Consider the following 230,686-nt stretch of genomic DNA (forward strand, 5'->3'; position numbering starts at 1 on the left):
GCGTTTGGCATTCGCAAACTACACCACTTGGCAAGTGTCTTACACGCACAGCAGATTCCGTCTTGTTCATGCTGTCCACCAGCACCTTGCGCTCTAAAAACATCCCATTCCAAATCAGCAGGATTTATTTCTATTTCAATAGTATCATCAACCACAGGATGCACAAAAACAGAACAAAAAGAAGTCATACGTTTGCCTTGTGCATTAAAAGGAGAAACTCTAACCAATCTATGCACACCATTTTCACCTTTCAACATACCAAATGCATAGTCACCACTAATTTCTAATGCTACAGATTTTATTCCAGCCACATCGCCTTCTTGATAATCTAATTCAGCTACTTTGTAGCCATTTTTCTGTGCCCACATGGTGTACATACGCAAAAGCATACTTCCCCAATCGCACGCTTCTGTGCCACCAGCACCAGCATTTATTTCCAAAATAGCAGAAAGTACATCTTCTTCTTTGTTTAGCGTAGCTTTAAATTCTGTTTCCTCCAATTCTTCTATACAAAGCAAATATTGTGCTTCTACTTCATCTTCAGTTGCTTCTTCAATTTCGCAAAATTCTCTCAATACAACTAAATCGTCAATTTTAGTTTGTAGTGCTTGATATACATTTACCCAATGTTTATCAGTTTTTATTTCTTTCATTTTTGCCTTAGCTTCAATAGGATTATCCCAAAAGTTGGGTGCTAAGGTCTTTGCTTCATCATCTTTTATCTTTTCAATACGATTATCTACGTCAAAGATACCTCCTCAGCGCCGTCGCTTTATCCTGTAAGGATTTTAATTGTTCATTAGTCATATTGCAAAATTAAAGATTTTATGCCATATATCTTTTTTCTGTGTTTAATATTTTTTTATGCTTAAGTTAATAATTAATATTAAATTAATAAAAATAGTATATGATTTTATTAATGTGATAAACTTATCCACTTTATACAAAAATTAACGGTTCTAATTTTCTACTTCAATACTTTTTTTACATTTTCACATTCTAAATCTTTTTACTATGTGCGATTTTGCTCCACTACACTGTCATACCCAATTTTCACTCTTAGATGGAGCAACAGATATTGATGCTATGGTAAAAAAAGCAAAAGAAGATGGAATGCAAGCAGTTGCCATCACAGACCATGGCAATATGTTCGGTGTGTTTAAATTTTTCGCAGCTTGCAAAAAATATGGAATAAAACCAATATTAGGTTGTGAAGTATATGTAGTAGAAGATAGGTTTAATAAAAATTTACGAGAGAAAATAAAGATAAACGATACCATCAATTATTGTTGGCAAAAAATGAAATTGGATATAAAAATCTAATGCACATTGTATCTACAGGATTTATTGATGGATTGTATATGGATTTTCCTAGAGTTGATTTTGAACTAATAAAAGAATATCATGAAGGTATAATTGCTAGCACATGTTGCGTTGGAGGAGAAGTGCCACAAACACTAATAAATAAAGGATTTGAGGAAGCCGAAAAAGTATTTAAAAAATGGTACGATGTATTTGGAGACGATTATTATGTAGAACTACAAAGACATCAAATTCAAGAATTTGATAATACAGGTTGGAGTCAAGAAGCAATTAATCAAGAATTGCTAAAGCTTGCTGATAAGTTTAAGTCATTGCCTATTGCAACTAATGATTCTCATTACTTAGACCAAAAAGATTTTGAAGCACATGATATTTTATTGTGTCTGCAAACAGGAAAAGATTTTGCTGACCCAGATAGATTCAAATTTGAGAACGACCAATTCTTTTTCAAAACACAATATCAGATGAAAGAATTGTTCAAGGATATTCCTCAAGCCATTGAAAATACATTGCATATTGCAGAAAAAATAGAATCTTTAAATCTTGAGCGAACAGTTTTGTTGCCTGCTTTCCAAATTCCAGTCGGCTTTAAAGACCAAAACGAATATCTAAGATTTCTAACTTTTGAAGGTGCAAAAAAAAGATGGGGCGATATATTACCAATTGAAATAATTGAACGATTAGATTTTGAATTAGCAACAATTGAGCGCATGGGCTTTCCTGGTTACTTTCTTATTGTTCAAGATTTTATACAAGAAGGCAAAAAAATGAATGTTGCAATTGGTCCAGGTAGAGGATCAGCAGCAGGTTCAGCGGTTGCCTATGCAATAGGTATTACTAATGTAGATCCAATTAAGTATAACCTGCTTTTCGAACGTTTTCTAAATCCAGATAGAATTTCAATGCCAGATATGGATATTGATTTTGATGATGCAGGACGCGAAAAAGTAATCGATTATGTAGTTGATAAATATGGTAAAAATCAAGTAGCACAGATTATTACTTATGGTACTATGGCAGCAAAAAGTTGCATTAGAGATATTGGAAGAGTACTAAAAGTACCATTGTCTGAAACAGATAGAATGGCAAAATTAATTCCTGATGGAGTTGGCGTTAAATTAAAAGATGCGTTTAAAGATGTTGAAGAATTGCGCATATTAAAAAGTGACAACAAAGACTTAAGAGGAAAAACACTACAATTAGCAGAAGTATTAGAAGGCTCAGTAAGACACAGAGGCATTCATGCTGCTGGCGTTATTATTGCACCAGATGATATCAAAAAATATGTACCAATATGTACAGCAAAAGATGCAGATTTATATGTAACTCAGTTTGATGGAAAATACATAGAAAGTGCAGGCATGCTTAAAATGGATTTTCTTGGATTAAAAACATTAACAATAATCAAAGATGCCATCAAATTAATTAAAAAGAATCATAACATAGATATCGATGTAGATACACTTCCGTTTGATGATATTGCAACATATCAGTTATTTCAACGTGGCGAAACAGTAGGTATTTTTCAGTTTGAGAGTGCTGGAATGCAAAACTGTTTGAAAGATTTAAAACCAGACTGTTTTGAAGATTTAATTGCGATGAACGCATTGTATCGACCAGGACCAATGGATTATATTCCAAACTACATCAATAGAAAACATGGCAAAGAACCAGTAGTTTATGATTTACCTGAAATGGAAGGTTATCTTAAAGATACTTATGGAATCACAGTTTATCAAGAACAGGTGATGTTGCTGTCTCAGAAGTTAGCCAACTTTACAAAAGGTAAAGCGGATGAACTTAGAAAAGCAATGGGTAAAAAAGATAAAGCAAAATTAGATAGTTTGTATTCTTTATTTATCGAAGGTTGCCTTGCAAATAATTTGGACGAAAAAATATGTAATAAAATTTGGGCAGACTGGGAAAAGTTTGCATCCTATGCATTTAATAAATCACACTCTACTTGTTATGCGTATGTTGCATTTCAAACAGCATATCTAAAAACACATTATCCAGCAGAGTATATGGCAGCAGTACTTTCACATAATATGAATGATATCAAATCTGTGAATTTCTTTTTGAGCGAATGTAGAAGAATGAATATTCCAACATTAGGACCAGATATTAATGAAAGTGATATACAGTTTTCAGTAAATAAAAGAGGCGAAATCAGGTTCGCACTTTCAGCATTGAAAGGCGTAGGTGAGGCAGCAGTTTCTGCAATATTAGAAGAAAGAGAGAATGGTTTTTTTACATCAATTTTTGATCTTACCAAAAGAGTTAATCTAAGAGCAGTAAATAAAAAAAATATAGAAGTATTAGCACAAGCTGGAGCTTTTGATAGTTTTGGTGATGCACATAGAGCACAATATTTCCATGTATATAAAGATGATTCTACATTTATAGAATTAGCAATTAGATTTGGAAACAATGTAAAAGAAAGACAATCATCAAACGCTTTTTCTTTATTCGGAGAAACAAAAGATGCAGAAATACCAGAACCAGAAATTCCACATGAAAATACATGGTCAAATTTTGATCAACTACAAAAAGAAAAAGAAGTTACAGGAATTTATATATCAGGTCATCCATTAGATGAATTTGGTGTAGAAATAAAACATTTGTGCAATACAGATTTTGAGCATCTAGATAATTTTAAGAACAAAGAAGTGATAGTGCCTTGTTTGGTAGCACATGTCAATAAAAGAGTAGATAAAAATGGGAAACCTTGGGCAATAGTTACTTTCGAAGATTTGACAAGTACACAAGAAGTATTGATGTTTAATGAAGACTATATAAAATATATGGCATATTTAGAGTCTGGAACAAGATTAGTACTTAGAGGAAATTATAGACCAAGTTTTAGAGACAAAGAAAAGTTTGAAATAAAAATCAATAGTTTATCTTATTTGCAAGATTTATTGGAGAAAAATGCAAAATCTATTAGAATAATGATAAAATACTCAGATTTAGATACACAATTAGTAGATAAAATATTTTCAATATTGCAAAAACACAAAGGCAAAAAATCATTTACCATATATTTGTTTGATAATACAGAACAAGCATTGCCTTTTTCTAGTAATAAAATTAGCATAAATATTACAAAAGAATTATGCGATGAATTAGATCAAATAACAAAAATTAAAACAAAAGTTATCTTTTAATATTGTAAAAAAGAACTCAAGCCTAAATTAACCTCAAATATTTAATATATTTGTCCATGCAAAAAGGAATACTATTTAGTTTATTATTCTTATGTCTTCAAATTATTCACGCGCAGAATATAAAGATTGATACATTAGCATATCCTGAACACTTCGAGTTTATTGCACCACTTAGAATTTTAGATGATCAATCAGCTGAGTTTTATTATATGGAAGCAAATAGCTATTATATCAAAAAACAAATAGAGCCAGCAAAAGTATTAATTAATAAAGCAACAAGCATGCAAGCAGAAAATGCAAACTATTGGATGATTAAAGCATGGATTTTCATTGCAGATGCAGATTATAAAACAGCACTTTTTGCTGCGCAAAAAACAGCAATACTACAACCAAATAATTGGAAGTCACATTATTGTTTAGCTTATGCAAAGCAACTTTCAGGAGATTATGTTGGTGCAGTAATAGACTATAGTAGAGTAATAATGATGCAGTCAAACAATCATTTGTCATACGTAGGTAGAGCAAATTGCAAAGAAGCAATAAAAGATTTTGAAGGCGCAATTGCAGATTATAGTATAGCTATTATGCTAAAAAATACAGATGAAAAATCATATTTGAATAGAGGCATTTTACAATACAAACTAAAAAACTATAATGATGCAATTAATGATTTATCTATCGCAATCGTAAAAATGGAAGATAATGAGCAAGCATATTATTATAGAGGAGCAGCATATTTAGAACTAAAAGACTACGCAAACGCATGTACCAATTTTACAAAATCTAAAGAATTGGGCAATAAAAACATCAACAGCGAAATCAATAATTATTGTATTAGGAAATAATGTAATTTTTTGGCATAAGTTTTGGATAATACAGTTTATCTAAAATATTTTGTATGAAAAAACTTTACATCTTTTTATTCGCATTCATCTTAACTGCACAAGCTACCTTTGCAGATTCAGAGCTTTTCCTAAAAATAAACCGACAAGGGAAATATCAAGTATTTTTAAACAACGAGTCAGTTACAAGCAAGAAAAATATATTTCGTTTTTTTGACTTAGTACCAGGAAATTATCAAGTAAAAATTGTACAAAAAAATGGATGGAGCCAGCAAATTGTATATCAAGAAAATATCCAACTTCAAAATGGATTTAGATATGTTGCAGAACTATCAAATAATACAGGATTGCAAAAAATAGCACAAATTCCTTATGTTGAAAAAAACTGGTATGTAGACCAATTAAGCACACAAGGAAACTGGCAAAACAATCACATTTGCACACCAAATTGTAATCAAAGTAATTGCAATCAAGGCAATTGGAATAATAATCCAAACAACAATAATAATAGTTGGAATAACGATAACCATAATGATTGGAACAACAATAACTACGGCTACAACAGCCAATACATGAACGACAATACATTTAATAGTGTAATGAATGCAATAAAAAATGCCAGTTTTGATAATGTTAAAATGGAAATTGCTGAAACTGCATTGTCAAATAGTTATGTAAAAACTAATCAGGTAAAACAAATATTGCAACAACTTTCATTTGAGTCAAATAGATTGCAATTGGCAAAATATTGCTACAAAAAAACAACAGACAAGCAAAATTATTTTGATATCTATAATCTGTTTTCTTTCTCAAGTTCAATCAATGAATTAAACGCATATATAAAAAATAATTAGTTTTGTTTAGTATTTAAAATACGTTTTTGGCAATCATTTCTATGGTTGCCTTTTTTTATTTTACAAAATATAATTTCCATTATAAATTTTTTATTAGAATGGAATGATTTGTTTATATTGTTGAATATTATCTAATTATTGCCTTTTAATTTTAAACAATCTCTAAATTTATTATTAATTTTTTAGATAGAGTGACTAAAATTGATAGCTTTTCCATATCTTTGCATTGTAATTATTAAACATAGTTCTTTTTATTGTAGGGTGATGAAATTGGCAGCCATGCCCTCTTGTCTCGGGGGTGAGGAGTTCAAAATAAAGATAGCGTATAGCCGGTTTGTTCCGACAGGGGTTGACCACCAAGCACTGCGCCATTCCTAATTGCCTTGTGGAGGTTCGAATCCTTCCCCTACAGCTTTTTTTCCTAAACTATTTATCACATTATTTATGGCTAATTCAGGATTCTCTATATCACAATATCATGATATAAAACCAATTTATGAAAAATTAGATAAATTAGTTGCATTGCCTTTGCAGCATATTGAGCCATCTGCAATGGAAAAATACTTAGACTATTATAATTCTAAGTGTCCAAAGTCAAGAGAAATATATGAACAAGCACGTCAGTATATTCCTGGTGGTGTTCAGCACAATTTAGCATTCAACCACCCTTTTCCGCTTACATTTACAAAAGCAGAAGGCGCGCATTTGTACGATGCAGATGGAAATAAATATATAGATTTTCTACAAGCAGGCGGACCAACAGTATTAGGTAGCAATTATCCATCAGTTAGAGAAAAAGCCATAGAATTACTAAATGAATGTGGGCCATCTACAGGTTTGTTGCATGAGTATGAACTAAAATTAGCTGAATTAATTTGCAAAAATATTCCATCAGTAGATCAATTTAGAATGCTGGGTAGTGGTACAGAAGCAGTTATGGGTGCATTGCGATTAGCACGTATCAAAACAGGAAATAAAAAAATCATCAAAATAGGTGGCGCATATCATGGATGGAGCGACCAAATGGTGTATGATTTGCGAATTCCAGGTACAAGATTTTTTGATGCAAAAGGAATTCCATTCATGATGCATTGGCACACACAAGCAGTTCCACCTAATGATATTGATGCATTAGAAAGTAAATTGAGATGGAATAAATTGCGTGGTGGCACTGCTGCTGTAATTTTAGAACCAGTTGGTCCAGAAAGTGGCACCTATCCAGTGTATAAAGAATATGCACAACAAGCTAGAGAATTGTGCGATAAATATGGTGCATTACTAATTTTTGACGAAGTAGTAACTGCATTTAGAGTAGGAATGAGTGGCGCACAAGGCTACTTTAATGTAAAACCAGACTTAACAATTTTCGGTAAAGTAGTTGCTGGTGGATATCCATCTGCTGGAGGAATTGGTGGCAAAGCAGAATATATGGATGGTTTGGCTGCAGGTTTGCAAGGTGGAAAAAAAGTAAAAGTTGGTGGTACTATGGCAGCAAATCCATTAAGTTGTTGTGCTGGTTACTATACATTATTGGAGATAGAAAAAAATAATGCATGCGAAAAAGCAGGCAAAGCTGGTGATAGAATAACTAAAGGATTAAACGAATTGATAGATAAATATGGATTGCCATTTGTGGCATTCAATCAAGGTTCTATTTGTCATTTGGAAGCTGCTGGAACATTATACGTAAAAATAAAATTATTGAAAATAAAATCAGTGCTAGCTGAAATTAACGAACGAAAAAAATTAATGGAAGAATATGGTGCTGCATACATGGCAGAAGGTATTGTTACCTTAGCAGGTAGTAGATTGTACACAAGTATGGCAGATACTGATGATGTAATTGACGATGCATTAAATAGATTTGAGAATGTATTCAAAAATGTAAAGAAAGCTTAGTTATATCGTAGCTATATTTTCTTTATCAATCCAAACTATCTTATTATTTACAGTTTTTATTTTGTAGAAATTTCCATCGTGGTCAAGTAGTTTTACTTTGTTTCCACTACTAATTGTTCCTATTTTCTTAGCATTCAAACTTGGTTTGTTTATCATATCCGAATCATGCATAACAATTGCATGTGTATTTGATGTTTCTAGATAGAATTTTTGCTTTGCCATATAGAATAAAATAATAGAAAAACAAAGCAACAGTATACTCGATTTTAGATAGATATTTTCACGTTTTCTAAAATAGATAAACCTAAGAATGCTAAATAGAAAAAAACAAATCAGAAATAAAATACTCCAGTATTTACTAGTGTGTTTTTGGTGCAGTTGTGTTGCCCACTGAAATAAAAAGAAATCAGCAGAATGCTCATTCTTTTTCAATCCTTTTTGGTTTGCCAGATGTAAGTTATGTTGAATAGCCTCATTATTTGGTGCAATTTTTAATGCTTTTTCGTAGTATAAAATGGCAAGCGTATAATCTTTAAGCTGAAAATAACAATTACCTAAATTATAGTAAATACTTGCATTATGCTTGTCATTTTTTAGCAATGATAATAACTCATCTTTTGCTTCTGAATAACTTTTTTGTTGATAGAGTTTGTTTGCTGCATCTAATGTATTAGTTGCATTAGTGAAACTAAAAGTGAAAAATATAATATTGAGTAATAAACATAATTTTAACTTCATTTCGCTAAATTTTTTGGTCAATTTGTGTTATCCAATTCACAGCATCATGATATGTTTTTTGCATACTTTCTGTTTTATTTACAGATGCAAATAATGCCATTTCGCAAGATTCTAAAGTATTGTTGAGTTGAATGATATCTTCTTGTCCAATATTTCTATCGGATAATTTAGCACCTATATTTTCTTTCGATAAATCTGAAACAGGAATGTGCATTTTGTCCGAAACATATTGCCACAACGCACGTATAACTTCATCATAAAATTCTTTCTCTTTATTTTGCGACATCAGTTTTTTAGCTTTCTGCATTCTTTTCAAGGCTACTTTATTCGCTTTTTTCCTATTGATGGCTAATAATGCTTGCGCATCATAATCTTTTCTTCGTAATAAAAATCCTATAAAAAGAATAAGAATTGGAGTTGCTGCCAATGCTTTAAAAAGATTTGTTTCATAAAAATTAGACCATGTAATAGAACTTGTTAAGTTTTTATACAACTCATTTTTCTTGATATCTTCTTTCTCTCTTTTGTTGAAATTAATAAGATTTTGAGATGTTTTTGCTTTGCCACTAACTTCAATAGTCGTAGCTGGAAGCTTAAAGGTTACATAGCTTTTTTTATTCAAATCAAAATAGCCAAACTCATACTCAGGCAATGTGAAGTTGCCACCATCTTGTGGTATTATTGTGTACTCATACGATTTTGTTCCAGATACAGAATTCCCTTTTGAAGCATAATTTTCATTCAATTTAGGCTCAAAAACTTCAAACTCTTCAGGAAACTCGAGCTTTGGTGCGCTAATTAATTTTAGATTTCCAGTGCCATTATACGTTACTTTCAGCTTTATAGGTTCACCTACTTTTACTTTGGTTTTGTCATAGCCAGCCTGAAACGAGAATTGCCCAACAGCACCACTAAAATTCTTTGGCTTTGGTTCTGGCAAAGGAAGCACGTCTACTTGTACACTATTCGATTTAAAATTATATTCATAAGGTTCTACAGTAGTAAAAAATGGATTATAAGGATGTGGCATTTCAATACCAACCACACAAGAAAAATCCATCGGAGCAATATCTAATTTTCCAGTTTTCTGTGGAAATAAGGCTACTCTTCTAAATTCTTGAACATAATATTTTTTGCCATTATAAGTTTCTATTTCTGGTTCTTTATTTGGATCTATTTCTGGTAACTCAAATTCTTCCATTAAAAAGCCATTGAAAGAAGGTGCTTTTAATGAAACTAAATTTTGATATTGAATTCTAAAATAGAGTTTGAAGGATACAGTAAATTGGTCACCTTCGTACAAACTACTTTTGCTAGGAAAAACTCTAACGAAAATATTTTCGCTAATTTCTTTTTTTATTTCTTCTTCGGATTTTTGTTTCTGTTTTTTACTATTTCCACTACCAAAAAATTCCTCAAATGGGTCATAATATTGCTGTTGTTGTTTCTGTTGTTTTTTTTGTGGCTCTATTATTTTAATGGTAATTTCTTCTGTCGCCATTACTTTCCCATTAATAGATGCTTTTGCAGGAGGAAATACAAATGTGCCTTGTTTTTTTGGTTGCAAAGTATAAGTAAATGAAATAGATTTTGAAACTCTACCATTGATTACATTTATATTCTGAGATTGTGACGGACCATAAGTGTCGAAATTATCAAACTTTGGCGCTTTAAAATCATCAACATCTCCATTTTCTACAGTATAGGTAATGTCGAAAGTATAGTTTTGTGGTACTTCTTTAGCTGATGCTTTTACATAAAACTTCTGCGACCATACATTTTGTGTTATAAAAAGTATAGATAGTAATAATATTGCTGTCTTATATATGCGATTATCTAAAGATACTTTTACCTGCATGTTGTTTCAAAGTGTACAAATGTATAAAATCTAGATAATTAGATTAACGTATTTTCTTTTATTTAAGATTTTTTAGCATTCTATGCTTACAAGTCATTTAAAAAGCTTTTATCTACACTTACAGTAGCATCAAGTTTATATAAAATGGCATACATACCAAAAAAAGTACGATGTAAAAATATAGCATCTCTATTGCCTCTGATGGCATTTGGCTGTCTAAGTTTTTTATCTTGTGCCAATTCTTGTCCTTGAATATTGAGTTGCTCTGTAAATTCTTTATCACCAAAATAAAAAGTATCTCGTTTTAATGGTTCAACAATAATATCTATAATTTTTTTAGCTGTATCATAAAAGAATTTTCGTTCTTCAGGAGTGTCTTCTTTTCTAATGAAATCTAAATTGAGTAGCAATTGCTCAAGTTTTTTGGATCATTTTGTGCTTCTGCTTTCGCAATAGAAAAATAGTTTTTATAAAAACTTTCAGGAATGGCTTTCATACACCCAAAATCTAAAACAACAAGTTTATTGTCTTTCGTTACCATAAAATTTCCAGGATGAGGATCTGCATGAAATTTCTTCAAAGTATGTACCTGATGAAAAACAAAATTAATCAAACTTTGTCCTAAAGCATTTTTCTTCTCTTGGTCAGTTTCTGTATCTAAATATTGTTGCAAAGGTACGGCATCATCAATCCATTCCATAGTTAAAACTCTATGGTTAGAAAATTCAGGATAATAATTCGGAATAATAATATCATCAAACTGTTCAAATGCTTGTCTAGTCAATAATCCATTTTTTAATTCTAAAGTGTAGTCGCATTCTTCAATCAATCTTTGCTCAAATTCTTCAGAATAGTAATCCAAAAATTTGGTAGGCACGCCAATTAATCTTGCTGCCAAAGGTTTTACCATTTGTATGTCAGAGTGTATAGCATCAGCCACACCAGGATATTGTATTTTTACTGCCAGCTTTTGTCCATTTTTATAGGCTTCATGTACTTGCCCAATAGATGCAGCATGTTTTGCTTTATTATCAAACTTGTCAAAGATATCACTTGGCTTTTGATTAAAGTATTTTTGAAAAGTATTGACAATTAGTGGATAAGATAAAGACATGGCATTGTTTTGAGCTTGTGCAAATTTTTCTACGTATTCTTTAGGTAGCAAGCCAGTATCCATGCTCATCATCTGTGCTATTTTTAGAGCACTGCCTTTTAGTTGACTTAATAGTTTAAATACTTCTTCTGCATTTTTTTGGTGCAAGTCTTCTTTGGTAGAGTTTCCAGCTACTGATTTTACTGCGTGAGATACGTAATTGCCACCAACTTTTACACTTGTTTTAATAAACCTACTTGCTCTTTGCACTTTCGATGTAGGTATTTTGTCCTGTTCTGCCATAATGATACAAATATATAGCAATTTATATGCCTATTTTGTTAACGAAAATTAATAATTGATTTATTAATAGGAATAAAATCTATGCTAATAAGCTTTATCTTGTCAATTATGCTTAATATCTATTTTAAAGTCTATTTTTTTAGAGTGTAATATTCTACAAATCTTTTCTTATATTCACATTTTTAAAAATTGAAGAACTAATTCTATTTATTACAAACAAAAATTCAAATATTTAATACTCAAAAATATGTTCCACTACACAAAAGACGCAGACAATATTGTAACTATTACAATGGATATGCAAAACAGAAGTGCAAATGTCATCAATGAAGAATTTGGCAAGCTGTTTACAGAAACACTTAGCAAATTAGAAGCAGAAAAAGCTGATATTTCAGGCGTTATTCTTACTTCAGCAAAATCTACATTCTTTGCAGGAGCAGATATTGATAATTTATACAAACAAACAGATGCAAAAGCAATCTTTGAGATGTGCGAAGGCTTAAAAGCTCAGTTTAGAAGATTAGAAACGCTTGGTAAACCAGTTGTTGTAGCATTAAATGGTGCAGCACTTGGTGGCGGACTAGAATTAGCTTTGGCTTGTCATTATAGAATTGCACTAAATAATCCAAAAGCACAATTTGGTTTGCCAGAAGTTGGCTTAGGATTGTTGCCAGGTGGTGGTGGTATTGTTCGCCTTACACGTATGATAGGGTTGCAACCAGCATTACCTTTACTTACAGAAGGAAAAAGATTAAAAGTAAAAGACGCATTATCTAATGGTATTGTAAATGCCATTGCAGAAACACCAGAAGATATGATAACTCAAGCAAAAGCTTGGATTAAAGCAAATCCAAAAGCAATAAATCCATGGGATGATAAAGCATTTAAGTTTCCAGGTGGCGATGCACGCAATCCAAAAGTAGCAAGCATGATTCCAATTGTGCCAGCAATGACTAAAAAGAAAACTCATGGTAATTATCCTGCAGTAGAAAATATTATAAATACAGCAGTAGAAGGTTCAGTAGTAGATTTTGAAACAGCATCAAGAATTGAGTCAAGATATTTTACAGCTTTAGCAACTGGACAAATTTCTAAAAATATGATTACTGCATTTTGGTACAATCTAAATGCAATCAATGCAGGTGGTTCTCGTCCAAAAGGATATGAGAAATATACAACAAAGAAAGTTGGAGTTTTAGGAGCAGGTATGATGGGCGCAGGTATTGCATACGTTTCTGCAATGGCAGGTATGGAAGTTGTATTGAAAGATGTTTCTATAGAAGCAGCAGAAAAAGGCAAAGCTTATTCAGAAGGAATATTAAAGAAAAGCATTTCTAAAGGCAAAATGTCTAAAGAAAAAGCTGAAGAAATCTTAGCAAGAATAAAAGCAACAGACAAACCAGAATTTGATGGTTGCGATTTAATTATAGAAGCAGTATTTGAAGATAGAGCATTAAAAGCAAAAGTAACACAAGAAGCAGAAGCAGCAATGTTGCCAGAAGGTACTTTTGCATCCAATACATCTACACTACCAATTACAGGATTGGCACAAGCATCAGCAAGACCAAAACAATTTATAGGCTTGCATTTCTTTTCGCCAGTAGATAAAATGCCTTTGGTAGAAATTATATGTGGCAAAGAAACAGATGATGCTACTTTAGCAAAAGCATTTGACTATGTATTGCAAATTAAAAAAACACCTATTGTTGTAAATGATAGCAGAGGTTTCTATACATCAAGAGTGTTTTCTACCTATGTAATGGAAGGTATTGCGATGCTTGCAGAAGGACAAAACCCAAAAGCTATAGAAAATGCAGGACTGAAAGCAGGTATGCCAGTAGGACCATTAGCACTAACTGACGAAGTAAGCTTAAAACTAATGGATCACATACGCAAACAAACAGTAAAAGATTTAGAAGCAGAAGGCAAAACCGCACCAAATCATCCAGGATTGGAAGTTGTAGAAAAGATGTTAGCAGCAGGCAGATTTGGCAAAGCAGCAGGCGCAGGATTTTATGAATACCCACAAGGTGGCGCAAAACATCTATGGGAAAAATTAACAGAATTATTTCCTCAAAAAGCTGAGCTGATACAAGAAGAAATGGTAGATAGATTGCTAATGGTACAAGCATTAGATACAGTACGTTGTGTAGAAGAAGGCGTATTGCGTTCTGTGGCAGATGCCAATATTGGTTCTATATTTGGTTGGGGCTTTTCTCCATTTAATGGTGGTACACTACAATACATTAATGGACATGGTTTAGACAAATTTATTGCTAAAGCAGAACAATTTGAGGCAAAATATGGTGAGCGCTTTGCAGTGCCACAATTGCTAAGAGATAAAGCAGCTAAAGGTGAACAGTTTGTAGACTAAAATTATACAATGTTTGGTAATGATGAGATAAATAAAGTTTATGAAGCTGTAGATAAAGTTTTCAGGTTGAGAATTAAATCACAACTTAATCATTCAGAAATAATATTTAATAAATTTTTGTTTGTGAAAGATATTGTTCTCAGAGAAGAGTATTACTACATTGATATTAATGATAAGGTTTTAAAATTTGTAACAGTTTCTGAGTTTTATAAGAAATTTCTATCGCTTTTGAATGATGAACTAAAACAAACAGAAGCTGATATTAAAGATTTTGAGTACCATAGAGGTCATGACAAAGTTCATGATGAAAATGCAGAATTTTTTGAATCTGAAAGATTGTACATGAAAGAAGAAAAATTATCAAAGATTATTGATAAAATATCTAAATTTATTTAAAGATATAATTGTATTAATTTAAAAATTATTACAAGACAAAGCCAACAAAGGCGAGTTGTTTGTAGATTAATTATAGAACAAAATAAAATCAAAAGACCAAACATCACGTTCGGTCTTTTTTGTAGTATGTTAGAAAGAAATAATTTCTACCCAAAAAATAAAAATATCAACTATGTTCAAAATGTTATTGTCTTGTAAAAGGTAATCTTACTAATGATTTACTTTGGAAAGTACCACTTGCATATAATACATTGCTGTCTAATATGTCATAATGAAAATCAATCCTTTTTCTTTTTTGTTGGTGGTTTGGGTAGCAAACCTATCGTATCATTTGGAAAATATATTTGATAAATTTTTCTGCAATATTCGCCTACAATATGGCGTCTTATTTTACCCATTTTATAAGTTTTGTTTGGCACCTTCATTTCATTATCATTTGCAACAATAGTATCTTTACTAATATTGTAGATATTTCCTACATGCTGATACTTACCACAATCATTTTTCGGTTCTGGACAATATATTCTTCGAAAAGCATTAGTTGGTGGAAGCATTGGAACCAAATCATTCTCATTTACATATCTAAAAGTTGGAATATTTAATGTGTTATAAAAATCTGCAAAATACGTTGTACCTACTCTTGGGTTGGCAAATAAATAAACACCAAAAGGTTTAATATTATGTTGATATAAATTGGCTGCTGCTAACACAGATAAGGCACCACCAAGACTGTGTCCTGTAATGAATATTTTTTTACTTTCATGTTGATGCAGATAGAGCGTCTTTACCAAAGTATCTTCTATACTTGTGTACGAATTCCAAAAGCCTTTGTGTACATAACTATTATTAAAAGTATCTACTTTATACATTTTGCATTTAGCATCAGTTCGTAACCAATCTCTCTTCGTATTTTTGAATCCACCTTTGGTTTCTGATCCTCTAAAAATAATTATAATAGTATTGTGATTACTCATTACTATTAAATTAGTACTTGTACTGTAGTTATTTATAAATGAGAATTGTTGCATGCCATATTCTGAATATTTATTGCTAAACATTGCTTGAAAAGCCGAATCATCTTTGTATTTTTTTACACCAATTAAGTCTGGAAAAATATAATAATTGCAATCCATTAGTAGATAAGCAATAGTGTCGTTTTGTTGTGCATTATTAGTATTAAAATAGCTAAAGCAATTTGTTTGAGCAAAAGCAGATAAGTATGCAAAAACAAATAAAAAGAGTATATGAATTTGTATGTTTTTTATCATATTGTACATTTAATTCAATATATAGATTGAAGATTTTATAGGACAAATCTACAATTTTAATTATATTTTGGAATTGTAGTAGACATGGTAATATTCTGTAGTTTGATATAATATTAATATACAGGAATAGTTGTTGTCGATTTTGTTTTTTAGTTTTATATTAGAAAGAGTTTAATTATAAAATGTAGTACTTATGAAAAATCTATTTTACTTACTATTGACTTATGTAGTTCTGCAATCATGCAAACAACAACCATACACTTTGCCTTTAACTGTCACCTCAGGAACTATTGAAAATAATAGCAATTATTGTGGAGGCGCAGCACCACCTGAAGAATTATTACAAGAATTGTTAACGTATCAACCATCTGCCAATCAAACTTTTTATGTTAGGCAAGGCACAGTTGCAGCACCATTCACAAGTGTGTATTTGCAATTTACAACAGATGCAAATGGAAATTATTCAATATCATTACCTGATGGCAATTATACAGTTGTATGTCAAGAAAAATACAACCTAGAATCTAGCCCAAGTGTTGTTGATTCAAGTTGTAGTTATCTACACACAGCAGATTTTAATTTTGACAATGTGGTCAGAAATGGAGCGGAAAATTGTCTTTTAAGTCAATAACCACGGTTGTTATGAGCAATATCATTGAAACTGTTTTCAATGATATTATCTTAGATAATGAAAAATCTAAAAAAAAATGCCAAGTTTGTGGCTCTAATCACTTCCATAAAAAGGGAATAAGAAATGGAAAACAGCGCTATCAATGTTCCAATTGTTGTGTCTATTTTACAATTAAAAATAATGGTGTAACACTCAATAATCAGTTTATATGGTTTAAGAAATGGATAATAGAAAGACAGGTTTATAAGTATCTGATTAGAGATAGTGGTATGTCTCAAAGTAGTATTCAGCGACTGTTTAATAAGTATCTAAAATCAGCACCGACAGTAGCTATCCGTAGTAAATCTAAAGTACATTTACTTATAGATGGTAGTTATTTTAGCAATGGGTTATGTTTGATATTGTATTACGATCATGACATGAGATATGTTCAATTATATAGAGAAACCAATCAAGAAAAATATAAAGAAATTAAGGAGGATTTAGAAAATTTGAAGAAGTTAGGTGTCGATGTTTATAGTATTACATGTGATGGTCATAAAGCAATATTAAAAGCAATTAGAAAGGTTTTTCCTAATGCTGTTATACAACGTTGCTTAGTACATATAAAACGTCAAACACGTAATTATTTAAGCGCTCAACCCAAAACAATACAAGCACAAGAGTTACTTCAATTATCTAACAAAATCACATCTATTAAATCAATAGAACAGAGTGCTTATTGGTTAGTCGAGTTTAAAATATGGTATGATAAAACACGCTTTTTATTAACGAACAATCATATAAAGAAGACACAAAAAGATATTGGTATACACATGCAAAGTTACATGCTGCTTGTAGTCTAATTATCAATGCTATACCAGATATGTTCTCTTATTTAGATGATGCAGAAATACCTTATACAACCAATAGATTAGAAAATTATTTTACACATCTAAAAGAGAAACTAACGTTGCACAGAGGTATGAGATTTGAAGCAAAGAAGAATTTTATAAAATGGTATTTACATCTTAAAAATAATCCGAAATGAGTTTTCTTAGCCATAATGTTTGCCGATATAAGAAAAATGACAGCCATTGCTGACTGTCATCTATCGTATAAACATCTATCTTATTGCTGGTAGGTTGCTCTCCAGCAGAGCCTACTTCCTCTTCAAATAGATATATAAAATTAAAACTAATTTATATCTAAAAAAAGCTCCATTTTTGACCACATTACCTTAATTTTGTAGTGAGTAGCAGCTCATCCGTGCAAAATAAACAATACACAAAAACTTGCAATTACGATTGCTTAGGTACTGTGCCAAATTAATTTTATAAAGCTTGCTTTTATTGTGCAGGCAATTTTGCTTTAAGTTGCTCTAAAACTGCTTTGCCTTTTTCAGCAGAACTAAAGTCTATAGTCATGCCACTTAAGTCAATTTGTTCAGCATTGTTGTCACCAAAGCAAGAAAAAATTTTTTGTTTAAAAATACGCTCATCATTCTTAGATAATATTAATAAAGAAGTTTTTGTTTCGCCTTCAACTTCTTCAGATCTAAACTGCAAGCCTTCTTCTGCTACTGAGTTGATGTCTTTGTAGGCAATTACTGTAACTTCATATTTTAGATATTCATTTTTTAATTCTACAGAAGGAACAACGCTAAATATAAAACATGAATCTTGTTCTAAAGAAAAATATGTCAGCAATTCATCTCCATCAGAGTTATATTTGCCTTTGTACACTTCTTCTCCACGAATAGCTTCAAGCTTTTCTCCAGTACAAGAAAGTGCAGGACCAGCCTTTTCTTCAGATGCTTTTTCAGTTTTCTGTTTGCAAGCTACTGTAAATGTAAATAGAATAGCAGACAATAAAATAAATGATAGTTTTTTCATAAAATGTATTTTTACCTAAAGATACATAGTATTTTTTTATAATTCAAGAAATGTAACAATTAACTAATTAGCTAAATTGTGTTGTCAGGCATAGTTTTTTTATTTTTGTGTTATGATATACAATTTCAACGAAATAGAAGATAAAGCTAGACAGATTTGGAACTATGACGATAAAGAAAAATCTGCTTATATGGTAGAAAACAATTTCTCTAAACCTAAATACTATGTGTTAGATATGTTTCCATATCCAAGTGGCGCAGGCTTACACGTTGGTCATCCACTAGGATATATTTTTTCAGATATAGTAGCACGTTACAAACGTATGCAAGGCTTCAATGTTTTGCATCCTATGGGTTTTGATGCATTTGGCTTGCCAGCAGAGCAATATGCCATCCAAACAGGGCAACATCCAGAAATTACAACACAAAAAAATATAGAAACTTATAGAGCACAATTGCGCAAAATTGGTTTCTCATACGATTGGAGCAGAGAAATTTCTACTTGCGAGCCAAGCTACTACAAGCACACACAATGGATTTTCTTACAATTGTATAATTCTATTTATTGCGTTAATAATCAATGTGCCTATTCTATTGATGTATTAATCAAGCATTTTGAGGAACATGGAAATCATAACAATACAGCATATACCAATGTAGATGTTCCAGCATTTACTGCTGATGAATGGAAAAATTATACAGCTTTAGAAAAGCAAAATATACTAATGGACTATCGTTTGGCATATCAAAAAGATTCTTTGGTCAATTGGTGTCCAGCATTAGGTACAGTATTAGCAAATGATGAGATAGTAAATGGCGTATCAGAACGTGGAGGACATCCAGTAGAGAAGAAGAAAATGAGCCAATGGTTTCTAAGAATTACTGCTTATGCAGAAAGATTGTTAGCGGGCTTAGATACTTTAGAGTGGACAGATGCTATGAAAGAAATGCAACGCAATTGGATTGGAAAATCTAAAGGAGCAATGGTGTCTTTCCAATTAGAAAATCATGATGAAACAATTGATGTATTTACAACACGTGTAGATACAATTTTTGGAGTTACGTTTCTAGTAATTGCACCAGAGCATGAGTTAGTTAAAAAAATTACAACTGATGAATACAAAAATCAGATTGAAGAATATATAAAAATTGCTGGAGCAAAATCTGATTTAGAACGCCAAGCAGAAGTAAAAGAAACAAGCGGGCAATTTACAGGTGCTTATGTTTTACATCCATTTACAAATGAAAAAGTGCCAGTTTTTATTGCAGATTATGTGTTGGCTGGTTATGGTACAGGCGCAGTAATGGCAGTACCATCAGGCGACCAACGCGATTGGTTGTTTGCAAAAAAATACAATTTGCCTATTGTTGCTATTTTAGATGCACAAAAAAATATAGAAGAAGAAGCTGATGCAACTAAAGAAGGTGCATACATCAATTCTGATTTTATAAATGGCATGAATTATAATGATGCTACAAATACATTGATTGAAAAATTAGTAGCACAAAAAATAGGTTACGGAAAAATACAATATAGAATGCGCGATGCTGGTTACAGCAGACAACGTTATTGGGGCGAGCCATTTCCAATTTATTATGATGAAAATGGAATAATACATACAGTAGAGAATTTACCTGTTGCATTGCCACAAGTAGAGAGTTATAAACCAACAGGTACTGGCGAAAGTCCATTGGCTACAGCTACAAACTGGGTACATCAATTTGGCGACAATACCAAAATGGAAACCGATACCATGCCAGGATATGCAGGTAGTTCTTGGTATTTTTTACGCTATATGGATCCAAATAATCAAAGTGATGTGGTAGATTTTAAAGTACAAGATTATTGGCAAAATGTAGATTTGTATGTTGGTGGTAGCGAGCATGCAGTTGGTCATTTATTGTATAGTAGATTTTGGCATAAATTCTTAAAAGATATAGGAAAAGTAAGCACTGAAGAACCATTTAAAAAAATGGTAAACCAAGGAATGATTGGTGGTAGAAGTTTATTGACAAAAGTTGGTCAAATAAAAAATGTGAAATTAGCATTACATATTCCAGTAAATATTGCTCCAAATGATAAGCTATCAAAAGATAATTTTGTAAAACTAAAATCAGAAGATAACAGATTTGAAAATATTGCTATCGATGATATTGCTTGGGAAACAGATAAAGACGGAAATCAATTTATAACATTAGATATGCAATTTGAGAAAATGTCTAAAAGATATCTGAATGTTGTAAATCCTGATGATATGGTAGCGCAATATGGCTCAGATACATTTAGAATGTACGAGATGTTTTTAGGACCAATAGATACGGCAAAACCTTGGGATACAAATGGTATTTCTGGCGTAGCAAATTTTTTACGCAAGTTTTGGCGTTTATTTTATGATGATATGGGCAATCAGAAATTTGTAGATACAGCAGCAACGCAAGATGAATTAAAAATACTACATAAATGTATCAAGAAAATTAACCAAGATATAGAACATCTAAGTCTAAATACTTGTATTTCTACATTTATGATTTGTGTAAATGATTTAAGCAAACTAAAAACAGTATCTAAATCTACTTTGCTAGAATTGCTAAAACTTATTTCGCCATTTGCACCACATACAGCAGAAGTTTTATGGAGCAATTGTGGTGCAGCAGGATTTGTAATAGATGCAACATATCCAACTCATGATGAACAATATTTAGTAGAATCTACATTTACATATCCAATTCAAATAAATGGGAAACATCGTGCTAATATTGAAATTGCATTAGAAGCAACACAAGAAGAAGTAGAAAAAATTGTACTAGCAGATGAGCAAGTACAAAAATTTGTGGAAGGCAAAGCACCAAAGAAATTTATTTTAGTAAAAGGTAGAATCGTAAATATTGTTATATAAATATTTTTATATTTGATAGGAATTAAATTCTATTTAACTTACCATAAAGTATTGCATAAGATTTTAAAACAATAAATAATTATATTAATATGAAAACTATTATCAATGTACTATTGCTTTTCTTTTCTGTCTTTGTATTTGCACAAGAAAAAATTGATTTAAAACTAAATTTGAAAGTTGGAGATGTTTATAAAATAAACATACCTATGAATATGCCAACTGAAATTGAAATGAAAATGGATCAAGAAAAACTAAAAGAAATGCTATCTAGTTTTTCAGATGGAAGTGATTCTGCAATGGCAAAATTACAAGAAGACAGCGTTGGCGAACAAAAATCATTCATGGATTTCTCATTCGAAATGCGTCTAGTTTGCAAAGTTTTATCAAAAGAAAAAGATAAGTACAAGTTGGAAATGTATTACGATTATCTAGGGAATAATTTGAAAAGTGAAGATGTTGAAATAAACTATAATACCAAAGATAAAAACGTAAATCTTCCTGAAGATCAAGTAGCAGAACTTGAAAAAATAAAAAAAATAATAGGTAAGAAATTCACACTTGTAACAAACGAATATGGTAAAGTTTTAAGTATAAGTGGTTATGAAAAAGCATTGCAAGGAATAATAAAAAAAGATGATAAAGGAAGCATGCAAATGGAAAGTAATCTATTTCTAGATCAACTTCAACCAAAAGAATTTAAAAATAACCTAGCAGATATTTTTGATGTATTGCCAGGCAAGCCAATAGGTATTGGCGATTATTGGACAAGAGAATTAATTGTGGAAGATGAAATGATGCCTTTTAAAGTAAAAACGAGATTCACATTAAAAGAAATTCATGATGATTATTTATTAATTCAATCAGAGTCTATTGTTTATTCAGATAAGATGAATAATAAACTTGGATATGCAGAAGGTGAAGGAAAATCTACAATTACATTAAGTAGAAAAGATAATTTTTCACAAACACAACCATACACTTTAAACTTAAACGTGTCTATGAGTCTTTTGATGATGGAAATGAAAATGAAAACAACAGCTACATGCAATTACGAAGTAAAACAACAATAAGATGAATGTTGTAATTTTTGGATTAGGATTAATAGGTGGTTCAGTAGCCAAAGATTTAAGGCAAAGAAACTTTGCATCAAAATTAATTGGTGTAGGCAGAAGCGAAGCAACCAACAAAGTTGCTTTAGATTTAGGTTTGGTAGATAAAATTCTACCAAAAGATGAAGCCATCAAGCAAGCAGATTTAATAATACTTACAGTACCAGTAAACGCATTGGTGGATGAACTAAAATATGTGTTAGATAATATTGAAGCACATCAAGTAGTAACAGATATGGGTTCTACCAAAGGAATCATTATAGATGCAATAAAAAATCATCCAAAGAGAAAGAGATACGTTTCTTCGCATCCAATGGCAGGAACAGAAAATTCTGGACCAACAGCAGCTATCTATAATTTATTTGATAATAAAGTATGCATTATCTGCGATAAAGAAAATTCTGATGCAGATGCTGTGCAAACAGTAGAAGCATTGTACCAATGCCTAAAAATGAATATCAAATACATGGATGCTTATCAGCACGATATTCACGCAGCTTATGTATCACATATTTCACATATCAGTTCTTTTGTGTTGGCAGCAGCAGTTTTAGAAAAAGAAGTAAATGAAAAGGCTATTTTAGAAATGGCTGGTGGTGGTTTTGAAAGCACCGTGCGTTTAGCCAAAAGTTCGCCAGATATGTGGGCGCCAATTTTTATGCAGAATAAGGAAAACATCATCGAAGTAATGGATACTTATATCAATAAAATGCAACATTTTAGAGATTTAATTAAAAAAGACGAATACGATGAATTGAAAGCTTTCATGAAAGATGCCAATCAAATTAAAAAAATTCTAAAATAAATATATGATACTAGAAGCTATACTATTAACTATAAAACCTAATGAAAATAATGCTTACGAAGAAAATTTCAAACAAGCATCTGAACTTATAAAAAGAGCAAAAGGTTACATTACACACGAGTTGCACAAGTGCGTAGAAAACGAAAATCAATATATATTATTGATAAAATGGGAAACTTACGACAATCATATGGTAGATTTTAGAAATTCAGAAGATTTTGTAGAATGGCGTAGATTATTGCATGATTTCTACGATCCTAAGCCTCAAGTTTTTCATTATCACCAAGTTTATTGATTTAGTATTAACAATTTTCCAATATCTTATTAACAAACAAAATTTTATATTTGCATTATGAGCGATTTAAATATAGTACCATTAAAAGATTGGGGTTTCAATTTTAAGAAACCTTTGATAATATCAGGACCATGTTCTTGCGAAACAGAAGAGCAAATGATGGAAACGGCAAAACGTTTAGCAGACAAAGGCGTAGATGTACTACGTGCAGGAATTTGGAAGCCACGTACAAGACCAGGCATGTTTGAAGGAATAGGCAAAGAAGGTTTATCTTGGTTAGTAAACGCAGGAAAAGAAATAGGCAAACCAGTTGCAGTAGAAGTAGCAACAGCACAACATGTACAAGATTGTTTAGAGTTGGGTGTAGATATCTTATGGTTAGGTGCACGTACTACAGTAAATCCATTTTCAGTACAAGAAGTAGCAGATGCATTAAAAGGTGTTGATATTCCAGTATTAGTAAAAAATCCAATCAATCCAGATTTACAATTGTGGTTAGGTTCTATGGAGCGTGTAAACAAAGTAGGAATCAAAAGATTAGGTGCTATACACAGAGGATTTTCATCTTACGAAAAATCTAAATATAGAAATAAACCAATGTGGGAACTACCAGTTGAGTTGCGTCGTTTATATCCAGATATGCCAATCATCGTAGATCCATCTCATATTTGTGGAGGAAGAGAGTTGATACCATCAGTAGCACAAAAAGCATTAGACTTAGATTTTGATGGTTTGATGATAGAATCGCACCGTGACCCAGATAATGCTTGGAGTGATGCATCACAACAAGTAACGCCAGAAAGATTAGGCGAAATATTAACTAACTTAGTTGTTCGTCATAGTAAATTAGATGATTACGAAGAAGATAAATTAGATGCATTGCGTGCTAAAATTGATAGAATAGATAATTATCTTTTAGAAATTATGGGCGAGCGTATGGAAATTGCTAAAGCAATAGGCGAGTTCAAAAGAGATAATGGAATTACAATTTTACAATCAAACCGTTGGGACGAAATCGTAAATGATAGAATTAGCAAAGGTGCGAAAAAAGAATTAACAGAAGATTTTGTAAAAGAATTATTTGAAGCAGTACACCAAGAAAGTATCCGTCATCAAACAAAAGTAATGAACAACATCTTAGCTGAATAGTATATAATAAATAGTATAATATATTTTAAATCCTACACATTGTGTAGGATTTTTTTGTTATGCAATTGCCTAAAAATAAAGATACAATAGTAGACGAAAGAAATATTTGCTTGCCTTTGTTGGTTTTTATCCAACAAATATTTCTAACTTTCATTCATCTAATTTTATATTTATTTTTTGTATTTGTATTTTTTATTGGTAGTTTTTGATATAATAGAATAAATAGAATACTGCCAATAATATTCATGATTATATCTTTTTGGAATCAAAACTGAGTTGCCAGATATATTTGTCTTTATACCAATTTTGAAAAAATTCATTTAAAAAACCAAAAATATTAAAGAAGATAATAATCTTAAGCAATTCAATATTTCGAAGTTTTTTTATTTTTTTGATAATAGAATAATAGACACTTGTTTTTAAGCAAATAACAAATCCAAATAATATATGCTCAATTGAATTTAGTATTATTTCTATTGCTTGGTTAAATGCAAATGGTCTACCTCTTTCAATAGCAACAAACAATACATAAGCAATGAAAATTGTATTGAGTTGTTTGTAATTGTATGTGTTTAGATAAATTTTATTTTTATTAAGATATTCTAATGAAATTGCCATTATTGGTAAGTAATATAAGATTTGAAATTGTTTGCTTATGGCTATAATTAATACAATACAAATAGATATCAATCTTGTCTGCGTAATGCTCATGCGTAAATTTAAAGAATCTTTTTAATCTAATCAAATAAAGTAAAAATTCGTCTTTGTTGGTTTTTATCCAACAAATATTTCTAACTTTCATTTATCTATTTTAATATTTATTTTTTGTATTTGTACCTTTTATTGATATTTTTTTTGTTACATATTAGAATAAAATACAATGCATTATTGTCTGGAAAAAATATTTGAATAAATATGTATTAATAATTGTTAAATGCAATCAAACTGTATAATTATTTAATATCTTTAGTAAAAAATATCTAAAAATTATGAAGAAATACTTTTTATGCGTACTAGTTTTATGTAGTTTATTATTAAATGCTAAGCAAACAGAAGTTTATATACAACCCAATTTAATCTTAAAATATGATGAGCAAAAGTGGCCAACATACAGTGATTATTACCTTAATCATGATGCAATGCTTTCGGATAATAATGAATTATTGAGTAATATTTTAAATAAGAATTTTCCAGTACACTATTCTATTGGCAATAACAAATATATATGCTACGATGGTTATTTAATTTCTGATTCACTTGCGCAAAATAGATTGCAAATTAAAAAAATTGAAGATGTGCCGACCAAATATAATAATCCAACTTCTATAAATTATTATTATATAAATAAAGAAATGTATAGTACAACAATTGTAGATAGAATTGATGATGCTCAGAATAAACAATATAAACAATTTGCTGTCTTTCATTATCCAATTGTAACACAGAAAAATTCAACGAAAGAGAATGTAAATGATACATACTTAGCATATTATTTTGAAGGTAAAACTGTATATGCAATACATGGTGTGTTTACAAAAAATGCTAATGATGCAAAAGTAGATTTTTATGAAATTCTAGATAATATAGAATTTACGACACCAGAAAAATATGACAAAAAAACAGGTATGCCAATTTCTATTAAAGAAGTTGATGTGCTTATAGCTGAAGCAAAAAATAAATTACATAGCTTGCTTTCTGATTATTTACAAATAAATAAAAATAATACACCTATCCCAAATCAAATAAAAGCAAGGAACTTTGCAAAACTATTAGAATATACATATGGAACAAATCAAAACACAGACAATAGCCAAAATGAAACCAATGAAAATTTAGAAGAAAAGATAGAGAACTTAATAGAACTAATAAAGTCAGATTTAGAGTCGGCAAAATCTCAAATTTATGTAGATAGTTTAGAGAATATGTATGCTAGAATTTCTGTTGCAAATAATAGTGAGTATTTATATGACTCATACGCATACGCTGCAGAAGACTATAGTCGATTGTCAGAATTTACAACACAAGCAAGATATCTAAAATATGATAGTCTACCATTTGTAGAAATAAAAAAATATATCAATGGATATTTGCCAAGTATTGTAGACAGCGCAGTAAACGAAACAATAAAGCAATATAATGATGATACAGCAGCGACAAGTCAATTTTATACCATATGCAATAAGATATATGATGCAATAAAACAACAAAAACCACAAGAAGATATAGATGATTTAATATATGAATTTAAAAGTATTGAAAAAGGAAAATATACATACGAAGAATTATATGGAAAAAGTGCAGATTGGAAAAATATATTCTTACAAACAGGCGAGATTGGTACACAATTGGAATATCTAATTACAGGAACTTTAGAAGACAATGCGGTGCAATTTACAGCAAAGAAAAATCTAAATGGATTTAAAGAATTAGAACAAAATGCCACTATCGAAGATTATTTTGAATTTATCGATAAGCCATTAATTAAAAATAATATAATTACAAATTACTTTTTAAAAAATCATACTATATCAGAATCAAGAATAGAAGATATAAATACATTAAGTAAATATATTGATGAAAAAATATTGAAAGATCCAATAAAAACATACGCATTAGAAAAAATTAAAAATACAAACAGATATCAATCTATGGATTTAGAAGAACAAATTTTTTCTAAATCAGAACCAAAAACGCATTGGTACGTAGCATACCTTTACCATACTGATATTTTAAATGAAAAAATATCAGATAGTGTCTTGCTCGTTGGCTTTAGATTGAACGAAAATAGAACATTATATGTCTATCAAAAATTCTTAAAAACAAATAATACAAACAAGTTAGAATATAATATTGAAGCAATGAAAGTTGATGAAAATAAAAACTACCTATTGTTATATGAAAGTGAAGTAGAAAAAATTGAAGAATCAGATTTGAATGAAAATAATATGATTGAATATGCATATCCACCAAGAAAAGATGGATATGATAGAGTTCAAATATTAAACTATAGAGCAATAAATAATCAACATGCAACTGTTGAGCTACCTAAAAGACTTTTAGATAATTATAAAAATGTATATAGACATTGTGCTTATGAACAAACAGGATGTGGCGATAAAGCAACTTACGATTTTACAAGAGGAGAATTAATAAAAGAAAACTCTGAAAGTCAAAAAACCAAAGTAGAAAGTGCATTAGAAAAAAATATTCTTGCATTAGAAAGAAAAGTAGAAATACTAGATTCTTTATCTTGGGAATATGATGATAACACTATAGATAATTATACTGACATACTACTCAAAAAATCATACAACAGTTATGTCGCATTTTTGCAATATGCCAATGAACTAGATAGTATGCGAAATGTAGATATGGCAAATAAATATTATGCTAAAATTGATGCAGAAAATGCCAAAATAGATAATCTTCAAGATTTCTTATATGATTTGGAAGATGCGAAAGAAACAGAAATAAAAGCTGCTGATGTATTATTATTCTCAGATTTGATTTTTGAAGATATTGATGGTAATGGTACCAACGAAATTTTATTATTAGGCGTAAGTAATGGCGATTTAGTGTACTATGATGTGTATACAATTAATAATAATAATGTAGAAAAATACAAAAATCAAAATGCAAAAAAACAAATACTCAATACTATAGCATGCAAATCTTTCTTAAAATATTCTAAAAGAATGCGTTTTGAAGAATATGAAATTGAATATTAATTTTTTCTTTTCTTTTGTATAGATATACCAATAAATAGTTATATATTTATACCAAAAATTTGGTATGCTAAAGATATTTCAGTCAATTTTATTTATTTTTTGTAGTATTTTTCTAATTTATGCAAATGAGCCAGTTGCGCTAAAAGCCGATAGCTATTTGTTAAGTTATAATTTAGTAAAACAACATACAAAAGAAAGCATCAACGAAGTATGGAAAAAGAATAAAATACCAAAAATTGCCATTCCAGTAAAAAACGCTGTAGATATCTATGAAATCATTTACAAAGCACCATGGGTAGATGGTACTTGGATAGAAGCATCAGGCATTTGCTATATACCAAAAACAGGAAAATCATTGCCAATAGTAATGTATGGTCATGGAACTCAAATACACAAACACAGAGACATATCAGACAATGATGCACAAATGGGCATTTGCTTAGGCTTTGCCACCAATGGCTATTTGGCATTATATCCAGATTATTATGGCATTGGCAAAGGTACAGGTAGGCATTTGTACCAACATGCATGGAGCGAAGCTCAGTCATTTATATACATGTTGTATGCAGTTGAAGAACTAAAAACAAAATTAGGTTTTGAAAGAAATGGACAGTTATTTCTAACAGGTTATTCGCAAGGTGGACATGCATCTTTTGCAGCACAAAAATATATCGAAGAACTAAACGACCCAAGATTTAAAGTAACAGCAGCTTCGCCAATGTCTGGCGCATATGATATGACTGGTGAACAAGAAAAATATATGTTTCAAGAATACCCACGTCCTTTTTATTTACCATATTTGTTAATTTCATACCAAGCAGCATACAAAGTATTAGATATAGATAATATTTACAGTATTTTCAGATCACCATTAGATACATTATTGCCAAGCTATTTCGAAGAAAACCAAAGCAAAAGTTTATACGATTTAGATAAGCTGATGCCAAAAATTCCAAAAGATATCGTAAAGCAAGAATATATTGATGAATATGTAAATAACCCAAATTTTTTATTCAAACAAAAATTAAAAGAAAATAACTTGACCAATTGGAAGCCACAAGCACCAACGCAACTTTGCTATTGCAAAGGCGACAGAGAAGTGAACTACAAAAACGCTGAAGTAGCTTATGAGAATATGAAAAATTAGGTGTTGAAGATTTAAAATTAAATAATTTAAGCGATTACTTAGACCATAATTCTTGTGCAGCATTCGCAGTATTATCTACAAAATACTATTTTGATAGATTTGTAAAAAAAGGTAAGAACCCAAAGATGAAAGGTGTGCCAGCATTCAAACAAATGTTTATGAATGTTGTAAAAAAGAAAATGGAGAAAAAATACAAAGCAGAAGGCGAAGACTTCCAATATAATGATAGATAATTCAACTATCCTAAAATCTTCTGAAAGTATTAGCTCTTTTTACTCTATTAATATGTTCAAAATCTTGTTCATTCTTTAATAAAGAACCAAAATAAGGTGGCTGTTTATTGATGTAATCAATATTTTCCAAATCAGTTTTTTCTGTTTTGCCCAATTTTAATAAACGAATCCAATCAATCAATTCACTTGTTGTTGGCTTCTTTTTCAAACCTTGAATGTCGCGCAATTCGTAAAAAAGTTTCAATGCAGCTTGTATCAATTCATCATCCAAATCTTTAAAGTGCACATTAATAATGTCTATCATGGTTGCTCTATCTGGAAAACGAATAAAGTGAAAGAAACATCTTCTCAAAAATGCATCAGGCAATTCTTTTTCATTGTTAGATGTAATGATAACAATTGGTCTTGTTTTAGCTTGTATCGTTTTTTGCAATTCATACACATAGAATTCCATTTTATCTAATTCCAACAACAAGTCATTCGGAAATTCAATATCAGCTTTGTCTATTTCATCAATCAACAAAACAGCTTGCTCATCACTTTCAAAAGCTTGCCACATTTTTCCTTTTACAATGTAATTTGCAATGTCTTTCACATTCTCATTGCCAAACTGTGCATCACGCAAACGAGAAACAGCATCATACTCATACAAACCTTGTTGTGCAATAGTTGTAGATTTTATATGCCAAGTATAAATAGGTTTGTTGAGTGCTTTTGCCACTTCAAAAGCCAATAGCGTTTTGCCAGTTCCAGGTTCACCTTTTATCAAAAGTGGTTTTTCTAATGCAATAGCAGCATTAATGGCTACACGTAATTCGTCAGTAGCAATATAATTATCTGTTCCAGTAAATTGTTGATTCATGATATATAAAAGTAAGTGAGCTATAATTTATATCAAATATATAAATTCCAAGCCAAATTTCATAAGGAGAAATTTTAATAGCTTGTAGTAAGTTTCAATTTAAAACTTTGTAGATTATTCTACATTAACGTTTGCTGATTTTTGAACATTGTTAGCACCAAGTTTAGTTTTTAAATCAGCTACTTTTTTGTTCAATAAAGATTCTACTATCTTTTGATTTTCATTTACAAAAACATATGTAGAAGTTTTTTCGTTGCTCAAATCTTGTGCTGCATTAGATGCTAATGAGTAAGCTTCTTTAGCATTTTCACTGTCAAACGTATTGATATTTGTGTAAGTTGCTTTTGATGTTGCATCATCTACAACAATAACAGCTGCATAATAATTTTTTGCTTGAGCTAATGCTACAAATGCTATTAATAAAAACGCAACGATAAAATTCTTCTTCATTTTCTGTATTTTAAATAATTAGATGAAGTAAATATAAGAAAACTTATTCAAATATGAACGTTAATTTTTTGTATAAATATTAATGTAAATTGTAATTTGATTTGACTATTAAACAGCTCTTTTGTTTTTTTTGAGTGTTTTCATCGCAGAGCCAATGCCATCTAAAGTCAAACTATACATTCTGTCTTTAAATATTTGCTTAATAATTTGCAAAGAAGGAATGCCATCCCAATAATATTCATTTGATGGATTTAGCCAAACTATGTTTTTGTATTTTTCTACAAATCTACTGAGCCACGCCGCACCACTTTCATCATTATAGTGTTCTACACTTCCGCCTTGTGCTGTTATTTCATATGGCGACATCGTTGCATCTCCAACAAAAATAATTCTATAATCAGAATTGTATTTATGCAAAATTTCAAAAGTAGGTATTCTATCTTGATGTCTTAATTCATTGTTTTTCCATACACTTTCGTAAATGCAATTGTGAAAATAAAAAAACTCAAGATGTTTAAATTCAGAATGTGCTGCAGAAAATAACTGTTCGCAAATTTCTACATATGGATCCATCGAGCCACCAACATCAAAAAACAATAATACCTTTACTCTATTCTTTTTAGATGCTTGCATTTCTATATCAAGATAGCCAGCATTCTTGCAAGTATTCTCAATGGTTGCAGATAAATTTAATTCATCTTCTATGCCTTCACGTGTTAATACTCTAAGCCTACGCAAAGCCATTTTTATATTACGTGTATTGAGTTCAACATCTGCAGCATAGTTTTGAAAATCTCTTTTTTCCCAAACTTTAATAGCACTTCTATTACCACCAGAACCACCAATTCTCATGCCTTCTGGGTTGTATCCACTATTGCCAAAAGGCGATGTGCCACCAGTACCTATCCATGTATTGCCACCTTGATGTCTTTCTTTTTGTTTTTCTAGTAATTCTTTAAATCTTTCCATCAATTTATCCAAGCCACCCATTTTTTCAATCAATGCTTTTTCTTCTTCAGAAAAGAGTCTGTTCATTTCGCTCTTTATCCAATCTTCATCAATCTTATTTACTTGTATATCTTCAGCTTGTATACCATTAAAAAATTGAGCAAACAAAATATCATATCTATCTAAAAACTGTTCATTCTTTACAAGTGTTGTTTTAGATAAATAATAAAAATCATCAACACTATAATTGATAACTTTTTTATGTAAGGCTTCTAATAGATGTAAGTATTCAGTAATGCTTACAGGCAATCCTTCTTCTTTTAATAATAGAAAAAAATCTAAAAACATGTAGTAAATATAAGTTTATTTTAATTAGTTTTTGTGTAGGTAGTATGCTATTGTGTTATTATGGCGTATATTTACTATGTAAAATAATTTTATGAGTGATATTTTAGTGCAAAAATTAGATGAAATTGAAAAAATGTATAACGAATATTTAGTGCAAACAAAAAATCTATCAGAAGAACAATTTAATTTTAAACCAAGTGAAAATTCTTGGAGTTTAGCACAAGTGTTATACCATATTTGGTTTGCAATGGATGGTACATATTTATATATTAATAAAAAATTGAGCCAAAATATAGAATACAAACCATCAGGATTTGTACATTCTATTAGAAGTTTTGGATTAAATACGGTTTTACATTCGTCCTTAAAATTAAAAGCACCAGAGTATATCAAAAATAATGTGATTAAACATGGTACATATGAACAAATTTCTACTTTATCAGAAAAAACTTTCCAAAACTTTAGATTATTATTACAAACGTTCCCTGAAAATTTAGAAGGAAAAGAGATTTTTAAACACCCAATTGTAGGTTGGGTAAATATTAGCCAGGCATTAGGATTTTTAAAAGGACATACTGTACATCATAAAATGCAAATAGAAGCGCTACTAAAGCAAGTATAAGTAGTATCTATTGCTAAAATATGTTAAATAATACTGATAAATTTAAAAAACCATAGATTATAAAAAAAAGGCATTAAATTTGTATAGATTATTTTAAAATTTTTACACATGAAAAAAGTATACTTTATCTTAAGCTTATTAGCTACATCGTTTTTAGGATTTGCACAAACAGTTGATGCAAATGCACCTGAAATTACATTTGAGAAAGAATCTATCGACTATGGCACTATCAAACAAGATGCTAATGGAGTTAGAGTTTTTGAATTTACAAACACAGGAAAAACACTACTAATTATTTCTTCAGCAACAGGATCTTGTGGTTGTACAGTTCCTACGTATCCAAAAGAACCAATCATGCCAGGTCAAAAATCTAAAATCGAAGTTAGATATGACACGCATAGAGTTGGACCATTTAGTAAAACTGTAACAGTAAACTCAAATGCAAAAACACCTTCTAATACATTAAGAATTAGTGGAACAGTTGAAGCAGCTGCTACAGAACCAACAAATGATGTAGTAAAACCATATGTTGCACCAGTACCAGCACCAGTTGTTGCACCAGAAACTAAAACTACAACAGTAGTAAAACCAACAACACCTACAGTAAAAACAACAACTACTACAAAAAAACCTACTACTACAACTAAAAAAACAACGACTACAAAAAAACCAGTTTCAACTACAACTAAAAAAACAACAACTACAACAAAATAATATTGTAGAATATAACGTAAGAAGCCGAACTCATTTGTTCGGCTTTTTTATTTGATAGATATATTTTCATAAAGATATTTGAAGTATATTAGTGAAAAAATGAATATTACATGGAAACACAGGATTATCATATAATAGAAAAATTTAGAGAAATGGTAGAAAAACGCTACAATTTCGATGAATTGAAACAAAGATTTCAGCTTCCAGAAAGTATTACAAAAGAAGTTGTTGAAGAAATAAAGAACTATTTTTTAACAACAATTTATCCACCAGCAAAAGAAAGAAAAGAATTAGAAGAAGCATTCAAAGATTTGGCTGCATATGTAAAACAACCAAAGAAAATATGGAATTTGTTTGGCGATATGGCAAGAGCAATATTCAAATTTGGCAGACATTTTATTGCTGCACTTAGAGCAGGAATGGATTCATTAGATTCATTTGTTGGCGCAAAGAATTTTGAAAAGTCTATGAGCGAAATAGCCAATAGAAATGGCGTTAAACCACCAATGACTGATGAAGATTTTGAAGATACCATGTATCAACTAGAACGTGCAGAAGTGGAAAAATTTATCAAAGATGTTAAAAGTCTATTTTCTGCAATGGTAAATACAGCATTACTTAGAAAAACTATAGATATTTTAAACCATGTAGTACATACAATGGAAGAAAAACCAAAAGTATTTCCTAAAAAAGAAGTTGATGGAATAAAATTAGGTAAATCATTATTAGAAAAAGGCTACGATTTATTTTCTAAATACGATGAAAATACCAAACAAGAAATTGTAGAATTTATATATAAAAACGAACTTTGGTATGTAGAACATATTTATAGAAAAAAAGAAGGAAATTAATATAATGATTAACATTCTTCATGAATGTTTAACTTAATTCAATCACTGAAAAGTATTATCTTAGCTATCTAAATATGACTGCCAATCTAAATAAAACAATGATACAGTTTGATGCGGCTTTTGAAAAATGTAGAAATATATTTTTACAAAAAACAAAAGACTATGGCACATCGTGGAGGTTATTGAGACTACCATCTGTTACAGACCAATTATACATCAAAGCAAAAAGAATTAGAACAATTGATGAAAGAGGAACACAGAAAATAAATGATTCTATTGAAGATGAGTTTATTGGATGCATTAATTATAGTATCATCGCATTAATTCAACTAGAACTATTAGAGAAAGGAGAAACGCAGATAGAATTAGACTATCAAACAATAGAAAAATTATACAATACATATTATCATAAGATAAAAGAGTTGATGATTGCAAAAAATCACGACTATGGAGAAGCTTGGAGAGATATGCGTATCAATTCATTTACAGATATGATACTCACCAGATTACATAGAATAAAACAAATGGAAGCCAATAATGGACAATCTTCCATTTCAGAAGGCGTAGATGCCAATTATATGGATATTGCAAATTATGCTATATTTGCACTAATCCAAATTGATGAATCAAAAAATTAATAATTATTATTATGAAATATATTACTCAAATTGTTAGGTATTTAGTAGGCGCATTATTTATTTTCTCAGGTGTTGTAAAAGCAATTGACCCAGCTGGTACTGCCATCAAAATGGAAGAATATTTTGAAGTATTTGCCACTTATGTGCCAAAGTTAGAATTCTTATGGCATTTCTTTGCACAACAAGCATTGATAATTGCAACAATAATGATTGTCTTAGAAATTATTTTAGGTATTACTTTGATACTTGGAATTTGGAAGAAGTTTACACTAGGTAGTCTAGTCGCAATTATAATATTCTTTACATTTCTAACATGGTTTTCTGCAAAAACAGGCAAAGTTACAGACTGTGGTTGCTTCGGAGATTTTATAAAACTTACACCAACACAATCATACCACAAAGATTTAGTGTTATGTGTATTAATATTAATCTTAGTAATTGGTGCTAAACACATCAAACAACTTTTTGCTGCAAGAATAGGTATTGTCATTTTTTCGGTTCTAGCAATTCTTACATTGTTATTTACATTCAGAAATATATACTATGAGCCAATTAAAGATTTTAGACCATACACAATAGGAACATCAATTCCAAAATGCTTAGAGTTGCCACCAAATGCAAAGAAAACAATTACAGAAATGGTATTTGTCTACAAAAACAAACAAACAGGCGAAGTAAAAAGATTCAATAATACATTTCCAGAAGATTTAGATAATTGGACATTCGTAGATAGAGAAGATAAAGTTATTCAAAAAGGAGATGAGCCAAAATGTAAAGACTTTGCAATCAAAGATGCCAATGGAAATGATAACTCAGCTTCTTTCTTTGAAGAAGAAGAATATATATTTTTCATCATTTGCCCAAATATAAAAAAGACAAGTGTAAGCGGATTTGACAAATTATTGCCAGTTTGCAAAGCAGCCGAAAAAGATAATAGATATGTATTTATATTATCAGGAAGTTTATTAGAAGAAGTAGAAAGTTTTAAACAAAAAAATAAAATACCATACGAAGTATACACAACAGACGAAACACCATTAAAAACAATCATGCGTTCAAATCCAGGATTGCTTATTTTGAAAAAAGGAAAAATTGTAGCTAAATATCACTACAATGAAGTACCTGACTACCAAAAAATAAAAAAAGAAATTTTAAAATAAATAGACAATAAACAGAATGGCAAAATTTATTCTCAATAAACTCTTTTACGGAATTCTAGTTTTATTTGGAGTTGTTTTCGTCGTTTTTGCATTGTTTAATTTACTTCCTGTAGATCCAGCTAGGCTCACACTAGGACAAAGAGCAGATGTTTCATCAGTAGAAGCAATCAATAAAGAATTAGGCTTAGATAAACCATTTACAACAAAATTATTTTTATACTTAAATGATATTTCGCCAATTTCAGTGTACGAGAATACACAGGAAAATCAAGAAAAATATGAGTATAAAAAAATCATCTCATTCTCAAAAAATGCATTAGTTATCAAAAAACCATATTTGCGTCGATCGTACCAAACAAAAGAACTAGTGAGTGAGAAACTGAAAAAAGCATTACCTAAAACAATATTATTAGCAATTATATCAATTATATTTGCAAGTATAATAGGTGTGATTTTTGGCGTTCTGGCAGCAGTACGTCAAAACTCATGGTTAGATACTTTGATGATGTCTATTTCAAATTTAGGTATTTCTGTTCCATCATATTTTTCAGCAATTATTTTAGGCTACATCTTTGGTATATTATTACACGATTTTACAGGATTAGACCAAGTAGGAGATATCACAACAATAGATGATTGGGGCGATGAAGTTATTACACTCAAGAATCTAATACTACCATGTTTGGCATTAGGTTCAAGACCAATCGGAATTATATTTCAGCTAACTAGAAGTTCTATGTTAGATGTGCTTTCTCAAGATTATATTAGAACAGCAAAAGCAAAAGGATTGTCAAATGTAGTAGTAAGATTCAAACACGCACTGCGCAATGCGCTCAATCCAGTAGTTACCACAATTTCGGCATGGTTTGCAAGTTTGCTTGCAGGCGCATTTTTCGTAGAAGTAATTTTTGATATCAAAGGATTAGGATATATCGCAGTTAATTCATTACTCAATTTTGATTTTCCAGTTACCATGGGATGCGTATTGTTCACAGCTATTGTATTTATTGTTGTCAATTTTATTGTAGACATACTCTACGCAATTTTAGATCCAAGAATTAGAATAGGAAAATAATAATTATGCTTGTATTTTTAGTAGGCTTCATGGGTTGTGGCAAATCTTACATAGGCAGAAAGATTGCACCAGCTATGGAATTTTCATATATAGATATGGATAAGGCAATTGAAGAACAAGAACAACAAACTGTAAAGCAAATTTTTGAAACAAAAGGAGAGGCGTATTTCAGAAAATTAGAGCATAATTTTTTATTAGAAATAAATAAAGATGACAATATTGTAATTTCTACAGGTGGTGGAGTGCCATGTTTTCACAATAACATGGAAATCATGAATCAAAAAGGAATTACTATTTATTTAAATAGAGATAAAGAACTTGTATTAAGTAGATTAAAAAAAGGAATTGAAAAAAGACCATTGTTACAAGGATTGATAGACGATGAATTAGCCAATTTCTATGATTCAAAACTAGCAGAAAGAAAACAATTCTACGAACAAGCAAAAATATTTGCACACAATTCAGATTATGTAGAAATCATAAAACTGATTCAAGCAGAAAATAAGTTAGATTAATTTTTCTTTCTACAAACGTTTAAAACTTCAGCACATTAATGAATGCTAAAAAACTATATTTGCATACATTCAAATCAATGAAAATAGTACCATGAGCGAACATAAAGAACAACATATTACAACATTAGATGGCTTATACGAAAACTGGTTTTTAGACTATGCATCTTATGTTATTTTAGAGCGCGCAGTACCAGCTTTGTACGATGGTTTGAAACCAGTGCAACGCAGAATAATGCATGCCATGAAAGTAATGGATGATGGTCGCTTCAACAAAGTGGCAAATATCATTGGTAGCACCATGCAATACCATCCACACGGCGATGCATCAATAAACGAAGCAATTGTAAATCTTGGACAAAAAGATTTATTGATAGACTGTCAAGGAAACTGGGGCGATATAAGAACAGGCGACAATGCAGCAGCACCACGTTATATAGAAGCACGCTTATCAAAATTTGCGATAGATGTTGTTTTTAATGAAGATACTACAGAATGGCAATTGTCTTACGATGGAAGAAAAAAAGAACCAGTATTACTTCCAGTAAAATTTCCATTATTGTTGGCACAAGGCGTAGAAGGTATTGCAGTAGGTTTGTCTACTAAAGTAATGCCACACAATTTCTGCGAATTGATAGAAGCGTCAATATTACATCTTAAAAAACAATCATTTACATTATATCCAGATTTCCAAACAGGCGGAATGGTAGATGTAAGAGAATATAATGATGGAAAACGTGGCGGAAGAATTAGAGTAAGAGCAAAAATAGAAACCGTAGATAAAAAAACATTGCGCATTACCGAAATTCCTTTTGCTACAAACACAGCAAACCTTATAGATTCTATACTAAAAGCAACAGAAAAAGGAAAAATTAAAGTAAAAAAAGTAACAGACAATACAGCAAAAAATGTAGACATAGTTATTGAATTACAACCAAACGTTTCAACAAGTGTAAGTATCGATGCATTGTACGCATTCACAGATTGCGAAGTCTCAGTTTCTCCAAATACTTGTTTAATTATTGGCGAAAAACCACACTTTATTGGTGTGTCAGAAGCATTAAGAACATCAACAGATAATACAGTTCAATTATTAAAAAGAGAACTCGAAATATTACTCAACGATTTACAAAATAAGTGGCATTTCTCATCACTAGAAAAAATATTTATAGAGAATAGAATTTATAGAGATATCGAAGAAGAAGAAACTTGGGAAGGTGTAATAAAAGCAATTGACAAAGGTTTAGAGCCATTCAAAAAATTATTACATCGTGCAGTTACAGAAGAAGATATTGTAAAGCTTACTGAAATTAAAATCAAAAGAATATCAAAATTTGATGCTAAAAAAGCAGATGAGTACATCAAGTCATTAGAAGATGAGATGGCAGAAGCACAAGAAAATTTAAAAAATCTAACAAAATTTGCCATCAAGTATTTTGAAAATTTATTGAAAAAATACAGCAAAGGCAAAGAACGAAAAACGATTATCACCAATTTCGATACTGTAGAAGTAAAATTAGTAGCAGCCAACAACGAAAAATTGTATGTAAACAGAAAAGATGGATTCGTTGGTTTTGGTAAAGACATGAAAAAAGAAGAATTTGTAACAGAATGTTCAGATATCGATGATATCATTGCGTTTACCAAAGATGGTATTATGAAAGTGGTGCGTAATGCAGACAAAGTATTTATTGGGAAAGATATTATACATGTTGCAGTTTGGAAGAAAAATGACGAACGTACTACATACAACGCAATTTATGTAGATGGAAAGTCTAGAAATAACTATGCCAAAAGATTCAATGTTACATCAATTACCAGAGATAAAGAATATCCAATTACGCAAGGCAATCCAAAGTCCAAACTATTGTATTTTACAGCCAATGCCAATGCAGAAGCCGAAACAGTAGGCATACAACTAACACAAGGTTGCTCTGCTAGAATAAAAAATTTCGATTTTGATTTTGCAGAATTAAGTATCAAAAACAGAAGCTCACAAGGTAATATTGCAACCAAATATCCAATCAGAAAAATAGATTTAAAATCTAAAGGACAATCAACTTTAGGTGGATTAGAAATTTGGCTCGATGAAGATATAGGAAAATTAAACACAGAAAAAAGAGGAAAACTATTAGGTACTTTCCAGTCAGATGATAAGATTTTGGTATTGTACAAATCTGGTGATTATATGTTGACTAATTTCGAACTAACGAATAGATATTCAATGGCTGAAATTATCACAGTAGAAAAATTGAGTAGCAAAACTGTGGTATCAGCTATCCATTATTTGCCATCCAAAAAATGCAATTACATCAAAAGATTTCAAATAGAAACATTAAGCACAGAACAGAAATTTTCATTCATTGCAGATGAGCCAAATGCACAACTTGTATTTGCTACCACAAACCAAAACCCAATTGTAGATTATACAATAGATTTGGGCAAGAAAAAAGTATCAGAGAAAGAGCAAGTTAATATAGCAGAATTTATTGAAGTAAAAGGATGGAAAGCCATAGGCAATAAATTTATAGCAGGCAATTTGCACACAGTAGAGTTAATCGTAGTTGAAGATAATACTGCAAAAGATATTCCACTAGAAATTACCAACCTAAACGAAGGCGAACAAGGCGATTTATTCAATTAGTAAATTTGTTGATATTTATAGTGAAGTATAAAATATGCAAGAAACTTATATCTTAGATAAAATTTTTGATAGAAGCGAAATGCTCACAAAAGGCGAATACGAAAATTGCACATTCAATAGTTGCAATTTTTCTGATGCCAATTTCTCAGATTATAAATTTATAGATTGCACATTTAACGATTGCAATCTAAGTCTACTAAAACTCAACAATACAGCATTTCGCGATGTGAAATTTAAAGATTGTAAAATGCTCGGACTACGTTTCGATACTTGCAATGCATTCGGTCTTTCCTTTTCATTTGATGGTTGTCAACTCAATCATTCTTCGTTTTATAAAATGAAAATAAAAAAGACAGTTTTCAAAAACACACAACTTCACGAAGTAGATTTTGCAGAAGCAGACCTATCAAACGCAGTTTTTGACAATTGCTATCTTACGCAAGCAGTTTTTGACCACACAATTATTGAAAAAGCAGACTTTCGCACAGCATACAATTATTCCATCAATCCAGAAAACAATAAAATCAAAAAAGCAAAATTTTCCATTCAAGGTATTTCAGGTCTTTTAGACAAATACGAAATAGACATCGAAAAATGATGCAATAAATTTCTAATTAAAACGCACAAACTATGAAAGAAAATAACTTACTAAGAATGGATAATGTTGGTATTGTTGTTGAATCACTCGATGACGCAATAGCATTTTTTCTCGAACTTGGACTAAGTTTAGTAGGAAGAACAATGGTTGAAGGAGAATGGGCAGGCAGAATTACAGGACTAAAAAACCAATCTGTAGAAATTGCAATGATGCAAACACCAGATGGCAATAGTAGAATAGAACTTTCAAGATTCATACATCCAAAAGTAACAGCAGACCATCGCACAGCACCAGTAAATGCATTAGGCTATTTGCGTGTTATGTTTGCAGTTGCAGATATAGATGATACACTCAATAGACTGTACAAACATGGCGCACAACTTGTAGATGAAGTTGTACAATACCAAGATGTATATAAACTATGCTATCTTCGTGGACCAGAAGGAATTTTAATCGGAATAGCTCAAGCACTTAAGTAAAAATAGATAATTCAAATACTAAAAAACATTTTTGAGTGGTATTTTATTTAATTAGACTGTTTAAAATATTTTTAGTACTTATTTACCTATTTAAACTAGAAAAAATGATAAATAAATACGAGATATATTTTCTTAAATTTGAAAAGTCAAAAAACTAATCAACGTATACATGAAATATTATAATTTGAAGATACAATATAATAATGAACGAATTTAAAGAAAAATTTAATTCATACAGCACGGCTAATTTGCTTAAGATAATTGACAATCCTGGTGATTATCAAGCATCCGCTGTTGAAGCAGCAAATGAAATTCTTAAATCAAGACAATTAGATGAATTAGAAATTGAAACAGCAAAAACAGAACTACAAAATACTAGACAAGAAATAGAGAAAAAAAATCAAAAATACAAAGACTTAGAATTTAAAGTAAAAGATTTCTTTTCTTCGATACTATCTGTAGTAAATCCAATTCAATCTAACATTACAAGTGTAGACAAAACTATTAAGTTAGTATGTATTTCTTTAGGTCTAATCTTCCTATTCCAATTATTCAAAAACTTAAAACTATTTTCTTTTTATTTTACTAATAATTTAGGTATATGGAATTTGTTTTCAATCTTTTATTTCATTGATTTGTTTATTATTCCAATAACTATTGTTCTATTTTATAAAAGAAAGAAAATTGGCTGGACAATTTTAATGATTTATATTACTTCTACTATAATTTCTAATGTTTTTTATATTGTTTTTTTAATATATTACCAAATAATTCGTGATGTCACATTCAATCTCAGAATATTAGCTCAATCTTCGTTTGCAAGTGATGTAATAAGTTTATTATTCTATGCTGGAATTTTTTGGACAATAACTAAAAGTGATATTTTGGAAGTATTCTTAGTCAATAGAAAGTATTTGCTAATTACAATTGGAATATCTATTGCCTTAATTTCTTTATATTTAATTATAATTAGAATATGTTTTTAGTATAATCTATATATAAAAAATTAAAAGTAAGAAATAATAAATTTTAAACAGCAACCATGGTAAGTAGAAATTTTAATTATTGGAATGATTTATTATTATATAGCTTAATGCCTTTAATCATTTCACATCATATAGTTGGGTGTGAATTCTGGCAAACAGCAATTGGAGTTGATGGTGAAAATGCTATTTGGCAAGCTGAAAAGTTTGGAATCTTTATTCTTTATCCTATCTATTTATTGGTTGTAAATTACAACCTAAATAAAAAGTATCAGATTAAAATATATAGAATAGAATCAATTCCATTATTTATCTTCTTTGCATACGCTATAACATACATATTAAAAACAACTACTATCAAGTATATTGACTCAGAAAGCCAATATGAATCGATATATATTTATTCTATACTTTGCTTGGATGCAATTTTGATATTATTATATTTGCCATTATTTATTTATAAAAAGAAATTATCAAACAAAACAACTTTATTGTGAATTATGTAAATAATAATAGACAAACTCAAAATCAAAAATAATAAAGTAAAAGACTTTGATTGTGATTTCGCTTTTGAATTTGAACAACTTGATTTTTTAGAAGCATTTTAAATCATATCATTCAACAATTGTTCTGAAGGTTAGGTTTATTCTTGGAAAATTTACTTTTTTAGTTGGTGGTAGTCTGTGTAGCCAAAATGTTTGTGTTGTATCTTTCATTACCAATAGACTGCCGCTTTCCAATATCAACTCTACTTTTATTTTTGATTGTTTGTGTTTGAATGCAAATTTTCTTTCTGCACCAAAACTCAAGGAAGCAATTGCACCATCTTTTTTCAAATCTGTTTCGCCATCACTGTGCCATGCCATGCCTTCGCTGCCATTGTGGTAAAGATTGAGCAAACATGAATTATAGCTTTCTCCAGATTTTTCTTCAACATATTGCTTTAATTCTAATAATGGTTTCGTCCAAAATAAAGCATATTTTGTGGTATTAGAATAAGAATACTCAAATGCTTTTTCGCCATACCATGCAACTTTTCGTTTAGTAATAATTTTCTTTCCAAAAAGAATTGGCTCATCATTTTGCCATTCAATCGTATTCAATAAAATTTGATAATAATCATCAGCTTGGTTTTTAGTCAGAATTTTCCCATAGTAATTTACTGTTCCATCAAAAGGCAATAAATTGTTATTTGTGTCTAAAATTGGGTTAAATAAATCCATTTTTTTGTTGCTAATTTTTGATTTATTCTATTGTGTTTTCAGTTTGTGCAGCTTCCCAACCTATTATTGCAGTCTTGCGTGTATTTCCCCACATGTATCCACCAAAAACACCTGTTGATTGTATTACTCTATGACATGGAATAATGAATGCTACTGGATTACTACCTATTGCTGTGCCTACTGCTCTTGATGCTTTTGGATTTTCTATTTGTTCAGCAATACGACCGTACGTAGAAAGTTTGCCCATCGGAATTTTTAATAAACTTTCCCAAACTTTTATTTGAAAATCTGTGCCTTTTAAATGTAATTTAATTTGGTCTAACTTGTGCCAATCATTTTGAAATATAAGCAAAGCATTCTGTTGCAAAACATCAATCTTATGATAAAATATTGCATTTGGAAATTCTTTTTTTAGATTGATTAATCCACTTTCTTCGTCTTCTACAAATGCTATATGGCAAATGCCTTTTGTTGTAGATGCAATAGTAATCAATCCAAATGTAGTTGCTGCAAAACTGTAATTTATCTCTAAATTTTTGCCACCGTTTTTGTACTCAGCTGGCGTCATGCCTTCAATATTAATAAATAAATCATGCAATCTACTTGTACTTGAAAGCCCAGTAGAAAATGCAGTATCAAACAAATTAGCTTGTTCTGTTCTAAGTATTCTTTTTGCATGTGCTATGCTAATGTACTGTAAAAATTTCTTCGGACTTGTGCCTGCCCATTCTACAAAAATACGTTGAAAGTGCAATGGACTAAGATGCAATTCTTTGGCAATAGCATCAAGATTTGGTTGCGATTTAAAATTCTCTTGAATGTATTGTATTGCTGCTGCAATTCTATTATAGTTGATATGCTGTTGCGCTTCCATTGTAATGCAAATGTCTAAAATATTTTGGGTAAATAAAATCCGCAACTTGCTATGTTTTATTGCATCGCAATTCTCAAAAGCTCATTTGTTGTTTTCCAATTTCTTGTAGTTGCTGCTACTTTCAATTTACTTTCTATAAAAGTATTTGTAAGTTTCGTTTGTCCATATCCATTTGGGCAATACAAATAGATAGCACTTTTAGAATAGAAAAATTCTTCATCAGCTTGTGCTTTATCTATAAGTATTTGTTGGTCATATTGTTTTGGTTCTTCTGCTAAAAATGTAACATGTAAGTATGCATTATCTTTAGTACTAACAAATGGATTGTTTGCAATTATTTCTTTTAATGTATCTAATGTTAGTACAATTACAGGAATATCAAATCCAAAACTAATTTTAATTTGAGTTGAGATTCTAGCTTCTAATTTCCTTGTATCTTTTTCTGTTGATGCAAATATTATATTGCCACTTTGAATATAGGTTCGAATGTTTTTAAAATCTAATATTGCAAGCATTTCTTTCAAGGCATCCATTTTTATTACATTTTTACCACTTACATTTATGCCTCTTAAAATTGAAATATATGTTGTCATTATAAATTGTATTATTTCTTGTGTTGTTTATTTTCTACAAAAAGAACAATTGCAATGCCAATGGTATAGCAAATCATATCTACCCAAGTAAATGTACTACCTAAAATTACTTTAGCTAATCTGTAGTTTTCTAATCCTAAGTGTTTTATTAAATTAAAATATTGAAGTATTTCTACAACGTATGAAAAAAGCAATGTTATTGTAGCTGCTTTTTTGATAGAAATTCGCAAAAATGATTTTAGAAAACAATAAATCAATATTACAACCAATAAATCACCAATATATGGTCTGATAAAATTGTCTTTAATAAAAAGTGCTATAAACACTTCTACTAAAAACAATGCAATAACAAGTTTAAAGTATGTCTTATTGAATTGGAATAGCTTTCCCATTTTTAATTTTAAATAATAATGCACCAAAATACAATGTACTTACGAAGAAACCAAAGTATTTTACATAATTACAAGCATAGTATTACATATAAAAAATAACTATTCATAGCTTGAGCAATCAGTTCCAACAACTTTTATTTTGTTGATATTTATAGAAATGTTTAAAATGTTTTCGTAGTTTTTGCGCTACAATTTATATCTTTACCATATGTCATTTAGATATAATCAAGGCACACTACAACTTATTGAATCTATTTTCAAACAGAATAAATATATTATTAGGTATGAAAAAGGTTCGTTTCAGTCTGGCTATTGTATTTTGCAAGACAAAAGAGTGGTGGTTGTCAATAAGTTTTATGATGTAGAATCAAGAATAAATGCATTGGTAGAAATTTTCCAACAAATAGAGTTGGGTCAAGCAGATTTAGACGAAAAGCAATTGAAAATATACCAAGAATTGATTCAACATAAATTAGAAATTTAGTATTAGCATTCATGAAATTTACGTTTTTGGGTACAGGCACTTCGCAAGGCATTCCAGTAATTTCTTGTACATGCAAAGTTTGCACATCTACAAACGAAAAAGACAAACGCACTAGAACTTCTTTGATGGTGCAAGATAATAATACAACCATTGTTATTGATAGTGGACCAGATTTTAGACAACAAATGCTACGAGAAAATGTACAAGATTTAGATGCTATAGTTTTTACGCATGGACACAAAGATCATGTGGCTGGCTTGGATGATATCAGACCATACAATTACATTAAACAGAAAGAAATTCAAGTGTATGCAAGCACTGAAGTACAAAATGTACTGAAAAGAGAATTTTCATATATTTTTGCTGATGAAAAATATCCTGGTGTTCCGCAAATTCGACTACATACTATTAATGAAAAAAATAATTTCAATATTCATCAAATAGAATTTATGCCTATTGAAGTCATACATAAAAACATGAAAGTATTAGGTTTTAGAATTCATGATTTTACGTACATTACTGATGCCAATTTTATTGCAGAAGATGAATTGAAAAAATGTATAGGCACAAAAATTTTGGTATTAAATGCATTAAGACACGAAAAGCATTATTCGCATTTTAGTTTATCAGAAGCAATAGCAATAGCCAATAAAATTGGTGCTGAGCAAACTTATTTTACACATATATCACACCATCTTGGTTTGTATGATGATGTACAAGCAACATTACCAAGCAATATGCATTTAGCATATGATGGTTTGTCTATCGAAATAGCTTAGTATAGTATTCTAGTTTTGATGGTGTTGTTTACTTTTTTCAAATCTTCCATCATTTCCATATCTGCGTTCAAGTCTACATCTAACACAACATAACCAATTGTTTCGTTGGTTTTTAAATATTGCCCAAGAATATTTACATTATGTTTTGATAAGATTGAGTTGATATCTGATAAAACACCAGGCACATTTTTATGAAAATGCAATACTCTACGTGTATTGTTTTGTGGTGCCAAACTAAGTTCTGGTACAGTTTTAGAACCTAAAGTAGAACCATTATCTAAATAAGAAGTAAGTTTAGCACCAACTTCTATGCCTATATTTTCTTGTGCTTCTTGAGTGGAGCCACCAACATGTGGTGTTAATATCACATTATTTAAACCTACCAACGGTGATTCAAATCCAATTCCATTTTCTTTTGGCTCTGTTGGAAAAACATCTACTGCAGCGCCACCTACTTTTCCACTTTTTATAGCTTCGCTTAGTGCTTCGATATCGACCACAGTTCCTCTTGCTAAATTTTGGAAAATAACACCATCTTTCATTTGCTCAAAAGCTGCTTTGCCAATCATGTTTTTAGTTTGTGGCGTAGCTGGAACATGTAAAGAAATAATATCAGCTTTTGCATATAATTCTTCTAAACTTTCTACTGCGTGTGCGTTTCCTAATGGTAATTTTGGATCTACATCATAATAGATTACACGCAATCCCATACTTTCGCCCATTACAGAAACTTGCGAACCAATATGACCATACCCAATAATTCCTATCGTTTTTCCACGCAATTCGTAGCTTGCTTTTGCTGTTTTTTGCCAATTGCCTTCGTGCATCAATTTTGTTTTTCTGGAATGCGACGCAACAACATAATTGAATTGGCAATAATAAGTTCTGCAACAGAACGTGTATTTGAATATGGTGAGTTGAAAACAGGAATACCTAATTCAGTAGCTTTTTGCAAATCTACTTGATTGGTGCCAATGCAAAAACAACCAATAGTATGTAGTTTTTTTGCCTTTTCTAAAACAGCAGCAGTAATATTAGTTTTTGAACGAATACCAATGATATGATAATTTTCTATACAATTGATTAGCTCTTCTTCATTCATTGCACCTTTGTGGTAATCAATATTGGTATAGCCTTTTTTATTAAATTCATTAATTGCAGATTGATGCAATCCTTCTAAAAGTAAAATCTTAATTTTTTCCTTAGGAAATGAAATTTCTTTTGCCATGTTAATTTTTAAATGTCTCTAAAAATAATCAATTCTCTTATAATCAATATTTAAAACAAAAATTATATTGTTAATTTAAGATTGAGATAATAATGAAAAATATGCTACTTGCCATTACCTATTAATGATAAAAGAATTTTTATAGATGGCATCATCAGTTTCTAGTGTTAGAATATAAGTTCCATTGTTCCAATTGCTTGTTTCTATTAATGATTCTTTTAAATATGGTATGCCTATTTTTTGTTGATAGACTTCTTGCCCAAATGAATTATATATTCTTACAACACTATTGTCATTTATTTGACTTGGAAGTTGTGTTTTAACATAGGCATTTGCTGGATTTGGATACACCAAGATATCTTTTGATGATTTTTTATTATTTGCAATAGCTGTTGTTGTTTCAGTTGGTCCAGAAAAAATATCACCATTCCATGCGTACTCAAGTGTTTTGCCATCAATTATTATTTTAGAAAAATATACCCATTGTAAAGTTGGCAAATTAAAATACCATTTTTCTTCATAATGAGATTGATTGATTATTTGTTCAAAATTCTCAAAACTACCATAAGTACCCTGGTTGCCTACAATATATATCCATGTTTGTCCATCTATATTGTCGCATGCTTTTACACCATTTATTTCATTTACACAATGTCTGCGTACAGCAACATAGCCATCATCTTCTCTGCCCAAAATCCAGTTCCCAGATTCTTTTACTTCATCAAAAGTATCATCTTTCCAATATAAAGAAACATATAGCTTTTCGCCTTCGTAGCCAAATAAACTTAAGCCTTTTTCTGGTCTATACATGACTAATGCAATATTGTCCTTTTGTTTTGCGTATGGCAAATGTGTGTTTGCATGAATGCTAGGTCTATCATTCCAAACACTTGTTGGTCTACCAGATAATGTAAACACTGCTGATGTGCTAGCATTTGCAACAATAGAAAATTGTTGATATCCATTTTTACCTTTCCAAAAATCTTGTATAGATGATAAAGTAACTGTATTGTTTTTGTAGACTGCAATTGTTGGATTGTAGTTGCCAGAGCTTTTTGAAATTACACTACCAATTTCTGCAATTGCAGGTGCAAGTGCTACAGGAATACCTGAGAAAGCTTTAAAATCATCAAATTCATGATGATTCCACAAATTCAAATCTTTGAGTAAAGTTGCAGTTTGTTTGGCGACTAATGGATCAAAATAAGCACCAGAACTCCATTGGAAAATAGTTTTATCTCTAGGATTTATATCTTTATTAATAATATTTATACCATCTGATAAAGTATGTCCTAGTGTGAAAATTTTATTTTCAATAGGTTTCCATGCATTTAATGCAACATCTAAGTTTATTGAAGATGTAGACAAAAACGCACCAGCATGTGATGCATTGCTTGGTAATTCTCCTAAGCCAGAAATAAGATAAATTAGATTATTATGATTTTGTCCATATGCTGAAGTGTATTTGTCTGGATAATTTCTTCCTGCAATAGGAAAGTATGTGCCTTTGCTATTTGTTAGTAATAGAATATCAGAAAGTAATTTATTTGCAGCAATTGTAGCCATATTTTTTATCTCTATATTCTCTGAAAAATCAGCAAGATTTAGCAAGCCTGATAAACAATATGGAAGATACACAGAAGAAAAATACTCATAGAAACCATAGTTTATTTTTAGATTCAAATAATGTTTTATTCTGTAAATTAAATTTGAGTCTACTTGCTTGTCATATTTTTCATGTAATAGCAAATCTGATGACATCCACATTATCATATGATTTTCAGACCAATATTCTCTATTGTCTTCATTTTTTTCTAGCCAAAATGGTATTGGTTCTAATGTTTTTAAAATAATAGAATCATATTCACCATTTGTTAGAAATAATATTCTAATCAGCTTTACAATATCAAAGTCTGCTGTACTTTTACTAGATATATTATCAAGAATTTCTTGAAGAATATCAGTTTGTACTGGAATGTCTTTATATGCTTGAATAATTATTGCATTGCTATTGATATTATTCAACGCAGTATTATTGTATTGTATTCTTCTTTGTTCAAAACTTTGATTTTGAGCAGATGCAACATTAAATCCAAAGAAAATAAAAATAAGAATACCAATTTTTATACAGTTAACCATAGGTAATGTATTAATTTATAATAGATTACAAGATAATATTTTTTAACTTACCTAGCCACATACTATATATTAATTATTTTGAATCCGAGTTTTTCAAGGTCATTCCAAAAGTTTGGATATGATTTGCTTACCACATTTCGCTCTTCAATTTTTATCTGATTTGTAACAATTGATAATGGTGCAAAAGACATTGCCATTCTGTGGTCTTCATATGTTTTTATATCATAATCATTGTACACTTGTGGCATGCAATTCTGCAATTCCCATGTATTAGAATCTATTTCTTCTAAATTAGACAATCCTAAGTTGAATAATTCGTTGTCTAATGCTTGTATTCTGTCTGTTTCTTTAATTCTTAAAGTTTGCAAACCATGAAATGTTGCATCAACACATAAGCCAGCACAAAAGCTAACAACAGTTTGTGCTAAATCTGGACATCGCAAAAAATCATACTTGTAATATTCATTCTTTGGTGTTGCAGTTTTTTGTAATCGTACAGCATTATCTGCAAATGTAGATTGGATTCCAAAATCGTTTGCAATTTTTGCTATTACAGCATCACCTTGAATTTGTTGTGCTGTAAGTCCATGCAAAGTGATGTCTGCATCTTCTGCTAAAATAGCAATGCTATAAAAATATGATGCTGCACTCCAATCACTTTCAACGAAAAAATCTTTAGGAACATAATTTCCATGTTCTACTTTTATATATTTTTGTTCAATAGAAAAATCTGTTTTAATACCAAAGTATTCCATCATCTTCAAAGTCATTTCTATGTATGGAATGGATACAATAGTGCCTTTTAATTGAATTTCTAAACCTTGTTCAAGTGTTGGTGCTATTAATAATAATGCAGTGATGTATTGGCTACTAATATCTGCTGGTAATGTAATTTTGCCGCCACGTAGTTTCTTTCCTTTTATTTTTAATGGTGGATAGTCTTTGTTTTTTTCATAAGAAATATCAGCACCTAATTGTTGCAATGCATCTACTAAAACTTTTATTGGTCTTTGTTGCATACGCTCAGAGCCAGTTAATATTGCTTCTCTACCATCTTGTATTGCTAAAAATGCAGTTAAAAAACGGAAGGTTGTGCCACCAGCACCAGCATCTAAAATACTATCATTGCTTTTTAATATATTTTGTAAAAATACAGTATCATCAGCGTTAGATAAATTTGAAAAATTGATATTGCCACAAATTGCATTTATAATCAACAATCTATTTGAAATACTTTTAGAACCATTTAGAGTAATTTCTCCTTGTATTTTTTTAGTACTTGGTTTTTGTATTGTTATTGTGTCCGTCATTGCTATTGTGTAAATCTATTTTTATTTGCGTCTAGTAGAAAAATTATTTCCAACTATCTTTTAATCCAACTGTTTTATTAAATATAATATTTTTATCAGAACTAGTTTTGTCTAAATAAAAATAGCCTTTTCTTAAAAATTGAAAATGGTGTTGTAATGTTGCATCTGCGATTGCTGGCTCTGCTAATGCATTTGTTATTGTCTTTAAGCTATTTTCATTGATATAGTTCTTAAAGTCACCTTCTTCAGCATCTGGGCTTTCTACTTTGAATAATCTATCATACTCATTAATTGTAACAGGCAATGCTGCTGTTGCACTTACCCAATGTAGTGTGCCTTGTGGTTTTATTCCAGATGTATCTTGTCCACTTTTGCTATTTGGCAAATATGTACAATGTATTTGAGTAATATTTCCATGTTCGTCTTTATCAACGTTAGTACACAATACAATAAACGCACCTTTTAGTCTTACATGTTGCCCAATTGCCATTCTAAAGAATTTTTTAGGTGGATTTTCCATAAAATCTTCCTTTTCTATAAAAAGCTCTTTTGTGAATAATAAATTTCTTGAGCCACCATTTTCATCTTCAGGATTGTTTTCAATACTTACTTCTATAGCTTCATCCAAATTATCAATAATTACTTTGATTGGATCAAAAACAACCATTCTTCGCAATGCTATTCTGTTCAATTCCTCTCTTGTACAAAATTCTAAAAGCGAAATATCATTTACTTTGTCTCTTTTGGCAATGCCAGCTCTGTTCACAAATTCTCTAATAGCATTTGCAGTAATGCCTCTTCTTCTCATTCCAGAAATTGTAGGCATACGTGGATCATCCCAATCTGTAACTATTTTTTCTGCAACTAATTGTTTTATTTTTAGCTTACTCATTACAGTATAATTTACATTCAATCTTGCAAATTCGTATTGTTTTGATGGAAAAATATTTAATTTTTGAATTAGCCAATCATACAAATCTCTATGAGGTACAAACTCTAATGTACATATTGAGTGTGTAATTTTTTCAATAGAATCAGATTGTCCGTGGGCAAAATCATACATGGGATAAATACACCATTTATCGCCAGTTCTGTGGTGATGTGCAAACTTTATTCTATATAATAATGGATCTCTTAAAAGCATATTTGGAGAAGCCATGTTAATTTTTGCACGTAATGTTTTTTCACCTTCTTTAAATTCTCCAGCACGCATTCGTTCAAATAAATTCAAGTTTTCTTCTGCACTTCTGTTTCTAAATGGTGAGTTTTGCCCAGCTTCTGTTAGGCTTCCTTTTTGTTGTGCAATTTCCTCAGCACTTAAATCACAAACATAAGCATCACCTTGTTGTATTAATTGAATGGCATATTGGTATAATTGTTCAAAATAGTCTGATGCATAAAAAATATTCTTCCATTTAAAACCCAACCAAGCTACATCTTCTTGTATACTTTCTACGTATTCTGTATCTTCTGTTTCAGGATTTGTGTCATCAAACCTTAGGTTGGTATTGCCACCAAATTTTTCAGCAACACCAAAATTTAAGCATATAGATGCCGCATGACCTAAGTGTAAATAGCCATTTGGTTCTGGTGGGAAACGTGTTAGTATAGAATTGTATTTTCCAGCTTCTAAGTCTTTCTCTATGATTTCTTCTATGAAATTATTTGATTTATTTACATCCATTTTTTTTGATATTGTTTTCTATTAAAGAAATGTTGTTCCTTTTATTACCTGATTAAGTTGTATGTAATTTTCTATGTTAAAAATTTGCAAATTATAACTATTATCTAAATTTTGTAAGAATTTGTCAACTTTCATCGGATTATTTCTATTTAAAAATAAAGAAGTTTTAACTTTAGATTTATAATTTAAGTTTAGTGTGTGGCTTATATGTGCTTTTAATACAAACCTATTTTTATTAAAAACAAAAAGATAAGAAGGATAAAAAAAGATATTATTATCTTTTGAAGGTGAATAATAATATTTTGCTTCTATTAATAACATTCCCTCATAGAATTTAATATCTTCTTTTCTAAAAGGATCTAATATAAGATTAGTATCATCTGCTACAGGAATTATATTCTTATTTATATCAGATAGTATAAATAAATTTGATTTCTTATCTTTAATTAAGATTAATAAATATCTGAAATTCAGATTGAATGTATCATCTTTTGATTCAATATTTTTTTTAATTCGAATATTGGTATTTGCAGTATCCTGAATAACTAATGCACAATCCAATAGTGAGTCTTCATTAAAATCGTGTACTACTTTGCTATAAATACACCAACCTTCAGGGACAAATTCATTAATTGTTAGTCCATTTTTTTTTATTTCTACTTCTGCAAATATTTGTAAGTTTAGAATATTAAATATGATTATACAAAAATACTTCTTCATTTATATATATTATAATTGATAATAACAAATTTTAATTCGATTCAATGATTCTGTTTTGCCGAGCAATTGTATTAAATTTGGAATGGCTGGACCAGAAAGTTCGCCAACTATACTAATTCTCAAAAATTTCATAAAGTCACCCATTTTTAATTGATGTTCTGTTACAAATTGTCTTAAGCTTAATTCAATTATCTCTATGTTATTGTAATCAATTGTATCAAAATAATTAACTAGGTCAGTTATATTTAGTGTGTCTTTTATTCCTTTAATTTTTGATAATTGCTCGTTGTTATATTCTTGTGGTTGTTGGAAAAAATAGTTGAATTGGTCAATATCTTGAATAAAAACTAATCTATCTTTAATTAGTGCAACAACTTTTATGAGATAATCTTTGTCAATATCTAAATTATTTTCTTGAAGATAAAGAGCTGCTATTGCTTCATTAGATTTTTGTTTAATATGTTCTGAGTTAAACCATTTTGCTTTCTCATAATCAAACTTTGCGCCTGCTTTGTGTAGTTTTTCAATATTAAAAAGTTCTATTAATTCATCAATATTGAAAATTTCTTGTTCTGTACCTGGATTCCAACCTAACATAGCTAAGAAGTTTGCAAATGCTTCAGGCAAAAATCCACGTTCTTTAAATCCTTCACTTTTTTCATTCGTTTCGGGATTTGTCCAATTTAATGGAAACACAGGAAATCCTAATCTATCTCCATCTCTTTTTGATAATTTTCCGTTGCCATCTGGTTTTAGAATTAATGGTAAGTGCGCAAATTGTGGCATAGTATCTTGCCAATCAAAAAACTGATACAATAACACATGTATCGGCGTAGATGGCAACCATTCTTCACCACGAATCACATGTGTAATTTCCATTAAATGGTCATCTACCACATTTGCCAAATGATAGGTAGGCATTCCATCGCTTTTAAACATTACTTTATCATCTATCTGAGAAGTGTTAAAACTCACAAATCCACGTACAATATCTTTAAAACTTACTTCTTCTTCTTGTGGTACTTTAATTCTAATAACATAAGGTGTGTTGCTATCTAATAATCTTTGTACGTCATTATTACTTAATGATAAACTATTATTTAGCAGCATTCTGTTAGATGCATTGTATGCAAAATTTGGGTTTTCTTTTCTAAGCGCCTCTAATTCTTCTGCTGTATCAAAAGCATAATAAGCATTGCCACTATCTATAAGTTGTTGTGCATATTGTTTGTAAATGTGTTTTCGTTCACTTTGTTTGTATGGTCCAAAGTTGCCACCTTCTTTAATTCCTTCATTAATTGAAATACCACACCATGCTAAGCTGTTCATAATATATTCTTCTGCACCTGCTACAAATCTATTTTGATCTGTATCTTCAATTCTTAGTATAAAAGTACCATTGTGCTTTTTGGCAAACAGATAATTATACAATGCAGTACGAACACCACCTAAATGTAAAGGTCCAGTTGGACTTGGAGCAAAACGAACTCTAACAGACATACCAATTTATTAAGATTATGAATAGTACAAAAATAACATATTAACGCAGATATCTTCTTTTCTCTATTTTAATATTTGATGATTTTTTCTAAAAATTAATTGACTAATTTTATATATTAAATATTATTTTGTTTTTTTATAGGTAGTACACAAATAGTTCTTTGTTTTCTGATATCATAGCCAATTTGTTAAAAACAAAATAAAAATTACCAAAATTATTCACATTAAAAACAAATTAAAGTGAATAATTTTTTTGTGTTTCTGTAACGTCCGTAATCATTTGAAAAACAGCATAATTAACAGCTAATCCCAACATATGTTGAAAAATCAAAATAGGAATAACAAAATGTAAGTCTTAGTTTTAAGTTGTAAAAAAGGTGTTTTTTTACTTTTTTTTCAATTATAGATAGTCAAAATCAACAAAACATGAATATAAGCAATGTAACGGAAAAAATTTTGCAAGAAGGCGATAATAGGTTCGTGCTTTTCCCAATACAATATGATGCCATTTGGCAAATGTACAAAACTGCCCTTAAAGCTTTTTGGGTAACAGAAGAAGTTGATTTGAGTCAAGATCTTTCTGACTGGGATCATAAGCTTACAGACAATGAAAAACATTTTATATCACATGTATTAGCATTCTTTGCTGCTAGTGATGGTATTGTGAACGAAAATTTAGTTGTAAATTTCATGCAAGATGTTACCATTCCTGAAGCTAGATGTTTTTATGGGTTACAAGTTGCTATAGAAAATGTGCATTCAGAAATGTATTCACTCTTAATAGATACATATATTAAGAATAAGGAAGAAAAAAACAAAATGTTTCATGCCATAGAAACATTAGATTGTGTGAAATTAAAAGCAAACTGGGCTTTAAAATGGATTGACACAGCACCATCATTTGCACATCGTTTAGTAGCTTTTGCAGCAGTAGAAGGTATTTTCTTCAGTGGTAGTTTTTGCTCTATCTTTTGGCTAAAAAATAGAGGCTTAATGAAAGGCTTAGGAAAATCTAATGAATTTATCAGTAGAGATGAAGGTATGCATTGTGATTTTGCATGTCTAATCTATTCAATGTTAGATAATAAGCTACAAAAAGAAGAAATTTATTCTATTAAATGTGATGCTGTAGAAAGTGAAAAAGTATTCGTTAAAGAGTCATTGGCAGTGTCGTTAATTGGAATGAATGCCGATTTAATGTGTTTATATATAGAATTCGTTGCTGATAGATTGCTTTTATCTTTAGGCTATCCTAAAGTATACAATGCAACAAACCCATTCCAATTTATGGAAGGAATTTCCATGCAAGGGAAAACTAACTTCTTTGAAGAAAGACCAACAGAGTATAAAAAAGCAACTGAAATTAAGGCCGAAACTTTAGTAGTAAATACTGAAGATGTAGATTTTTAAAACATAAAAACAATATTACTATGCACGTTATAAAAAGAGATGGTAGAAAAGAGCCAGTACACTTTGATAAGATTACCTCAAGAATCAAACATTTATCGTTTGAGCTAAATGATACTTACATAGAACCACACAAAGTAGCTCAAGCTGTTATTAATGGATTATATGATGGTGTATCTACTACAGAACTAGATGAACTTGCAGCACGTACAGCAGCTGCAATGACAGTTATTCATCCAGATTATGCAATATTAGCAGCAAGAGTTGCTGTATCTAACTTACATAAGAATACACGCAAACCTTTTTCTTTGGTTATAAAAGATTTATATCAATATATAGATCCAAAAACAAACCAGAAAGCACCTTTAATTGCTGATGATGTCTATGAGATTGTGATGAACAATAAAGATGTATTAGATGCAGCTGTAATTCATAACAGAGACTTTAATTACGATTATTTTGGATTCAAAACATTAGAAAGATCTTATTTGTTAAAAATAAATGGAAAAGTAGTTGAGCGTCCACAGCATATGTTGATGCGTGTTGCCATTGGAATTCATAAACAAGATATTGAAGCAGCAATAGAAACATACAATTTAATGTCTGAGAAATGGTTTACACATGCTACACCAACTTTATACAATGCAGGCACTCCAAGACCACAATTATCATCTTGCTTCTTACTTACAGTTCAAGAAGACAGTATCAGAGGAATTTACGATACACTTAAACAATGCGCAGAAATTTCACAGGCAGCAGGTGGCATTGGCTTGAGTATACATAATGTAAGAGCAAAAGGTAGCTATATCAAAGGCACAGGTGGAGAATCAAATGGATTGATACCAATGCTACAAGTATTTAACTCAACAGCTAGATATGTAGACCAAGGTGGAGGAAAAAGAAAAGGTGCTTTTGCTATGTACTTAGAACCATGGCATGCTGATATTTACGACTTTTTAGAAATGAGAAGACCACATGGAAAAGAAGAAATGAAGGCAAGAGATTTATTCTTTGCATTGTGGATTCCAGATTTATTCATGAAAAGAGTAAAAGAAAATGGAGATTGGAGTTTAATGTGTCCAAACGAATGTCCAGGATTATGTGATACTTATGGAGAAGAATTTGAAGAATTATATTTAAAATATGAAGCAGCAGGCAAATTCAGAAAAAGAATTAAAGCAACAGATTTATGGTATCATATCTTAGATAGCCAAATAGAAACAGGTACACCATACACGTTGTACAAAGACCATGTAAATAGAAAATCTAATCAAAAGAATTTAGGTGTTATCCGTTCTAGTAATTTATGTACTGAGATTGTTGAATATACAGCACCAGACGAAGTTGCAGTATGCAATTTAGCATCTATCAATTTAAGTAAATTTGTAGATGAACAAAATAAAACTTTTGACTTTAATAAATTATACGACATAACTTACACAGTTACCAAAAACTTGAATAAAGTTATAGATGTTAATTATTATCCAGTGCCAGAAGCTGAAAAATCAAATATGCGTCATCGACCAATTGGGTTAGGCGTTCAAGGATTAGCAGATGCATTTTTGATGCTTAAACATTCTTTTGATAGTGATGAAGCAAAATTACTAAACAAGAACATTTTTGAAACTATATATTTTGCTGCACTTTGTGCATCTAAAGATTTAGCTAAAAGAGATGGACACTACGAAACATTCAAAGGCTCACCAATATCGCAAGGTATTTTCCAATTTGATATGTGGAATGTACAACCATCTACACGCCATGATTGGGAAACTCTAAGACAAGAAATTATGCAATATGGTGTGCGCAATAGTTTATTAGTAGCACCAATGCCAACAGCATCTACCTCTCAAATATTAGGCAATAACGAATGTTTTGAGCCATATACTACAAATATTTATACAAGAAGAGTATTGAGTGGTGAGTTTATTGTTGTAAACAAACATTTACTCAAAGATTTAATACAATTAGGCATGTGGAGCGAAGATATGAAAAACGCTATCATTGCCAATAATGGTTCAATTCAAGCAATTGATGGAATACCACAAGATGTAAAAGAATTATATAAAACAGCTTGGGAAATCAAACAAAAATCAATTATTGAAATGTCTGCGGACAGAGGCGCATTTATAGACCAAAGTCAGAGTTTGAATTTGTTTATGGAAGATCCAAGTTATAAAAAATGACAGCAGCACATTTTTATGCTTGGGAAAGAGGGTTAAAAACTGGTATGTATTACCTGCGTTCAAGACCAGCTGTAGATCCAATTAAATTTACAGTAGATTACCAAAAAGCAAACAAGCTAAAAACTGAGCAAATACCAGAACTTGTGATAGAGCAAGCTACTGCGCCAATCTATGAGAAAGTAGCGAAAGCACAACAAACGATATTTGAAGAAAATAATAAAATTGCAGATTTTACTTTTCAATATAAAACAATTGAAGAAAAAGCAGCAGAGTTTGGAGTTAGTGTAGAAGAATATAAAAACCTAACAGAAGGTGGTTGCGAAAACTGCGGTTCATAAAATTTAGGTTTTGAAGATAATAAAAAGGTGTGCCAATTTTTGGCGCATCTTTTTTTATTGCAATAAAACATTCCAAATATATTTTAAATACAAATATAGTTTTGGAATTACATTTGATATATTACTAACACTGATTGAGCTTGTCTATTATTATTTACATGACTCACAATAAAGTTGTTTGATTTGGTAATTTCTTTTAATTTGAAAATCATCATTTATCCATTCACACCATCTAACTCTATTTACTTGAATAGCTTTTTTATTAATTTCAAAATATTTTAATGATTTTTCATCAAAATTGGAGTAATTCATAGCTTCAGCTAATAGAAATAATCCATCTTCATTTAAATTATTCTTTTCAAAAAGAGGTAATAGATGTTCTAACGACAAATGATACATACTCCATAAATTAAAAAACAATACTAAATCTACATCATCATCTTTTTTTAGAGATTTGTTTTTAAAATAATTTACGATATAGTAAAAAGATTTTGAAATATTTAAACCATCATTAATATGTCCAAAATACTGTATGTATGTTAAGTGAAGATTTAAGATTAGTTCTGGCTTCATAGCATCCATACTGTACCTATTAATCTTTAATGGGTGTATAATATTTGAAAGTCTTTCTGCAGAAATATCCCAATGTTCTAATAAATCTTTTCCTACTAAGGTATATAGATGTAATAGGTTAAATCTTGATTCTTTATCTAACTTTTCGGCACTATCTATTAATGAATGAATAAAATCAGTAACTAAATATGGGTCATAATAGTAGTTGTGTGACAATAATGCTGTATAGTTTGTTATAGTTGCAGGATTATTTTTTATAAATTCAATTATCTGAGGTTCAAATAATATTTCTGGATTATAGTCATTAGATAAATACATTTCATATAATGCTTTATTTACTAGAGGAGCATTTTTATTAGCAACAGCTGTTCTTAAATTAAATTCAGCAAATGTTTCTATGCTTTTATTTTCGATAAAATTTCCAGCATAATTAATAATTGCAATTGATTTTCGCTGACTAAATAATAACGAATCCCATGGAAGAGAATTATTCCTATTTGTTAGAATTGTTTTTAAAGAATCATGCGTGATTTTTGTAAGATTTTCATTGTTGAAATAATGTAATTGAAAATTCATTTGCTCCCAATTTTCTTTTGCATCAATAGAAAATAAATCTATTGGAATATTAAGAACAGAACTTATATGGTTTTGAATGAAATTTGCACGTGAGTTGTGTAGATACTCATTATGTATAGAATCACCTTCTACAGAACTAAATGATTTCACATGAATAGAGTGGATTTTTCCATCATATTTAGAAATCTTTGGCAAATTAATTGACTGAGTAATATTTGTTTTAAAGTCATAGTTTATTATTTGAGAATAAACTATTCCTTCTTTTATTAATTGAATTTTAGGTTCATCTTTAATAAATGGTTTAATAAGTCTTAGCTCATAATCTTTTGAAGATATATTAGTAGGATAAATATATTTACAAGCTTTCCCATTTTTTATTAAAACTAATGCAGGTGAATAATCATTTCCTTGAAGATTATTTGGGATACTTCCTACTTTAGTTATAATTCGATAATCACTTTCTGCTTTATTGTTTGAGAGTATTTCATTTAAATAAAATGGTTTAAGTAAAATACCATCATATACTGGAGAAAAGTCCAATTGATTTGTCTTTTCACATTCAAACTGATCTTTGGAGATAAGGTCAATAGCTATTCCATCATTTGATTCTGAAAATATTTCCTTAAAATGTGAAATGTCGTTATAGTACAGAATTACTTCATTATCTACAATTTTCAAATTATTGCTCATGCCAATTACTAGATTAAGATGATTTCTAAATTCATCTTCACAGTCTATTGATGATTTAGTAAGTCCAAATGAGTTAGTTGAAATTTGATTTCCAACTATATGACCTTTAGTTCCAAAAACTTGTGTAGCATAAATGATATTTTTTTTCAAATCTGTTTTAAAGCCTAAATCACCAAACATATATTGTGGGTAAATCATATTTGCATAATGCCCAGGCGAATTTTTCCAATCCAAAAACATTTCTTCTGCAAGTACAATAATATCTTTGTTTTTGAGTGGAAAATTTTGAGTTTTAGAATAAAGAATATTTTCGCCTACTAATTCAAAATCACTTCCACTAAAAGCCATAACACGATCACTAGGAGAACTATATTTTGCATCCTTTTCATCATGCGTAAGTGTGTCATTATTTACCATATAGTTACTGTGAAATTCGGCTGCTATTCTTAATGTACCATTAAATATTAATGGTTTGAGTCCTTTGCTTATTCTAAGATTATTAATTCTGTTTGAAAGTTCTTGACGTAGAACTTTTGTGTCATTTTCGGTAAGTTGCGAAAAACTGATAAATGGCACTAAAATAAATATAATAGATAATATTCTTTCTGACATATTCTTTTACATGATTGCTATTTATATGTAATTTATATATGCAAAGATATGTTTTTTATATTGAATTAAAGATAATATTTTGTGCTTTTATATTTTTAATACATCCACAGGAATTTTATTGATTTTTAGTTTCTTGAACTTAATTGTAGATAAATCTATCTAGGTTTAAGTTGGTTGATTTGATTTTGATTGTTTTCTATTAATGTAGAAGAAGAAACACTATCTCTAGAAAATAAAGTATTGCTTTTTTGAAATAATTTTCTATCCTCTTTTTCTGTGTGTTTAAATAAATCATTGTTGCCTTCGTCAAAAGGATTTTCTTTTACATTTTTAGGAACTAAATTTTGTTGTTGCTCAAACAATTTTCTAGATACAAATAATTCTTGTCTAGCATCTTTTGCTTGCAACTCTACAGTAGGATTGTACACACCATCAATTCAATTAAATGGTATCACATCTTTTTGTTGGATGTCAAGATAGTTGTTTGTGCTATCGTTTATGTTTTCTGTGTAGTAAAAATATTTATCTATAATTTTCCTTACATAATTAAAAGTTTCCGTTCCTCTACAATAGCCATACTTTACCACTTTATCAGTATAAAATTTCGGATTTGATTTGTATAATATAAAGTATTCTGTGTTGCCATCCCATTCAGTATCTGAATAGCCATATTTTTTGCAAGTCTTGCGCGTCTTGCACGTGTCCCATTCAGCATTGTACGATGCCAGGATAAATTTTGTACGCTGTGTAATGTCAGGAATATGTTTCCAAAATTGCTCTAAATATTTTAAGTATTTGCTGCCAGCTTTTATATTTATATCAGGTTGATAAGGGTTGCCTTCTAAGCCCATTTGCCTTGCTGTTCCTGGCATAAGCTGCATCAAACCTTTGGCACCAGCCCAAGATGTTGCTTGTGTATTAAACTTTGATTCTTGATACATCAACGCAGCAATTAATCGCCAATCCCATTCTATTGTTTTTGCATAATGTTGAATAATATTATCATAAATAGAAATTTGACCATCTAATAAAAGTTGTGCTTCACTAAAAAGTTCTATGCTATTTTTGTTTTGCTTAAAATATTTATCATTCAATAATTTGTATGCTTTGCCAGAAATAAATTTACTCAACCACTGATTAAGTGCAATATGCAATTCTGGCGATTTTTTTCTTACAGCATAATGCAAATCTTGATGGCTGCCTATTACCAAACTTACATCTAGATTGTGTAAAAATGATTGATTGATCTGTGCTAAATCTTTATCTGCAATAGTATAATCAATTGCAGCATCAGATACTGCATTGATTAAATCTTCAGTACTTCTATCATCACCAAGTAAATTGATTGCAACAGCAATTCCTAAAGTATCTGCTGCTTTTTTGATGTTGTGATAGTATGGAGAATTTACAGTTAAAAAGATAGATTTCTGATCTAATTGTTGTAAATGTTGTATAGCTTGTGTGTACACAACAGTACTATCTTGTTGTCGTTGGTATTTCCCAGATTTGCGTTGTACCAACACTTGTTCTATATTTCTATATGGAATTGAATAGCTAATATTATTGTTCTTTATTTTGTGTAGTCCATTCGCAATAATATCACCTTTGCCTTGTTCTAATAAAGTGTACAATTCGTTTGTGTTTTTTGCAATTACAAATTCTACTTTTAAGTTATTCTCTTTTGCAAACTGTTTAATGATTTCATAGTCGAAACCTAAAGTCTGATTTTTATAGATAAAGTAGCTAATAGAATTGTATTCAGTAATGACTCTTAAAGTACCTCTTTCTCTTATTTGAGTTAAGTCAATAGGTTTTTCAAGTATAGAAGGCGTTGAATTTGATTTTTTGAATGAGAAATAGTAAAATAGTACGACAATAATGCCAACTACAATAAATGGTGCTAGTCTTTTATAATCTATGTTCTTGTAATCTATATTCACAATAGTAATGTAATTAACAGACGTTGTTTGGTAATAAAAGATTGCATGCTTATGCTAATTTAATAATAATTAAGATTCTTGTTGCGCTGAGGTTTTCATTTCTTCGGCTATAGTACTTCCTAAATATTGCTCTACGATGTAATGTACAACCTGTATTAATGGTGTAAGCAAAGCGGCAACGGGCAGTTTATAGATTTAATTTCCTATGCAAATAGATAATACAAAACTTAATGACAACGCTTGTGCATTCGAATATTTTGGTATTAAATAAAAAGCCAAAAACAATACTACAAAGCTATCTATAAATTGAGATATTAAAGTGGAACCAGTTGATCTTAGCCAAATGTATTTTTCTCCAGTTATTTTTTTTATTCTATGAAAAACAACTACATCAATTATTTGTCCTAATAAAAATGCAACCAATGAGCCAATAATAATGGCAATTCCTTGTCCAAATATTTGTGTAAAAGCAACTTGCATATTTGCAATACCAGCACTTTCTTTACTTTCTATCCACCAATCTGCTGGTACTAATCTTATAGCAAGTGTATACATCAAAAATGCATAGGCAAGCAAACCCACAGTAATATTAGTGAGAAATTGCACGCCTTTTTTTCCATAGTATTCATTGATGATGTCTGTAAGAATAAAAACAATTGGCCATAGTAGCACTCCAGCTGTAAGATTGAAAGAAAATGGATTGTTAAATAGGTTTAATTGAATCGGTTGAATGCCCAGCGTTTTTTCTAATGAGAAAATTTTAACACCAATAATTTCTGCAATAAATGCATTTGTAATAAATATACTGCCAAGTATAATAAATAATCTAGTGCTTTTATTTTGAATGATGTTTTGTATCATGCAATAAAGATAAGCATGAAAACTGAGTTATCTAATAAAATTGAGATTGGTGCAAAAAAAAACGGGCATGCTTGCACACGCCCGCAGACATAAAGTCTAGAAACATAAAAACCCGAAGTAAATCTATTAATTTATTTTATTAATGTCAAATATTTTAAAAGAAATATTTAAAAATAAATGTTTTATTAACTTAAGTATATTTTTTCGTGTTTAGATAAATATTACAATTATTCCATATATCTTTACTGAAATGGCAAAAATATTGGCAATAGACTATGGAAAAAAGCGCACAGGATATGCTATTTCTGATGATTCAAAGACTTTTGCATTTGGGCTTTCTACACAAAATTCAGCGCAGAATATTCAATATTTAAAGGAAATAGTAGTAAAAGAAAAAGTTGACACGATTGTGATTGGGTTACCAAAGAAGTTAAATAATGAATTGGCAGATATTGTGGATGATATTGAAATATTCAAACAAAAAATACTTATAGAGTTTCCAAATATTGAAATTGTAGATGTAGATGAGCGCTATACATCTAAATTGGCATTTCAATCTATGATAGATAGTGGCATGAAGAAAAAGGATAGGAAAAATAAATCATTAATAGACGAAATTTCAGCAACAATTATTCTACAACATTTTTTAGAGCTTAAAAAATAAATTTTTAGTCTTATTTTTGCACCATGATTTTACCTGTAGTTGTGTATGGTTTTCCTATACTAAAGCAAAAAGCAAATGAAATAGCATCAGAATACCCCAATCTCGATGAGTTAATCAAAAATATGTGGCAAACAATGTATCATGCACAAGGTGTTGGTTTGGCAGCGCCACAAATTAATTTATCTATAAGATTGTTTGTTGTAGATACTTTGCAGCTAAAAGATAGAAAAGAAGATGAACCAACTTTTGTAGGAATTAAAAAAGCATTCATCAATCCACAAATACTTGAAGAAAGTGGTGAAGCATGGAAGTATGAAGAAGGTTGTTTGAGTATACCTGGAATAAGAGAAAATGTAGAGCGACAAGCAAAAGTAAAAATTCAATACCAAGATGAGCAGTTTAATACTGTTGTGGAAGAATATGATGGTATTAACGCAAGAGTAATTCAACATGAATACGACCATATTGAAGGCATCTTATTTACTGACAAGATAAAACCACTGACTAAAAAGCTGATTCAGCCAAAGCTCAATAAAATTATGCGTGGAGATTTTAAAGCCGAATATCGTACTAAAGTATTTGGAAAATAGACTTTATGTCTTTGTTATAGATTGTTTAGCATTCGTATAGCACTACAAACAAAAACACCAGCAGTTTCAGTTCTTAATATGCTATTGCCTAATGAAATCTCTAGAAATTGATTTTGGTGAGCAAGTTGAACTTCACTATTAGTAAAATCACCTTCTGGACCAATGCATATAATCAATTCTGTATTCTTTTTGTATAATTCTTGTATTTGTGGTGGATTGCTATTTTGTGTACAATGTGCAATAAATTTTTGTTCGGGTAATTGTTGTTGGATGAAGTTTTTAAAATTACTTATCTCATGAATGGTAGGCAAATATAAATGCTTGCTTTGTTTGGTTGCAGAAATAATGATTTGTTGCAATCGCTCAAGTTTTATTGTATGCTTTTCGGTTCGTTCTGTAATTATTGGATAAATATTCCTAACGCCAATTTCTGTAGCTTTTTCTACAAACCATTCTATACGTGCAGGATTTTTTGTAGGAGCAATCGCAATAGATAATAGCTGTGTGTTGTTTTCTTCAGCCTTTATTATTTTTAAATCTGATAGTTGGATTTCATTTCTTGAAATTGATAAAATAGTTGCTTGATATAATTTTCCATTACCATCAATTACTTCAATGCAGTCACTTTCTTTGCATCTTAGTGCTTTTATAGCATGTCTAGAATCTGAATCTAACAATAATGGTAATGTGTTAGAATAAAACCTTTTCAAGTAAAAAATTAATATGGAGTAGTTAAAAATATTTCACCGCAATTGCCAATACCTTTAAATGGTAAAACACCAATTAATGTATCATTTGGTTGTACAACTTTATTCGTTAAGTCATAAAGTGCAATGTTTTTCTTCATTTTTTTGTTTGCTTTTACGGCAATTCCAAAATTTGTAATAGCAGGCACGATACCAACTGGAAGTACTTTTTTTAGATTGCCTTTTCCAAAAGGATTTGGTGCAACTAAGCCAGCATACAGCCAATATAAACAAGCATTTTGTTTTGATTTTTTTATATATTCTTCAGTACTTATTGGTGTTATTTTATTAGCACCACCACATGAAAAATTAAAATCTTTAATTGGTAGTGGAACATCAGATTTGTTTACAATTTTTATTGCTACCAATGTATATCCACCCTTTTTTAATTCTTTTTTTGCAATTTTTGTATTTCCAGTATTAAACATTACACCTTGTCTAGTTGTGTATTCAAATTTCTCATTTTCTGTTTTCATTTCTTTGTATGGAAACTGTTCTGCATAAAATGGTTTGTAAGTGCCAGCACAGCTGCTAACAAATATTGCAATTAAAATTACTAAGAATAATCTCGAACTTCTTTTCATCATTTTTTAAGTAGTTAGTATCTCAAAGTTAATACATTTTAATCTATTTTACTAACAAATATCTTGATAATAATGAGTCGGAAAGAGGTGTTTCCCATTTTTGCTCAAAATCAAGCTTATTAGCAACTAAGTTGTTAAAAATGATAGTATCCTTGTTGATTTTTCCATTATTTAATAATTCTTCAATTTGGTTGATTGAAAAACTTCCAACCATTTGCTCTTGAATTTTATAACAAACTTTCATTCTGTCAAAGAAATTAACTTGATACGCTTGTTCCAATTCTTTAATGAGTTTTACCGAAGAGTCAATAGAACAACCACTTACATTTACCTGTGCATTGTCTGCAATTAAAACAACAAATCTTCTGTAGTATAATGCACCATAAGCAGGCACTTCAACTTGGTGCGATTTCCAGTTTTCTACAAAATCTTCAATTGCCAATTCAATAGTAGAAACTTCATCTAAGTTAAAAGTTCTATCAGCTTGATATATCCAAACTTTTGAGTTTTCTGGTAATCGATTGTAAGGTATAAGCATAAATAAATTGTATGAATGAGTATGTAAAGATACGTATTTGTAAGTAATGTTAGATAGAAATCCAATTTTGTTGTTATTTACCTGGTATTCGTAATTCAAAAATTATTGCATAAATATTATACATAGTTTTCCATTTGTTATTGACAAACTACTTTTTTTGTAATTAATATTTTATAATAAAATAGATATTTATGATGAGTAATTGCTGTTAAAGATATTGTATATTTTGTGATTTTTTATTGTCATTTAAATATATTTGTATCAATATAATTGTTTTTTATTATAAATATTTGCAAGTAATAAATGCAAGTATTATGGTAATAAGATTTTTACTCTCAATTTTTTGTACAACGGTTTTATTATTTAAAGTACATAGTAATGATACAATATACTCAGCAAGTTTGATGAATAATATTTATATTAATGAATTATCATCAAGAGGAACAGCTAATGATGATGATGACTGGATAGAAATATTTAATGCACATAGTTCTCCAGTTTTTATTAAAGACAGCGTATTTATATCAGACAAAAATAATAATAGAAAAATGCATGAGCTAAAAGGCATTATTATTCCGAGCAATGGCTATGTAATACTCAAAGCAACAGGAGATACAAACAAAGGCAATAAGCATCTGCTGTTTTCATTGAGTAGCAATGGCGAAAGTTTGTTCTTATCACGATATCAAGGAAATACATTAGTATTACAAGATTCAATAACTTTCCCAGCCTTACAATACAATACATCTTTTGGTCGTGTCATTGATGCAATAGACATAAATGCAATATTTATACAGCCAACTTATAATGCGAGTAATAATAATGCATTACAAAAATTAGAGTTAACATTTAGTCATCAAAGAGGTTTGTATGATAGCACATTTTTACTTACACTTACAAGCGAACCAAATGCAATAATAAAATATACCACAGATAATTCGATGCCAACATTTACAAATGGTTTGGTTTATAACAATGGTATAATTGTAGATAAAACTACAACAGTTAAAGCAATTGCATATAATTCATCACAAACAGCACAATCATTTTTAGAAACACATAGTTATATTCTAAAATCAAACTTTACTTACGATTCAGTATTCTTTAAGTATAAAAACAATATTACAAAAGAAGAATACAAGAATGTACTGGATGATTTGCCAATTGTTTCATTTAATACTCAGACACTACCATTACCTAATAATGTAGATTATTTTCCAGCAAGTTTTGAGTATATAGATGATCATATAACTGCAAATCATAAAAACATACAAAGCAACTGTGGCGTAACAAAATTCGGACAAGCAACATTGACACGATTTATTAATGGAAACTACAAATTCAAATTTAATGATGACTATGGTGTAAAGAAAATTCAATATTCATTTTTTGATACATTAAGTTATGATAATTTCAAACCAACAAATACGATTAGTAGATTAGAGTTGAAGCTTAGTAATTATGGTGATAAGATAATGGATTATGTCTGTTATCGAACATTAAAACAAATGGGTGCTTTTGCACTAAATACAAAGTTTGTACATTTTATTGGAAATGGAAGATATATGGGAACAAGAATAATTCGTGAAGATTATAACGCACATAATTTAGAAGAATATTTTGGAGATGATAATGATAACTATACTAAAGTCGATTTGAAAGATGCAAATTATTTAACAGGTGTCGTAGAAACTGGTGATGGAAGTATGGATAAGTGGAATGAGATTAAAAATCTAATTAATACCAATGATTTTCAAGGTATAAAACAAAATGTAGAAGTTAAAGAATATATAAAAAATTTGGTATTACTAATGTTGTCAGATATGGAAACAGAAGTAGAAATGATAGGACATAATGATGCACCAAATTTTACAAAATTTAGAACACTACTTGCCGATACTGATGGAGCATTTCATAATCTCAATACATTGCCATTTGTAATAAATAAATATAATGTAAAATGGAATACGCCACTTGTGCTTAATGGTCCAGCTGGGTTAGCAGGAAAATTTATAGGAACAGCGAATGTAAATTGGGGAACAGCATACACAAATGTCGGAAATTTAGAATTTAAAACATGGATTAAAGACATTATTAGTATAGAAATGGAAAGCATTGATGGTGCACTTACAGTTAATAGTTTAAACAGTAAAATTGTTGAAGCGTTTAAAATTATAGAGCATACACAGAAAGTGGAAGAAGCACTATTTGGATATTCTGAAGATTTCTATCAATTATGGATAACAGAATTAGATAAGTATCAAAATCATATGCCAACAAGACTAAATTATGTACTGAATGAGTGGAGAAAAAGAGATCTAACACATAGACTTAAGCCAACAAACATCATAGCAAATCAAATAATAACTTCTACAGATTCTATCAGAATACAAAATAATGATAGCATTGCAAGTCAAATTTATTATACTTTAGATGGTTCTGATCCAATGGGAAATGATGGTGTTGTTGCGCCAAATGCATTTCTATATTCAAATGAATTTGTTCTACCAATAGGTAATTATGTTATTACTACACGCACATTCATTCCAAAAAATTGGGGACCAATGACACAAACTTCAATCAATGTTACAGATGTAATTAATACCATAGATGTAGTAATCACAAATATCCAATACAAACCATTGAGCAATTCAGATGCGGAGTTTTTGGTTGTAACAAACATATCAAACAATAGCATTGATATTTCATATTATAAAATTACAGATGGTATTGTACATACATTTTTGTCAAATACAATATTATTGCCTAATGAAAAAATATTAATTGCTAAGAATTTAGATTTAGTACAAAATTTATTACCACAAATTACACAAAGACAACAATGGACAAGTGGTAGCTTAAATAATTCAGGAGAATTATTAGTGCTAAAAGATACTTTGAATAACATAGATGATAGCTTAACTTATAAACCAACAGCACCATGGCCAATAGATGCCAATGGAACAGGAAAGATGTTGCAATTAAAAGAACTAAACTTAGATAATGCATTAGGTGAAAACTGGGAAGCTGTTGATGTAGATACATTAATTACTAGAATAAATAAAAATGAGCTTATAGGAATTACAATATATCCAATGCCATTCAAAGATAAAATACACCTTAAAATTGACAATAAAGAGCTGAAATATCCAATTAAGGTTTCAATGTTTGATATATTAGGAAGAAAAAGACTAGAGCAAACATTCGATACAAATGAAATTGTAATCAACACACATGCATTAGAGCAGAATGTTTATTTTATAAAAATTTCTGACGCAAAAGGTATAAATTATAAAATTATTAAAGTTATAAAATAAATATAAAGCTATTTAAAAACTATAGTCTCCATTATTATTTATATTTATAGATAGTTCTTTTTGTTCTTCTATAAATTTATCATGTCCAGTTTTTAGATTTTCCCAAAATGAGATGAGTTCATTATCATTCTTATATTTTGTTGTATAATAAGTCATGTTTTTGTCAGTCATTTTGAATGGAAAAATATAAACAGGAATTTTTTGCTGACCATTGTTTTTAGCATGCATTGCTAATAAATATATTTCTTTAATAATATTGTCAGTCATAGGCAAACAACCAACAGTTGCGCACGAACCATGAATAAAAATATCGCCACCCAAATTATCAAACTTACTCTTTTTTATATCAGATTGATTGGGATAGTTGATGCCAAGTGATAAATAAAAATTACTCATCGGATTAAATCTATCTATGTAATAAAATCCTTCGGGTACTTGTCCATCACCTTCTTTTCTTTTTGGGCCAAGTTGTCCAGAACGTGCACAAATCTTATAAGATTGAATCTTTTTGTAATTATCATCTTGCTTTGTCTTAGCATAAATATCTAATAAATCATTGTCTTTGTAGGCAACTAAAAGTAGGTTTATATTGTTGAGTTTGATTTGATTTTTGTTTAATTTCTTTTCAATCAATGCTTCTTTTTCTTCAATTGCATCTTTTACACGTTGATATTTTTTTTGAGCATCTAAAAAATCTGATTGCATAATGCTTGAAAATAATATTATTTCTACAAATGTTACTATAGATGCCAGCATATATTTTATGAAATATTTTTCTATATTAACGTGTATCATTTTATTTCGTGTCACAATTCAAAGTTTATTAACGATTATTAAGTGTTTTTTGCATGTTTATTTATAAAATTGAAAAAAACAATATGATACTAAAGTGAATTTTCAGCGAATTAAAAGCATTTATCCATAAAGTTTAGAGAAAATATTGTAAATTAGATTAGCTAAACTATTTATATGTATAATTCTAGAATATGTGCACTATTGGTATGTATATCAATTCTGTGCAATGCGCAAGCACAAACTTTGTTACGTGGGCCGTATTTACAAAGCTTAACCAATAAATCTATTAAAGTAATGTGGCGTACATCTGAGGCAACTGCTTCTGTGCTAAGATATGGCAGTCATTGGGATAGCTTGAATCAAACAATTATAGATACAACAAAAGTAAAAGACCATATTGTACTAATAAGTGGTTTACAAGCTAAAACAGAATATTTCTATCAAGTTGGTTATGATGATGCAGTTTTAGCAAGCAGAAACGAGCAACATCATTTCTATACAGCACCAAATCCTAATGATACTAATGGTTTTAAATTTTGGGTAACAGGCGATTTTGGCGCAGGCAATAATGAACAAATAAAAGTAAAAAATTGGTTTCAAAATTATCTAATAAACAATAAAGTTGATTCTTGGCTTTGGTTGGGCGATAATACATACAATGATGGCAAAGACCAAGAATATCAAACAAAAGTATTTAGTAGTAATTATGGTTATGATTCTATCTTTAGATTTTTACCATTTTATCCAATACCAGGCAATCACGATTATGCAAGTGTCAACCAAAGTAAAGCAGCTGAAAAACATACTGGACCATATTATAGCATGGTTGAAGTATTTAAGAACGCAGAAATGGGTGGTGTGCCTTCAAAAACAGAAGCATATTATTCTTACGATTATGGCAATGTACATTTTATGGCATTAAATTCAGAACTATATACATATATGTTGTTTTGGGATTTAGGAAATCCATACAGAACTTGGATAGAAAATGATATTAAAAGTTCTGATAAGCTATTTAAGGTTGCCTATTGGCATCAAGCACCATACTCAAAAGGTTCGCATGATACAGACGATTTTTGGGAAATATTTATGCAAATTATGAGAGAAAAAGTCACGCCTATTTTAGAAAAATGGGGCGTAGATTTAATATTAAGTGGACACTCACATGTGTATGAGCGTTCTTATTTAATCAATAATCATTATGGAAGATCAAATACATTTGATAGAAATACAATGTTGATTGATTCTACTGATGGTAACCCAGATAGCAATAGAGTGTACATCAAACTCAACTATGGCGAAGAGAAAAACAAAGGCACAGTGTATGCTGTTGTTGGCAATAGTGGAAAAACAGAATCACCAACTGGGAAAATGCATCCTGTGATGTGTGTAAAAGATGATAACGATGGTGATGGTGGTTCAGGAAGTATGATATTGGAAGCAAAAGGAAATCAATTGACAGGTAATTATTATAAATCTAGTGGAGAATTGTATGATAAATTTAGAATTATAAAACAAGATACCACAATTGTTTCTTCCATAAAAAGTAATACCTATTTTGATGATTTTAATGTTTACCCAAATCCATTTTCTAGTAAAATTAATATAGAACTTAGTGCAAAGAAAAACATTGATGCAAGTATATATTTACAAAACTTGAATGGACAAATTCAAAGACAAAAAGTTTGGGAAGGCAAAGCATTAAAAGGAAATCAAACAATTGAAGTTGATGGCTTAGAAAACCTTGCAAGTGGTTCTTATATTATTTATGTCATACATCAAGATGAAATAATATCACAAAAGATAATTAAGTTCTAATTTTCTTTTTTTATCATTTCTAAATTAATATTTTTCTTGATAGGAATTAACACCGAACTTGTTTTTACTGAATAGGTATTTGAAGTGTAATTTTCTTTTGATACTTCAATTGCATAATTTTGATTGGGTAATAAATAGGTTTCAAAAATACCTTTTTTATTGGTGTAAAATATTTGCTCTTGATTAGTCTGTTGGTTGGTAATTTTAATACGCACACTATCTAAAGCAATATTTCCATCATATATGGTATAATGTATTAGTAAATCATCATAATTAAAAATATAAATATCATCAGCGCCTTTTCCTTCTGGTCTATTCGATGAAATATAACCTTTAGTATAATTTGAATCTAAGAAGAAACCAAAATCATCAGCTGAAGAATTAATAGGCATTCCAAGATTTTCGGCTTCTAAGTATTCGCCACTTCTGCTGAGTATTGTTTTAAAAATATCCATTCCACCAAAACCTTGATGTCCTGTTGAAGAAAAATACAAGGTACCATCATTATGAATAAATGGATAGCGTTCGTCGCCAGCTGTATTGATGTTTTTTCCAGCATTTTTAGGTTTGCTCCACACACCATTTGTATACATACTGTAGTAAATGTCTTTTCCACCAAAACCACCAGCTCTATCAGAAGTAAAAAATATTTTATCGCCATCATGATTAATACTTGGATAAGCACACGAATATTCAACATCATTAAACGAAAGTTCTTTAAAATCTTTTGTTTCGCTATTATTTAATTTTGCTTCAAATATTTTTAGTGTAACATCACCTTTTTTATTTTTTATAGCATCACCATATTGTACATTATTTTTGGTGTAATATATTTTGTTAGATGCAAGATGTACGCTTGCTGGTCCACTATTAAAATTTTTAGAATTAATAATTCCTTTCATTGGTTCAATAGTCCATGATGTGTCAGCTTTTTTTTCAGCTACATATACTTTCGAATAACTCATGCCATCATATGCATTTGTTTTTCCTTCTCTAGATGATGTGAAAATAATTTGATTACCAAAATCAACAGCACAAAAATCAGATGCATTAGAATTTATCCAATCTAAATTTTTAAATTTTATTTTGCGTTTTGGTGTCAATGATTGATTGGCTTTAGCACATGATTCTAATAATGTTTTTACTAAAATAGAATCATTGGGTTTGGTATCCAAATATCCTTGTAGCCACTTGTCAGCATCAAGATATTTGTTGTTATTCATTAGTATTTGACCATAGTACAGCCAATTCTTTTTATTTGAATTTTTATCAGCTACAACTATAGCATAATATTTTTCGGCATTTACAAAGTCATTTGTCTTTCTATAGCATTCAGCAATTTTTCTAATAGCTTGTATGTTTCCTTTTTCTGCTAATGGCTTTAATTCTACAATAGCTTCAGAATATTTATAGTCTAGCATCAATTCATCTGCTTTTTTGGTAGACTGAGCTGATAAAGAAAAGTATTGTGCTGTTAAAAATATAATAAAAATACTTCTAAAAAATAAATGCATAAACTGGATTTTTTATGTGATTCAAATATCTACTATTTTTATAAAATTGTCAATTTCTATTCCTTTTTCTGATTTTTTTAATGTACATGCTTCAATATCTTTATCATGCTCAAAGAATAATATATGTCTGTTTTCATATGCTCTTTCTAGTAGTATGATTTTTTCTTTCATGGTTTCTAATGGACGAATGTCATAAGCCATTACAAATGGTAGCCTAATATGGTGATGTGATGGAATTAAATCAGCACAATAGGTAATTATTTTTTCATTGTAATAAATATGACAAATGAGCATGGCTTCTGTATGTCCAAATACTTGTTCTAATTCAATTTTATCACTGTTAAAATCTTCACTGTCTACAAATTTAAGTTTTCCAGATTGTTGTATTGGTACTAATATTTCTTGTAGAAAAGATGCTTTTTCACGCGGGTTTGGATTGTTTGCCCATTGCCATTGCGCATAGCTTGTCCAAATATTTGCATTAGGAAATCTTAGTATAGCATTTTGATTTTCATCTCTTGTAAGTACACCACAACAATGATCAAAGTGTAGGTGTGTCAGGATAATATCTGTTATGTCTTCTGGTTTGAAACCATGTTTCGCTAATGAACTTTCTAGTGTGTCATCTCCATGAGGAAAGTATCTACTTCTATAAGTTTCATTCATAAAATCGCCAATGCCAGCATCAATTAATATTAATCTATTATCATCTTCAATTAACAAGCATCTTAATGCCCAAATGCACATATTGTTTTCATCAGCAGGATGTAGTTTTTGCCACAATGTTTTAGGTACTACACCAAACATGGCACCACCATCTAATTTAAAGTATCCAGTATCTATTGTATATAGTTTCATAATTTATTTGTTTAGTGCTGTTCTTAATTCAATAGCTGTTTCTTCTACACTTTTAGTGTTTGTTGCTGCCCATGCACCAGTTTCTGAACTTGCGTAGTATTTTATAACATTTTTTGCACGCCAAGGCGGGTAGAATTCTATATGAAATCTATAGAATTTTCTTTGATCAGCTTCCAAATATTCATTGCTATTTACTACACCTTGGTGTACACACATCATAAATGGGAAAATACAATCATATAAATTGTCAAACATCTTTACTGCTTTCTTTAATACTATCGCTAATTCTAATTGTTCAGCATCATTAAAATCGTTGATATATAATTTTTCTTTCTTACTCACAATAAATATGCCATAAGGATAGTCGGTAAAATACGGCAAGAAGATTGAAAATGTTTCGCTTTCAAATATTATCCTTTGTCTGTCTTTTGTTTCTTCCAATAAAATCTCATCAAACATATTTTTTTGATGTGTTTCAAAATATGTTTTACAATTGTCAAGCTCTGTTTTTAATTTTAGTGGAATGAAAGGATAAGCATAAATTTGTCCATGTGGATGTGGCATAGTTACACCAACATCTTCGCCTCTGTTTTCAAATGGAAAGATATACTTTACTTTTTTATATTCTTTATGGAAATTAAATCTTTCAATCCAGAGTTGAACTAATTTTTGTACATGTTCATCAGATAATTCATAAATTTGGGCATCATGCTTGGGTGAATATAACACAACTTCACAGGCACCTTTTGCACCATGTGTTTCATACAATGGATTGTCATTCTGTTCTATATTTTCATTTGCATAGCTTAGTGCAGGGAAATCATTTGGGTATAAAAAAACATCAAAATCATTGGGTACTTTCTTGCCTTCTCCAGTACAAAATGCACACCAATCTTTTGGCATATTTGGCCTATGCTGTCTATTAGCAGCAACAATAGTGTATGTATTTAATAATGGGTTGTATCTCAATGAAGACATAAAGCAAATATCTATTAAAATTACCAAATATTATAAGAATTTAATATCTTTGTTAAAACTACACATTTTATGAAAAAAATATTCTTAGTTTTAGGTATACTACTAACTATACATCAGACACAAGCACAGAATTTTATTGGCGCACATTATTCTACCAAAGATGCCATGATTACAAATTCATTGAATCCAGCATTGCCAGTAGCAGGCGATGTAAAGTGGCAAGTAAATTTATTGGGTGTAAATGTGAATGCAGGAAATAACTATTTTGGATTAAATGGTTTGAAAGGCATTGCCAAAGACTTTGATAAAGAAACATCATTGATTCAGATTTTAGATGGCAAACGAAAAAACTTACATGTTAATCTTGGATTCAACGGTCCAGGTGCATTTATAAGAATTAAAAAAACAAATGCAATAACTTTTGGTGTAAGAGGAAGAGCAGTCGCAACTATAAATGATATGAACCAAGATTTGGTGTATTCATTGTACAATGATTTTAGCAATATCTTAGATTGGGCGCCAACTTTTAAAGATGAAAGAGGCGCAGGTGCAGTAAATGTATATCATGAAATATATGCAGGGTTTGGAAAATCAATCAATATAGGAGATAGACATGCAATTCACTTAGGTGTAAATGCTAAATTAATTACAAATGTTTTTAACGCACAGTTTGATGTTAATGATTTGAATTTTAATAAATTTGTTACAAGCGCAACTGATAGTTTTATAAACGTAGGCAATACAAACTTTAATTTTTTAGTTTCAGATAGAATTGATGATGGATTTAAGTACAAATTTGGAATTAATGGATTTGGATTTGATGTTGGCGCAATCTATGAACTAAAAAAACAAGGCACAAATGAACATTTCTTATTATTAGGTTTGTCAGTTAATGATATAGGAAGAAATAGCTACACACTAGGAAAAAATAGTAGAACATTTGTTGGGAATAATACAAATGTACATGCAAGTGAATTAGTAAATGGAGATGGAAGTACTATAAATATTGATGAAGTATTAGATAAATTAGGAACCAATGTAACGCCAACAGGAAAACATAAAATGAAATTGCCAATGGCTATCAATGTTTTCGCAGATGTAAGAATAGTAAAAATGTTTTATGCAAATGCAAATTTTCAAATCAATCCATATTCTTTCAAAAAAGGCGATCCTAAAGCAAATTTACCAGATAATATTACAATTACACCAAGGTTTGAAACTAGAATTTTCTCAGCATATCTTCCAGTAAATTGGAATAAATACTCAGGATTTAATGCTGGTGCAGCTATCAGACTTGGGCAATTTACTTTGGGTTCTAGTAATATCATTACAGCATTCATCAAAAAACCATTTACAGGTATGGATGTTTATTTGAATATTGGATTTGGAAAAATAGACAAAGGCAATAAGTCTAAAAAAGCGAAAGACGAAAAAACAAAAGAAGAAAAACAAAAATCTGATGAAAATTAAGTTCCTCTTACTAATTCTAGTTGTATTGGTTTCTGCATTCCGTGTTGACGCATATGCTGATACTGTAAAAAAGAAAAGTTGTCCCAAGAAAGTATATATTCCAGGAGGTAGTTCAAAGAAAGGAAATAAATATCAGAAAGTAAGTAAGCGCAAAAAAATAAAAACTCATTAAGAAATTTGTCGGAATTTATTTACAGTATAAGATACAACAAGGCTAAAGTTGCGCCTAAAATTTCAAATCAAGTTGCTTGGGAAAACGCTGCAACTTATATTAATAAATTGGATTTTATTCTTGAACCAGAATGGCATGCAGGAAGCTATTATGTGCAAGAAAGTAGCTCTATGTTTTTAGGCTATATTCTAGAGCAAATTTCAGTAGAAAAACAAGATGTTATTGCTTTAGATTTGTGTGCAGCACCAGGAGGAAAATCTACACATATTCTAGATAAACTAAATAAAAATTCAATACTAATTTCAAATGAGTTAGTGCCAAAAAGAAATGCCATTTTAAAAGAAAATTTAATAAGATGGGGAAATTCGAATGTAATTGTTACACAAAATGAAACTAAGTATTTCAATAGTTTTAATCAGTTTTTTGATGTAGTAGTTGTAGATGCACCATGCAGTGGCGAAGGATTGTTTAAGAGAAATCCAGATGCAATGAAGGAGTGGAGCGAAGAGAATGTTGCTATGTGCGCTACAAGACAAAGAGAAATATTACAACATATTATTCCAGCAATTAGAGAAGATGGATATTTAATATATTCTACATGTACTTTCCAACAATGCGAAAACGAAGACCAAATATCATTCTTGTTGCAAAATGGTTTTGAACTTGTAGATATTGATGCATCAACATTTGAAGAAATATCTTCAGGAAGCATAAAAAATACATTTAGATTTGAACTTGAGAAAGTAAAAGGCTCAGGATTTTTTATCGCATGTTTAAGGAAAATAAAATCATCTAATAATTACAGCATCAATCAAACAAATAAAATATTTTATAATAAAATTGAAACCATACAATTTAAAAACTTAGGCGAATGGATTGAAAATTCAGAACAATACAATACATATTCATTCAAAGAAAATTTATATATCATCAACAAAAAATTCGATTCCATTCTATATGCAATTAAAAACAATTTATACATTACATATTTTGGAGTAGAAATTGGAATTTTAAAAAAAGACATTTTTATTCCAGCACATGCATTAGCATTGTCTACAGTAATAAATAAAAGTATAGATAAGGTTGAAGTAGATAAAAAAATAGCAGTAAATTACTTGAAGAAAAATGAAATTCAACTTGAATACAATAAACAAAAATCAACGTGGTGTATAATACAACATGTACAACTAAATATAGGCTGGATAAAAATTTTACAAAATAGGGTGAATAACTATTTGCCAAATCATTGGAGAATATTAAAACAATAACATGAATCAATTAAAGCATGAAACTTCACCATATTTATTACAACATAAAAATAATCCAGTAAATTGGTATGCTTGGAATAATGAAGCTTTAAGCATAGCAAAAAATGAAAACAAACTAATATTGGTTTCTGTAGGATACGCAGCTTGTCATTGGTGTCATGTAATGGAACACGAAAGTTTTGAAGACAATGAAGTAGCAGCAATTATGAATCAATATTTTGTAGCTATAAAAGTAGATAGAGAAGAAAGACCAGATATAGATCAAATTTATATGAATGCTGCGCAAATTACGAGTGGGCAAGGTGGTTGGCCACTCAATGTAGTTTGTTTGCCAGATGGTAAACCAATTTATGGTGCAACATATTTCCCAAAAGAAAATTGGATGCAATTTTTATTGCATTTTCAAAACTTGTTTGTAAACGAATATGATAAAGTATTCAACCAAGCAGACAGAATTTCTAAAGGTTTACAAAGTATAGATATAATTGAATTAAACCCTGAAAAAGTAAGTTTTACAAAAGCACATTTGTACGAAATTTGGAACAATTGGCAACCAAAATTAGATATGGAATTTGGTGGAAGAAGTGGCGCACCAAAATTTATGATGCCAAACAATCTTGAGTTTTTGTTGAGATATGCATATCAAACAAATGATAAAGAATGCAACGCATACATCAAAACGACACTTAAAAAATGGCATTTGGTGGCGTGCATGACGTATTGGGTGGTGGCTTTGCAAGATACAGCGTAGATGCTATTTGGAAAGTACCACATTTTGAAAAGATGTTGTATGATAATGCACAATTATTGAGTATATATGCAATGGCGTTTCAGCAAACCAAAAGACCAATGTATAAGTCAGTTTGCAACAATATATTGAGTTGGATAAATAGAGAAATGACGGATGAAAGTGGTGGAATTTATGCTTCTTTAGATGCAGACAGCGAAGGTGTTGAAGGCAAATTTTATTGCTTTACTTATGATGAGTTTGTAGATGCATTTATTGATGATACAGCGTTGTTGGAATTAGCAAAAGAATTATACAATGTAACAGAACTTGGAAATTTTGAACATGGCATGAATGTCTTATTCAGAACACAAGAACATGAATATTTCTGCGAAAAATACCAATGTACAAATGAAGTTTTCCAACAGAATGTAAATCAAATAAACGCATTATTGTTTGCAAAAAGACAACATAAAATAAGACCAAATCTTGATGATAAAATTCTAACAGAATGGAATGCTTTGCTGATAAAAGGTTTGGTAGATGCGTACAAAGCATTTGATGATGATAGATATCTAGAAAAAGCAGAAAGTATACATCGATTTATTGCTAAAAATAGTTTGCAAGCAGATGGTAGATTGTATAGAAGTTTTAAAAATGGCAAAGTGTCTATCAATGGATTTTTACAAGATTATGTATTTTATATAGAAGCATTAATTAGTTTATATCAAGTTACGTTTAATGAAAATTATTTGCAAACAGCAAATCAATTGCTACAATATTGTATGCAACATTTTTATGATGATGATAATAAAATGTTTTATATCACTTCTGATTTAGATGAAAAACTAATTGTACGTAGTATGGATAGTAGTGATAATGTAATTCCTGCAGCAAACTCACAAATGGCAAAATGTTTATTATTGATGAGTAAGTATTTTGAAGAAGAGAAATATTATGAAATAGCAAGAGCAATGCTCAATAATGTTTTGCATGATGTAATAAAAAATGCTTCGTTTTTTAGTAATTGGGCAATAGTTTTAGATATGATATTGCACCAAAATAAAGAATTAGTAATTTCAGGAATTGATGCAAAAAATATAATAAAGGAAATCAACCAAAAATACTTACCAAATATTTTAATAGCAGGCAGTGTTACAGAAAGTAGTTTGCCACTTACACAGCATAGATTTTCAGAAAATGAAACATTGTTTTTCCTTTGTGAAAATAAAAGTTGCCAGCTTCCAGTCAAAAGTATTATCGAATTAGATTTGAAATAAAATTTCTATCTTAGAGCAATGCAGCAAGCACAAGATACTACTCAATCATCACTAAAAACCAAACTGCTTTTTTCTACAGGACAAATAGGTTGGTGCTTAGCAATGTTTGGCTTCTCAGATCTAATGTGTATGTTTTATCTACCACCAGATAATGGCGTACCATTGTTCAAAGCATTTATATATCAAAGCCAATTTTGCAAATATTTACAGTAATTGGTTTACTTACAGCAGTTGGATATATTATTTCAGCATTTATGGAGCCAATTGTTGCAGCACTGAGTGATAGAAGTAATTTTAAGTTTGGGAAACGAAAAACATTTATGGCAATTGGCATTTTTCCATATGCATTATTTTCGGCATTAGTTTTTTTTCCTTTAGATGATTTTGAGTCAAGTAGAAATATTGTATGGTTAGTCATAGTTACACTAATAGCATTCGTTGTAAAATGTTTTTATACAACACCATATAATGCTATGATAAATGAAGTAGGCAAAACAGAAAAAGATAGATTGCATCTAATTATGATATTGTCAGTTGCTTACGCATTAGGTGTAGGAATTGGAAATTTAATTCATGTAATCATAAAAGCAACAGAAAACTCAATGTCGCACGAAACAGCATTCCAATTTACCATATTTGCATATTCTGTAGCGTCATTTATTTTTATGCTAATACCAATTCTATTTGTAGAAGACAATTCAGGAAAAAAGAATAAAGAAATCAATCAAACAGAAAATAATGGATTATTCACTACAATGAAAGAAGTATGGAATAATAAGAACTTTAGGATATTTGCCATTACCGAATTAATTTATTGGTTTCCATCAAAAATATTTGTGATTGGAATACCATATTTTGTTACAGCATTACTAAAGTTAGATAATTACTACACATCAATTATCTTATATGCATGTGGTATTGGCTCATTTCTTTTGTATCCAATTATAGACAAATTGGTAGACAAGTATGGAAAAAAGAATATCATGCTATCAGCATTTGCTTTTCTAATAATTAGCTATGCATTTACAGCGAGTATTGGACTTTATCAATTACCAACTATTGTTTTTGTAGCATTATATATTATACTCAATATATATCCTACAGCAGTTTTAGGCATTTTACCTATGGCACTTACTGGCGACATTGCTGAGCAAGATTGTAAGGAAACAGGAGTAGCTAAAAATGCATCTTACTATGGTTTTAAAACATTTATGATGAAATTGGGTGTAGCTATAACAAGTCTTATTTTCCCATCATTGTTGTTACTTGGCAAAACACCAGAAAATTCATTTGGCGTAAGAATGACAGCAGTTGTTTGTATAATAGCATCAGTTTTGGCATATGTCGTTATGTCAAGATTCAAAGAGATAAAATCTAATTAATATGAAAAAAATAATATATTTTTTAGTTTTAATAATATTAAGTGCAACTTTATTTGCGCAGCAAAAATCTACAGTAAAAATTGGATTGCTTAAATACAAAGGTGGTGGCGATTGGTATGCTAATCCAACTTCATTACCAAATTTAGCTAAGTTTTGCAATCAAAATTTAGGTACAAGTATCAATACTAAAATAGATGAAGTTGAACCTTCAAGTTCAGAAATATTCAATTATACATATTTGCATATCACAGGACATGGGAATGTTATTTTTACACCAAATGAAGCCAATAATCTTAGAAATTATTTAGCTGCTGGTGGTTTTCTACATATTTCAGATAATTATGGAATAGATAAATATATCAGAAAAGCAATGAAATTAGTTTTTCCAGAACTTGATTTTGTGTTAGTTCCTTTCAACCATCCAATTTATCATCAAAAATATAAGTTTCCAAACGGACTACCAAAAATACACGAGCATGATAATAAACCAGCTCAAGGCTTTGGTTTGTTTTGGCAAGGTAAGTTAGTTTGTTTTTATGATTATGAAACAGATTTAGGCGATGGTTGGGAAGATATTGAAGTACATAACGATACTGTAGAGCAACATACTAAAGCATTGCAAATGGGTGCAAATATCATTCAATATCTTTGTATATATTAAATTTTCAATTTTATTTATCTGTTTGATACATGTGAAACAAAGGAAATTACTAAGTCAAAGACATCCTGCATTATATTTTCTTGCAGTTTGGCTAAGAAGATGCAAACAATATATTGAATGGTATTTTGGTAATAAAACTTTCGCAAAATCTAAGTCTGAGGAAAAGCTACCCTATAGATTAAAAAAACATCAATCAGTTTTGCTAAGAAAATTAGGCAATAGTGATATGCAATTGCAAATAAATAAAGTTTGTAATCTGAAAATTGCAGCTCAAAAAATCAATGGTATTTTAATTCGACCTGGCGAAACATTTTCATTCTGTAAACTAGTAGGAAGACCAACAAAGAAAAAAGGATATTTGATGGGAATGGAATTATCGTTTGGTGAAGCTGTGCCAGGCATAGGTGGTGGCATTTGTCAAATAGCTAATTTGCTAAATTGGATTGTATTACACAGTCAATTAACGATTACAAAAAAATCGCAACATTCTTATGACCCATTTCCTGATGAAGGTAGAGTGTTGCCATTTGGTAGTGGCGCAGCAATTTTTTATAACTATATCGATTATCAGTTTGTGAATAACACAGATACTACCTATCAAATTTTACTTTGGTTTACAGAAACAACAATAGAAGGAGAATTTAGATGTGATAAAATGCCAGAATTTACATACCATGTTTTTGAGAAAAATCATCAATTCCTAAAAAATGAAAATATCTTTTATCGTAGAAATGAAATTTGGAGAGATGTAATTAGTAAAAGAACAGGCAACACAATAAAAACAGAAATGATGGTAAAGAATTTTGCTAGAGTAACTTATACACCAGAAAGTTTTAGTGACAATAATTAATAGCTGTGTGTATCAAAATAAAAAGCCAACGAATTCTCGTTGGCTTTTGTGTAATAGTATTGTACTAGAAGTTATTCTATAATACCTTCAGTAAGTACAGAAACTTTATTGTTTAATACTTCAACAATTCCGCCTGAAATATTGTAGCTTACTTTCTCTTTTGAATTTCTAATATTCAATTTTCCTTTAGATAGAGAAGCTACCATTGCAGCATGTTTGTTTAGTATTTCAAATTGTCCATCTGTGCCTGGAAGTTGAACTGAATCAGCTTCGCCATTGTACACTTCTTGTTCTGGAGTTAATATGATTAATTGCATAGGTTAATTATTTAGCTTCAGCCAATATTTTCTTTCCTTTTTCAATAGCATCTTCAATAGAACCAACTAAGTTGAATGCTGCTTCAGGATATTGATCAACTTCACCATCCATAATCATTTCAAAACCTTTCAATGTATCTTCTATAGAAACGAACACACCTTTTAAACCTGTGAACTGCTCAGCTACGTGGAATGGTTGAGATAAGAAACGTTGAACTCTTCTTGCTCTATGTACAACTAATTTATCTTCTTCAGATAACTCATCCATACCTAAGATTGCAATAATATCTTGAAGTTCTTTATAACGTTGTAAAATCATTTTTACTCTTTGAGCAACACCATAGTGTCTATCTCCAATTACTTGTGGGTCTAATATTCTTGATGTAGAATCTAATGGATCCACAGCAGGATAAATACCTAATTCAGCAATTTTACGGCTTAATACTGTTGTAGCATCTAAGTGCGCAAATGTAGTTGCTGGAGCTGGGTCAGTTAAGTCATCCGCAGGTACATATACTGCTTGTACTGATGTAATAGAGCCAGATTTTGTAGATGTAATACGCTCTTGCATTAGACCCATTTCTGTAGCTAATGTTGGTTGGTAACCTACCGCAGATGGCATACGACCTAATAATGCAGATACCTCAGAACCAGCTTGTGTAAATCTAAAGATATTATCCACGAAGAATAAGATATCTTTTCCTTTACCATCACTAACTTCGTCTCTAAATTGTTCTGCTATTGTAAGACCAGATAATGCAACTCTTGCTCTCGCTCCTGGTGGCTCATTCATCTGTCCGAATACTAATGTTGCTTTAGATTCTTTTAATTGTTCTTTATCTACAGATGCTAAATCCCAATCACCTTCTTCCATAGAATGTTTGAATTTCTCACCGTATTTTATTACATCAGACTCTAAGAACTCTCTCAATAAGTCATTTCCTTCTCTTGTTCTTTCTCCTACACCAGCAAATACTGATAAACCACCATGTCCTTTAGCAATATTATTTACCAATTCCATGATAAGTACTGTTTTGCCTACTCCAGCACCACCAAACAAACCAATTTTACCACCTTTTGCATATGGTTCAATTAAGTCAATTACTTTGATTCCTGTATATAATACTTCTTTTGATGTTGCTAAGTCTTCATATTTAGGTGGTTTTCTGTGTATTGAGTATCCACCTTCTTTACTTACTGCTCCAATTCCATCTATTGCATCTCCAATTACGTTGAATAATCTTCCTTTGATTGCTTCGCCAGCAGGCATTTTAATTTGATCTCCAGTGTCTATAACTTTAGTGCCTCTTCTTAGACCTTCTGTACTATCCATTGATACACAACGTACGGTGTCTTGTCCAAGATGTTGTTGTACTTCAAGAATAATTTCAGAACCATCATCTTTTTTTACTACCAATGCATTTAAGATTTCAGGTAGTTTTGAGTTTTCTCCATCGAAACTCACGTCAATTACTGGTCCGATAATTTGTGCAATTTTTCCTGCGTTAGCCATTGTATAAAAATTAATTGAATTTAAAAATTTTACGCAAAAATACATATTTTGTAATTAACATCAGTTTAAGTTCTCCACATAAATTATGATTCTGTGTTATTTTATTATTAATCTTGAATGTTATACATTTTTTATACCTTTGTTGTGTGATTTCTAAATCAAACATAATATTATTTTCATTTTTATTGTTTTGTGGCTCATTGGTAGCACAAAAAATAAATAGATGTGCATCGCATACTAAATTGCTGGAAGCAATGGCACAAGATGAATCTTTAAGGTTAAAAATTGAGCAATCAAAACAGACTACTAGTGCAATCTATTCTGGACAAAGAACAGAGAGTACTTATCCAATAATAACAATACCTGTTGTTGTGCATGTATTGTACAAAACAGCACAACAAAATATTAATGATGCTCAAATTCGGTCACAAATTGATGTATTAAATAGAGACTTTAATGCTCGGAATGCAGACTCTTTACCTATAAATCACGAATTTTATAACTTAATAGGCAATGCAAGTATAGAGTTTTGTTTGGCAAGTGTAAAACCAGGTGGTAGTAGTACAACAGGAATTGAACGAAAACAAGTAACCTATGATGGATTTGAATATAGTGATGCAGATGAAAGTATCATAAAATCTACATCAAATGGTGGATTGAGTGCTTGGAATACGTCTAAATATTTGAATATCTGGATTGTGAATTTTACAGATGGAACACTTGGATACGCAACTTTCCCTGAAGATAATAGTGGCAATAAAGATGGTGTAGTAATTGCATATGATGCATTTGGTACTGTTGGCGTGCTTACGCCAGACTATGATAAAGGTAGAACATCAACACATGAGATTGGACATTGGTTAGGATTGTATCATATTTGGGGTGATGATTATAATTGTACTGCTGATGATGGTATTGAAGATACACCTAAGCAATATGAAGATTCATATGGTTGTCCTTGCGAGCATCCAAAGGTTGATAATTGCTCACCAAGTATCATGTATCAAAACTTTATGGACTATACAGATGACGCATGTATGAGTTTGTTTACTAAAGATCAAGTTACAAGAATGAGAAATGTATTAAGTACAGCAAGTAATAGAACTTCATTTTTAAATAACACAGTTGGTTGTAATACACATACACCTACATCAGACAATAGCGTATATTGTGATGTTACTTTAAATAATAATATTTCTATTAATCATGATATAAATATTTTTCCGAATCCAGTACGTAGTACATTGTTTATAGAAAAATTACCACCAAGCATAAGTAATTATGATATAAAAATATTTAATAGTATTGGCGCAGAAGTTTTGAGTAAACAAATCAATATCAATCAAACAAGTTTGGATGTTTCTAGTTTAAATGCTGGTATCTACTATTTACATATATCAAACCATAAAATTAAAATGAGTACAATTGTTCAAGTGATAAAATAATTGTTTATTTTTATAAAAACACACACTTGAAGTTTATTAAAAATCTGATTCATTCTAATATTTTTATATCCATTGCCGCTGTTGTTTTTATGTTGGCAAATGCTGTGTTAATGCAAATAGAGCTTAATAAATTAATCATTCTAAGTATACATATATTTTTTTCAACTTGGCTTGTTTATCAATGGAGCAGAAAAATGTATCACGAGCAAATGCAAGAAAACGAAGTAGTTGATGAAATCTATTTTTTTCAACTGCATCATAAAAAAACTACTGACTATATAATATATTTTTCATTTATAATATCATTGATTACATTTCTCTTCTTACACAATCAAACTAAATTAGCAATAATTTTTGTTGGTGCTATTTCAATTTTATATGCACTGCCATTACAAAAAATAGGCATTTCATTTCGTCTCAGAGATGTACCATTCTTAAAGATTTTTCTCATAGCATTCTCATGGTCTGCAACAGCCACATTTATTCCAGCATTAGAAGCAAAAAATTTATTTGTTTTATTTGATAATTATTCGTGGAAATTTTTCGCAGCACAATTTCTATTTATTCTTTTTATTACACTACCATTTGATATGTCTGATATGAAGAATGATAAAGTACAGAACTTAAAAACAATTCCACTTTTATTTGGAATGAAAACATCTAAAGTATTTTTGACCATTTTTTTTATTGCATATGTGTCAATAGTATTCTTCCTAAATATTAATAGCTACTATATAATTGGCATTACATTACTATGTTTTGTTTTATTACTAATTTCAATTTTTTACATTGATAAGCTAACAAAAACAGAAGTTATGCTTGTCTATGATGGTTCTATGATTTTGTACTTTTTCATTGTATTATTTATCAAATACATTGTATAATTCTTTTTTAATTTTTTATATTTATACATTCAGCAGTATTAAATAAGTATACAATGTATCCATATCAAATTAAATCTTTAGAAGAATATAATAAAACGTATAAAAGAAGCATAGAAAATCCAAGTGAATTTTGGTTAGATATTGCTCAGTATTTTACTTGGAAACAACAACCAACAAGCAATAACGTAGTAGAATGGAATTTTACAGAACCTAAAGTACGTTGGTTTGATGGTGCCACATTAAATATTACAGAAAATTGTTTAGATAGGCATTTAGAGCATGATGCAGACACTATTGCATTAATTTGGGAACCAAATAGTCCAACAGACAAAGTAATCAAGTTAACATATAAAGAATTACACCAAAAGGTTTGTCAGTTTGCACATGTATTAAGAAATAATGGCGTACAAAAAGGAGATAGGGTTTGCATATATATGGCAATGGTGCCAGAACTTGCAATCGCAGTATTAGCATGTGCCAGAATTGGAGCAATACATAGTGTAGTTTTTGGTGGCTTTAGTGCGCAAAGTATTACTGACAGAATAATTGATGCACACGCAACTTTTGTAATAACACAAGATGGCACAATGCGAGGCAACAAAGAAATTGCCTTAAAAAATATTATGGATGAAGCTTTAATAAATTGCGACTTTGTAGAAAAAGTAATTGTGTTAAAACATATAAATAGCAATATAATAATTAAGGAAGAAAGAGATGTGATTTGGCAAGACGAAATTAAAAAAGTTGAAGCACAAGGCAATCCAGATTTTCCAGCAGTAGAAATGCAAGCAGAAGATCCATTGTTTATATTATACACAAGTGGAAGTACTGGAAAACCCAAAGGTGTTGTACATACTTGCGCAGGTTATATGATTTATACTAATTATACTTTTGTTAATGTATTTCAATATCAAAAGAAAGACATATACTTTTGTACAGCAGACATTGGTTGGATTACAGGACATAGCTACATCATCTATGGACCACTAAGTGCTGGTGCAACATCTTTAATGTTTGAAGGTATTCCTACTTTTCCTGATGCAGGAAGGATGTGGGAAATAGTAGATAAACATCAAGTAAATATTCTATACACAGCACCAACAGCTATTAGAAGTTTAATGGCATTTGGTACAGCACCAATCGAAAATAAAAATCTTTCAAGTATAAAATTATTAGGTACAGTTGGCGAGCCAATTAACGAAGAAGCATGGCATTGGTATCATGAGCATATTGGAAAAGGTAAATGTCCTATTGTAGATACCTGGTGGCAAACAGAAACAGCAGGAATAATGATTTCTAATCTTGCTGGCATTACACCACATAAACCATGCTATGCAACTTTGCCATTGCCTGGTGTACAACCAATTTTAGTTGATGAAAATGGAAAAACAATTGAAGGTAGTGACGCCGCTTTAGGAATACTACCAAAAGAAATTGTAAGTGGAAATCTGTGTATTAAATATCCATGGCCAAGTATATTGCGTACAACGTACGGCGACCATGAGCGTTGTAAATTAAATTATTTCTCAACTTATCAAAATTTATATTTTACTGGCGATGGTTGTTTTAGAGATACAGAAGGAAATTATAGAATAACAGGTAGAGTAGATGATGTACTAAACGTAAGTGGACATAGAATAGGTACAGCAGAAGTAGAAAATGCTATTGATGAACATATAGATGTAATTGAAAGTGCTGTGGTAGGCTATCCTCATGATATTAAAGGACAAGGTATATATGCTTATGTTATTTTACAACAAAAAAGCAATGATGAACAACAGGTAAAAAAAGAAATTATTGATACTGTAAGTAAAATAATTGGAGCTATTGCAAAGCCAGATAAAATTCAAATTGTTTCTGGTTTGCCAAAAACAAGAAGTGGTAAAATAATGCGTAGAATATTAAGAAAAATTGCAGAAGGAGAAACTAGCAATCTAGGCGATACAACAACACTACTTGATCCAAATGTAGTAGATGAAATTTTAACTGGTGCGTTGTAATTGTTTTACATTAAAACATTATTGATAGGTTGTATAGGTTTAGGTAACTTGTCTTCACCGATCATTTCTAATAAATCAATTTCAATATTTCTACAAATGGATAGCATTGGTACATCAAATATTAAACCTTCAAATGGATTTTCAGAATAGTCTCCAACTAATTCCATTACAATATATATCCAACTGATTAATGCAGTAAACGGAATCATTATCCAAACTTCTGACGAGCCTAGTTTTGCAAATTCTGCTACTAATCCTAATGGCATTAAAATAATAAAAATTGTGTTTAGCAAAAAACTAGAATTTGCAAACTGACGAGGAAATGGAAACTTCTTTATACGTTCAGCTTGTCCTTGATGCGTATAAAAATCATTTAAAATATTTTGCAATTCAATATGATGAAATATTTCGAGTGTACCATCTAGCTTCAAACCCATAATTTCTTTTGATTGTATACTAATAATCTGTGTGGCATTATTTGAACTGTGTTCCCATTCAAATTTGTCAAAAAAATAATTACTTTCTTGTTCTTTACTTAGATAATCTGTAAATCTTCCAATGCCATGATTTTCTCTTCTTTTTACATTTATAGAACCAAATTGCCAACTAAGACTTATATGTTCCCATTGTGTAGGTATCAATAATTGTTCACGCAAGGTATACAGCCATGCAATATGTCTATAAATCAGTTTTTTCTTAATATCCATAATTTCATAGTCTGTGTAGCTAGTGTTGTTAATAAATGAATTTATCATTGCGCCCCAACTTCTACTACTATTCACTATTGCGCCCCAAATTTTTCTTGCTTCCCACATTCTATCATAAGATTGACTATTTTTGAAGCCAAGATAAAATGCAACTGCTGTTCCTATTGATGCAACAGAAACCCAAGGAATTGCTATCCAATGCCAACCTAATTTACTATATAAAAATACTATGAGAATGGCATACACTGTTGGCCAAAAGATATGAAAACCAGCAAATGAAATTAATCCTCGTAATGGTATAAATTTATTGATTATCATAGAATGTATCTAATTTTTTTGTTTACTTAATTTTCTACTAAAATAGAATTAATCTATAAAATGAATGAAATTAATTTTTACTAAATATTGCTTATGTACTTTTTTTGAATGGATTATTATTTGAAAAATAAAATTTTGATTTGTATTTTTGAATAGTAGATAAGATATTTTATTTATTATAATATGAAAATTAGAAAGGCAAATATTCAGACAGACTTTGAAGAAATTTGGAATATTTTTAGAAACGTAATTTCAACTGGAGATACGTATGTGTTTGACCCAAACACATCTAAGGAAAGTTTGTACAAGCATTGGTTTGCTGACTATATGGATACATTTGTAGCTGTAGATGATGATAAGATCTTAGGTACATATATTATAAAACCAAATCAAATTGATTTAGGAAGTCATATTGCTAATTGTAGTTACATGGTAAATCCAATGTATCATGGTCATGGTACAGGAAAATTATTATGTGAGCACTCAATTCAATATGCAAGAAGCAAGGGATATTTAGGTATTCAGTTTAATATTGTGGTAAGTACAAATATAAGTGCAGTAAAGTTGTGGCAGAAATATGGCTTTGAGATAATTGGAACAACACCAAAAGGATTTAAACATAAAGAATTAGGATTTGTAGATACATATATTATGTTCAAAGACTTGACAATTGTATAATTAATATATAGAAGCATAATTTTTTTCAAGCATGGACAGCATATATAAAACGTACAAACCAGAAGGATTTCATTCTGTTACGCCTTATTTAATTGTAAAACATTTAGCATTTCGTGTTCTAATCTATCAAAATTCTCTTCATTTTTGGGCAGTACAAAATTTTTAATTTTTTCACATGCTTCTTGGCTATCAAAAATCATTCTAAATGATATTTCAGTTTGTTTGTCATCAAGTTTTTTAAACCTTACTTCCATGTCAAATATTGGTTGTGAATTTCGTTTCCAAGAAATTAATTTTAGTGGCTCAACGATTTTGAATATTGATGAGTTTTCATAATTACCATTTTCAGGACCATGCATTGTAAGTATCCATTTGCCTTCTGGTTTTAATTCAAACTCGTGAAAGGTATTTGAAAACCCTTTTGGTCCCCACCAGTTTTTTAAATGTATTGGATTTGCAAATGCTTCGTAGACTTTTTCTACTGGAAAATTTAAAACTCTTGAGCTAAAAACTTCATGATTTGTATTAGATTGCATTATTCAGATTTTTGTTGACTATTCAATTAGCACCATAAATTTATACTTTTATTTCAATTATTATTATCATTGGTATCTTCTTTAGTATGTGTTTTAGGATATGCCAATTACTACTCAAAAATGATTTATGAGCAAGCCCAAAAATGTTTTGGGCTATACTAAAAGTTTAAATGAGTACTCAAAATATGTAAAATACTACTCAAAAATGTGTTATGTACAGCCTAAAAATGTTTTGGGCTATACCAAAAGTTTTAATGAGTACTCAAAATATGTAAAATACTACTCAAAAATGTTTTATGAACAGTCCAAAAATGTTTTGGGCTGCAACAAAAGAATTATTTGTGCAAGTGGAATTGTCTTAAACTATCTAATTGATGTGGTTTATCCTAAATATGCTTCAATAATGATTTTTTGCTGCGTCATCATTATGTCGTATGCATTTGGCTTAGCCATTAATTCTTTTAAATTTTTCGGTATAATTTGCCATCTAACACCATATTTGTCTATGCACCAACCGCATTGAGATTCTTTTCCATCTTCTGTAAAATAGTTCCAATAATGGTCTATTTCATTTTGACCATCACAACTGATAATAAATGAGATTGCATCATTTAGTGGATGGTGCTCTTTCTCTGTACTCATTAGTGAATAATTTTGACCAAAAACAATAATCTCACACATTTCAGTATTGCCACTTGGTGTTTGTCCAAGAGAAGTAATATCGCCTGCTTTAAAATCTTTATCGAATATAGTTTTGTAATATTCTATAACCTCTGTTAGTAGTCCTTTTTCTGTAGTCAGCCAAATAAAAGGTGTGATTTTGTTGTTACGCATATTCAATAATATTTTTTTTGACTTTAATTGATTTTTCTAAAAGAATAAGACTAATATACAATGTATATGAAGAAGAAATAAAAATAGTTTGTAAGGATTGCTTTGTTGCTTTAGAATATAGCGAAGTGCCGAATTCTTAAAGTACCCAGGGCGGGACTCGAACCCGCACAGCCGTGAAGCCACAGGATTTTAAGTCCTGCGTGTCTACCATTCCACCACCTGGGCAACATTAAAGAATGAACTTATATTTTTAGAAAATTCTTTGGAAAAATACTTCTAAAAATTTGGAGCGAAAGACGAGACTCGAACCCGCGACCCTCACCTTGGCAAGGTGATGCTCTACCAACTGAGCTACTTTCGCATATATTTTACAGAACGGAATGCAAAGATAAATTCTTTTTTTTATTTACCAAAATAAAAAAGAAAAAAATTATTTATTTTGTACATAACTTTCATCTTTTGTGATTTGGTTATAGGCACACATATAAATAACGCCTGGAAATTGTTCAATTAATCCATAATTATGCGTTGCCATAACAACAGGTGTATTTGTTTCTTTAAATATATTGTAAAATAAACTTAATGTTTCATGGGCAGTTTCTGGATCTAGGTTGCCAGTTGGTTCATCAGCCAAAATAATATCTGGATTATTGATTAATGCTCTGGCAATTGCAACTCTTTGTTGCTCTCCACCAGAAAGTTGATGTGGGTATTTATTTAATTTATAAGGTAGATTTACTTTGTCTAGTGCAATATCAATCTTTTGTTGTATTGTTTTTATATTTCTTTCTCCAACTGCTTCTAAAACAAATCTTAGATTGTCAAATATTGTCTTGTCTTGTAATAGTTGAAAATCTTGAAACACAATACCAATCTTTCTTCTTAAAAATGGTAAGTCTTTTGTTTTTATGCTCTTAATGTCATAGCCACAAACTTCGCCTTCACCTTTTTTTATTTTCAAATCGCCATACAATGTACGCAGTAAGCTACTTTTGCCTTGTCCTGTTCTGCCTATTAGATATACAAAATCTCCTTTTCTAACTTCAAAGTTGATGTTTTCTAAAACAATATTTTTGCCAATATAGATATCAGCATTTTTAATATTTACAATTCTTTGGAAAATGGTAGAAACGCTAGGTTCGGCTAATGGAATTTCGCTCATATTTTTTACTTTAAAAGTAAAATTATTTTTTAATCAACTAATTCAGTATTTTTGCCCATATGTTGAAAAATGATTTGTTATTAAGAGCAGCAAATGGCAAAGATGTAGAGCGTGTGCCTATTTGGTTGATGCGCCAAGCTGGAAGAATTCTGAAAGAATATCGTGAAGTACGCAGTAGCGTTGATGGCTTTAAAGCATTGGTTAAAAATCCTGAATTGATTTGTGAAGTAACCATTCAGCCAGTTGATATATTGAAAGTTGATGCTGCAATTATTTTTTCTGATATTTTGGTAATTCCAGAAGCCATGGGTTTGGATTATGAGATGATAGAAAGTAAAGGACCATTTTTTCCAAAAACAATACAATCAGCCAATGATATCAATAACTTAACTGATAATGTGCTTGATAATTTGCAGTATGTGTTTGATTCTATTACATTAACTAAAAAAGAATTGGATAATAGAGTTCCTTTAATTGGATTTGCTGGCGCACCTTTTACTATATTTTGTTATATGATAGAAGGAAAAGGAAGTAAAACTTTTTCTAATGCTAAAAAGTTTTTGTACACACAACCAGTTTTAGCACATGAATTATTAAATAAAATTACAAATGCTACAATTGCCTATTTAAAACAACAAATTGCATGTGGTGCTGATATTGTTCAGGTATTTGATAGTTGGGCTGGTGTTCTAGGAAAAGAACAATACCAAACATTCGCATTGCCTTATATGAAAAAAATTGCAACTGCAATTACTGAGGTGCCTACCATATTATTTGCTAAAGATGCACATTATATTATAGAAGATTTTGGACAATCTGATTGTAATGTAATTGGATTGGATTGGACTATTGATATTGCTACAGCAAGAAAAAGTGCAGCAAGTAAAACTTTGCAAGGCAACTTAGATCCATGTGTTTTGTATGCTGATGAAAAAACTATTTTACAAGAAGTGGATAAAATGCTAAAGGCATTTGGTAAACAACAATATATTTGCAATTTAGGTCATGGTGTGTATCCAGATGTTGATGCTGAAAAAGCTAAGTTCTTTATCCAATGTGTTCAATCCTATCAATGGAATTAATTACTTTTCTTAGATACGTAATCATCAATAGTAGAAAAAACAAAATCGGGATAAAGTTGAGCAAATTTCAAGTTTTTTAAGCCACCTTGTAATGGTCTTGCTGCTGGTTGTTGTAGGTCTGTTGTAAGCATTGGTATCAAATCATATGTAGCATCTGGAAAATATTGTAGAATTTTTAAAGCTAATTGAACTCTGTTCATATAATCAGTAGAGGCAATATTAAATATTCCTTTGTGCTCATCTTTTAATAGTAAATACAAACATCTTGCAATGTCATATGCGTTGATTGGTGTAGCAAATTGGTCTATTGGTAGTTTTAATGTAAGCTTTTGTTTGTTTATTGCTTGTTCTATAATTCTAGAAACAAAGTTTTTCCCTCTTATTTCATCGCCATAAACATTTGTAATACGTAAGATTATAGCATCAGGAATTTGATTGAGTACATATTGTTCTGCTTCTAATTTATGTTTTCCATAGATAGAAATTGGATTTGCTTGTGCTGTTTCTAAATACGGACCATCTTCTCCATCAAAAATATAATCAGTAGAAATGAATACAAACTTAGAATTTAGTTTTTTTGCAATTTCTACTAAGCTTTTGGTAGACTGTACGGTTTTTTCATAGCTTTCTTGTTCGTTTTGCTCACAATAATCTACATGTGTAAGTGCACCACAATGTATAATAACGTCTGGTTGAAAATTAGAAACATCAAAGTTTTCTGTGTTTTCTATATTCAAAGTATCAAAATACACTGTTTGTTCAGTTGCATAAGAGAAATATGTTCCAATATTTTGCCAACCTTTTTGGTTGAAATATTGCATACAATTGCCACCAACCAAACCAGAAGCGCCTACAATAAAAGTTTTCATAGTGCGTAAAAATATAAAAAATTAGGTTTATGTTTTTAGTCTTTTGTATTTATTTCTCCAATGATGACTAGTTTTGGTTGTTTTATCAATTTATTTCAATAATTATTTTAGATAATTTAACTAAGAATTCATATTATACCAAACTGATATTGAATTTTAATGTGTTTTTATCATTTTTATCACGTATCTTTGCGTTTTTATGATTTTTAGGAGATATTATATAATATTGATTGCGCTACTTGTTTTAGCTTCTTGTAATAAAAAATACAAAGAGGCACTACAAAGCAATAGTGTAGAAGCACAAACACAAAAAGCCAACGAGTATTTTGAAAAAAAGAAATATGATAAGGCAATTCCAATTTATGAAACATTGCTAACTGTATTGAAAGGACAAAAAAGTGTAGAAGAAATTTATTATAAATACGCTAAATCACAATATCTGAATGGAAGTTATGAATTAGCGGCTTTTTACCTAAAAAGTTTTTATACAACCTACTACAATAGTTCATATGCAGAAGAAACAGCTTTTTTAGAAGCAATGAGTTATTTTAAGCAATCGCCTAGATATAATTTAGAGCAAGTAAATACACAAAAAGCAATTGCTATTTTCCAACAGTTTATAGATAAATATCCCAAAAGTCAGTATGTACAAGAAGCAAATGATAGAATGGATGAACTAAGAGGAAAACTCAGAAAAAAAGCGTACGAAGCAGCTTATTTGTATTATAAAATTCAACATTACAACGCAGCAGTTGTTGCGTTCAAAAACTTTTTGTACGAATATCCAGAATATGAAGATGTAGAAAAAATTGACTATCTTATTGTAAAATCATTGAACAGATATGCAGAAGAAAGTTATAAACATAAAAAAATTGAAAGATACACAGAGGAAATAAAAGCCTATGAGGCATTTGCTGCAAAATATTCAAATAGTAAATATTTGCAAGAATTACAAAAAGAGTATAATTTAGCAAAACAATATATTGAGAAAATAAATAAAGAAGTAAAAGGATATGAAAAAAATTGAAGAAGTAAAATCACAGTCTGCGTATATTGAGACTAGAGACTTAGATATAATTACTGAAAAAACAGGTAATTTATATAAATCTATCAATGCAATTTCTAAACGTTCTGAGCAGTTAAATTCAAAATTGAAAGAAGAATTACATAGAAAATTAGAAGAATTTGCTTCAGTATCTGATAATTTAGAAGAAGTATTTGAAAATAGAGAGCAGATTGAAATATCAAGATATTATGAAAAGCTTCCAAAAACTTCTACTATGGCATTAGCTGAGTTTTTGAATGATGAAACTCATATTGAAGATATAAAATAATCCGTCAATGAATTTAAACGGCAAAAAAATAATAGTTGCCGTATGTGGTAGTATTGCTGCATATAAGTCTGCATATATTGTACGTTTGCTTGTAAAGCAAGGAGCAACAGTAAAATGTATAACTACAAATGCAGCCACACAATTTATATCACCACTCACTTTAGCCACACTTTCAAAGCACGAGTGCTACACACAGTACACCAATGCAAACAATACCGATTGGGTAAATCATGTAGATTTAGCACTTTGGGCAGATATAATAATAGTTGCACCAGCATCAATGAATACAATTGCAAAAATGGCAAATGGTATTTGTGATAATTTATTGTTAGGTGTCTATTTCTCAGCTAGATGCAAAGTAATGGTAGCTCCAGCAATGGACGAAGATATGTGGCACCACCCATCAAATCAAAAAAATATTCAAACCTTAAAATTATTTGGAAACCAAATTATTGAAGTAAATGATGGTGAGTTGGCAAGTGGATTGATAGGAAAAGGAAGAATGGCAGAACCTGAAGAAATTATTCAATCCATAATAGAATATTTTACTATTAAAACATCTAAGTTAGCAAATAAAAAAATATTAATAACAGCAGGACCAACTTACGAACCATTAGATCCAGTAAGATTTATTGGAAATCATTCGAGTGGTAAAATGGGTGTGGCAATTGCAGAGCAAGCAGCAAGATGTGGTGCAGATGTTACGCTAATTATTGGTCATAACACATTATCAATTTCCAAGCAAGTAAAAATAATTATTGTGCTTTCTGCAAGTGAAATGTATAATGCATGTCTACAATATTTTGCTCAACAAGATATCTGTGTTTTTTGCAGCAGCAGTTGCAGACTATACACCAATGCAAGTAGCAGATGAAAAAATTAAGAAATCAGAAGATATTTTAACACTTACATTGAAAAAAAATGTAGATATTGCATATGAATTTGGAAAAATAAAACAAGAGAATCAGCTTTCAATTGGATTTGCATTAGAAACAGAAAATGAACTAGAGCACGCAAAACAAAAGATAAAGAAGAAAAACTTTGATTTAATTGTTCTAAATTCTACCAAAGATAAAGGCGCAGGTTTTAAGCACGATACAAATAAGATTACGATAATTAATAAAGAATTAGAAAGTAAAAAATTTGATTTAAAAACTAAAACTGAAACTGCAATTGATATTCTAAATGAGATAGAAAAATTAATATGATAAAGAAGATTATTATATGTTTTATATTACTGAATTCAATACTTGGTTTCTCTCAAGAACTCAATTGTAATGTATCCGTTATTGCACCAAAGAATCAAAATATTTCTCCAACTATTTTTAAAAATATGGAGAATGCCATCAGAGAATTTATGAATGGCAGAAAATGGAGCAATTCTACTTACAAAGAATTTGAACGTATAAGATGCAATATTACAATCAATATTACTGAAATTCCATCAGAAGGTGTTTATAGAGCAACTGCCATTGTGCAATCTCAAAGACCAGTGTACAATAGCAATGTACCAATCTATGATGCTTACATACCAAGATCAAGATTTTGATTTTGTTTATGAAGATTTGCAAATTTTAGATTATAATGACAATAACTATAGCACTCAGCTAACATCATTATTGGCATTCTATGCAAATTTATTTTTAGCATACGATGCTGAGTCATTTGCTGAAGATGGTGGCGAAACCTTTTTTCAAAAAGCATTAAATATAAGTAATAATGTTCCTGTTAATGAGCGAAGTAGATACAAAGGTTGGAGCAAGCTAGATGGTACAAGAAATAGATATGCATTGATTGATGGTTGGCTAAATCCAAGATATAAGGATTTTAGAAAAGCATTTTTAATGTTTCATTTTAATGGATTGGATAGAATGTACGATGATATTGCAAGTGCAAGAAGTGTAATTACAAACACACTTACTACATTTCAAAAATTAAATAAAGATAATCCACTGTTGATGTCATTGCGATTATTCTTTGAAACAAAAAGAGAAGAATTGAATAATATATATTCAAAAGCTGAAACTACAGAGAAAAATATGGTTGTTCCAATATTATCTGTATTAGATCCAACGCAAGCAGAAACATATAAAAAGTTACTAAAAAACTAAGCAGGATATTCTACAAAATTATTTTGTGTTTCGTATAATTTGATTTTTAAATCTAATTTATAATCTAGACAACTACGCAATAGATTGTAAGTAACTACGGCAATATTTTCAGCAGTTGGATTCAAATCGTAAAATTCGACTACATCTAGATTCAAGTTTTTATGGTCAAATTTCTCAATGATATTTTCTTGTATCATATCATTCAAAATTTTTAGGTCAATTACATAGCCAGTATCTTCTTCAATTTCTCCAATTACTTTTACTTCTAAAACATAGTTGTGACCATGAAAATTCTGATTGGCACATAACCCAAATACGGATTCGTTTTTTTCATCAGTCCATTGTTTATTCCAAAGTTTATGTGCAGCATTAAATGTAGCTCTTCTTATTACAGCAGTTTTCATGTTAGGTATTAATTCTTATTTTAATAATATTAATAGAAGATAATTTTTAGATATGTCTTTCGGCATGGTAGGATGAGCGCACCATTGCACCGCTTTCCACATAATTAAATCCTTTTTGTAAGCCAACTTGTTTGTAATGCTCAAACATTTCAGGTGTTATGTATGCTTCTACTTTTGCATGCATTTTTGTCGGTTGTAAATATTGTCCAAGCGTCAATACATCACAGCCATGATTTACTAAATCATCCATTATTTGATATACTTGTTCAGGCGTTTCGCCTAAGCCAAGCATTACGCCACTTTTTGTACGCTTACCAAAATCTTTAGTTCTTTGTATTTGTTCTAAGCTACGTTCGTATTTTGCTTGTGATCTTATTTTTCTATATAATTCTTTTACGGTTTCCATGTTGTGCGATACAACTTCTTGCCCAGCACTAATCATTACTTCCAAAGCATTCCAATCTGCTTTTACATCAGGAATTAATGTTTCAATTGTTGTATTTGGAGAAATTAATTTTATTTGTTTTACTGTTTCGTGCCATATTTTGGCACCTTTATCAGGCAACTCATCTCTATTTACTGATGTAACTACAGCATGCTTTACTTGCATTAACTGAATGGCTTTTGCTACACGCAAAGGTTCTTCTTCATCTACAAAAAAAGGACGACCAGTTGCTACAGCACAAAATGCACATGAACGTGTACATACATTGCCTAATATCATAAATGTTGCAGTGCCTTCGCCCCAACATTCGCCCATATTCGGACAATTACCACTTTCGCAAATTGTATGCAATTTGTAAGTATCAACTAAGTTTCTTACTTTTTTATAGTTTTCTCCAATTGGTATTTTTACTTTCAACCAACTTGGTTTGGGTACTCTTTTATGTTCTACTGTGCTGTCCAAATGTTATTTTCTTTTTCCTATTTGAAATCCAACATATACACTAGGATATATTTTCTTATTATTTACAAGCATAACTTGTGTTTGCTTAAAATATATATCACATGCAAATCCTAAGTCTAAACCTTTTACTACGCCTTCATCTTTTGACCAATCAAAAGAAAATCCAGTTTTTAGATGAATGCCTGGTTGAAATTTAAGATTCCAACCTTTTCCAAATCCAGAGCCACCAACAATTGGTTGTAAATAACCACCAGAAAATGGAAGATAGTTGGTGAAATAAGCTTCGTTTTTTCCATTTTCATATGCCACATCAATTATATTTGAAAATGTGTATTCTCCATGCCCAACTTCTTCTAGTGATAATGTATCTACTACTTTTAGCATATATGGTTTTAACATAGCCAATGAAAAACCAACTGCATAATGAGCATATATTCTTACACCATTTTTCTTTGCACGTTCTGCTAATAATATTTTTTGTCCTACATTAAAGTGTGCTGCAAATAGATTGTTTTGTTTGCCATAAACAAACCTTTTAAACTGTGCATCTTCATTATTGTAAGGAGATTGTTGTTTTACTTGAGATAAATGTGCATAGTATCCAAATTCTAGTTGGTACAACATAGAAGCTCTAATCCTTTTGCCATGTGTATAGTCAAAATTGAATCCAAAGCCATCACTTCTTAGTTTTCCACCTACAGCCCAAGAACGTTTTGCTTTGTCAAATTTTTTTGATTTTTGAGCATCAACTTCACTGTCTTGTGCTTTTGCAAAAAAGAAGATGAAAAATGATAAGAATAGATAGAAATACTTCATTCGCTTGTATATAATAACAATTTTACAGAATAAAGTTTAAAAATAATAAATAATTTATAGAAATGACAGAATTTATATTTTATTCTGTTGTTATATCATTTACATAAATAAAATTATGACTTGCATCATAGATAGGCTTTCCATTTTTGATTACAATTAATTGCGGACTTTGATGCTCAATATTTGTAACATCAGCTATATGGTTAGATACGTCTCTATGTTGTAATAAATCTAAGTAATATATTGGAAATTGATGATTCCATTCTTTTTCTATTCTATTTTTTGCCATTGAGCTTATAGAACATCTTGTTGAGTGTTTGAAAACAGCAAACAAAGTTTCGTTCTGCATCAAGCTATCAAATTGTTGCTTGTCAGTTAAGATTTCCCAATTCATCTATATGTAATTATACGTTGTGTTTAGTTTCAATGTTTTAGATGCTTTTGGTGGAATGAACCTGGGCATCCTGATTTTTTGCTTTGACATGCTGATGCTAATAGTACTAATGCTACAACTGCTGAGAAAATTAACTTTCTATTGTTCATATTGATGTTTTTTATTATTTAACGTCAAAACTATAAAATATATTGTGTTTAAATGATTAAGAAATATTTATTGTATTATTTTTACAAATTACTTAACATAGTTCTAAAAATGTCTAAATATCATTTTATCGCAATAGGTGGTGCTGTGATGCACCAATTAGCATTACATCTAAAACAAGAAGGTCACGAAATATCTGGCTCAGATGATGCAATATTTGAACCAGCAAAATCTAATTTGGAAAAAGCGGGAATTTTGCCTGAAAATCTTGGTTGGAATGATACAGTAATTACTCCAGATATAGATGCAATTATTTTAGGTATGCATGCAAAACCAGATAATCCAGAATTACTAAAAGCTCAAGATTTAAATCTTAAAATTTATTCATTTCCTGAGTTTTTTTATGAACAATGTAAAGCTAAAGTTAGAATTGCAGTGGCTGGTAGTCATGGAAAAACATCAATAACATCAATGCTTATGCATCTATTTAAAAATCATGATGCTAAGTTTGACTATTTGGTAGGTGCAAAACTAGATGGTTTTCAATATATGGTAAATTCAGCATCAAACAATGAATATGCAATTATTGAAGCAGATGAATATCTAACGTCGCCATTAGATTTGCGTAGTAAGTTTTTGCATTATTATCCAAATATTGCAATTATTTCTGGCATTGCTTGGGATCATATAAATGTGTTTCCAGCTTATGATAGCTATTTAGAAACATTTAGGAAATTCATTCAAAGTATAAAAAAAGATGGCTATTTAATATACAATAATAATGATGATGAGTTGGTAAATCTTATAAAATCTATAGATACAACGCATGTTCAACTTATACCATATTGTTCCTTAGCATCTGAAGTAATTGATGAAAATGTGTACATTAAATACAACGATAAAAGCTACAAAATAAATGTTTTTGGCACACATAATTTATCTAATCTAAATGCTGCCTTTGAAGTTGGAAAAATTGTTGGGTTTTCTGAAGAAAGTATTCTAAAAAGTTTTGAAACATTTAGTGGTGCAGCAAAAAGATTAGAAAATGTTTTTGATGATAAAGAAAGAAGAATTTCAATATATAGAGATTTTGCACATGCACCATCAAAAGTAATAGCTACTGTAAATGCAGTTAGAGAAAAATATCAGAATAGAAAAATTATTGCATTTTTAGAATTGCATACATATAGTAGTCTACAAGAAAACTTTATTGAACAATATGCAAATTCATTAGCTAAAGCAGATGTTAAGTTTCTTTATATAGACGAAGAAGCATTGAAAATAAAAAACAAAGAAAAATTTGATGCACAGTGGCTCAAAAAACAATTTAATGATGAAACAATTATTGTTGTAGAAGACAAAAATGATATTCTTGAATTAATAAAAAACGAGTTGGAAAATAATAGTGTGTTGTTGCTAATGAGTTCTGGAAATTTAGGCGGATTGGATATTCAACAATTGATGGATTAAATTCTATATTTCTTGTTTTTGTTGATGTAATGGAACAAAGAAGGAGCAGTGCGTACAAAATATTTAGCAACAAAAAGTTTTAGTTTAGATGTGAAATTCAAATCACTACCATCACCTAAATTACTTTTCTCATAATTATATTGTTGCATAATTTCATTACAATTTATTTCAATTGTAGAAATCATACTCTTGTCCATCTCATCTTTCCATCTATCAATATTTTCTGTATTAAAATTTTTGTCTTTTTGAAATTTATCACCAAAAGAACTATTAAAAACGCCCATTTGCAACATATCAGCTTGGAATTCTATTCCTAAAAAATTACACATGTTTTGTATTGTAATTTCAGGTTGTACAACCATGTCCTCGTATTTTACAACTAAAACATTATCGCTACCAATTTTCTTTTTTATTTTATCTACCAAGTAATATGCTGTGTTATATCTTGCAATAAAAGTTAACAAATTAAAAGGTGCCAAGCCCAAAGCTTTAATATTCTTTTTTATTAATTCTGAATAAGCAGTTGCTCTTGGATCTCTTATTGTAATTATTATTTTCGCTGGATTAAAATGATTTAAGATTTCATTGTAGTAATAAATATGTGCAGGTGTTTTTTCGCCAAAATATTCAATTTCTGGAGATTGTTCTTGCCTGATTAAAAAGTTTAAGAAATCTGCTGTATTTTTTGGAAAAAACGCTTGTTTTCTGATTTCTGCAACCAAATCTTCTAATTTTATATATTCATTTTCTTGCTTCCAACCAAAATTTATTTCAGGAAATTTCTGTAATACATAATCAGCAAAATCTTCGTAGTTTTTTACATTTGTTGGGATTTGTAGTTTATTTCCAAACTTCCAAAATACCAAATAGGCATGCGATTCTTGTTTGTAAATATATACCTTAGGACTTTTTTCAATAATTCTAGTAGCTAATGTAGTGCCTGTTCTTCCAGCCCCAAAAATAAAAACATAACCTTTCATGTATAATTAATGCTAAACTTTTAGTAAAGATAATACTTAATATCTATGCATTTAATTATATTTGCATAGCTTTCTAATTATGTCAAATTTAACCACAGCAATCAGTTTTTCACCAGAAGTACTACAAAAAGTACAAGAAATTATCAAACGATATCCAGAAGGTAGAGAGAAATCTGCGTTATTGCCAATATTGCATATTGCGCAGGCAGAGTTTGATGGATGGCTAAGTGTAGAAACTATGGATTACGTAGCATCTATACTAAATATTCTTCCAATAGAAGTGTATGAAGTGGCATCATTTTATACAATGTTTAATTTAGAACCAGTTGCAAAATACCTTATAGAAATATGCCAAACAAGTTCATGCTGGATGTGTGGCGCAGAAGATATTGTAGTCTATCTCAAAAATAAATTACATGTGGAAGTAGGACAAATTACGACAGATAGCATGTTTCAAATAAAATTGGTTGAATGCTTAGGTTCTTGTGGCACAGCACCAATGTTTCAAATAGGAGACAAATACTATGAAAATCTTACATTTGAAAAAATTGATACCATTTTAGAAGAATTAAGAAAAGAAAACAAGCGAAGTAGATATTGTTAATCAAGTATTATGAGCATTAAATTACTTTTAGAACACGACCATATTGAAGGCATCAACACATTAGATGTATATAAAAAAAATGGTGGATATGCTACACTAGAAAATACATTAAAATGTCTTTCACCCAATGATGTGTTGTTAGAAGTACAAAAATCAGGTTTGAGAGGTAGAGGTGGAGCAGGCTTTCCAACAGGAATGAAATGGAGTTTTTTGGCTAAACCAGAAGGCGTTCCAAGGTATTTAGTTTGCAATGCAGACGAATCAGAGCCAGGTACATTCAAAGATAGATATTTGATGGAGCGTATTCCACATTTACTAATTGAAGGAATGATACTGTCAAGCTATGCATTAGGTGCAAATACAGCATACATCTATGTGCGTGGTGAGTATTTTTACATTATTAAAATATTAGAAAAAGCAATAAAAGAAGCATACGCAGCTGGCTTGCTTGGAAAAAATATCTTAGGCTTACAATATGATTTAGATTTATATGTTCAGCCAGGTGGTGGTGCATATATTTGTGGCGAAGAAACAGCATTGTTAGAATCATTAGAAGGCAAAAGAGGCAATCCAAGAATTAAGCCACCATTCCCTGCAGTTGCAGGTTTGTATGGCAGCCCTACAGTAGTAAACAATGTAGAAACATTAGCAGCAGTTGTGCCAATCATAAAAATGAGTGGAGAAAAATACGCACAAATTGGCGTAGGAAAATCAACAGGAACAAAATTAATTTCGGCATCAGGGCATTTGAATAAACCAGGTGTTTATGAAATAGAACTTGGGCTTCCTGTGGAGGAATTTATATACTCAGATGAATATTGTGGAGGAATAAGAAACGGAAAAAAATTAAAAGCAGTAATTGCTGGTGGTTCTTCAGTTCCAGTGCTACCAACAGAATTAATATTAAAAACAGCAAAAGGCGAACCAAGATTGATGTCTTATGAATCTTTGAATGATGGTGGATTTTTAACTGGCACCATGTTGGGTTCTGGTGGTTTTATAGCCATGGACGAAGACACATCGATTGTAAAAAATCTATTCACTTTTGCAAGATTCTATCATCACGAAAGTTGCGGACAATGTTCGCCATGTAGAGAAGGAACAGGATGGATGGAAAAAATTCTTAAGAAATTTATAAATGGCGAAGCCACAATGAATGATATAGATTTACTTTGGGATATACAAAGTAAGATTGATGGTAAAACAATTTGTCCACTTGGCGAAGCAGCAGCTTGGCCAGTAGCAAGTGCAATTCGTCATTTCCGACACGAGTTTGAAGAATATGTACGCAATGGAAATTCTATTCAAGATGTAAAACATTACTACAGATTGAATAATCTTTCAGTTCCAGTTTAGAATAATATTTATTATGAAATATATAGTTATAGTATGTATTGCTCTTGGGCTAATATTGTCTTTAATATTTGGTATTGAATATAATTGTGATGGTCAGGAGATTTTTCCAACATATTTTGGTAGTCCATTTGTCTTTAAGCAAGAATCATTAGGAAGCTCAATGGAATATTATTTCAGTATTTTAGGATTAATATTTAATGTTTTTATTTGGAGCATAGTTTTAGTTATTGTTGATTATTATATAAGAAAAGTGATAAATAAATTATATAATAAAACTCAATTAAAATTCTATTACATAAGTCTTGTTGGTGTATTAGTTGTTTATTCATCAATCATTATTATACTGAATATGACAACCGTTGGACACGGATTTAAGAAAGAATTAAATTATTGGTATTGGAATGTGGATGATGAAGCAGAAAAATGGAATGTAGAATGTGAGGGAAAGTTTATTTATTTTAATATTTTTTAGCATTAATCTAACGACATGGAAAAAGCAAAAAATGAATTACATGTATTAATACAAAGTTTATCTTCTACAGAAAAAGCGTATTTTAAAAAATTTGCCTATAAAAGAAAAAATGAAAAAGACAACGATTATTTCCTAGTCTTTGATATATTATCTAAACAAGATGAATATAACGAAGCTGATTTAAGGAAGAAACTTAAAAATCCATCAATTCTAAAACGACTTCCTCAAGTAAAACAATATTTGTTTGATTTAATTGTAAGTACGTTTACAGCTAGTCAAAATATTGGAACAATTGCTGCTACATTTGATGTGGAAATAAATCAAATCAGATTTCTAATTGATAGACAAATAAGTAATGCTGCCAATAAAAAACTTTCTAAACTTAGAGAAAATATTTTTAAATATGAAGCATTAGAATTTTATGCACAATATTTTCAATTGCAAAACAGCATTCTTACATACAATAAAGATGATGAACAGAATAGAGAAAATCTGAATGAAGAATACAAACAAGTTTTAGAAAAACTAGAAAATATTAGAGTTTATGAGCATCTGAAAAATTTATCTTTCGATTTAAAAAGAAACAAAGAAATATTGTATATACGAAAAGAAGAAAATAAAGAAATTAAAAAATTTGTGAAAGAAAAAGCGTGGTTGTCAGTTGAACAATCTGCAACGACTATTCGTTCAAAATTGCTATTCTATTTTATTAGAAATCAAGTGTGGCTAATGTCTTCAGATGTTGAAAAAGCATATAAAGATACAGAAATCCAATACGAATTATTAAAGAAAAACAAAGCTTATACAGAATGTAATTTGAAAGATTACGTGAAAGTAATGGCAAACTTTATTCGTAGAATGCAAAACACAAATAATTTTAAAAAATTTGATGAAGTAAAAACAAACATACAACATGCACTTACTCAAATTAACGACGAAACTTTTGTGCGTGTAAAACGATTTGAGCTAATGTATGTTGATAGAAATATAAATATAGATTCATTCCATTTTGATAAAATTAAAAATATTATACCAGAGTTTATTTTTGTATATAATAACTATTTTAAAGACAGAAGAGATACGTTGCTTACCATTTGCAATGACATAGCACTAACATATTTTTATTTAGATGATTTTAATAATGCACTTACTTACATTAATTTATTATTGAATGATAAATATTTAAAACACTCCAAAGATTTAGAAAGCTATGCTTACATCATTAGACAAATCATTCTAATAGAATTAAATGTTTCTGTAAACAATGAAAATGAGTTTTACAACATAAAGAAAAAACTATATAGAGACGATAAATTGCATAAACTAGAAAATAAAATTCTAGATATGTTAGATCAATATGTTTTAGTTACAAATACAAAAGACAAAGCAAATGTTATTGCACACTATCAATCAGAAATATTAATAATGCTAGAAAATCCATTGCAAAAAAACTTTTTAAAATATTTTCAAATTGATTGGTGGATGACTGCCAAGCTAAACAACAAAACTATATATCAATATTTTAATAAAAATGAATAGTATTTTTTAATCTAAATGTATAAAACATATGTTATTAAATTTTTGATAATGAAGTTGTTGTGATATGAATTTCTTTTTCTAAAGCTATATTTTAATTGTTTTTTTGTCTTTTTTATCAGCACGTTTTTATTATAAGTTTGATGTTATAATTTATTCACAATTTAAAATTAGACATCATGAAAAAAGTTAGTATTTATTTTGTTGTAGTAACATTAGTTTTGTTATTTACAACCCAATGTAAAAAGGATGACACTACCACTGTAAGTGGAATTCCAGAACAAGTTAAGAATGAAATTCCAGATTCTTTAATTCAAGTATTAAAAGATTTAGGTATGCCAATTTACGAAGGCAATAATCCTCCAATAGTAAATGGTATTTATATAATATCACCATATACTTTAAAAAACACCAATATACCAAATGACAATCCAATTGGAACTGATTTTTTGTCTGGAAAAATAAAATTCAAAAATCAAAACAGTACAAATAGAACAATTTATTACCAACAAAAATACAATTATAATAATAATTATGATATTTCTGACAATACATTATCATATATTTCTGGGAATAATAATTACTTTACCGTTTTTTCTATAACAAATATCACTAGAACAAATACAATTGGTGATACTACAGACATTCAACAGTTTTTATTTGTGTACTCTGGTGAAAAAACTACGAATAATGCTGCTATAAAAAATATATATAATGCTCTACTGTCTACTAAAGTAATTAAAAATACAACTAATGCTTTTTAGATGTAGGATATGCGAGAGTTTTTTTTGATGGTGATGGTGTTTCTGAAACCTCTAATACTTTTAGACTAAGTAATAATGATTGGACTCCAAGTATTAATTATATTAATCCATTAACACTAAAACCATAAAACAATATACTGTTTTGTATACAAACAAAATAGTTGTTTTTTCATGAAGTCCTACATTTTTTGTAGGACTTCATGATTTTTTAGTAGTATAATAGAATATGTTCTTAATCCTTATCTAAACAACATATCCAACGCGCATAAATATTGGAAACTGAACTTGTTTTATTTCATTTTCCTTCCAGTACTGATTCAATTCTTCTTTTAGCATATCAACAGGATTAAATTTGTTTGCTCGAATAAAATGTTTTACAGAAGACCATGTATTCAAATAGCCAATAAAATGTTCAAAATTCCAATCTAAAATATTTTTTAACTCAGGCACTTCAATTTCTTTAAATGGAAAAGGAATATTTGTATAATTTTCGTCAATATATTTGCGTTCTTCGTCCCAATATTTTCCAATAATATGATGATAGAACTCTGAAATGATGGCGTCTATCTCAGTTGAGACTTTTACTCTATTATATCCAACCAAACATATAATGGCATTGTCTTTTGATGTACGTCTAACTTCAGCATAAAATTTATCAAAATCAAACCAATGTACAGCTTGTGCAACTATAATTAAATCAAAAAAGTTATGATTGAAATTTGTTGATTCTGATGCTTGTATAGAATAGGTGATATTATTTGCTTGTTGTGCATTTTTAATTTGTTCAACGCTAATGTCTGTTGCATACACATGCTCAAATTGTTTAGATATTTCAATCGCAATCTGTCCATTTCCAGTGCCACAATCCCAAGCATTATTTTTGTTTTTGCAAATAGAATTGATAAAATCAAATAGTGCATCAGGATATGTTGGTCTATACTTTGCGTACGCATTGGCATGTGCAGAAAAATTGTCTTTCATATAAATTAAAGCTAAGCAAAAATGTAATTATTTTTCTCATGCATTTGGTAAGTGTTTATCATATCAATCATAACAGTTTATATGTTATATATGTGTGAAAAAAAATACTTTAGAAATACGAAAAATAAATATTAGTTATTGATGTGAAATTTTCGCTATGTGCACAAAATATATTAAATGATATAAGTATTTTATAACCTATTTTGTTTCTTCTTATAAATTGTTTTTGAAATTCTATCGATAAGCCACATAAATATCCAATAAATAGGCATTGCAAGTGGATAAAATAAAACAGACAAAAAAGTATATCCATGATATCGGCTAGCTTCTTTTCCAATAATATTATCTATTAATTCATAAAAAAACATTAAACTTAATAGCACAATAAATGGAATAATAATACTTCCAATAATCACAGCTGGAGAAAATCTCTTATGAATATTTCTTTTTCTATATTTTATAATAATAAGAATATGTATTATAGCTAATGAAATTCCAAATAAAAGCATTAGTCCAAATGGATCAATTGATATAAGCGTTTGCGATAATTTTGATAGTTTAGGGATATACTCAATTTTTATATAATCTGCTGGAAGTGTAGAGAAATTCCAAATAGCAATACTATCCAACTTACCAGTATCTGGCGTGCCTAAATTTGTAGATATTGGCATTGATGGTGCTGTAGCATCAATTGTAATTTCTAATTTATTAAATGATTTCCAAAATTTTGCAGGTGAAAGTGAGTATCTAAAACTATATTCTTTTACCCAATCTGATTCATCTATCCATGCACTTGCATTGTATTCAATATGTATGTGGTGCTCGCCTTTTGTAAGTTCGGTTTCAAAATATTTTAAATCATTGAGCCTATATTTATATGTTGATTCTTCATTCCATTTTATTTCTATTACATCCAAACTACTATCGTATTCAGCTGGTTTAAATAAATCTGAAAACTTATCAAAAGGTGAATTGCTTGCATGTTGATATATATTTGGAATCTGTATTAATTCTATAGTGTTATTGTCAATTGAAATATTAAAATTTCCTTCATAGTCTGATGCGTGAAATAATAATGGGATTTGTGTGCCAGCTTTCTCAGCATAAATAGAATAGTCTATGATATAGCTAGCAACCTTAAAATCTTTATCAATTTTTATATAAATTTTTTCACTAATAATATTTATGTCCTTGCTTGATATCGCAGAACCTGTATTTGTGCCAAATGTAATAGGCGATGCCATATTGGCTAAAGCTGCTTTTATTAAAAAGCAAATAATGAGTGTAAATAGATTTTTCAGTATTCTAAAATGATTAGTTACTTAAAGTTACATAATAATAATCAAATTATCAATTGTAGTAATGTGTATATAAGACTATTTAACTATTCTAGTCTTTGAAGAGAATATCTTGTTATTATTTTATCTATACTAAAATTAATCACCTTTCAAAAATGACAAAACTTCTTTGTTGTTGTTGTCAAGTAATATTAGTTTTAGCCCATCAATTTTATAAGATGCAACTTTTGCCATTGCTTGGTTAAAATTATCTGCAATATCCATATTGGCACACATTTTTTTTGTTGAAGCAAGTGCGCCAAAAATTAGTTTTGAATCTGTTGCTGTTTTAATAATACCTGAATAATTATTGCAACCATCATTGCCATAAACTTTCATTTCTGTTAGGTTTATTTCTAGTCTTGGTATTGGCGACATTCTATTGATTGGATTTCCATTTATGCTAACAGCATTCCAAATATCATGTAAATTTTTATTGACTTCTTTTTCAGAATTTTTAATAAACATCAGTAGTTTTTTGCCATCAGCACTAAAAAATATAAGATTGTTATTGATAACTTGAAAAGAATCTGTTTTGCTTAATGCATTATACAATTCTTGCTCAATGTTATTTGAAATGCATGCCATTTTAGTACTAATGATATTTCCAAATATTAGTTTATTGGTATTTAGATTTTCTAAACTTCCACTAAAATTGTTACAACCACTGTGTCCACTTACTTTCTTTTGTTCTAAATTTATTTTTAATGTTGGAAGTACTATGCTTTTATTAATTGGCGCGTCGTTTAGTTTTGCCAAAATCCAATCTCCATTTAATAAACTTCTATTGTCTATTGTTTTTTCTAATTCTTTTACAAGCACATATTTAATTGAAGATGCATCAGCTGGAACGTTTTCTACTTTCTCTTCTTTTACTTCTATTTTCTTCAAGTATCCTTCTTCAAAATTAAAACCTTCAATAGGCGAATAAAAATTTTCCCATTTTTGATTGTCTAAATTTTCTCCTTTATGAATATTTAATACTTGCATTTTACCAACACCACTTGCTTCTGTTTTGTAGCCACTTACCCAAAGTATTTTATTGTTAGATTTTGTTGATGCACAAGAAAGAACAACTAATGCACTAATGATAGCAACAATATATGCGCTAAATTTTATAGAATTACAATGTATTCTAGTAATAAAATTATTATTCATACGGATATTAAGTTTGTTTATTTTAAATGTACAAAAAATATACCAATCATAATTGAAATGCTTCTATAAAACTATTTGGCAATTCTTTTATTCTTTTTTCATGATAATTAAAATAAACGCAACCAGAACGTACAATAGCTAATGTTTTTGTATTGTTTTTTATAAAATGAAAAACTAAATCAAAGCTACATTCTGTTAATGCTTGCACGCCAACTTGGCATTCAACTGTATCACCCAAAAATCCTTCAGATACATACTTTATTGCGTGATTTGCTAATATCGTTCCTTCACCTTTTTCCCAATCTACATCAGCAAGTTGCAAATGGGCATAAAAATTTGTTCTTATTTGATTAGCTTTTATTAAAATTCGTTCATTGCCCATGTGTTTTGCATGGTTTATGTCTTCTTGTTCTATTGTAAATTTTGAAGTATATAATATTTTCTTAGGTATTTCGATGTCAATTCTAGTCATTTTTTAAAAATTTAATCGTGCTTGAATAGGAATGTCCAATGAAGCATATTTGTTTGCCTTGTGCTTGTAGTATGCTGCAATAGCAATCATTGCGGCATTATCTGTACAATATTGGAAGTCTGGAATAAAAACATTCCATTTATTTTTGTCTGCAAGTATTTGCAATTGTTTTCTGAGCTCAGAATTGGCTGCAACACCACCAGCAATTGCTATATTGTCAATCTGATATGCTTTACTTGCTTTCTTAAGTTTATTTATTAGTATTTGTATTAAAATATGTTGTATAGATGCGCAGATATCTTCAATATTTTCTTGAACAAAGTTTTCATTGTCTTTGGTATTTTTTTGTAGAAAATATAAGATTTGAGTTTTTATACCACTGAAACTAAAATCATAATTTGGAATCTGAGGTTCAGAAAATATAAATTTATGTGGATTTCCTTTTTGAGCGTATTTGTCAATTAATGGACCACCAGGATAAGGCAATCCAAGCATTTTTGCTGTTTTGTCAAATGCTTCTCCAACAGCATCATCAATGGTTTGCCCAATAATTTCCATATCTAAATAGTCTTTTACAATAACTAATTGTGTATGTCCACCAGACACAGTAAGACAAATAAATGGAAATTTTGGCTTTGGTTCTTCAATGAAATGAGCCAAAATATGTGCATGCATGTGATGAACAGTTATTATTGGAATATTCATGCTTTGTGCAAATGCTTTTGCAAACATACCGCCAACTAATAATGAGCCAAGCAAACCAGGACCTTGTGTAAATGCTACTGCATTAATGTCTTTCTTTTGAATGCCAGCTTTTTTTATAGCAACATCTACCACAGGAACAATATTTTGTAGATGCGAGCGACTTGCCAATTCAGGAACTACACCGCCATATTCTTTATGAATATCTTGTGTAGCAACTTCGTTTGACATAATTTTTCCATCTATACATATGGCACAAGATGTATCATCACAAGAAGATTCTATGGCAAGTATAATATAAGGCATATTTTTTGAGATAAATAGCTTAATTTTGCACCAACAAAAATAAGTTGAAAAAAGCACTAAAATACATATCAATTGGTCTAGGCATCATTATATTATTGTTGCTAATTTCTTTTTTTGTATTAAGTATATTAATTCAACAACCTAAATTCCAGACTTGGGCAGTAAAAAAAGCTTCAGTAATGCTTAGCGAAGAGTTTGGCTCAAAAGTAAGTATAGAAAGTGTAGATATTAAATGGATAAAAGATATTGAACTAAATAAAATTTACCTTGAAGATAAACATAAAGATACATTGCTATATGTAAATAAAATTCAAGCAGAATTATTGTTGGGAAAAACATTATTTGAACAAGTTAAATCTATCCGACAAAAAAAGATTTATGTAGGTGATTTATTTCTTGATGGTGTGGTTTTTTATGGCTATAGAACAGCAAATGATTCATTGTATAATTTCTCAAATATACTTGATGCATTAAAATCTGATAAAAAGAAAGAAGAAAAACCTAAATCAAATCAAAGCCTAGAGTTTGATATAGATAAATTATTACTTACAAATATTCATCTAAAGTTAGATGATCAATTTGGTGGAACAGGTTATGAAGTAAGCGCAAAAAAAATAGATATAGATGTAGATAAGCTAGATTTGAATAAAATGATTATCTATGCCAATAAAGTAGATTTAGATACGCCAGATTTTAAGCTAACTTTATATGGTAAAGAAAAAAAAGAACCTAAAAAAGTAAGCAAACCATTTGCACCACAAAATATGGGTATTTTCCTAAAAGTTGATGATATAAAAATTGCTGATGGAAGCTATTCTATGGATATGCTTAATAAAAAGAAAATAAAAGTTGGCGATTTGCAAATCAGCAATATGCGTGTAAAACAAATTGACTTAAATATAAAAGATTATTATTGAGATACAACTGGAATGCATGTAGATATGCGTTATCTAAAAACAAATTTGGATGACAATATTAAAGTAAAAAATATTGCAGGAAAAGTATTGTTGGACAATGGGCAGATTAGTTTAAGTAACGCAAATATTGAATTAAATTCATCAAAAATAAATGGAGATTTTGCGTTGCGTTTTATGCAAGATTGGACTTCTTTTTCAGATTTTGAGAACAGTGTTGTACTAGTTGCAGATATACCAAAGGCAGAAGTATATAAAAAAGATTTAGTACAACTTGTACCAGCACTTAATAAATATCTACCAGAAAAAACAAATTTAGTAGCGGATTTGCGAGGAACACTGAGCAACCTGAAAGCTAATAAATTATATGTACAAGCTGGAAAGTCAACAAAAATTGATATTACAGGAAATATAAAAGGCTTGCCAAAAATAAACCAAACATTATTCGATTTATATGTCAATAATTTGCAAACAAACACAAGTGATTTAAAAACTTTATTACCTTTTGTAAAACTACCAAAGCAAATTGAAAATGCTGGAAATGTAAAATTCAAAGGAACTTACAAAGGATATATACAAGATTTTTATGCAAATGGAATTTTAACAACAGACAATTTAGGTACATTAGATGCAGATGTACACTTGAAGTTTCCAAAAGGTCAGCAACCAATCTATAATGGAAATATTGTTGCAAAGAGTTTGAATTTAGCTGAGTTAACAGGCAATAGTAAACTATTAGGTACTGTAGATTTGGACATAGATGCAAATGGCGCAGGCTTTGATGTGAAAAATATCAATACTAAGCTTGTTGGAAAAATTAGAAATTTTTATTTCAATGGATTTGTGTTTAAAGAAATTGATATTAATGGTATTTTAGATAAAAAGAAATTTTCAGGTAAGGCATTTTATGATGACGGTTGCTTCTTGTTTAAGTTCAACGGTATAGCAGATTTTAATCAAACTATACCAAGCTATGATTTTGCTTTAGATGCAAAAAACGTAAATCTACAAGAACTCAATCTATCAAAAGATTCAATTATTTTATCTTTTGATGGTAAGATAAAAGCAAGTGGAAACAAAATTGATAATATCAATGGGAAGGCATTTTTAAATAATATTATTGTACAGAACAATAAAAATATGTTGACACTTTCTGACTTAAGTGCAAATATTATTAGCGAAAAAAAATTCAAAAATTACACCATTCATTCCAACGAAGTAGATGTTGATGTGAAAGGAAATTTCAATCCATTAACGATTGCACAATCATTAAAAGTATATCTAAAAAACTATACGAAACTAATAAACCCAACACCTAAAGATTATTTAAAAAATGAATCACAAGATTTGACAGCAAAAATAAATCTACGCTCAGATTTTGGAATTTTGTTTAAAGTATTCTTGCCACAACTTTCATACGTTAGTGATTTTAAGATAAACGCAGATTTTAACAACGACGCAGATTATCTAAACTTTATTGTAAATGCAGATTCTGTAAATTATTCAAAAGTAGCTTTTTCTAATATAAGATTAGAAACAATTAACAAAGAATCAGAACTATTGTCAGAACTAATAGTTAAGAGAATAGGATTTGGAAAAACAACAGTTGATGATGTGTATTTAGATATTAATAGTTCACTCGAGCAGTTATTAACAAGTATTTCTGTAGAACCTTCAACATCAAAAAACGGTTTGCAGATGGTAAGTACACTAGATTTCTTTGGAGATACACTTGCAGCTAAAATCATCGACTCCAAATTTAAGTTGAATAACAAAAGTTGGGAAATACAAAAAGGCAATTCAATCACTGTGTATGATTCTATTTTTGAAACACAGAATTTTAAATTAGTACAAGGTAATCAAGAAATATTTTTAAAGAATGGCAGAAATACTTTATCTGATTTGACATTGTCAATAAAAAATTTAGAACTAACAGACTTTGCACAAATTATTGATACAACAGGAGCAATAAAATCTGGTACTTTAACAGGAAATGTAAACCTAAAAGATGTAATGCGTAAGCCACATATCAATACAGATTTAGTTATTAATGATTTTAAAGTATTAGATTACCCAATAAAGTACATAGCATTAGATGCAGTGTATGGCAGAAACCAAAAAAATATAGCAGAATTTGGCGGAATTATTGATGATAAAGATTATCTAATTAATTTTAATGGAAGCTATGACATGCAAGTAAAAGGCAAAGAAAAATTAGCAGTTGATGCCATCATAGATAAATTAAATTTATCATTTTTACAATCAATATTAAAAGACGAAATCAAAGTTAAAAATGCATTTGTAAAAGGTAATTTGAATGCATCAGGTAACCTTAAAAAAATTATATTAAATGGTGATGCCACATTCTTAGACACAGCTAATATTGTAATGAAATATTTAGGTTGCGCATTTAATATTCCAACAGGAGAGAAGATATTCATGAATAAAGATGGTTTTGATTTCAAAACACTATCAGTACATGATGATAATGGCAGAAACGCACAAATTACAGGTAGATTATTACACAATAGTTTTAAGGATTTTGTGGTAGAAAAAGCACACTTTGATGCACCAAATGGCTATCATTTTTTAAATACAACTTACGCAGACAATCAAGATTTTTATGGGCAAGTTTATGCACGTGGCGATGCAACTATCAATGGTCCATTTGAAGATTTAAACATAGATGTGAATGCAAAAACATTAAACAATACAGTATTTAATCTTCCAGTTTCAAATTCTGGTGGCAATCAAAATTATACATACATCATTTTCTTCGATCCAAAAGACACAACAAAAGTTGTACAAGAAAAAGTAAAGCTAAAAGGTATTTCTATAAATATGAATATAGAAGCTACGCCAGATGCAGAAGTGAATATCGTATTAGACCAATCATCAAATGATAAAATTTCTGGAAAAGGTTTTGGCGATTTGACATTGAATCTAGATAAAAAAGGAAAGCTCGAACTTAATGGAAAATATACACTCACAAAAGGAAATTATAATTTCAAATTTCAGAATGTAATATCCAAAAATTTCATTGTAAAACCAGGTAGCAATATTATTTTCTCAGGCGACCCAATGTCTGCAATCTTAGATATAAATGCATATTATAGTGTTAATGCATCATTGAAAAATATTGTAGATAGTTTGTCGCCATTGTACAATCGTTCACTACCAATAGACTTAAATTTATTAATATCAAATACATTAAAAAGTCCAGATATAAACTTCCTAATAAGTTCATCAAATTCATCTTTAGAAGCACAATCTGACGAATTAAGACAAGCAATGGATAGAATAAATAACAATAAAAACGAAGTGTACAATCAAGCATTTGGTTTATTATTATTTAATAGTTTTATGCCATCACAAACAACACAAGGTGGACAGCAATTTACAGGAATTACCAATTCATTTACGCAGTTTTTTACACAACAATTATCATCCTTACTCACCAAAGGTTTACAACAAGCTGGCTTAAAAGGTGCAAGTCTAGATTTGTTATTGAAAGATATAGAATCTAGCGAATCAAGGCAGTTTGGATTTACTTACAAACAAGAATTGTTTAATAGTAGACTTATTTTTACAGTTGGTGGTAATGTCAATTTTGGTACAGCTACCAATACATCTATCAATAGTATAAATTCAAATAACAATTCAACATTTACAAGCGATTTCCAGTTAGAATATCTAATAACAGCAGATGGAAGAATTAGATTAAAAACATTTGCAAAAACAGGTAATTTCGATATCATCAATCAAGATAGAGTACGAACAGGTGGTGCAATTGCATTCCAAAAAGATTTTGATAGTTTCAAAGAATTGTTTAAAATCAATAAACAAGACTTGAGCATAAAAGAGAAAAAGAAAAATAAAGAATAATTATTTTCGCTTATTCTTTGGTGTTACATCATTTCCTAAAATTGCAGGCGGCGTTTTAGCATATTCACTCACATTGCCAGAAAGAGATTTTAAAAATGATTCTATATCTTCAATTTCAGTATTAGATAAGTCTTTGTTGAGTTGCACTTTTGCCATAATGTTAATAGCATCTTTTAAGCTTTTTACACTACCATCATGAAAGTATGGATAGGTATGTTCTACATTTCTTAATGATGGTGTTTTAAACATATCTTTGTCTAATTCATCTTTTGTAAGATCAAATAAACCATTGTCTGTGCCTTTGCTTTTTGTATATTTTTTATAATCTTGAATAGCACCAAATTTTTGAAATGAATTACCACCAATTGCAATTCCATTGTGGCACGTAGTACATCCAGTATTGATGAATATATCCAAACCTCTTTTTTGTTGTGCAGTTAATGCATGCTCATCTTCATTCAAAAAATTATCAAATGCAGATGGTGTTAATAATGTTCTTTCAAATGCAGCAATAGCAAGTCTAATATTTGTGTAATTAATCGGATTCGGATCATTTGGAAATGCTTGTTTAAATAAATCTTTGTAATAATCTATACCACTAATTCTATCAATCAAAAATTGTTCATTTGGTATATTCATTTCCACAGGATTCAAAATTGGTTTTCCTGCTTGTTCTTCAACATCTTTTGCTCTTCCATCCCAAAATTGTAAAAAATGCAAAGAAGCATTCAGCGTAGTTGGCGAGTTTCTGCCACCAAGTCCACCTTCATCGCCAGGCGAAAATGGTAAATTATCTACACCATATGTATTTAAATTATGACAAGAGTTACAACTATTATTTCCTTTTGGAGATAATTTTGTATCATAATACAAGGTTTTTCCAAGCTCAATTTTTGCTGGACTTAGTTTGTTGCTTGTTGAATCTACATAGTTGTTGATAGACTTAAATTGTTTGATAGCAGCACTAAAAAGCCTTAAGTCTTCAAATTGTGGAGTTTGCTTTTTTGTTTTTAATTCAGGTTTGCATGACAATGCCACCACACTCAAAATGAGTGTAAAAATTATTAATTTTCTCATGTTGTTTCTTTTTTTATTTAAAATTCATCAGTCACACATCCTTCAGATGCAGACGATACTGTTTTAGCATATTTATATAAAATACCACTCTTCGCTTTTAGCTCAGGAATCACTAAAGATTTTCTTCTTTCGCTTAATACTTCATCACTTACTAATACATCTATTGTGTTTTTTATTGCATCAATAATGATTTTATCGCCATTTTGAATTAATGCAATATTGCCACCACTTTGAGCTTCAGGTGTTACGTGCCCAACCACAAATCCATGAGAGCCACCACTAAATCTTCCATCAGTAATTAGTGCAACATCTTTGCCTAAGCCTTCGCCCATTAATACAGAAGTAGGTTTAAGCATTTCTGGCATACCCGGCGCACCTTTTGGTCCAACAAATCTTATGATTACTATGTTTCCAGCTTTTACTTTTTTTGCTTGCATTGCATTGATTGCTTCTTGTTCACTATCAAAACAAATAGCTTCGCCTTCAAATTTTTCGCCTTCTTTTCCAGTTATTTTTGCTACGGCACCTTCGGTTGCAATATTTCCATATAATATTCTTATATGTCCAGTCTTTTTTATCGGATTTGATAATGGATAAACTAAATCTTGTCCATCTTTTAAATGTGGTAATGTTGCTAAATTCTCTGCAATTGTTTTTCCAGTTACAGTTAAACAATCGCCATGCAATAGGCCATTTTCTAATAATAATTTCATTACTGCTGGCACACCACCAATTTTATGCAAATCTTCCATTACATATTTTCCACTAGGGCGAAAATCTGCCAACACAGGTGTTATTTCTGCTAGTCTAACAAAATCATCTAAAGTAATTTTTACACCAACAGTTTTTGCCATTGCTATTAAATGCATTACAGCATTGGTGCTTCCACCTAATACAGTTACTACTCTTATCGCATTTTCAAATGCTTTAAAAGTCATAATGTCTGTTGGTTTTATATCTTTTTCTAATAAATTTTTGATTGCAACAGCTGCGTCTTTCAATTCATTTTTCTTGTCTTCTGATACAGCTGGATTACTTGCAGAATATGGCAAACTCATGCCTAATGCTTCAATTGCAGAAGCCATTGTATTTGCTGTGTACATGCCACCACATGCACCAGCACCAGGACAAGCATTTTCTACAACACCTTTAAAATCTTCATCAGAAATAGAGCCAGCAAACTTTTTGCCTAATGCTTCAAATGCAGAAACTACATCTAATGTTTCGTTTTTGTATTTTCCAGGTGCAATAGTTCCACCATATATCATTAATGATGGTCTATTCAATCTTGCCATGCCCATTATTACACCAGGCATATTTTTATCACATCCAGCTATCGAAATAATTCCATCGTAGTATTGTGCACCAGCATTTGTTTCAATCGAATCTGCAATTACCTCACGAGATACTAATGAATATCTCATGCCAGAAGTACCCATTGATATTCCATCGGAAACACCAATTGTGTAAAAATTTAAGCCAATAAGGTTTTGTTGATTAACAAGACCTTTTAGTTGATGTGAAAATGCATTCAAATGCATATTACATGGATTCCCATCCCAACCTGTAGAACAAATCCCAACTTGTGCTTTCTTAAAATCTTCATTAGTTAAACCAATTGCATGCAACATTGCTTGTGCTGCTGGTTGTGTTTCATCTTGTGTTATCGTTTTGGAATATTTATTTAATTCTGCCATTGGTTTAAATTTTTCACAAAATAATGAGATTTGACAATAAATTCAAAATAAATAATATCTATATTCAGATAAATATTATTGATAAACTATATTTGACTGTAATTTTGACTAGTAAGTACCTGATTGTATAAATATTATATTAGTATTTTATGCTAATAATTATTATGAAAAACAAAAAATATGAATCCTAAAAAGAATATAGACTTCTTTGCAACACTGATTTTTACAATTCTGGGTATATACAATAGTCAAGTTACGGTGTTTTATATTATTTACCTGTTTTGGTTTCAAGAGTTTGTAAGAACTATAATTGATGTTGTGTATGTTCTATTTAATAAAAAAAGACTAGAAGAAAAAGGAGCAGTTGTGGAAATACCTATACCTAATTTTATTCTACTGTTTATATATTTAGTGTTTATAGTTGTTTTATTTGGTGTATTGCTGAATTTTAATAACACAGATCTAATGATTTTGAATATGAGAACATTGATGCTGAAGAATATTTACTTTGACTTGAATGTAATAGTTTTTACAATAGAATATGTATTTTATATAAAGATGTTTGCTTATGTTCAGAATCAAAACCATATTTTTAACAAAAGGCACATTGTTTTGCATATATCAATAATTTTTGGAGCAATTATTCAAATGCTTATTCTACGAGATGCTAAAATCAATAATGAATTACTGTCAATGGCAGTAATTGCACCGTTTCTTATCTTAAAATATTTTTTTGGAAGAAATGAGTAGGAATTAGTTGGAAGTTATATTGTAATGATATATGTAGGATAAGCCTTTATGTTATTGTTAAATAATAATTCGATAACTTTGAACACTTAAGATAAAAAATATTCATGTTTTTGAAAAAAAAGATACTAAAAAGTTGTACAATTAAATTTTTTCATTTTACATTTAAGCCATGATTTCAAAATTAATTAAATCATTATTTTCATCAGATCAAAAAGATAAAAATATGGCTACTAAAGCTAATAAAGATGTTAAGGTTGTGAAAAATACAACAAAAGTGAAACCAGCTACAAAGAAAGTAGAGCCAACTAAAGCAAAAGCAAAGCCAGTTGCAAAGAAAGTAGAGCCAGCTAAAGCAAAAGCAAAGCCAGTTGCAAAGAAAGTAGAGCCAACTAAAGCAAAAGCAAAACCAGTTGCAAAGAAAGTAGAGCCAGCTAAAGCAAAAGCAAAACCAGTTGCAAAGAAAGTAGAGCCAACTAAAGCAAAAGCAAAACCAGTTGCAAAAAAAGTAGAGCCAACTAAAGCAAAAGCAAAACCAGTTGCAAAGAAAATAGAACCAACAAAAACGAAAGCCATAGAAAAAACAAAAACTGAAAAAGTTGAAAAACCAATTGATAAGCAAACTAAAAAACTGACTAGTAACAATAATATGGCAAAAAAAGAAACACCAAAAGAACAAAAAACTACTAAATCTACAGCAAAAAAGGAAGAAACAAAGCCTGTGCAACAACAACCAGCAAAAGCTGTTGTTCATGACCCAAATGTGAAACGCAAAGTAATTGTAGATTATAAAAATATTCCAGAAGAAGTATTGATGTTGCTTCATGAAAAATATCCACATGGATACAATAGAGGAATAATAAGGTTTACAAATGCAAAAAATGAAGTTGTATCTGCTGTTCCAATAGAGTTGGGAAATACATCTTATTTGATAAAAGTAAGTACACAATTACAAAAATTAGTTGACGATATTGACCTTGACGATGATGATGATGTATTCGCAGCACCAGCATTAGAAAAAGAAGTGTCTGTTGGCGTCGCGTCTGATTTAGAAGAATTTGATAAGAGCGATGATGATGATGAAAAACCTAAAAAAACAAAAGCAAAAGGTAAAGTAGGCAGTGCAGATGATTTGGAATACGGTTTTGATGAGGATGATGAAGATGATGATTATGACGACGACGATGATGATAATGAAGGTGATTATGACGACGACGACGACGATGAATAAATAGAAAATTATGAGTAACAATTTAGATGCTTTCAAGAGCACAATACAAGAAGGATATACGTTTAATGGAGATTCAATTATAGTCGGCACAGCTATATTAGATAAGAGTCCAATCCAAAATGCACCAATAAAACTGCCGTTAAAAACATTAAACAGACATGGATTAATTGCAGGAGCAACAGGTACAGGAAAAACTAAATCTATACAATTACTCTCAGAGCAGTTGTCAGATAGTGGTGTTTCTGTATTAATGATGGATATAAAAGGCGACTTTTCAGGAATTGCACAAGCAGGTACAAGCAACAAAATTGTAGAAGATAGAACAGCACTTATTGGAAACAAATGGCAACCAACAGCTTATCCAGTTGAGTTAATGACTATTTCTAATCAAGATGGCGTTAGACTTAGATCAACAACATTAGAGTTTGGACCAATTCTAATTTCAAAAATATTAGATTTGAATGACACACAACAAAGCGTAATGTCAATCGTATTCAAATATGCAGATGATGAAGCATTACCTTTGGTAGATTTAAAAGATTTAAAGAAAGTATTACAATATTTGTCAAATGAAGGAAAAGAAGCCATAGAAAAAGACTATGGAAGCATTTCTCCAGCTACATTAGGCACAATAACAAGAAAAATTGTTGAATTAGAACAACAAGGTGCTGAATTATTTTTTGGAGAACCATCATTTGATGTTAAAGATTTATTGAGAAAAGATGAAAATGGAAGAGGATTTGTAAATATCATAAGATTAACAGATATACAAGATAAACCAAAGCTATTTTCAACTTTTATGTTGAGTTTGTTAGCAGAAGTATATAGCACATTTCCAGAGCGTGGAGATTTAGATAGACCAGAATTAGTGATTTTTATTGATGAAGCGCATTTGGTGTTTAATGAAGCATCCAAAACATTATTAGAGCAAATCGAAACTATCATAAAATTAATAAGATCAAAAGGCGTTGGAATTTTCTTTTGCACACAAAATCCAACAGATATTCCATCAGATGTATTAGCGCAATTAGGTCTAAAAGTACAACACGCACTAAGAGCATTTACAGCAAAAGATAGACAAGCAATAAAATTGGTAGCCCAAAACTATCCAATCACAGAATATTATAAAGTAGAAGACGATATTACCCAATTAGGTATTGGAGAAGTATTTGTAACAGCATTAAACGAAAAAGGAATTCCAACACCATTGGTTCACACTTTAATGTCACCACCACAAAGTAGAATGGATGTTTTGTCGCCAGAAGAAACAAAAGCACACATAGAGCAATCTGCATTATACAAAAAGTATAAAGATGCAGTAGATTCAGAAAGTGCATATGAATTGCTGAATAATAGAATAAATGCAATTGCCGTAGAAAAAGAATCGCAAGAAGCACCAGCACCAAAACAACAAAAAGTAAGTGTGCCAAAGTCTTCACCATCTACATTTGAAAAAGTACTCAATAATAAAACAACAAAAAGCCTAGCAACTACAGCAACTCGAGAAATTACTAGAGGATTATTAGGTATTTTAGTTAAAGCATTCAAAAAATAATAATTAAAAATTAGACTATCTTATTGATTTTTACATCAATAGCTTATCCTTTTTTTAACATAAAAAACACAATCTATTTTTTATTTTTGTAAGGAAATTTTTCTTATCATATTAAATTTAAAATCAAATAAAATGGCAACAAGACAAGAGAGAATTGATGCTCTTAAAAAAGATTGGGCTGAAAACCCAAGATGGAAAGGTATTACAAGACCTTACACAGCAGAAGATGTAGTTAGTATTTCTGGTTCTGTAGAAGTTGAGTACACATTAGCAAAAAATGGTGCAAACAAACTTTGGGACAAAGTACAAACACGTGCTTGGACTTCAGGTTTAGGTGCTTTAACAGGAAATCAAGCAGTACAAGAAGTACAAGCTGGTATGCCTGCAATCTACTTATCAGGATGGCAAGTAGCTGCAGATGCAAACTTAGGAATGGAAATGTATCCAGACCAATCATTGTATCCTGCAAATTCAGTTCCTGCTGTTGTAAGAAGAATTAATAATGCTTTTGCTCGTAGAGATCAAATTCAATGGTTAAACCAAGATGGAGACATCGATTGGTTTGCTCCAATTGTTGCTGACGCTGAAGCTGGCTTTGGTGGAAACTTAAATGCTTTCGAATTAATGAAAGGTATGATTGAAGCTGGTGCTGCTGGTGTACACTATGAAGATCAATTAGCATCTGCTAAAAAATGTGGTCACTTAGGTGGAAAAGTATTAGTGCCAACTCAAGAAGCAATCAATAAATTAGTAGCTGCTCGTTTAGCTGCAGATAGCATGGGCGTACCTACAGTTTTAATTGCACGTACTGATGCTGAAGCTGCAACATTAATTACTTCTGATATTGATCCAAGAGACCAAAAATTCATCTTAAGTAAAGAAAGAACTTCTGAAGGTTTCTTCAATGTAAAAAATGGTATTGAAGCAGGTATAGATAGAGCTTGTTCTTATGCAGAATATGCTGATTTAATTTGGATGGAAACAGGAAATCCAGATTTAGGCTTAGCTAAAGAATTTGCACAAGGTGTACACGCAAGATATCCAGGTAAAATGTTGGCGTACAACTGTTCTCCATCATTCAACTGGGCAAAATACATGGATGAGAAAGCAATGGAAACATTCCGTGAAGATTTAGCTGCTATGGGTTACAAATTCCAGTTCATTACATTAGCTGGTTTCCATGCATTAAATTCATCAATGTTTAGCTTATCTAAAGATTATATGGCTCGTGGTATGGCTGGTTTCTCTGCTATGCAACAAAAAGAGTTTGCTATGGAAGCTGATGGTTTCAAAGCAATCAAACACCAATCATTCGTAGGAACAGGATATTTTGATGCTATCCAAAATATAGCTCAACAAGGACAATCTTCTACTACTGCAATGGGCGGAAGTACTGAAACTGAGCAATTCCATTAATTAGATACTTATTAATAGAATATATCGAAATGGCTACTAGTATTAGTAGCCATTTTTTATTTGATTAAACTGAATTCAGTAACTACAAATTTTATTACATAATATATTGAACATATAAACTGATTTTGTATTTTTATTCTATATAGTCTTTTTTATAATAGTATATATTTGAATAATGAAGAGAAGAAATTTTATAAAATCAACTGCTTTAACAGGTATTGGTGTTGCCTTAAATGCATGCACTAAAGAAATAAAGGAAGAACGAATATATACACCAAATCTAATTATTGGTTCAGGATTTGGTGGTTCTGTTACTGCACTACGTTTAGCACAAGCAGGACACAATTCTATACTGATTGAACGTGGAAAAACTTGGAATGCAGCAGAGTTTTGCTCCTTTACAAATGTAAATGAGAAATCTACATGGTTAAACAGGAAAGCTATGGTGCCTATAGTAAATCTAAAGCTACCGATAAAAGAATATTTAGGTGTTATAGAATACCATGAATATAGAAACATGAATATTTTTAATGCTGCTGGTTTGGGTGGAGGCAGCTTAGTGTTTGGTGCAACTTATGTAAAGCCACAACAATTACCATTTGAACGATTATTTCCATCTGAAGTATCTTATAGCGAAATGGATGAAATTTATTACCCAAAAGTTCAACAAGAAATAAATTTTTCTCATATTCCAGAAGATATTTATCAATCTGAATATTATTTATATGCACGCACATTTAAACAACAAGTAGAAAATGCTGGAAAAACTTCTGTTAGGTTGCCAGCATCATATGATTGGGAAATAATTAGAAAAGAAATGCGTGGCGAAATTCCGTTAGAGTTTTTGAAAGGTGATGGAAATTATGGTACAAGAAATAATTCAAAATATAGTTTGGATAAAAATTATATTGCAAGAGCTATTGCCACAAATAAAACTAAAGTGTACACGCAAACAAACGTTGTTCAAATAAAAATTAATTCTGATAAAAAATATGAAGTTAGTACGCAGCAATTAAATGTTTGGGGCACAATCGTTGGTTTAAAAACATTTATTTGCGATAAACTTTTTTTATGTGCTGGCGCACCAAATACAATAAAACTATTATTAAAATCAAAATATACATCAAACTTAAAAGAATTAAATTCTAATATTGGTAAAGGTTTTGGTACAAACGGAAAAACTTTCTTTAGAAGAACTGTTGATGCAAATACTGGAGCACTAACAGGCTGGACACCAGCAGAAGCGTCCTTTCATTTTGATAATCCATATGTGCCAATTATTATTGAAAATATTCCACAACCACTTGGCTTAATTTTGCCAATTCCAGATTTGAAAAGCCATTTTCATGTTGGTTTGGCTGCAACAACTTATAGAGCAAATTTTGAGTATGATGATGCGACTGATAAGTTGATGTTAGATTGGAATGTAAATGGTTTAGATGAATCAATCAATGCTGCGAAAGATTGGGCAAATATAGTAAATGCAGCAAATCCAAATTCGTATATAGATAATCTATTAATTAGAAACTATTATGCAAATAATGTTTCTTATCATCCATTAGGTGGTTGTGTTATTGGGCAAGCAACAGATTTTTATGGTAGGGTAGTAGAATACCCAAATTTATATGTGAATGATAGTACATTAATTCCTGGTGCATTGTGTGCAAATCCTGCGTATTCTATAGCTGCGTTAGCAGAAAGAAATATTGCAAAAATAGTAGAACAAGATTTTAAGTAACTATTTAGATTTCTCAAAATCTTGCATAGCTTGCACCAATACTTGTACGCTTTCTATGTTTAATGCATTATAGCAAGATGCTCTAAAACCACCAACTGTTCTGTAGCCTTTTATGCCATGAATGTTGTATGGTTTTACAAATTCTAAGAATGCTTCTTCGTCAGTTGTATTATTTGCCACAAAATTGATATTCATTCTACTTCTATCTTCTACAACTGCATGTCCTTTGAATAAACTATTTCTATCAATTTCAGTGTATAATAGATTTGATTTATCAATGTTTCTTTGTTCAATTGCTGATAGCCCACCTAATTTCTTTAGCCATCTTAGTGTAAGTAGGCAAGTATAAATAGCAAAAACTGGTGGTGTGTTGTATAATGAATTATTTTTTGCATATACATCAAAATTCCAAATTGATGCTTTTTTTCTTGGTTGTAATTTTAGTAAATCATTTTTTATAATAACTAATGTAATGCCAGCAGAACCTAAGTTTTTTGAGCTCCAGCATAGATTAGTGCATATTTGCTAACATCAATTGGTCGACTAAAAATATCAGAACTCATATCAGCAATCAATGGAATTGGAGAAACTAAATCTTCTAGTAATTCTGTGCCATAGATGGTGTTATTTGTTGTGATGTGAAAATACTTCGCATCTTCTGGAATCGTATAATTTTTTGGAATATAATTGTAATTTTCATTTTTAGAAGAAGCAACAATATGCGTTTTTCCAAATAGCTGACATTCTTTTTCTGCTTTAGATGCCCAAACGCCAGTATCTAAAAATGCAGCAGTTTCATTTTCTGCAAGCAAATTGTAAGGCACCATAGAAAATTGCATGTTTGCACCACCTTGAATAAATAAGATGGAATAATCGTCAGGAACATTCAGTAATTCTTTTATTAAGCTGATGCTCTCTTCCATTATGGCATCAAATTCTTTGCTTCTATGTGATATTTCAAGCAAGGATAATCCAATATTATTTAGTTCAATACATGCTGCTGCTGATTGTTCAAATACTTCTTGTGGTAAAATTGATGGTCCAGCACCAAAATTGTGTTTCTTCATAATCTCTAAATTTATAAGTATTCTAATATATACCTATGTTGCTTGGATTATTTGAATATTAAATTTTAAATATAGACTTGGTCCAGATATTTAGATTTTCATTTTTTGCACCAAATCCTTTGAAAAAATTTGCAATTGTTTTCTTACTACTTCCACAAAAATTGAATGTCTTGCCACCCTGAATAGTTTGATTTATTAATTGATGCAACATATAATGCATAGCACCAGAATTTTTATACGAAACATTAAAACCACTTAAAAGATAATACACAGTATGATTATCTTCTACATAAAATAAAGTTGCTAATAATTTTCCTTCAGTATTTTTACATACAAGTGTGTTGCCACAATTTTTGTCTGAGCAAAATTTATTTATTTTTTCAAATGTATTATAATCAATTTTTGATTTTATATTTTGTTTTGTAAATGTTGATTGTATGATTTTGTAGGCATCTTCAAGTTGTGTGCTTTTTTCAATAGTGTATTTGTTTTGTATTGCTTTGTTTATATTTCTAAGATGATTTTTTGAAAGTTGATTAATGCTATAAGCTTGTTCAATAATATATGTTGTGTAAGTTTCTTTTTTATACTTTAAATTTGATAAATCTATATCTGAATATTCTGGTAGAAATTTAAAATAAGATTTAATGTAATTTGAATTCTGTTTAAACAATTCAATGCATATTCTATTTCTATCTGATTGATTAATGTCTTTATCTAAAAATATAATTGATTGATAAAAATTTATGTCTGGTAAGTAAATTCTATTAGTTACAAAATTTCCTTTTGTGCAAAATGGTAATAATGCAATTGTTTTGTCATCTTTTTGATAAAGCAGAACGTCCCAATTTTCGGCAATAAGATTTAGCCATTCAGGATTTGCAAAGAAATGAATTGTAGCATTGTGTTTATTATAAACATCTAAATATGATTTTTTGCTTTCTTTCATTTCATTGTTTGTAAACTTTACTTTTTCTGTAAAGATTTTATGCCAACATTCCAAAAGAAGAAGCTCCATTTGTCAGCAATTTCTTCAACTATTTTTGATGTTGGTTTGCCTTTGCCATGTCCTGCATTTTTTTCAATTCTTATTAATGCTGGATTTATTTTACTACTGTATTCTTGTAATTTTGCTGCAAATTTAAAGCTATGTGCTGGTACAACTCTATCGTCATGATCGCCAGTTGTAATCAATGTTGCTGGATAGTTTGTGCCTATTTTTAAGTTGTGTAATGGTGAGTATCCTTTGAGGTATTCAAACATTTCTTTGCTTTGTTCACTACTTCCATATTCTGGAATCCAGCCCCAACCAATTGTAAATTTGTGATACTTTAGCATATCTAAAACGCCAACTGCTGGAAATGCAACTTTACAAATGTCTGGTCTTTGTGTTATTGTTGCACCAACCAATAAACCACCATTACTTCCGCCAGAAATTGCCAATTTATTTTTCGATGTGTATTTTTCTTTTATTAGATATTCTGCTGCTGCAATAAAATCATCAAACACATTTTGTTTGTTGAATAGCATGCCAGCTTTGTGCCATTTGTCGCCATACTCACCACCACCACGCAAATTTGGCATTGCAAATACGGCACCATTTTCTAATAATAATATTGTTGATGCAGAAAAGAAAGGTGTCATGTTGATGTTAAATCCACCATAAGCATATAAGTATGTTGGATTTTTTCCATTTAATTCAATTCCTTTTTTGTGTACAATAAACATGGATACTTTTGTATTGTCTTTGCTTTTGTACCATACTTGTTTTGATTCATAATCTTCTGGATTGAATTGTAATGTTGGTTTTAGAAATAAGTTTGAATATCCAGTTGTTGAATTATAAATAAATATTGAATTTGGATAATTGAAAGAATTATAACTATATGCTACAAGTTGGTTTGTTTCTGAAGAACCAAAAAATTCTATATTTCCTGATCCAGGTAGTGCAATTTCTTTTTTGTTTGTTCCATCTATGTTGTATACAAAAAGTTTGTTGCATGCATTTTGTAAGTACACTGCAAATAATTTTCCTGAAGAAACTTCTATGTTTTCAAGCAATGCATCTTTTTGTTCTGGTATAATTTTTTTCCATTTGCTGGGCTCATTTTGTTCTGGATTGACAGCTATTAATTGTTTGTTTGATGCACCTTCATCTGTGTAAACATAAAATAAACCATCTTTTACTGTTATCACAGCATACTCATTTTTAAATCCTGTGAATAATGGTTTAAAATCTGAAGTAAGGTCATCAGCTTTCTTCCAATATACTTCATTACCATATGTTCCTATTGATCTATATCTAAATAAATATTTTTCATCTTCTGATACACTAATGCTATTGAATGAAAGTGGTTCTTTCTCGTCTTTAAAGATTAATTTGTCTTCGCTTTGTGCTGTGCCAATAGTATGATAGTAAATACAATGATATTGATTGATATTTGATAATTCTTTGCCTTTTTCTGGCTCAGGATATCTTGAATAGAAGAAACCATTTTTGTACCAACTAGCACCAGTAAATTTTACCCAATCAATTTCATCATTTAGTTTTTGTTTTGTATTAATATCGTAAATCTCTATGCTACTCCAATCACTTCCTGCCTTATTAATACTCATAGCTATGTATTGATTGTTATTTGAAATGCCAGCAATATCATAACTTGTTAGTCCAGCTTTGTCTATACTATTTGGGTCAATAAATATTTCTGGGTTTTCGTTTGTACCTTTTTGTATATAAATAATCGCTTGATTTTGTAAGCCACCATTTTTTTTATATAAAATGTAATCGCCAGCAAAAAATGTATTAGAGATTTTTTCGTAGTTATACAATTGCTGGTATCTTTCTTTTAATTGATTCCTGTATGGAATTTTATCTAAGTATGCATCTGTTATTTTATTTTGCTCATCTACCCAATGCTCAGTTTCTGCTGATGTGTCGTTCTCCAGCCATTGATATTCATCTACTATCTCTGTTCCAAAATAATTGTCTTTGTAGTCAATCTTTTTTGTAACAGGATAATTGATACTTAGCGTTGTGCTTGCTTTCTTTTTGTCTTTTTTAGCATACATATTGCTTGTTAGTATGTTTAGTATTAGTAATACTAAAATGTATTTTTGCATTTCTCTTTTTTTACAAAATTAAAAAAATATAAAAAATAAATGATTGTTAGTGTGTTAATTAAACTATTTTAATTTTCTGTTTATTGAATTGAATAATACTGTCTTTGTATAATTTATTTCGTTTTCTCAACTCTACTTTGTCATTAACTTTTACGGCGCCATTCTCTATTGCTTCATTAGCTTGTGCGCCAGTTTCGCACCATCCAGATGCTTTTAATAATTGGTTGAGTTGAATGTATTCTGTATGAATTTCAAATATTTCCATTGTTACAAATTGTTCACAATATTAAAGATAAAATGAGATAATACCTAAGAATCACTTATTTTTGTAGACTATGAATCGAAAACAATTAATAAAAGAAATTCATAAAAAGAAATCATTTTTGTGTATTGGATTAGATACAGATTTGAATTTAATACCAAAACATTTATTGAAATATAAAGAACCATTGTCTGTTTTCAATAAAGAAATTATAGATGCTACAAAAGATATATGCGTAGCCTACAAACCCAATATTGCATTTTATGAGCAATATGGCACAAAAGGTTGGGCACAGTTGGAACAGACAGCAAAATATATTCCAGATAATGTTTTTAAAATAGCAGATGCAAAACGTGGAGATATAGGCAATACATCTAAAATGTATGCAAGAGCTTTTTTTGATGAGATGAATTTTGACGCAATTACTGTTGCACCATACATGGGAAAAGATTCTATTCAACCATTTTTAGAATATAAGAAAAAATGGACAATTATTTTAGGTTTAACATCAAATATTGGTAGCCTCGATTTTCAATTTATAAAATCTAATAAAAAACCAATCTATCAGCATGTAATAGAAACTTGTATGCAATATGGTGATGATGAAAATACAATGTTTGTAGTAGGTGCTACGCAAGATAAATATATACAACATATACGTACATTCTGTCCTAATCACTTTTTTTTGGTGCCTGGTGTTGGTGCGCAAGGTGGAAGTTTAGAAGCTATTGCAAAAAATGGATTGAATAAAGATGTTGGTTTGTTAATCAATAATACACGTGGAATAATTTATGCATCTAATGGAAAAGATTTTGCTGAAAAGGCGAGAGCAGAAGCATTGAAAATGCAAGCAGAAATGAAAATATTATTAAAATCAATATGATTTTTTCAGACGAAGAAAAGCAATATTACTCAAGACAAAATTTATTGCCTGAAGTTTCAATAGAGAAGCAATGGCAATTAAAACAATCAAGTGTATTAGTTGTTGGTGCTGGTGGTTTAGGTGCTACAGTATTGCAAATTTTAGCAAGAGCTGGTGTTGGAAAAATTGGTGTTGTAGATTTTGACACCATAGATATTACTAATATTCATAGGCAAATATTATATACTTATGCTGATGTTGGAAAATATAAAGTTGATGTAGCTGTAGAAAATTTAAAGCATATAAATCCATTCATTCATATTGAACCTTATCAGTTAAAAATATCGAATACAAATATTGTTGAGCTAATATCAAATTATGATATTGTAGTTGATGCTACTGATAATTTTAATGCTAAATATTTAATAAATGATGCTTGTGTGTTATATAATAAAATATTAGTCTTTGCTGCTGTGCAGCAACATGTTGGTCAAGTTGCAGTTTTTAATTTTAATGGAAGTTGTAATTATCGTGATGTTTTTCCTGAAATTCCTATGCAGCTAAATAATTGCAATACAATTGGTGTGTTGAATACTGCAGTAAATGTTATTGGCACATTACAAGCCAACGAAGTCTTGAAAGTTATTTTAGAATTAGATAATATTTTATGTAATAAACTATTGATTTATGATGTATTGAATAACACACAACAACTATTAAGAATTAAAAAACAATATCTGTTTAGTTTTAAAGATTTAGAACATCATAACAAAGATATAAGCGAAATTGATGTAGATGATTTAGCGCAACTTAATCCATTGGAATATTATTTAATTGATGTGAGAAGTGCTTATGAACATCAACAAGAAAATATTGGTGGCTTAAATTTTCCTTTAGGAATACTAGAAGATAAATTACAAGAATTAGATAAAAACAAACAAATTATATTCTATTGCAATACAAATGTAAGAAGCAAAACAGCTGCAAAAGTTGCCAGAAAAATAGGATTTGAAAATGTTATTATTTTAAGTAGATAACTATTTTTTCAATAGTTCTTTTATCTCATCTCTAACTTTGTCTGAAGTTGGGTCAGTTGTTGATAGAAAATAATCTACAACATTGCCTTCTTTGTCTAATAAATACTTTTGAAAATTCCATTTTGGATGTGTTAGCATATTTGGACCAGGAGCATTGTCGCCCAAAAATTTAAAAATCGCATTTTGATTGTCGCCTTTTTTTACATGTATTTTCTCCATTATTGGAAAAGTTACACCATAATTAATTTGACAAAATTGTGCTGCATCTTCAGCAGAATTTGGCTCTTGTCCAGCAAAATCATTAGAAGGAAAACCTAAGATTTCAAAACCTTCGTTCTTAAATTCTTGGTACAGTTTCTCTAGTTTTTCAAACTGAGGTGTGAAACCACATTTCGATGCAGTATTCACAATCATAACTACTTTTCCGTTATAATCACTTAGATTTATTTCTTTTCCGCTTGCTGTTTTCGCTTGCAGTGTTGAGATTGAATTTTTCATTTTGTATAATATATTTTGTTCCGTTTCGTTGATATGTTTCGTCTAATCTAATGACATAGTTTTCTATTTCTGCATCTTCGCCTTCAGCATCATAAGTTGATTTTAAATCTAAATCGAAGAATTTTGCGCCAAAATTCCACCAAAAAGTTTTAAAGCCACCTCTGTAATCTTTTAATAAATCAAATACACTAACTCCAGTTTCTCTGTGCACTAATTTAATTAAAAATTTGCCTTGTGTGCGTGTCATGTTTTTTAATTCTTCTTGATAGGCATCTTTTAGTAAATCTTCTGCTTTATTTAAAAACGCTTTTTGTTCCTTTTTGTTCAATGTTTTTATATGTTCGTCTATCACTTGTGAAAGACGTGCAATTCTAAGCGCATAAGGATATACTTTTTTTAGGTAATTTTGGTCGCGATACGAAATGGTAACTGGCTTTAATTTTGTGGCTTGTATAAGCACTGGCTCAAGAATTACTTCTTCAATCAAAGTATCTCCATCAACAACTACAGATGGTAGTACAATTTTCTCATCATTGCTTTGTGCAAATGACGATTGTATGATTGATGATATTAAAAATAAAAGTACTAAGTTTTTCATTGTAAAATATTATCCAAATTTATACCAAATTTTAGATTCCATTTTTATTTGAATTATAAAATATGTTAAAATTGTAATTTGTTTTTAATGTCTAACTATTTCTAATGACCAAATGTTGTATTAAACTTTCTAGAATCTCTTTTTTCTCGTTTGATATGCTTAGCTTCTCTAAATTTTCTTTTGCTATTTGTATAAAGTTATTTCTACGCTCAATAGAATAATTGTAGATATTGTATTTATTATAAATAGATAAAACCTTTTCTACCTTTTTGTCAGTATTTTTACTGTTTATTATTTCTTCTAATGTCGTATCGTTATTGTTTTTTGATTGTTCTAATGCTTTAATGAATAGAATTGTTTTTTTATTCTGTAAAATATCGCCGCCTAATTGTTTGCCTACATCTTTTGTCTCACCATAGCAATCTAAAATATCATCTTGAATTTGAAATGCAATGCCAAGATTTAAACCATATTGATACATTGCAATTGCATCTTCTGCTGATGCGCCACCAATAATAGCACCAATTTGCATACTTGCAGCCAAAAGCACAGCTGTTTTTAGCTTTATCATGTTGATGTACTCAAGTTCTGTTACACTTTGTTGTTGTTCAAAATTTATATCATATTGCTGACCTTCACAAACTTCAATTGCTGTCTGCGTGAAAATATTAAATATCTTATTAAAATATTTGCTTTCAATTTTCGATAAACATTGATATGCATAAATCAATAATACATCACCACTTAGTATCGCTGTTGTTATATTGTATTTTTCATGCAAGGTTTGGTGTCCACGTCTGAGTGGTGCGTCGTCCATAATATCATCATGTATTAATGTAAAATTGTGAAAGTACTCTGTAGCTAGTGCAGCATCAAGTGCATGTGTGTACGATTTGTTGTATAACTCAGTGCAAAGTAATAAAAGTGCTGGTCTCAATCGTTTACCACCAATTTGCAAAAAATAATTATTGGGTTCATATAATTCTTGAGGTGATTGTGTGAATTTATTCTGATTTAGATAGTCTAAAAAATATTCTCTTAGTTGTTCCAAGGTATGCATGTACAAAAATAAGATTAATTGTACTTATTGTTTGTGTTTTTTGTATATTCGTTGTCTTGTTTTAAAAAAAATAATTATTGATTATTAAATAAAATTTGAATTATGTCATTAGAAGAGTTTAAAAAGAAGCGAGCATATAGACAAAGAAATTGGACACAAGTTAATGCATCAAACTCATGGAGTATGTTTAGAATAATGAGTGAGTTTGTTGATGCATACGATAAAATGGATAGAATTGGTCCATGTGTTTCAATATTTGGTTCTGCTCGTACAAAACCAGATAATCCATATTATCAATTGGCAGAAGCATTGGCAGAAAGATTGGTGGAAGAAGGTTATGGTGTAATAACTGGTGGTGGTCCTGGAATTATGGAAGCAGGCAATAAAGGTGCTGCCAACAAAGAAGGAAAATCTGTAGGTTTAAATATTGAATTGCCATTTGAGCAAGGTCATAATCCATACATAGATCATGACAAAGTAATTACACACCATTATTTCTTTGTAAGAAAAGTTGTGTTTGTAAAATATGCACAAGGCTTTGTGTATTTGCCTGGTGGCTTTGGTACTTTTGATGAATTGTTTGAGGTGATGACATTGGTGCAAACTAAAAAAATTGAACGTGTGCCAATAGTATTAATGGGCAAAAGTTTTTGGGCTGGCTTGTTAGATTGGATAAAAACAGAAGTGTTAGCCAATCAGCAGAATATTAATGAAGTAGATTTGGATTTGTTTTTAATTACTGATGATGTAGAAGAAGCTATTGAATATATCAATAATTTCTACGATACAGAACAGCATGATTTAAAACCAAACTTTACTTAATAGCATACATTTTACTAAACCATTCGTAGTCTGGCGTATTGCTGTCTAATGTGTATTTATTGAATTTTTGAGGATGTTCTTTAAATTTGATTAATGTATCAAAAGCACGTGCAATATTCTTAAAATACGTTTGATGATAGCCAATATTGTTTTTTCTTTTTACATAGCTTTTAAATGCTTTTAAATTTGATTTAAGCAAATCAAGCTCGTTGATTTCATAATATATTTTTAGCAAAAGATGTTTCATGTTCAAATTCCAAAGTATGTCTTTAAATTGATGTGTCATCAATATTTTAATTGCTTTGTTGTATTCTTGTTTGGCATAAAATAATTTTGCCTGATTGAAAGCTAGTGTAATTGCTCGGAATTCAGATTCTATATAAATATTGTATTTCTTTATAAATTTTTCTACATCTTTTAGTCTATTTAGTCTAATGCCAAGTGTTACAACATTAGAAAAAATAAATCTAGTGATATGTTCGTAGTCATAAAGAAATTTTTTATTTAAGGCATATATGTATAGCTCAAATCCAGCAATACGATATTTTATAATATTCTGATTGTGTTTTTTTACACAGTAATTTATGATTATTTTATATAAATTATTTATATCTATAAAAGAAAATAGATTTTCATATTTTTTTAAGTTTTTTACTAAGTTGTCAAAGTTTACTTCATCATCATTGTTGATTAAAATATAAGTTTGATAATAAATATTGATTAATGGATTGCTAAGTAATTCGGATTTTGGTAAATAATTTAAGATAGGTTCTAATAAAATATTTTCAGTTACTTCGGAGTTTAGTGCTTTTATAGAACTTGTTTGTGTGGCATTTTTTAGCAATTCAATTACATAATAAATGTTTAGATGATGGTTGATTTCATTTACATATTGCAATGTATTTCTGTTTTGAATTGAGCTTATTTCATATTGATTGCTGAAAAAATGAAAAGCATCTAAATAATATTTATTGTCTTTTATTTTTGTTTCTGTATAATTTCAACACCATCTTGCAATTTTATTTCAGCATATTTGTGTAGTTGTTTTCCAAGATAAAATTCTGCTAAAATATGATGTTGGCTAATTTTATTTTTATCATAATGATATTCTACGATAAATTCTTCCAATAATTGTGTGCAAAGCCAAATTAAATGTCTAATGACTAAGTCTTTGTATGCTGTTTGCTCGCCATAAAGATGTAAAAATGCCTTTTCTTTTGTAACAATATGCTCATTTATGCTTTTCTTTGAAGAAAAAATAAAAAAAAATCATACAAATCTTTGTGCAATTTGACATAATGAATAATAACGTATTTTTTTAACAGTCTTTTTTCTTCTTTATTTAAAGCTAAATAGGTTTGTATTAATTTTGTTTCATACATTTTTATTCTATTTTATTTCCATTTTTTATTGACAAACGGATTTTTTTATAATTCAAAAATAAGTTTTTTTTTATAAACTTTGTATAGAAATTAATTTTAATGAAAAAATATATAAAATTCATCTTAGCCACATTTGTATGCACAATGCTTATTTTTTCCAGTTGCAGCAAATCAGCATCTAGTCCAAAAGATGATCAAAACAACTTGCGTAGAATTAAAAAATCTAATAAGATAATAATTGATAATGCAAATAGAGTAGATAGAGAAAATGCAGATAGAATCATTGAATCTATTACGTATTTCTATAATGATGATGACTTATTAATACAGCTTAATTTTTATGCTGATACTGCTGCTGGTACACCATTGCAAGCAGCTTGGGACGTAGAGTATTATAATAATATTGCCACATTAAGTTCGGTAACTAATAGTAGCGTAGGCTTGCAATTTATACATGATAACCAAAAACGTGTTTTAGTAGTAAAATCAATAATAAATGGACTGGATAGTATAAAATTCTATTATGGTGACTCTAACCAAATTTCTGAAATAAAGATTATAGATATATTTGGACAAAGCAAACACCATTTTGATTTTATATACGATGAAAATAATAATTTGTTGGCATATAAAACCATAGACAGAAATAATGGCAATCTAGTTTCAAGAGTGGCGTTGAGCTATTATCCAGATTACAAAATCAGAAATGAGTTTGATAGTAGATTTTATAGAGAAGAAACCAGATTGTACTATTTAGGTGGATTGAATTTGATATACATGTTAGGTTTGAACTATGGCGAAACAACCAAAAATGCATTGAAAGAAAGAATAGAGTATATGCCAAATTTGACAGGAGATACCACAACAAGAACAAACCAATATACTTATACATTCAATTCTGAGAATGAAATTATATATAGAAAAATGACTGGACCATCAGATACTTTGTATTATAATTTTGAATATGAATAATAAATAAAGCCAAATAATATGAAAAAAAACAATAAAACAAGAATGCTAATCATTATATCAATTATTATTGTCGTATCAGCATTTTTTACAAGCTGTGTGCCAACACCTGGAGGTAGTGGAACCACACCATCTGGTACTTTTAATATTGGTATAAGTGCTACATTTGATTATTTTTATGATTGGTGGGATTTTCCATTTGGAATTAGCAAAGACACTTCTAAAATTATTTTAATTGATGGAGATTCTATTCGATTTAATGCAACATCTGCAGAATATACTGAATCAGGTATTTTGACTAGGTCATATGCTTCAATACAAATAAATGTGCTAAATAATCAAGCTAATAACTATCAGTTATTGTATATTGAAGATTCTTTATTTAGATCAAGCTCGCAAGATGGTTTAAAAACAATTAACAATAATACTTATACGCAAGATAAATGGAAAGTAATTTCTACAGTTTCTAAACATTATTTATTTCCATTGCCTATGAATTTTGAAAAATATATTGTGTTTAGAAAATTAAAACCTAATAACCAATATTTATATTTTTGGTTAAAAGTAAAAGGTAAAATGTATAAAGCTAATAGGATTCATCCATATTATGGCGAGACTTCCATAAATATAATTGAAACACATTGCTTAAATGGAAAATATCAATTGAATAATATTACAACTGGATTGTAAAAATTATTCTGATATTAAATATTTGTTTATTAAATTTTTTGTACTAATTTTATTGATATTTTAATATTTTAATACAATATGTCTTGCATGTTTATATTTATTCAGGTTTGTTTTTATGTAATTATTGAATTGAAAAATAATTTTTATAATGCTTTTTAATTCTTTAGAGTTTATATTGTTTTTTGTAGTATTTTTTCTACTGTATTGGAAGGTTTGTAGAAATAATCTAAAAAATCAGAACCTACTTATTCTAGTAGGTTCTGCTCTTTTTTATGGTTGGTGGAATTGGAAGTTTTTATTTCTTTTGTCTTTTTCTATTTTATTAGATTTCTTCACAGGAATAAAAATGAGTAAAGCTAAAAATCACAACATCAAAAAAAGATGGCTGTGGCTAAGTATTGTTATTAATTTAGGTTTCTTAGGTGTATTTAAATATTATAATTTTTTTATTTCATCATTTGAAGAGCTATTAGCATATTTTGGCTTACATTCAAATTTTTATTTATTAAATATAGTTTTGCCAGTTGGAATTTCTTTCTATACTTTTCATGGCTTATCGTATGTAATAGATATATACAAAGATAAGATTAGTGCAGAAAAGAATCTTATAGATTATGCTGTATTTGTTAGTTTTTTCCCATTGTTGGTAGCTGGTCCAATAGAGCGAGCCACACATCTTCTGCCACAAGTAAAAAAACAAAGGGTGTTTAGTTATACACAGGCAACAGATGGATTAAAACAAATTTTATGGGGTTTCTTTAAGAAAATTGTAATAGCAGATACATGTGCAGAATATGTAAATGAAATATTCAATCAGCCAGCAGATAGCTCTGGAATTACATTAGCAATTGGTGCTGTGTTGTTTGCATTTCAAATTTATGGTGATTTTTCTGGCTACACAGATATTGCCTTAGGTACAGCAAAATTGTTAGGCTTTGAATTACTCAAAAATTTCTCTTATCCATATTTCTCAAGAAGTATAGCTGAGTTCTGGCGAAGATGGCATATTTCTTTGTCTTCATGGTTCAAAGATTATTTGTATATTCCGTTAGGTGGTAGTAAAAATGGTATGATTAATACGATTAGAAATACATTTATTATTTTTTTAGTAAGTGGATTTTGGCATGGTGCTAATTTTACATTTATTGTTTGGGGTTTTCTTCATGCATTATATATTGTGCCTTCTGTTCTGCTCAAGACAAACAGAAATAATTTAGATATAGTTGCACAAGGAAGATTTTTTCCATCAATGAAAGAATTTGTGCAGGTAATTGTTACATTCATTTTAGTTTGTTTTGCTTGGATATTTTTTAGAGCAGAAAGTACACAAAATGCATTTGAATATATATATCTAATGTTCTCAACATCATGGTTAGATTTTGAAGGAAGATATATAAAAGTAATTTTTATAATTATAGTATTTGTGTTAATAGAATGGAAGCAAAGACAACAAGATATAGTATTAAAACTAAATATTAAGCGTAATTTTTGGAGATATCTTATTTATTATATTATTCTAATATGTATTTGGTTTTTTATATCTAAGCATCAAAAAACAGATTTTATATACTTTGCATTTTAGCTATGAATAAATTTATTTTAAAAACAATAAAATTTTTATCGATACCACTTTTTGCAAGTGTATTGTTGTATTTGTTGTTGTCAAAAAAAATAACAAATGGAAGTTATTTAGCTGCTTTGTATGAATTTAAACAACCATTGCTGCAACAACATCAACATCAAAAAAAGATAATTATTATTGGTGGCTCAAATGGTAAGTTTTGCTATTATTCTCCAATCATAAAAAAACATTTCTCTGAATATGAAGTGATAAATGCTAGTTTGCAAGGCAATGTTGGGTTAATGCATTCGCTAAATTATATTAAACCATATTTGAATAAAGATGATATTGTTATTCTTTCGCCAGAATATGCCATGTTGCAAACAGAAAGTGGTTTGTATGGTAATTACCAAAGTACACATTTGATGTCAGTTTATAATGGTGTTTTTAATCAAAACTTTAAAGATCTAAACTATTTACAATCATTTTTATCACAATCTTTTATGCATTATAAAGCATTGTTGGAAATTTTAGTTATCAGGATTGTAATTGGAAATAAGCAACAAAAAGAATTGTTTATTAAAAAACATCACAATGAATATGGAGACATTATTCACGCTAAAGGAAAAATAAACTATGTGAGTTTCCCAATACAAATTGACACTAATTTTAATCAATATGCCATTGAGTTTTTAAGTAATTACCAAAAATTTTGCACTGAAAACAAGATAAATTTCTTTGTAAATTTTCCAGCAGTAGCAAAACAAGCATTAACTATTCAATTAGATGATAGTTTGTTTCTACAATCTTTTAAAAGTAATTTTAAAAATGTGATGTATTTGAATTTTCCATCTGATGCTGTTGCAGACAAGGAGTATTTCTTCGATTCTCCTTATCATCTTAGAGAAAAGGAACAGCACGAGCATACAGAAAAATTGTGCGCACACTTGAAATCAAAATTATAATCTTGTAGTTGTTTCTTATATTTGTACATGTTGTTTAGGTATTCGAGTTTATTCTTGTTCTTATTAACAGTAGTTTCATGCACGCAAAAATCGCAAGTGCCTATTGCTGATGAAAGAAGTGAGTCAAATGATAAGTTATTAATAGAACCATTAGCTTGTCATTTTATTTCGCCAATAAATTTACCTTTTGATTTGGCAGGAAGTTTTGCAGAACCACGCACCAATCATTTTCACTCAGGTATTGATATTAAAACTAATAAAGTTGAAGGTTATCCAATATTTGCTGTTGCTGATGGCTTTATTTCAAGAATAAAGATATCGCCTTTTGGCTATGGAAAAGTTGTGTATGTTGAACATCAAAATGGATACACTAGTGTGTACGCACATCTACAAAAGTTTAATAAATTATTGGATAGTTTGGCGCTTTCATACATGTATGCAAATCAAACTAATGAAATAGATATCGTATTAGAGAAAAATAAATTTAAAGTAAAACAAGCTGATACAATAGCATTTTCTGGCAATTCTGGTGGTAGTACTGCGCCACATTTGCATTTTGAAATTAGAGAAACTGTTTCTGAAATGGCAAGAAATCCTTTGGATTTTTATAGTTCAGATATGTTTGTTGATAGCACAAAGCCAAGTATTCAAAAAATAATAATAAAGGAATTTTTCAATGAAAATTTCGTGTTAGATACCATGAACGTGTACAAGGCATCTGATTTTGTAACACAGAATTCATCAGTTGTGTATGTGCAGCAACCATATTTTACATTTGCTGTGCAAGGTTATGATAAACAAAATGAATTGTCGCAGAATAAAAATGGTATACAAAAAATAGAAGTGTTTGAAAGAAATAGCTTGCTATTTGAATATGATATTCAAAAAATAGATTTTAATTCGACAAGAGCGTGTAATGTGTTTTTTGACTATAATTATTACTTGCATAATAAGAATGTGTATGCCTATAATTGTTTTCAATTAACCAATAATACTTTACCAATTTACACGAATCAAAATAAAAAAATATATACAATATTGCCAAATGATACAATGTTTCTAACAATATATGCGTATGATTATAATCAAAATAAAACGGTGCATTATATAAATGTTTGTCATAGGAAAAATAATTATGTCAAAAATGAAATTGCAAAAATTATAAATAAAAGATTAGTTTCAGCATCTCAAAAAGATAGTGTAGTTGTTGGTAATTTTAAAATAATTTGGAATAAGAATACTTTTTATGATAAACAATATTTGCATTATGATGTAGATACTACTAAACAAAAATTTATTGTACAATTGTATAAAGACGAAACACCTTTGCATAATTCAGCTGAAATTGTAATCAATAATTCTACATTAAAAAATAAATATAAATTATGTGTTGTGTTAGAAAATGATAATAAAAAAAATTATCTAAGTACTACTGTGCATAATGATAATTTTATTGCACAAAATAAAGAATTGGGCAAATTTTATTTAGATTACGATACTATTGCACTAACAATTTCTACTGTTGTTTTTAAAAACAATCAATTTTCTGCTTTTATTGAAGATAAACAATCTGGCATTCTAACTTATAATTTATATGTAGATGATAAGTGGACGCCAATTTATTACGATGCAAAAAATAATAGCATTCAATCATATACAAGCATAAAAGGTACTAAACTAAAATTAGTTGTTATAGATAAGAAAAATAATATTTCAACTTATGAGAAATAATTATTCAAACAAATAAGCAATGTCTTCTTGAGTAAGATTTTTTACAAAATTTTCTTCAGCAACTATTAATGCATCTGATGTTACTTGTTTTCTTTCTTGTATAGATATTATTTTTTCTTCTATACTGTTTTTGCAAATCATTTTGTAAGCAAATACATTTTTTGTTTGTCCAATTCTATGTGTTCTGTCTATTGCTTGTTGTTGTATAGCTGTGTTCCACCATGGATCTACTAAAAATACATAATCAGCTGCAGTTAAATTTATTCCAGCATTTCCTGTTTTTAAGCTCATTAAAAATACTCTTTCTGTGCTGTCATCTTCCTGAAAAGCAGCAACCATTTTTTGTCTATCTTCCACAGCTGTGTCGCCATCAAAATGAAAATAAGGAATATTGTTTTCTATTAATTTTTCAGCAATTAAATGCAACATACCTTTGAATTGAGAAAACACCAAAACTTTATTTTTAGATAAATTGTTGATGATTTCATCTAATAGCATATCAATTTTTATAGATGATGTCGTGCCAATATCATCTTGTTTGAGTAGCGTAGGAGAGCAGCATACTTGTCTTAATTTTATAATTCCTTGTAGAATATTTAATTTACTTTTTGCTAAACCATCGTTCTGTATGTTTAAAAATATACTCTTTCGTATCTGTGCTTTTATGGTATTGTACACTTCTTGCTGTTCATCATGCATATCACACCACAAAACTAGCTCAGTTTTTTCTGGCAAATCAGTGGCTACTTGTTGTTTGGTTCTTCTTAAAATAAATGGTGCTGTTATTTTTTGTAATGCAATTGTTTTTTCTTCATTTTTATCTCTGTCTATTGGCAATACATATTCTTGTCTAAAAAATTCTTGAGAACCTAAGTATTCTGGCAATAGATAATTTAACTGTGCATATAAATCAAATGTATTATTCATGATTGGTGTTCCACTCAATGCAATTTTGTGTTTTGCAATAATTTGATAAACTGCCTTTGTAGTTTGTGCATAATATGTCTTTATATTATGACTTTCATCTAATATAATTGTATTCCAAAGTGTGTTTTTTATTTTTTCAATATCAGCACGCAATGTAGAATATGGTACAATCATAATGTTGGCTCCAGATTCTAAAAAGCTTGTAAAATCTCTATTTTGTTGATAGTACAGAAAAGCATTGGCACTTGGTAAGAATTTTTCTAATTCATTTTTCCAATTATACATCAATGAACTAGGACAAACGATAATAAATTTTTCTAATGTATTTTTTTCTAATTGATTGGCAATAAAACAAATTGTTTGAATGGTTTTACCAAGTCCCATGTCGTCTGCCAAGCATGCACCAGCATTGATTTCAGCTAATAAACAAAGCCATTCATATCCTTTTTGTTGGTATGGTCTTAGTGTTGCTTTTATACTATTTGGAACTGGATAAACTGTTGTTTCTATTTGTTGCCACAAGTTCCATTTTTCACGCCAATCATCTTTGATTATGAATTTTAATTCTGCAAGCTGTTTAATTTCTTCGTGTTGTAATAAAAGCCATTTTGGAATAATGATTTTATTTTTTTCAATCTTACTATGTTTTATAATTAGTTCATAGTTGGTAATCCACTCTTCTGTAATGATGCCAATAGAATTGTCTTTTAATAAAATATTTCTTTGATGATTGAATAATGTTTTTGTAGTTCTGATAAAGAAATAATTTCATCGCCAAATGATACTTGCATTTTGGCTTCTATAATATTTTCTATCGTTTTTAATTCTTCAAATTTTGTTTGTATGGAATGTTTAGAATATCTAAAATTTCCTAACATATCCATGCCTATTAATTCTACATTCTCTTCTAATAATTCATGGTATAATTTTAAAAACCAATTTTTCTTTTTTGCTTCATCAAAAGATAAATAATAGTAATTATTGAGTTGTTTAGAGAAATTTGGATGTTTGCTTTTTATATAACTAATAAAATCATTTTCTAAAGTTTCGTTGCGTTTTATAGTATAAATTTTTCCATCAATACTTGTTTCGTGTTCAGGTGCATATGTGCCATCAATTAAAATATTATCGTATCTAAATTGTGGTGTAAGCATCAAAAAAGCGCCACTATTTACTTCACTAAAATAGATACAGTTTTTTGGAGCCACATCAATTAAATTCTTGCTAAATATTTCTTTGCCATTAATTTTGTATAGATGTTCTATTTTTTTTACAATATTCTTTAGCAAGTATTGTTCGTCAAAAGTGTTGTTTTGATTGAGCTCTTTGTACAGCCAAATAAGATTGTAGTAGTCATCAATCTTTAAAAGGTAATAAGTGTTTTCTTTTTTTATTAAAAATTCATAGCATTCAACATCATCTATTGGAAAAGTATTGTTGTCAATATTTATATTAATACTAAATGTAAACTTGTCTTTTGTCCTTTTGTATAAGTTAATTTCAAGTGTAGGTTTGATGTCTGAAATACTACACGATGAAATTAAATAATTTCCTGTTTTTGGGTTTAGTATTCTTTGGTATAATTTATTCTCTTTACCATATTCAATTACTAATTTTAAGTTGTCATACAATTCTCTGTTGTATGCTTTTGGTAAATAGTTTTCAAGATTACCACCAGATTTTTGTTTCTTAAAGAATTTTATAATTTCATTTTTTCTAAAATGATGATGCTCTTTTGTAAATAAATCAAAAGTTGCTTGTTCCGTTTTAGTAAATCGTAGATATTTTAGAATGTTTTCATCCAGAGTGTAGTTTTCAAAACGACTAAGATTGTTTTTGTTTTTTATAATTTCTAAAACGCTAAAAATATCATCTTGGTTGCTTATGTTTTCTGGGTGTAGACAAAATGCGTGCTGTGCTTTATTATTTTGAGCCATAAAACTTTCTAAAAAAAATATTATAATATTTTGTCGTGTAAAATTAAAGTAGCAATGTAAAAATATAGTAAAAGTCCAGTTACATCAACTAGTGTAGCTACAAATGGTGCTGATGAAGTTGCTGGGTCAAACCCTAATTTTTTAAGTGCAAATGGTAACATGGAGCCACACAAAGTTCCCCACATTACAATTCCAACAAGTGTTAAGCCAACAGTAATGGCAATATATATTGCATGTTCGCCATAAATATGTGTTGCTTCATTCCAAATAAATACTCTGAGAAATCCAAATACACCCAAAATTAATCCAAGAATTAATCCTGATAAAAATTCACGGCGCATTACATACCACCAATCTTTGAGTGTAATTTCTGCAATTGCTAATGAACGTATAATCAGTGTGGCTGCTTGTGAGCCTGAATTGCCACCACTTGAGATAATTAATGGAACAAATAATGCCAACACAACTGCTTTTGCAATATCTTCTTCAAAATGCGACATGGCAGATGCTGTTAGTAATTCGCCCAAGAATAATAAGGTAAGCCATCCAGCTCTCTTTTTTACCATTTCCAAAAGTGGTGTTTCTATGTATGGTAATTCTAATGAATCCATACCACCAAATTTTTGCATGTCTTCTGTGTTTTCTTCTTCTTCCACATCCATCACGTCATCAAATGTAATGATGCCTACTAATGTTTTATCATGTGTGAGCACAGGAAGTGCTTGTCTGTCATATTGTTTAAAAAGTGTAATCACTGATTCTATATCATCAGTTACTGTTACATAGACAAATCTTTGGTCTATTAAATCTGCAATTAATGTTTGTGGATCAGCAAATAAAACATGCCCAATTCTAATGTCATCAATTAATTTTCCTTTGTCATCAACAACATATAGCATATTTACGGTTTCGCTCCTTTTGCCATATCTTCTGATGTGTTCTAACACACGTTCTACTGTCCAATCTAATTTGATTGCAACATAATATGGTGTCATCATTCTACCAACTGAATTTTCTGGATAGCCTAACAAGCTTGATGCTACCTTTCTTTCTTCATCTGATAATAGATTGAGCGTTTTTTTAAGTATGTGTGATGGTAGTTCTTCTAATAGTTGTGTTCTGTCATCTGGCGACATATTATTTAAGATGTCTGCCATTTTTACTTGTCCTAAAGATTTGAGTAAACTTTGTTGTGTTTCTAATTCAATATGCTCAAATGTACGTGCCGCAATTTTTACTGGCAAAATTCTAAATACAATTACTTGTTGTTCAGGTTCAAGTGTTTCAATAAATTCAGCAATCTGGCTTGGGTGCGTAGCAACTAATTCAGTTCTGAGTTTGAACCAGTTTTTATTATTTAATAAGATATTTGCTTCTTGAAACATACACGCTTGCCTAAGCTGTAAAAATAAGGAATTCGGTGTATATTCTTAATTAATTTTTAGGCTGTTGTAATTAATTTAAAACCAACTCCATGCGTATTTTGTATTTCAACTGTATTGTCATCACTTAAATATTTTCTTAGTTTGGTTATATAAACATCCATACTTCTTCCGGCAAAATAACTGTCATCTTTCCAAATTTTATTGAGTAAAATTTCTCTTCTAATTGGTTGGTTGATGTTTATTGCCAATTGTTCTAAAAGTGCTGTTTCTTTCTTGGTGAGTGATTTTTCTTTTGTTGCAATTGTAAGTTTCAAATCATTTGCATCAAGTGTGCATTTTCCAAATTTATAGACTCTACTTGTTTCTTCTGGTTGTTTTATTCTTCTAAAAATAGCTTCCATTCTAAGTATCAATTCTTCGAAATTGAATGGTTTTGTCATATAGTCATCAGCACCTATGCTCAAGCCTTTTAGTTTGTCTTCTTGCATTTCTTTTGCAGTAAGAAAAATAATAGGTGTGTTGTTGCCTTTCTCTCTGATTTCTGATGCGAGCGTGAATCCATCTTTTTTTGGCAACATGACATCTAAGATATACATATCAAAATCTTGCTTGTATATTTCACGCTCTGCATCTACGCCATTCACACAATGTACTACATTGTAGTTTTTTTCTTCTAAGTTGTCTTTGATTACAAATCCTAGATTGTTGTCATCTTCTACTAATAATATTTTATATTGTTGTTGTGTCATATTTAGTTGTTTTTATAGAATGGAAACCAAAGTCTAAATGTAGAACCTATATTCGCTTCACTTCTTAAAGTTACAAAACCTTTATGTTGTTTCATCATGTTTTTAACATAAAATAACCCTAATCCAAAGCCTTTTACATCATGTAGGTTTCCACTACTTAAACGATGAAATTTCTCAAATATTTTCTTTTGATTTTCTTTGCTAATGCCTTTTCCATTGTCTTCTACATCAATAATTACAAATTCTTTCTGATTGCTTGTTTTTACACTAATAATTGGCTCTTGTTTGCTGTATTTCACTGCATTGTCTAATAGATTGAATACAATATTTTTAATGTGTATTTCATCGCCTTTTATGAAATAATTATTTGCATTTAAAACTACTTCTAGCTTTCCATTTAGGTCAATAATTCTTGGTTCAAAGTTTTTACATATTTCAATGATTAGTTCATGTAAATTTATGATACTTATACTTAAGCTGATCTTGTTGGATTCTATTTGCGAAACTTGAAGTACTCTTTCAACTTGGCTTTTTAATCTTTCGTTTTCTTCATTTATAATTGATGCGTAGTGTTTTAGTTTTCTTGGATGGTTGATGATGTCATCTTTCATTAATACGCTACTAGATAATCCAATTGTTGCAATAGGTGTTTTAAATTCGTGTGTCATGTTATTTACAAAATCTGTTTTGATTTGCGTGAGTTGTTTTTGTCTTAATATTATTAAGATAGTATAACTAAAAAATCCAAGAACTACAATTAATACAAATGAAAAGAAAATTAGTAGTTTAATGTCATCATCTAATAAAATGCTGGTGTTTTTGTCTAGTGTAATGTTGATATATTGTACAATACTACCAAATTGATAATTGATTGGCTTGAATTCTTTCTGAGTCATATCAATCTGTCCTCGCTTAATTTGTAAATTATTGAAGTCTTTAATTGTATAATCAATATTTGTTCTAATATTATTTATTTTATACTCTTTGTATATTGCTCTCTCAAAATTGCTGAGTGGAATAGGTTTGCTGAAAATAATAGTGAAATTATTTTCAGTAGGTTGGTCAATTTTAAAGAAAACATCTTCGATTTTACTTTGAACGGCAATCTTATTAATTACATTTCTTGTTGAGATGATTGTATTATTGCTAAATTTTTCGTTTTTATAATCAAAATTCTTTTTTACCCAAAATATTTGAGTAATAATAATTCCACCTAATGAAATAAAAGCCAAAATGATGATATTTCTAATGACACTATTTTTCATTCATCAATACGATTGATTAAAAATAAGACAGCTTTGTATACATTAGCCAAAAATTGAGTGCATAAATAAAACACACAGATACTTAGTAGCATAACTTTTAATTCTGGTGCTATATTAAAAGTTTGGTAAACATAATTTACAATTAAATAGTAGGATAGAAGAATGGTGCAAAATATTATAAATGATATGATTAGATATGAAATGTATTTCTCTTTCGTAAAAACGCCCACAACTGTATTGCTTACAATAAAAAATAAAATAGGTGTTTGCAATAAGGTACTTGTTGTTACTTTGTCTAAAGAAAATATCAGCGAAGCAATAAATAATAGAATCGACAATGTGATGATAGTAGCACATTGTATTAATAAGTTGAATTTTCTATAGCCAAAATAGGTAACTATCATTTTGTAATAGCTTTTTGATGAGGTAAATGTATAAATTATTTAAATAATTTTACATTTTTATTATTCTATACTATTTCTTTTTGTGCTTATATTTATAGCATGAACAATGAACATTTAATTGCTTTCGATAGGTTGATAAATATTATGAATGATTTGAGAGCAAAATGTCCGTGGGACAAAAAGCAAACTATTCAAACTCTTAGAACTTTGACCATCGAGGAAACTTATGAATTGGCTGATGCCATTTTGCAAGAAGATTGGACAAATATCAAAGAAGAACTGGGTGATTTGTATTTGCACTTAGTTTTTTATAGTAAAATAGCTGCAGAACAAGAAAAGTTTAGCATTGCAGAAGTTTTGAATAATGTGTGCGAAAAATTAATTCACAGACATCCACATGTGTATGGAAATGTAGAAGTTGTAGATGATGATGAAGTAAAAAGAAATTGGGAATTATTAAAACTACAAGAAGGAAAAAAATCTGTATTGCAAGGCGTACCCAATTCACTTCCACCATTGAATAAGGCATTACGCATTCAAGACAAAGCAAAAAATGTAGGCTTTGAATGGGAAACTAAATCGCAAGTTTGGGAAAAAGTATTGGAAGAATTGGAAGAACTAAAGCAAGCAGAAGCAACTGAAGATACTAATAAAATTGAAGAAGAGTTTGGTGATGTCATATTTTCATTGGTAAATTATGCCAGATTTTTGAAAATAGATACAGAAGTTGCATTAGAAAAAACAAATCAGAAATTTATAACTAGATTTAAGAAGATGGAAAATTATGCTCAAGAAAACCAATTGCAATTAAATAAAATGACATTGACTGAGTTAGATGCATTGTGGGAAATGGCAAAAGAAAATAAAATATAGATAATTGAATGTAAAAAATACATATAGATTAGTTATTCTGTTGTCCTTGCTGTCTATCTTACTTGGAATTAACTATTATTTTTTAGATAATGTAGATATACAGACAGCCAAGAAAGTTGTGCAGAAATTAGTGAACAACAAAGAAAATGTTGCAACTGAATTAATTAATAGTAATAAATTTCTAACAAATTATACAGACTTAAATTATCTAAATACTCTAAGAGCAGAATTGAGCAAAAATGATTTGCAATTATTTATTTACTCAAAAGATAATTTGTTTTTTTGGTCAGATAATGAAACGATATTAAAAAATCCGAAGATAATTTATGATAGCGAAAATAGATTTGTAAAACAAGGCAATGGATTTTATGTTACAATACATAAATTTTTGCCAGATTTAGAACATCAGTTAATCATTTTAATTCCAGTTTATTATCAATATGCTATCAATAATCAATATTTGGTTAATGGCTTTGCATTTGACCATAGCATTTTAGATAAAGTAATTATTACTACAAAATCTACAGAACAAGAAAATTCAGTTTATAGTGTAAGTGGCGAAAAACTATTTTCTATTAAAGCATTAGACAGCACAAAACATCCACCATATTTTATAATTTTTATGTGTGGCTTTTTAATTCTTGCATGCGTATATTATTATACAAAAATTGTTAGGTATTATTTGTCTTACAATAAACGAAATGCATATTTATTAATTGCTTTGTTTGTTGTAGGTTGCGAAGTATTATTTAATCATACAAATATATTTTCAGATTTTTATAATTTCAAATTATTCTCATCATCATTATATGCATCAAAATATTTAGGAAGCAATTTAGGCGTATTTATAGTTAGATTATTGTTGTTGATATGGTTGTTGTATTTTATCAAGTTTATAGAATATACTGAAAATGTTTTCTTACGTAAAATGTCATTAGCGTTGCCTGTATTTCATTTTTATTTTATTATATATGTAATAGAAAATATAATATTAAACTCAACTATTAATTTTAATTTTTTTTAGTACACATCAGTTAATATCTATTTGTATTTGGCATTGATATTATTTGGTTTGTTGTTCTTTACATTGTTCCAATTACTCAATTATATTTTTTATAGTAAAATTGAAAAACAAGATTTTTATCTAATTCTAATGCTTATTGCTATTGTATCAGTTGTAAGGTATGTTGTTAATGGAAATGTATATTTTACACTATATCTAGCATTTTGGCTAAGTAGCTTTATTTTGATTTTTTACATCAAAAAAGAAATCCAATCCAAGTATTATTTTATTACTTCTATTCTGATTATTGCAATGTTGGCAATGCTCACCACAACTTTGCTTTGGATATTTTCGAGTGATAAAGAATTAGAAATTAAAAAGAAAAAAATCCATGAATTATATGCAGAAAGAGATTTGTTAGAAGAATTTGATATGGCAACCATCGAACAAAAAATTGCCAAGGATAATTTTATAAAACAATACATAGCAAATCCATACTTGACAAATATTGATTTGAATGAAAGAGTTTTAAAATATCTATCTAAGTTTAATAAAAATTATATAATAAACTCATACACATTCGATGCTGAAAAAAATACACTCAAAGGCGTAGAAAATAAAACAGCTTATTATTTTGATAGAATGATAAATCTAAAGAAATCAGTACATATTACAGATTACTTTTATCACATTCCATTAAAAGAAAGTGGCGAAAAATATGTAGCACGTTTTTTATATAACGATGATACACTCAATTATGGTTATATCTATATTGAATTAATTCCACGTATATTCAAAATCAATAGCGCATATCCAGAATTATTGACGAAGAATAAAACCTACTATGATGATATTTTTAAAAATTATTCTTACGCAATTTACCAAAACAAACATCTAATAAAAAATAATGGTTTTTACCAATATGCAACTTATCTAGATTTTCGTAAATTAAAAAACGATGATTATAATATTGTAGATAAGTACAATTATAAGCACTTAATTTATTTTTCAAACGATAAAGCAATTGTAGTATCTGAGCCAAATAAATCATTGTGGGTTGCTATATCAGTCTTTTCACTCATGTTGTTCACTTACCTTATTTTGTTTGTAATATTAGATTACATGGGTTTTTCATACAACATGTGGTTAGATACCAAAATCAAAGATTTCTTTATAAATGACACGTTGCAAAAACAAATTCAAAACTATATTATACTATTGCTGTTTTTGTCGTTGAGTATATTGGCATTTATTACATTTGTATATTTTAATTTCCAATATAAAAATATTTATTACGATAAATTGAAACAGAATACAAACGTAGTCGTTAAAAACTTTAAACAACTTTTCTTAGAATATTATCCAACTTATGGCGAAGAAACGTACAATTGGGTAATTGCAAATAAACTACAACAACGTTCAGATGTTTTTGAAATTGATATTACAGCATACAACACAAATGGCGATATGTTGGCAACATCAAACCCAGAAATATATAAGAATCATCTTGTCTCAAAAAAAATGAATTCCGAAGCATATTACGCATTGTATCATTTACGAAAGTCAAAATTTATTGGCGAAGAAAAAATTGGGAAACTTAGTTTTTTAAGTTTATACATTGCAATTGTAATTGATGGCAATACAAAATTGTATTTGCAATTTCCGCATTATAATTTAGATAAATACTTACAATCAGAAATTGTACTGTTCTTAATTTATTTAATTAATATATATGTTTTGTTTTTAATTTTAATTGCATTTGCAGCAGTTTTCTTATCAAAGAGCATCACCAATTCACTTGCTATTATTGCCAATCATATACAAAAAGTACAACTAGATAAAAAGAATATTCAATTAGAGTGGAACAAAAATGACGAAATTGGTTTGCTGGTTAAACAGTACAATAGAATGTTATTCGAACTTGAAAAAAGTGCAATAGCATTAGCAAAGTCAGAAAGAGAAGGTGCGTGGAGCGAAATGGCAAAACAAGTAGCACACGAAATAAAAAATCCATTAACACCAATGAAGTTGAGCATTCAGCATTTGCAGCGTGCATTGTACAATAATGATGAAAATTTACAAGAACTCACACTCAAAATTTCAAACAGGTTAATTGAGCAAATTGATATTCTTTCAGATATTGCGTCAGCATTTTCAGACTTTGCAAAACTACCAAGTTCAGTAGTTGAACGAATAGATTTTATTCCAATTCTCACTTCAATTATAGAATTGTTTAGAGAAACAAATCATGTGAAAATTTATTTTGAAAAAAATTTAGATGATGCATTCATCATGGCAGACAAAAACCAAATGAATAGAGTGTTTACTAATTTATTTAAAAACGCCATTCAAGCAATTCCATCAGACAGAGAAGGTATCATCAATGTAGATATTCAAGATGCAGGAGATTTGTATCAAATAAGTATAAAAGACAATGGCAATGGAATTCCAAAAGATAAAGCATCAAGAATATTTGAACCTAATTTTACAACCAAATCTTCTGGAACTGGCTTAGGTCTTGCTATTTGCAAAAATATTATGGAAAGTATAAATGGTAAAATTTGGTTTGTATCTGAAGAAAATACTTATACCATTTTCTACTTAGAAATTCCTAAAGACAAATAGATTAATATTATATTATATTATATTATATTATATTATATTATATAGTATGTTGTTTTACTTCTTTAGTTTTTCTATGAATTGATGCATCATTTTTCGTACAGGTTCGCTCCACCATTGCTGTTGAAATAAATTCATCTCATCTTCTGATAAACTTTCCATTGTAATAATCACATGTTTTCTTAATTGAGATTTTGTTGTTCTCCAGCCATTTTGTTCGTATTGTAAATATTGCTTAAGCTTTTGCTCAGCTTTTTCTAATACCATTTCCATAGGTACCACTTCATCAACTAATCCAATTTCTTTGGCATGTGCTGGAGAATACAATTTTCCTTCCATCAAATATTGATAGGCATTTTTGCTGCCCAACCATACACTGTATTGTGCATACACACCACGTGGTACAATAATTCCTACAGGAATTTCATTTAATCCAATTTTATATTCACCTTCAGCCATTACTCTATAGTCGCATCCATTTGCAATAATACAACCACCAGCTGGTGCATGTCCTGTAATTGCAGCAACCAATGGTTTGTTGAATTTTGATAAACTTAATATCATATGCATAAAACTTCTCCAAAATTTATTGAATTCTGCGCCATTATATTGAAATAGTTCTGGAATATCTAAGCCAGCAGAAAAGAAACGTTCTTGCCCAACAATAACAGCACCATCAATGTCTTCATTTTCTAGTATTTCTTGTAATGATTGATTAAATTCTGTAACAAATTGTTGATTGATAGGATTTGATTTTCCTCTTTTCATTTCTATTATGGCGTAGTTTTCTTTTTTTATGATATGTATGTATTCCATGTATAATATTTTTACCTAAGTTAATAAAAAAACGCTACATAGGAAACCTACATAGCGTTTTGAAAATGTATTTCTAAATAAGCTTAGAAAGGATACGTATTTTTATCTAAAGCATAATCAGCAACTGCTCTTCTAGTGTCTTTAGGATTTATATCATAAGTTCTAATAAGTCCATCTACTAATCTGTGCATTGCAAATTTTTCTACACCATCAGAGTAACTATCAATTGCATTTTTAGCTGCTTTTCTTACAGTGTCTAATGCATCATAGATGTATAATTGTGTAGCTTTAGTTTTTAATTCTAAATCTTTTTTATCAACACCTGGCATTGTAGCAAGTTTTTTAATTCTCAATACTGCAGACTCTGTCATGAATGCCATTGCTAAAATATCAGCTAAATTCATTACTATTTCTTGCTCATCAACTAATTTAGTTTTAAGTTTTCTTCCAGCAACACCAGTAATTATCATAAATAGATTTTTTAAATTATCTACGATCTCTTCTTCTTTAGCTAAATTGCCATTTGCAAATGGATTTAAATTTTTAGCAATTCCTAACGGAATAGTTTTAGAAGCGTCTTTTATATTGATTTCTTTTGTTTGGAATGCTCTTTTGTAAAACTCAGCTAAAGAAAGCATTTTGTTGATTTCATTTGTGCCTTCATATATTTTTGTAATACGAGCATCTCTGTATGCCATTTCTACGCCAGTTTCCATAGAATAACCCATTCCACCAAAAATTTGTATTACTTCGTCAGCTGCATTACACATTGCATCAGAACCTTGTACTTTAAGAATAGCACACTCAATAGCATACTCTCTCATCGCATCTATTTTGCTATCATTCTCTGATTTTCCTGCTGCTTTTAATTCTGCATATTTTTTATCTACATCTGCACCAACTCTATATACTGCTGATTCAATAACAAATGCATTTGCTACGATTTGTCCAATTTTTTGTTTAATTGCACCAAAGTCTGCAATTGGTTTGTTGAACTGTATTCTTTGATTAGCATATTCAATTCCTTTTTCTACGCCATATTTCATTCCACCTGTTGCACCAGCAGCAATTTTTATTCTACCACTATTTAATATGTTCAATGCCATATTAAAACCTTTGCCTCTTTCACCTAATAAGTTTTCTTTTGGAATTGGAACATTATTAAAAAATAATTGAACAGTAGAAGATGCTTTGATACCCATTTTCTTTTCTTCTTTGCCTAATTCAATACCACCAAATTCTTTTTCTACTATAAATGCAGATAATTTTTCATCCTTGTCGATTTTTGCAAATACGATAAAGATATCAGCAAATCCACCATTTGTAATCCACATTTTTTGACCATTCAATAAATAGTGTGTGCCTTCTGAATCTAATACCGCATTTGTTTTTCCACTATTTGCATCAGAACCAGATGTTGGCTCAGTTAAGCAGTATGAACAAACATATTCTCCACTTGCAATTTTTGGTAAATATTTTTCTTTTTGTGCTTCATTGCCATACCACACAATTGGTAATGAACCAATAGATGTTTGAGCGCCAATTGTTGTAGCAAATGAAAATCCTAATGCAATAGCCTCACTTACTACTAAACCAGTATTGAAGTCTAAACCCATTCCACCATATTGCTCAGCAATGGAACCACCACATAAGCCTAATTCTGCTGCTTTATGAAATGTTTCTTTTACAGTTTCCATATCTTTGTTAGCATCCATTAATGCTAATTTTTCAATACCCATTCCATGGATTTCTTTAAGGCAGAAATCTTTTACCATTTCTCTGATACCAATTTGCTCTTCAGAAAATTGTTCAGGAATAAATACGTCTTCAGTAGATGTGTTTTTTAGTAAGAATGAGCCACCAATTAATGATGATTGTTTTTTTGTTGCCATAATTTATTTATTTTTAGTTGTTATATTTTTTATAGACAGTATAAAGTTAGGTTAAAATTGCAATGCATGCATTGGATTTTAGGTTAATTAAACTTTAAATAGATTTTACTATATTGCAATATATTATAATAGTAGAGTGAAAAGCAAAAGTAAAGATGTGCAAGAAAATTGGAAAGATGTTGATCTAAATCTAACATTTGAGGTTGATTTTAGATTACAAGTATCAAATTTTGGTAATCTAAGAACAGTAAATAAACACGATGAATTTAAAACTACAAAAGCATCACACTTAAGAGGATTTAGAACTGTAAATAGAACATTTTATAGACCAAGAACAAAGAAAGAAGAGAAATTATTTGTAAAATATAAGTATGAGCTATCTGAAGCTAAAGCTGAGATTGCAAAAGAGAAGAAAGAAATAAAAGAGCTTAAATATAAATCTGATACAAGATTTAAGAAAAGAGAAGGAATTGTAGCGCTTGAAAAAGAATATAATAAACAAAAAAGAGCATACCAAAAATTCTTATTAGAAGATAGAAAAAGCAGAGCAATAACAAGGTCATGGTTGTTGCATAAACTAGTGGCAACATATTTTTGCAAACCTAAAAGTAAAAATCATACATATATTATTCACCTTGATGGAAATAAAGAAAACAACAAAAGTACAAATCTAAAATGGGCAACATTAGATGAAGCAAACTTATACAAATATCAACGAAAGAGTATTGATAAACCAAAACTAAGTTATAAACTAACTATAGAAAAAGTTATTGAAATTAAAAATGAATTAAAAGATTCGATGGCATTTAACACAAATGATTTGCTTAAAAAATATAAGATTAGTATTTCGCAATTAAGAAGAATAAAGAATAAAGAAACTTGGAACTTTGTAAAAATCTAAACATGAAAAATATAATTTTATTACTGTTGATTTTAGTTTTTTGCAACTTGCATGCTGAAGATATTAATATTGATGATACTAAAACAAATAATATTCTTCCTAAGCTTTTTACAGGTGCAGGAATGGCAGATGTGCTTAGTGGATTGAATTTTGAAGTAGATCCAGATAATCAAGAAGTAATTACAAATACATACTTTAATGCAGAATATTTAGCAACATGTAAAGCACTCAAAATTTCAGATTATAGATTTCCAGAAGGAACAGGAGGAAATTATTTTCATTTTTATGGTAAAGGTTCTGGCTTAGACACAACAGAAATATATTGCAATGAAACATATTATGGAATTGGTGGTGCAAAAATCTCACAGTATAGAAATGCATATAATTTTGAACAAAAATTAGAAAAAAACTATGCACATTATTTCGCAGATTTTATGCAAAAAATGGCAACAGATATTCCTGATGTAGGATTTTATTACCACTTAAATTCACATACACATATTTACAAAGGGCACTTAAAAAATGCATCTCAAGCTATTCAATACCTTATTCAAAAATATTTTAATCAAAATAATGCATTACTCAATACAAAATATGATGCACTTTTACCTACAGTAGATACCAATCAAATAAAAATTGCTATAGATGCATTAGATAAATTGAAAAATGATTCAATAATAAAAATTATTAAAGATTCTTTAGTTAGAAGTGCAGGATTTCAATATAGTTTTCAAGAAAATATGAATTCTATCAGATTTTTTAAATCAAAAAATTTAAAAATAAAAGGTATAGAAATAGGCAACGAAACAGAAGCAGAATATATGTTATTCGATGATGATTTTTCGCATTTCCCATATCAATGTAATGCATCAGATACAAGCCTAGAAAATCCATTTAGTGAGTTATTATTTCGTGATTATTTAGAAGGATTAGTCAAAAATTGGATTCTTATTACTTTATATGCAGATTCTATTCATCAAAATTTTAATATTCCAATTGGCGTTACAGTTGGTGGTGTCAGAGCGAATGTAGGTTTCAATACAAACAATGAACCATACTTGCTTGCACCATTTGGAAATTTAGAAAAGAGTGCATTTTTTTGGTCTAAGTTTTTCTCTAGAGAATCTAAAATAGATGCACTCATTCCACATATATACACACCAAGATTTATAGATTGTGACAAATACACAGAGTTGTTAAATACCATGTCTGTAAATGAAATAAATAATTCTGGAATAAAATTTATAGATTTTTATATTGAAACATCATTGCCATATTTTTTAAATGCAGTAAGTAAAACAGTAGGAGGAAAGCCACTTTGGATTACAGAATGGAATTTTAATTTTCATTCTTTTGTACCCAATACATTCTTGCATAGTTATTTTCTTATTAAGGCAATAGCAAAACAAGTAGAATTTTATGAAAACAATAATCAATATAATGTCAAAACATGGTTGTTGCATTATTTATCTTCACCATATTTTGCCTTTGCACTAATAAAATCTGGCTATGACAGAAATGCAAATTATAGTATTGATAAAATGTTGCCTTACGAAGCATACTATATTTGGAACAAAACATTGAGTGACAGTTGTAAAAAATTAAACACAACTTTGACAGCAAATACATCTCAGAAAACGAATAATCAAATTTTTATCAATCAACAAAAAGATAAAGTGTATATACATTTTACAAATTTAAGTACCAATGATGATTTCTATAGCTTAAAAAATATTCAATTTATATCAAACCAAAAAAAATATGTTGTAGATAAAGTTTCAACACATCAATTAGTAGCCAAAACATACATAGCATCAAACTATGTAGAATGTAATGCTTTGAGAAATCAAATTCCAAATTCAAGTTACAAAATTGTAGATACTACAAAAAATTTCAATGATACATTATTGATGCCAGCATATTCAATTGGTTCATTTTGCTTGCATCTAAAAGAAGATCAAACAACGAATATCACAAACACTCAAAAAAAAAACGAACTAAGTGCCGACGTTTTTCCAATTCCAAATAAAGATTATATCAATATCAATATTCATAGCAAAATTAAAGACAATATTTATCAAATTGAAATTGCAGATATGAACGGAAATGTAGTAATTTCAACTACTAGCAACGAAAATAATAATAAAATAGATGTAAGTAAATTTCCTTCTGGAATGTATATTATTAATATCGTAGACAAAAAAATGAACCATTTTACAACGAAAACAGTCATTTTTTAACACTTAATTAGTTATTTTTGGTTACCTATTTTTTGGATATATAATAAATTTAATCTATATTTGTCAATATGAGAAAATACATGAGCAAATTAGCATTAGTAGTTTTATTAGTGTCTAATTTTCAAACAGTAAAAGCAGAAAATAATTTTTTTGATATTTTTAAAAAAGTTTGTTCAGAAAACAAAGTTGATTTTGATGGATTAAGCATCTTTTTTACAGAATCTGGTATAAATCTAAACAAAGCAGTAGATCCACAATTATATGTAAATATTTTTAAATGGATGTTCACACCATACAAATATGGTGGCAAAACAGAAAAAGGCATAGATTGTTCAAATTATGTTTTTAAATTAAATTCAGAGTGCCAAAGTGATTATTCTACATCATATCAATTAGCACAAATTACAACATATGTAGATCCTTCAGAATTACAAGAAGGAGATTTGGTTTTCTTTAATGTAAATGGTGGTGGCATTTCACATGTTGGCATTTATCTGCAAGATGGTAAATTTACACATTCATCATCATCAAAAGGTGTGTCAATTGCGAATCTAAGCGATCCATATTGGGCAAAAAGATTTTGCAAAGCAGGAAGAATAGCATCTACATTCAAAGTAAATAATTAATATTATAAAAAAGCTAGAATCCATAATTTTGTTAAACACAAATGTTTAATAATGGATGCTGATTTTAATAATATCAAGAAAGGAACTCTATTGCTTGCCGAACCATTTATGCAAGACGAACATTTTAAACGTTCAGTAGTCTTAATTTGTGAGCACAATACAGAAGGAACAATTGGACTGATTCTCAATAAACCAACAATCTTTAAAGTGAATCAGATGGTTGGCAACTTTCCGCATATCAATGCATTTATTCATAGTGGTGGTCCAGTCGAAAATGACAGACTAAATTATATTCATGTATACCACGATATTATACCTAATGCATTTCAAATTGAAGATAATATATATTGGAATGGAGATTTTGATGTGTTGAAAGAACAAATAAAACTAAAGCACATCATGCCACAAAATATTATGTTCTTTTCAGGTTATGCAGCTTGGGATTTTGAGCAACTCAAAGCCGAAGTAGAAGAACAAAGTTGGATAATATGCAATATAGATTATCCAATATTTAAAACAAGCGAATACATGTGGAAAGATATTCTACAAAAAATGGGTGGAAAATATAAACTTATAGCTGAGTATCCAGAAAACCCAAACCTAAACTAAAGTGTGCTTATTTTACGATAAAAGACTTTTCAAAACTTGAGTATTGTCGTACTTTTTCTAATGCAGAATTCATTTGTTCTATTGAGCTAAAGCCAGTAATCCAAACAGTATTTAAATCTCTTTCATTCTTATAAGTAATCAATTGTCCAATATTCGAAAACTGATTTAAAATATTCCAATTTGGATTCATATAAGAGCCAAGTTGTATCGCCAACGGATATTTACTTTTTACATCTTGTGTACTCATCTTACCAAGACTAAGATGATCTTTAGATGTAATATTGTTGATGCTGTTTGTTGTTTTAGGTTCTTCTTTCTTTGTGTTAATAGTAGGTTTTGTAGGTGCTTTTATTTCTTCAGTTGTTACAGAAGTTGTTGTTAAAATATAACTTGTAGGTTCAGTTGTTTTTTTAATTTCAGCTGGTGCATCTTCAATTGCATAATTATTTATGTTCAACTTTTTAATAACACCATTAGAAGAAAATGTCAAATTATTTTCATCAAGCATTCCAGTATTCGATTCGTTGTTTGGTGTGTTTATGCCATTTCCCATATTTTTTGGTTTGCTCCACAATTCATCTTTGTATTCTGACATATACAAATCTGTACCACCTTTTGTGCCAGGAAAATTTGCAATAAAAAACATTTTTTTAGTCTCATCATTTTCAATAATCGTTGGACTGCCAACTTTATAAGTTCCTAATAGATTTTTATTAAGTGTATAAGCTACCCATTTATTATCTATCCATACTGCGTGCAATACGTCATACATTAGCGTTTCTTCTATGCTTTGTATATGTTCAGGTACTTTATTTGTATTCACATTTGCATCATACAATTCAAAGGTAATGTCTTGTAAGTATCCATAGTCATTTTCTAACTTATATGCTGAGAAAACAGAGAAACTATTAATGCACAATAATAATATAAAGAACCTGTTGTGCGGTTTAACATAGTGCGAATTTAAGATGATTGATTGGTTTATTATTCATTTTATTTAAAAGTTGTAAGGCAGTTAATGCACAGGTTTTAGATTTGATTCTTGTAATCAATCCAATGAATGATTTAGCATAGTTTCTTTTAATCATAAACTGGTCACAAAGTTGTGAGAATAATGTTTCAATTCTCTTTCTACATTTTCTAAGTATGAATGGATATTTCTGATAGTCTTTTTGATTGTTACGCAAAGGAGTTTTAAGTTGAATATTACAGGACTCAAACAAGTCTAATTGGTATTGAGTAGATAGATAGCCTTTGTCACCAAGTAGTATAGCATTATTCATTCCACTATGCTTTAGATTATTTAAAAAATGTACATCATGTACGCTGGCTTTGGTAATATCCATTGACATAAATGTTCCATTAAGGGTTGTAGACAAGTGAAGTTTATATCCATAATAATACGATTTACTTACAGCAGAATAACCTTTATCTGGAGCTGTTTCAAAATCATGTTTGCATATTTTAGAATGCTTTTCTCTTGCTAATTGTACAATTGGAATAGGTATAGAATCTACAATAAAAACATCTTCAAATTCATTAAAAGGTTGTGCCATTTTTTCATTCAAGAGATGAATATAATTCTGTAATCTTCGCCTTCGTTTATTATAATTAGAACGGTCAATTAAATGTGGAAAATCTAATGAATATTCTACCTTTAATTTCTTCCAAAATAAGTTTTCAGAATCAATACTCAATGCTTCAGCACAAAGTGATAATGCGATGATTTCACAATCATTCATTTTAGGCTTATTTCTATATAATTGGAAGTTAAAAGAGGAATCTACAATAAAATCTTTCAGATAAAGTTTGGAAAGATTAAAAATTTTGTCGAAATTTGATTTGATGTTGTGCATTGTAAATAATTGGTATTCAAATAATTATATACAAAAATCATGCTAAAACATGATGCACAACATCACTTTTATATTAAGTATTTAAACCGCACAACGGGTTATAAATAATAAAAATTTGTTCATAAAGATGTTTTTAAATAGGTAGTAGTTTAATTTTACATGTAAATTTAGATATACAATTACTATGCTAGAAACGCTAATTTTCCACAAATTGTTATAAGATGTCTTATGTTGTATTAGTATTTTTAGAAATATTAACTATATTACAAATAATTTGAGGGGTATTTTTTGCAATTAAGATTATTGTACATATTATTTATTTTATCCATTAACCAAGCAATGGCACTTGGAGAGTTCAGAACTTCTGGTGCTCGCCAAGCTGGAATGGGTTTTAATTCTATTTCCTTACCTAGTGTTTATTCAGTATACAACAACCAAGCAGCAAGTGCATTCTTAGAAAAAAAATCTTTTGGCTTATATTATTCTCCAGTTTTTATTGGTGAAGGTGTTAATAATATTTCAGGTGTTATGGCTATTCCAGTATCCAAAGCAGGCACATTTGGTTTGTCTTTTGGATATTATGGCTACAATGCTTATAACGATAAAAAGATAGGACTTTCCTATGCTATAAAATTAGCAAAATTTATTTCGGTAGGCATGCAATTAGATTGGATAAACACAAGGATAGAAGGCTACGGACAAAAAAACTTTGCAACATTTGAATTGGGTATAATGGCGAAGCCAATAGAAGAATTGAGTATTGCAGCACATGTGTACAATCCATTAAAACTATATATAGATGATACTAAAGTTGAGAAAATCCCTACAGTACTCAAGTTTGGCGCAACTTATGAGGCAATAAAAAAGTTTTTCATTACATTAGAATTAGAACAAGAGTTTGGCAGAAAAACACGCGTGCGAGCTGGATTAGATTATACATACAAAGAAATAGTAAGTTTTAGAGCAGGAATATCAACAGATCCAACAATTGCATCAGTTGGCGTAGGTGTAAAACTAAAGCAAGGTTTGATGATAGATTTCGCCACATCTTACAATACAAATATTGGATTTTCGCCACATGTAGGTATCGCTTATGAAATAAAGAATAAGCCAAAACTAGAAAAGACTACAAAAAAGAAAAAGACTAATAAAAAGTAATACAACATTTCTTACAACAAAATCAAAACTAAAATCTTCTTTGTTACTTTTTCTATTAAGAAAAAAAGTAACCATAATACTCTTGTATCGAGCTTCGCCCATGTTGGTTTCCTAACCAACACGCCAATGCATATATAAAATAAAAATAACATAAAAATGTTTCGTCCTTGTGAAGGAAATGAAGCAATCCAAACTGTCGACTGTCGACTGCTGACTATCACGGCATCAGAAAAATATCGTTAAGAAAATAAGCGTCGAGCGTAAAGAAAGTTTTGCTGTTTGAAGTTCTGCTTTGTAGAAGCAGAACAAGTTTAAAAACTTTTAGCGAAGACGAATATTTTTAGCGTCATTTTTCGTAAGCCTTGATCTTTCTTTGTTACTTTCTTTCCATCAAGGGAAAGAAAGTAAATACACATATTTTATCAAGAAAAAAAGTAAATGAATATTTCATAATGGCAAAACTAACAACATCTACATACAAATACCAAAAAAGAAAAAGGCTAATAATAAATATTAGCCTTTACAAATAAATGAATATTTAATAATGCTTAGAATCTTTCTAACGAAGAGAAAAAGAAGTTACCTTCAATCGCTGCATTCTCATCAGAGTCAGAACCATGAACAGCATTCTCACCAATAGATTTTGCAAATCTTTTTCTAATAGTACCTTCTTCTGCTTGCTCAGGATTTGTAGCACCAATTAGTTTTCTAAAACTTTCTACTGCATTTTCTTTTTCTAAAATTGCAGCTACAATTGGTCCTCTACTCATAAACTCTACTAATTCGCCATAGAAAGGACGCTCTTTGTGTACTTCATAAAATTGTCCTGCTTGCTCTGAAGATAATTTTGTGTACTTCATTGCTACAATTTTAAATCCGTTTTCGGTCATCATTGCTAAAATAGAACCAATGTTGTTTGCTTCAACAGCATCTGGTTTTATCATGGTAAATGTTCTGTTTGTTGCCATATTTTTTTTGCGCAAAGGTAAGATACTAGTTTAGAAAAAATACATTCTGCTTATTATCATTCGATTAATCTTTTCTCTTTTCCTTTTATAACAACGACAAACTCACCTTTTGGTTCTTTTTGTGTAAAATATTCTAATGCTTCTTGTGCGCTACCTCTGTAAGTTTCTTCAAATTTTTTGCTAAGTTCTCTAGAAATCGAAACTTGCCTATCTGCGCCCATATGTTCTATAATTTCCTTAAGTAGTTTTACAACTCTATATGGCGATTCATACAAAATAATAGTTCTCGGTTCTTCAATTAATGCCAATAATCTTTTTTGCCTGCCTTTTTGGTGTGGCAAAAATCCTTCAAACACAAGTCTATCAGTAGGAAATCCAGAGTTGACCAAAGCAGGTACAAAAGCAGTTGCACCAGGCAATGTTTCCACTTCAATATGGTGGAGAATACAAGCTCTTACCAACAAGAAACCAGGATCAGAAATTCCAGGTGTACCAGCATCAGATACTAAGGCAATATTTTTGCCCATTTGCAATTGCTGAATAAAGTATTCTGCAACTTTATGCTCATTGTCTTTGTGGTAAGATTGCAAAGGCGTACTAATGCTAAAATGCTTACACAAAAATTGAGTATTTCTGGTGTCTTCGGCCAAAATCAAATCTACACTTTGTAGTACTTTTAGAGCTCGGTGTGTAATGTCTTCTAGGTTGCCAATAGGTGTTGGTACAATGTATAGTTTGTTTGCAGTCATTTTAAGGATTTAGCATTTTTGTTTGTAGAGATTCAATATATTCTATTAAATGTATAGGCTTAAATTGTCTCCAATTAATTGGCTCATCATCATCTATCCCAATAAATTCTATATAGTGGTGTAAGTTTGCGTCTTGCATTTCATTTACAATATGCGACTTAAAGTTGATGGCAGCAATATAACCATGCTGTTGTTGAATGTCATCATACCATTCTTCATAATAATCTTCAATATCTGCAAAGAACTCAAGTATATTTTCACCAATCAAAATAAATTTATAAATATTATTTTCAATCATTGTATCAATAATATCTCTTTTTAAGAACATAATGTCATTGTTCAAACAATCATTCCATTCGCCTATAAATTCTAATATTACCACACCTCTTTTATAGTTAGTGTAGATTTGTTTAATGTACAAAGTTTCAGAGCCAAAAGAATCCCATTGTGGATGAATTAAATAGTTGTATATCTTATCTGTAAACTCAAATTCGCTATGTGTCTTTCCATAAAATGGCGACAGCTCATCTGCTGTAGCATTGTATATATCTCGCCATTTCCAGTATGGTTCTATGCTATGCATGCACAAAGATAAATATTTTTAAGCTAAAGAAATATTATAAGAAACATTCGCCTTCGCCACGATAGGTTTTTACTTTGTCTATTATTTTTCCTTGACTAATTAAATGCAATTCATTAAAACGCTCGCAAAGTTCTCCTGCTTTGCTATGCCTAAATAATATACTATCACCAATTTTTAGCTTCTCTTTTCCGTTGTAGGTAAAAGGCGTCTGCACTTCTCCAGTACCTTCATTTTCTGTAAGCACCACATCTTTAGGTAGGTACGGTTTAGGTTGCTTGTCTATGCCTATGCTACCACTAGCTACATAGCCACCACCAAGGCAAGTAAACATATTTGCACTCGGATGTCTTACAATTGGCACAGCAAAACCAGCAGCAGGCAAGTGTTTAAAATTATTATAATAATCAAATAAAGCAGGACTATAAAAGCCAGAACCAACAGTTATTTCAGTAATGCCATCTTCTATTTTGTTCCATTCCATACTGCCTGTGCCACCAGCATTTACAATCTCTATAGTATTATATTTCGATTTGGCATATTGTACAATGGCAGCTCTACGTGCAGTATATGCAGGAATAGATTTCTTTTTTAAAAATTTAATAGCAAAATTTTTGATACCCATTGCAGGATTGGTATCGCCCACACCAGCAATCTGAGCTTCGTAGCCCATCAATGCCACCAATTGTAGATGCTTGTATTTTTCTAAAGAATCAATTAAGGCAATAGCATCATTCTCATTTTTGATAGCAGAACGATTGACACCAAAATGCAAACCCATAATATTAGACGACATATCCATATCTATACAAATAGGCTGTACAGTATCTTCTTTTTCAGCAATATCGTTTATCAATTGTAGATGAGCTTCTAAATCTACCATCAAGATAATTTTTTTGCCTACTTTAGTTGAAGCACAAATCTGTTGAATTTGTTTTTTGTCTACAATAGGGTAACCCAACAGCAAATCATCAAAACCTTGCTTAGATAAAAAAAAGCGCTGCAGCACCAGTAAAGCACATAATGCCTTTGTAGCAACTATTCCTTTCTAAAATATGTTGTAGCACCCACCTGCATCTGATAGACTTAGAAGCTATGCGTATACTTTTTTTGCCAGCACGTTGAGCAATGGCATCAATATTTTCGTTAAGCATATCTACATCAAGATAGGCAAGCGGCAAGGTATTTTCTTTAAAAATTTCGTTGTAGTAAGTATAATCTCTAGTTGACATAGTTGATTGATTACCCAAATATATCTAAAACAAACCATATATTATGACAGATAGCCATGTTTTTTGATATTTATAATGATGTATTAAAATATGTATAAATTGCATTTGCAAACTTCGCTTGGAGTTTGTAACTTCACAAATCCCTCACACGAAGTAGTCATTTTACCAAAACCAACTCCAAATATTAATTTTAGATTTTTAAATAAATTTGCTAAATTTGTATCCAAATGAATACAGATTTAAGAAATGTACTTTATTGAAAAGACAATAGAATTTGACAAATGGTTTAGGAAATTGAAAGATTTGAGAGCTAAAGCAAAAATATTATTTAGACTTCAAAAATTAGAGAATGAAGAATATTTTGGAGATTGCAAACCTGTTGGAAATGGAATAAGTGAATTGAAAATAAATTATGCAAAGGGTTATAGAATCTATTTCAAAGAAACAGATGGAAAAATTATTATTTTGCTAATTGGCGGAGATAAATCAACCCAGCAAAAAGACATTGAAAATGCAAAAGAGATTTGGGATAATATAAAAAAATAAAAAATGGAAACATCAAAATTTGATATAGCAGACTATTTGGATAGCAACGAAATGATTGCCGAATATCTAAATGCAGTTTTAGAGGATGGAAATGATGCTGAAATTGTAACTGCAATTGGACATATTGCTAAAGCAATCGGAATGACGAAAATTGCTGAAGATACAGGTTTGAGTAGACCAAGCTTATATAAAGCCTTGTCTGAAGGTGCAAAACCTCAATTTTCAACAATTATGAAAGTTTTAAAAGCTGTTGGCGGGCAAATCAAAGTAAATCCAATAACTGCTTAAAAAAGGTTACACAACATTAATATAGGCAGTTACATAACTTATATTTTTTAAGTCACTAAGCTCACATCATTTTATACATTAGGGAATTGCTATTAGCTTAGAGTAAAACAATCAATAGAGTTAATTTCATGTCGTGCAAATTTTGCTAATAAAGGTTAAAATTAATTTTGCAATTAAACGATAACTATAATTTTAAGTCAAATATAATTATTAAGATTATAATTGCACCATGATAAAAAATGTACTTTCAGTTTTTCTTTTTTTAGTTTCTGTTTCTATAATTTTTGCTGAAAATTTCAGCATTTCTGGAAAAATTGTTGATGCCAAAGATAACTCATCACTTATTGGAGCCAATATTGCTGTGTTTCGTGCCAAAGATACCATAGAAATAAATGGTAGTACAACTGATGTAGATGGGAATTTTATTATAGAAAATATGGAGCAAGGTACATATAGACTCAATATTAGCTATATAGGTTACGCAACAGTAGACAAGATTGTAGAGCTAAAGGATAATATGAATTTAAATACCATAAAACTGAATGAAGATAGTAAGGTGCTGAAAGAAGTGGTAATTCAAGAAAAACAAATTAGAGTTCAACAATTAGGCGATACTACACAATTTAATGCAGGCGCTTTTAAAGTAAATACAGATGCTACTACAGAAGATTTATTGACAAAGATGCCTGGTGTTACCTCAGAAAATGGAACAGTAAAGGTAAATGGCGAAGAAGTAAAAAAAGTATTGATTGATGGTAAAGAGTTTTTTGGCAACGACCCAAGAACTGCCATTCAAAATTTGCCAGCAGATATTGTAGATAAAGTTCAGGTTTTTGATAAGCTGAGCGATCAATCAGCATTTACTGGCTTTGATGATGGAAATGGACAAAAGACCATCAATATTATTACAAAAAATGGATTGGGTAATTCTAAATTTGGAAAAGTATATGCTGGCTATGGTGGACCAGATAATAGATTTAATGCTGGTGCAAATTTCAGTACATTTAAAGGCGATAGACGTTTTTCTATTTTGGCAATGAGCAATAATATTAACCAACAAAATTTTAATATACAAGATTTAGTTGGTGCTACAAGTTCTGGAAGCAATAGTAGTGGAAGTAGCATGCGAGGTGGCAGTCCAGGTAGAAATAATAGTTTGGGTAATTTCTTGGTAGGTCAGCAAAATGGAATTGCAACCACAACTGCATTAGGCATAAATTATTCTGATAAAATTGGAAAACAGAACAAAGTATCATTTTCTGGTTCTTATTTTTTTAATGGTACAAAAAATGTGAACACAAGTTCTACCTTAAGAAATTATATTTTAAGTAGCGAAGATAGTAGTTTGGTATATGATGAAACCAAAGATGTAACAAGCAAAAACTTTAATAATAGAGTAAACCTAAGAATAGAATATGTGATTGATTCTTTAAATACGTTGACTTTTACACCAAGTTTTAGTACGCAAAATTATAGTTCTAATTCAATACTAGATGCAACAAATACAAGAAATAATGAAAGTGTAGAAAGTGCAACACAAAATAATTTATCATCAAAGCAATTTGGAATTAATTTCTCGAACGATATATTGTATCAACATAAATTTGCAAAAAAAGGAAGAACAATTTCTGCGAATTTGAATACATCAGCAAGTACAAAAAATGTGGATGGAAGTTTATTTACTTTAAACAATTATCTGTCAGATACAATAGTTACTATTGATTCTATCAATCAAAAATCTAATTTAAAAACAAAGAGTTATACTGTAGGTGGTAATGTTGTCTATACAGAACCAATAAAAAAATATGGACAAATTTCAGTTAATTATGCTCCAAGTTTTACCAAAACAACATCACTCAAAAATACAGATAACTATGATGCTTTAACAGATGAATACACAATAAGAGACACAGCATTGAGCAATCAATTCAATAATACATATTTGACAAATAAAGTAGGAATTGCCTATCGGTACAACAATCAAAAATTAAGTTGGAGTGTTGGTTTGGTTGGTCAAGATGCCTTGTTGCACAGCGAGCAGTTGGCGCCAAACGAAATTTCTGTCAATAAGAATTTTCTTTCTTTATTGCCTAATGCAGAGATGAATTATAAATTTTCTAAAACAGAGAATTTAAGATTTTTCTATAGAACAAGTAATAATCCACCAAGCATTACACAACTACAAAATGTAATAGACAATAGCAATTCATTGATATTAACTTCAGGAAATCCTGATTTAAAACAAAATTTTTCACAATCAATTGGATTGCGATATGGCAGAACAAATACAACTAAAGCAACAAGTTTATTTGTATTTGCAAATGCACAAAACACGATGAACTATATAGCAAATTCTACAACAGTATTTGCAAGAGATACTGTAATTAATGGTATTAGCGCAAGTGCAGGAACACAATATATACAACCAACTAACTTGAATGGTTATTGGAATGCGCGTACGTTTGTTACTTATGGTTTTCCTGTAAGTAAATTAAAAAGTAATATGAATATTAATGGTGGATTTGTGTATACTAAAACTCCAACATTAATTAACCAAGCAAGCAATAATGCTAACTCATACGCTTTCAATGCTGGTGTAGTTTTGAGTAGTAATATTAGCACAAAAATAGATTTTACAGTTTCTTACAACGCAAGTTATAACTTAGTAAGAAACTCGTTGCAACAACAAAATAATAGCAACTATTTTAATCATACAGCAATGGCGCGTGTAAATTATCAATTCTGGAAAGGATTTGTATTTAGCTCACAAGTGAGTAATACTTTAAATGCTGGTGGTTCTAGTGCTTACAATACAAACTATTGGTTGCTTAATGCATCATTAGCATATAAATTCTTGAAGAATGAAAGCTTAGAAGTGAAATTTAGTGCAAATGATATCTTAAATCAAAATAGAAATATTACAAGAAACATTGCAGAAACATATACTGAAGACGTAAGTACTACAGCACTTCGTAGATATTTTATGGGCACCATAACCTATACTTTTAAAAAGATAGAAACAAATGGAACTGAAGATAAACCCAAAGACTTTTTAATGATGCCACCACCACCAAGTGGAAATGCACCAATGATGCCACCACCAGGAAATTAAACTAACATGATTTGTTTAAGATAATGAGTGTGTATATTTGTTTGATAAAAATATACAGATGAAAAGAGTACATTATTTTTCTGGATTGTTTATTACGGTTTTTATTGCATTTCATTTGTTGAATCATGCATTTGCATTTGTGAGCCTAGAAAAACATTTAGAGATAATGAAAATATTTCGTGTAGTATATCGAAATATTATAGTTGAAAGTTTGTTGTTGATAGCAGTTGCTGTTCAGATTTATTCTGGAATAAAATTAGTATTGCATTCAAGAAAGACTGCAGTTAGCATGCTAGAAAAACTACATATTTATTCAGGATTGTATTTGGCTGTTTTTCTTTTAATACATACAAGTGCTGTATTATCTGCAAGATTTATTTTTCATATAGATTCTAATACATATTTTGGTGCAGCTGGACTAAATCAATTTCCATTAGTACTGTTTTTTGTGCCATACTATTTTTTAGCTATAAATGCATTTTTTTCTCACATTGCATGTATTCATTACAAAAAAACAAACTCAAAAAATCAAGCATATGCTATTATTGCAATAGGATTGATGCTTGCAATATTTTTAATAGCTGCATTAACCAATCAATTGCATGGTTATGAAATTCCAACTGAATATAATTTGCTAATGAAATAATTATTAAACTAACTTTGCTAATGCATTTTTTAGTCTAGTAAATGCTTCTTTTAAGTTTTCTTCTGAAGCAAGATAAGAGAAACGCACACATTCTGGTGCGCCAAATCCTGAGCCAGAAACAGTTGCAACATGACCTACATTTAAGATATACAAACACAAATCATCAGCATTTTTAATAACTTCGCCTTCGTAAGATTTGCCAAAATAAGCACTCATATCAGGAAAAACATAGAATGCACCAGTTGGTGTATTGCATTTTAGATTTGGAATATCTTTTAGCATATCTAAAACTAAATCTCTACGTTTTTGGAACGCAGCTTTCATTACATGTGTTGGTTCTTGTGTACCCAATAATGCTTCTATTGTTGCTTGTTGTGCTATCGAGTTAGTACCAGATGTAATTTGTCCTTGTAGTTTGTCGCATGCTTTTGCAATATAAGCTGGAGCAGCAATATAACCAATTCTTGCGCCAGTCATAGCGTAGCCTTTTGCTTGTCCGTTCACTACAATAGTTCTATCTTTCATCGATGGAAATTCTGCAATAGATACATGTTTTCCATCATAATTTATATGCTCATATATTTCATCAGAAATTACATAAACTTGTGGATGTTTTTCTAATACTTCAACAAAACTTGCTAATTCTTCTTTTGTATACACAGAGCCAGTTGGATTTGATGGCGAAGAGTATACTAAGAATTTTGTTTTTGGTGTGATAGCTGCTTCTAATTGCGCTGCTGTAATTTTAAAATCTGCATCTACATTAGTACTAATGTACACTGGCGTAGCATTGCACATTTTTACTTGCTCTGGATACGATACCCAATATGGTGCTGGAATAATTACTTCGTCGCCTTCGTTTAAAAACGAAACAAAAACATTTGCCAAAGATTGTTTTGCGCCTGTAGAAACTACAATATTCTCAGGTTTGTAATCTAAATTATTGTCTCTTTTTAATTTGTCGCAAATTGCTTGTCTTAGTTCTGCGTATCCAGCAATTGGCGAATATGAATCATATTTTCCACTGTCTATTGCTTTTTTTGCAGCTTCTTTTATATGTTGTGGTGTGTTGAAGTCTGGTTCGCCAAGTGATAAAGAGATTACTTTTACACCTTTTGCAGCTAATTCTCTACTTAATTGAGCCATTTTTATTGTTGCTGACTCTGACATTCTATTTAAAGTATCTGATGTTTGTAACATGATATTTTTTTGATGATTAATGTACAAAAATATAAAATGTGTTGAATAATTGATAAATAGACTATGTTATCTTATAATGAATGATGTGAATATCAATCTAATAATTTTGATAAATTGGATAATTGAATAGGAATGAAACTTCTTATATAATTAAGAAGCAACAAAATAAGTACAGAATTTCCTATGCGCTTTTGTATTTTATAATGTTTATGTTGTTTGTGTTTAAGATAAACCAAATTGTAAAGTAGATAGTTAATACGCTTGATATGATTAGTATAAGGTAAAACCAACTGCTGTAATGTTGGAAGTACAATATATTTAAACCAAATACTACTAAAAATAGTCTTCCAATTTCTACATATTTTGCCCAAATTTTTTGTTCTAATATGGCACCACAACTTAGAATTGATAGCATTAATAAACCAAAACAAAAATATTTGTAGAATGTAGTTAATGCTTCTACATGATACATAAAAAACATGATGCCAACCATGATAAGCATGAATTGTGTGAAAACATAAATGTTTAGTCCAATATTTAATGGATGCTTGTCGTATTTTTTGTAGTTGTTATCAATTTCAGGAATTGGTAATTGCCCGCCTAATTCATTTGGTTGCCAACCTGGTTTTGCAATAATTAATCTCAGTTTGTCTTTCCAATTAGAAAACTTTTTAGATAATTGGAACATGCCTATATAGTATTCGATATTTGCCCAAAATGGATTCCAACTGTTGAGTGGTTTTGTAATGAATTGGTAAGAAAATGAAAAATGCAACAGCTGCATGTAGCCATGATTGACGTAATGCAACACTCAAATTATAGTCTTCGCTTTGATGATGTACGCCATGTGCGCCCCAAAAGAAATTTACTTCATGTCCGAGTCTATGTGCCCAATAGAAAAAGAAATCGTATGCAAAAATGCAGAATATATATGAGAAAATACCATCAGGAATATTGATGATTCTAATACTGTACACCAAATTGTACACGCCAAGCAACAATGCACCAATAAATATTTTTGACAATACATGTCCTGCACCAATATTTAGGTTTGTAATTGCATCATTTAATCTATAATAATTTGGATTCTTTTTTCGCATGGCCAAGTATTCTAGCAAAATTAGTATTAGAAAAACTGGAATTGCAATGATTATTTTAATATTATGTATGTCCATTTTTATAGTATTTGTAATAAAATTACCATAAGATTATAAATTATACTCTATAAAATTGTATTTTAACAAATAATTCAATGATTATGAGACTATTTAAGTATTTAAGAAAAAAAATTCACCAATATATAGTGAAAAGAGCTACAGAAGCAAAGTTGGTTGATATAGTAGAAGTACGAACAAAAACATTGGGTTTGACTTATGTGAACTTAGAGACGGATATTAAAATTACAAATAGATTTTTTCTTCCAATTAAGATTTTAGAAATTAAAACTGATATTGTAAATGTGAATGAACTGAAGGTAGGCATGATGACTTATGATAATGTACAAAAGATAAAAGCAAATAGCGAAGAAGTTTTTACAACACACAGTAAGATGAGTAACATCACTGCGTTTTTTAATTTACTATCAAAATTACTTACACTTACAATAACGATAAGAAGTGTAGGCTATGCAAAAATAAAAGTATTGTGGTTTGTGGTAGATGTACCTGTTGATGATACATTTGAAATAATGCCAAGTCAGTTGAAAGTAGTTGAAGAACTTACTGAAGAAGAGAAAGCCAGAATTGCAGAAGAAAAGAGAATAAGAAACGAAATTAGAGAAGAAAAACGTGAACAAGAACGATTGGAAAAATTAGCTTATCTGGAAAAGAAAAAAGAAATTAAGGAAGAAAAAAAAGAATTGAAAACTATTGAAAAAGATGCTAAGGCACAATTGCTAAAAGAAAAAATTGCATATCTGAAGAAGAAAAATGCACTCAAAGAAGAAGTGAAAAGAGAACTAAAAGGTATTGGCAAAAATCTAAGAGAACAAAGTAGATTGGAAAAAGCATTGTACTTGGAAAGAAAAAAAGAACTGAAAAAAGAATATGAACAAATACTAATTGATGAAGTTGAAGAAGAGCAAATGCACACAACAATTATTCATGATGATACTGAACATTTGACTATTGAACTAAATGATGAATTGATTGATAAAATTGAAGAAGATACATTATTAGACAATAATGTAGATGATGAACAAAAACCAAATTAGTATTTTGAGATTAATGCACCATTTGATTTATTAAAAGTAAATGTATTTTTTTGATGATAGATGATGATTTCTTGCGCAATTTTTCCTTTTACATCTGAATCTATATTGACTGTAATTTCTCTATCCCAAATATTTTTATTATTTATATTGTAATATGTTATTTTGTGCAGATTACTATTGTATAATAAAATTTCAGACTCATTCTGAGCTATAATTGTTGTGTTGCTTAAGTCTGACGCAATTTCTATTGCTTGAATATTGGTTATTTGATACACATTTTTTATCCAAGTATTGCCTGATAAAATTTCTGTTATATCATTTGCAGCAATTGGAAGCATATATTCTTGTACTTTTTTTAGCACTTGAAATAGTTTGTTGTTGGCAATGATATATACTTTTTCAAACAACCAACTTTGATTGATTTTTGTGTTTTTTTGTATTGCTTCTAATTCTTGATTGCTAATTAATTTGTCTTTTTCTATCAAATAATAAAATTGATTGCCATCAAAATTTTGAATTTTTATAGCTGGCAAATAATCAATAAACTCTATTCTTGAAACACCTTGTTTTAGCTGTGCTTGTGTAGTATAAACTTGAGATGAGTTTGTTGTGATTTCTTTTTTGTTGATGTCTATGATGCTAAATTGATTGTTGTAAATTGCCAAAATTTTATTGCCTGTTGCAGCAAGTTTTGTGTGGTTGATGTCTATTGCTTCATCAGAATTTATAGTAATATTTTTTACTGTTTCTTTATTTTTTAGGTTAATGCAATTTAGAATAATAGCTTGATTATTTTTGATTTGATAATTCCAAACTTCATTATCAGTTGCTGTTACAATTGCTGCATTTGTTTGGTAGTTGTTATTCTTTGTAGCATCAATGGTAGATTCTTTGCTGTTATTTTGCATCAAATCGTACCATGCTTGCATGGCATCTTCTCTATCAAATGGTTGAATGCTATATTTAATAAATACACCAAAGCCAAGCAAAAATAGTACACCTAATAATGCAAATTTAAGTGAAGATTTTTGTTGTATATGTACATTAAATTTATGTTGGCATTGCTGACAAATATATACTTCGCCAAATTCTTGTTTTATATTTTGGCTTCCACAGTTTGGACATACTATGCCTTGTGTTGTATCGTTTGTTTCTACCAAATTTTTACTCTGTTTTCTGGTGCAACATACATTTTGCTATTTGGTTTTATGTCAAATGCTTCGTAAAATTCTGGTGTGTGCGAGAATGGAATATTTACTCTATGGAAATACAAAGCATGTACATCAGTTAGTATTCTATTGGCAATTTCTTCGTTGCGCATGTGCATCATCCAGCCAATGGTGTAGCCTAAGAAGAATCTTTGTAATGGTGTGTAGCCAGCAATTTTTTTGTTCTCTTTGTATTGTTGTGTTTGTTTAAATGCATCAAGACCAATTGCAATTCCACCTAAGTCTGCAATGTTTTCACCAAGTGTAGCTTCGCCATTTACTTTTAAGCTATCTAAAACAATAAGTTGCCCAAACACATTAATGTATGCTTTTGTTCTTTCTTCAAATTTTTTGTCATCTTCTTCAGTCCACCATTTATTCAAATTTCCTTGTCCATCAAATTCTTTGCCTTCATCATCAAATCCATGTGTAATTTCGTGTCCAATAGTAGATGCACCAGCGTAACCATAAACTATTGCATCATCAATTTCTTCATCTTTAAAACCTGGAATAGTAAAAATTGCAGCAGGCAATACAATTTCATTATTACTTGGATTGTAATATGCATTGTACGTTTGTGGTGTCATGTCCCATTCAGTTCTATCAACTGGTTTGCCTAGTTTTGCTACATTATCATTGAACCAAAACATAGATGCATTTTTTTGATTTTCTACTAAGCTATTTGGCGTAATTTTTAAAGCACTAAAATTTTTCCATTTGTCTGGATAGCCAACTTTGTATTTTATACTATGTAGTTTTTGAATTGCTTTTTGTTTAGTTGCATCACTCATCCAATCTAATTTTAGTATTCTAGCTTCGTATGCCTTCATTACATTTTTTACAATGTTGATGTATCTTTCTTTTGCTTTTTCAGAGAAATTTTCTTTTACATAAACTTTTCCCAATTCTTCGCCCATTGCATCTTCTTCCCAAATCAATGCACGTTTCCATCTTGGTAATTGTTCTTTTTTCCCTTTGATTAATTTTGCATAGAAATCAAAATTTGTTTGGTTGATTGATTTGGTTAAATAACTAGCGTAGCTATTTATAAGTTGAAAACGTAAGTATTGTTTTATCGTATTGATGTCTTGAGTTTTTAAAATTTGGTCTAATGCCTTGAAAAACTCAGGTTGCCCAACAATCATAGAATCTACATTTTTTATATTTAATGCTGAGAAATATTTACTCCAATTAAAATTTGGTGTGTATTGTTGTAAGGTATTTATAGATTGTTTGTTGTAGTTTGCATAAGTATCTCTAAGTTCTTCCAATTTTTTTGAGTTTTTTGCTAAGTTTTCTTCTAATGTATAGATGTTTAATGCATCAGTTGTTGCAATTGCTTCACTTTCTGGATATGATTCTTGCAATAATGTATGAATGAAATTGTTTTTATATTCATTTCTAATTTTTGTTGTTCTTTCGTCAGTGTTGAAATAGTAATCTCTGTTTGGTAAGCCAATTCCACCTTGATACAAATAAATAATATTTTTTTCGCTATTTACTAAGTCTTGGTATATGCCAAAATCAAATAATACATCTACGCCAATTTGATGTAAGTAAGCTATTAACGCAGGAATTTCATCTAGTTTTTGAATAGCATCTATCTTTTTTAAATCACTCTGAAGACCAGAAATGCCATTTTTTTCAATGCCATTTGTGTCCATTGCTGCTTTGTAGAAATTGCCAATCATGCTACCATTTTTTTCTTCAGCTTCGTTGATAGATTTAAGTTGATTCCAAATTTGCTCTTGAACCAAATTTCCAACGCCCCAATTTGAATATGCATCAGGAATTGGATTGTTTTTTATCCATTTGCCCACAGCAAACATAAAAAAGTCTTCATCTGGCGAAATTGTTGTGTCTATATTGTTGGCAGCAACATCTATATCATTGTTTTTGTTTTGTTGGCATGCAGCAAACATCATTGCTACAAAAAATAGGTAAGTTGTATGTTTCATGTAATTTATTTTATTATTCATTTAGCAAATTTAAATTAAAACTATTTAAATCAGAAATTCCTTCTATATCGCCTTGAATTTGTGCAGCGTTTTTAATTATTTTCTCTAAGTTTTTTTCTCTAGCACTCCAAAGTTTTTCCATGGTTTCTCTTTCTTTGTTTATCATATTTTTTTCTGCCAAAAATCCTTCCCGAATAGCAGTCCATTTTGATTTGAATTCTGAGCCAGTAAAATAATCATAAAGCATCACCATTTTGTCACCTTTGTTTTGCTGCGAAGCAATTGCTGTATCTAGTTTTATTAAGCTGTCTCTTAGTACGTGGCACAAACCTCTAAATTCTTCTAAACTACAAACCCAAATTCCATCAATTAAGGTTAGTCTTTCTACATTTCTTGGAAATGTAGCTGTAACCAATACTGCAATATCTGCGCTAGCTTGTATTTTATCTTGTTTTAGTTTTTCTATCCAATCATTGCTCCATGCTTTTGTAGACTTGCTTTCGTAGATTATAGTTCCGCAGTTTGTTTTGCTTCTTGTATTGATGATTTGTATGCAATCTGCGCCTTTTCTGCCTTTTGCTACTTCATTTATTTCATCTAATGGAAAGTTTTCTGCTAAATATTCTTCAATAATATGCTCTAGTGTTTCGCCTTGTACTTGCATAGAACCTTGTGTGGCTTTTCTGTTGGCTTCTTCAAGCTGCTTTCTTATTTGGTCTATTTGTTCGTCTTTTTGTTTTAGCCTAAGTTCTATTTCATCTGATGCTTCTTTTTTTATTTGTTGTTCTAATGCAGTTTTTATTTCTTTTCTTTCTTGCAATAGTTTTAGTTCAAAATTTTTCTTTTCTTCTTCTAATAACTCTTCTTTTTTTAGTAAATCAAGTTGTTGGTTTTTTAATACATCAATTTGTTCTTTTTGTTCTTGTTTTTCTTGTGCTAATCTTTTTAGCTCAATTTCAAACTTTTCAGTTGCTTTCTTTGTTTGCTCTTGTTCAATTCTTATTTTCTCTTCTTGTAGTTTTTGCTGTAGCTGTTGATTTAATTTTTGCTGAAATATTTCATTTTCATTTCTTTTCTTGTCTTCAAACTCTTTTTTTCTATTGCTAATCGGTTAGCATCTTCTAAATATTTCTTTTATACTTCTCATCAGCCTGATGATTTAGGATTTCGTCTATGTCAATAGCTGTGCCACAGTTTGGGCATGTAATCTGGTTGTTATTCATTTGTTATTCAGTTTTTTATTTGCGCTTGTAAATGTAAATATTTTATCAAGCATGACAAACAAATTTGTATATTTGTCGACAGTTTTTACAAGAAATGCTACAATCTATTTATGTATATAATTATGCGATAATTGAAGAGATAAACTTACAGTTTTTTCCAAATTTTAATGTTATTACTGGCGAAACTGGTGCTGGGAAATCAATATTACTTGGTGCATTAGGTTTGATTTTGGGAAAGCGTGCAGATGCATCTGTGGCACGTGATAAAGCTAAAAAATGTGTTGTTGAAGCCACATTTGATATTGTTAATTATGCATTAGAAGATTTTTTTAATGAACAAGAATTAGATTATAATGCTGAATGTATTATAAGAAGAGAAATAAATACTAATGGGAAAAGTAGAGCTTTTGTAAATGATACGCCAGTAACTTTGGACGTGTTGCAAGAACTTAGTGCTTTTTTAATTGATATTCATGCGCAAGGCGAAGTACAAAAACTACTTGATGTATATTATTTCTGTACAGTTTTAGACGAATTGGGCAATCAAACCGCTGATGTTCAACAGTATGAAAGTTTGTATGTACAATATAAAATATCAAAAAATAGATTAAATCATTTAAAGGCTGAGCAAAGTAAATTGCAAAAAGAATATGATTATAATTTGTTTTTGTACAATGAATTTGATGGTTTGAATATTGATGGTGAATATTATTTGCAAATAGAACAAGATATTGCATTGCAAGAAAATGCTGAAACTATTATTGGAAATTTAGGTGAAGTACAAAAAATATTAGATGCACATGAGTTTTCTGTGTTGCCACAGTTGATTCAGATAAATAAATTACTACAGCCAATTTCTGCTATTAATGATGTGTTTTCAAATATGCAAGAAAAAATTTCATCATCAATAGATGAGTTGAATTCTTTTCAAAGGCAAATTAAACAAAATATAGATGTTGTAGAATATCAGCCTGAGCAATTGCAAAACTTACAAGATACTTTTAATGTATATAACAAATTAATGCAAAAGCATCAAGTAAATTCTATTGAAGAATTGGCTAATATAAAAAGTGAATTTGAAAATAAGATTAGTTCTTTTAATCAAAATAATGATGAAATAAATGAACTAGAAAATGCCATAGCACAACAGGAAAGTGTATTAAATCAGAAAGCAAAAAGAATATCTGAAGTAAGAAAAAGTAAAATCAATTCGTTTGAAACTACCTTGGAAGAAGTGTTGAAAACAGTTGGTATGCCATTTGCCAAAATCATTCTACAACAAGAAATTACACAGTTGAATGAGAAAGGAAATGATGAGATTATTTTGTACTTTTCGCCAAATAAAGGAATAGAACCAAAAATATTATCGCAAGTTGGTTCTGGTGGCGAGAAATCAAGATTGATGTTGGCAATAAAATCATTGGCTGCACTACATAAAAATTCAGCAACTTTTATTTTTGATGAAATAGATACAGGAATTTCTGGTGAAGTTGCCAATAAAGTGGCAGAATTATTATACAAAATTGGACAAAAAAATCAAGTCATTGCAATTACGCATTTGCCACAAGTTGCTGCAAAAGGTATGCATCATTATTTTGTATATAAAAAGCATGATAAAGAAGTTACTTATACTGAAATTAGAGCTTTGAATAAAGATGAGCGTTTGCAAGAAATTGCCATTATGCTAAGTGGCGAAAATCCAAGTGCTGCTGCCTTAGAAAATGCAAAAAATTTATTGAATTAGTTGAATTAAAAAATTGCTCTAAGTTGTGCTCTTCCTGTGTTTACTACTTTTGCATTACCTGTTTTTCTGCCTTCGTATACCAAAGATAGTTCTAAATTATTTCCAATAAATCTTGAGTATTCAGCATTCCAAATATAGTTTTTGCCTTTTTGTAAACCTTCCAAAATGGTATAGCTTTTAGTGCTTGCAGTTTCGCTGTTATAATTTACAAGAATAAATGAGAATTTTGTGTTTAATGTATTTTTGCTTGCTTTGCTGTATCTAAATTCAAATTCTAATTTGTTTGAAAACATTTTTTCTGCACCATATTCAGGAATATTTTTTTTAGATAAAATGCCATAATTGATAGAAGTTCTAATCATAGTTTTGTAGTTGTAGGTAAACTTTGGCTCAAAACCATAGACATTCAAATCAAAATTATTATTACTAAAGAAATCAGAAATATACAATTGTTTTTGTTGAATTAATTTGTAATTAATAGTATATGACGATTTTATATTATAATAGCCTTCGATGATGTGCTCAATTTTTTTTCTGGTATCATAGCCATTCACCAAAAGTGTTTTTTCATTCACAATTTGATTGGTGTATGCAATATAATAGGTTGCATCGCCAGTATTGAATGCTAATGTATTTCTAATGTTTGAGCTAAGATTTACAATATTAGCATCATTGCTATTTAGTATAAATGGATTGAATGGTTTTACATGATCTGATTTTATAGTTTTGCGTTTTATATTTAAATATGATTGTAATTGAAATTTACTCAATAATTTTTTAAATCCAGTTTGGTTGTACCACACAGCTTTCGGCACAAAATATAAGCTTTGTGTGTAGCTTGTTGTATAGGCTCTGATGTATTCATTGATATCTGTATACACTTTTACATATTGCGCACTGTCGTTAAATTGTGCAACCACAAACTCATTCAATTCTCTTATATTATTATTGTTCTCATCAATCCATTTGTAGTAGCCTTGTCCTGATTGTACTTGTAGATAGGTAAATTGTCGCACACGTTCTTGTCCGCCACCAAGCTCATAAATAAAATTACTTCTTATTGCTGATTTAAAAAATCTATTTCCATATTCTATTCTACCTAAATATGTTCTTTCCGAAGGTGTATTTGCAAGCGCAGAATCAATAACCTTTAAATCTCTGAAAGTGAAATTCCAACTTAAATTTTGATTTTTTATGGCATTGGCACTTCCTCTAAAATCAATAGTATTTGCATGAGATTGTTGTTGCATGATATTATTTTTGCCATTAAAATCATTTCTAAATTTATAATCTAGAATAAAACTCCATTTGTTTGTGTCAGGCAACATGATGTTTATGCCAGCAATATTAAACCTAAAGCTACTTGGCATAATACTATCTGCAAGATGATTGCTTATTTTATTATTTTCTTGTAAGTAGTTTGAGCCAATAGTCAAACCTTTTGCATTTGGGAAACTATATTTCACATCAATAGTTGGTCTTAAAAAAGATGTTTTAAGTAATGTGTCTTTGGTGTTTAGCTGTCTGAGTTCTGCATTAATACTAATATTTTTGTAACTCATGGAAAATGGTACTGAAATTTCAAAACCTTTAAAGCTTCTTTGCCTGATGAAGTTTGAGAATTTAATTGCTGTTCTTACATTGTATGTTTTGTTGTAATAAGTTTCTTTGAGTTTGATTAAATGTTCATCAATAGAAGAAAATATGCTGCTAATATTCCAATCTCTTATAAATTCTACATTTCTATATTGCTCTATTTGTCTAAAATTAGATTGTTTGTACTCATAGTTGATATCAGTTTGTAGTTGATGTTGACTGTTTTTTACAGAATCAATTCTTTGAAGATCAAGATAGGCAGCATAGCCTTTGTTGTCTTTATTGTCAATTTTTGAAAAAGTATTTCTGTCGTAATTTGAGAATGCAAATTCAGAATTAATCTTCATGTTTTTCAAATTGTATTTTACACCAACAACTGCCATTTGTTGCGATTTTGGTGTTACCAATAATATGATTGGCTCAAAAGTACCTTGTGGTGTATTGTTGATTGGTGCTACCCATTCATATATTCTAATGTTATTTGCATTTTTAGATGCTTTGTAATTTCCTTTATTCGCGCCAACAAATGTGTAGCTCACTTGATATAAAATGTCATTTGGATTATTGCTATACACAAAAACAGAATCGTAGGTTGTGCTATTAACTGTTGTGTCTATAAGTTTGTATTGAATGTTGTTTTCGTTGTATTCAGTTGGTTTGTAACCTTCAAAAAATGCATTTTCAATTTTATTACCTATTGATGCTAAAAATATTTTTGCACTATCATTTAATTCATTTAGTATTGGTTTGCTTTTTGCATCTTGTTCACCATAAACTTCTGTATAAACAGTCAAGTTTTTATAGTTCATTTCTAATGCATTGTGTATAGTGCTTCTAAAATAATTTCTGTCAGCATATTCAAATTCAATTACAATTCTGGAGTCTTTAGTAATTAAAAATTTAGGCATAAAAATGATTTCTCCAATATTATAATCAATTACATAATCATTCGTTTCGCCACGCGTTAATGCTTTGCCATCTACATATACTTTTTCGCTTCCAGCCAATACAATAATAAATGTTTCATTGTTATTCCCAATAAGTCTATATGGACCTTGGTTGCCTTCTTGCCCAAGAAATGAATTTCGTGCAAATTTGCCTCTTGCAACTGCAAAAGCTGTATTGGTATTGAGTTTTATTTTGTTTTTAAATTCAAGTTCATTGTAATAGTTGATACCTTGTAGTTGTTTTCCAAATTTTAGAAAGTAAGGATTTTTTGTAGATTTCTGATTGTAATCGCCAGCAATAATATGATGAGGCGATTTATTTATCTGAATAAATATTTTATCAAAGTCTTGTATTTGTTGCGTAGAACCATCTGGTTGCAATGGAATATTTTGATCAGATAATGCAGCAATAATTTCAATGTCATTTCCAATTTTCCCACTCAACCTTAAATCTAAATTTGAATTTAAACTCAAATCTTGATTGGAGCCAAACTGTACGCCACGTGCAAAGTTTCCACTGTATTGCAATCCTCCAAAATCTAAAAATTCTACACTTTTTGTTGTTGATGGTTGGTAGTAATAACTTGGATTTGCATACATTAAAAGCGTATCTAATGCTGTAGACTTATCTATATATTTTTTATGTGCAAATAAATTTGTTGTTGTAATTGGAAAAACTCTATATTTTATTTGTAGAGTGTCTGATGCTTTTTGTTTGAAGATGATTTTCCTTTCAGAGAAATGATATTCATAAAATGTAGAATCTAGTTTAGTAGATGTTTTTAGGTTGATTAATTCTATTGAGTTTGAGAATACATAGATACTATCTAATGTAATTGTATCTTGTTCTGTGGTAATGTATTTTGTTCTTAGGTTAGATAATTTATTATCAAAAATATTTGTTTGAGAAAATAATGATTTGGTAGAAACAATAACTGCCAACAAAAGAAGTATATATCGTATCAAATTCACTAAAAATAAAGATAAAAATTTATTGAGATATAGTTGCAAGTTAATTTGATACTAGAAACCAGAACTAATATTGCTAAAACCACCTAAGGCACTAGAACCACTAGAGCCAAAGAATCCAGAATCAAAGAATGATTTTTGTTTCTGTAATCTTAAGAAATTAAATTGTTGAGATTTTACATAAATAGTAATGAAAAATGATTGTTGTGTAGCAATAGGCGACCATCTCATTTCTAATTGCCAACAATGTAAATCTCGCACAACACTTATGTCTGTTCTTGTGATTTTCTTATTAGTAGCATCAAAACCTGTATTTACATTTATTTTCCATTTAGATGTAATATTAAAATCTACACCTAAATTTAATGTCTGTGTGATGATGTTTGTATCTTTTTTATTTACAAATGCTTTTTGCCAATTCAATGAATAGTTGTAATTAATACTCCAAGGAATGTCAAAATTATAATAGCCTAATTGATACACATTTCTAAAAGTAGGAGATAAGTCCAAGCCTTGTTGTTGTTCTACTTGTTGTGTATTTTTGTTATTGTATTTTTTTGAAGTATAAGAACCATTAATGCTGATATTCATGCCAGTAAATCGTAAAAATCTTTTGTGGTTTTTCCAGTAATATTCATTTATTCTTATGCCATTTGAGTCTAATGCATATGGATCTAAGCCAACATTAAAATTCAAATTAAGTTTGTCTGTGATGTGCGTACTGCCAGATATTCCACTAAAGTTTAATTTGAATTTTTCTGCAGCAAAATTATAACCTAGTCCAAAGTTAAGACCATCAAGTATAGTTATCTTTCGAGTTCCAGTAACAGTATCTTTTTTCGATTTTATTTTAATTTCTAAAGTGTTTGAGAAATTTAGGTTGATGCCTGCAACTTTCCCATTTGATGGTCCACCAAATTGTGTTTGCTCAAATCTTGAGTATTCTACAGTTCTGCCACTTGTATCTACTTGCGCTGTATACCAAGATTTCCATAATGGTTTTGAGAAATCTGGCTGAAAATTGAAACTCATAGATGGTCTGAATGTATGACGAATAGCTTTGAGTTTGCTGTTTTTGAATTGAAAAGTTCCATATAAATTTGTGCTCAAACCTAAATTTAAACTAAAATTTCTATTTGTATTGAATTTGTATGTCGTGTCAATTTCTGTTACATTTCTTCTAAGACTATAGGTGCTGTCACTTGTATTAAAGTAAGTTAAGGTATCTCTAAATACTCTATTTGTATAATAAAAATGCCATCTTTCAGAATAATTGAATGTAGTATTGAAATTTAGGAATTTGAATAATTTAATATTAGCAGAAATCGGTAGGTTGTGTTGAATGCCATTGCGCATACGTTTCAAAGTTTCTTTTTTAAAGAAGATAGAATCATAAGTATTGATATTGTTTACTGCATTCATTGAATAGCTAAATCCAATTTCCTCATACCATTTTCGAGTACTCGATTTTATTTTCTTTTCAAATGGATTTATTCTCGAAACTGAAAAATTGACATTAGGCAAAGTCAATGTTACAGCTTTGCTTTGAGTATTTTGTACATAATTACTAGCAATGTTAAACGAATATGGTTTTCCAGGAAATGTTTTACTGTAATTGATACTTGAAGTAAATGTGTTTGATACAACTTCCAATGGATTTTGATTGCTCAATTGTTGGTACCTTTTGCTACTTCTTACATTTACACTCAATCCAAAATTTGCATTGTATAATCTTTTCGGATCTAAATTTAATGACCAATTTACACCAAAATCTAATGGTGCCTTTACTCTATTTGGGTTGCGTTTTTCATTAGCCCAACCTTGTCTTATTTGTCCAATATTAAAACTAAAATTGCCATATACTTTGTATAGTTTCTTGTATGTTGATGAAGCATTAATTGCCCAACTACCTAATGTATAAATATCAGCAGTAACTGATACATCAATTTTTTCATTTATTTTATGATAATAACCAAGACCTTTCAAAAAGAAGCCCAAATCCTGTTGGTCACCATAAGTTGGAAATATCAATCCAGAACCTTGTCTTTCCTTTTTAATATTTGGAATAAATGCAAAAGGCAAAAATAAAGGTGTACGTACATCACTTATTACTAAGTTAGCTGGCTTTCCTACTATAAATTTATCTTTTACAACTTTAGCTTTGTTTATTTCAACATAAAAATGTGGATGGTCTAAATCACAAGTAGTATATCTTGCATTTTTTGCATAAAACATGCTGTCATTCATTACTTTTACAACTTCAGTATGCAAAAAACCTTCTAGCTGTTTGGTTACCAAGCCATAGCTTTTTCCTTTTTTAGTTTTAAAATTGAACTTTGCAGAATCTGCTTCATAGTTACCTTCATCTTGTTTGAAATATACTTTTTCAAATGTCTGCAAGGAATCGTCTATATCGCCTTTGGCAAATACTTCACCACTCTGCCAATTATATTCAATTCTTTCTGCCCACATTTTCATATTGTCATATTCTATCGTAGCATTTCCAAATAAATACATTGTCTTTTTTGGAATATGATACAAAATTGAATCTTGCGCACTGTATTTTATATTGTCTTCTAGTTGATTGTCTGCAATTTTATATGTGGTAACATTAACATTTGTGGAATCTTTAATATTGCTTATAGAGTCTAATAAACTTAAGTTTGTACTTGTAAATTGTGTAGAATCTATAAAATTGGCATCATTTATGAATGAATTTTGTGTATAACCTATTTGTGGATACAAAATTGCCAGTAGCAAACTGATAGATATATACAAATACTGAAATCTCAAAAGTAAAAGAATATGTGTAGCAAAAATAACTTTATTAGCCAAAATATTAAATATATCAATTTTTTTATTTTTTTATTAATCTCAAATTTTGTACTTGCCCAAAATAATTATAAACTTAAAACTATAGTTTTAGATGCTGGGCATGGTGGACATGATTCTGGTTGCAAAGGTTATTCTGGGAAGAATTTTGAAAAAACAGTAACCTTAAATGTAATTTTAGAAGTTGGTAAATTGATAGAAAAAAAATATCCAGATATAACAGTTATATATACTAGAAAAACAGATGTATTTATTCCATTACAAGAAAGAGCAGAAATTGCGAATAAAAATAAAGCAGATGTGTTTATTTCTGTGCATTGTAATGCAAATCCAAATACTTCAGCATCTGGTGCAGAAACATTCTTAATGGGTTTGCACAAAACTGATGCAAACTTAGATGTAGCATTGAGAGAGAACTCAGTAATTAAGTTAGAAAAAGATTATCAAAAGAATTACGATGGATTTGATCCAGATTCACCAGAAGGAATGATAGCCATGTCTTTAGCACAAAATGCAAACATAGAGCAAAGTTCATATTTAGCTGGTCGTGTCCAGAATTATTTTACTAACACATTAAATAGATATAATCGTGGTGTAAAACAAGCAGGATTTTGGGTATTGTACAGAACAACTTGTCCATCTATTTTAATAGAAACAGGTTTTTTAAGTAATCCAACAGAAGAAAAATACTTAGTTTCAGATAAAGGACAAACTGAATTGTCAGAATCAATCTTTAAAGCCTTTGAAGATTATAAAACATACATTGAAAAGAATGCAGTCCAAATAAATTATATTGAAAAAACTACAAAAATTGAAGATAAAGTAAGCGAAACCCAAACTCAGACAATAGAGCCAACTCAAGAAGCAAAAACTCAAGTAGAAACAATAACACAAGAAAATAATACAACTACAAACATAGATACAAAAAACAACTCAAAAGAGATATTGTATAAAGTGCAATTAAAAGCATCTTCAGCTGCAATAGATAAAAAAAATAAAATCTATAGTTCAGCACCATATATTCATTACGAGAAATCAAATGGATTATACAAATACCTTAGTGGCCCATTCGATACATTTTCTAAAGCAGTAAGTGTTCAAAAAAGTTTGAAAGAGAAAGGATATACAGACGCATTTATTGTAGTTTACCAAAATGGATCAAGATTATCTTCTACTCAGGCAAAACAATTTTTAAAATAAATTAATTTTTTTTTATATTTGCGTATAAAGTAAATTTACAAGTGAATAATAAAACTGAAATTGCTGTAGGCGCATTGACCATAATAGGAATAATTGCATTTATTCTTGGATATAAATTTTTGAAAGGAGATGATGTTTTTTCAAGAAGTAAATACATAGTTTGCGTTGCAGATAGAACCAGTGGACTTTTAGTTTCTAATGAAGTTTTAGAAAATGGTGTGAGTATCGGAAGAGTTTCAGAGATATTATTATCTAGAAGTTCAACATATCCAAATAAAGCTATCTTTCTTTTAAAACTAAATAGCGATGTTGAAGTACCAAAAGATAGTCGCTTCCAAGTTGTAGCTTTAGATATGTTGGGTAAAATGGGCGTTGCTTTAATTAGAGGAAAAGAATCTACGTTTGCATCAGAAAATGATACATTACCATGTACAGCAATGGGCAACTCAATAGAACAAGCTGTAGATTTGTTCACACAAGTGAAACCAAAATTAGAAAGTCTAATGTCGTCAGTTGAAGGATTGGTTAATAATATGAATAATTCTTTAGGTAGTGGCGAAAATAATTTACTAAAAAAAGCAATGACTGATTTGTCTGCAACATTACAATCAGTCAATAAATTAACAACAAACTTAGACCATACTTTTTCTGCAGAAAAAGACAATTTACATGGAATTCTTACTAATGTAAATAAACTTACTGCAACATTCAACAAAGAATCAGGAAAAATAGATAGCATTTTATCAAATTTCAATACACTATCTAGTAAATTAGCTAAAATAGATTTGGAAGAAACTGTAGGTTCTGCAAAAAATACTTTAGAACAATTGCAACTTACACTCAAAAAAGTAAATGAAGGTGATGGCAGTATTGCAAAATTACTAAACGATGATGCATTGCATACTGATATCTCAAACACATTGACTACACTTACAGATTTATTAAATGATTTGAAGAAAAATCCTAAAAAATACATAAGTTTATCATTGATTGATAAATCTAAAAATGTAACGGTAGAATCACCAACAGACTCACTTTCTATAATGAGTAAAAAGAAAGTGAAAATTATAGACAATAAGTAATATACTACTTTTCGTATATGAATCAAAAACACAAAATATATTACTTCATATTTTGTTTGATGATATTTTCTACACTACTATCAAATGATAAGAGTAAATACTTTCCACCATTAACTAATGAAAATCAACCAGATAAGAAAATTAAAATCCAAAAAACAGATTCGTTATTATATGAGCTTGTTGAGTTTGGAGAATATCGTAAGTTAATTGGAAATGTAATTCTAAATGATGCACAAGCAACAATGTGGTGCGATAGTGCAATTTTAGACATTACAGCAAATTATCTCACAGCATATGGAAACCCAGTGCACATCAAAGATGGTGATTCAATAGATTTGTGGGGAAATTTTCTTGAATACTTTGGAGATCAAAAACAAGCAAAGCTTACAGGAAATACCATTATGCGCGACAAAGGAATGGTACTTACTGCACCAGAATTTAATTATAACACAGAAACAGATATCGGATATTACACAAATGGCGGAAGAATGGTAAAAGAAAATACTGTACTTACTAGTCAAATTGGATATTACTTTCATAAAAAATCAGAAGCAATTTTTTATCACGATGTGGTGCTAAAAAGTAAAGAAACTACCATCTACTCAGATTCCATGCGTTATAATACCAATACAGAAATTGTCTACTTTATTACAAAAACTAAAATAATAGACAAAGACAGCAATATTATTATTACAAATCAAGGAAATTATAACACAAAAACAGAAAAAGCATACTTTGGTGCAAATACAACAATTACTAAAGAGAATAAAAAAATAATAGGAGATGAGATAGACTACGATAATGTCAACAAAAATGCCATTGCTCGTGGTAATGTTTCTTTTCAAGATACCACAGAAAATATCACAATACTTAGTGGACAATCTATCTACACAGAAAAAAACGACTTTGTAAAAGCAGTAGATGATCCGTTGATGATTTCTATCAGCACAGAAAAAAAAGACTCAACAATAGAAATAGATACTATGTATCTAAGTGCAGATACACTTATTTCTTATAAAATCTTAGTAAACAGAATAGATGAAGATTCTACAGAACACGAAGATTCAGTAAGAACAATGTATGGCTACAATCATGTAAAGATGATACGCAAAAACTTTTCTGCTGTGTGCGATTCTATCTTTTACTCAGAGCAAGATTCTGTATTCAGATTATATTATAACCCAATACTTTGGATAGATTCTACTCAGTTGTCTGGAGATTCTATACATATATATATGAAGAACGAACAATTGCACAAAATTAAAGTATTCCAAAATGCATTTATAGTCTATTGGAAGGAACAAGATATTTTCAACCAAGTAAAAGGGAAAAATATAGATATATCTATAGAAGACAATAAAATGAAAATCTTAACTGTGGATGGAAATGCAGAAAGTATATATTACACAAAAGATGATGATGATGGCTATATAGGTGGCAATCAATCTACTTCAGGCAATATTACAATGGTTTTTGATGAAGGAGAATTGCAAACAATCACATTAATCAATGCACCAGAAGCCACATTTACACCAATGAAAAAAATTACCACAACAAGTTATCAATTAGATGGATTTAAATGGGAGTGGAAATTAAAGCCAAAAACTAAATATGATGTAATTAGAAATGTTCAACATTATGAAAATTTTGTTTCAAAACATAAAATGCTGTACACCATCAAAGAAAAATAGACAAATACTAATGTATACTTTGTACAATGATTTATATTTATAAAATTATTTAACTATACCTTTAAACTAATAATATTATTTTTGAATACTAATATATAGTCTTGAGAGATTGTCTTATCATAATTCCAACTTACAACGAAAAGGAAAATATTCCTAAAATAATTCCTTATACATTGCAGTTATCTACAAGATTTGAGATTCTTATTATAGAAGATGGTTCACCAGATGGTACTGCAGATATTGTAAAACAACTTATGTTGGAGTATCCAGATAGAATTCATATTATAGAAAGAAAAGGCAAATTAGGTTTAGGTACAGCATACATCACAGGCTTCAAATGGGCATTGCAATACGAAAAATATAACTACATTTTTGAGATGGATGCAGATTTTTCACACAACCCAGATGATTTATTGAATTTGTTGAATGCATGTGAAAATCAAGGTGCATTTCTTTCAGTAGGCTCAAGATATGTAAAAGGTGGAGGAGTTGTTAATTGGCCATGGGACAGATTATTCCTATCCTATTTTGCATCAAAATATGTGCGCATCATTACAGGAATGCGTGTAAAAGACACAACAGCAGGCTTTGTATGTTATAGAAGACAAACACTACAAACCATCAATCTAGACAAAATCTATTTTTTAGGATATGCATTTCAAATAGAAATGAAATTTGCAGTGTGGCTTCAAGGTCTAAAAATTATTGAAGTTCCAATAATATTCAAAGACAGAGAATTAGGCACATCTAAAATGTCAGGAAGCATCATCAAAGAAGCAGTACTAGGTGTTCTTCAAATGAAATGGCAAAGTTTAAGAGATAAGTATTTTCTATCTAAAAAAAAGATAAAATAATCTTTAACAAATTGTAACATTTTGTAATTTATTTCGTATCTTAGACGAAGAACTATTTTGTAAATTTTATTGAAAAATTAAACTGATATGCCTATGATTTGTGGAATATTACAATCAGCTTCTTTTTCTATCATTAAATATTTTCCAAAACTTAGATATTGGTCTGTAAATTATTTAGTATAATAACAATATTATATCTAAATAATTTTATTAAAAATATAATTTTATGAAGCAAATAAAAATTACATCAAAAATTACATCGCGCGATAGCCAATCTATAGAAAAGTATTTATCAGAAATATCAAAACTTCCATTATTAACGGAAGAGCAAGAAGTAATATTAGCAAAAAAAGTTAGAGAAGGAGATGAGCAAGCTATGGAGCAATTAATAAAAGCAAATCTAAGATTTGTTGTTTCTGTAGCAAAACAATACCAAAACCAAGGTATTTCATTAAACGATTTAATAAACGAAGGAAATATAGGCTTAATAAAAGCTGCCACAAAATTTGATGAAACAAAAGGATTCAAATTTATTTCTTATGCAGTATGGTGGATACGTCAATCTATTTTACAAGCGTTAATTGAACAACCACGTATAGTTCGCCTACCAATGAATAAAGCAACTATCTACAATAAAATTGTTAATGCTACTCAATCTTTTGAACAAGAACATCAGCGAGAACCATCAAACGATGAATTGGCAGAAATTCTAGAAATGAAACCAGAAGAACTAGCTACACTAAGAGCAACATTAATGTTTCATTTCTCAGTAGATACACCAATCGGAGATGATGACGAAACGACTAGCTTAGATTTAATGCAATCTAATGATGATAATCAACCAGATAAAAATCTATTGGATTTCTCTCTCACAGATGAATTAGAACACTCTTTACAAATACTATCAGATAGAGAAAAAGAAATTATCAGATACTATTTCGGAATGAATGACTTTAATCAAGCATATAGTTTAGATGAGATAGGCACAAAATTAAATCTTACGAGAGAAAGAGTAAGACAAGTAAAAGACAAAGCACTGAAAAAAATCAGAAGAAATAAAAATACCAAAGAACTAAGATCCTTTTTTGATTAGTAATATACGATACACTTTTTTTTCTTTACAAAGTAAAAACTACATAATAAAAATAAAATTATTTCTAAAATTCATAAACATGAAAAAAGAGTCATTATTATTTATGTGCTGTATTTTAGCTTCCCAGTACATATTTTCAAATCAACTAACAAAGTATTTTAATGGAGAATTAAACAATTTAACACCGAAGACAAATGTAAAATTAAAAATAGATGAATTCCAAAATATACTAATCAATAATATTCAATTAGATGAAAGCTATAAGTTTAAAATCGCTAAAGATTTTGTCGATAAATTTGGGTTCAGACATCAAGTCTATCAACAATATTATAATGATATAAAAATTAATAATGCAACATATCATGTTCACTCAAAAGAAGGTCTGTTTGTACGTGGAAATGGATATATTCATAATAATCAATTATTTAATGTTGGAGATACAATTGGTATTGCGAAAGCAATTATTAAAACATTCGATTCAATTCCAATGATTTCAAAAAATTATAATGAAATATTAAATTCAATTGCAGAAAGGAATATTAATGTTTTGCCAGAAATATATCCTATATCAGAGTCAAACTCAGTAATAGACTATAAGTATTGTTATAAAATTTCAGCAGGACAACCAGTTAATAAATCCTTTTATGTAGATGCAAATACTTCACAAATTATAAAGACAGAATCTACATTGATGTATTGTGGACCAGGTATCTTTGGTGAAGAGGAAGGATGTCATACTAATGCCAATGCCAAAACAGTCAGATATGGTGAGAAAGAAATTGTAACATGTTTTGATGATAATCTAAATGAATATCAATTACATGATTGTAAAAGGAATTATACTACAATTAATTCAAACTATTCTACAAGTTCAGCTGATTATACCAACTTTACAGATATAGACAATAATTGGAATCAATCTGGTGAAATGGAAAATGAATTAATGGATGCATATGCATTAGATGCACATTTCTTATTATCAAAAGCTGTGGACTTATTTGAAATTTATAATATACATGGATATGATAATTTACAAACACATTTTAATATTTTTATGCATCGATCCTACTATTTAGATCCAACTTTTTTTAATGCATATTGGGATACACAAGATAATGATATGTCTATCGGAGATGGAGATGGAGTAAATGCTAATAGTCTTTCTTCTATGGATATAATGGCACATGAATATACACATGGTGTAATGACCAATGCAATAGATATACCTATGAGTGGAACAGAACTACTTGCAATACATGAAGGATTAGCGGATATATATGCCATATTAAGCGCACATAACACAGAATTAGATAATAATTGGCAAGTTGGGGAAGATATATTTCTTGAAAGTTCTGCTTATAATTGTATTAGGAATATAGAAAACCCTTCAGATCCAACAGCTTTTAATACTGGACCAGATACATATTTGGGAAACTATTGGGACACTTATGTACCTCACCAAAAAAGTTTAATTCTTAGTCATTGGTTCTACTTATTAGTAAATGGAGGCTCAGGAACAAATGATTTTGGGAATGAATATAATATAGAAGGGACCTTTGATGAGATTGCTGCAGGTGCTTTCTTAATAAATACACTTATCAACCAAGGTATAGGTGGTAATACTTTAATAGATTTTAAAAATTCAATAATTGCAGAAGCAGTCAATGAATTTGGAAACTGCTCAGAAATGTATAAAAGAATAATTGCATGTCTTTATGCTGTAGGTTTATCAAATATCTCAGATGGTTTTTCTGCTGAATTACAAAATTTAACGCTACCTCAAAGTGCATGTACTTTGTCAGAATCTGAATCTATATCCTTTGAATTGAAAAATAATAGTTGTACAGAATTAAATGCTGGAACAATAATTCCAATTATTTTAAATATCAATAATAATGTTCAAAATGTTTCTTATACATTAACACAATCACTCAATTTTAATGAAACCGTAAGTATCATACTTAATGTGGATTTATCTCAAAATGGAAGGTATTTTATTAATATTTCTTTAGGCGATCCATTTACAACACCAACATTTAACAGCCAAATTATTGGATTTGTTAAAAATGTTAGAGAAATTACAGAACCTATAACGATAGATTTTGAAGGGATAGATATGAATTCAATATTGCCAGATCAAAGTGACTATTTTCTAATAAATAAAAATGTTATGTCAAATGGTTCAATTATTAATTCTGGATATTTAAGTGACAATGCATTAAAATTAGAAAGATTAGTATCAAATGGAACAAGTTATAATCAAAGCTGGAGTAATTATATTAGCCCAACATTTAATTATTCCTATATTTCATCAATAGACTTTTGTGTCGATAATACAAGTCAAAATCTAAATCTTAAAACAATGATTAAAAGTAGTTTTGTACCTGAAAACCAAACTACAGCAATATTTAAAGATAATACGTTGTTTTCAAGTTCATTAAATGCAACCAATGATGAGTGTAATAGTTATAGACAAGAAATAATAGATTTATCTTCAACATGGGGACAAGAGTATGGTCTTTCAATAAAACATAAATCTAATGTAAATTATACAGGTATTCTGATTGATAATATACAATTCTACAAACAATATAATACAGATTTAGAGCTAAATGTTTTAAATGTTCCTACAGGAGATATCATTAGTGGTACTTATCCAATCAATATTAGATTAAATAATATTGGACAAACGGATATAACAAGCTATATAGTTTATATGTCTATTAATTCTACAAATTACGAAATACCACTAACAAACCTAATTGGTGCAGAATCAAGCATTGATATAGAAGATATATTAAATATAATTGGTGTTAATTATAACTTTGAAACAGGACAAACTTATAATATTGAAATTGGAGTTGGAGTTGCAGGAGATCAAAATCTTATAAATAATTTATATAACCTTACAATTAATGTGCTTGATTGTAACCCATATGCTGGCACATATATTGTAGGCAATGTTCCTGATGCTACGTTTACAACTATTCAACAAGCAATTGATGCATTGGTAGCATGCAAAATAAATGGAGATGTACAGTTAATTATTGATGGAAATAATGGAGACTTTGAAGAACAAATCTTAATACCTTATATACCTAAGATAGGCAGTCAAACATACAAAGTAATTTTAAATGGAATAAATAATGCAAAGGTAATAAATAACCAAGTAACAGGTGGCAATAAAGCAACCATAAAAATATTATATTCAACAAATATAATAATAAAGAATTTAGAAATTGTACATAATTCTAATATTGATACAGGTGCGTGCGTACACATTACAAAGGGTTCTATAAATATATCAATTGATAGTTGCTCACTTAATAATAGTACGAATAACGAATACCAAACAGGATTGTTAATCGGCAGTTTTGATGATTATATTATTTATTCATTTAATTATAATAATGTATATTGTTCAGATTGTAATTTGAAGAACTCAACAGTAAATGTAGCTAATATAGGAGTGTATATTTCAAATGTAAATAATATTAGTTCACAAAATGCGAGTAGTGGCGTATTTAATTCAGAAATAACAGCAAAAAATATTGGCGTACATACAAAAAAAACAGTTAATGTAAAGATTGAAAAATCTACAATTACTGCAAGTGGAAAAGTTGTTATAGTTGAGGAGTGCTATGCATCAATAATTAATAGAAATATTTTAAAATCGAATTCAGCTACAGATGTATTGTATTATAAAAATACAACAGATTTTTTGGCATCCGTAATCTTTTTTATATTGAATATTTCTAATAACATAACAAATAATTTTATTATACACAAGTCAAATGATGTGTCATGTAATGGAATATCAATAGATAATAGTGATGGAATATTTATACATAACAATAGTATAAGTATGAATGGAGGAACATTTTCCAAAGCATATTACTCAAATTATGAAGATGGTGCAAGGGTCTCAATAAAAAATAATTCTTTTGCATGTTTTGGTCAAGCTTCTGTTAATAATTTAGCATTTGATGCACCATATATATACCCAAGTACAGTATATAAAATTAATAACAATAATCTTTTTGTTCAGTTTGGTGAAAACCTTTGTAAAATTAATAATACGTTATATAATTCAACAAATTTCAGAGAAAATCCACAAGGATATTTCTCAAATTCAATAAATAATAATCCAAGATATATAAATAACATAGAGAACCTAAGGATAGATTGTAAATCTCCATTAATAGATAAGTCAGAAATGCCACCAATTGGTCAAATATTTTTCATTCATCCTGGGAATGATATAGATGATAATTTTAGAAATACAGTAAGAGCAGATATTGGTGCATTTGAATATAGACACAATGGTCTTAAAGTGTATTTAGAAGGAACATACAAATCGCTTAATTATCAAAGCACACAATTGATGAATGCTGGACTATTACCAACACAACAACCTTTTTCAAATTTACCATATCTATATACTGAAAGTATAGAACATAGTATACATAATGATAGTATTGTAGATTGGGTGCTTATTGAAGCAAGACCTGAGAATAATCCTTGTTTTGTAAAAGATAGAACTGCCGCAATTCTATTAAACAATGGTTACATTGTTTCTCCTAATGGCAATTGTAATATTGAATTTACTAATTTGGAAGCAGGATATTATTATTTTGTCGTTCGTCATGCAAATCATCAAGATATAATGTCAAAAACTCTAATACAATATCCATTTAATGTTGAATATGATTTTACTTTAAAAAAAGATACTGCCTGTAATTCTAACCTAAAGTTTCTAAGCGAAAAAACCTATTGTATGTTTGCAGGAGACGCAAAACTAGATGGCGAAATTAATATTTTAGACAAAGAATTTATTGCAACAGAATTAGGAGCTTCAAATATTTATTCTTCTAAAGATATTAATTTAGATGGACAAATTACAGAAGAAGATATAGATATTATTGAAAATAATATTATCATCAATTCACAATCTTGTGATTTTACTCTAATCAATGAAACACAAAGTCTATGTGATCCTTGTTCTGATGAATATTTCAATCCTTCACAAATAAATTTTGAAATCTTATCAAGCAATTCTCCCTCAATAAATTATCAGCCAGAAGTAATAGAAACAATCTGTGGAGACCAAGATATTTATTACACAGTATATCCTAGTACAGATTTTCAGATAGTATCATATAATTATGAAACGCCATCAGGTGTTGGCATATCAACTCAAATCTACGAAAATATTAATTTTAAATATATTAGAGTAAATGAACCTGGAAACTATATACTTCATATATCCAACAAATACGGCTGTATTATTGATGTTCCAATTCATGTAAAATATTGCAGTGACATATGTGACAATAATTTTGATGATGATTTTGATGGATTAACAGAGTGTGATGATGATGAATGTTCTGATAATTTAAAACAATGTTGTATTATTGATCCACCTAATATTCCAATTTCATGTTCAAGTGTTAAAAATCTAGTCTGTGGATGTAACAATGTAACATATAAAAATCCATGTATTGCTTCTGCTTTTGTAAAAAACTTTACATATGGTAAATGTCCTAAATATTTTGAAATTAATACAGTCGATGATGTTGTATTCTGTCATAAACAGAAAGATGCAAAAGATGAAAAGAGATACATCTATAATATATTTTGGGATAATAAGTATGAGAAATATACTTCTAAGCTATCAATAAAACCATCAGACAAATATTGTAAACCAAATACTGCCAAAACTTATTCTACAACAATAAGCAATGCATCTAGTATAGTACAAACGTCAGACATCAATGCAGATAAAATTATTTTTGATTTATCAATAGCTGAAAATAATAGTAAAATATACAAAAATGTATATGCAAACTTATGTGTACCCTGTAGAGATTTTCAAAATGGTCAAACCGAAAGCATAAAGCCAAATACAAAATTAGCCAACTCAGAAGTAGAAGATTTTAATGAAAAAATAAAAATATATCCTAATCCTGCAAGTTCATATATTAATATAGATTTTGCCAACGATGAAATTATAAATAATATTAAAGAAATAGAAATATTAGACGTTAATGGTAGAAAAGTATTATCTGAGAATATAAAATCTATTAATAATATTATTTACACTAACAATATAGCAAATGGAATCTATATTATTAATGTAATAGATAAAGAAAATTTTAAATTATTTAACAAAAAAATAGTTGTAATAAATTAGAAATATAACTAACATATTATTTTTATTTATTTTCTAAATGTAAAATTTCTGTATTTTTAACAATAAATTATATTCAAAAAGAAAATTAATTTATATAATATAATATATATAAATGTATATGTTTTTTTTCTTAAGTTTTATACTTTAGAATTATTGTATTTCATACCGTAAATGAATTGTTTATGTGTTTCTCTTTATATTATAAATATTTTCTATATGGAGCATTGAAATAAAATTTAATCTAAAGCACTGTAATATAATAATCAAAATAAAATGTATCATTTTCATTATCTTTTTATTTTTAACTTGTTTTTTTAGTTTTATTAACTTAAATTTGTGTGGGGTAAATTTGTTAAAGAAAAAAACATCATTAGTGTCCGATAAAACTACGGAATATTTTTTTGATATTGATAATCAATATAAATGTGTGATAAAATTACAATAAAACAAAAGCAGGTTATCCTGAGAATAACTGGATTTGATTTTGGGTAGCAATGATGTAGTGTTTTTGTGGATTTTTGAGGAATGATTTTAGGTTTATATAGTTAAATAAGTGCGTTCTGATTAATGAACACAGATTAGCAAAAGCCCATTTTCTGTTTTCTACTTTTCGTTGAATAACGGTGATGAGTAGATTGTAAATAAGCGTACACCAAATTTGAATAATGATAGCATTTTCATTATCACCTAAAAAATAATTGAGTGGAAAGTTTTGTTTGAGTTGTTTGTGCAACAGCTCAATTTGCCATCGTTGCTTATAGATTGCTGCAATTTGTTGAGGTTGTAAATCGTAGATGTTGGTAATAAACTCATAGCATTTGTTGTGTTGTTCGCTCCAATAGGCAATTCTACGAAGTGGTAATTGTCGTACAATAGTGCCATTTTCTCGTATATCCAATTCTATTTGCTCATCTTTAAGTACCGCATCATCTGTACAATTATCTAAACTATATCCTTCTTTAGAGCTAAATTTTGCATTATCCTTAATACGTGTTACAAATGGTATTTGCTCGCTGTTAAACCGTTCAAAGAGTACATAATCAACATAACCTTTATCAAAACAATAGATGGTGTCGGTGTTGAACGAAATATGCAGGATAAAATTACTATCATGAACAGTAGCGTCTGTAAATTTCACTAAAGTTGGTAGATTATAATCTGCTCTAATTTGCAAATGCACTTTGATGCCTCCTTTACTTTTGCCGTTTATAGGTTTGCGTCCAACGCACTTTAAGATGTCTTTAAATAGAAAAATAGTAGTAGAATCAATAATGGACAGCTCTTTTCCAAAGCTTTCTCTAAATCGGCTGTCCGATAAAGTTGATTTATAAAAAGCCAACAAGTTGTAATAGATTTGTTCAAACACAACAGCATCTCTACGTTTATTAGCATCACTAAGCGTACTTTTCTTAGGTGGCTGTTTGAGTCTGATATGTTTGAGTTTGCCTTCTAAACCTAATAAATTAGTACAAACTTCACGAAGTGAAGTACTGTTGGAACCAACACAAAACAACATCGTGACTAAATGTTCTAATGTTGTAAATCGTTTGATGTACCTGTCGCTGTTATGCTTGTTAACAGATCTATCAATAATAGAATTAGGAATTAAAGAAATCAGCTGTCCGAGAACGGAATTACCAAAATTATGCGTACTTTTATTCATATAGTAAGTTGTGCAAAAACAAACTATATATTTTGAGCCATAATCCCAAAATTATGGCTCTCTTTTTTTATTTTTATCGGACAGTAGTGTTATTTTTAATATTTTTTTCACTTTTTTTAACTTAAAATTTGTTTTTATAAAACCAATTTACTATTTTTGCTGTCTATAAATGTGGAGAACTCTGTTTTTTACATTTATAAACAACTAACTAACTAAGAATAACTATACATACCTTTGAAAGGTTACTATAACATATCAAATAAGTGCATTCAACCATCGTGTTGGAATGCACTTTTTTATTGTATTTAAACGAAAAGAAATGGAAAACAAATTTTTGCACAACAGTCAAACAAATTCACTTTTCAATAGTGCATATCAAGCAACTAACAAATGCTTCAAACAAGCTGCAATTACTGAGGTTTCCACCCAATCTGATGTTTTAAAAACACATCCATGCTATCTAAAAGTCATCCAATGAAATATCCAAAGTCATCTATCCAACAAGCTCAAAACTTAACTGGATATTCCATCTGCACCGCTTCAAATAATAATAATCTTCAGATGAAAAATACTAAATTCACCTCTTTTGTGTTTGCATTATTAACAACTCTTTTGTTGTTTACTGGCAAATCTGCAATGGCTTCTCCTGGTAATAACATCTTTATCGATGCTTCTTTTCCAGGTGCGATTCCTACTGCCAATAAAATGCAGTTTTGCCAGCCAGATACGTTTAGAATGCAGGTAACCAACCTTACTTCTAATACCTTAACGGATGCACATTTGTATTTTAATCCTTTCTCCAGAAATCCAATTTCTGGTATAATAGATTCTACTTGGGTAAAGGCAAATACTGTAAAAGAATTCCGATTCAATTCAGTGGAAAGAAACATGCCCATCCCTGATTTTAATATAGCAACAAAAAACTTACCCTTATCGATAATTATCCCTGTTTCAGGTTTGCCTAAAAAAGCAAATAAAGAATTTGGGTTTAAATCATTACAATTAGCTATACAGCATAAATTTATTTCGGATATTAAGGTAGAATTGCTTAGCCCAAACGGAACATTGGTTTGGATTACAAACCGTAATGGTAAAGATGGGGGCAATTATATTGAAACGCGTTTTTCTCAAAATGGTTTTAAAGGACACATTACTCAGGGTAAAGCGCCCTTCTTGGGAGAATATATTCCTGATGGAGAGTTATCAAATTTTAATAACAATCAGAATCCTAATGGAAATTGGATTTTAAAGGTATACGACTTAAGACAAGGGGATTCAGGGGAATTTAAGAGTGTGTCTTTATTTTTTGGTTCTTCGCCTGCCGTAAAAGCCTTTTCGGCTTGTAGCTTTGATACACCTAAAGGATGTAAATGTTCAAAGAACAAAAATGAAGGATGGCTAATGCCGGATCTTCGTATTGTCGAAGAGTTCACATTGAATAATATAACTGAATTTTCGCCATCGGATGTGCGGAGTGGTAGAATTTTGTTTGGGGTAGAAACGGTCAACCTAGGTTTAGGTCCATTAGAAGTGGTCAGTGAAAATAAATGGTATTGCGATAGTATAGAGGTCAAGAATTCTCAACCTTGTCCAGATGGAAAATACGCCAAAACTAATTTAATTCAGGTTATTTATGGTTTAAAGAACGGCAAATGGCAAACCCAACGACACCAAGCGGGCACCATAGCTTACGATGAGCGTCCTGGTCATGAACACTTTCATGCAGATGAATTTGTTTCTTATGAATTGTTACAAAAGGTAGACAATGAAAGTGATGTGAATAAATGGAAACTAATCAGTACGGGTGTAAAGGCAAGTTTCTGTATTTGGGATTTGTCGTGTTGTAGGGACGATATTGCTAATTGTAAAATAGAAAAAGTGTATTCGGCAAAAAATATTCCTAATTACGGATTAGGAGGAAAATATAATGCATGCAATGAAGCCCTTCAAGGTCTTTCGGTTGGCGGCATAGACTATTATGGCGAAAATTATGAGGGACAAGATATAACATTGCCCAAAGGATTAAAGAATGGTACATATTATTTGCGGTTAAAAGTTGACCCTAATAATAATTACAAAGAAAGTAATGAAACTAACAATATTATTATCATTCCTATTCAACTTTCAAAACAAGAGAAATAATCTATTAAATTAAAATTTAGATTCTAAAATCATGAGAAAAATTATACAACTAAAAAGTAACAAGCAGCTTTTCAAGAAAAGTGGGCTATTGCTGATTGCATTGAGCCTTTCATTGCTCTCGTATTCTGTTACCAAAACTTCAACCGGTAATGGTAACTGGAATGTTGCTGGTACTTGGTCACCAAGTGGAGTTCCATCTCCAACAGACGATGTAATTATTAACCATGCAGTTGTACTAAATGTTACAATTGATATTGATCCAGGTGGAAGTGTAACTATTAACACAGGAGCCTCATTAATTGGTCCTTCATTTGGTATAGATTTTAATGGGTCAACATCAGGAGGAGCAGTTGCGCAATTAATAAACCATGGGACAATGGAGGTGGATAATATAATTGAGTCAACGGAATGTAGTTATTCCAAAATAGATAACTATGGGACATTAAATGTTGTAGGTTCAAACGGGACTACTGCAGTTTTTCTTTGGCGTTCAAAGGATACAGTGTATAACCATACAGGAGCAACAATGAATGTATTAAATGGAAAATATCACACATCCAATCAAGGATGGACTTCTTGTAATGGAGGTAATGGTAAACCCACTACTATTAATGAGGGTATAATGAATGTTTATGACATGCAATTTCATGCAGGAAGTTTATTCTTCAATTATTATTTAGTAAATGTGTCACCTAGTCCAGCACCAGGAATATGGATGAGTGCATGGGAATTCCATAATTATGGATGTATACTAGGTGGAGGAATTGAATTTAATGGTAAGTCGAATAATTCAGGGCATAATATTAGTATTCTTCATGATAATTCTAAGATATATTCGGAAATTTCTGTTGCATCTTCTTCTCAAACTTTGTCTGGGGTAGATGATGATAATAACAATAGCAATAATGCATGTGCGTATTCAACAGTTAATATTACCAATTCAGGAACAATTACTGGGGAGTTTAATTTGAATGACCCAGATGGAGCGGTACCGGGTACTGTAGGCCCCAATGTTACATTAGGCACAGGAAATTGTGGCGGACCAAGTTGTGCTGCACCAACATGTGCTATAGATACGATCAGAGATACGAATGTTATCTATACAACAGACACAATATGTGCTAGTATAGATAATGGTATGAGTAATATCAGAACAACGATAGTAGACTGTGCAGGAGCGATGAACAATAGTGGCAATGTATATACAGCGTTAACAGATGGTTGTATTGCGATTACAAGAAGTGGCGTAGTAGGTTACAACTTAGATACCTTATGTATCGTTAAGACAGATACTGTAACAGGCATCAGTGATACAACAGTAGCGATTATCAGTAATCTACCTAAGCGCGATACGATTAGAGATACGAATGTTATCATCACGACAGACACAGTATGTGTAGATGTAGAGTTAGGCATGAATGCCGACAGTATCTACATAGTAGACTGTGCAGGCGCGATGAACAACAGTGGTAATGTATACACAGTTATCCCAGGTACGCGTGTATCGTAGTAGATAGAAGCAATAAAGTAGGCTAAAACTTAGATACATTATGTGTAGTAACAGTAGATACAACGACAGGCATAACAGATACGACAGTAGTTATCATCAGTAATACACCGACACGTGATACGATCAGAGATACGAATGTTATCTATACAACAGACACAATATGTGCTAGCATAGATAATGGTATGAGTAATATCGTAACGACGATAGTAGACTGTGCAGGCGCGATGAACAACAGTGGTAATGTATACACAGCGTTAGCAGATGGCTGTATTGCTATTACAAGAAGTGGCGTAGTAGGCTACAACTTAGATACCTTATGTATCGTTAAGACAGATACTGTAACAGGCATCAGTGATACAACAGTAGCGATTATCAGTAATCTACCTAAGCGCGATACGATTAGAGATACGAATGTTATCATCACGACAGACACAGTATGTGTAGATGTAGAGTTAGGCATGAATGCCGACAGTATCTACATCGTAGACTGTGCAGGCGCGATGAACAACAGTGGTAATGTATACACAGTTATCCCAGGTACGACATGTATCGTAGTAGATAGAAGCAATAAAGTAGGCTATAACTTAGATACATTATGTGTAGTAACAGTAGATACAACGACAGGCATAACAGATACGACAGTAGTTATCATCAGTAATACACCGACACGTGATACGATCAGAGATACGAATGTTATCTATACAACAGACACAATATGTGCGAGCATAGATAATGGTATGAGTAATATCGTAACGACGATAGTAGACTGTGCAGGTGCGATGAACAACAGTGGTAATGTATACACAGCATTAGCAGATGGTTGTATTGCGATTACAAGAAGTGGCGTAGTAGGTTACAACTTAGATACCTTATGTATAGTTAAGACAGATACAGTAACAGGTATCAGTGATACAACAGTAGCAATTATCAGCAACTTACCGAAACGTGATACCATTAGAGATACAAATGTTATCATCACGACAGATACAGTATGTGTAGAAGTAGAGTTAGGCATGAATGCCGACAGTATCTACATCGTAGACTGTGCAGGTTCGATGAACAACAGTGGTAATGTATACACAGTAATACCAGGCACAACATGTATCGTAGTAGATAGAAGCAATAAAGTAGGCTATAACTTAGATACATTATGTGTAGTAACAGTAGATACAACGACAGGTATTACAGATACGACAGTAGTTATCATCAGTAATACACCGACAAGAGATACGATCAGAGATACGAATGTTATCTATACAACAGACACAATATGTGCTAGTATAGATAATGGTATGAGTAATATCAGAACAACGATAGTAGACTGTGCAGGAGCGATGAACAATAGTGGCAATGTATATACAGCGTTAACAGATGGTTGTATTGCGATTACAAGAAGTGGCGTAGTAGGTTACAACTTAGATACCTTATGTATCGTTAAGACAGATACTGTAACAGGCATCAGTGATACAACAGTAGCGATTATCAGTAATCTACCTAAGCGCGATACGATTAGAGATACGAATGTTATCATCACGACAGACACAGTATGTGTAGATGTAGAGTTAGGCATGAATGCCGACAGTATCTACATAGTAGACTGTGCAGGCGCGATGAACAACAGTGGTAATGTATACACAGTTATCCCAGGTACGACATGTATCGTAGTAGATAGAAGCAATAAAGTAGGCTATAACTTAGATACATTATGTGTAGTAACAGTAGATACAACGACAGGCATAACAGATACGACAGTAGTTATCATCAGTAATACACCGACACGTGATACGATCAGAGATACGAATGTTATCTATACAACAGACACAATATGTGCTAGCATAGATAATGGTATGAGTAATATCGTAACGACGATAGTAGACTGTGCAGGCGCGATGAACAACAGTGGTAATGTATACACAGCGTTAGCAGATGGCTGTATTGCTATTACAAGAAGTGGCGTAGTAGGCTACAACTTAGATACCTTATGTATCGTTAAGACAGATACTGTAACAGGCATCAGTGATACAACAGTAGCGATTATCAGTAATCTACCTAAGCGCGATACGATTAGAGATACGAATGTTATCATCACGACAGACACAGTATGTGTAGATGTAGAGTTAGGCATGAATGCCGACAGTATCTACATCGTAGACTGTGCAGGCGCGATGAACAACAGTGGTAATGTATACACAGTTATCCCAGGTACGACATATATCGTAGTAGATAGAAGCAATAAAGTAGGCTATAACTTAGATACATTATGTGTAGTAACAGTAGATACAACGACAGGCATAACAGATACGACAGTAGTTATCATCAGTAATACACCGACACGTGATACGATCAGAGATACGAATGTTATCTATACAACAGACACAATATGTGCTAGCATAGATAATGGTATGAGTAATATCGTAACGACGATAGTAGACTGTGCAGGCGCGATGAACAACAGTGGTAATGTATACACAGCGTTAGCAGATGGCTGTATTGCTATTACAAGAAGTGGCGTAGTAGGCTACAACTTAGATACCTTATGTATCGTTAAGACAGATACTGTAACAGGCATCAGTGATACAACAGTAGCGATTATCAGTAATCTACCTAAGCGCGATACGATTAGAGATACGAATGTTATCATCACGACAGACACAGTATGTGTAGATGTAGAGTTAGGCATGAATGCCGACAGTATCTACATAGTAGACTGTGCAGGTTCGATGAACAACAGTGGTAATGTATACACAGTTATCCCAGGTACGACATGTATCGTAGTAGATAGAAGCAATAAAGTAGGCTATAACTTAGATACATTATGTGTAGTAACAGTAGATACAACGACAGGCATAACAGATACGACAGTAGTTATCATCAGTAATACACCGACACGTGATACGATCAGAGATACGAATGTTATCTATACAACAGACACAATATGTGCTAGCATAGATAATGGTATGAGTAATATCGTAACGACGATAGTAGACTGTGCAGGCGCGATGAACAACAGTGGTAATGTATACACAGCGTTAGCAGATGGCTGTATTGCTATTACAAGAAGTGGCGTAGTAGGTTACAACTTAGATACCTTATGTATAGTTAAGACAGATACAGTAACAGGCATCAGTGATACAACAGTAGCAATTATCAGTAATCTACCTAAGCGCGATACGATTAGAGATACGAATGTTATCATCACGACAGATACAGTATGTGTAGATGTAGAGTTAGGCATGAATGCCGACAGTATCTACATCGTAGACTGTGCAGGAGCGATGAACAACAGTGGCAATGTATACACAGTTATCCCAGGTACGACATGTATCGTAGTAGATAGAAGCAATAAAGTAGGCTACAACTTAGATACTTTATGTGTAGTAACAGTAGATACAACGACAGGCATTACAGATACGACAGTAGTAATTATTAGTAATACACCGACAAGAGATACGATCAGAGATACGAATGTTATCTATACGACAGACACAATATGTGCGAGCATAGATAATGGTATGAGTAATATCGTAACGACGATAGTAGACTGTGCAGGTGCGATGAACAACAGTGGTAATGTATACACAGCATTAGCAGATGGTTGTATTGCGATTACAAGAAGTGGCGTAGTAGGTTACAACTTAGATACCTTATGTATCGTTAAGACAGATACCGTAACAGGCATCAGTGATACAACAGTAGCAATTATCAGTAACTTACCGAAACGTGATACTATTAGAGATACAAATGTTATCATTACGACAGATACAGTATGTGTAGATGTAGAGTTAGGCATGAATGCAGACAGTATCTACATAGTAGACTGTGCAGGTTCGATGAACAACAGTGGTAATGTATACACAGTTATCCCAGGTACGACATGTATCGTAGTAGATAGAAGCGATAAAGTAGGTTACAACTTAGATACATTATGTGTAGTAACAGTAGATACAACGACAGGTATTACAGATACGACAGTAGTAATTATTAGTAATACACCGACAAGAGATACTATCAGAGATACGAATGTTATCTATACGACAGACACAATATGTGCGAGCATAGATAATGGTATGAGTAATATCGTAACGACGATAGTAGACTGTGCAGGTGCGATGAACAACAGTGGTAATGTATACACAGCATTAGCAGATGGTTGTATTGCGATTACAAGAAGTGGCGTAGTAGGTTACAACTTAGATACCTTATGTATAGTTAAGACAGATACAGTAACAGGTATCAGTGATACAACAGTAGCAATTATCAGCAACTTACCGAAACGTGATACCATTAGAGATACAAATGTTATCATCACGACAGATACAGTATGTGTAGAAGTAGAGTTAGGCATGAATGCCGACAGTATCTACATCGTAGACTGTGCAGGTTCGATGAACAACAGTGGTAATGTATACACAGTAATACCAGGCACAACATGTATCGTAGTAGATAGAAGCAATAAAGTAGGCTATAACTTAGATACATTATGTGTAGTAACAGTAGATACAACGACAGGTATTACAGATACGACAGTAGTAATTATTAGTAATACACCGACAAGAGATACGATCAGAGATACGAATGTTATCTATACAACAGACACAATATGTGCTAGTATAGATAATGGTATGAGTAATATCAGAACAACGATAGTAGACTGTGCAGGAGCGATGAACAATAGTGGCAATGTATATACAGCGTTAACAGATGGTTGTATTGCGATTACAAGAAGTGGCGTAGTAGGTTACAACTTAGATACCTTATGTATCGTTAAGACAGATACTGTAACAGGCATCAGTGATACAACAGTAGCGATTATCAGTAATCTACCTAAGCGCGATACGATTAGAGATACGAATGTTATCATCACGACAGATACAGTATGTGTAGAAGTAGAGTTAGGCATGAATGCCGACAGTATCTACATCGTAGACTGTGCAGGTTCGATGAACAACAGTGGCAATGTATACACAGTAATACCAGGCACAACACTATCGTAGTAGATAGAAGCAATAAAGTAGGCTATAACTTAGATACATTATGTGTAGTAACAGTAGATACAACGACAGGTATTACAGATACGACAGTAGTAATTATTAGTAATACACCGACAAGAGATACGATCAGAGATACGAATGTTATCTATACAACAGACACAATATGTGCTAGCATAGATAATGGTATGAGTAATATCGTAACGACGATAGTAGACTGTGCAGGCGCAATGAACAACAGTGGCAATGTATACACAGCATTAGCAGATGGTTGTATTGCTATTACAAGAAGTGGCGTAGTAGGTTACAACTTAGATACCTTATGTATCGTTAAGACAGATACTGTAACAGGCATCAGTGATACAACAGTAGCGATTATCAGTAATCTACCTAAGCGCGATACGATTAGAGATACGAATGTTATCATCACGACAGATACAGTATGTGTAGATGTAGAGTTAGGCATGAATGCCGACAGTATCTACATCGTAGACTGTGCAGGTTCGATGAACAACAGTGGTAATGTATACACAGTAATACCAGGCACAACATGTATCGTAGTAGATAGAAGCAATAAAGTAGGCTATAACTTAGATACATTATGTGTAGTAACAGTAGATACAACGACAGGTATTACAGATACGACAGTAGTTATCATCAGTAATACACCGACAAGAGATACGATCAGAGATACGAATGTTATCTATACAACAGACACAATATGTGCTAGTATAGATAATGGTATGAGTAATATCAGAACAACGATAGTAGACTGTGCAGGAGCGATGAACAATAGTGGCAATGTATATACAGCGTTAACAGATGGTTGTATTGCGATTACAAGAAGTGGCGTAGTAGGTTACAACTTAGATACCTTATGTATCGTTAAGACAGATACTGTAACAGGCATCAGTGATACAACAGTAGCGATTATCAGTAATCTACCTAAGCGCGATACGATTAGAGATACGAATGTTATCATCACGACAGATACAGTATGTGTAGAAGTAGAGTTAGGCATGGATGCTGACAGTATCTACATCGTAGACTGTGCAGGCGCGATGAACAACAGTGGCAATGTATACACAGTTATCCCAGGCACGACATGTATCGTAGTAGATAGAAGCGATAAAGTAGGCTATAACTTAGATACATTATGTGTAGTAACAGTAGATACAACTACAGGTATTACAGATACAACAGTAGTAATCATTAGTAATACACCGACACGTGATACGATCAGAGATACGAATATTATCTATACGACAGACACAATATGTGCTAGCATAGATAATGGTATGAGTAATATCGTAACGACGATAGTAGACTGTGCAGGCGCGATGAACAACAGTGGTAATGTATACACAGCGTTAGCAGATGGCTGTATTGCTATTACAAGAAGTGGCGTAGTAGGCTACAACTTAGATACCTTATGTATCGTTAAGACAGATACTGTAACAGGCATCAGTGATACAACAGTAGCGATTATCAGTAATCTACCTAAGCGCGATACGATTAGAGATACGAATGTTATCATCACGACAGACACAGTATGTGTAGATGTAGAGTTAGGCATGAATGCCGACAGTATCTACATCGTAGACTGTGCAGGCGCGATGAACAACAGTGGTAATGTATACACAGTTATCCCAGGTACGACATGTATCGTAGTAGATAGAAGCAATAAAGTAGGCTATAACTTAGATACATTATGTGTAGTAACAGTAGATACAACGACAGGCATAACAGATACGACAGTAGTAATTATTAGTAATACACCGACACGTGATACGATCAGAGATACGAATGTTATCTATACAACAGACACAATATGTGCTAGCATAGATAATGGTATGAGTAATATCGTAACGACGATAGTAGACTGTGCAGGCGCGATGAACAACAGTGGTAATGTATACACAGCGTTAGCAGATGGCTGTATTGCTATTACAAGAAGTGGCGTAGTAGGCTACAACTTAGATACCTTATGTATCGTTAAGACAGATACTGTAACAGGCATCAGTGATACAACAGTAGCGATTATCAGTAATCTACCTAAGCGCGATACGATTAGAGATACGAATGTTATCATCACGACAGACACAGTATGTGTAGATGTAGAGTTAGGCATGAATGCCGACAGTATCTACATAGTAGACTGTGCAGGTTCGATGAACAACAGTGGTAATGTATACACAGTTATCCCAGGTACGGCATGTATCGTAGTAGATAGAAGCAATAAAGTAGGCTATAACTTAGATACATTATGTGTAGTAACAGTAGATACAACGACAGGCATAACAGATACGACAGTAGTTATCATTAGTAATACACCGACACGTGATACGATCAGAGATACGAATGTTATCTATACAACAGACACAATATGTGCTAGCATAGATAATGGTATGAGTAATATCGTAACGACGATAGTAGACTGTGCAGGCGCGATGAACAACAGTGGTAATGTATACACAGCGTTAGCAGATGGCTGTATTGCTATTACAAGAAGTGGCGTAGTAGGCTACAACTTAGATACCTTATGTATCGTTAAGACAGATACTGTAACAGGCATCAGTGATACAACAGTAGCGATTATCAGTAATCTACCTAAGCGCGATACGATTAGAGATACGAATGTTATCATCACGACAGATACAGTATGTGTAGATGTAGAGTTAGGCATGAATGCCGACAGTATCTACATCGTAGACTGTGCAGGCGCGATGAACAACAGTGGTAATGTATACACAGTTATCCCAGGTACGACATGTATCGTAGTAGATAGAAGCAATAAAGTAGGCTATAACTTAGATACATTATGTGTAGTAACAGTAGATACAACGACAGGTATTACAGATACGACAGTAGTAATTATTAGTAATACACCGACAAGAGATACGATCAGAGATACGAATGTTATCTATACAACAGACACAATATGTGCTAGCATAGATAATGGTATGAGTAATATCGTAACGACGATAGTAGACTGTGCAGGAGCAATGAACAACAGTGGCAATGTATACACAGCATTAGCAGATGGTTGTATTGCTATTACAAGAAGTGGCGTAGTAGGTTACAACTTAGATACCTTATGTATCGTTAAGACAGATACTGTAACAGGCATCAGTGATACAACAGTAGCGATTATCAGTAATCTACCTAAGCGCGATACGATTAGAGATACGAATGTTATCATCACGACAGATACAGTATGTGTAGATGTAGAGTTAGGCATGAATGCAGACAGTATCTACATAGTAGACTGTGCAGGTTCGATGAACAACAGTGGTAATGTATACACAGTTATCCCAGGTACGACATGTATCGTAGTAGATAGAAGCGATAAAGTAGGTTACAACTTAGATACATTATGTGTAGTAACAGTAGATACAACGACAGGTATTACAGATACGACAGTAGTAATTATTAGTAATACACCGACAAGAGATACTATCAGAGATACGAATGTTATCTATACGACAGACACAATATGTGCGAGCATAGATAATGGTATGAGTAATATCGTAACGACGATAGTAGACTGTGCAGGTGCGATGAACAACAGTGGTAATGTATACACAGCGTTAGCAGATGGTTGTATTGCGATTACAAGAAGTGGCGTAGTAGGTTACAACTTAGATACCTTATGTATAGTTAAGACAGATACAGTAACAGGTATCAGTGATACAACAGTAGCAATTATCAGCAACTTACCGAAACGTGATACCATTAGAGATACAAATGTTATCATCACGACAGATACAGTATGTGTAGAAGTAGAGTTAGGCATGAATGCCGACAGTATCTACATCGTAGACTGTGCAGGTTCGATGAACAACAGTGGTAATGTATACACAGTAATACCAGGCACAAACATGTATCGTAGTAGATAGAAGCAATAAAGTAGGCTATAACTTAGATACATTATGTGTAGTAACAGTAGATACAACGACAGGTATTACAGATACGACAGTAGTAATTATTAGTAATACACCGACAAGAGATACGATCAGAGATACGAATGTTATCTATACAACAGACACAATATGTGCTAGTATAGATAATGGTATGAGTAATATCAGAACAACGATAGTAGACTGTGCAGGAGCGATGAACAATAGTGGCAATGTATATACAGCGTTAACAGATGGTTGTATTGCGATTACAAGAAGTGGCGTAGTAGGTTACAACTTAGATACCTTATGTATCGTTAAGACAGATACTGTAACAGGCATCAGTGATACAACAGTAGCGATTATCAGTAATCTACCTAAGCGCGATACGATTAGAGATACGAATGTTATCATCACGACAGATACAGTATGTGTAGAAGTAGAGTTAGGCATGAATGCCGACAGTATCTACATCGTAGACTGTGCAGGTTCGATGAACAACAGTGGCAATGTATACACAGTAATACCAGGCACAACATGTATCGTAGTAGATAGAAGCAATAAAGTAGGCTATAACTTAGATACATTATGTGTAGTAACAGTAGATACAACGACAGGTATTACAGATACGACAGTAGTAATTATTAGTAATACACCGACAAGAGATACGATCAGAGATACGAATGTTATCTATACAACAGACACAATATGTGCTAGCATAGATAATGGTATGAGTAATATCGTAACGACGATAGTAGACTGTGCAGGCGCAATGAACAACAGTGGCAATGTATACACAGCATTAGCAGATGGTTGTATTGCTATTACAAGAAGTGGCGTAGTAGGTTACAACTTAGATACCTTATGTATCGTTAAGACAGATACTGTAACAGGCATCAGTGATACAACAGTAGCGATTATCAGTAATCTACCTAAGCGCGATACGATTAGAGATACGAATGTTATCATCACGACAGATACAGTATGTGTAGATGTAGAGTTAGGCATGAATGCCGACAGTATCTACATCGTAGAGGGTGCAGGTTCGATGGACAACAGTGGTAATGTAGACACAGTAGGACCAGGCACAACGTGTATGGTAGTAGAGAGAAGCAGGAAAGTAGGCTAGAACTGAGATACATTATGTGTAGTAACAGTAGATGCAACGACAGGTATTACAGATACAACAGTAGTAATCATTAGTAATACACCAAGCAGAGATACGATCAGAGATACGAATGTTATCTATACAACAGACACAATATGTGCGAGCATAGATAATGGTATGAGTAATATAGTAACGACGATAGTAGACTGTGCAGGTTCGATGAACAACAGTGGCAATGTATACACAGCATTAGAAGATGGCTGTATTGCGATTACAAGAAGTGGCGTAGTAGGCTACAACTTAGATACCTTATGTATCGTTAAGACAGATACAACGACAGGCATCAGTGATACAACAGTAGCGATTATCTCTAACTTACCAAACTGTAAAGATATCATTAGAGATACAGTATTACCATGTAGAGGAGAAGAGGAAGTAGCTTATTGTTTACCATTAGATATGAAAACATTACAACAATACCATATTTACATAGATGGTACAAAACAAGCAATGGCATTTAGTTCATTAAGTGGTTGTGGTGAAGAGGAAGTAGCTGGTGGTTATAGCTTTAATGCTAATCAATACCTAGATGGTGTAGGGCATATATTAGAGCGTTGGGGTATAGATAGTAATAGAACTTTATCACCAAATATCAGCTTTACAACATTAGAAGAGTTAGTAGTGTATATGAATAGTGTAGATGCTCAAGGCATGTGGTATGCAGAAGATATGATAATCAAAGCAGGTAATCCAAGCAGATTGTATAATACAGGAATAGGACTACAAATCTTTGCATTAGATCCAAGAGTTGGAACATTCATAAATGAATACAATAGCTATGTTACCTATACAGGAAGTAAATTAATGCTTGATAGAGGTTGTCATATGGTTGTGTTAGAAGATACAATAACAGGCTGTGTAGACAGTGCTCTAATTTGTGTAGAATGTGTAGAATGTGATAGCATAATAGAAGAGACTTATGTTGAAGTGCCTTGTGTAAATGGAGAAGGTCAATACTGTTTACCAATTGCATTTGTAGATTTAACAAACTACAATGTTTATATTGATGAGACAAGATTGAATACATTTGATATGAGTGGCTGTGATTATGATACAACAGCAGGGTATGACTTCAGTACACATATCTTATCAGGAGGTTATAACAATGGTGTATTACACAGATTAGATAGTGTTAGAATAAATGGAGTAAAATATGGTGCATTTAGCTATACATCTTACACTGAGTTAGTAGCTTACTTAAATAGCATAGATCCATTAGGAGCATGGGTAGTAGATGGAGATAGAGTAGCAGGTGGTCGCCGAGGAGGCATATATGGCGATATGCGTATCTTAAGTACAAATACAGGTGTAAGACATACGGTAGGATACAATATCAATGAATTACCTAAAGGTAGTGAGGTTATCATTCCATCAGGCTGTCATTGGGTAGTAGTAGAGGGCAAGGAGAGTGGCTGTAGAGATAGTGTTCGAGTATGTGTAGTAGGCTGTACAGTTAAAGATACGATCAGAGACACGACATGTTATAACTGTCCAGTACCAGTATGTGTAGACACAACAGAGTTACCAGGTACAGTAATTAGTATTACAACATGTGATACGGATAACAAAGTAACGATAGATGGCTTGAATCCATGTATAACATACACACCATCAAAAGGACAAACAGGTAATGATACGACATGTATAGTAGTATGTGATGACAAAGGCTACTGCGATACAACGATTATCATCATTACTGTAGAGACACCAAGAGACACGATAAGAGATAGCTTACCAGTGAATAGCGTAGATAGTATTTGTGATTTCTTACAACCACGAGGAACAGACATCACAGTAACGAGCTGTGCAGGTCAGACCTCAGGAACAGGAAATTACATCACATGGACTATCAACGAGCAAGGTTGCTTAGTATACACAGCAGGTAAAGTAAAAGGTACAGATACCTTATGTATTATGAGCTGCATTACAGGCACAGATACATGTATAGAGACTACAGTTTATGTAACCGTAACAGGTATACCACCGATAGCAATTAATAATGACACAACAACGAAAGTTAATGTACCAGTAGTTATAAATGTTATAGGCAATGATATCCAGACAGACAGTGATCCATTACAATTATGTGATGATGCTATAGTTACATACCCAGTAAATGGAACATTAAGTAATATCAATACACCATCAGGAAATGTGACTTATACACCAAATACAGACTTTACAGGAGTAGACAGCTTCCAATATGTGATATGTGATCCAGATGGTAATGATACAGCATGGGCATATGTAAGAATAGTAAGAGAAAATGAGTGTGAGTTGTATGATGCTTTCTCACCGAATGGCGATGGAGTAAATGATTACTATACGATACCATGTCCAAGTTCAAGTGCGATAGTATTCTGTGTGTACAACAGATGGGGCATAGAGGTTTACAGAAATGAGGATTACCGAGGCGAGTGGGATGGTAGATACAAAGGTGCACCACTTCCAGATGGTACATACTACTATGTTATCAAGTATATAAACAGTGCAGGAGATGATATTAATAAAGCAGGGTTTATCGTTATACATAGATAAGATGATATAAAGAGATGGTGGTAGTCAAACATTGCTACCACCTTATCTCCGAAAAGGAATAAAAAGGTAAACACAGATTCAGCTCAAAAAAGATAAATAAAAAGCAAAAGTAAAAATCATGATAAGATTAAATCAAATGAGGATAACAGTTGTAGCGATGTTGTTATTAATGACATCGATGCTGTATGGCCAACAGGAGCCTCAGTACACCCAATACATGTACAATAAGTTGCCTATGAATGCTGGTTACACAGGCTCACGCGAGGTATTAAGTATCCGCGCCTTGTATCGCAATCAGTGGGCAGGCATCAAGGGTGCACCACAGACAGCGACGTTTGCCATTCATAGTCCATTGAAGAAGGAATCCTCAGCGATAGGTTTCTATTTAGTCAATGACAGACTAGGCGTTACAAACCAGACATGGTTTGATGCTAGCTATGCCTATAGAGTAAACTTAGGCAAAGGCGTTAAGTTGAGTTTAGGAATAAATGCAGGTATATTGTGGTACAAGAGTAATCTAACAGACTTAAACATAGAAAATCAACAGGATGTAGTTTTTCAGCAGAATGTAAGTAGAATACTACCAGATGTAGGCGCAGGTTTATATTTATACCATAAATATTGGTATTTTGGAGCAAGTGTACCAAACTTTATCAAAGGCGATTTACACAATAAGGATGTTATCAAAGCTTATGCTAATGATAATACAGGGAGTTTTCTAAGTGCACACCGTACACCACATTTTATTACCATGGCAGGAGGCGTAATACCAGCAGGCAAGGTATTAAAAATACGTCCACAGATGATGTACAGATATATAGCCAGTGCGGAGCAGAAGATACCCCATACCTTAGATTTTAACTTGAGTTTATTGATTTATGATAGAGTGAATATAGGCGGAAGCTACAGAACATCATTCCACAATAAGAAGACAGGCTTAACGAACAGTGATAGCTTTGATGCTTTATTAGAAGTATGGCCAACGAAGCAGTTATTGATAGGATTTGCGTATGATTATACACTAACGAAATTAGGAGATTACAACAAAGGAAGCTATGAGGTTATCTTAGGCTATGATTTTAATTTTGAGAAGAAACGAGTAATAACGCCGAGATATTTTTAAAAGAAGAAGAAGAAAAACAATAAAACTTACCCAAGCAAGGAAAAAGTAAAATATATGAATACAATCAAACAGCTTAAACGTCAGATATTGCTAGTGCTATTACTAATGGTTATAGGAGTTTCTAGTATAGACGCACAGGTTATCGAAGGAGGCACATCAGGAGCAGGTACCACAGTAGGAGGTATAGGCAAAGCCCAGAAGTTGTATAATGATTTAGCTTACTATGAAGCGATACCATTATATGAGAGTTATCTAAAGAAGCACGATAGCACAAGAGCGATGTGTGAGCTAGGCGATTGCTACCGATTAACCTCAAACTTTGAGCGTGCAGAATATTGGTATGGCAAGGCAGTAGAGAAAGGCGATGTAGAACCGGAGTATAAGTTATACTATGCAAAGATGTTGCAGGCGAATGAGAAATACGAAGAAAGCAAAATGGTATGCTACCTACAAACAGAGTGTTCCAGAAGACAAGAGAGCAGGCAATCAGTTAAAAGCGAGTGCAGATTATGGACAGTACTTATTAACGAGAGATAGATATCAGATAAAGAATTTAAGTTTTAATACTTCGGGTTATGATTTTGCACCCATGTGGTTTGAGAAAGGACTAGTCTATTCTAGTTCTCGAGACAGTTCAAAGGCAATAGGAAGAGAACACACATGGACAGGCACACAGTTTTTTGATATGTATTATGTAGAAGGCGAGAAGACGACCTTTGGCAAGCCAAAACAGATGAAAGCAGATGCATCGACAAAATACCACGAAGCAGCAGCTACCTTTACCCCAGACAATAAGAAAGTATATTTTACGAGAAACAATTATTATCATGGTAAGGCAAAGACGAGTGATGATAAGATAATCAAATTAAAGATATTTGAGTCAGATGTAGAAGGTACGACATGGAAGAATGACAAACCATTCCAATACAACAATGATGAATATAGTGTAGGACATCCAGCACTTACACCAGATGGTAATACGATGTATTTTATTAGCGATATGCCAGGTGGCTATGGAGGCACAGATGTTTATATTACAAAGAAAGAAGGCGAAAGCTGGAGCACACCCAAGAACTTAGGCGAGCAGATCAATACAGAAGGCATGGAGATGTTCCCGTATGTATCTGAAGATGGTGTACTATATTTTGCTAGTGATGGACATGGTGGCTTAGGCGGATTGGATATCTTTAGAGTAAAGCCAGATGCTAAGACAAATCAATATGGTAAGATCAGAAATATAGGCGCACCAATCAATAGTAGTTATGATGATTTTAGCTTAGTATATGGACAAGACAAGTCAGTAGGTTATTTTACCTCAAACAGACCAGAAGGGCAAGGCTTAGATGATATCTATAGTTTTGAGGATGATGGTATTTACTTAGAAGGAATTGTAGTAGATGCAAAGACAGGCGAGCCGATATGCAACAGTAAAGTTATAATGAAGGCAAAGCTGACACAGAGTGAAGAAGGAAGAATGGAAACGGAGTGTGATGGCGAGTTTGAGTTTGGCGTAGTAAGAAACATGGATTATTGTTTTGTTGCGAGCGCAGAAGGATATAGTAGCAATGACAAAGTATGTGCTACGACAAAAGGTGTAAAAGCAGGCGAGACGGTATATGTAAAAATACCATTAGATAAAGGACAAGAGTATGCTATGAGTGTACAGGTCTTGGGCAAGAGCTTAAAATCATTACAAAATAAGAGTATAGATAGCAAGAGTCCAACATCACCGAAGAGTATAGACAGCAAGAATATAGAAAACAAAGATATAGAGAATAAGAGCATAGATAGCAAAAAGTCCAACATCACCAAAGAGTATAGACAGCAAAAGTCCAGAAGACTTAAAGCCACTAGCAGGAGCAAAGATACTATTGTCTAGCAAGTGTGAAGGCTGGACCAAAGCGTTGGTAGCAGATGAGAATGGTAAGATATGCGAGATAGTAAGATGTGATTGTGATTATATCATAGTTGCCAATGCACAAGGCTATTTGCCAGGCTATACAGAAGTTATCAAAGATGATGGCGATTGTAAGATAGACAGAAAGTGTGGAGTAAATCCAAGAGAAGAAGAAGTAATCTTAGATCCAATACCAGGCATGCCAGATGGCTATGTCTATGATCCAGAGACAGGTAAGTGGGTAGATCCAAAGACAGGCGATCAGATGGATGCGCCAAGTATAGAATTGAGAGACATTTACTATGACTTTGATAAATGGTACATAAGAGAGGAGAGTGAGCGAGACTTGAATAAGTTATTAGGTTTCTTGCAAGAGAATCCAGAAGCAATAGTTGAGATAGGCTCACACACAGATGCGAGAGCGCCGTATGATTACAATATCAAGTTATCACAACGCAGAGCACAAAGTGTAGTAGATTGGTTGATAGCGAGAGGCATTAGTAGAAATAGATTAAAACCAAAAGGATATGGCGAGACAAAGCCAGTGAATGGCTGTACAGATGGAGTAGTATGTACGGAGTATGAACACCAGAGAAACAGAAGAACAGAGTTTAAGGTCATAGGTGGTAAATTTGATATTAGCTCACTACAAAGATTTGATATGCAAGTGGATCCGTGTAAACAATGTCCATTCTAAGAAGGAAGAGACACAAACACAAAATAAGATAAACAAGCATACAGCGTCCAACACCAGGACGCTGTATCTTTTAAATATTAAAAAATCAATACCTATGTGAATTCAATATGAATTCAAATCATTTATTTCTATATTTGTGTAAATAGTTAAAATAAATGTCAAATACATATTCAAACAATAAGATATCTGGTTCAGAAGCAGTCATTCGTTCATTAGTAGAAGAAGGAATTGATTATATATATGGATATCCAGGTGGAGCAATTATGCCAATATATGATGCACTATGGCATTATTCTGATAAAATTACACATATTCTAACAAGACACGAACAAGGCGCAACACATGCAGCAGAAGGTTATGCAAGAGTAAAGGGAAAAGCAACAGCAGTTTTTGCTACTTCTGGTCCAGGTGCAACAAATTTAGTTACAGGCATAGCAGATGCAATTATGGATTCAACACCAATGGTTTGTATTACTGGTCAGGTACCAAAACATCTTTTAGGTACTGATGCATTTCAGGAAACAGATGTCGTAGGCATTACAATGCCAATTGTAAAGTGGAATTATCAAGTAACTAATGCAGCAGAAATTCCAGCAATTATTGCAAAAGCATTTTATATAGCCAATACAGGCAAACCAGGTCCAGTTTTAATTGATATTACAAAAAATGCACAGTTTGAGATGATGGAATGGAGTGGATATGAGAAGTGCGAATCTGTAAGAGCATATGATGCAAAACCAGTTATTAATATTGAGAAAATAAAACAGGCAATGCAGTAATTAATGCAGCAAAGAAACCATTGATAGTTGCTGGTCAAGGTGTAATTATTTCTAAAGCAAAAATAGAATTAGAAGCATTATCTGAAAAATCTGGTATTCCAGTTTGCTTAACGATGCAAGGCTTAGGTGCTTTTAATCCAAAAGATAAAAACTTTGTAGGCATTCCAGGTATGCATGGCAATTATTCAGTAAATATAAAAATGAATGAATGTGATGTAATGATTGCCATAGGTATGCGTTTTGATGATAGAGTAACTGGCGATGTGACAAAATTTGGAAAACAAGCTAAAATTGTTCATATTGAAATAGACCCAGTTGAGATTGATAAAGTTTTAAAAACTGAAGTTGGTGTATTAGGTGATGCAAAAGAAGTTTTAGAACAATTATTACCATATATTAATGAAAATAATCATCAAGGATGGATAAATAGTTTCAAAGAATTAGATAAAGCAGAATTGGACAAAGTAATAGATACTGCCATTCATCCAAAAACTGGTGGTATAAAAATGGGCGAAATCATGCATTTGATTGATGAAAAAACAAATGGAAACGCAATCATAGTTCCAGATGTTGGACAACATCAGATGTATGCCATGCGATATTATACATATAATTTGCCAAACTCTTGGGTAAGTAGTGGTGGATTAGGTACAATGGGATTTTCATTGCCAGCAGCAATTGGTGCGCAAATGGCAGCACCAGAGAGAACAGTGGTAGCAATAATAGGAGATGGCTGTTTCCAAATGACGATACAAGAATTAGGCACAATTTGGCAACAAAAATTACCAATCAAAATAGTGATTTTCAATAATAATTATTTGGGAATGGTAAGGCAATGGCAACAATTATTCTTTGATAATAGATACTCGCAAGTAGAATTAAAAAATCCAGATTTTGTTGCAATTTCAAAAGGATTTGGTATAGCATCATCTAAAGTAGCTGAAAGAGAAAACTTGAGTGCTGCGTTAGATGAAATGTTTGCACATGATGGACCATATGTTTTGGAAGTTACAGTAGAGAAGGAAGAAAATTTATTTCCGATGGTGCCAAGTGGCGCAGCATGTAGTGATGTGATTTTAGAACCAGCACAATAATATCTAAATGTATGATGCATTACAGCTTTTTAAACATGTGCTTGATGCAGATAAAATAGAACTTCAAGCTTATTTAGAAAAAAGCAAACAACTTACAAGAGAAAGATTTGGGAATACCATTCAGCTTTTTGCGCCATTATATTTAAGTAATGAATGTCAAAATATTTGTACTTATTGTGGTTTTAGTTTAGATAATAAACTGAAAAGAAAAACACTTACTGATAACGAAATTTTAGAAGAGGCAAAAGTATTAAAATCACTAGGTTTTGACGCTGTTCTTTTAGTAACTGGCGAAGATTATAGAGTAGATACACAGTATATTATAAATGCAATAAAATTACTAAAGCCATATTTTGCACAAATTTCTATTGAAGTACAACCATTAGAATATGATGATTATGTGCAATTGAAAAGTAATGGTGTTTATGCTGTTTTGGTTTATCAAGAAACATATAATAAAAATACATATAAATTAGTTCATCCAAAAGGAAAGAAAGCAAATTTTGAATACAGATTATCTACGCCTGAGAAAATTGGGAAAGCTGAAATTTACAAAATTGGACTTGGTGTATTGTTTGGCTTAGATACAGATTGGAAACAAGATGCCATTAAATTAGCTGAACACATTATTTTGTTATCTAAAAAATATTGGAAGTCTAAGTTTTCTGTTTCTTTTCCTAGAATTCGTCCACACGAAGGTGAATTCCAACCAAATTGCGAACTTACAGAGATTGATTTGCTTAGATTAATTGCTGCATTTAGATTAACTTTTCCAGATATCGAAATTATATTATCTACACGTGAAAGAGCAGAATTTAGAGATATTGCAATGCCTTATGGTATTACAACAATGAGTGCAGGCAGCAAAACAGCACCAGGCGAATATCATCAGCAAGAAGATAGTCTACAACAATTTGAAATAAGTGATGATAGAACGCCAAATGAAGTAGCAATACTTATCAATCATTCAGGACTAGAAGTTATATGGAAAGATTGGGATTATTGTTTGGTGTAATTTTATATTATTCATATCTTAAAGCTTCAATTGGATCAAGTTTCGATGCTTTTATCGCAGGATAAATTCCAGATATAATTCCTACAATAATACAAAAACCAATTCCTAAACTTATCCAATTCCAAGGTATAATAAAAGTACCACCTATCATTAACGAAACCATGTTGCCTACAGTTACACCAAGTATTACGCCTAAAATTCCACCAAGAAGACAGATAACTATTGCCTCTAGCAAAAATTGAGTCATTATGTTTTTATTGTTTGCACCAATTGCTTTTAATGTGCCAATTTCTTTTGTTCTTTCAGTAACACTCACAAGCATAATATTCATAAGTCCAACTGCTGCGCCAAATAATGTAATGATTCCAATTATAAAGCCAGCTAATGTAGCCATACTCATTTTTTCAACAAACATACCAGAAATGCTATCACTTTTTAAAATATCAAAATTGTTTTCTTGGTTTGGTCTTAGTTTTCTTACATTTCTCATAATAATTGTAGATGCATCAACAGCAACACCAAGGCTATCGTCTTTATTGCCTTTGATGCTAATCACATAAGATGGGTCACCATAGGCAAAATCTCGTTTTGCTTTTTTTAATGTTGTTAAAACGATATTGTCTGTGGTAATAAAACTCGAACCTTTTTCATTTAATACACCAATTACAAAATATTTTATATCATTTATTTTAATTGCATTATTGTTGATAGTGTAATTGCTTCCAAATAATTTTTTTGCAACAGAATAACCAAGTATAGCTACATTCATTCCAGATTTTAATTCTTTAGTATTGAAATTTCTTCCTTTTATAATATTGTAACCTTCAGTACTAATGTAATTTTCATCAGTACCAAGTATCATAATGTTTGGACTTGTTTTAACGTTTTTATATTTAACTGTGGCAGCTTGTGTTGCTAAATATTGGATAGAACAATCTAAGTCTTTCGCATGTTCTTTAAATGTAATAGCTTCAAGGTAAGTAATATTTCTGTATACTTTTGGTGCTACATTGTCGCCATCCAAATTAAAGCCAAGACTTTTATTTCTTATCTTAAATGTGTTTGCGCCCATTGCACTAAAACTATTTGAAAGATAAATTTTTAAACCATCTACAGATGTAAGTATGCAAACCAATGCCATAATGCCAATGCCAATAATACTACACGTAATGATTGTTCGTACAATATTTGTTTTTATTGCTTGGAAAGATATTTTAATTGTGTCTAAAATTACCACTTGCCAAATGTAAGTATTTTTTACATTTCTTAATTGTGTCTACCTTAATTTAATTAATAATTGAGTACTAAAATTTGGGTATTTTTGTAGTATTGTTTGTATAATATTATATAATATATTACTTTTAAAAAAAATAAGATGATGAAGAAAATGTTCTTTTTATTGATGTTGTTTGTGATTAAAATAAGCAATGCACAAGATAAATTAGTAGATTTTAATAGCAATACAATATTGGTTAAAATTATAGAAGTTGGAGATGATTATATTCTATTTAAAAAATATGATAATCTTGAAGGGCCAGATTATAAAGAAAGTAAATCAAATTATTCAACAGTAGTATTTGAAAATGGGAAAGTAGAAGTACTTAATAAAAAATATGTAGGTAAAAAAGATAAATCAAACAGACCTAGATTTAAATTAGTTAATAACTTTAAATACAATACAATAGAACTAGACCTTCTGGCATTTTACACAAATGATGTGCTTGTACAATATACAAGATTTTTAAAGAAAAAAAATATAGCAATCACCATTCCATTCAGAGCTGGATGGATTAGAAACAGATACAATGGTATTTATCTAATCGATTTGCCAAATTATTATCCAGAAAGTTATTATAACAACAGTAGTAGTTATTATTATTACGACAATTATAATTATAAAAAATCACATGGATATAAATTTTTAACTGGTGCAAATTTCAAGTTTTTCTGGAGAGATAAATATAAAGTAAGAGGCTATGCTGGACCAGAATTTATTGTCGGTTTTTTGAGCACTAAGGCATCAAATTATAATTATAGTTATTATGGAAATGGTTCTTATTATCAATATAGATATACAAAAGGCTTTATTGGCTTGATGGGAACTGTAGGTATGATAGCTC

At 30.3% G+C, this 230,686-nt stretch carries 182 protein-coding genes, 2 tRNA genes and 9 pseudogenes (2 of these 193 cut by a window edge); 108 read left to right on the top strand and 85 right to left on the bottom strand.

Features of this window, described 5'->3' with window-relative positions; all coding sequences use genetic code 11:
• A pseudogene (prfB, locus tag IPK18_10385) lies at positions 1–807 on the bottom strand (peptide chain release factor 2); it reaches 275 nt to the left of the window's first position.
• Between the two features lie 207 nt (positions 808–1,014).
• Here prfB and IPK18_10390 point away from each other — a divergent pair.
• The 5 genes from IPK18_10390 to IPK18_10410 all read left to right on the top strand — a co-directional run bounded on the left by IPK18_10390 (position 1,015) and on the right by IPK18_10410 (position 8,085).
• Entirely contained in the window at positions 1,015–1,323 is a 309-nt protein-coding gene (locus IPK18_10390) for a PHP domain-containing protein (protein QQR97276.1), read from the top strand.
• On the top strand, positions 1,290–4,490 hold the full coding sequence (gene dnaE / locus IPK18_10395; GenBank protein ID QQR97277.1) for a DNA polymerase III subunit alpha: 3,201 nt from the start codon (positions 1,290–1,292) through the stop codon (positions 4,488–4,490). The genes IPK18_10390 and dnaE overlap by 34 nt, the downstream gene beginning before the upstream one ends.
• Positions 4,491–4,546: 56 nt before the next feature.
• Positions 4,547–5,335 (top strand): tetratricopeptide repeat protein, encoded by a 789-nt coding sequence (locus IPK18_10400; GenBank protein ID QQR97278.1) that lies wholly within the window; start codon positions 4,547–4,549, stop codon positions 5,333–5,335.
• Positions 5,336–5,388: 53 nt separating this feature from the next.
• Complete coding sequence (locus tag IPK18_10405) at positions 5,389–6,186, top strand: DUF4476 domain-containing protein (protein ID QQR97279.1); 798 nt, start codon at positions 5,389–5,391, stop codon at positions 6,184–6,186.
• A gap of 444 nt (positions 6,187–6,630) precedes the next feature.
• Positions 6,631–8,085 carry an aminotransferase class III-fold pyridoxal phosphate-dependent enzyme gene (locus IPK18_10410; protein ID QQR97280.1) on the top strand — a complete coding sequence of 485 codons (1,455 nt, stop codon included), beginning with the start codon at positions 6,631–6,633 and terminating at the stop codon, positions 8,083–8,085.
• Here the strand turns inward: IPK18_10410 and IPK18_10415 are convergent, their stop codons facing one another.
• From IPK18_10415 to IPK18_10430, 4 genes are all read right to left on the bottom strand, one after another.
• Positions 8,086–8,823, bottom strand: coding sequence for a tetratricopeptide repeat protein (locus IPK18_10415; GenBank protein QQR97281.1), 738 nt, complete (start codon positions 8,821–8,823; stop codon positions 8,086–8,088). It abuts the gene before it with no gap.
• Positions 8,824–8,827: 4 nt separating this feature from the next.
• Entirely contained in the window at positions 8,828–10,681 is a 1,854-nt protein-coding gene (locus tag IPK18_10420; protein ID QQR97282.1) for a protein BatD, read from the bottom strand.
• Positions 10,682–10,767: 86 nt separating this feature from the next.
• Complete coding sequence (locus IPK18_10425) at positions 10,768–11,091, bottom strand: hypothetical protein (GenBank protein QQR97283.1); 324 nt, start codon at positions 11,089–11,091, stop codon at positions 10,768–10,770.
• A complete protein-coding gene (locus IPK18_10430) occupies positions 11,076–12,077 on the bottom strand; it encodes an AarF/ABC1/UbiB kinase family protein (GenBank protein QQR97284.1) in 1,002 nt (333 codons plus the stop codon). Before IPK18_10430 ends, IPK18_10425 begins: the two co-directional genes overlap by 16 nt.
• 247 nt (positions 12,078–12,324) lie before the next feature.
• Between IPK18_10430 and IPK18_10435 the strand changes: the two genes are divergently transcribed.
• Positions 12,325–14,451: an enoyl-CoA hydratase/isomerase family protein gene (locus tag IPK18_10435; protein ID QQR97285.1), complete on the top strand. Its 2,127-nt coding sequence runs from the start codon at positions 12,325–12,327 to the stop codon at positions 14,449–14,451.
• Positions 14,452–14,460: 9 nt separating this feature from the next.
• Positions 14,461–14,847: a hypothetical protein gene (locus IPK18_10440; protein ID QQR97286.1), complete on the top strand. Its 387-nt coding sequence runs from the start codon at positions 14,461–14,463 to the stop codon at positions 14,845–14,847.
• A 278-nt stretch (positions 14,848–15,125) separates the two neighbouring features.
• On the opposite strand, the gene IPK18_10445 is transcribed toward IPK18_10440, so the two are convergent.
• A complete protein-coding gene (locus tag IPK18_10445; GenBank protein ID QQR97287.1) occupies positions 15,126–16,115 on the bottom strand; it encodes a lipase family protein in 990 nt (329 codons plus the stop codon).
• A 193-nt stretch (positions 16,116–16,308) separates the two neighbouring features.
• Here IPK18_10445 and IPK18_10450 point away from each other — a divergent pair, with 193 nt between their 5' ends.
• Together IPK18_10450 and IPK18_10455 are read left to right on the top strand one after the other, a co-directional pair.
• Positions 16,309–16,746: a hypothetical protein gene (locus IPK18_10450; GenBank protein QQR97288.1), complete on the top strand. Its 438-nt coding sequence runs from the start codon at positions 16,309–16,311 to the stop codon at positions 16,744–16,746.
• Positions 16,747–16,757: 11 nt separating this feature from the next.
• A pseudogene (locus tag IPK18_10455) lies at positions 16,758–17,776 on the top strand (transposase).
• Between the two features lie 298 nt (positions 17,777–18,074).
• Here IPK18_10455 and IPK18_10460 read toward each other — a convergent pair.
• Positions 18,075–18,620 carry a hypothetical protein gene (locus IPK18_10460; GenBank protein ID QQR97289.1) on the bottom strand — a complete coding sequence of 182 codons (546 nt, stop codon included), beginning with the start codon at positions 18,618–18,620 and terminating at the stop codon, positions 18,075–18,077.
• A gap of 112 nt (positions 18,621–18,732) precedes the next feature.
• Here IPK18_10460 and IPK18_10465 point away from each other — a divergent pair, with 112 nt between their 5' ends.
• The 5 genes from IPK18_10465 to IPK18_10485 all read left to right on the top strand — a co-directional run bounded on the left by IPK18_10465 (position 18,733) and on the right by IPK18_10485 (position 24,874).
• Positions 18,733–21,516, top strand: coding sequence for a leucine--tRNA ligase (locus tag IPK18_10465; GenBank protein ID QQR97290.1), 2,784 nt, complete (start codon positions 18,733–18,735; stop codon positions 21,514–21,516).
• An 89-nt stretch (positions 21,517–21,605) separates the two neighbouring features.
• The gene (locus IPK18_10470; GenBank protein ID QQR97291.1) at positions 21,606–22,586 is read left to right on the top strand and encodes a hypothetical protein; all 981 of its coding nucleotides are present in this window, start codon (positions 21,606–21,608) and stop codon (positions 22,584–22,586) included.
• A gap of 1 nt (position 22,587) precedes the next feature.
• Positions 22,588–23,430, top strand: coding sequence for a prephenate dehydrogenase (locus tag IPK18_10475; protein ID QQR97292.1), 843 nt, complete (start codon positions 22,588–22,590; stop codon positions 23,428–23,430).
• 4 nt (positions 23,431–23,434) lie between these two features.
• Entirely contained in the window at positions 23,435–23,725 is a 291-nt protein-coding gene (locus IPK18_10480; GenBank protein ID QQR97293.1) for an antibiotic biosynthesis monooxygenase, read from the top strand.
• A gap of 57 nt (positions 23,726–23,782) precedes the next feature.
• Positions 23,783–24,874: a bifunctional 3-deoxy-7-phosphoheptulonate synthase/chorismate mutase type II gene (locus IPK18_10485; protein QQR97294.1), complete on the top strand. Its 1,092-nt coding sequence runs from the start codon at positions 23,783–23,785 to the stop codon at positions 24,872–24,874.
• A gap of 249 nt (positions 24,875–25,123) precedes the next feature.
• Here IPK18_10485 and IPK18_10490 read toward each other — a convergent pair whose 3' ends face one another.
• Positions 25,124–25,585 carry a hypothetical protein gene (locus IPK18_10490; GenBank protein QQR97295.1) on the bottom strand — a complete coding sequence of 154 codons (462 nt, stop codon included), beginning with the start codon at positions 25,583–25,585 and terminating at the stop codon, positions 25,124–25,126.
• Positions 25,586–25,863: 278 nt separating this feature from the next.
• Here IPK18_10490 and IPK18_10495 point away from each other — a divergent pair, with 278 nt between their 5' ends.
• The gene (locus IPK18_10495; protein QQR97296.1) at positions 25,864–28,602 is read left to right on the top strand and encodes a hypothetical protein; all 2,739 of its coding nucleotides are present in this window, start codon (positions 25,864–25,866) and stop codon (positions 28,600–28,602) included.
• Positions 28,603–28,666: 64 nt separating this feature from the next.
• Positions 28,667–29,749 carry a hypothetical protein gene (locus IPK18_10500; GenBank protein QQR97297.1) on the top strand — a complete coding sequence of 361 codons (1,083 nt, stop codon included), beginning with the start codon at positions 28,667–28,669 and terminating at the stop codon, positions 29,747–29,749.
• Between the two features lie 243 nt (positions 29,750–29,992).
• On the opposite strand, the gene IPK18_10505 is transcribed toward IPK18_10500, so the two are convergent.
• The 3 genes from IPK18_10505 to IPK18_10515 form a co-directional block, all read right to left on the bottom strand.
• Entirely contained in the window at positions 29,993–30,844 is an 852-nt protein-coding gene (locus IPK18_10505; GenBank protein QQR97298.1) for a MoxR family ATPase, read from the bottom strand.
• Positions 30,845–30,958: 114 nt separating this feature from the next.
• A complete protein-coding gene (locus IPK18_10510; protein QQR97299.1) occupies positions 30,959–31,294 on the bottom strand; it encodes a hypothetical protein in 336 nt (111 codons plus the stop codon).
• A gap of 108 nt (positions 31,295–31,402) precedes the next feature.
• Positions 31,403–32,590: a VWA domain-containing protein gene (locus IPK18_10515; protein QQR97300.1), complete on the bottom strand. Its 1,188-nt coding sequence runs from the start codon at positions 32,588–32,590 to the stop codon at positions 31,403–31,405.
• A gap of 91 nt (positions 32,591–32,681) precedes the next feature.
• Between IPK18_10515 and IPK18_10520 the strand changes: the two genes are divergently transcribed.
• The 12 genes from IPK18_10520 to IPK18_10575 all read left to right on the top strand — a co-directional run bounded on the left by IPK18_10520 (position 32,682) and on the right by IPK18_10575 (position 43,363).
• The gene (locus tag IPK18_10520) at positions 32,682–33,212 is read left to right on the top strand and encodes a DinB family protein (protein ID QQR97301.1); all 531 of its coding nucleotides are present in this window, start codon (positions 32,682–32,684) and stop codon (positions 33,210–33,212) included.
• 108 nt (positions 33,213–33,320) lie between these two features.
• Positions 33,321–33,926 carry a DUF1573 domain-containing protein gene (locus IPK18_10525; GenBank protein QQR97302.1) on the top strand — a complete coding sequence of 202 codons (606 nt, stop codon included), beginning with the start codon at positions 33,321–33,323 and terminating at the stop codon, positions 33,924–33,926.
• 110 nt (positions 33,927–34,036) lie between these two features.
• Positions 34,037–34,777 carry a hypothetical protein gene (locus tag IPK18_10530; protein ID QQR97303.1) on the top strand — a complete coding sequence of 247 codons (741 nt, stop codon included), beginning with the start codon at positions 34,037–34,039 and terminating at the stop codon, positions 34,775–34,777.
• Positions 34,778–34,851: 74 nt separating this feature from the next.
• The gene (locus IPK18_10535; GenBank protein QQR97304.1) at positions 34,852–35,415 is read left to right on the top strand and encodes a DUF1599 domain-containing protein; all 564 of its coding nucleotides are present in this window, start codon (positions 34,852–34,854) and stop codon (positions 35,413–35,415) included.
• 11 nt (positions 35,416–35,426) lie between these two features.
• Positions 35,427–36,575, top strand: a complete 1,149-nt coding sequence (locus IPK18_10540) for a DoxX family protein (protein QQR97305.1) — start codon at positions 35,427–35,429, stop codon at positions 36,573–36,575.
• A gap of 16 nt (positions 36,576–36,591) precedes the next feature.
• Positions 36,592–37,650 (top strand): ABC transporter permease, encoded by a 1,059-nt coding sequence (locus IPK18_10545; protein ID QQR97306.1) that lies wholly within the window; start codon positions 36,592–36,594, stop codon positions 37,648–37,650.
• Between the two features lie 5 nt (positions 37,651–37,655).
• A complete protein-coding gene (locus IPK18_10550; protein QQR97307.1) occupies positions 37,656–38,165 on the top strand; it encodes an AAA family ATPase in 510 nt (169 codons plus the stop codon).
• Positions 38,166–38,256: 91 nt separating this feature from the next.
• Positions 38,257–40,806 carry a DNA gyrase/topoisomerase IV subunit A gene (locus tag IPK18_10555; GenBank protein QQR97308.1) on the top strand — a complete coding sequence of 850 codons (2,550 nt, stop codon included), beginning with the start codon at positions 38,257–38,259 and terminating at the stop codon, positions 40,804–40,806.
• 34 nt (positions 40,807–40,840) lie between these two features.
• Positions 40,841–41,404 (top strand): pentapeptide repeat-containing protein, encoded by a 564-nt coding sequence (locus tag IPK18_10560; GenBank protein ID QQR97309.1) that lies wholly within the window; start codon positions 40,841–40,843, stop codon positions 41,402–41,404.
• 32 nt (positions 41,405–41,436) lie between these two features.
• The gene (locus IPK18_10565; GenBank protein ID QQR97310.1) at positions 41,437–41,883 is read left to right on the top strand and encodes a VOC family protein; all 447 of its coding nucleotides are present in this window, start codon (positions 41,437–41,439) and stop codon (positions 41,881–41,883) included.
• 203 nt (positions 41,884–42,086) lie between these two features.
• Positions 42,087–42,869, top strand: coding sequence for a hypothetical protein (locus IPK18_10570; protein QQR97311.1), 783 nt, complete (start codon positions 42,087–42,089; stop codon positions 42,867–42,869).
• 56 nt (positions 42,870–42,925) lie between these two features.
• A complete protein-coding gene (locus IPK18_10575; protein QQR97312.1) occupies positions 42,926–43,363 on the top strand; it encodes a hypothetical protein in 438 nt (145 codons plus the stop codon).
• 117 nt (positions 43,364–43,480) lie between these two features.
• Here the strand turns inward: IPK18_10575 and IPK18_10580 are convergent, their stop codons facing one another.
• From IPK18_10580 to IPK18_10595, 4 genes are read right to left on the bottom strand one after another with little or no spacing between them, the layout of a single operon-like run.
• Positions 43,481–44,089 carry an alpha-ketoglutarate-dependent dioxygenase AlkB gene (locus tag IPK18_10580; GenBank protein ID QQR97313.1) on the bottom strand — a complete coding sequence of 203 codons (609 nt, stop codon included), beginning with the start codon at positions 44,087–44,089 and terminating at the stop codon, positions 43,481–43,483.
• Between the two features lie 22 nt (positions 44,090–44,111).
• On the bottom strand, positions 44,112–44,963 hold the full coding sequence (locus IPK18_10585) for a methylated-DNA--[protein]-cysteine S-methyltransferase (GenBank protein QQR97314.1): 852 nt from the start codon (positions 44,961–44,963) through the stop codon (positions 44,112–44,114).
• 56 nt (positions 44,964–45,019) lie between these two features.
• Positions 45,020–45,556, bottom strand: a complete 537-nt coding sequence (locus tag IPK18_10590) for a DUF1697 domain-containing protein (protein ID QQR97315.1) — start codon at positions 45,554–45,556, stop codon at positions 45,020–45,022.
• An 11-nt stretch (positions 45,557–45,567) separates the two neighbouring features.
• On the bottom strand, positions 45,568–45,948 hold the full coding sequence (locus IPK18_10595; GenBank protein QQR97316.1) for a DUF2809 domain-containing protein: 381 nt from the start codon (positions 45,946–45,948) through the stop codon (positions 45,568–45,570).
• A gap of 208 nt (positions 45,949–46,156) precedes the next feature.
• Here IPK18_10595 and IPK18_10600 point away from each other — a divergent pair, with 208 nt between their 5' ends.
• Both IPK18_10600 and IPK18_10605 read left to right on the top strand, forming a co-directional pair.
• Entirely contained in the window at positions 46,157–46,432 is a 276-nt protein-coding gene (locus IPK18_10600) for a hypothetical protein (GenBank protein ID QQR97317.1), read from the top strand.
• Between the two features lie 11 nt (positions 46,433–46,443).
• The gene (locus IPK18_10605; GenBank protein QQR97318.1) at positions 46,444–47,211 is read left to right on the top strand and encodes an MBL fold metallo-hydrolase; all 768 of its coding nucleotides are present in this window, start codon (positions 46,444–46,446) and stop codon (positions 47,209–47,211) included.
• Here IPK18_10605 and serA read toward each other — a convergent pair.
• From serA to IPK18_10635, 6 genes and pseudogenes are all read right to left on the bottom strand, one after another.
• Positions 47,208–48,439 (bottom strand): annotated as a pseudogene (gene serA, locus IPK18_10610) (phosphoglycerate dehydrogenase). The gene IPK18_10605 and the pseudogene serA overlap by 4 nt on opposite strands.
• 114 nt (positions 48,440–48,553) lie before the next feature.
• Positions 48,554–50,578, bottom strand: coding sequence for a T9SS type A sorting domain-containing protein (locus IPK18_10615; protein ID QQR97319.1), 2,025 nt, complete (start codon positions 50,576–50,578; stop codon positions 48,554–48,556).
• Between the two features lie 62 nt (positions 50,579–50,640).
• Positions 50,641–51,888 carry a 3-phosphoshikimate 1-carboxyvinyltransferase gene (locus IPK18_10620; protein QQR97320.1) on the bottom strand — a complete coding sequence of 416 codons (1,248 nt, stop codon included), beginning with the start codon at positions 51,886–51,888 and terminating at the stop codon, positions 50,641–50,643.
• A gap of 43 nt (positions 51,889–51,931) precedes the next feature.
• The gene (locus IPK18_10625; GenBank protein QQR97321.1) at positions 51,932–53,572 is read right to left on the bottom strand and encodes a glutamine--tRNA ligase/YqeY domain fusion protein; all 1,641 of its coding nucleotides are present in this window, start codon (positions 53,570–53,572) and stop codon (positions 51,932–51,934) included.
• 21 nt (positions 53,573–53,593) lie between these two features.
• Positions 53,594–54,292 (bottom strand): hypothetical protein, encoded by a 699-nt coding sequence (locus tag IPK18_10630; protein ID QQR97322.1) that lies wholly within the window; start codon positions 54,290–54,292, stop codon positions 53,594–53,596.
• 9 nt (positions 54,293–54,301) lie between these two features.
• Positions 54,302–55,798 carry a glutamate--tRNA ligase gene (locus IPK18_10635; protein QQR99336.1) on the bottom strand — a complete coding sequence of 499 codons (1,497 nt, stop codon included), beginning with the start codon at positions 55,796–55,798 and terminating at the stop codon, positions 54,302–54,304.
• 420 nt (positions 55,799–56,218) lie between these two features.
• Between IPK18_10635 and IPK18_10640 the strand changes: the two genes are divergently transcribed.
• Complete coding sequence (locus IPK18_10640; protein QQR97323.1) at positions 56,219–57,202, top strand: ribonucleotide-diphosphate reductase subunit beta; 984 nt, start codon at positions 56,219–56,221, stop codon at positions 57,200–57,202.
• 20 nt (positions 57,203–57,222) lie between these two features.
• Positions 57,223–59,723, top strand: a pseudogene (locus tag IPK18_10645) (ribonucleoside-diphosphate reductase subunit alpha).
• Positions 59,724–59,873: 150 nt separating this feature from the next.
• Here the strand turns inward: IPK18_10645 and IPK18_10650 are convergent.
• The 4 genes and pseudogenes from IPK18_10650 to IPK18_10665 all read right to left on the bottom strand — a co-directional run bounded on the left by IPK18_10650 (position 59,874) and on the right by IPK18_10665 (position 64,975).
• Positions 59,874–62,174 carry a CAP domain-containing protein gene (locus IPK18_10650; GenBank protein ID QQR97324.1) on the bottom strand — a complete coding sequence of 767 codons (2,301 nt, stop codon included), beginning with the start codon at positions 62,172–62,174 and terminating at the stop codon, positions 59,874–59,876.
• A 155-nt stretch (positions 62,175–62,329) separates the two neighbouring features.
• A complete protein-coding gene (locus IPK18_10655) occupies positions 62,330–62,602 on the bottom strand; it encodes a hypothetical protein (protein ID QQR97325.1) in 273 nt (90 codons plus the stop codon).
• Between the two features lie 9 nt (positions 62,603–62,611).
• Positions 62,612–64,114, bottom strand: a complete 1,503-nt coding sequence (locus IPK18_10660) for a transporter substrate-binding domain-containing protein (GenBank protein QQR97326.1) — start codon at positions 64,112–64,114, stop codon at positions 62,612–62,614.
• A 69-nt stretch (positions 64,115–64,183) separates the two neighbouring features.
• Positions 64,184–64,975 (bottom strand): annotated as a pseudogene (locus IPK18_10665) (queuosine precursor transporter).
• Between the two features lie 250 nt (positions 64,976–65,225).
• Here IPK18_10665 and ruvX point away from each other — a divergent pair.
• Together ruvX and def are read left to right on the top strand one after the other, a co-directional pair.
• Positions 65,226–65,639 carry a Holliday junction resolvase RuvX gene (ruvX, locus tag IPK18_10670; protein QQR97327.1) on the top strand — a complete coding sequence of 138 codons (414 nt, stop codon included), beginning with the start codon at positions 65,226–65,228 and terminating at the stop codon, positions 65,637–65,639.
• A 23-nt stretch (positions 65,640–65,662) separates the two neighbouring features.
• Positions 65,663–66,229, top strand: a complete 567-nt coding sequence (def, locus tag IPK18_10675) for a peptide deformylase (GenBank protein ID QQR97328.1) — start codon at positions 65,663–65,665, stop codon at positions 66,227–66,229.
• Positions 66,230–66,243: 14 nt separating this feature from the next.
• Here the strand turns inward: def and IPK18_10680 are convergent, their stop codons facing one another.
• Genes IPK18_10680 through IPK18_10690 form a run of 3 tightly spaced genes read right to left on the bottom strand, consistent with a single transcriptional unit; the run spans position 66,244 to position 68,097 of the window.
• Positions 66,244–66,939 carry a 16S rRNA (uracil(1498)-N(3))-methyltransferase gene (locus tag IPK18_10680; protein ID QQR97329.1) on the bottom strand — a complete coding sequence of 232 codons (696 nt, stop codon included), beginning with the start codon at positions 66,937–66,939 and terminating at the stop codon, positions 66,244–66,246.
• A gap of 8 nt (positions 66,940–66,947) precedes the next feature.
• Positions 66,948–67,562, bottom strand: coding sequence for a hypothetical protein (locus IPK18_10685; GenBank protein QQR97330.1), 615 nt, complete (start codon positions 67,560–67,562; stop codon positions 66,948–66,950).
• Between the two features lie 40 nt (positions 67,563–67,602).
• Positions 67,603–68,097 (bottom strand): ABC transporter ATPase, encoded by a 495-nt coding sequence (locus IPK18_10690; GenBank protein ID QQR97331.1) that lies wholly within the window; start codon positions 68,095–68,097, stop codon positions 67,603–67,605.
• A gap of 404 nt (positions 68,098–68,501) precedes the next feature.
• On the opposite strand from IPK18_10690, the gene IPK18_10695 reads away from it, so the two are divergent.
• Complete coding sequence (locus tag IPK18_10695) at positions 68,502–71,414, top strand: lamin tail domain-containing protein (GenBank protein ID QQR97332.1); 2,913 nt, start codon at positions 68,502–68,504, stop codon at positions 71,412–71,414.
• Positions 71,415–71,426: 12 nt separating this feature from the next.
• Here IPK18_10695 and IPK18_10700 read toward each other — a convergent pair whose 3' ends face one another.
• The gene (locus tag IPK18_10700; protein QQR99337.1) at positions 71,427–72,119 is read right to left on the bottom strand and encodes a L,D-transpeptidase family protein; all 693 of its coding nucleotides are present in this window, start codon (positions 72,117–72,119) and stop codon (positions 71,427–71,429) included.
• A gap of 264 nt (positions 72,120–72,383) precedes the next feature.
• On the opposite strand from IPK18_10700, the gene IPK18_10705 reads away from it, so the two are divergent.
• Positions 72,384–74,027, top strand: coding sequence for a metallophosphoesterase (locus tag IPK18_10705; protein ID QQR97333.1), 1,644 nt, complete (start codon positions 72,384–72,386; stop codon positions 74,025–74,027).
• Here IPK18_10705 and IPK18_10710 read toward each other — a convergent pair.
• Genes IPK18_10710 through galT form a run of 3 tightly spaced genes read right to left on the bottom strand, consistent with a single transcriptional unit; the run spans position 74,024 to position 77,377 of the window.
• A complete protein-coding gene (locus IPK18_10710) occupies positions 74,024–75,541 on the bottom strand; it encodes a PD40 domain-containing protein (protein ID QQR97334.1) in 1,518 nt (505 codons plus the stop codon). The two genes, IPK18_10705 and IPK18_10710, sit on opposite strands and share 4 nt — an antisense overlap.
• 21 nt (positions 75,542–75,562) lie before the next feature.
• Positions 75,563–76,399: an MBL fold metallo-hydrolase gene (locus IPK18_10715; protein QQR97335.1), complete on the bottom strand. Its 837-nt coding sequence runs from the start codon at positions 76,397–76,399 to the stop codon at positions 75,563–75,565.
• A gap of 3 nt (positions 76,400–76,402) precedes the next feature.
• The gene (gene galT / locus IPK18_10720) at positions 76,403–77,377 is read right to left on the bottom strand and encodes a galactose-1-phosphate uridylyltransferase (protein QQR97336.1); all 975 of its coding nucleotides are present in this window, start codon (positions 77,375–77,377) and stop codon (positions 76,403–76,405) included.
• 69 nt (positions 77,378–77,446) lie between these two features.
• On the opposite strand from galT, the gene IPK18_10725 reads away from it, so the two are divergent.
• The 8 genes from IPK18_10725 to IPK18_10760 all read left to right on the top strand — a co-directional run bounded on the left by IPK18_10725 (position 77,447) and on the right by IPK18_10760 (position 85,187).
• Positions 77,447–78,847 (top strand): hypothetical protein, encoded by a 1,401-nt coding sequence (locus tag IPK18_10725; protein ID QQR97337.1) that lies wholly within the window; start codon positions 77,447–77,449, stop codon positions 78,845–78,847.
• A gap of 177 nt (positions 78,848–79,024) precedes the next feature.
• The gene (locus tag IPK18_10730) at positions 79,025–80,287 is read left to right on the top strand and encodes a hypothetical protein (protein ID QQR97338.1); all 1,263 of its coding nucleotides are present in this window, start codon (positions 79,025–79,027) and stop codon (positions 80,285–80,287) included.
• A gap of 1 nt (position 80,288) precedes the next feature.
• Positions 80,289–81,038 (top strand): thioredoxin domain-containing protein, encoded by a 750-nt coding sequence (locus tag IPK18_10735; GenBank protein QQR97339.1) that lies wholly within the window; start codon positions 80,289–80,291, stop codon positions 81,036–81,038.
• Positions 80,981–82,294 (top strand): thioredoxin domain-containing protein, encoded by a 1,314-nt coding sequence (locus IPK18_10740; GenBank protein ID QQR97340.1) that lies wholly within the window; start codon positions 80,981–80,983, stop codon positions 82,292–82,294. Before IPK18_10735 ends, IPK18_10740 begins: the two co-directional genes overlap by 58 nt.
• 18 nt (positions 82,295–82,312) lie before the next feature.
• Positions 82,313–82,507: a hypothetical protein gene (locus tag IPK18_10745; protein ID QQR97341.1), complete on the top strand. Its 195-nt coding sequence runs from the start codon at positions 82,313–82,315 to the stop codon at positions 82,505–82,507.
• Complete coding sequence (locus tag IPK18_10750; GenBank protein QQR97342.1) at positions 82,489–83,676, top strand: MFS transporter; 1,188 nt, start codon at positions 82,489–82,491, stop codon at positions 83,674–83,676. The genes IPK18_10745 and IPK18_10750 overlap by 19 nt, the downstream gene beginning before the upstream one ends.
• A 1-nt stretch (position 83,677) precedes the next feature.
• Positions 83,678–84,337 (top strand): DUF4159 domain-containing protein, encoded by a 660-nt coding sequence (locus IPK18_10755; GenBank protein QQR97343.1) that lies wholly within the window; start codon positions 83,678–83,680, stop codon positions 84,335–84,337.
• Between the two features lie 31 nt (positions 84,338–84,368).
• Complete coding sequence (locus IPK18_10760; protein QQR97344.1) at positions 84,369–85,187, top strand: VanW family protein; 819 nt, start codon at positions 84,369–84,371, stop codon at positions 85,185–85,187.
• 71 nt (positions 85,188–85,258) lie between these two features.
• Here IPK18_10760 and atpC read toward each other — a convergent pair whose 3' ends face one another.
• On the bottom strand, positions 85,259–85,504 hold the full coding sequence (gene atpC, locus IPK18_10765; protein QQR97345.1) for an ATP synthase F1 subunit epsilon: 246 nt from the start codon (positions 85,502–85,504) through the stop codon (positions 85,259–85,261).
• 7 nt (positions 85,505–85,511) lie between these two features.
• The gene (locus tag IPK18_10770) at positions 85,512–87,017 is read right to left on the bottom strand and encodes a F0F1 ATP synthase subunit beta (protein QQR97346.1); all 1,506 of its coding nucleotides are present in this window, start codon (positions 87,015–87,017) and stop codon (positions 85,512–85,514) included.
• A 146-nt stretch (positions 87,018–87,163) separates the two neighbouring features.
• Here IPK18_10770 and IPK18_10775 point away from each other — a divergent pair, with 146 nt between their 5' ends.
• The 3 genes from IPK18_10775 (at position 87,164) to acs (ending at position 91,346) form a co-directional block, all read left to right on the top strand.
• On the top strand, positions 87,164–88,462 hold the full coding sequence (locus IPK18_10775; GenBank protein QQR97347.1) for a T9SS type A sorting domain-containing protein: 1,299 nt from the start codon (positions 87,164–87,166) through the stop codon (positions 88,460–88,462).
• Between the two features lie 110 nt (positions 88,463–88,572).
• The gene (locus tag IPK18_10780; protein ID QQR97348.1) at positions 88,573–89,346 is read left to right on the top strand and encodes a UbiA family prenyltransferase; all 774 of its coding nucleotides are present in this window, start codon (positions 88,573–88,575) and stop codon (positions 89,344–89,346) included.
• A 53-nt stretch (positions 89,347–89,399) separates the two neighbouring features.
• Positions 89,400–91,346 carry an acetate--CoA ligase gene (gene acs / locus IPK18_10785; protein QQR97349.1) on the top strand — a complete coding sequence of 649 codons (1,947 nt, stop codon included), beginning with the start codon at positions 89,400–89,402 and terminating at the stop codon, positions 91,344–91,346.
• 5 nt (positions 91,347–91,351) lie between these two features.
• Here the strand turns inward: acs and IPK18_10790 are convergent, their stop codons facing one another.
• Entirely contained in the window at positions 91,352–92,371 is a 1,020-nt protein-coding gene (locus IPK18_10790; protein ID QQR97350.1) for a hypothetical protein, read from the bottom strand.
• 183 nt (positions 92,372–92,554) lie between these two features.
• Between IPK18_10790 and IPK18_10795 the strand changes: the two genes are divergently transcribed.
• Positions 92,555–93,049: a GNAT family N-acetyltransferase gene (locus IPK18_10795; protein QQR97351.1), complete on the top strand. Its 495-nt coding sequence runs from the start codon at positions 92,555–92,557 to the stop codon at positions 93,047–93,049.
• Positions 93,050–93,126: 77 nt separating this feature from the next.
• On the opposite strand, the gene IPK18_10800 is transcribed toward IPK18_10795, so the two are convergent.
• From IPK18_10800 to IPK18_10820, 5 genes are all read right to left on the bottom strand, one after another.
• On the bottom strand, positions 93,127–93,585 hold the full coding sequence (locus IPK18_10800; protein QQR97352.1) for an SRPBCC domain-containing protein: 459 nt from the start codon (positions 93,583–93,585) through the stop codon (positions 93,127–93,129).
• Between the two features lie 381 nt (positions 93,586–93,966).
• Positions 93,967–94,419, bottom strand: coding sequence for a VOC family protein (locus tag IPK18_10805; protein QQR97353.1), 453 nt, complete (start codon positions 94,417–94,419; stop codon positions 93,967–93,969).
• A 142-nt stretch (positions 94,420–94,561) separates the two neighbouring features.
• Positions 94,562–94,644: transfer RNA gene (locus IPK18_10810), tRNA-Leu, on the bottom strand.
• 60 nt (positions 94,645–94,704) lie between these two features.
• A tRNA-Gly gene (locus IPK18_10815) sits at positions 94,705–94,780 on the bottom strand.
• 69 nt (positions 94,781–94,849) lie between these two features.
• A complete protein-coding gene (locus IPK18_10820; protein ID QQR97354.1) occupies positions 94,850–95,581 on the bottom strand; it encodes an ATP-binding cassette domain-containing protein in 732 nt (243 codons plus the stop codon).
• Positions 95,582–95,640: 59 nt separating this feature from the next.
• On the opposite strand from IPK18_10820, the gene hemE reads away from it, so the two are divergent.
• Positions 95,641–96,663 carry a uroporphyrinogen decarboxylase gene (gene hemE, locus IPK18_10825; GenBank protein QQR97355.1) on the top strand — a complete coding sequence of 341 codons (1,023 nt, stop codon included), beginning with the start codon at positions 95,641–95,643 and terminating at the stop codon, positions 96,661–96,663.
• Here hemE and IPK18_10830 read toward each other — a convergent pair.
• Entirely contained in the window at positions 96,660–97,532 is an 873-nt protein-coding gene (locus IPK18_10830; GenBank protein QQR97356.1) for an SDR family oxidoreductase, read from the bottom strand. The genes hemE and IPK18_10830 overlap by 4 nt on opposite strands.
• Before the next feature lie 226 nt (positions 97,533–97,758).
• On the opposite strand from IPK18_10830, the gene bamD reads away from it, so the two are divergent.
• From bamD to IPK18_10855, 5 genes and pseudogenes are all read left to right on the top strand, one after another.
• Complete coding sequence (bamD, locus tag IPK18_10835; protein QQR97357.1) at positions 97,759–98,559, top strand: outer membrane protein assembly factor BamD; 801 nt, start codon at positions 97,759–97,761, stop codon at positions 98,557–98,559.
• Positions 98,546–98,866 (top strand): DNA-directed RNA polymerase subunit omega, encoded by a 321-nt coding sequence (locus IPK18_10840; protein ID QQR97358.1) that lies wholly within the window; start codon positions 98,546–98,548, stop codon positions 98,864–98,866. Before bamD ends, IPK18_10840 begins: the two co-directional genes overlap by 14 nt.
• A gap of 7 nt (positions 98,867–98,873) precedes the next feature.
• Positions 98,874–100,074, top strand: a pseudogene (gene coaBC / locus IPK18_10845) (bifunctional phosphopantothenoylcysteine decarboxylase/phosphopantothenate--cysteine ligase CoaBC).
• Positions 100,071–100,415: a DUF4835 family protein gene (locus IPK18_10850; protein QQR97359.1), complete on the top strand. Its 345-nt coding sequence runs from the start codon at positions 100,071–100,073 to the stop codon at positions 100,413–100,415. The pseudogene coaBC and the gene IPK18_10850 overlap by 4 nt, the downstream one beginning before the upstream one ends.
• Complete coding sequence (locus IPK18_10855; protein QQR97360.1) at positions 100,384–100,977, top strand: DUF4835 family protein; 594 nt, start codon at positions 100,384–100,386, stop codon at positions 100,975–100,977. The genes IPK18_10850 and IPK18_10855 overlap by 32 nt, the downstream gene beginning before the upstream one ends.
• Here IPK18_10855 and IPK18_10860 read toward each other — a convergent pair.
• The 4 genes from IPK18_10860 to ytxJ all read right to left on the bottom strand — a co-directional run bounded on the left by IPK18_10860 (position 100,974) and on the right by ytxJ (position 103,498).
• On the bottom strand, positions 100,974–101,381 hold the full coding sequence (locus IPK18_10860) for a 6-carboxytetrahydropterin synthase (GenBank protein QQR97361.1): 408 nt from the start codon (positions 101,379–101,381) through the stop codon (positions 100,974–100,976). The two genes, IPK18_10855 and IPK18_10860, sit on opposite strands and share 4 nt — an antisense overlap.
• A 46-nt stretch (positions 101,382–101,427) precedes the next feature.
• Positions 101,428–102,288: a lipoyl synthase gene (gene lipA, locus IPK18_10865; GenBank protein QQR97362.1), complete on the bottom strand. Its 861-nt coding sequence runs from the start codon at positions 102,286–102,288 to the stop codon at positions 101,428–101,430.
• A 3-nt stretch (positions 102,289–102,291) separates the two neighbouring features.
• Positions 102,292–103,104 carry a hypothetical protein gene (locus IPK18_10870; protein ID QQR97363.1) on the bottom strand — a complete coding sequence of 271 codons (813 nt, stop codon included), beginning with the start codon at positions 103,102–103,104 and terminating at the stop codon, positions 102,292–102,294.
• A gap of 79 nt (positions 103,105–103,183) precedes the next feature.
• On the bottom strand, positions 103,184–103,498 hold the full coding sequence (gene ytxJ / locus IPK18_10875) for a bacillithiol system redox-active protein YtxJ (protein QQR97364.1): 315 nt from the start codon (positions 103,496–103,498) through the stop codon (positions 103,184–103,186).
• Between the two features lie 258 nt (positions 103,499–103,756).
• On the opposite strand from ytxJ, the gene IPK18_10880 reads away from it, so the two are divergent.
• Complete coding sequence (locus IPK18_10880; protein ID QQR97365.1) at positions 103,757–105,115, top strand: peptidoglycan synthetase; 1,359 nt, start codon at positions 103,757–103,759, stop codon at positions 105,113–105,115.
• On the opposite strand, the gene IPK18_10885 is transcribed toward IPK18_10880, so the two are convergent.
• Entirely contained in the window at positions 105,112–106,095 is a 984-nt protein-coding gene (locus tag IPK18_10885) for a sulfotransferase (GenBank protein ID QQR97366.1), read from the bottom strand. The genes IPK18_10880 and IPK18_10885 overlap by 4 nt on opposite strands.
• 79 nt (positions 106,096–106,174) lie before the next feature.
• Here IPK18_10885 and IPK18_10890 point away from each other — a divergent pair, with 79 nt between their 5' ends.
• The 5 genes from IPK18_10890 to IPK18_10910 all read left to right on the top strand — a co-directional run bounded on the left by IPK18_10890 (position 106,175) and on the right by IPK18_10910 (position 110,827).
• On the top strand, positions 106,175–106,699 hold the full coding sequence (locus IPK18_10890; protein QQR97367.1) for an NAD(P)H-dependent oxidoreductase subunit E: 525 nt from the start codon (positions 106,175–106,177) through the stop codon (positions 106,697–106,699).
• Positions 106,700–106,708: 9 nt separating this feature from the next.
• On the top strand, positions 106,709–108,055 hold the full coding sequence (nuoF, locus tag IPK18_10895) for an NADH-quinone oxidoreductase subunit NuoF (GenBank protein ID QQR97368.1): 1,347 nt from the start codon (positions 106,709–106,711) through the stop codon (positions 108,053–108,055).
• Between the two features lie 13 nt (positions 108,056–108,068).
• Positions 108,069–108,527, top strand: coding sequence for a hypothetical protein (locus IPK18_10900; protein ID QQR97369.1), 459 nt, complete (start codon positions 108,069–108,071; stop codon positions 108,525–108,527).
• Between the two features lie 15 nt (positions 108,528–108,542).
• Positions 108,543–110,066: a hypothetical protein gene (locus IPK18_10905; GenBank protein ID QQR97370.1), complete on the top strand. Its 1,524-nt coding sequence runs from the start codon at positions 108,543–108,545 to the stop codon at positions 110,064–110,066.
• A 176-nt stretch (positions 110,067–110,242) separates the two neighbouring features.
• A complete protein-coding gene (locus IPK18_10910; GenBank protein QQR97371.1) occupies positions 110,243–110,827 on the top strand; it encodes a hypothetical protein in 585 nt (194 codons plus the stop codon).
• 243 nt (positions 110,828–111,070) lie between these two features.
• On the opposite strand, the gene IPK18_10915 is transcribed toward IPK18_10910, so the two are convergent.
• From IPK18_10915 to tsaD, 5 genes are all read right to left on the bottom strand, one after another.
• Entirely contained in the window at positions 111,071–111,808 is a 738-nt protein-coding gene (locus IPK18_10915; GenBank protein ID QQR97372.1) for a class I SAM-dependent methyltransferase, read from the bottom strand.
• Positions 111,809–111,999: 191 nt separating this feature from the next.
• Positions 112,000–113,052: a hypothetical protein gene (locus IPK18_10920; GenBank protein ID QQR97373.1), complete on the bottom strand. Its 1,053-nt coding sequence runs from the start codon at positions 113,050–113,052 to the stop codon at positions 112,000–112,002.
• Between the two features lie 192 nt (positions 113,053–113,244).
• Positions 113,245–114,303: an META domain-containing protein gene (locus IPK18_10925; protein ID QQR97374.1), complete on the bottom strand. Its 1,059-nt coding sequence runs from the start codon at positions 114,301–114,303 to the stop codon at positions 113,245–113,247.
• A 46-nt stretch (positions 114,304–114,349) separates the two neighbouring features.
• A complete protein-coding gene (locus IPK18_10930) occupies positions 114,350–114,775 on the bottom strand; it encodes a thioesterase family protein (GenBank protein QQR97375.1) in 426 nt (141 codons plus the stop codon).
• Positions 114,776–114,778: 3 nt separating this feature from the next.
• Complete coding sequence (gene tsaD / locus IPK18_10935) at positions 114,779–115,783, bottom strand: tRNA (adenosine(37)-N6)-threonylcarbamoyltransferase complex transferase subunit TsaD (protein QQR97376.1); 1,005 nt, start codon at positions 115,781–115,783, stop codon at positions 114,779–114,781.
• A gap of 44 nt (positions 115,784–115,827) precedes the next feature.
• Between tsaD and IPK18_10940 the strand changes: the two genes are divergently transcribed.
• Positions 115,828–116,700: a hypothetical protein gene (locus tag IPK18_10940; protein ID QQR97377.1), complete on the top strand. Its 873-nt coding sequence runs from the start codon at positions 115,828–115,830 to the stop codon at positions 116,698–116,700.
• 24 nt (positions 116,701–116,724) lie between these two features.
• Positions 116,725–120,582 (top strand): translocation/assembly module TamB domain-containing protein, encoded by a 3,858-nt coding sequence (locus IPK18_10945; protein ID QQR97378.1) that lies wholly within the window; start codon positions 116,725–116,727, stop codon positions 120,580–120,582.
• Here the strand turns inward: IPK18_10945 and IPK18_10950 are convergent, their stop codons facing one another.
• Positions 120,583–121,659, bottom strand: coding sequence for a c-type cytochrome (locus tag IPK18_10950; protein QQR97379.1), 1,077 nt, complete (start codon positions 121,657–121,659; stop codon positions 120,583–120,585).
• 17 nt (positions 121,660–121,676) lie between these two features.
• Entirely contained in the window at positions 121,677–123,356 is a 1,680-nt protein-coding gene (gene ilvD / locus IPK18_10955; protein QQR97380.1) for a dihydroxy-acid dehydratase, read from the bottom strand.
• A 180-nt stretch (positions 123,357–123,536) separates the two neighbouring features.
• On the opposite strand from ilvD, the gene IPK18_10960 reads away from it, so the two are divergent.
• From IPK18_10960 to IPK18_10980, 5 genes are all read left to right on the top strand, one after another.
• Positions 123,537–124,106 (top strand): hypothetical protein, encoded by a 570-nt coding sequence (locus IPK18_10960; protein QQR97381.1) that lies wholly within the window; start codon positions 123,537–123,539, stop codon positions 124,104–124,106.
• An 811-nt stretch (positions 124,107–124,917) separates the two neighbouring features.
• Complete coding sequence (locus tag IPK18_10965; GenBank protein QQR99338.1) at positions 124,918–125,334, top strand: DNA primase; 417 nt, start codon at positions 124,918–124,920, stop codon at positions 125,332–125,334.
• 10 nt (positions 125,335–125,344) lie between these two features.
• On the top strand, positions 125,345–126,889 hold the full coding sequence (locus IPK18_10970; protein ID QQR97382.1) for a DUF853 family protein: 1,545 nt from the start codon (positions 125,345–125,347) through the stop codon (positions 126,887–126,889).
• Between the two features lie 132 nt (positions 126,890–127,021).
• Complete coding sequence (aceA, locus tag IPK18_10975) at positions 127,022–128,305, top strand: isocitrate lyase (protein ID QQR97383.1); 1,284 nt, start codon at positions 127,022–127,024, stop codon at positions 128,303–128,305.
• Between the two features lie 175 nt (positions 128,306–128,480).
• Positions 128,481–130,043 (top strand): GMC family oxidoreductase, encoded by a 1,563-nt coding sequence (locus IPK18_10980; GenBank protein ID QQR97384.1) that lies wholly within the window; start codon positions 128,481–128,483, stop codon positions 130,041–130,043.
• Here the strand turns inward: IPK18_10980 and serC are convergent.
• The 4 genes and pseudogenes from serC to IPK18_11000 all read right to left on the bottom strand — a co-directional run bounded on the left by serC (position 130,044) and on the right by IPK18_11000 (position 134,495).
• Positions 130,044–131,110 (bottom strand): annotated as a pseudogene (gene serC / locus IPK18_10985) (3-phosphoserine/phosphohydroxythreonine transaminase).
• A 58-nt stretch (positions 131,111–131,168) separates the two neighbouring features.
• Positions 131,169–132,059 (bottom strand): GNAT family N-acetyltransferase, encoded by an 891-nt coding sequence (locus IPK18_10990; GenBank protein ID QQR97385.1) that lies wholly within the window; start codon positions 132,057–132,059, stop codon positions 131,169–131,171.
• 17 nt (positions 132,060–132,076) lie between these two features.
• On the bottom strand, positions 132,077–134,230 hold the full coding sequence (locus tag IPK18_10995; protein ID QQR97386.1) for a S9 family peptidase: 2,154 nt from the start codon (positions 134,228–134,230) through the stop codon (positions 132,077–132,079).
• A 58-nt stretch (positions 134,231–134,288) separates the two neighbouring features.
• Positions 134,289–134,495 carry an RNA-binding S4 domain-containing protein gene (locus IPK18_11000; GenBank protein ID QQR97387.1) on the bottom strand — a complete coding sequence of 69 codons (207 nt, stop codon included), beginning with the start codon at positions 134,493–134,495 and terminating at the stop codon, positions 134,289–134,291.
• A 70-nt stretch (positions 134,496–134,565) separates the two neighbouring features.
• Here IPK18_11000 and pyrF point away from each other — a divergent pair, with 70 nt between their 5' ends.
• Both pyrF and IPK18_11010 read left to right on the top strand, forming a co-directional pair.
• A complete protein-coding gene (pyrF, locus tag IPK18_11005) occupies positions 134,566–135,375 on the top strand; it encodes an orotidine-5'-phosphate decarboxylase (protein ID QQR97388.1) in 810 nt (269 codons plus the stop codon).
• Positions 135,372–136,391 (top strand): HesA/MoeB/ThiF family protein, encoded by a 1,020-nt coding sequence (locus IPK18_11010; protein ID QQR97389.1) that lies wholly within the window; start codon positions 135,372–135,374, stop codon positions 136,389–136,391. Before pyrF ends, IPK18_11010 begins: the two co-directional genes overlap by 4 nt.
• Here the strand turns inward: IPK18_11010 and IPK18_11015 are convergent, their stop codons facing one another.
• From IPK18_11015 to IPK18_11025, 3 genes are all read right to left on the bottom strand, one after another.
• Entirely contained in the window at positions 136,392–136,889 is a 498-nt protein-coding gene (locus IPK18_11015; protein QQR97390.1) for a redoxin domain-containing protein, read from the bottom strand.
• Positions 136,825–137,487, bottom strand: coding sequence for a DUF4294 domain-containing protein (locus tag IPK18_11020; protein QQR97391.1), 663 nt, complete (start codon positions 137,485–137,487; stop codon positions 136,825–136,827). The genes IPK18_11015 and IPK18_11020 overlap by 65 nt, the downstream gene beginning before the upstream one ends.
• Before the next feature lie 91 nt (positions 137,488–137,578).
• Complete coding sequence (locus IPK18_11025; protein ID QQR97392.1) at positions 137,579–138,547, bottom strand: polyprenyl synthetase family protein; 969 nt, start codon at positions 138,545–138,547, stop codon at positions 137,579–137,581.
• A gap of 102 nt (positions 138,548–138,649) precedes the next feature.
• Here IPK18_11025 and IPK18_11030 point away from each other — a divergent pair, with 102 nt between their 5' ends.
• Positions 138,650–139,369, top strand: a complete 720-nt coding sequence (locus IPK18_11030) for a TIGR00730 family Rossman fold protein (GenBank protein ID QQR97393.1) — start codon at positions 138,650–138,652, stop codon at positions 139,367–139,369.
• Here the strand turns inward: IPK18_11030 and IPK18_11035 are convergent.
• A complete protein-coding gene (locus tag IPK18_11035; protein ID QQR97394.1) occupies positions 139,362–140,267 on the bottom strand; it encodes a hypothetical protein in 906 nt (301 codons plus the stop codon). The genes IPK18_11030 and IPK18_11035 overlap by 8 nt on opposite strands.
• A gap of 80 nt (positions 140,268–140,347) precedes the next feature.
• Complete coding sequence (locus IPK18_11040) at positions 140,348–140,497, bottom strand: hypothetical protein (protein ID QQR97395.1); 150 nt, start codon at positions 140,495–140,497, stop codon at positions 140,348–140,350.
• A 398-nt stretch (positions 140,498–140,895) separates the two neighbouring features.
• Between IPK18_11040 and IPK18_11045 the strand changes: the two genes are divergently transcribed.
• From IPK18_11045 to IPK18_11065, 5 genes are all read left to right on the top strand, one after another.
• Positions 140,896–141,723 (top strand): hypothetical protein, encoded by an 828-nt coding sequence (locus IPK18_11045; protein ID QQR97396.1) that lies wholly within the window; start codon positions 140,896–140,898, stop codon positions 141,721–141,723.
• An 18-nt stretch (positions 141,724–141,741) separates the two neighbouring features.
• Positions 141,742–142,410: a hypothetical protein gene (locus IPK18_11050; protein QQR97397.1), complete on the top strand. Its 669-nt coding sequence runs from the start codon at positions 141,742–141,744 to the stop codon at positions 142,408–142,410.
• Positions 142,411–142,558: 148 nt separating this feature from the next.
• Positions 142,559–143,992 (top strand): MBOAT family protein, encoded by a 1,434-nt coding sequence (locus tag IPK18_11055; GenBank protein ID QQR97398.1) that lies wholly within the window; start codon positions 142,559–142,561, stop codon positions 143,990–143,992.
• 2 nt (positions 143,993–143,994) lie between these two features.
• Positions 143,995–144,936, top strand: coding sequence for a hypothetical protein (locus IPK18_11060; protein QQR97399.1), 942 nt, complete (start codon positions 143,995–143,997; stop codon positions 144,934–144,936).
• 96 nt (positions 144,937–145,032) lie between these two features.
• Complete coding sequence (locus tag IPK18_11065) at positions 145,033–146,667, top strand: M23 family metallopeptidase (protein ID QQR97400.1); 1,635 nt, start codon at positions 145,033–145,035, stop codon at positions 146,665–146,667.
• Here the strand turns inward: IPK18_11065 and IPK18_11070 are convergent, their stop codons facing one another.
• The 5 genes from IPK18_11070 to IPK18_11090 all read right to left on the bottom strand — a co-directional run bounded on the left by IPK18_11070 (position 146,668) and on the right by IPK18_11090 (position 152,930).
• Complete coding sequence (locus IPK18_11070) at positions 146,668–148,116, bottom strand: DEAD/DEAH box helicase (protein ID QQR97401.1); 1,449 nt, start codon at positions 148,114–148,116, stop codon at positions 146,668–146,670.
• A 185-nt stretch (positions 148,117–148,301) separates the two neighbouring features.
• Entirely contained in the window at positions 148,302–149,531 is a 1,230-nt protein-coding gene (locus tag IPK18_11075) for a hypothetical protein (protein ID QQR97402.1), read from the bottom strand.
• A 20-nt stretch (positions 149,532–149,551) separates the two neighbouring features.
• Positions 149,552–150,916, bottom strand: coding sequence for a magnesium transporter (gene mgtE, locus IPK18_11080; GenBank protein ID QQR97403.1), 1,365 nt, complete (start codon positions 150,914–150,916; stop codon positions 149,552–149,554).
• Positions 150,917–150,972: 56 nt separating this feature from the next.
• Entirely contained in the window at positions 150,973–151,665 is a 693-nt protein-coding gene (locus IPK18_11085; GenBank protein QQR97404.1) for a response regulator transcription factor, read from the bottom strand.
• A gap of 2 nt (positions 151,666–151,667) precedes the next feature.
• Complete coding sequence (locus IPK18_11090) at positions 151,668–152,930, bottom strand: HAMP domain-containing histidine kinase (GenBank protein ID QQR97405.1); 1,263 nt, start codon at positions 152,928–152,930, stop codon at positions 151,668–151,670.
• Between the two features lie 162 nt (positions 152,931–153,092).
• Between IPK18_11090 and IPK18_11095 the strand changes: the two genes are divergently transcribed.
• The 4 genes from IPK18_11095 to IPK18_11110 all read left to right on the top strand — a co-directional run bounded on the left by IPK18_11095 (position 153,093) and on the right by IPK18_11110 (position 157,835).
• Positions 153,093–153,314, top strand: coding sequence for a hypothetical protein (locus IPK18_11095; protein QQR97406.1), 222 nt, complete (start codon positions 153,093–153,095; stop codon positions 153,312–153,314).
• Between the two features lie 119 nt (positions 153,315–153,433).
• Positions 153,434–154,207, top strand: a complete 774-nt coding sequence (mazG, locus tag IPK18_11100; protein QQR97407.1) for a nucleoside triphosphate pyrophosphohydrolase — start codon at positions 153,434–153,436, stop codon at positions 154,205–154,207.
• Between the two features lie 4 nt (positions 154,208–154,211).
• Positions 154,212–155,231, top strand: coding sequence for a hypothetical protein (locus IPK18_11105; protein QQR97408.1), 1,020 nt, complete (start codon positions 154,212–154,214; stop codon positions 155,229–155,231).
• Positions 155,232–155,258: 27 nt separating this feature from the next.
• Positions 155,259–157,835 carry a GHKL domain-containing protein gene (locus IPK18_11110; GenBank protein QQR97409.1) on the top strand — a complete coding sequence of 859 codons (2,577 nt, stop codon included), beginning with the start codon at positions 155,259–155,261 and terminating at the stop codon, positions 157,833–157,835.
• 54 nt (positions 157,836–157,889) lie between these two features.
• Here IPK18_11110 and IPK18_11115 read toward each other — a convergent pair whose 3' ends face one another.
• A complete protein-coding gene (locus tag IPK18_11115; protein QQR97410.1) occupies positions 157,890–158,648 on the bottom strand; it encodes an enoyl-CoA hydratase/isomerase family protein in 759 nt (252 codons plus the stop codon).
• Between the two features lie 83 nt (positions 158,649–158,731).
• Positions 158,732–160,543: an acyl-CoA dehydrogenase family protein gene (locus IPK18_11120; GenBank protein ID QQR99339.1), complete on the bottom strand. Its 1,812-nt coding sequence runs from the start codon at positions 160,541–160,543 to the stop codon at positions 158,732–158,734.
• Positions 160,544–160,676: 133 nt separating this feature from the next.
• Here IPK18_11120 and IPK18_11125 point away from each other — a divergent pair, with 133 nt between their 5' ends.
• The 4 genes from IPK18_11125 to IPK18_11140 all read left to right on the top strand — a co-directional run bounded on the left by IPK18_11125 (position 160,677) and on the right by IPK18_11140 (position 164,916).
• A complete protein-coding gene (locus tag IPK18_11125; GenBank protein ID QQR97411.1) occupies positions 160,677–161,441 on the top strand; it encodes a hypothetical protein in 765 nt (254 codons plus the stop codon).
• Between the two features lie 2 nt (positions 161,442–161,443).
• Positions 161,444–163,681: a T9SS type A sorting domain-containing protein gene (locus IPK18_11130; GenBank protein ID QQR97412.1), complete on the top strand. Its 2,238-nt coding sequence runs from the start codon at positions 161,444–161,446 to the stop codon at positions 163,679–163,681.
• 80 nt (positions 163,682–163,761) lie between these two features.
• Positions 163,762–164,307 carry a C40 family peptidase gene (locus IPK18_11135; GenBank protein ID QQR97413.1) on the top strand — a complete coding sequence of 182 codons (546 nt, stop codon included), beginning with the start codon at positions 163,762–163,764 and terminating at the stop codon, positions 164,305–164,307.
• 51 nt (positions 164,308–164,358) lie between these two features.
• Positions 164,359–164,916 (top strand): YqgE/AlgH family protein, encoded by a 558-nt coding sequence (locus IPK18_11140; protein ID QQR97414.1) that lies wholly within the window; start codon positions 164,359–164,361, stop codon positions 164,914–164,916.
• A gap of 7 nt (positions 164,917–164,923) precedes the next feature.
• Here IPK18_11140 and IPK18_11145 read toward each other — a convergent pair whose 3' ends face one another.
• Positions 164,924–165,835 carry a hypothetical protein gene (locus tag IPK18_11145; GenBank protein ID QQR97415.1) on the bottom strand — a complete coding sequence of 304 codons (912 nt, stop codon included), beginning with the start codon at positions 165,833–165,835 and terminating at the stop codon, positions 164,924–164,926.
• 28 nt (positions 165,836–165,863) lie between these two features.
• Entirely contained in the window at positions 165,864–166,658 is a 795-nt protein-coding gene (locus tag IPK18_11150; GenBank protein ID QQR97416.1) for an IS982 family transposase, read from the bottom strand.
• Positions 166,659–167,075: 417 nt separating this feature from the next.
• Here IPK18_11150 and IPK18_11155 point away from each other — a divergent pair, with 417 nt between their 5' ends.
• Entirely contained in the window at positions 167,076–167,930 is an 855-nt protein-coding gene (locus IPK18_11155; protein QQR97417.1) for a hypothetical protein, read from the top strand.
• Positions 167,931–168,478: 548 nt separating this feature from the next.
• Here the strand turns inward: IPK18_11155 and IPK18_11160 are convergent.
• From IPK18_11160 to IPK18_11175, 4 genes and pseudogenes are all read right to left on the bottom strand, one after another.
• Positions 168,479–168,898 (bottom strand): nucleoside-diphosphate kinase, encoded by a 420-nt coding sequence (locus tag IPK18_11160; protein ID QQR97418.1) that lies wholly within the window; start codon positions 168,896–168,898, stop codon positions 168,479–168,481.
• A 56-nt stretch (positions 168,899–168,954) separates the two neighbouring features.
• Positions 168,955–169,647 (bottom strand): 16S rRNA (cytidine(1402)-2'-O)-methyltransferase, encoded by a 693-nt coding sequence (gene rsmI / locus IPK18_11165; protein ID QQR97419.1) that lies wholly within the window; start codon positions 169,645–169,647, stop codon positions 168,955–168,957.
• A 1-nt stretch (position 169,648) separates the two neighbouring features.
• Entirely contained in the window at positions 169,649–170,230 is a 582-nt protein-coding gene (locus IPK18_11170; GenBank protein ID QQR97420.1) for a hypothetical protein, read from the bottom strand.
• Between the two features lie 34 nt (positions 170,231–170,264).
• Positions 170,265–171,459 (bottom strand): annotated as a pseudogene (locus IPK18_11175) (amino acid deaminase/aldolase).
• A gap of 246 nt (positions 171,460–171,705) precedes the next feature.
• Here IPK18_11175 and IPK18_11180 point away from each other — a divergent pair.
• From IPK18_11180 to IPK18_11195, 4 genes are all read left to right on the top strand, one after another.
• Positions 171,706–172,005 (top strand): type II toxin-antitoxin system RelE/ParE family toxin, encoded by a 300-nt coding sequence (locus IPK18_11180; protein QQR97421.1) that lies wholly within the window; start codon positions 171,706–171,708, stop codon positions 172,003–172,005.
• Positions 172,006–172,008: 3 nt separating this feature from the next.
• A complete protein-coding gene (locus IPK18_11185; protein ID QQR97422.1) occupies positions 172,009–172,293 on the top strand; it encodes a putative addiction module antidote protein in 285 nt (94 codons plus the stop codon).
• A gap of 229 nt (positions 172,294–172,522) precedes the next feature.
• Positions 172,523–175,405: a TonB-dependent receptor gene (locus IPK18_11190; GenBank protein QQR97423.1), complete on the top strand. Its 2,883-nt coding sequence runs from the start codon at positions 172,523–172,525 to the stop codon at positions 175,403–175,405.
• A gap of 58 nt (positions 175,406–175,463) precedes the next feature.
• Positions 175,464–176,051, top strand: a complete 588-nt coding sequence (locus IPK18_11195) for a hypothetical protein (GenBank protein ID QQR97424.1) — start codon at positions 175,464–175,466, stop codon at positions 176,049–176,051.
• Positions 176,052–176,054: 3 nt separating this feature from the next.
• Here the strand turns inward: IPK18_11195 and IPK18_11200 are convergent, their stop codons facing one another.
• From IPK18_11200 to IPK18_11210, 3 genes are all read right to left on the bottom strand, one after another.
• Positions 176,055–177,251 carry a pyridoxal phosphate-dependent aminotransferase gene (locus tag IPK18_11200; GenBank protein ID QQR97425.1) on the bottom strand — a complete coding sequence of 399 codons (1,197 nt, stop codon included), beginning with the start codon at positions 177,249–177,251 and terminating at the stop codon, positions 176,055–176,057.
• Between the two features lie 181 nt (positions 177,252–177,432).
• Positions 177,433–177,939, bottom strand: a complete 507-nt coding sequence (locus IPK18_11205; GenBank protein QQR97426.1) for a hypothetical protein — start codon at positions 177,937–177,939, stop codon at positions 177,433–177,435.
• Positions 177,923–178,426, bottom strand: coding sequence for a sterol desaturase family protein (locus IPK18_11210; GenBank protein QQR97427.1), 504 nt, complete (start codon positions 178,424–178,426; stop codon positions 177,923–177,925). Before IPK18_11210 ends, IPK18_11205 begins: the two co-directional genes overlap by 17 nt.
• 128 nt (positions 178,427–178,554) lie before the next feature.
• On the opposite strand from IPK18_11210, the gene IPK18_11215 reads away from it, so the two are divergent.
• Positions 178,555–179,463, top strand: coding sequence for a hypothetical protein (locus IPK18_11215; GenBank protein ID QQR97428.1), 909 nt, complete (start codon positions 178,555–178,557; stop codon positions 179,461–179,463).
• Here the strand turns inward: IPK18_11215 and IPK18_11220 are convergent.
• Genes IPK18_11220 through IPK18_11230 form a run of 3 tightly spaced genes read right to left on the bottom strand, consistent with a single transcriptional unit; the run spans position 179,460 to position 183,449 of the window.
• Positions 179,460–180,623, bottom strand: a complete 1,164-nt coding sequence (locus IPK18_11220) for a hypothetical protein (protein QQR97429.1) — start codon at positions 180,621–180,623, stop codon at positions 179,460–179,462. The genes IPK18_11215 and IPK18_11220 overlap by 4 nt on opposite strands.
• Positions 180,617–182,629, bottom strand: coding sequence for a M13 family metallopeptidase (locus tag IPK18_11225; GenBank protein QQR99340.1), 2,013 nt, complete (start codon positions 182,627–182,629; stop codon positions 180,617–180,619). Before IPK18_11225 ends, IPK18_11220 begins: the two co-directional genes overlap by 7 nt.
• Before the next feature lie 13 nt (positions 182,630–182,642).
• The gene (locus tag IPK18_11230; protein QQR97430.1) at positions 182,643–183,449 is read right to left on the bottom strand and encodes a DUF2130 domain-containing protein; all 807 of its coding nucleotides are present in this window, start codon (positions 183,447–183,449) and stop codon (positions 182,643–182,645) included.
• A gap of 497 nt (positions 183,450–183,946) precedes the next feature.
• On the opposite strand from IPK18_11230, the gene IPK18_11235 reads away from it, so the two are divergent.
• Positions 183,947–185,596: a DNA repair protein RecN gene (locus IPK18_11235; GenBank protein ID QQR97431.1), complete on the top strand. Its 1,650-nt coding sequence runs from the start codon at positions 183,947–183,949 to the stop codon at positions 185,594–185,596.
• 5 nt (positions 185,597–185,601) lie between these two features.
• Here IPK18_11235 and IPK18_11240 read toward each other — a convergent pair whose 3' ends face one another.
• Together IPK18_11240 and IPK18_11245 are read right to left on the bottom strand one after the other, a co-directional pair.
• Positions 185,602–189,081, bottom strand: a complete 3,480-nt coding sequence (locus IPK18_11240) for a hypothetical protein (GenBank protein ID QQR97432.1) — start codon at positions 189,079–189,081, stop codon at positions 185,602–185,604.
• Positions 189,082–189,162: 81 nt separating this feature from the next.
• On the bottom strand, positions 189,163–191,853 hold the full coding sequence (locus tag IPK18_11245; protein QQR97433.1) for an LPS-assembly protein LptD: 2,691 nt from the start codon (positions 191,851–191,853) through the stop codon (positions 189,163–189,165).
• 60 nt (positions 191,854–191,913) lie between these two features.
• On the opposite strand from IPK18_11245, the gene IPK18_11250 reads away from it, so the two are divergent.
• The 6 genes from IPK18_11250 (at position 191,914) to IPK18_11275 (ending at position 204,053) form a co-directional block, all read left to right on the top strand.
• A complete protein-coding gene (locus IPK18_11250) occupies positions 191,914–193,140 on the top strand; it encodes an N-acetylmuramoyl-L-alanine amidase (GenBank protein ID QQR97434.1) in 1,227 nt (408 codons plus the stop codon).
• Positions 193,141–193,181: 41 nt separating this feature from the next.
• A complete protein-coding gene (locus IPK18_11255; protein QQR97435.1) occupies positions 193,182–194,222 on the top strand; it encodes an MCE family protein in 1,041 nt (346 codons plus the stop codon).
• Positions 194,223–194,281: 59 nt separating this feature from the next.
• Positions 194,282–195,913, top strand: a complete 1,632-nt coding sequence (locus tag IPK18_11260) for a hypothetical protein (protein ID QQR97436.1) — start codon at positions 194,282–194,284, stop codon at positions 195,911–195,913.
• A gap of 95 nt (positions 195,914–196,008) precedes the next feature.
• On the top strand, positions 196,009–196,767 hold the full coding sequence (locus tag IPK18_11265) for a polyprenol monophosphomannose synthase (GenBank protein ID QQR99341.1): 759 nt from the start codon (positions 196,009–196,011) through the stop codon (positions 196,765–196,767).
• A 226-nt stretch (positions 196,768–196,993) separates the two neighbouring features.
• Positions 196,994–197,860 carry a sigma-70 family RNA polymerase sigma factor gene (locus IPK18_11270; GenBank protein ID QQR97437.1) on the top strand — a complete coding sequence of 289 codons (867 nt, stop codon included), beginning with the start codon at positions 196,994–196,996 and terminating at the stop codon, positions 197,858–197,860.
• Positions 197,861–197,939: 79 nt separating this feature from the next.
• On the top strand, positions 197,940–204,053 hold the full coding sequence (locus IPK18_11275; protein ID QQR97438.1) for a M4 family metallopeptidase: 6,114 nt from the start codon (positions 197,940–197,942) through the stop codon (positions 204,051–204,053).
• Between the two features lie 457 nt (positions 204,054–204,510).
• Here the strand turns inward: IPK18_11275 and IPK18_11280 are convergent, their stop codons facing one another.
• A complete protein-coding gene (locus tag IPK18_11280; GenBank protein ID QQR97439.1) occupies positions 204,511–205,716 on the bottom strand; it encodes an IS4 family transposase in 1,206 nt (401 codons plus the stop codon).
• A 474-nt stretch (positions 205,717–206,190) separates the two neighbouring features.
• Here IPK18_11280 and IPK18_11285 point away from each other — a divergent pair, with 474 nt between their 5' ends.
• The 11 genes and pseudogenes from IPK18_11285 to thiH all read left to right on the top strand — a co-directional run bounded on the left by IPK18_11285 (position 206,191) and on the right by thiH (position 228,566).
• Complete coding sequence (locus tag IPK18_11285; GenBank protein ID QQR97440.1) at positions 206,191–207,858, top strand: proprotein convertase P-domain-containing protein; 1,668 nt, start codon at positions 206,191–206,193, stop codon at positions 207,856–207,858.
• 31 nt (positions 207,859–207,889) lie between these two features.
• Positions 207,890–209,368, top strand: coding sequence for a hypothetical protein (locus IPK18_11290; GenBank protein ID QQR97441.1), 1,479 nt, complete (start codon positions 207,890–207,892; stop codon positions 209,366–209,368).
• A gap of 182 nt (positions 209,369–209,550) precedes the next feature.
• Complete coding sequence (locus IPK18_11295) at positions 209,551–214,362, top strand: hypothetical protein (protein ID QQR97442.1); 4,812 nt, start codon at positions 209,551–209,553, stop codon at positions 214,360–214,362.
• A complete protein-coding gene (locus tag IPK18_11300; GenBank protein QQR97443.1) occupies positions 214,245–218,255 on the top strand; it encodes a hypothetical protein in 4,011 nt (1,336 codons plus the stop codon). Before IPK18_11295 ends, IPK18_11300 begins: the two co-directional genes overlap by 118 nt.
• 175 nt (positions 218,256–218,430) lie before the next feature.
• Positions 218,431–219,384, top strand: a complete 954-nt coding sequence (locus tag IPK18_11305) for a hypothetical protein (GenBank protein ID QQR97444.1) — start codon at positions 218,431–218,433, stop codon at positions 219,382–219,384.
• 156 nt (positions 219,385–219,540) lie between these two features.
• Positions 219,541–221,961: a gliding motility-associated C-terminal domain-containing protein gene (locus IPK18_11310; GenBank protein QQR97445.1), complete on the top strand. Its 2,421-nt coding sequence runs from the start codon at positions 219,541–219,543 to the stop codon at positions 221,959–221,961.
• A 118-nt stretch (positions 221,962–222,079) separates the two neighbouring features.
• Complete coding sequence (locus IPK18_11315; GenBank protein ID QQR97446.1) at positions 222,080–223,084, top strand: type IX secretion system membrane protein PorP/SprF; 1,005 nt, start codon at positions 222,080–222,082, stop codon at positions 223,082–223,084.
• A 412-nt stretch (positions 223,085–223,496) separates the two neighbouring features.
• Positions 223,497–224,963: a carboxypeptidase regulatory-like domain-containing protein gene (locus IPK18_11320; protein QQR97447.1), complete on the top strand. Its 1,467-nt coding sequence runs from the start codon at positions 223,497–223,499 to the stop codon at positions 224,961–224,963.
• Entirely contained in the window at positions 224,956–225,678 is a 723-nt protein-coding gene (locus IPK18_11325) for an OmpA family protein (GenBank protein QQR97448.1), read from the top strand. The genes IPK18_11320 and IPK18_11325 overlap by 8 nt, the downstream gene beginning before the upstream one ends.
• A 155-nt stretch (positions 225,679–225,833) precedes the next feature.
• A pseudogene (ilvB, locus tag IPK18_11330) lies at positions 225,834–227,551 on the top strand (biosynthetic-type acetolactate synthase large subunit).
• A gap of 7 nt (positions 227,552–227,558) precedes the next feature.
• Positions 227,559–228,566, top strand: a complete 1,008-nt coding sequence (gene thiH / locus IPK18_11335; GenBank protein ID QQR97449.1) for a 2-iminoacetate synthase ThiH — start codon at positions 227,559–227,561, stop codon at positions 228,564–228,566.
• A 7-nt stretch (positions 228,567–228,573) separates the two neighbouring features.
• On the opposite strand, the gene IPK18_11340 is transcribed toward thiH, so the two are convergent.
• Complete coding sequence (locus IPK18_11340; GenBank protein ID QQR97450.1) at positions 228,574–229,803, bottom strand: ABC transporter permease; 1,230 nt, start codon at positions 229,801–229,803, stop codon at positions 228,574–228,576.
• A gap of 138 nt (positions 229,804–229,941) precedes the next feature.
• On the opposite strand from IPK18_11340, the gene IPK18_11345 reads away from it, so the two are divergent.
• A protein-coding gene (locus tag IPK18_11345; GenBank protein ID QQR97451.1) for a hypothetical protein crosses the window boundary here: on the top strand, positions 229,942–230,686 show its 5' portion. Its footprint extends 167 nt past the window's final position; 745 of the gene's 912 nt are visible here — the first part of the coding sequence; its start codon is at positions 229,942–229,944; the stop codon falls past the right edge of the window.

The organism is Sphingobacteriales bacterium (genome assembly GCA_016699615.1).
In the GTDB taxonomy this organism is placed as follows: Bacteria; Bacteroidota; Bacteroidia; order Chitinophagales; family JADIYW01; genus JADJSS01.

Bases quoted from the DNA above. Each gene is read 5' to 3' on its own strand.
- IPK18_10685 (QQR97330.1), bottom strand. From the start codon at position 67,562: ATGATGAAAAGAAGTTCGAGATTATTCTTAGTAATTTTAATTGCAATA.
- IPK18_10890 (QQR97367.1), top strand. From the start codon at position 106,175: ATGTCAAATTTAACCACAGCAATCAGTTTTTCACCAGAAGTACTACAA.
- IPK18_10555 (QQR97308.1), top strand. From the start codon at position 38,257: ATGAGCGAACATAAAGAACAACATATTACAACATTAGATGGCTTATAC.
- IPK18_10470 (QQR97291.1), top strand. From the start codon at position 21,606: ATGAAAACTATTATCAATGTACTATTGCTTTTCTTTTCTGTCTTTGTA.
- IPK18_10390 (QQR97276.1), top strand. From the start codon at position 1,015: ATGTGCGATTTTGCTCCACTACACTGTCATACCCAATTTTCACTCTTA.
- IPK18_10755 (QQR97343.1), top strand. From the start codon at position 83,678: ATGAAAAAAATAATATATTTTTTAGTTTTAATAATATTAAGTGCAACT.
- IPK18_10595 (QQR97316.1), bottom strand. From the start codon at position 45,948: ATGGGAAAGCTATTCCAATTCAATAAGACATACTTTAAACTTGTTATT.
- IPK18_10915 (QQR97372.1), bottom strand. From the start codon at position 111,808: ATGAAAGACAATTTTTCTGCACATGCCAATGCGTACGCAAAGTATAGA.
- IPK18_10605 (QQR97318.1), top strand. From the start codon at position 46,444: ATGAAATTTACGTTTTTGGGTACAGGCACTTCGCAAGGCATTCCAGTA.
- IPK18_10510 (QQR97299.1), bottom strand. From the start codon at position 31,294: ATGAAGAAGAATTTTATCGTTGCGTTTTTATTAATAGCATTTGTAGCA.
- IPK18_10480 (QQR97293.1), top strand. From the start codon at position 23,435: ATGATACTAGAAGCTATACTATTAACTATAAAACCTAATGAAAATAAT.
- IPK18_10495 (QQR97296.1), top strand. From the start codon at position 25,864: ATGAAGAAATACTTTTTATGCGTACTAGTTTTATGTAGTTTATTATTA.
- IPK18_10925 (QQR97374.1), bottom strand. From the start codon at position 114,303: ATGAATAATAATTTTATTACTAGAATACATTGTAATTCTATAAAATTT.
- IPK18_10780 (QQR97348.1), top strand. From the start codon at position 88,573: ATGCAAATAGAGCTTAATAAATTAATCATTCTAAGTATACATATATTT.
- IPK18_10565 (QQR97310.1), top strand. From the start codon at position 41,437: ATGAAAGAAAATAACTTACTAAGAATGGATAATGTTGGTATTGTTGTT.
- hemE (QQR97355.1), top strand. From the start codon at position 95,641: ATGTTGAAAAATGATTTGTTATTAAGAGCAGCAAATGGCAAAGATGTA.
- IPK18_11250 (QQR97434.1), top strand. From the start codon at position 191,914: ATGTGTAGCAAAAATAACTTTATTAGCCAAAATATTAAATATATCAAT.
- IPK18_11180 (QQR97421.1), top strand. From the start codon at position 171,706: ATGTACTTTATTGAAAAGACAATAGAATTTGACAAATGGTTTAGGAAA.
- IPK18_10630 (QQR97322.1), bottom strand. From the start codon at position 54,292: ATGAAGAAGTATTTTTGTATAATCATATTTAATATTCTAAACTTACAA.
- mgtE (QQR97403.1), bottom strand. From the start codon at position 150,916: ATGTTTCAAGAAGCAAATATCTTATTAAATAATAAAAACTGGTTCAAA.
- IPK18_10490 (QQR97295.1), bottom strand. From the start codon at position 25,585: ATGAGCATTACGCAGACAAGATTGATATCTATTTGTATTGTATTAATT.
- IPK18_11030 (QQR97393.1), top strand. From the start codon at position 138,650: ATGTCATTAGAAGAGTTTAAAAAGAAGCGAGCATATAGACAAAGAAAT.
- IPK18_11130 (QQR97412.1), top strand. From the start codon at position 161,444: ATGAAAAATATAATTTTATTACTGTTGATTTTAGTTTTTTGCAACTTG.
- IPK18_11185 (QQR97422.1), top strand. From the start codon at position 172,009: ATGGAAACATCAAAATTTGATATAGCAGACTATTTGGATAGCAACGAA.
- IPK18_10450 (QQR97288.1), top strand. From the start codon at position 16,309: ATGAAAAATCTATTTTACTTACTATTGACTTATGTAGTTCTGCAATCA.
- IPK18_11115 (QQR97410.1), bottom strand. From the start codon at position 158,648: ATGGAATACATACATATCATAAAAAAAGAAAACTACGCCATAATAGAA.
- rsmI (QQR97419.1), bottom strand. From the start codon at position 169,647: ATGACTGCAAACAAACTATACATTGTACCAACACCTATTGGCAACCTA.
- IPK18_11290 (QQR97441.1), top strand. From the start codon at position 207,890: ATGAGAAAAATTATACAACTAAAAAGTAACAAGCAGCTTTTCAAGAAA.
- IPK18_10640 (QQR97323.1), top strand. From the start codon at position 56,219: ATGAATATAAGCAATGTAACGGAAAAAATTTTGCAAGAAGGCGATAAT.
- IPK18_11095 (QQR97406.1), top strand. From the start codon at position 153,093: ATGGTGCAAAATATTATAAATGATATGATTAGATATGAAATGTATTTC.
- IPK18_10800 (QQR97352.1), bottom strand. From the start codon at position 93,585: ATGCAATCTAATACAAATCATGAAGTTTTTAGCTCAAGAGTTTTAAAT.
- IPK18_10840 (QQR97358.1), top strand. From the start codon at position 98,546: ATGAAAAAAATTGAAGAAGTAAAATCACAGTCTGCGTATATTGAGACT.
- ilvD (QQR97380.1), bottom strand. From the start codon at position 123,356: ATGGCAGAATTAAATAAATATTCCAAAACGATAACACAAGATGAAACA.
- IPK18_11160 (QQR97418.1), bottom strand. From the start codon at position 168,898: ATGGCAACAAACAGAACATTTACCATGATAAAACCAGATGCTGTTGAA.
- IPK18_11285 (QQR97440.1), top strand. From the start codon at position 206,191: ATGAAATATCCAAAGTCATCTATCCAACAAGCTCAAAACTTAACTGGA.
- IPK18_10415 (QQR97281.1), bottom strand. From the start codon at position 8,823: ATGAAGTTAAAATTATGTTTATTACTCAATATTATATTTTTCACTTTT.
- IPK18_11000 (QQR97387.1), bottom strand. From the start codon at position 134,495: ATGGAAATATTTGAAATTCATACAGAATACATTCAACTCAACCAATTA.
- IPK18_10460 (QQR97289.1), bottom strand. From the start codon at position 18,620: ATGAAAAAACTATCATTTATTTTATTGTCTGCTATTCTATTTACATTT.
- IPK18_10615 (QQR97319.1), bottom strand. From the start codon at position 50,578: ATGGTTAACTGTATAAAAATTGGTATTCTTATTTTTATTTTCTTTGGA.
- IPK18_10795 (QQR97351.1), top strand. From the start codon at position 92,555: ATGAAAATTAGAAAGGCAAATATTCAGACAGACTTTGAAGAAATTTGG.
- IPK18_10600 (QQR97317.1), top strand. From the start codon at position 46,157: ATGTCATTTAGATATAATCAAGGCACACTACAACTTATTGAATCTATT.
- IPK18_10560 (QQR97309.1), top strand. From the start codon at position 40,841: ATGCAAGAAACTTATATCTTAGATAAAATTTTTGATAGAAGCGAAATG.
- IPK18_11020 (QQR97391.1), bottom strand. From the start codon at position 137,487: ATGAAAAACTTAGTACTTTTATTTTTAATATCATCAATCATACAATCG.
- IPK18_10570 (QQR97311.1), top strand. From the start codon at position 42,087: ATGAACGAATTTAAAGAAAAATTTAATTCATACAGCACGGCTAATTTG.
- IPK18_10440 (QQR97286.1), top strand. From the start codon at position 14,461: ATGTTTGGTAATGATGAGATAAATAAAGTTTATGAAGCTGTAGATAAA.
- IPK18_11050 (QQR97397.1), top strand. From the start codon at position 141,742: ATGAAAAAAAACAATAAAACAAGAATGCTAATCATTATATCAATTATT.
- IPK18_10465 (QQR97290.1), top strand. From the start codon at position 18,733: ATGATATACAATTTCAACGAAATAGAAGATAAAGCTAGACAGATTTGG.
- IPK18_10745 (QQR97341.1), top strand. From the start codon at position 82,313: ATGCAGCAAGCACAAGATACTACTCAATCATCACTAAAAACCAAACTG.
- IPK18_10980 (QQR97384.1), top strand. From the start codon at position 128,481: ATGAAGAGAAGAAATTTTATAAAATCAACTGCTTTAACAGGTATTGGT.
- IPK18_10860 (QQR97361.1), bottom strand. From the start codon at position 101,381: ATGAAAACTGCTGTAATAAGAAGAGCTACATTTAATGCTGCACATAAA.
- IPK18_11085 (QQR97404.1), bottom strand. From the start codon at position 151,665: ATGACACAACAACAATATAAAATATTATTAGTAGAAGATGACAACAAT.
- IPK18_10520 (QQR97301.1), top strand. From the start codon at position 32,682: ATGAGTGATATTTTAGTGCAAAAATTAGATGAAATTGAAAAAATGTAT.
- IPK18_11140 (QQR97414.1), top strand. From the start codon at position 164,359: ATGGATGCTGATTTTAATAATATCAAGAAAGGAACTCTATTGCTTGCC.
- IPK18_11045 (QQR97396.1), top strand. From the start codon at position 140,896: ATGCTTATTTTTTCCAGTTGCAGCAAATCAGCATCTAGTCCAAAAGAT.
- def (QQR97328.1), top strand. From the start codon at position 65,663: ATGATTTTACCTGTAGTTGTGTATGGTTTTCCTATACTAAAGCAAAAA.
- IPK18_10910 (QQR97371.1), top strand. From the start codon at position 110,243: ATGAAAAAAGTTAGTATTTATTTTGTTGTAGTAACATTAGTTTTGTTA.
- IPK18_11150 (QQR97416.1), bottom strand. From the start codon at position 166,658: ATGAATGATTGTGAAATCATCGCATTATCACTTTGTGCTGAAGCATTG.
- ruvX (QQR97327.1), top strand. From the start codon at position 65,226: ATGGCAAAAATATTGGCAATAGACTATGGAAAAAAGCGCACAGGATAT.
- IPK18_10695 (QQR97332.1), top strand. From the start codon at position 68,502: ATGAATAATATTTATATTAATGAATTATCATCAAGAGGAACAGCTAAT.
- IPK18_10515 (QQR97300.1), bottom strand. From the start codon at position 32,590: ATGTTTTTAGATTTTTTTCTATTATTAAAAGAAGAAGGATTGCCTGTA.
- IPK18_10870 (QQR97363.1), bottom strand. From the start codon at position 103,104: ATGAAGTATTTCTATCTATTCTTATCATTTTTCATCTTCTTTTTTGCA.
- IPK18_10710 (QQR97334.1), bottom strand. From the start codon at position 75,541: ATGCATTTATTTTTTAGAAGTATTTTTATTATATTTTTAACAGCACAA.
- IPK18_10500 (QQR97297.1), top strand. From the start codon at position 28,667: ATGCTAAAGATATTTCAGTCAATTTTATTTATTTTTTGTAGTATTTTT.
- IPK18_10960 (QQR97381.1), top strand. From the start codon at position 123,537: ATGAATCCTAAAAAGAATATAGACTTCTTTGCAACACTGATTTTTACA.
- pyrF (QQR97388.1), top strand. From the start codon at position 134,566: ATGAATCGAAAACAATTAATAAAAGAAATTCATAAAAAGAAATCATTT.
- IPK18_11310 (QQR97445.1), top strand. From the start codon at position 219,541: ATGAGTAATATAGTAACGACGATAGTAGACTGTGCAGGTTCGATGAAC.
- IPK18_10400 (QQR97278.1), top strand. From the start codon at position 4,547: ATGCAAAAAGGAATACTATTTAGTTTATTATTCTTATGTCTTCAAATT.
- IPK18_10530 (QQR97303.1), top strand. From the start codon at position 34,037: ATGGAAACACAGGATTATCATATAATAGAAAAATTTAGAGAAATGGTA.
- IPK18_10740 (QQR97340.1), top strand. From the start codon at position 80,981: ATGGCATTTGGTGGCGTGCATGACGTATTGGGTGGTGGCTTTGCAAGA.
- IPK18_10790 (QQR97350.1), bottom strand. From the start codon at position 92,371: ATGATAATCAATAAATTTATACCATTACGAGGATTAATTTCATTTGCT.
- IPK18_11275 (QQR97438.1), top strand. From the start codon at position 197,940: ATGAAAAAAGAGTCATTATTATTTATGTGCTGTATTTTAGCTTCCCAG.
- IPK18_10535 (QQR97304.1), top strand. From the start codon at position 34,852: ATGACTGCCAATCTAAATAAAACAATGATACAGTTTGATGCGGCTTTT.
- IPK18_11210 (QQR97427.1), bottom strand. From the start codon at position 178,426: ATGGACATACATAATATTAAAATAATCATTGCAATTCCAGTTTTTCTA.
- IPK18_11135 (QQR97413.1), top strand. From the start codon at position 163,762: ATGAGCAAATTAGCATTAGTAGTTTTATTAGTGTCTAATTTTCAAACA.
- IPK18_10475 (QQR97292.1), top strand. From the start codon at position 22,588: ATGAATGTTGTAATTTTTGGATTAGGATTAATAGGTGGTTCAGTAGCC.
- IPK18_10445 (QQR97287.1), bottom strand. From the start codon at position 16,115: ATGATAAAAAACATACAAATTCATATACTCTTTTTATTTGTTTTTGCA.
- IPK18_10550 (QQR97307.1), top strand. From the start codon at position 37,656: ATGCTTGTATTTTTAGTAGGCTTCATGGGTTGTGGCAAATCTTACATA.
- IPK18_10545 (QQR97306.1), top strand. From the start codon at position 36,592: ATGGCAAAATTTATTCTCAATAAACTCTTTTACGGAATTCTAGTTTTA.
- IPK18_10995 (QQR97386.1), bottom strand. From the start codon at position 134,230: ATGCAAAAATACATTTTAGTATTACTAATACTAAACATACTAACAAGC.
- IPK18_11305 (QQR97444.1), top strand. From the start codon at position 218,431: ATGAGTAATATCAGAACAACGATAGTAGACTGTGCAGGAGCGATGAAC.
- IPK18_11300 (QQR97443.1), top strand. From the start codon at position 214,245: ATGTGTAGAAGTAGAGTTAGGCATGAATGCCGACAGTATCTACATCGT.
- IPK18_10620 (QQR97320.1), bottom strand. From the start codon at position 51,888: ATGACGGACACAATAACAATACAAAAACCAAGTACTAAAAAAATACAA.
- IPK18_11055 (QQR97398.1), top strand. From the start codon at position 142,559: ATGCTTTTTAATTCTTTAGAGTTTATATTGTTTTTTGTAGTATTTTTT.
- IPK18_10970 (QQR97382.1), top strand. From the start codon at position 125,345: ATGAGTAACAATTTAGATGCTTTCAAGAGCACAATACAAGAAGGATAT.
- IPK18_10625 (QQR97321.1), bottom strand. From the start codon at position 53,572: ATGGATGTAAATAAATCAAATAATTTCATAGAAGAAATCATAGAGAAA.
- IPK18_11195 (QQR97424.1), top strand. From the start codon at position 175,464: ATGAAAAGAGTACATTATTTTTCTGGATTGTTTATTACGGTTTTTATT.
- IPK18_10585 (QQR97314.1), bottom strand. From the start codon at position 44,963: ATGGAAGCGCAACAGCATATCAACTATAATAGAATTGCAGCAGCAATA.
- aceA (QQR97383.1), top strand. From the start codon at position 127,022: ATGGCAACAAGACAAGAGAGAATTGATGCTCTTAAAAAAGATTGGGCT.
- IPK18_11075 (QQR97402.1), bottom strand. From the start codon at position 149,531: ATGGCTCAAAATAATAAAGCACAGCACGCATTTTGTCTACACCCAGAA.
- IPK18_10930 (QQR97375.1), bottom strand. From the start codon at position 114,775: ATGACTAGAATTGACATCGAAATACCTAAGAAAATATTATATACTTCA.
- IPK18_10435 (QQR97285.1), top strand. From the start codon at position 12,325: ATGTTCCACTACACAAAAGACGCAGACAATATTGTAACTATTACAATG.
- IPK18_11025 (QQR97392.1), bottom strand. From the start codon at position 138,547: ATGCATACCTTGGAACAACTAAGAGAATATTTTTTAGACTATCTAAAT.
- IPK18_11205 (QQR97426.1), bottom strand. From the start codon at position 177,939: ATGTTCCAATTATCTAAAAAGTTTTCTAATTGGAAAGACAAACTGAGA.
- IPK18_11315 (QQR97446.1), top strand. From the start codon at position 222,080: ATGATAAGATTAAATCAAATGAGGATAACAGTTGTAGCGATGTTGTTA.
- IPK18_10830 (QQR97356.1), bottom strand. From the start codon at position 97,532: ATGAAAACTTTTATTGTAGGCGCTTCTGGTTTGGTTGGTGGCAATTGT.
- IPK18_10705 (QQR97333.1), top strand. From the start codon at position 72,384: ATGTATAATTCTAGAATATGTGCACTATTGGTATGTATATCAATTCTG.
- mazG (QQR97407.1), top strand. From the start codon at position 153,434: ATGAACAATGAACATTTAATTGCTTTCGATAGGTTGATAAATATTATG.
- IPK18_10410 (QQR97280.1), top strand. From the start codon at position 6,631: ATGGCTAATTCAGGATTCTCTATATCACAATATCATGATATAAAACCA.
- IPK18_10990 (QQR97385.1), bottom strand. From the start codon at position 132,059: ATGAAAGAAAGCAAAAAATCATATTTAGATGTTTATAATAAACACAAT.
- IPK18_10735 (QQR97339.1), top strand. From the start codon at position 80,289: ATGAATCAATTAAAGCATGAAACTTCACCATATTTATTACAACATAAA.
- IPK18_10485 (QQR97294.1), top strand. From the start codon at position 23,783: ATGAGCGATTTAAATATAGTACCATTAAAAGATTGGGGTTTCAATTTT.
- IPK18_10430 (QQR97284.1), bottom strand. From the start codon at position 12,077: ATGGCAGAACAGGACAAAATACCTACATCGAAAGTGCAAAGAGCAAGT.
- IPK18_10885 (QQR97366.1), bottom strand. From the start codon at position 106,095: ATGAAAGGTTATGTTTTTATTTTTGGGGCTGGAAGAACAGGCACTACA.
- IPK18_10715 (QQR97335.1), bottom strand. From the start codon at position 76,399: ATGAAACTATATACAATAGATACTGGATACTTTAAATTAGATGGTGGT.
- IPK18_10505 (QQR97298.1), bottom strand. From the start codon at position 30,844: ATGAATCAACAATTTACTGGAACAGATAATTATATTGCTACTGACGAA.
- IPK18_10420 (QQR97282.1), bottom strand. From the start codon at position 10,681: ATGCAGGTAAAAGTATCTTTAGATAATCGCATATATAAGACAGCAATA.
- IPK18_10805 (QQR97353.1), bottom strand. From the start codon at position 94,419: ATGCGTAACAACAAAATCACACCTTTTATTTGGCTGACTACAGAAAAA.
- IPK18_11190 (QQR97423.1), top strand. From the start codon at position 172,523: ATGATAAAAAATGTACTTTCAGTTTTTCTTTTTTTAGTTTCTGTTTCT.
- IPK18_11295 (QQR97442.1), top strand. From the start codon at position 209,551: ATGAGTAATATCGTAACGACGATAGTAGACTGTGCAGGCGCGATGAAC.
- IPK18_10700 (QQR99337.1), bottom strand. From the start codon at position 72,119: ATGCAATCAGATTTTTTAGATGCTCAAAAAAAATATCAACGTGTAAAA.
- nuoF (QQR97368.1), top strand. From the start codon at position 106,709: ATGAGCATTAAATTACTTTTAGAACACGACCATATTGAAGGCATCAAC.
- IPK18_10900 (QQR97369.1), top strand. From the start codon at position 108,069: ATGAAATATATAGTTATAGTATGTATTGCTCTTGGGCTAATATTGTCT.
- IPK18_10770 (QQR97346.1), bottom strand. From the start codon at position 87,017: ATGGCTAACGCAGGAAAAATTGCACAAATTATCGGACCAGTAATTGAC.
- atpC (QQR97345.1), bottom strand. From the start codon at position 85,504: ATGCAATTAATCATATTAACTCCAGAACAAGAAGTGTACAATGGCGAA.
- IPK18_11170 (QQR97420.1), bottom strand. From the start codon at position 170,230: ATGCATAGCATAGAACCATACTGGAAATGGCGAGATATATACAATGCT.
- IPK18_10575 (QQR97312.1), top strand. From the start codon at position 42,926: ATGGTAAGTAGAAATTTTAATTATTGGAATGATTTATTATTATATAGC.
- IPK18_10850 (QQR97359.1), top strand. From the start codon at position 100,071: ATGATAAAGAAGATTATTATATGTTTTATATTACTGAATTCAATACTT.
- IPK18_11060 (QQR97399.1), top strand. From the start codon at position 143,995: ATGAATAAATTTATTTTAAAAACAATAAAATTTTTATCGATACCACTT.
- IPK18_11260 (QQR97436.1), top strand. From the start codon at position 194,282: ATGATATTTTCTACACTACTATCAAATGATAAGAGTAAATACTTTCCA.
- IPK18_10905 (QQR97370.1), top strand. From the start codon at position 108,543: ATGGAAAAAGCAAAAAATGAATTACATGTATTAATACAAAGTTTATCT.
- IPK18_10950 (QQR97379.1), bottom strand. From the start codon at position 121,659: ATGAGAAAATTAATAATTTTTACACTCATTTTGAGTGTGGTGGCATTG.
- thiH (QQR97449.1), top strand. From the start codon at position 227,559: ATGTATGATGCATTACAGCTTTTTAAACATGTGCTTGATGCAGATAAA.
- IPK18_10945 (QQR97378.1), top strand. From the start codon at position 116,725: ATGCGTTATCTAAAAACAAATTTGGATGACAATATTAAAGTAAAAAAT.
- IPK18_10855 (QQR97360.1), top strand. From the start codon at position 100,384: ATGATGCTTACATACCAAGATCAAGATTTTGATTTTGTTTATGAAGAT.
- IPK18_10965 (QQR99338.1), top strand. From the start codon at position 124,918: ATGTTGCTTCATGAAAAATATCCACATGGATACAATAGAGGAATAATA.
- IPK18_10820 (QQR97354.1), bottom strand. From the start codon at position 95,581: ATGAGCGAAATTCCATTAGCCGAACCTAGCGTTTCTACCATTTTCCAA.
- IPK18_10920 (QQR97373.1), bottom strand. From the start codon at position 113,052: ATGGCATCGCCTATTACATTTGGCACAAATACAGGTTCTGCGATATCA.
- IPK18_11015 (QQR97390.1), bottom strand. From the start codon at position 136,889: ATGAAAAATTCAATCTCAACACTGCAAGCGAAAACAGCAAGCGGAAAA.
- IPK18_10540 (QQR97305.1), top strand. From the start codon at position 35,427: ATGAAATATATTACTCAAATTGTTAGGTATTTAGTAGGCGCATTATTT.
- acs (QQR97349.1), top strand. From the start codon at position 89,400: ATGTATCCATATCAAATTAAATCTTTAGAAGAATATAATAAAACGTAT.
- IPK18_11235 (QQR97431.1), top strand. From the start codon at position 183,947: ATGCTACAATCTATTTATGTATATAATTATGCGATAATTGAAGAGATA.
- IPK18_11270 (QQR97437.1), top strand. From the start codon at position 196,994: ATGAAGCAAATAAAAATTACATCAAAAATTACATCGCGCGATAGCCAA.
- galT (QQR97336.1), bottom strand. From the start codon at position 77,377: ATGTCTTCATTGAGATACAACCCATTATTAAATACATACACTATTGTT.
- IPK18_11090 (QQR97405.1), bottom strand. From the start codon at position 152,930: ATGAAAAATAGTGTCATTAGAAATATCATCATTTTGGCTTTTATTTCA.
- IPK18_10690 (QQR97331.1), bottom strand. From the start codon at position 68,097: ATGCTTATACCTTACAATCGATTACCAGAAAACTCAAAAGTTTGGATA.
- IPK18_10650 (QQR97324.1), bottom strand. From the start codon at position 62,174: ATGTCAGAAAGAATATTATCTATTATATTTATTTTAGTGCCATTTATC.
- IPK18_11280 (QQR97439.1), bottom strand. From the start codon at position 205,716: ATGAATAAAAGTACGCATAATTTTGGTAATTCCGTTCTCGGACAGCTG.
- IPK18_10725 (QQR97337.1), top strand. From the start codon at position 77,447: ATGAAAAAAATATTCTTAGTTTTAGGTATACTACTAACTATACATCAG.
- IPK18_10525 (QQR97302.1), top strand. From the start codon at position 33,321: ATGAAAAAAGTATACTTTATCTTAAGCTTATTAGCTACATCGTTTTTA.
- IPK18_10580 (QQR97313.1), bottom strand. From the start codon at position 44,089: ATGGATTTATTTAACCCAATTTTAGACACAAATAACAATTTATTGCCT.
- IPK18_11225 (QQR99340.1), bottom strand. From the start codon at position 182,629: ATGAAACATACAACTTACCTATTTTTTGTAGCAATGATGTTTGCTGCA.
- IPK18_11200 (QQR97425.1), bottom strand. From the start codon at position 177,251: ATGTTACAAACATCAGATACTTTAAATAGAATGTCAGAGTCAGCAACA.
- IPK18_10880 (QQR97365.1), top strand. From the start codon at position 103,757: ATGTCTAAATATCATTTTATCGCAATAGGTGGTGCTGTGATGCACCAA.
- IPK18_10590 (QQR97315.1), bottom strand. From the start codon at position 45,556: ATGACAACATATATTTCAATTTTAAGAGGCATAAATGTAAGTGGTAAA.
- tsaD (QQR97376.1), bottom strand. From the start codon at position 115,783: ATGCCTTATATTATACTTGCCATAGAATCTTCTTGTGATGATACATCT.
- IPK18_11010 (QQR97389.1), top strand. From the start codon at position 135,372: ATGATTTTTTCAGACGAAGAAAAGCAATATTACTCAAGACAAAATTTA.
- ytxJ (QQR97364.1), bottom strand. From the start codon at position 103,498: ATGAATTGGGAAATCTTAACTGACAAGCAACAATTTGATAGCTTGATG.
- IPK18_11320 (QQR97447.1), top strand. From the start codon at position 223,497: ATGAGAAATACGAAGAAAGCAAAATGGTATGCTACCTACAAACAGAGT.
- IPK18_10405 (QQR97279.1), top strand. From the start codon at position 5,389: ATGAAAAAACTTTACATCTTTTTATTCGCATTCATCTTAACTGCACAA.